Source organism: Pseudomonas panipatensis, assembly GCF_900099785.1.
In the GTDB taxonomy this organism is placed as follows: Bacteria; Pseudomonadota; Gammaproteobacteria; order Pseudomonadales; family Pseudomonadaceae; genus Pseudomonas; species Pseudomonas panipatensis.
This window is the reverse complement of the sequence record NZ_FNDS01000006.1, coordinates 120057-350742: the sequence shown is the minus strand read 5'-3', so window position 1 is coordinate 350742 and position 230686 is coordinate 120057. Positions and strand designations below refer to the sequence as shown.

Genomic DNA, 230686 nt, shown 5'->3' with positions numbered 1-230686 from the left:
CACGTCCACTTGCGGCTCGCCTTCCCAGACATCCAGGGCCACGTCCAGCGCGGCGCCGCTTTCCAGGCGCTGGCGCAGCGCCGCGTTGTCCACCACCGGCCCACGGCTGGCGTTGAGCAGCCAGGTGCCGGGGCGCAGGTGCGCCAGGCGCTCGGCATCGATCAGGTGGCGGGTGAGATGCGCGCCCATGCTGGTCAGCGGCGTGTGCAGGCTGATCACGTCACATTCGCGGACGATCTCTTCCAGACTGACGAAATCACCGCCCTCGGCGGCTTGCCGCGGCGGATCGCAGACGCGCACATCCCAACCCAGGCCGCGCAGCACATCGACCAGACGCCCGCCGACCTGTCCTGCACCGACCACCCCGTAGCGCCGCTCGCTCAGGTCCGCACCATGGCTTTCGGCCAGCGCCAGCAGACTGCCCAGCACCCAGTCCACCACGCCACGGGCATTGCAGCCGGGGGCGCTGGACCAGGCGATACCGGCTTCGGCGAAGTAATCGAGGTCGAGATGGTCGGTGCCGATGGTGCAGGTGCCGACGAAGCGCACCGAACTGCCGTGCAGCAGTTCACGGTCGACACGGGTCACCGAGCGCACCAACAGCACCTCGGCGTCCGCCAGGGCGGCGCGGTCGATGCCCCGACCGGGCAGGCGGCGAATCTCGCCGTGGGCGCCGAAAAAGGCGTCGACCAGGGGAATGTTTTCATCGGCCAGGATGCGCATGGGCAGGACTCCACGAAGTGATCCGTGCACTTTACCAGTGCCGCGCACGGGGGTCGCGGGTGACGTTAACGGTGCTTCCTGACCGAGCCGTCAACCTTTAGACTGATCGGCTTTCCCTTCGCCCCCGCCCCACAAGGAATACCGTGAGTGCAATTGCCCGGCCCGTCTCGCGTAGACGGCGTATCGCCAGCGAGCTGAAGGAACTGCTCAGCCTCGCCGCCCCGATCATGATCGCCCAGTTGGCCACCACCGCCATGGGCTTCGTCGATGCGGTCATGGCCGGCCGCGTCGGCCCGCGCGACCTGGCGGCGGTGGCGCTGGGCAACTCGATCTGGATTCCAGTGTTCCTGCTGATGACCGGTACCCTGTTGGCGACCACCGCCAAGGTGGCGCAGCGCTTTGGCGCCGGCGACCAGCCCGGCACCGGCCCGCTGGTGCGCCAGGCGCTGTGGCTGGCGCTGCTGGTCGGCCCGCTGGCGGCGGCGGTACTGTGGTTCCTTGCCGAGCCGGTGCTGCGCGCGATGAAGGTCGAAGCGGCACTGATCGAACCCAGCCGCTTCTACCTGCGCGGCATCGCCTGCGGCCTGCCGGCGGTGGCCCTATACCACGTGCTGCGCTGTTTCAGCGACGGCCTCGGGCGGACCCGGCCAAGCATGGTGCTGGGGCTCTGCGGGCTGCTGCTGAACATTCCGCTCAACTACGTGCTGATCTACGGCCACCTGGGCTTCCCCGCCCTCGGCGGCCCCGGCTGCGGCTGGGCCACCGCCTCGGTGATGTGGTTCATGCTGCTGGGCATGCTCGGCTGGGTGAACGGCGCCGCGGTCTACCGCCCCAGCGCCCTCTTCTCGCAGTGGGAGCTGCCGGACCCGGCGGTGATCCGCCGCCTGGTCTCGGTCGGCCTGCCGATCGGCATCGCCGTGTTCGCCGAGTCGAGCATCTTCTCGGTGATCGCCCTGCTGATCGGCGAACTCGGCGAGAAGGTGGTGGCCGGGCACCAGGTTGCGCTCAACTTCAGCGCCATGGCGTTCATGATCCCCTATGCCCTGGCCATGGCGGTGACGGTGCGGGTCGGCCAGGCCCTGGGCGCCGGCGCCCCGCGCGACGCGCGCTTTTCCGCCGGCACCGGGATGGCCGCGGCGCTGGCCTATGCCTGCGTGTCGGCGACGGCCATGCTGCTGCTGCGCGAGCAGATCGCCGCGCTCTACACCCGCGATCCGCAGGTGCTGGTGCTGGCCGCTTCGCTGCTGGTGTTCTCCGCGCTGTTCCAATTCTCCGACGCCCTGCAGGTCACCGCAGCCGGTGCCCTGCGCGGCTACCAGGACACCCGCGCGGTGATGCTCATCACCCTGTTCGCCTACTGGGGAATCGGCCTGCCGGTGGGCTACAGCCTGGGCCTGGCCCACTGGCTGCAAGAACCGAGCGGCCCGCGCGGCCTCTGGCAGGGCCTGATCGTCGGCCTGACCTGCGCCGCAGCGATGCTCGGCATCCGCCTGGCGCGCAGCGCCCGGCGGCATATCCGCCTGAAGGAACGGCGCGCCGCCTGATCAGGCCGCCGGGCCTGGCGCGCTGCGCACGAGCAGGCCCGGCAGGGCCAGCGCCACGGCCAGCGGGAGGCACTCCGCGAGCCCCGGGGCACGCTATTCATCTGCCGGACGCGAACAGCGCCTACTCTGGTTGAGCACGGCAAACGCTGCCCTGACCCGGCATCCGCCGCTTCAGGGCCCGTAGCCGTCGCTTGCCCGTTCCGCCAAGGCGCCGGCAGTCGCGCCCCGGCAACCGCCGCCGGATGCGCGGCGTCGAGGCAGCCCCGTACACCTGGCGCGCGGCGCCGGGTGATAACGCCCCACGACAATGAGGAACTCGCCATGAGCAAAGCCTACGTCCGTCTCGACAAGAGCCAGGCCGCCGTGCTGCTGGTCGACCACCAGGCCGGCCTGCTGTCCCTGGTGCGCGACCAGGACCCGGACAAATTCAAGAACAACGTCCTGGCCCTGGCCGATCTGGCCAAGTACTTCAAGCTGCCGACCATCCTCACCACCAGCTTCGAAAGCGGTCCCAACGGCCCGCTGGTGCCCGAACTGAAGGAACGCTTCCCGGACGCGCCCTACATCGCCCGCCCCGGCAACATCAACGCCTGGGACAACGAGGACTTCGTCAAGGCGGTCAAGGCCACCGGCAAGCAGCAGTTGATCCTCGCCGGCGTGGTCACCGAGGTCTGCGTCGCCTTCCCGGCCCTCTCGGCATTGGCGGAAGGCTTCGATGTATTCGTCGTCACCGACGCCTCGGGGACCTTCAACGAAATCACCCGCGACGCCGCCTGGCGCCGCATGGAAGCCAATGGCGCGCAGCTGATGAGTTGGTTCGGCGTGGCCTGCGAACTGCATCGCGACTGGCGCAACGATATCGAGGGGCTGGCCGCGCTGTTCTCCGCGCATATTCCCGACTATCGCAACCTGATCACCAGCTACAGTACCCTTACCGCGGCCAAGTGATCCCACCAGGGGCCGCGTCCGCGCGGCTCCGTTTCCCCCACAAGGAGCCCCCATGAGCGAAGCGCTCGCGCATGCCAGCTATGCCGGCATTCCCTACCAGGTGACGCTGTCCAACGGCGTCCAGCAGTGGCTCGCCGACGAACCCGCCGAACTCGGCGGCGGCGACCAGGGCCCGAGCCCTTACCAGTTGCTCCTGTCGTCCCTCGGCGCCTGCACGGCGATCACCCTGGCGATGTATGCGCAACGCAAGGAGTGGCCGCTGGACGGCATCGAGGTCGATCTGCGCTTCGACCAGGACCAGCCCGGCCATTCGCGCATCGCCCGCGACATCCGCCTGAAGGGCGCGCTCGACGCCACCCAGCGCAAACGTCTGCTGGATATCGCCAACGTCTGCCCGATCCACAAGGTACTCAGCGGCGAGATCGCCATCGCCAGCCAGTTGCTCGACGGCTGAACGCGAACCGCGCTCAGGCAGCGCCCCGCGTTGCCCCGCAAGCCTTGTGCCGGCCGACGCAACCGTTATGCTGCGTCGGTCGCTCAGGCGCCACAATTGCCACGGATCAAGCGCCCCGGCGTCGCCGCTGGCCTAGACTTTCAGCTATCGGTATCACGGACTAAGGCTCGCCATGGATTCTTTCCTCGTCACCCTCGCGGTCATCATCTTCGGCATGTTCATGCTCGGCATCGGCTTCACCATCCGCGAGCGCAGCTCCGGCGTGTTGCTGATGTGGATCGGCGTGCTGAGCATGCTGTCGGTCATCAGCTACCGCATCTATCTCGCCACCTCGGCGGTCTGAGCGCCGCCCGTCCGGGCAGCGTCCGAGCCCGCCAGGCGCGGAGCAAGAGCAGCGTTGCCACTCGATTCGCCAGGCGCCGCCACGCCGGACTTAAGCCGGCGGCGGCAGGCGCTGCGCCATCTGCTCGGCCGGCCCCGGCTGGCCGAGCAGGTAGCCCTGTAGCGAATCGCACCCCAACTGGGTGAGGAAGGTCCGCTGCCCGGAGGTTTCCACCCCTTCGGCGACGATGCGCAGGTCGAGGGCCTGGCCCAGCGCGACGATCGCCGAGACGATGGCGGCATCGTCGCTGTCCTGCTCCAGGTCGCGCACGAAGCCACGGTCGATCTTCAGCTCGTTGGCCGGCAGGCGCTTGAGATAGAGCAGGCTGGAATAGCCGGTGCCGAAGTCGTCGATGGACAGGTCCACGCCCATTTCGGCCAGCTTGCCGAGGATCGCCAGGCTACTGTCGGCATCGCGCATGGCGGTGGTTTCGGTGATCTCCAGGGTCAGGCAGTTGGCGGGCAGCGCGTGCCGGCGCAGGGTCGCGGCGACACATTCGAGCAGCCCGGCATGACTGAACTGCACCGCCGACAGGTTCACCGCGACGCGCCAGTGCCGGTGTCCGGCGAGGTACCACTGGCGCATTTGCCGGCAGGCTTCGTCGAGCACCCACTCGCCGATGCCGATGATCAACCCGGTGCGCTCGGCCAGGCCGATGAATTCGTCGGGCAGCAACAGCCCGCGCCGTGGGTGCTGCCAGCGCAACAGCGCCTCGGCGCCGATCGGCTGCTCGCCGCTGGCGGCGAACTTCGGCTGGTAATGCAGGACGAACTCGCCGCGCTCCAGGGCCACGCGCAGATCCTGCAACATCAGCAGGTGGTTGCGCGCATTGGTGTTCATCGAGTGCTCGAAGAAGCTGTAGGCGTTCTTGCCGCTGCCCTTGGCGTGGTACATGGCGGCGTCGGCGTTGATCAGCAGCTCCTGGTGGCTGGCGCCATCGCCCGGATACAGCGCGATACCGACACTGCCGGAAATCCGCAGCTCCTGCTCGTTGAGCAGGAACGGCTGGGCCAGCCGGGTGATCTGCTGGCTGGCCACGGCGGCCGCATCCTCGGGCGCCTTCAGCGCCACCAGCAGGGCGAACTCGTCGCCACCGATGCGCGCCAGGGTGTCTTCGCCACGCAGGTTGTCGCGCAGGCGCCCGGCCACGGCACGCAGCAACTGGTCGCCGACATGGTGGCCGAAGGCGTCGTTGATCGGTTTGAAGCCGTCCAGATCGAGGAACATCAGCGCGAAATAGCCACCCTCGCGCTGCACCTTGGCGATCATCTGCCCGACACGGTCTTCCAGCAGCAGGCGGTTGGGCAAGCGCGTCAGGTTGTCGTGCAGGGCCAGTTGGGTGAGTTCCCGGTTGGCCTGCGCCAGGGAGTCGGCGAGCTGCGCGGTGCGCGCTTCCAGGCGCGCGTCGAGGATCGAGGTGAGCAAGGCGATGGCCAGCACCGCCAGCGTCACCAGGACGATGGCGATCGCCAGCCAGTTGTTGTCCAGGCCCCTGGAGGCGGCGCCGCAGAAGCTGCCGAGCGGAAAACGCGCGGCGGCCATGCCGGTGTAGTGCATGCCGACGATGGCCAGCCCCATCAGCAGCGCCGCGCCGGCCCGCACCAGGCTGACGTAGGGGGCACTCTGGCGCAGGCGGAAGGCGATCCATAGCGCCGAGCCGGAGGCCAGCGCGGCGATCAGCAGCGACAGGCCGAACAGCCAGGGGTTGTAGTCGATGCCCGGCTGCATGAGCATCGCGTGCATGCCCAGGTAGTGCATGCTGGCGATGCCGCTGCCCATGACCAGGGTGCCGGCCAGCAAACGCCGCGGCGGCAGGCTCTGCTGTCCGACCAGCGCCAGGGCGAAGCCCGAGCTGAGGACCGCGATGAGCAGCGACAGCAGCGTCAGCGTCAGGTCGTAGCCAAGGGGGATCGGCAGGCTGAAGGCGAGCATGCCGACGAAGTGCATGGACCAGACGCCGATGCCCATGGCCAGGGCGCCACCGACGATCCACAGCAGCGCGTTCCAACCGTTCGAACGCGCGATGCGGCCGGCCAGGTCCAGCGCCGTATAGGAGGCCAGCACGGCCACGCAAAGGGAAACCAGCACCAGGGCAAGGTCGTAACTACCAGTCAACATCTCGACTCTCTGCAACGCACGGCGACCCTGTGCGAAAAGCGCGAGATTCTAGCCAACTGCCAGTATGTCGAACCAGATACATCCGTCGCCTTTCTGTCGCTCAGCGACCTGCCAGAGCCCCCCGCTGCTCCGCGGCCAGGCATCCTTGCGGTTGGCCGGCGCAGGCGCGCGGCCAGTCGAAGCTCGACTCCGCCTGGCCGCTGGCGTCATAAGAGGAGATTCGCGCCTGCTCGGCGCTGAACTCGACGGCGCTGAAGCCCGGACGTGCGACGGCGAACAGGGTGTCCGCGTGGGCCGCGCTATCCAGCGCATTGACCCGTTGCCCGCCGCCGCCGGAAATCACCCAGGCCGGCTCGCCGGGGCGGACGATCAGTTGCTGGTTGTGATCGTGTCCGGACAGGAACAGGTCGACGCCGCTGCGTTGCAGCATCGGCAGCAGGTCCTCCTGGAGCTGCTGGTTCTGCCCGTCCGGGCCATGGTCGCGCAGCGGGTGGTGCGCCGCCACCACTCGCCAGACCGGTGCCGGACCCGGCGCGGAGAAGGCCTGCTGGATGAACGCCGCCTGCTGCAGCAGGCTCTCGCGCGAGGCCGCTGAGTCGAGGAACACCACCCGTACCAGCGGCCGCTCACCGGCCCTGCCGAAGTCGCGGGTGTAGAAACGCGCCGGCATCTGCCAACGGCCGGAGCCTTTTTTTTCGCGGCTGTAGGCCAGTTCGACGTCCGCCGATTTCGGGTAGTCATGGTTGCCGAGTACCGCGAAGAACGGCACGTGGCTGAGCCAGGCGCCCCAGTAGACCCGTTCGAATCTCAGCGCCCAGGCACGATCACTGGTGTCGCTGAGCGGCGCCCCGTAGAAATTGTCGCCCAGCAGCATGACCAGGTTGATCCCACCCAGCGCTTCGGCCGCCCGCTCCATGCCGCGGCCGACCCGCCACTGCTGCAGGTCGCCGCTGCCCTGGTCGCCCAGCGCGAGCAAGGCCACACGGTCCGCCGGCAGGCCGCTCAACGGGGCATAGGGTTGCAGCGGCGCGTTCAGCCAGACAAACGCGACAGCCATCGCCAGCAGCGACAGGACCAGCAGTCCGCCGCCGCCGATTCGCCAGACTGCGCGCCAGCGGCGGCCCATCGACGGCGGGCAACCGGCGTCGGCGCGCGCGACCAGCCCCCCTGGGAATTCACTCATGCGCAATGCTCCGGCCTTGCGATTGTGGCTCAGTCATTCAACGCGCCGATCGTTAATGCTGCGTTAAGAGGGGGTGGGTAAATCTTCCTACATTGCTGCCTATTTGCTCTCTGCCTCTGGTACTGCCATGCCACTCAGTCGCTCGACCGTTCTCCTGCTGGCCTTCACTGCCCTGATGTTCTTCGTCGCCCTCGGCAATCATCAGCTGCAGGGCTCCACCGAACCGCGGGTGGCGGGCATCGCCATGGAAATGCAGCTGGACCGCGACTGGGTGACGCCGCGCGTGAATGGCCAACGCTTCCTGGAAAAACCGCCGCTGAGCCTCTGGCTGGATGTCACCGCCATGCGCCTGTTCGGCCCCACCACCCTGGCCGTCCGCCTGGCCTCGGCGCTGGCCGGCCTGGCCAGTGTGATGCTGCTTTACGGCATGCTGCGGCGCCTGGGGCGTCCGGCCGGGCTGGCATTGCTGGCGGGGCTGATGCTGGCGAGCATGGCCAGCTTCTGGGGCAATGCCCGCCAGGTCGGCGAAGATGCCCTGCTCTGCCTCGGCGTCAGCCTGGCGCTGCTGGCCTTCCTGCGCGCCCACCTGCAGGCGCGGGGCGACGCGCCGAGCTGGCCGTTCTTCGCCCTGGGCATCGCCATCGCCAGCCTGAGCAAAGGCCTGCTCGGCCTGGCGCTGCCTGGGGTGGTGATCTTCGCCTACCTGCTGGCGGAAACGCGCCTGCAACGCCGTCTGCAACTGGACGCCTGGCTGCGGCCGCTGGCCTGGACCCTGCTCGGCCTGCTGCCGCTGCTGTTCTGGCTGGGCCTGCTGTACCGCCAGGAAGGTCTGCAGGCGCTGCGGGAAATCCTCTGGGCCAATAGCGTCGGCCGCTTCAGCGGCTCCTTCGAAGACGCCGGGCACTTCGAACCCTTCTATTACTACCTGGGCAAGTTGCCGGAGGCCTTCCTGCCGTGGAACCTGCTCACCTACCTGGGGCTGTGGCACTTGCGCAAGCGCGTGCGCAACGACCGGCAGCTGCTGTTCTTCTACGTCTGGCTGCTGGCGCAGTTCCTCCTGCTGACCCTGGCCTCCAGCAAGCGCATGGTCTACCTGATGTCGTTGAGCCCGGCCGCCGCGGTGATCGCCGCCGAGTACGCCGGCGTCTGGCTTGCGCGTTGGCGCGACACGCGCCTGGCACGGCGCCTGCCCAGCCTGCTCGGCGTGCTCTTCAGCCTGGTGCTCGCCGCCTACTTGAGCGTGGCCTTCTGGGTGCAACCGCATGCCGACCGCAAAGAGTCGTTCCTGCCGCTGGTCGAGCAGATCCACCAGCGCCAGGCCCAGGGCCAGGACATCGTGCTCTACCAGCCAAGCGAGCGCCTGGCCGGCGCCAGCGTGTTCTACAGCCGCAGCCGGCTGCCGGGGCTGTACGAGCAGAGCGCCCTGCTGCAATACCTCAGGGAGACGCCGAACCACGTCGCCGTCATGGAGAGCGTCACGCAGCCGCAGGCGCCGCTGAAGGTATTGGACAAACAGGTGGTGGGCCGCCGCGTTTACTACTTCCTCGGCGCCGAGAACGCGCCTTAGGTTGCGCAGGCATAGCGGCGCGCTCGCTGCTGCGGGGCGGGCGGCGAGCGCTTTCGCCGCACCTGGCCTCGGCCAGCGCCTACGCTGAAGGGTGGATCAAGCTCAACGAGGAGCGCGCGTGCCGCGATCGTCCCCCTGGCAGGCCCTGACCCTGCCCTTTCGCCGCCTGGCCAATCCCTACAGCCGTTACCGCTACGCCGCCTGGATCCACTGCGCGCGGGTCGGCCTGGCGCTGCTGGCCTCGATGCTGCTGACCAGCGGCATCGACCTTCCCCACGGACTCTGGGCGTCGGTCACGGTCATGGTGGTGATGGGTGGCCTGGTGCACCAGGGCACCATCCGCGGCAAATCCTACGAACGCATCCTCGGCACCCTGCTCGGCGCCGCTGTCGGCCTGGGCGTGGTCGTGGCCCACGACCTGACGGGTTCCTATGCCCTGATCTACCTGCTCATGGCGCTGTTCGGCGCGGTGGCCGCCTACTTCGCCATCGGCCGTGCCGGTTACGTCGCGCTGCTCGCCGGGATCACCCTGTTCATCGTCGCCGGCCACGGTGACAACGGCATCAACGAAGGGCTCTGGCGCACCCTCAACGTCCTGCTCGGCGTGGCTCTGGCGCTGCTCTTCGCACAGATCTATCCACTGCGCGCGGTGTATGTCTGGCGTTACCTGCTGTCCGACAACCTGCGCGCCTGTGCCCGCCTGTACGGGCAACTGAGCAGCAACAGCGACGTGCGCGCCGAACATTTCGCCGAGCAACTGGAAGAACTCGACCGCCGCCTGGTCGCCGCGCGTGCGCACCTGGCGCCAGTGGCGCGGGAAACCGCCATGCCGGTGCGCGATCTGGAACTCATCCAGCGCACCCATCGGGCCATCATGGGCACCCTGGAATCGCTGATCGCCTCGCGTCAGTTCGCCGCCCAGGGCGGTGACATCGAGCCGATACCGGCCAGCCTGGATGCGCATCGGCAAGCCATCGTGCGGCTGCTGCTGCAATGCGCCCATGCCCTCAAGTTCAGCCGCGCCGCGCGCCTGCTACAGATTTGCCAGAGTCTGGAACGGCTGCCGCCGCGCCCGCACAACCTCAGCGAGTCGTTCGAGAAGCAGGGCTTCTACTGGCTGACCCTGCGCCTCTACGAGCAGGTGGAACGGCTCTCCCGGCTATTGGCCGGTAACGCCGCGCACTGGAACATCCAGAGCCGCGACCGGCCCCCGCGGGACTGAACCGCGCCCGTCCGGAGCAGCCAGCGAAGCCGTCGTCGTCAGTCCCGCCTCCCGCCGGCAGCCCGACCGGGCGGCTCAGCCGCAGGTGAGGCGAAGCACCTGCTGGCGATCATCGACGTCAATGTTCAAGCGCTGCGGGTTGTAGTCCAGGGTCACCGCATCGTGCGGGTGAAGCACCCGCACGCGCTGCGCCCCGGCCTCGCGCTTGGCCTGCTCGACCAGGGCGGCGGACAACGGCTTGCCGATCAGCGCTTGCACCGGCGCGGCGGCGCAGCGTCCGGCATCGGCAGCGACGGCTGGCTGCGTCTCGGGTTTCCCGGCGCTGCTGCAGCCGGCCAGCAGGATGGCGGCGCACAGGGTCGCCGGCAGAACGGGGTTGAACGGCATAGGGCCTCCTTGACGAGGAAAAGGGCGAAACATACCAAGCGAGCCGCCCTGATGATTCTCCGATTGTGTTACCAACTGCTGCTAAATTCCGACAGAAATGCCGTACAGCGCCTTTTACATAACCTTTACACTGCCCTGGCTAAAATTCCTGCGTCCGCAATGTCTTAAGAAGTACTCGGCACAGGCCGGGACCTTCAGGAGGTAGGACAAATGCTTCGCCGGATTCCGCAACTCGCCCTGTTGTTCTGCGGCTCGCTCGCCCTCGCCGGGCACGCGTCGGCAAACAGCAACACCGACGCAGCGGCCATCGGTGCGGTCGTCGGTGCCGTCGTAGGTGGAGCAGTGGTGGCCGGCGCCTCAGCGCCGCCCGCTCCGGTCTACTATCAAGCCGCCCCGCCACCCGCCTATTACGGGCCGCCGCCGGTGTACTACGCAGCACCGCCCGCCTATTACGCCCCGCCGCCGGTGACCGTGGTGGTGGGCCCGCCCGGGGGCTACTACCGGCCGGCCTACTACGGGCCGCGCTTCTACGGTCCGCCCCATGGTTACTACGGCCCGCACTACTACGGGCGGCCGGGCGGCTACTACGGCCACCGCTGGTAAGCGAATCGACAAGCCCCGCAGCACGCGGGGCTTTTTGTTGCGCGCCGTCGATGTCCTCAGCGCTCGGCGTTGCCGCCCATCAAGAGCGCACCCGGCGAGTGCGCCTATGCTTGAATCCAGCGATCTTTCTGTAGGCCCATTCCTGGAGGCTCCATGCAATTTCTTCGAAACCCGCCACGCTTCCTGTTCTTCACCGGCAAAGGCGGCGTCGGCAAGACCTCGATCGCCTGCGCGGCCGCCGTGCAACTGGCCGAGGCCGGGCAGCGGGTGTTGCTGGTCAGCACCGATCCGGCGTCCAACGTCGGCCAGGTGTTCGGCATCGAGATCGGCAACCGCATCATCGCGATCCCCGCGGTAGAGGGCCTGGCAGCGCTGGAGATCGATCCGCAGCAGGCCGCGCAACAGTACCGCGAGCGCATCGTCGGGCCAGCCAGGGGCGTGCTGTCGGCGGACGTGGTCAGGGGCATGGAGGAACAGTTGTCCGGCGCCTGCACCACCGAGATCGCCGCTTTCGATGAATTCACCGACCTGCTCACTGACGAGGCCCTGGTGGCCGAGTTCGATCACATCATTTTCGACACCGCGCCGACTGGCCACACCATCCGCCTGCTGCAACTGCCCGGCGCCTGGAGCGGTTTCCTGGAAGACGGCAAAGGCAACGCCTCCTGCCTCGGCCCGCTGGCCGGGCTGGACAAACACCGTGCGCGCTACAAGGCGGCGGTCGAGGCCTTGTCCGATCCATTGCGCACCCGGCTGATCCTGGTGACGCGCGCACAGAAGGCCGCCCTGCGCGAAGTCACGCGCACCCATGAAGAGCTGGCCGCGATCGGCCTGCGCCAGCAGTTCCTGGTGGTGAATGGCGTACTGCCGGCCAGCGCCGCCACGGACGACGAACTGGCTGCCGCCATTCACCGGCGCGAGCAAGCGGTTCTCGCGGCCATTCCCGAGGCATTGAAGAACCTGCCGCTGGATCAGGTGCCGCTCAAGCCATTTGATCTGGTCGGCCTCGCGGCGCTGCGCCAGCTGTTCGCCGCGAGCGCGGAGCAGCCGGTCGGCGAGATCGAGGCCAACGGCGACTTCGCGCTGCCGCCCCTGACCGGCCTGATCGACGACATCGCCGCCGACGGCCATGGGCTGGTCATGGTCATGGGCAAGGGCGGCGTCGGCAAAACCACCCTGGCCGCCGCCGTCGCGGTGGAACTGGCCCGGCGCGGTCTGCCGGTGCAGCTCACCACCTCCGACCCCGCCGCGCACCTGGCCGAGACCCTGGATGGCACGCTGGCGAACCTGACGCTCAGTCGAATCGACCCGCAAGCGGAAACCGAACGCTACCGCCAGCATGTCTTGCAGACCAAGGGCGCCGGCCTGGATGCCGAGGGCCGCGCCTTGCTGGAGGAAGACCTGCGCTCGCCGTGCACCGAGGAAATCGCCGTGTTCCAGGCCTTCTCGCGAGCCATTCGCGAAGCCGGCAAGTGCTTCGTGGTGATGGACACGGCGCCGACCGGGCATACCCTGCTGCTGCTCGATGCAACGGGCGCCTACCACCGCGAGATCGTCCGCCAGATGGGCAACAGCCAGGTCGGCTACGTGACGCCGATGATGCAGTTGCAGGACCCCAAGCGCACCAAGGTGCTGCTGGTGACGCTGGCGGAAACCACCCCGGTGCTGGAGGCCGCCAACCTGCAAGCCGACCTGCGCCGTGCCGGCATCGAGCCCTGGGCCTGGGTGATCAACAACAGCGTCGCCGCCGCCCGCCCGCAGTGCCCGCTGCTGCGTCTGCGCGCCCGCAACGAGTTGCGCGAAATCGCCGCGGTGGCCAGCCACCACGCCAAGCGCTACGCCGTGGTGCCGCTGCTCAAGGATGAGCCGGTGGGCGTGCAACGCCTGCAAGCGCTGCTCACTGCCCATTGACGGCTGCGGCCGCGCCGGCCCCGTATATTCGGCCAAGCGAATATGCTGGGGCGGCGCGACCGATCCAAGCACTGCCGCGAGTTTCAGCCATTAACACGCGATGAGCACACTCGCCAGCTTGCAACTCATATGCTTTTCCGTATATTCGGCAATCCAGATACCACAGCCGCTCAGCCGTGATGCCCCGCGGCGTGCCCGCCGTCGTATCCCGGCACCCGGAACCGCCATGACCGAACACCTGACCCCGCCCCTGCTGTTCAAGTGCCTCGCCGACGAAACCCGCGTGCGCATGATGCTGCTGATCGCCCGCGAGGAAGAGTTGTGCGTCTGCGAGCTGACCTGCGCGCTCGCCGAAAGCCAGCCGAAGATTTCCCGCCACCTGGCGCAGCTGCGCAGCGGCGGCCTGTTGGCGGACCGCCGGCAAGGGCAATGGGTCTACTACCGCCTGCACCCGGACCTGCCGACCTGGGTGCATGCCATCCTGATGAACACGCTGGAAGCCAACCGCCACTGGCTGAGCAGCAGCGCCAAGCGCCTGGACAGCATGGGCGAGCGTCCCGAACGCATCGCCACTTGCTGCTGATCCCCGGCCCGTCGCGACGATAGCGATGTACCTGCCGAACGTCCGCCCGCGCATGAACGCGCCGCACGGGCCACTCGCCGCCGTGGAAGGCCACGGCCTCACCCGGCCGGCGCGCATCGGCCCGTACTGAACCCCCAGGAGACCCCATGCCGAGCAAGCACCGCCTGTCCTTCCTCGACCGCTACCTGACGCTGTGGATCTTCCTCGCCATGGGCCTGGGCATCGCCCTGGGCAGCCTGTTCAAGGGCTTCCCCGCCTGGCTCGACAGCCTCTCGCTGGGTTCGACCAACCTGCCCATCGCCATCGGCCTGATCGTGATGATGTACCCGCCGCTGGCCAAGGTCAGGTACGAGGAGCTGCCGGCAGTGTTCAAGGACAAGCGCATCCTCGCCCTGTCGCTGTTGCAGAACTGGCTGATCGGCCCGCTGCTGATGTTCGTCCTGGCCGTGGCCTTCCTCGCCGACAAGCCGGAATACATGACCGGACTGATCCTCATCGGCCTGGCGCGCTGCATCGCCATGGTCCTGGTGTGGAACCAGATCGCCGGCGGCAGCCCGCAATACGTCGCCGGGCTGGTGGCCTTCAACAGCCTGTTCCAGATTCTCTTCTTCAGTGTCTACGCCTGGTTCTTCCTCGGCGTGCTGCCGCCGCTGTTCGGCCTGCAGGGCAGCGTCATCCAGGCCGGCTTCCTGGACATCGCCCGCTCGGTGCTGATCTACCTCGGCATTCCCTTCTTCAGCGGCTTCCTCACCCGCCGCGTGCTGCTCAAGCGCAAGGGCGCCGACTGGTACGAGCGACGCTTCCTGCCGAAGATCGGCCCGCTGACCCTGGTCGCACTGCTGCTGACCATCGTCGCCATGTTCAGCCTGAAGGGCGACCAGGTCCTGCAGCTGCCCCTCGACGTGCTGCGCATCGCCATCCCGCTGACGCTGTACTTCGTGGTGATGTTCTTCCTCAGTTTCTACCTGGGCAAACGCCTCGGCGCCGACTACCCACGCACCACCGCGCTGTCCTTCACCGCCGCCAGCAACAATTTCGAGCTGGCCATCGCCGTGGCCATCGCCACCTTCGGCCTAGCCTCGCCGGTGGCCTTCGCCACGGTGATCGGCCCACTGGTGGAGGTGCCGGTTCTGATCAGCCTGGTCGGCGTCGCCGCCTGGCTCAAGCGCCGCTGGTTCGCCTCGCCAGGCGAAACCCCCGCGCAGCGCTAGTGCAGGACTCCAGCCGAGGTTCCCGGCCACCCGCAGGCGCCCAGGATCATCGCCCTGACATCCATTTGAGCGAGGCTGGCAACGGCGCCAGCCAACCCACCACAGAGATCCCGCACGCCGCTGTCGGCGGGGTCGAATCCACGGAGAGAGCACGCCCATGAGCATCAAAGTCGGCATCAATGGTTTCGGTCGCATCGGTCGCCTGGCGCTGCGCGCCGCCTGGGCTTGGCCGGAGCTGGAGTTCGTGCGGATCAACGATCCGGCCGGCGACGCGGCGACCCACGCGCACCTGCTCAACTTCGACTCGGTACACGGGCGCTGGGCCCATGAAGCCAGCGCTGAGGGCGAGAGCCTGGTCATCGACGGCAAGCGCATCGCGGTGACGGCGAACAAGGCCATCGCCGAGAGCGACTGGTCGGACTGCGATCTGGTCATCGAATCCAGCGGCAAGATGAAGACCGTCGCCGCGCTCCAGGCCTACCTGGACCAGGGCGTGAAGCGCGTGGTGGTGAGCGCGCCGGTCAAGGAGGCCGGCGCGCTGAACGTGGTCATGGGCGTCAACCAGCATCTGTTCGACCCGGCGCGGCACCGCATCGTCACCGCCGCCTCCTGCACCACCAACTGCCTGGCGCCGGTGGTCAAGGTGATCCACGAGGCGCTCGGCATCCGCCACGGCTCGATCACCACCATCCACGACCTGACCAATACCCAGAGCATCCTCGACCAGCCGCACAAGGACCTGCGCCGTGCCCGCGCCTCGGGCATGAGCCTGATCCCCACCACCACCGGCTCGGCCACCGCCATCGCGGAAATCTTCCCCGAACTGCGCGGCCGCCTGAACGGCCACGCGGTGCGCGTGCCGCTGGCCAACGCCTCGCTGACCGACTGCGTGTTCGAGGTCGAGCGCGCGACCAGCGCCGAGGAGGTCAACCGCTTGCTCAAGGCCGCCGCCGAGCAGGAACTCAAGGGCATCCTCGGCTACGAGGAGCGCCCGCTGGTGTCCATCGACTACCGCACCGACCCGCGCTCGTCGATCATCGACGCACTCTCGACCCTGGTGGTCAACGGCACCCAGGTGAAGCTCTACGCCTGGTACGACAACGAATGGGGCTACGCCAACCGCACCGTGGAACTGGCGCGCCTGGTCGGCCTGGCCGCTTGAGCGGGAGCACGGAGCGAGCATGAAAGCGCTGTCGGCACTCTCCGCCGAGGTTCGCCAGTACCTGCTGGTGACCGGCAACTACTGGGCCTTCACCCTCACCGACGGCGCCCTGCGCATGCTGGTGGTGCTGCACTTCCACGCGCTCGGCTATGCGCCCTTGCAGATCGCCCTGCTGTTCCTCTTCTACGAGTTCTTCGGCGTGGTCACCAACCTGGTCGGCGGCTACCTCGGCGCGCGCCTGGGCCTGAACCGCACCATGAACATCGGCCTGGCCCTGCAGGTGCTGGCGCTGCTGATGCTCACGGTGCCGGCCGCCTGGCTGAGCGTGGCCTGGGTGATGGGCGCGCAGGCGCTCTCGGGGATCGCCAAGGACCTCAACAAGATGAGCGCCAAAAGCTCGATCAAGCTGCTGGTGCCGGATGCCGCGCAGGGCACGCTGTACCGCTGGGTGGCGCTGCTCACCGGCTCGAAGAACACCCTCAAGGGCGTCGGCTTCTTCCTCGGCGGCGCGTTGCTGGCGCTGCTCGGCTTCCGTGGCGCGCTGCTGGCCATGGCCTCGGTCCTGGGACTGATCTGGGGCGGCAGCCAGGTCCTGCTGAAGAAGGACCTGGGCAAGGCCAAGGCCAAGCCGAAGTTCCGCGACATCCTCTCCAAGAGCCGGGCGATCAACATCCTCTCCGCCGCGCGGATGTCCCTCTTCGGCGCCCGTGATGTCTGGTTCGTGGTGGCGCTGCCGGTGTACCTCAGCGAGACCTTCGGCTGGGATTTCTGGTGGGTCGGCGGCTTCCTCGCCACCTGGGTCATCGGCTACGGCGTGGTGCAATCGCTGGCCCCGGCGCTGACCGGCAAACGCCGCGGCCAGGTGCCCGACGGCCGCACCGCCTGCGCCTGGGCGCTGCCGCTGACGCTGCTGCCGGCGGCCATCGCGCTGGGCCTGCACGGCAGCGGCGCGACCGCGCACTGGGTGCTGCTCGGCGGCCTGCTGGCATTCGGCGCGCTGTTCGCGGTGAACTCCTCGCTGCACAGCTACCTGATCGTGTCCTACGCCAAGGAAGACGGCGTGTCCCTCGACGTCGGCTTCTACTACATGTCCAACGCCATGGGCCGGCTGATCGGCACCCTGCTCTCCGGCTGGCTGTTCCAGGCCTCGGGGCTGGGCGCCTGCCTGTGGCTGTCGGCGCTCTTCGTGCTGCTCGCCGCGCTGATTTCCAGCGCCCTGCCCCGGCACGCCGGGGCTTCGCCGTCGGCGCGCTGACTCAGCTCGCCGTCGGTGCGCCGGGCAGCGCGTGCTTGCCCTGCCCGACCAGGTAGCTGGCGCCGAGGATCAGCGCGATGGTGCCCAGATAAGCCACCACCTGCACACCGGCCGGCTGCGCGGTGTAACCGATCAGCGCGTGCAGCGCCTTGCCGAGGATGCTGCTTTCGCTGAGCAGCCAGGAGCTGTCCCAGAGCGCCTCGCCCCACGCGGGAATCCAGTCGGCCGCCAGCAGGAAGCCGGCGCACTGGCTGGCCATGCCGGCCGCAAGGAAGATGATCAGGCCGTTGGTGACGCCGAACAGATGGCGCATGGCGACGCGCAGCAGGCCGAAGTACACGGCCATCCCCGCCAGCACGCCGGCGGCGATGCCCAGCAGGCCGCCAATGCTCATCTGCAGCAGATGGCCGGGCTCGCTGACCGCGATGCCATAGAGGAACAGCACGGCTTCGGAGCCTTCGCGCAGCACCGCCACGCCGACCACCAGCGCCAGGCCGGTGAGCGGCCGGCTGCCGCTGGCCACTTCGCGGCCGACGACGCCCAGTTGCCGCGACAGCTCGCGGCCGTGGTGCTTCATCCACACGCTGTGCCAGCCGAGCATCAGCACCGCGACGAACATGGCCGCGGCGTTGAAGACTTCCTGGCCCATGCCCGACGCCAGGCTGCTGATGGCGTCGGCGAAGGCGGCCACCAGGCCGGCGCCGGCAATGCCGGCGAGCAGCCCACCGGCGACCCACAGCCCCCGGCGCGGCACACCCTTGGTGGCGGCGAGGACGATGGAAACCACCAGCGCGGCTTCGAGAATCTCGCGGAAGACGATGAGCGCCGTCGACAGCATGGCCCGCTCCCCCTGTCCTTACTGGACGATCAACTGGGTCTTGGATTCTTGCTCGTGGTACTCGTCGTGGAACTCATAGGTACCCGCTTTCAGCGGGCCGATGAAGAAGGTCACGGTCTGGCCGCCGGCGGCGAGCTTGCCGCCCTTGAAGTCATCGCTGATGAACTCCGCGGTGCTCGCGTCGAGGTTCTTCAGGGTGATCTTGACCTTGGTGTCGGCCGGGATGGTCAGGGTCGCGGGGGTGAACTTGTGGTCCTTGATGCTCAGCTCGAAGGCCGGCTGCTCGGCAGCGGCGTGCTGGGCCAGCGGCAGCAGCAGGGTAGCGAAAAGGGCGGCGGTGACACGATGACGGCTGGCGAATTTCATGCGACTCGTTCCGATAGCGCAATAGGAATCGCTATTATTTGTATGCGCTTGTGAAAAATCCGTTCTGTCCAGGTGAAAAAATCCTTCTGCCGACCGCCGCCCTGCCCCTGCTCCGCTAGGCGCGTCGGGTCTGCACGGTCACTCGGGTGCCCTCGCCAGGCCTGCTCTGCACCTGGATGCTGGCGCCCGTCTGTTCGGCCATCAGCCTAGCATGGGCGAAGCCCAGGCCGAAGGAATTGGCCGCCGAGCGCGACGGGTCGGCACGATAGAAGGCCTGGCCGAGCCGGCCCAGCTCCTCCGCCGACATGCCCAGACCGTGGTCGTCCACCGTCACCTGGATGCCGGCGTCGAGCGCCGTGACCCTCAGCCACACCTCGGCGCCGCGCGGCGAATACTTGATCGCATTGTCCAGCAGGTTGCCGAGGATCACTTCCCACTGCTCGGCCTGGCCGGGCACCAGGCACGGCGACTGCACCGCGATGTCCGCCCGCAGCGCGATGCCACGGCTGCCGGCCTGGCGCTGCCAGCGCGCCAGGGCATCCTCCGCGGCGCGCACGATATCGCTGGCGCCGCCGCTCTGTGCCTTGCCGTCGAGGCGGGCGAGATCGAGCAGGGCCAGCGACAGGCGCTTGAGCGTCTGCATTTCCGCCAGCACGTCTTCGCAGGTGCTCACGTAGTCGTGCAACTCGCGCGGCCGCGCGAGGATCACCTCAAGCGCGGAGGTCACTGCGGCGATCGGCGTTTTCAGTTCATGGGAGGCGTTGGCGATGAACAGGCGCTGGCTTTCCAGGGCTTTGCGCACCTCCGCCGCCATCTGCGCGTAACTGTCGAACAGCAGTTTTTCCTCGAAGCTGCGCGGGGCGAAGTCCACCCGGCCGAGAAACGCCGGTGGCTTCAGCGTGCGCAGGTGCAGGGCGAACAGGCGCAGGTTGCGGGTACTCAGGGACACCACCAGGAAGCTGCCCAGCGACGTCAGCAGCAATACCGCGACGCCGACCAGCGCCACCACGCGCTTGAAGCTGGCGACGGCGTCGAGCACCGGCTGCGCATCGACCGCCACCCGCACCTCGACCGGCACCAGGCTGCCGCCCAGCTGGCGCTCGATGCGTCCGTTCTGCACCAGCCAGTTGCGCCGCTCGGCCCGGATCAGCTCGGCCTGCTCGCCGGACAGCGAGGTGCCGACCATCTTCCGCTGCAGTGCGCTGCGCACCTTGGGGCTGGGCCCCTCGGACTCGAACAGCAGGCGGCCGTCGGCGGTATACACGGCGAAATACAGGCTCTGGTCGTGATCGAGTTCCTCGGCGAACTCGCCGCTGCGCTGGTAAGCCAGTTGCCCAGCGTCGACGACGATCAGCGATTCGATGACATCCGACTGGGTATCCAGGCGATGCTGCAGCTCATCCAGGCGTGCCGCCTCGATCCAGCGGCTCAGCCAGAAGAAGCCGCCGCCGAGCACCAGCGCCTGCATCAGGAACAGCACCAGGGCGATCCTGACGTTCAACGGCCATTTAGCGAACACGCAGGATGAACCCCTTGCCGCGCAGGGTTTCGATCTCCGCGCCGCTGCCGATCAACTTGCGCCGCAGGCGGGCGAGGAACACATCGAGGCTGTTGCTGTCCGGCTCGGTGTCGAAGGGATACAGCAGGCCGATCAGCGCGTTGCGGGTGAGCAACTGGCCCGGCTTGCTGGCCAGGGCGACCAGCAGGTCGTATTCCTTGCCGGTCAGCTCCAGCGGCTCGCCGGCGCGGGTCACCCGGGCGCCGGACAGGTCGATCTTCAGCGCGCCGACCTCGAGGCTGGACGTGCCACGCCCGGCGGCGCGCCGGTAGAGCGCATTGACCCGGGCGATCAGCTCGGCCATCTCGAAGGGCTTGACCAGATAGTCGTCGGCGCCACGCTCGAGCCCTTCCACACGGTCGGCCAGATCGCCCTTGGCGGTCATCATGATGATCGGAATGTCGTTGGCGTCGGCGCGCAGGTGGCGGATGAAGTCCAGGCCGGAACGCTTGGGCAGCATCCAGTCGAGCAGCACCACGTCGTACTGGCTGGCCTCGACCAGGTACAGCGCTTCCTCGCCGTCGACCGCCAGGTCGACGATCCAGCCCGCCTCTTGCAGCCCGCGCTTCACACTCTTGCCCAGCAGGGCGTTGTCTTCGACCACCAGCGCTTTCATGACCACCTCGATGCCGCTCGATGGGCAGCACAGTAGCGCAAGGATCGGGGCCGGCAAAGGGTCCGGGCGAGACTGAGCGAGACGTTCATGAAGCATTCATTCGCGCTTGCCTAGGCTACCCAGCATTGACCATTCCGAGCGCCGCGCACCCGCCGTCGAATGGCTGCCCGCGCGCCGGGCGCCACGTCGGGCAAAGGGGCGGCACCCACACAGAGCCTTCGCAATGACGCTGAACAGACAACGCGCCTCTTTCCTACTCCTGGCCGGCCTGCTGGCCTGCCTGATCGGCCTGTCCTTCGCCCCGCTGGCGGCGAAGGTGCGCTTCGGCCTGGAGTTCCGTGGCGGCTACGAGATCTACTACGTGGTCGCCCCGCTCGCCGGCAAGCAGGCGCTGAGCCAGCAGGATCTCATCGCCACCGTCGACGTGCTGCGTAAGCGCGCGGACAGCATCGGCATGTCCGAGCCGGATATCCGCATCGAAGGCAGCAACCATATTCGCGTCAAGCTGGCCGGCCTGACCTCGGCCGACGAGTCGCGCTCGCTGCTCGGCGCCGCCCAGGGCCTGCCTACCAAACTGAGCGAGAAATACACGCAGACGGTAGGTAGCGTGCTGGGCACCAGCGCGCTCAAGGAAACCGTGATCGCCGGGCTCATCGGCATCGCCTGCATCTTCCTCCTGCTGATCGGCCTGTACCGCGCCAGCGGCCTGCTCGCCGCGCTGTGCACGCTGGTCTACCTGTGGTCGCTGATGCTGCTGTTCAACGCCACCCACGCGGTGCTTTCGTTGTCCGCGGTGGTGGCCTTCGTGCTCGGCATCGGCATGGCCGCCGACGCCAGCATCATCTGCTTCGAGCGCCTGCGCGAAGAACTGGGCCAGGGCCGCGACCTGCGCGCGGCGATCAGGCAGGGTTTCAGCGCCTCGCTGCCGACCATCCGCGACGCCAACCTGGTCACCGCGCTGGCCATGCTCGCCCTGTTCGCCGCCGGTATCGGTCCGATCCAGGGCTTCGCGCTGACCATGCTGGCGAGCATCGTCATCGGCCTGGCGAGCAACTTCCTGCTGTTGCGCGGCCTGCTGTTGCTGCTGGCCGACTGTAGCTGGCTCAGCCAGCGCTGGCTGATCGGCAACGCCAAGCCCGCCAAGGCCGCCAAACGCGCCTTCAATTTCGTCGCCCTGGGCAAGGTCGCCTTCCTCGGCGCCCTGCTGTGCATCGCCTCCGGGGCCGTCTACTACCGCGCCCACGGCCTCAACCTGGACATCGATTTCACCGCCGGCACCGCCCTCGACATCGACCTGGACCGCGGCATCGACCAGGACCGGGCGACCCGCATCATGGCCGACGCCGGTACGGTGCCGGCGACCCTGGCGGTCGGCGGCGCGCGCAACGAACACATCGCCGCGCGCTTCGATGAGGTGCTCAAGCCCGGCGAACTGAAGGCGATCATCTCGGCATTCCAGCGCCAGTACCAGAAGGTCGAGTACGAAGAGAACACCGCCGACCCGGGCGTCGCGCGGGCCTTCGCCAGCCACGCGCTCTACGCCATGCTGGCGGCCTTCGCCAGCATCCTGATCTACATCGGCCTGCGCTTCTCCTGGTCGGTGGCACTGGCCGCCACCCTGCCGATCGTCCTCGACATCCTCCTGGTCTCGGCGCTGTTCGCCCTGTTCAAGCTGGAGATCGACGTCACCTATGTCGCCGCCATGCTGACCATCATCGGCTATTCGCTGAACGACAAGATCGTGATCTTCGGGCGCATCAAGGAAAATCTCGGGCAAGCCGGCGCGGCGACGCAACCGCTGTCCGCGCTGGTCAACCGCAGCGTCGGACAGACCCTGGGGCGCTCGATCTATACCGTGCTGACCGTGGTCCTGGCCGCCGCCTGCCTGTACCTGTTCGCCTGCGAGCCGCTGCAGATGTTCTCCCTGGCGCTGGTGATCGGCCTGCTGTCCAGCGCGCTGTCGTCGATCTTCATGGCCACCTCGCTGTGGTGCGCGCTGCGCGCCCGGCATGCCCAGGGCCAGGCGGAGCAGACGCTGTTCCCGCGCGCCTTCCTCGCCGGCCTCGGCGCGATAGCGCTGCTTGGCGTCGCCGGCTGGGCCACGCTGCCCGCCGTGCAAGGCCACGCGGCGCAAGCCCAGGCCGCCGTTCATGGGGCGCCGGGCCTCGGCGACCTGTCGGCGTTCCGCCGGATCGGCAGCGACACCCTGGCGCTGGTCGCCAGCGGCGACCTGAGTGCCGCGCGCAAACGCATCACCGACCTGGAAACCGCCTGGGACCAGGCCGAGGAGACGCTCAAGCCGCGCAATCCCGAAGACTGGACCTCGCTGGACAAATCCATCGACCGCGCCCTGGCGCAACTGCGCTCGGGCAAACCGGACGCCAACGCCTGCAAGGACGCCCTGGACACCCTGCTGGCGAAAATCGACAGCAAGCAGCCGGCGCTCGCCCAGCCGCTATCGGCAGCCACCCAGCCGGGCAGTCTCGGCGACCTGTCGGCGTTCCGCGGCATCGCCGTGGACACCCGCGGCCTGCTGGAGAAAGGCGATCTCGCCGCCGCACGCAAACGCATCACCGACCTGGAAACCGCCTGGGACCAGGCCGAGGAGAGCCTCAAGCCGTTGAACACGGCGGACTGGTTCTCCGTCGACAAGTCCATCGATCGCGCCCTCGCCCAGTTGCGCTCCGGCACCCCGGACCCAGGGGCCAGCAGCGCCGCCCTCGACACGCTGATCGCCAAACTGGACAGCAAGAGCCAGCACTGACTAAACCCCATTCATCAGCGGGCGTGTGGAACGCGCGCCCAAGCCAATCCCATGCAGGAACCCCACACCATGTCGATTGACAGCTTCCCCTCGGCCAAGCCGGTGCCCGGCGCCGTGCTCCAGGCACTGGGCAATCTGCCCGTGCAGCGCTTCGCCTATCCCGCGCTGCTCATCGCCTTCGTCCTGTTCTTCATTCTGCCGCTGGGGCTGCACGGCCTCTGGACACCCGATGAAACCCGCTACGCGCAGGCTGCTCAGGGCATGCTGCAGAGCGGCGACTGGGTGTCCCCGCACTTCCTCGGCCTGCGCTATTTCGAGAAGCCGATCGGCGGCTACTGGTTGATCGCCATCAGCCAGGCCGTGTTCGGCCAGAACCTGTTCGGTGCGCGCTTCGCCTCGGTGCTGGTCAGCGCCGCCAGCGCGCTACTGGTCTATGTGCTGGCCCGGCGCCTGTGGGCGGATCACCTGAAGACCTGGACCGCCAGCGTGCTCTTTCTCAGCTTCGGCCTGGTCGCCGGCCAGGCCGGCTACGCCAACTTCGACCCGCCGTTCGCCCTCTGGGTGACCCTCAGCCTGGTCGCCGCCTGGTTCGCCCTGGAAGGCGACAGCACCCGTGAACGCTGGACCGGCTGGTTGCTGCTGGGCGTTGCCTGCGGTCTCGGCTTCCTCACCAAAGGCTTCCTCGCCTGGCTGCTACCGGTGCTGGTGGTGCTGCCCTACGCCCTGTGCTTCGGGCGCTGGCGCGCGCTGCTGGTGTATGGCCCCGTCGCGGTCCTGGTCGCCGGCCTGGTCAGCCTGCCCTGGGCGCTGGCGGTGCATGCCCGCGAGCCGGACTTCTGGAACTTCTTCTTCTGGAACGAACACATCCGCCGCTTCGCCGGCAACGACGCCCAGCATGCCCGGCCCTTCTGGTTCTTCGTGCCCATGCTGTTCGCCGGCGCCCTGCCCTGGGCGTTGCTGGTGGTACCGGCATTCAAGAATGCCTGGGCACAGCGCCGCGAGCGCCACAGCGCCTTCCTGCTGTTCTGGTGCGTACTGCCCTTCGTTTTCTTCAGCCTGAGCAAGGGCAAGCTGCCGACCTACATTCTGCCCTGCTTCGTCCCGCTGGCGCTGATGATGGCTGACAGCCTGATCGACAAGCTGCGCCAGGGGCAGCTCGGCGCCCTGCGCGCGAATGGCCTGCTCAATGCCCTGATGGGCGCCCTGGCCCTGCTGGCGCTGATCGCCCTGCAAGTGGTCAAGCCGGTATTCAACGGCGAAAGCGGCCACGTCGCCCTGCTCATCCTGGTGTTCACCGCCTGGGCGCTGTGCGGTGCGCTGCAACGGATGCGCCCGGCGACCCTGTGGTTCCTCCCCGCCGTGGGCCTCTGGCTGCTGGTCGCGCTGCTGCCGGCGGCCATGCCGAAGGTCGTGGTGGATAACAAGATGCCCGATCAATTCATCGCCCAGCACCTGGACGAACTGCGCGCCGCGCACAGCCTGCTGAGCAATGACCTGGGCAGCGCCTCGGCGCTGGCCTGGCGCCTGAACCGTGCGGACGTGACGCTGCTCGACGGCGGTGGCGAGCTGCAATACGGGCTGGCCTACCCCGACGCGGCGAGCCGCAATGTCTCCGCGGAACACTTCCAGGACTGGCTACGGCAACAGGCCAAGGCGGGACCGGTCGGCATGGTCTTCGCACTGGCGCCGGCGGGCCGGGAGCGACCACTGCCCAGCCTGCCCGGGAATGCCAAGGTCTATCAGGAGAACAACATCGCCGTGGTCCTGCTGCCGCAGACGCCCTGACCGCGAGCAGGGGCCTGGCGTCGCCTGGCCCCTCAGCCCGGCGCCAGGCACACCTGGTTGCGCCCTTGCTGCTTGGCCTGGTAGAGCAGGCGGTCGCAACAGGCGAGCAGATCCTGGGCGCTGCGCACCTCCGCCGAACGCGAAAGCGAGGCGCCCACGCTGATGGTCACATGGTCGAGCCCGTCGGGCCGATGGCGATGTTCGATGTTCAGCGCGGCGACCTGGCCGATCAGACGCTCGACGATGTGTCTCAGCTCTTCGAGGGTGCTCACCTGCAGCAGCACCGCGAACTCCTCGCCGCCATAGCGGAAGGCCTTGCCCTGACCATGACGCAGGGTGTGCACCATGCTGTAGGCCACCTGCTTCAGGCACATATCGCCGGCCTGATGGCCGTAGTGATCGTTGTAGGCCTTGAAGAAGTCGATATCCGCCAGCAGCAGGGCGAAGGCCCGGCCGTTCTGCTGCGTCCGCGACCAGTTCGAGAGCAGTTGCGCGTCGAAGGCGCGACGGTTGCCCACGCGGGTCAGGCCATCGGTGGAGGCCAGCTCCTGCAGGCGCTGATTCAGCTCGAACAGCTCGGCCTGCTGGCAGCGCACTTCGACGTCGGAGAGAAACGCGCGCCGCACGCTGAGGGTATTGGTCCAACTGATGAACAGGCTGAACCACAGCACCGGCAAGTAGACCAGGGCGAACACCATCACCCCCTTGGGATCGCCCGGATGCAGCGCCCAGACATTGCCGAGGATCACCGCGGAGATCGCCAGCGAGCAGGCCAGCGCGCCCTTGAAGGAGACCCGCACGCCCAGGTTGCAGAGCACGATGAAGATCATCGAGGCATACAGGTAGGTCGGCACGTCCGGCGACTGGCTGTGCTTGAGCAGCTCGAACCAGGTCACGGTGGAGATGATGTCGTGAATCGGCATCAGCTGATCCATCAGCAGGACGCTGCGGCTGTAGCGGAACACCAGGAAGATATTGCCGAGGCCGATGACGATGAGTATCGAGCGCACCCACAGCGAGGTCATGGCGATATCGGGAACCACCAGGGCATCGGCAATAACGTAGGAGAAGTAAGCGAACGCGGCGATCAGGTTGATCGCCAGCAGGAACGAACGGCAATGCTTTCGGACGTAGTCCTCGAATGCCGGCTGCAACCCGGTGGGGATGGCTTGCGTCCAACCGCCGGATCGATGGGGGCCAGGGTCTTCCGGTGCATTCATCGCAGTTGGTACGCCTGTTCAGTCCCTGAGCGTAAAGCCTGTGGCCGAGTGTACGGGCGATCTGCCATCAGCGTCCAGCAAGCAAGATGGTACGTCCGCACCAGGTTCGATCTGGCTCGATTCAGCGCACCCGCGGGCCGCTCAATGGCACCAGCAGTCGCTCAGGCCGCAGCGTCCACCGGGCGCCACGGCGGCGGCGCCAGCGGTGCTCGGTACGCGGGCCGGGTAGCCGGCATCGCGCAGGGCGATCAGCAACGTCCGCGGCTCGACCTCTCCCTCGACCCTGACCTGCCCCGCCGGCAGATCGATGCAGACGTCGTGGACACCCACCAGGGGACTCAGCGCGGCGCTGACCTGTTTGACGCAAGCGCCATAGCTCAGGCCGTAGACCTGCAGAAGGATGCTGCTCATCGCACAATCTCCTGGCGCTTCGTCACGTATCGGGAGCGGCGGCGCCACCGGCTGGTTACGGCGAAGGTCGCCATTGCCCGCGCCCCCGCCGGCCAGCGAATCAGCGGCCTGTTTTCAACGGGGGAGCCTGATCGCGAAACTACAGCGTGCGCCGCCAGGCCCTTTGATCCATATCAACCAAGGCCCCTGGCCATCACGGCCGCCGATCCCCCGGCGTGCGCGGGCGCGCCCTGCGCAGCGGCGCCCGCGGCAACGCCCGCCATCGCCGAAAAGCCCGTGGCAGAGCCACCACGCCTGCTCGCCAGCAGACCGCGCCCGCGCCGCACCGGCAAAACTCCCAGCGATCCTCCCAGCGCAACCTGGGCGGGCGCGCCGGCCGCGCCCCTTGCGGAGCGACTACATTTCCACTGGATGACCACGCTCGCCCGCGCCAGGCCCTGGCCAGAAGCAACGCAGCCCCTGCGGCTGGCGTGCCCGATGATCCGTCCCGTTTCGGAGTCTCGATGAACGCACACGACCACCCTCGGGGTTCCAAGCGCCGCATGCGCGGCAGCCTCGGCATACCGGCCCTGGAATGGCTGCAGGATTATCAAGGCGCCTGGCTCAAGGGCGACCTGGTCGCCGGCATGACCTCGGCGGCGGTGGTCATTCCCAAGGCGCTGGCCTATGCGACCATCGCCGGACTGCCGGTGCAGGTCGGCCTGTACACCGTGCTGGTGCCAGCGGCGATCTACGCCGTGCTCGGCAGCTCGCGGCCGTTGAGCTTCAGCACCACCACCACGCTGGCGATCCTGGCTGGCGCGGCCATCGGCAATTCGGCCGGCGGCGATCCGGCGGCGCTGCTCACCGCCTCGGCGACCCTGGCGTTTCTGGTCGGCGCCTTCCTGGTGCTGGCCGGGCTGCTGCGCCTGGGCTTCGTCGCCAACTTCATCTCGGAGCCGGTGCTGGTCGGCTTCAAGGCCGGCATCGGCGTGGTCATCGTGCTCGATCAGTTGCCCAAGCTGCTGGGCATTCACTTCGAAAAGGGCGGCTTCCTGCACAACCTGCTGGCGACGCTGCGCGGCATACCGGAGTCGTCGCTGCCGACCCTGGCGGTCGGCGTGGTCATGATCCTGACCCTGGTCGGCCTCAAGCGCTACGCCAAGCGCGTGCCCGCGCCGCTGGTGGCGGTCGCCCTGGGCATCGCCGGCATGGCCCTGCTGCACCTGGACCAGTTCGGCGTGTCCATGGTCGGCAAGGTGCCGACCGGACTGCCGGCCCTGACCCTGCCGGACTGGACGCTGCTCAACCAGCTCTGGCCAGCCGCCATCGGCATCGCCCTGATGAGCTTCACCGAAACCATCGCCGCCGGGCGTGCCTTCGCCGGCCCCGACGACCCCACGCCGCCGCCCAACCGGGAACTGCTCGCCAGCGGTGTCGCCAATATCGGCGGCGCCTTTCTCGGCGGCATGGTCGCCGGCGGCGGCACCACGCAAACGGCGGTCAACCGCTCTGCCGGCGCGCATTCGCAGTTGGCCGGCCTGATCACCGCGGCCCTGGCCCTGGGCACCTGCCTGCTCCTGGCCCCCTTCATCGGACTGATGCCGAATGCCACCCTGGCCGCGGTGGTGATCGTCTATTCGGTGGGGCTGATCGAGCCCGCCGAGTTCAACAAGATTCTCGAGGTACGCCGCACCGAATTCGTCTGGGCGCTGGCGGCGATGGCCGGCGTCATGTTGCTCGGCACCCTCAAGGGCATCCTCGTCGCCATCGTGGTGTCCCTGTTCGCCCTCGCCCACCAGGTCTCCGATCCTCCGCTGTATGTGCTGGCGCGCAAACGCGGGAGCAACTTGTTTCGTCCGCGCACGGAGGCGAACGCCGATGACGAGAGCTTCCCCGGCCTGCTCATGCTGCGCCCGGAAGGACGCATCTTCTTCGGCAATGCCGAACGCCTTGGCCTGAAGATGAAGCCGCTCATCCTCGACGCCCGGCCCAAGGTGGCGATCATCGACCTGAGCCGGGTCTTCGACCTCGAATACACCGCGCTGAAGATGCTGATGAACGCCGAAAAACACCTGCGCGAGAAACACGTGGAACTCTGGCTGAGCGGCATGAATCCGGGCGTGCAGGAGATGGTGATGCGCTCGCCGTTGAGAGAAACGCTCGGCGGCCAGCGGGTCTTCGCGAACGTCGAAGAAGCCCTCACCCACTACCTGTCGCAACGCCACTGAGCACTGAGCACTGAGCACTGAGCACTGAAGATTGAGCGCCAGCCGGATGGCGCAACGGCCAGCGGCGGCTCGCCGCACGCTCGGGATGGGATGACGCCATGCACGACAGCGAACACGAGAAACGCGCACCGGTACTCAACCCGGTCGACCGCGTATCCGAGGTGATCTTCGGCCTGCTGATGGCGATGACCTTCGTCGGCTCGCTCAGCGTGGCTACCGCCGGCCAGGAAGAAGAGCGCACCATGATGATCGCCGCCTTCGGCTGCAACCTGGCCTGGGGCCTGACGGACGCGGTGATGTACCTGCTGCGCACGCTGGCCGACCGCTCGCGCAATCGGCGCCTGTTGCAGCGCCTGAAGGACACCCCGGATGCCGAGGCCGGGCGGGCGCTGATCGCCGATACGCTGCCCTCGCGCCTGGCCGCCGCGGCCGGCGCCGATGGCCTGGAAATGCTTCGCCGGCGCCTGCTCGACTATGCCACGCCAGTCCCGCCGCGCCTGCGCCTGGACGACTTCAAGGCGGCCCTGGGCATCTTCCTGCTGGTGGCGCTGGCGACCTTCCCGGTGGTCATCCCCTTCATCCTGGTGGAACCGGCGGCGCGGGCTGTGCGCGCCTCCAACCTGATCGCCCTGGGCATGCTGTTCCTCGCTGGCGCCCTGCTCGCGCGCTACGCCGGCGGCAACGTCTGGGTCGGCGGGTGCCTGATGGCGATCACCGGCACGGCGCTGATCTTCGCCATCATGGCCCTGGGCGGATAGGCTCCGCCGGCACCCGCGCCTCGATTCAGTCCGTGGCGCTACCCGCGGAAAAGGCCATGGACTGCCTCAGCGACCTGCTCGTCACCTATCGCGCCTGGCGCATCGCTGCGTTCATCCTCAAGGCGCTGACGGGCGGCCGCTTCGTCGCCGTCAGCGCCTGGATGACCCACGCCAGCGGCACCTGAAAAGCCCTTCGCCCGACCGTGGGTCGGCTGCCGCCGCGCTGTTCACTACGATCATGATTTGGTCATTTTCGATCATTGCGCCACAGGCGACGCTTCTCTATCGTGCGCGCCCTGTTTCTGCTGCACGGCCGGCGCATCCCCCGCGCCGGACACTTTCAAGAATCGCCTGAGCGATCCCTGCCTTCGGCGCTGCCGAGCCCCGCCGGCTCGCGGCGCGGCGCCGAAGCACCTGCCCTGTTCGGAGTAATCGTAGTGAACAAGAATCTTATCCAAGGCGCCTTGGCGTTGACCGCCTGCGCCTTTTCGCTGAACGCCATCGCCAACGGCATCGCCATCAACGAGCAGAGCGCCAGCGGCGCCGGCACCGCCTATGCCGGCCGCGCCTCGTCGGCGCTGGATGCCAGCACCCTGTACGGCAACCCGGCCGGGCTGGCGAAGCTCAAGCGCGGCGAAGTCAGCGGCGGCTTCGCGGTGGTCGCGGCCAAGGACGACATCAGCGACGCCCACAGCAGCGCGTCGGGCAGCAACAAGGGCGATTCGGTGCCCGTGGCGGCGGTGCCCTTCGCCTACCTCACCAGCCCGCTGGACGAGCGTTTCAGCGTCGGCCTGGGCCTGTACGTGCCCTACGGCATCATCAATGACTACGAGAGCAGCTTCCAGGGCCGCTCCCACGGCTCCTACAGCAAGGTGCGGGTGATCACCCTGCAGCCCACCCTCAGCTATCGCCTCAACGATCGCGTCTCCATCGGCGGCGGCCCGACCATCAACCGTATCGACGGCAAGCTGCAGAACAACCTGGCCACCGGCGCCTTCAACAACGGCAAGGAAGCGCAGATCAGCATCGAAGGCGATGACGTCGCCCTGGGCTACAACCTGGGCGTGATGGTCGACCTGAGCGACGCCACCACCTGGGGCCTGGCCTACCACTCCAAGGTCGATTACCAGCTCAAGGGCCACACCAGCGTCAGCGACACCCCGGCCATCATCCCGGTCGCCGGCAAGTACGGCGCCAAGCTGGACCTGACCCTGCCGGAATCCGTCGATACCTCCATCACCCACCACTTCGACGAGCGCTGGACCGGCTACCTGGGCACCACCTGGACCCGTTGGAGCCGCATGAAGGAGATAGTCGCGGAGAACAGCGGCGTGTCACCGCTGGGCCAGGCGTTCGGCCTGAACAGCATCGGCGAACCGATGAACTGGCACGACACCTGGTCGGTGGCGGTCGGCGGTTCCTACCAGCTCGATCCGCAGTGGGTGCTGCGCACTGGCTTCGCCTACGACCCCTCGCCGACCAACAATGCCGACCGCACCGTGCGCATTCCGGTGGGCAACCGCAAGACCCTGACCATCGGCGCCGGCTACTCGCCCAACGCCGACCTGACCTTCGACGTCGCCTACGCCTACCTGTGGGAGAGCACCGCGTCGGTCAACCAGGCCAACAGCTCGGGCCTGCAACCGGCCTACAGCGCCAAGTACGACAACAGCGCCCACGGCCTGGTCAGTCAGCTGACCTATCGCTTCTGATGGGGCAGGTGCCAGTCCACCGATAAAAAACGGGCCGTCACCCCAAGGGTGCGGCCCGTTTTCCTGTGCGTGGCGAGCCAGGCTAGTCCGCCAGTTCGCCACACAGATCGAGCGCGAACCAGTGCTCGGCCTGTTGCACATCGAGCCCCGCGCCAAGCAGGGCGAACAGCTTGCCGAGCGCCGCTTCGCGGGTCATGCCGCCGGCGGAGATCAGGCCACTGTCGCGCAGACGGCTGCCGGCGGCATAGGTATCGAACACCACGCTGCCTTGCGCGCACTGGCTGATCGCGGCCAGCAGCACGCCGCGCTGGCGCGCTTCGCGCAGGGCGGCGAGCAGGTCCTCGTTGTCCGAGGGGCCGGTGCCGCTGCCGTAGCACTCCAGCAACAGGGCTTGCACGCCCGTGGCGAGCACGGCGCGCAGTTGCTCGGCCTGCAGGCCGGGGAACAAGGGCTGCACGGCCAGCTTCACCGACTGCCGTGGCTGCCGGTAGGAAAGCGCCGCGGGCAACGCCACGGCGCGCTCGCCATGGCGCTGGCGCGCCGGCGCGGCGAAGGCCTCGAATGCTTCGCTGTGCACCTTGGTGGCGCGCGCGCCATGCAGCAGCGCGCCGCCGAAGGACAGGCGCACGCCACTGGGCTGGCCCTGTTCGAGAGCCCTGAAGGCGCCGCGCAGGTTGTCCCAGGCGTCGCTGCCCGGCGCACCGGCCGGCAGCATGGAGCCGGTGAGCAGCACGGGCACGTCGAGACCGAGCAGGAGGAAGGACAGCGCCGCCGCGGTATAGGCCAGGGTGTCGGTGCCGTGCAGCAGCAGCACGCCGTCATGCCCGTCCTGCTCCACCGCCTCGACGATGGCGTCGCGCATGGCCAGCCAATTGGCCTGCTGCATGTTGGCGCTGTCGATCAAGGGTTGCAGTTCATGGCAGCGCCAGGCCAAGCGCGGGCTGTCGTCGCTATCGGCGAAGTGCGCGCGCATGCGCGCCTCGAAGCCGCCGGCCGGGGCCAGGCCTTCGGCGGTCTGCAGCATGCCGATGGTGCCGCCGGTGTAGAGGACGAAGAGGTTCTTGACTGCACGCATTGCGGAAAATCCTGGGGAGAATGACGCGAGCCGCCAGGGTGGACGGCTCGCGCATGGCCGTCAACGCTGCGTTTGCGGCACACCGACGAGGACGTCCTGCGGCGCGTCGGCGTGCTGGCCGGCCGGCCAGGCTGCGCGATCCAGGTCGAGGTCGGCGAACTGCGCGGCATCGAACACCGGCTGCTGGATACCGGCGCTGCGCTGGGCGTCATAGTCGCGCATCACCCGCAGGCCGACCTTGAACAGCAGGGCCAGGGCCAGCAGGTTGACGAAGGCCAGGCAGGTCATGGTGATGTCGGCGAAGGCGAACACGGTGGAGAGGTTCTGCACCGAGCCCCAGACGATCAGCGCCAGCACCAGGGCGCGGTAGCCGAGCAACGCCAGGCGGTTGCGGGTGAGGAACTGCAGGCTGTTCTCGCCCAGGTAGTAGTTGTAGAGGATGCAGGTGAAGACGAACAGCGACAGGGCGATGCTGACGAACAGCCGGCCCCAGTCACCGACCACCGCGGCCAGGGAGTTCTGCGTGAGGACGATGCCGTCGCCTTCGAAGCCGGGGGTGTAGAAGCCCGAGAGCAGGATCAGCAGCGCGGTGCAGGTGCAGATCACGAAGGTGTCGAGGAACACGCTGAAGGCCTGTACTACGCCCTGCGCGGCCGGGTGGCGCACGGCGGCCACGGCGGCGACGTTGGGTGCGCTGCCCAGGCCGGCTTCGTTGGCGAACACGCCACGCTTGACGCCCATGACGATGGCGCTGCCGAGCAGGCCGCCGAACGCCGGGTCAAGGCCGAAGGCGCTCTTGAAGATGGTCTCGAGCATGGCCGGAACGTGCTCGATCTGGCTGCCGATCACGTACAGGGTGACGCCGATGTAGGCCAGGGTCTTGACCGGCACCAGGAGGTCGGAAACCGCCGCGATGCGCTTGATCCCGCCGAGGAAGACGATGGCCAGGAGCACCGCCAGGGCGATGCCGGAATGCTCGGGGGCGAAGCCGAAGGCGTTCTGCAGCGAGTGGGTCACGGTGTAGGACTGCAGACCGTTGAAGGCGAAGCCGTAGGTGGCCAGCAGCAGGACCGAGAAGACCACCGCCATCGAGCGCAGCTTCAGGCCGTGCTGGATGTAGTAGGCCGGGCCGCCACGGTACAGGCCGTCGGCCTCGCTGCGCTTGTACAGCTGCGCCAGGGTGCACTCGAAGAAGCTGCTGGACATGCCGACCAGGGCGGTCACCCACATCCAGAACACCGCGCCCGGCCCGCCGAGGGTCACGGCGATGCCGACCCCGGCGATGTTACCGGCGCCGACGCGCCCGGCGAGGCTGAGCATGAGCGCCTGGAACGAGCTCAGCTGGCCGGCCTGGCCACGGATGGACTCCTTGAAGACGCCGAACATGTGGCCGAAATGGCGGAACTGGACGAACCGGGAGCGCAGCGTGAAATAGCTGCCCAGTCCGACGATGAGCACGATGAGGAGCTTCCCCGAGAGGAAGTCGTTGAGCGCTTCGAGCATGGTGTGACCTCGATTCTTGTTCTTCGGGTGGAAGAGGAACGCCGGGCGCGGGTTAGCCCCCGGCGTTGGCGGGCAAGGTTGGCCAAGGCAAGGCGTCGTGACAATTTCGCGGGTTGCTCCGAACTGACGCGAGCTGATGCTAGACTGGCATCGCTCGCATCAACCGGTGAACCCGCCATGCCTGACCATCTGGGCGACAACCTGAAACTCGCCTGCAGCCACTACCGCTCTATCTCCGAGGTCTGCCGGCTGCTCTCGATCAACCGCGCGCAGTTCAACAAGTACCTCAACGGGCAAAGCCGCCCTACCCCGTACAACCTCAAGCGCATCGGCGATTTCTTCGGCGTCGAGGACTACGAACTGGGCCTGCCGCCGGAACAGTTCGCCCGCCTGATCGGCGCGCGCGGCAGCGCCCGGCCCGGCGCCGCGCAGAACGACCCGCTGCTGGCCATGCTGCGGCCGCTGCGCGAACAGGCCGGCAACCTGTCGCGCTACTGCGGCTACTACTTCGAGTACTCCAACTGCATGTCGGTGCCGGGCTCGATCCTGTTGTCGCTGGTGCACCTGTGGGAAGACCAGGGCAACTTCCTCTTCGAGCGCCAGGAACGCCAGGAGCGCTCCAGCAGCACCGATGTGCAGGCCGAGGACTGGGTGCGCTGCCGCTACCTGGGCGCGGCATTCCAGCTACAGGACCGGCTGTTCCTGATCGATTACGAATCGCTGACGGTCAACGAGATGAGCCAGACCATCCTCATCCCCAGCTTCAAGAGCCGCATCACCCGCCTCAACGGCCTGAAGACCGGGGTCTCCAGCGGCGACCGGCGCACACCGGCCTGCACCCGGGTGGTCTGGGAGTACCTGGGGCCGGAGATCAACCGCATCAACGCCTATCGCCAGGTCAAGCTGTACCGCCCGGACGATCCGCGCATCGACGACGACGTGCGGGCGCGGCTCAACGTCGGGCCGATCCGCAACGGCCTGTTCGAGATCGAATAGCGCGCTGCAGAGCCCCGCGCGGGGCACCGGCGAATTCGCCGCCCTTCAGATTCCATTCAGACTCGCGTCCGATACTTCTCGCCATCGAGAAGTCCCGAAAGGGGGAGCGAGATGACCCAGACTGAATGGAATGACCTGTTTCCATTCCACTTCGGCACCCACAACGAGCGCCGAGCCAGTCTCCACCTGCTGCGCCAAGGCGATCCCGGACGCGCGGAGGCCGAGAGCTTCATCCATGAACGTTTCGAGCAGGTCCACCATGCCGACGTTCACCATTTCCTGCCTGAACTGGTCGCCCTGCGCGACAGCCACGGTCGCCTGACCGCGGTCACCGGCATGCGCCCGGCGAGCCAGGGCACGCTGTTCCTCGAACGCTACCTGGACGAACCGCTGGAAGCGCCGGTATCGCGCCTGGCCGGACGCATCGTGCCGCGCAGCGAGCTGGTGGAAGTCGGCAACCTGGCGGCGCTCAGCGCCGGCAACGCGCGGCTGATGATCATCGCGGTGACCTGGCTGCTGGCCGCCCGTGGCATGCACTGGGTGGCCTTCACCGGCGCCGCCAGCCTGGTCAACAGCTTCCACCGCCTGGGGCTGGAACCCAGTGTGCTGGCCTCCGCCGACCCGACGCGGCTGAACGGCGAAAGCGCCTGCTGGGGCAGCTACTACGCACAGCACCCGCGGGTGTTCGCCGGCAATATCGGTTACGGCCACGACGAACTGGAGCGCAACGGCGTGTTCGGCCGCCTGGGTTTTCCCCTGCTGCTGACGGAGAACGGCCATGCAGCCTGAACTCGAACGCTGGCGCGACACCCTGCGCGAGCATGCGCAGCAGCGCGCCAGCCAGGTAGCCCTGCGCGGCGCCAGCCGCAGCTACAGCTACGCGCAGTTGCTGGCCGAGGTCGAGCAGCGCGAGATGCTGCTGCGCAACCAGCCGCCCGGCGTCTTCGCCCTGTCCCTGGAGAACGGCCCGGAATTGCTCTTCTGGGACCTGGCGGCGCTGCTCGCCGAGCGTCCCTGCGTGATCCTGCCGCCCTTCTTCAGCCCGGCGCAGCGCGCCCACTGCCTGATGCAGAGCCAGGCCAACCTGGCGCTGACCGGCCCCGAGCTGGCCGAGGAGCTGCGCGCCAGCGGTTTCACTGCCGGCGAGCCGTTCTGGCAGCGTCCGGCGGTGGTCGATGCCGGTCTGCCGACAGGCACCGCGAAGATCACCTACACCTCCGGTAGCACCGGCACGCCCAAGGGCGTCTGCCTCTCCGCCGACGCCATGCTGCGCGTGGCCAGGGAACTGGAGCTGGCCAGCCGTCCCGCCGAGCCGCGGCACTACCTGGCGGTCCTGCCGCTGGCGGTGTTGCTGGAAAACCTCGGCCTCTATGCCGCCCTGCTGGCCGGCGCCAGCCTGACCCTGCTGCCGCAGACGCAACTGGGGATCAGCGGCGCCAGCGGCGTGGACTGGAAGCGCCTGCTCGGCTGCATCGCCCTGAGCGGCGCGCAGAGCCTGATCCTGGTGCCGCAATTGCTGCTCGGCCTGGTCACCGCCATCGAACGCGGCCTGATGCGCGTCGGACCGCTGCGCTTCGTCGCCGTCGGTGGCGCGCGCGTCGCACCGAGCCTGCTGCAGCGCGCGGCCAAGGTCGGCCTGCCGGTGTTCGAGGGCTACGGCCTGTCCGAATGCGCCTCGGTGGTCAGCCTGAACCGTCCCGGCGCCAATCGGCCGGGCAGCGTCGGCCGGCCGCTGCCGCACGTCCAGGTCAAGCTGGCGGCCGACGGCGAGGTACTGGTCAGCGGTTCGACCCTGCTCGGCTACCTCGGCGAGCCGCCCTTCGACGGCCAGTGGTGGCCGACCGGCGACCTCGGCCGCTTCGACGAAGACGGTTATCTCTACCTCGCCGGGCGCAAGAAGAACCAGTTCATCACCAGCTTCGGGCGCAACGTCAACCCGGAATGGATCGAAGCCGAACTGACCCAGCACGGCGCCATCCTGCAAGCCTTCGTCCATGGCGAGGGCCTGCAGCAGAACCTGGCGCTGCTCTGGCCGCTGGACCCACAGGCCAGCGACGAAACCCTGGAGCAGGCGGTGCGCCAATGCAACGCCAGCCTGCCCGACTATGCCCGGGTGCACGCCTGGAAGCGCCTGCCCGAGCCCTTTACCGCACAGAACGGGATGCTCACCGCCAACGGCCGACCGCGCCGCGCGGAAATCCTCGAGCGCTACCGCAACGCTTTGTTTGAACTCGTGACCGAGTGAGGTTCACTGCCATGTCTTTCTTCGAAACCCTGCAAACCGCCACTGCCGAGGAACGCCAGGCGCTGTTCAGCGTTCCGGTGATCCGCGACGCCCTGGGTGGCGCCGTCAGCCTGGACGGCTATGTCGCCTTCCTGACCCAGGCCTATCACCACGTGCGCCACACCGTACCGCTGATGATGGCCTGCGGCGCCAAGCTGCCCGCGCGCCTGGAATGGCTGCGCGGCGCCGTCTGCGAATACATCGAGGAGGAGTACGGCCACGAGCAGTGGATCCTCAATGACATCGAGGCCTGCGGCGGCGACCCCGAGCAGGTGCGCAACAGCCGCCCGGCGCTGCCCATCGAGCTGATGGTGGCCTTCCTCTACGACCTGATCGCCCGCGACAACCCGGTCGGCCTGTTCGGCATGGTCAACGTGCTCGAAGGCACCAGCGTGGCCCTCGCCACCCATGCCGCCGGCAGCATTCGCCAGACCCTGAGCCTGCCGCCCACGGCCTTCAGCTACCTGAATTCCCATGGCGCGCTGGACCAGGAACACATGGCCACCTACCGCACCCTGATGGACCGCCTCGACCAGCCGCAGGATCAGCAGGCGGTGATCCACTCGGCCAAGGTCGTCTACCACTTGTACAGCGACATGTTCCGCGGCCTGCCGCGCGCGCAGAACGAAGCCGGCGAGGTGCGTCATGCGCATCTCTGAATGCCGTGCCGTGCTCACCGGCGCCAGCGGCGGCATCGGCCTGCCGCTGGCCGAGCAGCTCTGCGCAGCGGGAGCCAAGGTGCTCGCCGTGAGCCGCCGCCAGGACGACCTCGCCGAGCTGTTGCGGCGCTATCCGCAGCAACTGCGCTGGCAGTCCGCCGACCTGCGCGACAGCGCCGGGCGCCATGCCATCGTGGAAGCCGCGCGTGACATGGGCGGGATCAACCTGCTGATCAACGCCGCCGGGGTCAACCGCTTCGCCCTGCTCGAACAGATCGACGAAGAGCAACTCGACGACCTGCTCGAACTGAACATCAACGCCACCCTGCAACTGACCCGCGTGCTGCTGCCGCTGCTGCGCGAGCAGACGCATGCCCTGGTGGTCAACGTCGGCTCGACCTATGGCTCGATCGGCTACCCCGGCTACGCCACCTACTGCGCCAGCAAATTCGCCCTGCGCGGCTTCTCCGAGGCGCTGCGCCGCGAACTGGCCGACACCTCGGTGGACGTGCTCTACGTCGCCCCGCGCGCCACCCGCACGAGCATGAACAGCGCCGCCGCCACCGCTCTCAACCTGGCGCTGAAGGTCGGCATGGACGACCCGCAGGACGTCGCCCGCGCGGTGCTCGCGGCGGTGGAGAAGAACCTCAGCGAACTCTACCTGGGCTGGCCGGAAAAGCTCTTCGTGCGCCTCAACGGCATGCTTCCCGGACTGGTCGACCGCGCCCTGCGCAAACAACTGCCGCTGATTCGCCGCTACAGCGATGCCAATGCCAAGGAGTCCAATCGATGAAACGCCTCGTCCTCATCGGCCTGCTGCTGATCGCGCCCTTCACCTGGGCCCTGGACCAGGCCGGCGCCCAGCGCCTCGCCGGAATCCAGCAACGCTGGGCGGAAATCCAGTACAAGCTGCCGGAAGCCCAGCGTGCCGCCGCCTTCGAGAAGCTGGCGGCGGACAGCGATGCCTTCACCCGCGAGCAACCCGGCGCCGCCGAAGCCTGGATCTGGAACGGCATCGTCAGCAGCAGTTGGGCCGGCGCCGCCGGGGGCATCGGTGCGCTGGGCAAGGTCAAGGCGGCGCGTGCGAGCCTGGAAAAAGCCATCCAGCTCGACCCCAACGCCCTGCAAGGCTCGGCCTACACCAGCCTCGGCGCGCTCTACGACCGCGTACCGGGCTGGCCGATCGGCTTCGGTGACGCCGACAAGGCCGAGGCCATGCTGCGCAAGGCCCTGGCGCTCAACCCGACGGGGATCGACACGCTCTACTTCTGGGCCGATCACCTGTATCGTGGGGCACGCTACGGCGAAGCCCGCGCCGCCTTGGAAAAGGCCTTGCAGGCGGCGCCGCGTCCGGGCCGCGAACTGGCGGACCAGGGCCGCCGTGGCGAAATCGATGCTTTACTCAAGGCCATCCGGGAGAAACAGGGCTGACCATGCGATTGCTGTTGGTTGAGGACGATACGGCGCTGGGCGAAGGGGTGCGCACCGGGCTGCGCCAGGAAGGCTACACCATCGACTGGCTGCAGGACGGCAGCAGCGCGCTGCACGCCCTGCTCGGGGAAAACTTCGATGTGGCGGTGCTCGACCTCGGCCTGCCGCGCCTGGACGGCATCGAGGTGCTGCGGCGCCTGCGCGCCAGCGGCTCCAACCTGCCGGTGCTCATCCTCACCGCGCGGGACGCCACCGAGGACCGCATCGCCGGCCTCGACGCCGGCGCCGACGACTACCTGGTCAAGCCCTTCGACCTCGACGAACTCAAGGCCCGCCTGCGCGCCCTGCTGCGGCGCAGCGCGGGCCGCGCCAAGGTGCTGATCGAGCACGCCGGGGTCAGCCTCGACCCGGCGTCGCAGCAGGTCACCTACCAGGGCCGCCAGGTGGTGCTGACGCCCAAGGAATACTGCCTGCTGCACGAACTGCTGGCGCAGCCGGGCAAGGTCTTCACCCGCGAGCGCCTGACCCAGTTGCTCTACGGCTGGGACGAAGAGGCCGAAAGCAACACCCTGGAAGTGCACATCTACCACCTGCGCAAGAAACTCTTCAGTGACCTCATCCGCACCGTGCGCGGCATCGGCTACCTGGTGGAAGGCAATCCATGAGTTCGCTGCGCCGCCGCACCCTGTGGCGCGTCATGCTCTTGCTGCTGATCGGTACCGGGCTGCTGACGCTGTACAACTACCGCGACAGCGGCAAGGAGATCGCCGAGGTCTACGACGCCCACCTGGCGCAGAACGCCCGCCTGCTGCAAGGGGTGATGAAGATGCCGCTGGACGACGTCGAGCAGCGCGCACTCTACGCGGCCTTCAACGACGCCCTGAGCCAGGCCGGACAGCACCGCGTCGGCCATCCCTACGAGAACAAGCTGGGCTTCCAGGTCTGGCGCGATAGCGGGCAGATCCTCGTGCACACGCCCAGCGCGCCGAGCTTCACCCGGCCGTTGACCAAGCCCGGTTTCGCCAACTTCCGCGTCGATGGCCAGGAGTGGCGCGGCTTCCTTCTGCCCGTCCCGGAAGACCACCTGCTGATCTGGGTCGGCGAACGCAACGACGTGCGCGGCGACCTGGTCGACCGCATCGTCCGCCACACCCTGCTGCCCTTCATGATCGGCAGTCTGGCCCTGGTGGCGCTGGTCTGGCTGGCCATCGGCTGGGGCCTGCAGCCCTTGCAGAACATGGCCCGGGTGATTCGCGCGCGGCATGCCGAATCCCTCGAACCGCTGCAACTGGTGCCCCTGCCGAAGGAACTGGAGCCGATGCAGGCGGCGCTCAACCGCCTGCTCGGGCAGATCGAAACCCTGCTCAAGCGCGAGCACCGCTTCATCGCCGACGCCGCCCACGAGATGCGCACGCCGCTGGCGATCCTGCGCCTGCACGCACAGAACGCGCAGAACGCCAGCAACGAGGCCGAACGTCAGGAGGCCCTGGGCTTCCTCATCGGCGGCGTCGACCGCCTGAGTCGGGTGGTCAACCAGTTGCTGACCATGGCGCGCATCGAGCCGATGCTCAGCCAGCGCCAGTGGACGCCGGTCGACCTGGCCTCGGTGGTCACCGACACCATGGCCGAACTCACCCCCTGGATACTCCGCCAGGGCATGGAGCCGGCGCTGGAAATCACCCCCGGCGACTACCACATCAACAGCGATGCCGGCGCCATCGGTATCGCCCTGCAGAACCTGGTCACCAACGCGGTGAACTTCTCCCCGCCGCGCGGCCTGATCCGAGTCACCCTGCAGCCCCGCGACGGCCAACTCGAACTGATGGTCGAGGACCAGGGCCCCGGCATCGACGAAGCCAAGATCGAGCGCGCGTTCCAGCGCTTCGTCAGCGAAGGCCACCAGAACGGCGCCGGCCTCGGCCTGTCCATCGTGGCGATGATCATGGAGCGCCTGGGCGGCAACGTGCGCCTGCAGAACAAACCCGGCGGCGGCCTGCAGGCCAGACTGCGACTGCCGCGCAACGACTGAGCGCGGCCTCCCGCCGCCAGCAGGGTTCCGCCGAGGCGCGGCTGGCCGTGTCCGGGCGACGCCCACGGCAAAACGCCGAAAGCAGACGTCCGTCTGCCTTCGGCGTTTTGCTATGCGGCCGTCAGCGCTGCTGCGTCAGCGGCTCGGCGGCGATCTCACCGCGCTGCCACTGCGCCTCGCGGGTCGCCAGGGCCTGGCCGATGTCGCTGAGGGAGTCGGACTTGAGCTGTGCCGGCAGCGGGTCGAGGCCGACGCTGGAGAACACCTGGCTGTAGGCATTGCGCAGTTCGGCATAGGCCAGGTCGCGTTGCAGGTCGGCCTGCAGGTGGTTCAGTTCGCCCTGGATCAGCTCCAGTTCGCCGATGCCCTGGGCCTGGCGGCGGTTGCGCAGCTCCTGGGTGATCTGGCCGTCGAGGCTCGCCAGTTCTTCGCTGGTGTGGAACTGCCGGCGGGCTTCCTGGTAGTTGGCGTTGGCCACGTAGAGCTGCGCCAACACCGCCATCGACAGCGCCTGGCGGCGTGCGGCGGAGAGTTCTTCGCCCGCCTTGGCGACCTTGATCGCGGCCGGGCCGGACAGCACGTTGAACAGGTTCCAGGTCACCTTGACGCCGTAGTCGGCCCAACGATCGTTGACCAGGTAGGAGTTGCTGTCGTAATGCCCGCCAGCGGAGAACTCCAGCCCCGGCAACAGACGCAGCATGGCCTTCTTGGTCTCGGCGGCGCTGATCCGCGCCTGGTAGTCCTGCTCGCGCAGCTCCGGGCGCGACGCCAGGGCTTCGTATTCCAGGCGGCCCATGTCGACCTTGAGTTCCGGCACCGGGTAGTCGTCGGCCGGCATCGCCAGTTTCACATCGGTGCCCGGCGGCAGGTTGACCAGGGTGGCCAACTCGGTCTTGGCCAGCGACAGCGCCTTGCGCTGCTCTTCCAGTTGCCGCGTGGCTTCGATCAGCGAGCGCTGGTAGCTCATCGCCTGGACCGGATCGCCGATGCGCTGGCTGCTCAGGTTCTGGCTGTCCTTGCGCGCCTGGTCGACGCGCGCCATCAGGCTGTCGATGCGGCCCAGCAGGCGTTCGGCGGCCACCGCGCGCCAGTAGGCCGAGCGCACGTCCTGGATGATCGTCTGGACGACCTTGCGCCGGCGTTCCTGAACGATCAGACGCTGGTCGGCCTGCTGCTTGGCGCTGACATAGCTGACGCCGAAGTCGAGGACGTTCCACACCATGGTCAGGTCGGCGACGTTGCGGTCGCGGTCCTGCGAGGTGGACGGTTCCAGGGACTGCTGGCCGGTGCGCACGCTCTGGCTGCTGGAGGCGTTGACGTTGTTACGCCCGACGTAGCCGGCGTCCAGCGCCATGCGCGGCAGCATGTCGAAGGTGGCGAGGTCGATCTGGCGCTGCGCCAGGGCTTCCTCCATGACCTTGAGACGCCCTTCGAGGTTGTACTTGACCGCCCGCGCCATGGCGTCGTTCAAGGTCAGCGGGCCGCTCAGCGGCTCCTGTGCCTTGAACATGCCGGCCAGGTCGTCGCGCGCGCGTTGCTCGCTGCTGGCGCGGCTGATCGGATCGCTGGTCACCGCGCAGCCACTGATGGCCAGTGCCAGCAAGCTGGCACTGAAAAATCGGAAATGCCTGTTCATTGTCGAGCCGCCCCCTGTACGGCTACTGATCGTTGTCAGCCCTGACGCCCTCAGCTCGCCGGCCCCTCCCGGCCGAACTCGCCGAAGGCTCTGGCCAGGTCGGCGACCTGGCGCTGCTCCCGCTGATTCATTTCATGCAATTGCTGGCCCAGACCGGGCGCGCTGAACACGCCGCTCAAGCCCCCTTTGCCGGCGCCGCGGTGATCGAAAGCCGACAGCGCCTGGTCCTCGTGTTCGAGTGCCGCGGAGAACACCGAGGACAAGGTCGATTCGCCGTAGACCCCGGCGTCGCCGCCACCGAAACCAAGGAAGCCGACGCCGGACCCGTCCCCCCAGGACGAGTTGCTGGCGTTGCTGGCGAAGATCAGCGCGAACTGGCTCTGCGCCGGCGTATTGCGGAACAGGCTGCTGAACGCCGACTGCGCCGCCCCCTGGTTGGATGTATCGAGCAGCGGCGGCAGGCCCAGCGCCGGCGGACCAGCGTACTGCACCGGCGAAGGCAACGCCGGGCCGTTGCCGGGGTTGCCATTGCCGAATGGCAGCGCCGGAGTGAAACGGCCGTCGTCGCCGCGCAGCTGCGGATCGCCGTTGACGCCGCTGCCCTGCACAAGCAAGCCGCGGGTGCTGGGCAGGCTGCCCAGGTTCAGGTCAGCCGCGTTGCCGAGCGTATCGGTCAGTCGCCCGCCGTTGCTCTGGATGACGTCGGCCAACTGGATACCGTCGCTGTCGGACTGGCCGGCAGCGACGGTGTAGGCGAAGCGCAACTGGTTGCTGCCGGAACCGGAAACGTAGGTGGCGTAGGCAGTGCCGCCCCGCTGCAGGGTGATGGCGATGCGCGGCACGCCGCCGCTGGTGTCGACGCTCACCGCATCGTTGAAGTCGACGCTGAACTGCAGCGTCTGCCCCGCCGTGTAGCGGCCGTCGGCGGGCACCTGCACGGCGCTGACCGCCGGCCCGGTGTGGTCGAGCACATAGGCCGGACCTTGCAAGCCCTGCTGCAGGCTGTTGCCGGCCTGGTCATGGATGCCGTTGTCGGCGCGCAGGCCGAGGGACAGATTGCCATCGCCGCTCAGATTGCCGACGGTGACGCGCCAGGTGAGGTCGTTGAGCCGAGTGACCGCGGCCAACTGCCCGCTGGCCGTGCCGCTGCTCTGCAAGGCGAAGGACGACAGGCTCAGGCCGTCGACCGCCTCGCTGAAGGTGACGTCGAAATGCAGGCTGCTGGCGCCGCTCGGCGAGGCCTCCACGCGGCTGATGGCGGTGGCGCCCGGCGCCGTGGTATCGACCAGCACCTGCCGGCTGTCGCGGACGCTGTTGAGGGTCAGCGCGGCTGCGTTGCCCGCGGCATCGCGCAGCGTCCCGCCGTTGGCTTGCAAGGCGAGGATGCCGATGCCATTGGCGTCGTTGTCACCGGCCTGGACGCGGTACTGGAACAGCAGCGCGCTGCCGCCGGAACCCGACAGGTAATCGGCGTAGACCGTGCGCCCGCCGATATCCAGGGCCAGGCGCGGTGTGCCGCTGCTGCTGTCGATTTGCAGTGCTTCACTGGCGTTGACCGTGAAGGTCAGGACATCACCGGCGTTGTAGCTGCCCGCGCCGGGCACGGCGACGCTGGTGACGGTCGGCACCAGGGTATCGACCAGTACGTGCGAAGTGGCGCCGACCGCGTTCAGCGTCAGTAGCGCATCGTTGCCGGCGGCGTCGCGCAAGGTGCCGCCGTTGGCTGAGAGCGCGCCGACGGTGATACCGTCGGCATCGTTGTCGCCGCTCTGCACCCGGTACTGGAACACCAGGGCGGAGCTGCCGGAGCCGGAAACGTAGTCGGCATAAACCGTACTCGTGCCGATCGTCAGGGCCAGGCGCGGCGTGCCCCCCGTGCTGTCGACCAGCACGGATTCGCTGGCGTTGACGGTGAAGCTCAACAGCTCGCCGGCCTTGTAGCCGCCATCGGCCGGCACCGAGACCGAGTTCACCTGCGGCGAGCTGTGGTCGAGTGTATAGACCTCGCCCTGCAGGCCAGCGGGCAACGCGTTGCCGGCCAGGTCGGTGACACCAGTGCCGCTGCCGTTCAGGTCCAGGCGTAGGCTGCCATCGCCGCTGACGGCCGTGACCAGCACGGAGTAGGTCCGCGCGTCGATCTGCGAGACCGACGAGAGCACGCCGCTGGCCGTGCCGGTCCCGACCAGGGTGAAATCACTGATGTCGAGACCGCTGACCGCCTCACTGAAGCTCACGGAATAGTGCAGCGAGGACGCGTTGTTCGGCGACGCCTCGACGCGGGCGATGCCGCTTACCGAGGGCGCGATGCCATCGACCAGGACACTGCTGGTCGATGCGACGCCGTTCAAGGTGGTCAGCGCATCGTTGCCGGCGACGTCCCGCAGGCTGCCGCCGTTGAGTCGCACGCTGGCGCCGAGGGCGATGCCGTTGGTGTCCTGTTGCCCGCTGCCGACCACCGTGCGGAAGGTCAGCGCCGAGGTGCCCGAGCCGGAAACGTAGAGGGCGTCGACGGTACCGCCGGTGTCCAGCGTGACGGTGATGTAGGGCGTGCCAGCGCTGCTATCGACGACCACCGCCTCGCTGTAGTTGACCGTGAAATCGAGGTTCTGCCCGACCACGTAGGTGCCGTTGGCCGGCACCGAAACGCTGCTCACGCTTGGCGCCACACCGTCGATGACGAGGGCCTTGTTGGCGCCGAGCGAGTGCGCGCTGCCGGGGCTGGCGAGGGTCAGGATGGCATCGTCGCTGCCCGCGTTGCGGATAGTCGCGCCGTTCAGCGACAGGGCTGCGCTCGAGGCGAAGTCGAGGTCGCTGCTCTGGTCGCCGGCCTGTACGGTGTAGGCGAAGGTCAGCGTGGTGCTGCCGCTGCCGGAGACGTAGCTGGCGTTGCGGTCGATGGCCCCGGTCTCCAGCAGCAGGCTTGGCGTGCCGCCGCTGGTGTCGACGCTCACCGTCTGGTCGAAGGTGACCGTGACATAAACGGTGTCGCCGACCTTGTAGGCGCCATTGGCGCTGCTCGAGCTCACGTCCTGCACGGTCGGGTTGACCAGGACACTGACGCTCCGGGTCGCTACGGCGCTGGTCTTGCTACCGTCGCTCACCGAGAAGCTCACGGTCCGAGTCGCCGTATCGGGAGCGGCGGAGCTGTTGGCGTAGGTCACCGCCGCCAGGGCGTTCTGCCATTGCGCGAGGCTGGCCGTGGCACCGGACGAATACAGGGTCAGCACGCCCGTTACGGCGTTGTAGCTGCCGACGATATTGCCGAAGGCACTGGTGTTGGTATTTAGGAACGCCAGCGAGTCCTCGCCGCTCTGGAAGCCACCGGTGATGGAGACCGTGGCGCTGGACAGGGTGCTGTTGTCGCGGTCGCTTACGAGGATGCCACTGTCGACCGCCACTGCCGGCCCACCTTTGGTAAAGGCGCTGCCGCTGCCGCCGGTAGTCAGCACCGGGGTCTGGTCGACCGCAGTGACCGTCACCGAGCGAGTGGCGCTATTGCTGGCGTCGGTGCCGTCGTTGACGCTGAAGCTGAGGGTCCGGGTGGCGGTGTTGGGGGTGATCGCGCTGTTGCCGTAGGTCACCGCACGCAACGCGGCCTGCCATTGCGCCAGGGTCGCCGACGCGTTGGCCGAGGTCAGCGTGAGCACCCCGGTGGCGCTGTCGTAGCTGCCGACGATGTTGCCCATGCTGCTGCCGTCGTTGCTGAACGCCAGCAGGTCTTCGGCGGAGTGGAAATTGCCGACGATCGTCACCGTGGCGCTGGACAGCGTGGCGCTATCCAGGTCGCTAAGCACTAACCCGCTATCGACTGCGACCGGCGTGCTGGCGACGTTGTCGCCGGCGACGAAGCTGGCACTGCCGCCCGAGGCCATGACCACCGGCGTGTCGTTCACCGCGGTCACGCTTACCGTCTTGCTGGCCAGCGCGCTGTCGCTGCTGCCGTCGTTGACCTTGAACGCAATGGTGCGCGTGGCGGTATCCGGGTTATCCGAGCTGTTGCTGTAGGTGACCGCGCGCAACGCCGCCTGCCATTGCGCCAGGGTTGCCGTGGCGCCGGACGAAAACAGGGTCAGCACGCCCGTTCCGGCGTTGTAGCTGCCGACGATATTGCCGAAGGCACTGGAGTTGTTATTCAGGAACGCCAGGACGTCTTGGTCGCTATGGAAGCCACTGCCGATACTGACCGTGGCGCTGGACAGCGTGGCGCTGTCGAGATCGCTGACGCTCAGGCCGCTGTCGACCACCACCGACGTACTGGTGACGTTGTTGCCTTCGGTGAAGGCCGTGGTCCCACCGCTGCTCGTCAGCACCGGCGTATCGTCGGTCGCCGTGACGCTCAGCGTGCGGCTGGCCGCGACGCTGGTCTTGCTGCCGTCGTTCAACGCGAAAACGATCGATCGGGTCGCGGTATTGGGCGTCTCGGACGAGTTGTTGTAGGTCACCGAGCGCAAGGCGGCCTGCCATTGCGCCAGGGTCGCCGAGGCGCTGGCCGAGGTCAGCGTCAGCACACCGGTTGCGCTGTCGTAGCTGCCGACGATATTGCCCATGCTGCTGCCGTCGTTGCTGAACGCGAGCAGGTCTTCGCCGCTGTGGAAGCCGCTACCGATGCTGACTATAGCGCTGGACAGAGTCGCGTTGTCGAGGTCGCTGACGCTCACGCCGCTGTCGACAACCACCGGCGTGCTGCTGACGTTGTTGCCCTCGACGAAGGCTGCGCTGCCGCCGCTGGTGGTGACGATCGGCGACTGGTCGGTGGCGCTCACCGTCACCGTGCGGGTAGCGACGTTGCTGTCGAGGGCACCGTCGTTGACCGCGAAATCGATGCTGCGCGTGGCGATGTTCGGGGTTACTGCCGTGTTCGTGTAGGTCACCGAACGCAGCGCCGCCTGCCATTGCGCCAGGGTCGCCGTGGCGCTGGCCGAGGTCAGCGTCAGCACGCCGGTCGCGCTGTCGTAGCTGCCGACGATATTGCCCATGCTGCCGTCGTTGCTGAACGCGAGCACGTCTTCGGCGCTGTGGAAGCCAGTGCCGATGCTCACGGTGGCGCTGGCCAGGCCGGCATTGTCGGGATCGGCCACCGTCAGGGCGCCGTCGATGGCCACCGGCGTGCTGGCGGCGTTGTCGCCGGCGACGAAGCTGGCGCTGCCGCCGCTGACGCTCAGCACCGGTGCATCGTTGACCGCCGTCACGCTGACGATCTTGCCGACCGCGACGCTGCTCGAGCTGCCGTCGTTCACGCTGAAGCTAATGGTGCGGTTGGCAGTGTTCGGCGCATCCGAGGTATCGGTGTAGGTCACCGCGCGCAGCGCCGCCTGCCATTGTGCGAGGGTCGCGCTGGCGCTGGCCGAGGTCAGCGTCAGCACGCCGGTGCCGCTGTCGTAGCTACCGACAATATTGCCCATCGTCAGGCCATCGTTGGCGAACGCCAGGACGTCTTCGCCACTGTGGAAGTTGCCGCTGACGCTGACCGTTGCGCTGGCCAGGGTGGTGCTGTCCAGGTCGCTGAGGCTCAGGCCGCCATCGACGATCACCGCGAGATTCTCGGTCGCCGCCGTGGTGCCGCCGCTGACGCTGGCGATCGGCGTATCGTTCACCGCGGTGACGCTCACCACCTTGGCCGCGGCCACGCCCTGGGCGATACCGTCGTTGGCACTGAAACTGATGGTGCGATTGCTGGTGTTGGGCGTTTCGGAACTGTTCGTGTAAGTGACTGCGCGCAGCGCCGCCTGCCATTGCGCCAGGGTCGCGCTGGCGCTGGCCGAGGTCAGCGTCAGCACGCCGGTCGCACTGTCGTAGCTGCCGACGATATTGCCCATCGTCGAACCGTCGTTGGCGAATGCCAGTAGGTCTTCGCTGCCATGAAAGTTGCCGGTAATGGCGACGGTGGCGCTGGCGAGCGTGCCGTTGTCGCCATCGCTGACAGTGACGGCGCTATCGATCACCACTGGCGTGCTGGTGACGTTGTTGCCCTCGACGAACGCAGTAGTGCTGCCGCTGGCGGTCACCACCGGCGAGTCGTTGGTGCTGGCGACCGTTACCGTCTTGCTGCCGGCAGCGCTGGCGGTACTGCCGTCGTTAACCGCGAAGCTGATGGTGCGGTTGCCGGTATCGGGCGTATCCGATGCATTGGCGTAGGTGACCGAGCGCAGCGCCGCCTGCCACTGCGCCAGGGTCGCCGTGGCGCTGGCCGACGTCAGCGTCAGCACGCCGGTGGCGCTGTCGTAGCTGCCGACGATGTTGCCCATGGTGGCGGGGACATTGGAGAACCCCAGAACATCCTGGCCGCTGACGAAACCGCCAACGATCCTGACCGAGGCGCTGGCCAGCGTCGTGCTGTCCAGGTCGCTGACCGTGATGCCGCTGTCGACGACCACAGTGGCGGTGACGTTGTTGCCTTCGACATAGGCGGTGCTGCCACCGGTGGTCGTGGCGATCGGCGTGTCGTTGACGGCGATCACGCTGACAGTCTTCACGGCAGTATTGCTGGCGCGTATGCCGTCGTTGGTGATGAAGCTGATGGTGCGGGTGCTAGTGTTGGGCGTATCGGAAGTATCCGTGTAGGTCACCGAACGCAGCGCCGCCTGCCATTGCGCCAGGGTCGCCGTCGCACTGGCCGAAGTCAGCGTCAGCACGCCGGTGGCGCTGTCGTAGCTGCCGACGATATTGCCCATCGTCGAGCCGTCGTTGGCGAACGCCAGGACGTCTTCGCTGCCGTGGAAATTGCCGGTGATGCTGACCGTGGCGCTGGCCAGGGTGGTGTTGTCGGCGTCGCTGACGGTGAACGCCGAATCGATGACCACCGGCGTGCTGGCGACGTTGTTGCCTTCGGTGAACAACGTGGGTCCAGCGCTGGTGGTGTTGACTGGCGCCTCGTCCGCCCTCCAGGTGGAATCGACGGTACCGCCCGCGGTGGTGAGCAGGCTCTCCGAGCCGGTGTTGAAGCCCGAGCCGTCCGCGCCCCTCGATTTGCCGTTCTCGTTGCCGCCGCCCTGGCCGCCGCGACCGTAGTTGTTCTGCCAGATGACCCGGTTGGCCGCAGAGGTGTCATAGTGCAGCGTGCCCTTGTTGAGGATGCCGCCGACGCCAGCGCCGCCGTCTCCGGCCGAAACGTTGTTGCCGCTGCCGGCCCCGCCGCCGCCGGCCCCCAGGTTGTTGCTGATGGTCGTGCTGGAGACGTAGAGCGTGGCCCCTGCGGCGATGTAGATACCACCCGCCGCCGCACCGCCGGAACCGGCGCCAGCGGACATGGAAACCCCGGAACCGCCGCCGCCGGCGCCGATGAAGCCGATGCTGGCGTTGCCGGCCGATCCGCCGGAGCCCCCGGTGGACAAGCCGATGGAGGTGGTGCCACCCAAGCCGGCAGAGCCGCTGGCGGTGCCGCCACGGCCATTGAAGTACTGCGAGTTGGAGATGGGCATGGAATAGCCCCCATCGCCACCCTTACCGGAGCCACCGGTTGCGCCCTTGTACTGGGAGCTGTAGTCCCCCCCCCTGGCACCGCCGACGTTTTTGAAGCCGCCACCGCCGCCGCCACCGTAGCCGTAGATGTTATGGTAACCGCCGCCATTGCCGCCGCCGCCGGCCGCCGCGTTGCCGGTAACGCTGGAGTGGACGAGGGTCACGGTACCGCCGGTCACCGCGAGGCCCGCGCCCAGCGCGTCCTTGCCGTTGACGGAGTTGAAGTCCCCGCCCGCCCCCGAGACCAGGCCGCCGGTGAGCACCAGCCCGTCGAGCTTCACCGTGCCGGCAGTGACACTCAGCACGCGGCTGGTCTGGTGCGCATCGATGGTGACGTCGGCTACGCCGTCGTTGTTGAGGTCGCCGTCGATGGTCAGACTTTTGCCGATGCTCAGCTCACCGTTGTAGAGGTTGACCGTCATCGCACTGGAGAAGGTGACGGTGTCGCCAGCATACGCATCGAGAATCGCCTGGCGCAGCGAACCGGCACCGTAGTCGGCACCATTGGTGACAGTGATGATCGCCAGGTCATGGCTGTAGGCGGACGTAGAAGTCGCGGACAGCACCGGGCGTGCCTCGATGCTGCCGGTGGTGACTTCCAGGTCCCAGTCCGAGCCGTTGCCGGTGCGATCGTTCGAGGCGGCGATATCGCGGCCGGTGAGGCTCGCCAGCTCGTCGACGAAGGTCTGCCCGCGCTCGCCCTGGGCGGTGTTGCAGGCATAGATGAGGATGTCGCCGCCGGCCTGCATGTTGCTGCCCAGTTGCGTCAGGGCGTTGCCGTAGTCGGCGATGTTCTCGGCGCTGACATAGCTGCTGCCCAGCCACAGGTCGCCATCGTTGCCGTGGGCGATGATCTGCACCGAAGCCGCGCCGGGATGCGCCGCCAGGTACTGGGCCATCTGCTGCACGCCGTTGCCGTTGCGCTCGAGGAAGACCACGTCGGTGTTCGCCGCGACGCCCTGCAGCAGTTGCTGGGCATCCGCCACGCGGGAGTCGACGAAGACCACGTTGCGCCCGCTGGCGGAACCGGCGGCCTGGCCGCTGTCCGTCGCCGCGGCATGGCTGGCGCCGCTGGTGTCCTTGCTGGCGCTGGCGGCCGCCGCCGACTTGTCGGCGCTCGCGGTGTCCTGCGCGTCGGTGCTCTTGGCGACGTCGGTCGCCGCGGCCGCGGTCGCGGCCACGGCGCCATCGAACATCATGCGCGGCTCCAGCGCCATGATCAGCGAAGACTGGACTGCCGGCTTGCCATCCAGGCGGGACGCCGTCCCGCCGAACACGCGCTTGACCCATTGCATCTGCTGCACCTCGTGGGGCTAGGCCGGATCGTCACCGACCATCCAACTTGTCGTTGTGTCAGTGTTGTTTGTTGCGAATCACGTTGGCCGCGCTGCCGCTGCCGTCTTCCCAGAACGACAAGCGGCTGTACTGCTCGAACAGGTCCGGCGGCAACAGGGTGCGCCGTTCCTGGCGCGCCACCTGCGGGCGCACCTTGTGCAGTCCGGCGACGCCCAGGGCGTCGTCGAAGTCCGGCGCGTCGTAGGCGACATTCTGGAAATCGTGCTCGAACCAGGGCTCGTCGATGAACTGGTAGACCAGGCGCATGACCTGCTCCGGGTTCTGCACCAGCAGGTCGTAGTCGATGAGCAGCAGGGAGTCGGCCTGTTCGCCGTAATAGGCTTCCTTGAGCGCGCTCCAGGAGAAGCCCACCAGGCGGTTGCGCTGTGCCAGGGTTTCCACGCGGCTGTAGACGGTATTGCGTTCGCTGGCGTCGCCGAACAGCTTGGTGTTCTCGAAGGGGTTGGCGCGGAACACCCGCTCCAGGCTGTCCATCACCCAGGCAACGTTGCGCACGCAGGCGATCACCTTGCCGTCGGGAAACAGCTCGCGCAGGGCCGGAAGGTCGGCGCACCAGAGGCGGTTGGTGTCGAACACCACCGGTTTGTCGGTCTGGTCGGCGTAGTAGGCGTCGAACACCCCGCGCAACAGGCGGCGGCGTTGCTCACGGCTGATCAGCGGGGCGAACTCGCTGCCGGCGCTGCACTGCTCGCGGATGCTGCTGAAGAGTCCGCCGACGGGACTGCTCATGCCGGCGTGGAAGCGCGGGTTCTGCAGGAGGATCGCCGCCAGCATCGTACTGCCGGAACGCGGCAATCCTGAAATGAAGTGGAACTTCGGCATCCTTGCACCCACATCCGTTCGCTTAATCCAAGCCGACTACGCTAGCTCATGTCAGAAATTTCGCACAGCATTTTCTGAGAGGTAGTTCAAAAAAATTAAGGATATCTCCGCATCCGTCCCCGCGCCCGCTAGAGTTCCCCGTCGCCGGGTGGCACCTCCGGTCCCCTATTTCGCACAACACGCAAAGGACATCACATGGAAGCGTTCATGGGCACCATCCAGATTTTCGGCTTCAACTTCCCCCCCAGGGGCTGGGCCACCTGCTCCGGGCAGTTGCTGTCGATCGCACAGAACAGCGCCTTGTTCGCCCTGCTCGGCACCCAGTACGGCGGCAATGGCCAGACCACCTATGGCCTGCCCAACCTGCAAGGCCGCCTGCCCATCGGCCAGGGCCAGGGCCAGAGCACCTACGTCATCGGCCAGGTCGGCGGGGTCGAGAACGCCACCCTGCTGAACAACAACATGCCGATGCACAGCCACGCGGTGAACATCGGCCTGGCCAATACCGCGACCAACCCGGTCAACGCGCCGACCGCCAGCAATAGCTTCATCGGCGCCTCCGGCGTCGGCCAGGGCTCGGCCAGCATCTACTCCAGCGCCGCAGGCAGCGCGCCGGTGCCGCTGCAAGGCGTCTCGGTGGGCGAAGCCGGCGGCGGCCAGCCGTTCTCGGTGATGAACCCCTACCTGGCGCTGAACTTCTGCATCTGCCTGGAAGGCATCTTCCCCTCGCGCAACTGATCCACCCGGGCGCCCTGCCATCGCCGGGCGCCATCCCTGGAGAGCCACTCCATGCTGCACCTGCTGCAAAGCGAAGATTTCCGCGCCGCGTTCGAACAACCCCTGCGCCTGGCGCTGCCCGACGGCAGCGAGCTGGCGGTGCTCGTCGATGGCGTCAGCGAGGCACCGCAATCGCGCATGCCGGACAGCCCGCGCATGCCCTTCAGCGTGACCCTGCACAGTTTGCAACCGACCGCCTTCGTCGACGGCCTGTGCCAGTTGCACCTGCCCGGCGTCGGCGCCCTCCGCGACCTCTACGTGTCGCGCAACCCGCCCCTCGGGCGCGACCCGCAACTCGGCTACTTCAGCATCGTGTTCAACTGAGCACCCGGCGCAGCGCCGGCGGATACCAGACCAGGCGCTCGGCGGCGACATCGTACGACTCGACCTCGAAGCCCAGCGCCAGGTAGTGCCGCCGCGCGCCCGGATTGCTCGCCCAGACCACCGTCGCCAGCGGGCAACGCGCCTGTTCGGCGGCCTGTTGCAGGCCGCGCAGGATGGTGCTGCCGTAGCCCAGGCCGCGCGCCTCGGGAATGAACGCCAGGTAGAGGATGCGGATCTCCACCGCACCGACATCGGTGACCAGCGCGCCGATGCGCGTGTCGATGCGCTCGATCACGTGGCGCATGGCATTCGGGAAATGCCGGCCGATGCCCTCGTTCTGCACCTGGTACTGCTGCTGCACCAGCGCCTCGACGAAATCGCCGTCGCCATCGACCAGTTGCAGCTCCGGCCGGGCGTCGCGGTACAGCGCCTCGAGGAAGGCTTCGTCGCCCGCCCGCGCCGGGCGCATGCCGAGGCCACTGGGGTGTGCTGCATGGGTCATGCTCGTGCTCTCCTGTCCGGGCCGTGGCCCTAGAATCCGCTTTCCCTGACGCCCAGCGCGGCCAGCCGGCGCAGGAAGCCACCCAGAATCGACTCGCTGCGCCCGCGCAGGGTGACCAGCCCGCGCAAGGTCTGCGCCGGCGGCGCCGCATCGCTCAGCACCTGCAGCCGCGCGCCGTACTGGGCGTGCTCGGGCACCGCGCGCTGCTCGGCATCGCGGCGCACCGCGATCGGCCCGCCGAGATCGGAGGCCAGCAGCGGCAGCGCCAGGCTGGCGCTGCTGGCGGTATCCAGTTCGTCCAAGCGTACCGAGAGTGACGGCAGGCCCGGCTGCTCGGCGACGAAGCGCCCCTCGTCGCCCGCCGCCAGGCGCGCCAGCGCCTGCTGTTCGACGTAGCCGCGCAACTTCGGCCGCTGCTCGCCCACCACGCGCAGCAGCACCTGCTCCGGGGCCAGCCAGCGGCCCTCGCGCAGCTCGCTGTCGAGGTCACGCACCACGCCGGCCTGGGCGGCGCGCAAGGACAGGCGCTCGCGCTCCGCGGCCAGCCCCCGGTAATCGGCCAGCGACTGCGCCAGGCGGCTTTCCAGCACGCCGGCATCGGCCACCGTCTGCGGATTGGCGGTGGTCCGCGCGATCTGCAATTGCAGGGAACGGATTTCGTGGCCGGCGATGCGCAGATGGGCATCGACGTCCGGCGATTCCAGCTCCAGCAGGGTCTGCCCGGCGCTCACCGCCTGGCCCTCGCTGACCAGCACGCGCTTGATCCGCGCGCCAACCGGGGTATGCAACTCGCTGACCAGCGAGGCTTCGAGCACCGCCGGCACCTCCACCGAGGTGCGCCAGGGCAGCAGCAAGGCCAGCGCCGCGGCGCCGGCGGCGAACAGCGTCGGCAGTGCGCGGCGCCGGTCGGCCTGGGCGCGGCGCTGCCACCAGAGGCGGCCTTCGCGCCACACCGGCAGGATCAGGAACCAGCCCAGTTCGACCGCCATCAGGAAGATGCCCAGCACCTTGAAGAACAGGTGGTAGACCGCCAGGGCGATGCCAAAGAACAGCACCGCGCGCCAGATCCACGAGGCATAGCCCCAGCACAGCAGGCGCCGGCGCAGTGCCGGCGGCCAGGGCTCCGGCTGCGCATCGCCATAGCCGAACAGCGATTCGCGCAGGCGCCAGCGGCACAGGGCGAAGGCGCGCGCCTGCAGGTTGTCCACGGCCAGCAGGTCGCTGAGCAGAAAGTAGCCGTCGAAGCGCATGAAGGGATTCAGGTTGATCGCCAGGGTGGTCAGCCAGGTGGCGCTGGAGAGCAGGAAGGTGGCGGTACGCAGCGGCCCGTCGTCGAGCAGCGACCAGGCCAGCAGCGCGACGCAGGCCAGGAGCATTTCCGCCAGCACCCCGCCGGCGCCGATCAGCAGGCGGCTGCGCCGGTCGCTGACGCGCCAGGCATCGGAGACGTCGGTGTAGAACATCGGCAACAGCACGACGAAGGCCAGGCCCATGCTGTGCACCCGGCAGCCGGCACGCTTGGCCATGAAGGCATGGCCAAGCTCATGGCAGAACTTGGCGAACCACAGGGCGACACCGAAGGCCACGGCGCCGGACCAACTGAACAGGTAGGAGAAACTGCCGATGTAGCGGTCCCAGTCGCGCGCCACCAGGAACACCCCCAGCGCCAGCAGCAGCGGCAGGCCATAACGCAGCAGCGCGCCGCCGTGCCGCGCCAGCCAGGGCCAGGCGCGGTTGAGGAAAGGGTCCGGGCGCCACAGCGGAATGCGGAAGAACAGGTACTGGTGCAGCAGCGTCTGCCACAACCCATGGCGCCGCGCGGCGGCCTTGGACGCATAGCTGTCGCGCTGCTGCGCATCGCCCGGGGCGATCAGGTCGTGGTCGCGCAGGAAGCGCAGCACCTGCTCCAGCTCGGCGCCGCCCAGCGCCCGTCCACCGGCCTGGTTGGCCGCCGCCAGTACCGCCTGCGCCGCGCCCCGGCGCCACTGGCGCAACAGGCGCACGGCGGCCTCGCCGAGCTTGAAGTAGCGCCCGCGCAGGGGGTCGTTGAGCACCCATTGCGGTGCGCCATCGAAGGCTGGCGCGGTCTCCGACAGTTGCAGGTCGTCACGCAGCGGCGGCAGTTGCATGCTCACAATCCCAGGGTCTGGCGCAGCGCGGTCAGCGGCCGGCGCAGCAGGTAGTAGCCCAGCGGCGCGCGCGCGCCATAGAGCTTGGCGGTGCCGCGCAGGCCGATGCGCGGCGCGGCCTCGTCGAAGCCGGCCACCAGGCGGTAGGCCAGGCCGCCGGAGGGCACCGCCTCGGCTTCGTAGCCGATGCGCTGCAGGTGCGCCGGCAGCGAGGTCAGCGGCTGGTTGTCGAGGAACAGCGCGACCTCGGCGCCGCTCTCCAGGTGCATGACATTGCCCGCCGGCAGTTCGATACGCAGTTCGGCGCTGCGCGGATCGGCGATTTCCATCAGGCGTTCGCCGGTGCGTACCGGCTTGCCGGTCCAACGCTCGGCGTCAGCGAACACCGCTACGCCGTCCTGCTCGGCATGCACTTCGCTGCGCGCCAGCAGGTCACGAGCGTAGTCGCGTTCGGCGCGTTTCTGCTCGACGCGGGCGGCCAGCAAGTCCAGGCGCGCGGCCGATTCGGCATCCTGGAAGGCGCGTTGGCTGTTGGCCTTGAGTTCGGCCTCGGCCACCGCCAGGGCGCGCTCGGCGACATCGGCCTGGGCCTTGAGGGTGGTGGCGTCGAAGCGCACCAGCAGGTCGCCGCGCTTGACCGTCTGGTTCGGCCGCACCACCACCTGGGCGATCACCCCGTCCAGCGGCGCGGCGATCACCAGTCCACCACTGGGCACCACCTCGGCCGGCGCCAGCACCGACTGGCGCAGCGGCAGCAGGAGCAGCAGCGCGGCCGCGCCGATGGCCAGGGCGATGCGTCGCCGCGGCCAGCGCAGGCGCAACGGCAGGCGCGGTTGCAGGGCGCTCCAGGCATGCCCGTAGGCGTCGCCGAGGGCGCCGAGCAAGGCCTGCTCGGCGGCGCCCCAAGGCTGCTCGCGGGCCAGCCAGAGGCCGCCGAAAAGTACGCCCTGGCGATCGCGCAGGGGCAGCCAGAAGGCCTGCGCCAGGCTCAGTTCGCGCTGGTCCACGCGGGTCTGCTCGCTGAGACGCTCGGCGTCCACCGCCGCGGGGGCGTCGAGCAGGCCCTGGCGCTGCAATTCGACACAGGCGCGTTCGATGAAGGCGACGAAGGGCGCGTTCGGCTCGACCACGCTGACCCCGGTCAGCGCGCGCACCTTGCCGGCGATGAGCAAGGCGGCATGGCGGAAAGCGAACAGCGCCTGGCCGTCGTTGACCATGGCGAATGCCAGGCGCTCGACGCTGTCGGCCTGGCGCGCCTGGCGTTCGAGGGCGATGAACTGGGCGAAGGCCCATTCACTGCCGTTGACCGGCGCGTTCATGGCGTCTCCGTGAATTGCGCGGTGCCGCTCATGCCCGCCACCAGGCCATCGCTGGCCGGCACGCTGGCGATCAGCAACAGGGTCTGGCTGGCTTCGTCGATGCGCGCGCCGAGACGCTTGACCTCGGCCTGCAGCGGCTGGCCGGTCTCGTCCAGGGTGAAACTGAAATGCTGCCCCGGCTTCAGCCGCGACACCCAGCGCGAGGGCACCAGCAGGCGGATTTCCAGGCTGCGGTTATCGACGATCTCCAGCAGCGCCGCGCCGCTGGCGACGCTTTCGAAGGGCTGAGCCTTGCGCTGCACCACCTGGCCATCGAAGGGTGCCTGCAAACTGCAGCGGCGCACTTGCACCTGATAGACCTGGGCCTGGGCCTGGGCTTCGGCCTGCTTGGCCTCGGCCAGGGCCACCTCGAAGCGGCCGACGGAATTCAGCGAGGCCAGCTGCCGGTTGTGCGCCAGTTCCTCGGAGGCGGCGCGTACCGCCGCCTGGGCGGCATTCAACTGGGCCTGGTAGGCGGAACAATCGAAACGCACCAGCACGTCGCCCTTGTGGAAGGCCTGGCCCTCGCTGAATGGCATTTCGAGGATGCGTCCGGGCAGTTCGCTGGACAGCATGGCCTGGTCGCGCGCATGCAGTACCCCACGCGCCTCGCCCTTGGCAGCCGCCCCGGCGGCCGTCGGCGCTGCCGCTGGCAGCAGCGGATCGGCCAGCGGCTCGCTTGCCTGCAGCGAGCCCATCGCGGCCAGTGCAGCGGCCACCCCTACCCACAAAACCTTGCGCATCCCTTCGCCCTCCTCGGCTGATGCGCGGAGTCTAAGGGAGTACCGTGCCGTAGGAAATGGACTTCAGCAGTCAATCACGACGCTTTTCGCATTCCGCGCCGCCCTCAGGACGCGGCGCGCGGTAGCTGGATGTGCCGCGCCAGCTCCTCGAACAGCGTCACCACCGTGCGCAGCGCGCGGCAGTCGGGACGGGTCAGCAGCCACAGTCCGTTGCCGCAGCCCGGCAGATCGTGCTGCAGCACTTGCAGGCCATCGCCCTCGCGCACCAGGTAATCCGGCAGCGCCGCCAGGCCGAGGCCGGCGCGGCAGAGTTCCAGCACCGACAGCAGGCTGTTGCAGCGATAGGCCGGGGTCACCGCGGCGAACGCCTGGCGGCGCCAGGCCACGCTGGCATGGTCGGGCATGAAATCGTCCGGGCCGATCCAGCTCAGCTCCGCCCAATCCTTGCCGGCGTTGGCGCTCAAGTAATCGGCGCGGGCGCAGAGCGCGTAGCGCACCTCACCCAGGTAGCGGCCGACCAGGTGCTCCGGCGGCGCCGTGGTCAGGCGCAGGGCGACGTCGGCGTCGCGCCGGCTGAGGTTGGCGAAGGCGTTGGAGGTGCCCAGCTCCAGGTGCAGCCCCGGGTAGCCGCCCATGAAGCGCCCCAGCGCCGGCAACAACAACCCCTGCAGCACGGTGTCGGTGCAGGTCAGGCGGACGGTGCCGCTGAGCACCTCGCGGCCCTGCTCCAGGCCGACCCGCGCCGCCTCCAGGGCCTGCTCCGCCTGTTCGGCCTGACGCGCCAACTGCTGCGCGGTGGCGGTCGGCAGGTAGCCGGAACGGCCTTTCTCGAACAGCGCCATGCCCAGCGCCTTCTCCAGGCGGCGCACCGCGCGGAACACCGTGGACACGTCCACCAGCAGCAATTCGGCGGCCCGCGCGAGGGTGCCGCCACGCACCAGGGCGAGAATCAGGGATAGATCGGCGTACTCCAATCGATATTGCACGGACGCACTCTTCTATTGCGCAATCGCCCATTTCGATTGCATCGGCGCAACTATAGAGTGCCGCCCATGGCCCGCCAATGGGCAACAGCACGGGGAGCGAAAACATGAAGGCACGTTTGCGCATCGGACTCATCGGCGACCGCGACAGCCGCGTCATCGCCCATTGGGCCATCCCCCTGGCGCTGCAGCAGAGCCTGCTGCCGCATACCGGCAGCCTGCGCCTGGAATGGCTGGACACCCAGCGCCTGGCCGACGGCCTGCGCCTGGACGGTTACGCCGGCTTCTGGGGCATCCCCGGCAGCCCCTACCGCAGCACCGAGGGCGCGCTGCGCGCCATCGCCCACGCGCGCAACGAAGGCATTCCCTACCTGGGCACCTGCGCCGGCTTCCAGCACGCGCTGCTGGAACGCGCGCGCAACGTCCTCGGCTGGCACGACGCGGCCCACGCAGAAAGCCACCCGCAGGCCAGCCGCGCGGTGATCCACGCCCTGCCCTGTTCGCTGGTCGAAGTGCGCGAGGACATCCACCTGCAGCCCGGCTCGCGCCTGGCCGGCGCCTACGGCACGCAGCGCATCCGCGAAGGCTACCGCTGCAACTACGGGCTGAACCCGGCGTACCAGGCCGAGCTGTTCGGCGCCGATCTCAAGGCCACCGCCCATGCCGCCGACGGCAGCATCCGCGGCCTGGAGGCGAGCGGCCACCCATTTTTCGTCGCCACCCTGTTCCAGCCCGAACGCAAGGCCCTGGCCGGGGTGTCGGTTCCTCTGGCGGAAGCCTTCCTGCGCGCCGCCCTGCAACACCGGAGCAACGCCGCATGATGGTCCCCCGACTGCGCCCACCGTATTACGCGGTGATCTTCACCTCGCTGCGCCGCGAAACGGATGCCGGCTACGCGGAAACCGCCGCGCGCATGCTCGCACTGGCCGAGCGAGAGCCGGGCTTCCTCGGCGCCGAATCGAGCCGCAGCGCCGATGGCCTGGGCATCACCGTGTCCTATTGGCGCGACGAAGCGAGCATCGGCCGCTGGCGCGAACAGAGCGAACACCGCCTGGCCCGCGACAACGGCCGCAGCCAGTGGTACCGCCAGTTCCATGTGCGCGTCGCGCGGGTCGAACGGGACTACGGTTTCAGCGCCGACGACTGAAGCGCCCGGCGCTGGCGCCCTACAGCCACCAGCGCAAGAGGAAGAACGCGCCCATGCTCAGCACCAGGCTGAGCAGGGTGTTGCGCGTCCACAGCACCAGCCCCACCGCCACCACCGAGGCCAGCAGATAGGGATTGTCCAGGCGCAGGTCGAGCTGGCGCTCGGGCAGGAACACGATCGGCCCGCAGATGGCGGTGAGCATCCCCGGCACGGCGAAGCCGAGGAACTGGCGGAGGTTGCTGCCCAGGCGGATCGGCAGGCGCGGTTCGAGGAACACGTAGCGGTTGAAGAAAAGGATCAGGCCCATGCCGACGATCACTGCCCAGACGATCATGCGCGCCCCCGGTAGAGCTTGTTGCAGAGGAAGCCGGCGGTCATCCCCGCCAGGCCGGAAATCACCAGCGCCGAACCCCACTGCCAATAGCTCAGCAGCACCGAACTGAAGAGCGCGGTGGCCACGCAGACCAGGGTCGGCAGGTCGCGCACCAGCGGGGTGATCAGGGCGATGAAGGTGGCGGCGATGGAGAAATCCAGGCCCAGCTTGTCGAGTCCCGGAATGCTGCTGCCGAGCAGCACGCCGGCGAGGGTGAAGAGGTTCCAGGCGACATAGAAGGTCAACCCCACGCCGAGGGCGTACCAGCGGTCGAACTGCTCGCGCTGCGGGCTGGTGAGGGCGAAGAACTCGTCGGTGAGGAGGAAGCCCAGGCCGACCCGCCAGCGCCCCGGCAGGCCGGAGATCAGCGGGCGCATGCTCATTCCGTAGAGCAGGTGCTGGGAGGTCAGCAGCAGCGTGGTGAGGAGGATCGAGAGAATCCCGGCGCCGCCCTTGAGCATGCCGATCGCCACCAGTTGCGCGGCACCGGCGAAAACGATGGCCGACAGGCCCTGGCCCTGCAGCGGAGAAAGACCGGCCTCGATGGCCATGGAGCCGGCCAGCAGCCCCCAGGGGGCGACGGCCAGGGACAGCGGCAGGATAGCAACGGCGCCCTTGAGGAAGGCGCGCCCGGCAAAGGCTTCTACGGACATGGCAGACCGATTATGAGTGGGATGGCCCAGGGTGCCAGAAACCCCGGCGCCAGGCTTGAACGATCTTGCGCACCTGGCGGACCGGGCGCGGCGGCACGCGCTGGGATTCTCCGTCAATTACTGAGGACTTTTCCGACAGACGCCCATCGGGCCGCTGCCTAGCATGAGCGGGTGTTCGATTCTCGCTACGGTACCCGCCAGTGCGCGTTGTTCTCTTGCCCCTGATCCTCCTGTCCTCCCTGTTCTCCCTGAATGCCAAGGCCGATGATTTCGGCGCGCCGAGTTGGCGCCGGTACGAGCAATCCGCGCCGCTGCATGGCGTGGTGGCGCACAGCATGCGCACGCCGGGCAAACTGGCGGCGCCGTCCCAGCCACGCCTGGCGCGCCTGCTGCAACGCGCGCGGCAACTGGTCGGCACGCCCTATCGCGCCGGCGGCGAATCGGCGCAGACCGGCTTCGACTGCAGCGGCCTGTTGGTCTACCTGTTCCGCCAGGAAGCCGGGCTGACCCTGCCGCGCACCACCCATTCGATGGTCCAGGAAGGCCGGATCAAGGTTCCGCGCAACGCCCTCAAGCCGGGCGACGCGGTGTTCTTCAGCGCCAACGGCAGCGACCGGACCAGCCATGTCGGCCTGTACCTGGGCGACGACCGCTTCATCCATGCGCCACGCAGCGGCAAGAACGTGCGCATCGACTCGCTGGCCGACGACTACTGGCAGCGCAACTTCACCACCGCGCGGCGTTTCGAACGCTGAGCCGCGCGCGGCGCCTGCGCTATGGCGCGGGCGCCGCGGCCTTGCCTGCGCTGGCGATCTGCGCGCTGTCCCAGCCGCCGCCCATGGCGGCGATCAGTTGCACGCTGGCGGTCAGGCGGTTGCCGTAGAGGGTCAGTACGTTGCGCTCGTTGGACAAGGCCGTGGCCTGGGTGGTGACCACGTTGTTGTAGTCGACGGTGCCGGCCTTGTACTGGTTGAAGGTCAGGCGCAGGGCTTCGCGCGCCGCCTCCAGGGCCTCCTTCTGCACCCCGCTCTCCTCTTCCTGGACGCGCAGCTGGACCATGTAGTCCTCCACCTCGCGGAAGCCGTCGAGCACGGTCTGCCGGTAGCTCGCCACGGTCTGGTCGTAACTGGCCTCGGCCTGCTCCACCTGGGAGGCGATCAGGCCGCCGTCGAACAGAGTCATGGCGAACTGCGGGCCGATCGACCAGTAGCGATTCGGCGTTTCGATCCAGTTGCGGAAGCTGCCGCTGCGGTAACCGCCGGTGGCGCTGAGGGTCAGGTCGGGGAACCAGGCGGCCTTGGCCACGCCGATCTGCGCGTTGGCGGCGATCACCTTGCGTTCGGCCGAGGCCACGTCCGGGCGCCGTTCCAGCAATTGCGACGGCACCAGCGCCGGAATCGCCGGCAGCGCCGGCACCTGGCCGTTGGCGGCCAGGCTGAACTGCGCCGGCGCCTCGCCGACCAGCACGGCGATGGCGTGCTCCAACTGCGCGCGCTGGTATTTCAGGTCGATGGCCTGGGCTTCGGTGCTTTTCAGTTGGGTGCGCGCCTGGGCCACGTCGGCCTTGGTGACGATGCCGGCGTTGTACTGGTTCTCGGTGAGCTTGAGCGCCCGCCGATAGGCCTCGACGGTGTCGTTGAGCAGCTTGATCTGCTGGTCCATGACCCGCAGTTGCAGGTAGTCCTGCGCCAGTTGCGACTGCAACGACAGACGCGAGGCGGCCAGGTCGGCGGCGCTGGCGTCCATGCTCGCGGTGTCGGATTCCAGTTGCCGGCGCAGCTTGCCCCACAGGTCCAGCTCCCAGCTCACGCCGAGGCTCGCCGTGTAGCTGTTGCTGATCCCGGCGGAGCTGCCGCTGCTCACCGTCGAGCCATCGGCCAGGCGCACCGAGCTGCTGCTGCCGCCTTGCCCGGAACGGGTCTTGTCGAGATTGCCGCTGACGGTCGGGAAGAACGCGGCGCGCGCGCCCTTGGTCAGGGCGGCGGCCTGGCGATAGGAGGCTTCGGACTGCGCCAGGGTCTGGTTGGCCTTGACCAGGCGCTGCTGCAAATCGTCCAGGAGCGGATCGCCGTAGAGCTTCCACCACTGGCCATGGCCAGCGAGGTCGGCCGGTTGCGCCAGGCGCCAGCCGTCACCTTCCTTGAAGCTGGCCGGGACCTTGAGCGCCGGGCGCTGGTAGTCGGGGCCGACGGCACAGCCGGCGAGGACGGCGCTCAGGGCCAGGGCCAGCAGGCCACGGGACAGGTTCGGGCGGTTCATAGCGGTGTCTCCAGGGCGCTGTCGCTGCGCACGCCGCGCTTCTGGTTGACCCAGTGGCGCAGGCGATCGAGGTAGAGGTAGACCACGGGGGTGGTGTAGAGGGTCAGCAACTGGCTGCCGATCAGCCCGCCGACGATGGTCATGCCCAGCGGCCGGCGCAGCGCGGCATCGCCGCCGATGCCGAAGATCAGCGGCAGCGCGCCGAGGATCGCCGCCAGGGTGGTCATCATGATCGGCCGGAAGCGCTTCATGCAGGCTTCGAGGATCGCCTCGCGCGGGCTCAGGCCGAGGTGGCGTTCGGCGTCGAGGGCGAAGTCGATCATCATGATCGCGTTCTTCTTGACGATGCCGATCAGCAGGATCACCCCGATCAGCGCGATCAGCGACAGCTCGGTGCGGAACAGCATCAGCGTGAGCAGCGCACCGACCCCGGCCGACGGCAGCGTGGAGAGGATCGTCAGCGGGTGCACGTAGCTCTCGTAGAGGATGCCGAGGACGATGTACACCGCCACCAGCGCCAGCAGGATCAGCCAGGGCATGTTGTTCTGGGTGTCCTGCACGGCGCCGGCGTTGCCCTCGAAGGTGGCCTGGATTTCCAGCGGCAGGTGCAGCGGTTCGAGGGCCGCCATCACCGCCTCGCGGGCCGGGCCGATGAGCGCGCCGGGCGCCAGGTTGAAGGAGAATGTGGTGGCGGCGAACTGGCCCTGGTGGTTGACCGTCAGCGGCGCGCGGCCCGGCTCGACGTGGCTGATCGCCGAGAGCGGCACGCGCTGGCCGCCGCTGCCGATCACATAGACCTGGCGCAGCTCTTCCGGGCTCTGCTGGTACGGCTGGTCCACCTCCATCACCACGTGGTACTGGTTCAGCGGGTTGAAGATGGTCGACACCTGGCGCTGGCCGTAGGCGTTGTTCAGCACCGCGTCCACCGCCGCCACGTCGACGCCGAGGCTGGCGGCGCGGTCGCGGTCGATCACCAGGCGGCTCTGCACGCCCTTGTCCTGGGCGTCGCTGTTGACGTCGACCAGCGCCGGAATCTTGTTCAACAGCGCCTCGACCTTGGGCGCCCAGTCGCGCAGCAGGCTGAGGTCGTCGCTGCGCAGGGTGAATTCGTACTGCGCGTTGCTCTGCCGGCCGCCGATGCGCACGTCCTGGCCGGCCACCAGGAACAGGCTGGCGCCGGGGATCTGATTGAGCTTCTTGCGCAGCCGCGCGGTGATCACCTCCGCCGAATCGCGCTGGGTGATCGGCTTGAGGGTGACGAAGAACGAGCCGGTATTGCTCGACTGCCATTTGCCGCCACCGACGAAGCCGACCACGTTCTCCACCGCCGGGTCCGCGGCGAGGATGTTGCGGAACTCGGCCATCTTGCGATCCAGGGCCTGGAAGGAAATGCTCTGGTCGGCCACCGCGAAGCCGCGCAGGCGCCCGGAATCCTGCTGCGGCAGGAAGCCCTTGGGCACCACGGCGAACAGGTAGAAGTTCAGCGCGATGCAGCCGAGCATGATCACCAGCATCAGCCGCGAATGCGCCAGCGCCCAGCTCAGGCTGGCGCGGTAGCGCAGCATGAAGGCGACGAAGAAGCGGTTGCTCTGCCGCGCCACCGAGGCCTTGTGCGGCCGCTCGATGCGCCGCAACAGGCGCGCGCAGAGCATCGGCGTGAGCGTCAGGGAGACCAGCAGGGAGACCAGGATGGCCGACGCCAGGGTCACCGAGAATTCGCGGAACAGGCGACCGGGAATGCCCCCCAGGAGCAGCAGCGGGATGAACACCGCGACCAGCGACAGGGTCATCGAGAGCACCGTGAAGCTCACCTCGCGGGCGCCACGGATCGCCGCCGTGAGCGGAGCGTCGCCCTCCTCGATGCGCCGCGCGATGTTCTCCACCACGACGATGGCGTCGTCGACCACGAAGCCGGTGGCGATGATCAGCGCCATCAGCGACAGGTTGTTCAGCGAGAAGCCGCACAGGTACATGACGGCGAAGGTGCCGACCAGCGACACCGGCACCGCCAGGCTGGGAATCAGCGTGGCGCGGCCGTTGCGCAGGAACAGGTAGACCACCAGGATCACCAGCAGCACCGAGATGATCAGGGTCAGCTCGGCCTCTTCCAGGGAGGCGCGGATCGACGGGCTGCGGTCGTCCATCACGCTGAGCTTGACCTGCGGGCCGAGCACGTCCTGGATCACCGGCAATTGCGCGTGAATGGCGTCGGTGGCTTCGATGATGTTGGCGCCGGGCTGGCGGGTGATGATCAGCAGCACCGCCGGCAGCTTGTCGGAGAAGCCGGCGTTGCGCACGTCTTCCACCGAGTCGCTGACCTTGGCGACATCCTTCAGGCGCACCGCCGAGCCGGTTTCGGCGTTGTAGTGGATGATCAGCGGCGCGTACTGGCTGGCCTTGTGCAACTGGTCGTTGGCATCCACCTGCCAGTGCCGATCGCCGAACTCCAGGGCGCCCTTGGGCCCGTCGGCGTTGCTGTTGGCAATGGCGCTGCGCAGATTGTCGAGGGAGATGCCGTACTGGCTGAGGCGGTCCGGATCGACATCCACGCGCACCGCCGGCAGCGAGCTGCCGCCGATGCTCACCTGGCCGACGCCCTTCACCTGCGACAGCTTGGGCGAGACGATGGTCGAGGCCAGGTCGTACATCTCGCCGCGGCTGTAGGTGTCCGAGGTGAGCGTGAGGATCATGATCGGCATGTCCGACGGGTTCGCCTTGCGATAGGTCGGATTGTTCGGCATGCCGCTGGGCAACAGGCTCATCGCCGCGTTGATCGCCGACTGCACCTCGCGGGCGGCGCCGTCGATGTCCTTGGACAGGTCGAACTGCAGCACGATGGTGGTGTTGCCCAGCGAGCTGCTGGAGGTCATGTCGGTGATCCCGGCGATGCGCCCCAGCGAGCGTTCCAGCGGCGTCGCCACGGTGGAGGCCATGGTCTCCGGGCTGGCGCCGGGCATCGCCGCCTGGACCATGATGGTCGGGAAATCCACGTTGGGCAGCGGCGCCACCGGCAACAGGCCGAAGGACAGCGCGCCGGCCAGCAACAGCGCCAGGGTCAGCAGCGAGGTCGCCACCGGGCGCAGGATGAAGGGCCTGGACAGGTTCATCAGCCGCGCTCCGTCCCGCCCTCGCCGGCCTCGTCGTCGAGGCCCAGCCCGTGGCGCCGGCGCCAGGCCAGCCAGCGCTGCGCCAGGCGGTCGAAGTAGAGGTAGATCACCGGGGTGGTGAACAGCGTCAGCAACTGGCTGAGCAGCAGGCCGCCGACCATGGTCACCCCGAGCGGCCGGCGCAGCTCGGCGCCGGCGCCGCCGGCGAGCATCAGCGGCAAGGCGCCGAGCAAGGCCGCCAGGGTGGTCATCAGAATCGGCCGGAAGCGCAGCAGGCAGGCCTGGTAGATCGCCTCATGGGCCGGCTTGCCTTCGTTGCGTTCGGCATCGAGGGCGAAGTCGATCATCATGATCGCGTTCTTCTTGACGATGCCGATCAGCAGGATGATGCCGATGATCGCGACGATGCCGATGTCCTGCCCGGAGAGCATCAGCGCCAGCAAGGCGCCGACCCCCGCCGACGGCAGCGTGGAGAGGATGGTCACCGGGTGGATGAAGCTCTCGTAGAGGATGCCCAGGACGATGTACATGGTGACGATCGAGGCCAGCACCAGCAGCAGGGTGTTCGACAGCGACGACTCGAAGGCCTGGGCGGCGCCACGGAAGCTGCCCTGCAGGCTCAGCGGCAGCTGCATCTGCCCTTCCACCTCGCGGATCGCCTGCACCGCCTCGCCGAGGGAAACGCCCTGGGCCAGGTTGAAGGAGAGGGTCGCCGCCGGGAACTGGGCGATGTGGTTGATCGCCAGCAGGGTGTGGCGCTCCTCCACCTTGGCCAGGCTCGACAGGCGCACCTGGGTGCCGTCGCTGGCCGGCACGTAGAGGTTCTCCAGCGACTGCGGGCCGATCTGGAAGTTCGGCGCCACCTCCAGCACCACCCGGTACTGGGTGGCCTGGGTGAAGATGGTCGAGATCAGCCGCTGGCCGAAGGCGCTGTAGAGCACGCTGTCGATGTTCGCCAGCGGCACGCCGAGACGCGAGGCGGTATCGCGGTCGATGTCGATGTAGGCCTGCAAGCCCTTGTCCTGCCAATCGCTGGCGACGTCGGCCAGTTGCGGCAACTGCTGCAGGCGCTCGACCAGCTTCGGCACCCACTCGGCGAGCACCTCGGGGTCGGCGTCCTGCAGGGTGTACTGGTACTGGGTGCGGGCGATGCGGTCCTCGATGGTCAGGTCCTGCACCGGCTGCAGGTACAGGCGGATGCCCGCCACCTTGTCCAGCTGCGGCTGCAGGCGGCGGATCACTTCGCTGGCGTTGAGATCGCGCTCGCCGTGCGGCTTGAGGTTGATCAGCAGGCGCCCGGTGTTGAGCGTGGCGTTGCTGCCGTCGACGCCGATGAAGGACGACAGGCTGGCCACCGCCGGGTCCTGCAGGACCACCTTGGCCAGTTGCTGCTGGCGCGCGGCCATGGCCTGGAAGGAAATCGACTGCGGCGCCTCGGCGATGCCCTGGATCACCCCGGTGTCCTGCACCGGGAAGAAGCCCTTGGGCATGAACAGGTAGAGGATCGCGGTCAGCGCCAGGGTCGCCAGCGCCACCAGCAGGGTCAGCGGCTGATGGCGCAGGACCACGCGCAAGGCGGCGGCGTAGCGCTCGATCATGCCTTCGATGAAGCGGCCGGCGGCGCGGGCGAAGCGGCCTTCCTGCTGCGGCTCGATATGCTTGAGCAGCTTGGCGCTGAGCATCGGCGTCAGGGTCAGGGAAACGAAGCCGGAAATCAGGATGGCCACCGCCAGGGTGATGGCGAACTCACGGAACAGGCGGCCGGCGACATCGCCCATGAACAGCAGCGGGATGAGCACGGCGATCAGCGAGAAGGTCAGCGAGATGATGGTGAAGCCGATCTGCTTCGAGCCCTTGAGCGCGGCCTGCAGCGGCGACTCGCCCTGTTCCAGGTAGCGGGCGATGTTTTCCACCATGACGATGGCGTCGTCGACCACGAAGCCGGTGGCGATGGTCAGCGCCATCAGCGTCAGGTTGTTGATCGAGAAGCCGGCCAGGTACATGACGCCGAAGGTACCGATCAGCGACAGCGGCACGGCGAAGCTGGGAATCAGGGTGGCGGAAAGATTGCGCAGGAACAGGAAAGTGACCATCACCACCAGGGCGACGGCGAGGAACAGCTCGAACTGCACGTCCTGCACCGAGGCACGGATGGTCGTGGTGCGGTCGGTGAGCAGGGTGACATCGAGATTGCCCGGCAGGGTCGCCTGCAACTGCGGCAGCATGGCCTTGACCCGGTCGACCACCTCGATGACGTTGGCCCCCGGCTGGCGCTGGATGTTCAGCACCACCGCCGGCGCATTGTTGGCCCAGGCCGCCAGGCGCACGTTCTCGGCGTCGTCCTCGACACTGGCGACGTCGCGCAGGCGCAACGGCGAGCCGTTCTTGTAGGCGACGATCAGGTCGCGGTAGGCATCGGCGGACTTGAGCTGGTCGTTGGCGTCGAGGGTCGAGGAGCGCGTCGGGCCATCGAAGCTGCCCTTGGGGCCGTTGAGGTTGTTGTTGCTCACCGTGGTCTGCAGGTCCGCCAGGCTCAGCCCGGCCGAGGCCAGGGCCGCCGGGTTGGCGCGGATGCGCACGGCGGGGCGCTGGCCGCCGCTGATGCTGACCAGGCCGACCCCGGAAATCTGCGAGATCTTCTGCGCCAGGCGGGTGTCCACCAGGTCCTGGATCTTCGGCAAGGGCATGTCCTGGGACATCACCGCGAGGGTCAGGATGGGCGCGTCGGCCGGGTTGACCTTGCTGTACACCGGCTGGTTCGGCAGGTCCTTGGGCAACAGGCTCTGCGCGGTATTGATCGCCGCCTGCACTTCCTGTTCGGCGACGTCCAGGTTGACCTGCAGGCTGAACTGCAGGGTGATCACCGAGGCGCCGCCGGAACTGGTCGAGGACATCTCGTTGAGACCGGGGATCTGCCCCAGCTGGTTCTCCAGCGGCGCGGTCACCGAGGAGGTCATGATGTCCGGGCTGGCGCCGGGATACAGGGTGACCACCTGGATGGTCGGGTAATCCACCTCCGGCAGCGCCGAGATCGGCAGGAAGCGATAGGCGATGATCCCCGACAGCAGGATCGCCACCATCAACAGGGTGGTGGCGACCGGCCGCAGGATGAACAGGCGCGACGGGTTCATTCGCGCTTACCGCTGTCCTGGGCCGCGGCGTCCGCGCCGAACGGCCGCGGCGCGGGCTGTTCGCCCTCCTGGCCGGCGGCGGCGCGGGCCTGCGCCTCGGAGCCGACGATATGCATGCGCATGCCGTCGCGCAGGCGGTCGGTGCCCTCCACCACCACCCGCTCGCCTTCCTTCAGGCCATCGCTGACCACCACCCGCTCGCTCTCGCTGGTGCCCAGGGTGACCAACTGGCGCTTGGCCTTGTCGCCGGCATCGACCTTGTACACGTAGGTGCCGTCGTTGCCGCGCTGCACGGCGTTGGCCGGAATGGTCAGCACGCCGGGCAGGGTCTCGGCGAGCAGGCTCACGTTGACGAACTGGTTGGGGAACAGCTGGCGGTCGGCGTTATCGAAGACCGCCTTGAGCTTGACCGTGCCGGTGGTGGTGTCGATCTGGTTGTCCAGGGTCTTCAGCACGCCGCTGGCCAGGGCCAGGTTCTGGTTGCGGTCGAGGGCCTGCACCGGCACCGGCTGGCTGCCGCCGAGCTGGCGGGCGACGGTGCCGAGCTGCTGCTGCGGCAGGCTGAACACCACGGCGATCGGCCTGACCTGGGTGATCACCACCAGCGGCGTGGTGTCGCTGGAGGTCACCAGGTTGCCGACGTCCACCTGGCGCAGGCCGACGCGACCGGAAATGGGCGCGCGGACCTGGGTGAATTCGAGGTTGAGCCGGGCGTCATCGACCTGGCCCTGGTTGGTGCGCAGGGTGCCCTCGTACTGGCGCACCAGGGCTTCCTGGGTATCCAGGGTCTGCTTGGCGATGGAGTCCTCGGCGAACAGGCCGCGATAGCGCGCCAGGTCGATCTGCGCGTTCTTCAGTTGCGCCTGGTTCTGCTGCAGGGTGCCCAGCGCCTGGTCCAGCGCGGCCTGGTAGGGACGCGGATCGATCACCGCCAGCACGTCGCCGGCCTTGACCTCCTGGCCCTCCTGGAACAGCACCTTGAGCAACTGGCCGCCGACCCGCGGTCGCACGTTCACCGTGTTATAGGCGGTGACCGTGCCCAGCGCGTGGTAGTGCACCGGCAGGTCGCCCTTGAGCACCGGCGCCACGCTGACGGTCACCGTGCCGCCCTGCCCGCCCGCTCCGGCGGCCATCGCCGGCCCCCGCGGACCGGGACCGCCACCGGCCTGCGGCGCCGGTGTGGACGAGGTGGTCTTGTGCAGCCACATGATCAGCAACACCACCCCGGCGAAGGCCATGGCGGTGATCAACCAGGGGCGCAGGGCGCGGAGTGTCGAGGGCTTTGCGTTGCTTGTGGGCATAGTGGTCATCAACTGGCCAAAGAGTTCAGAGCATAAACGAGGCACGGCAGAAAGCGCCGCATGGGCGGACGCCGCACCCCACCGACGGCGGTGCAAGCAGCGAACGATAAGCGCCAGCACCTCGCCGGCATAGCCTCTTTACCCGCTATTTACCTTTGTTTTACCGAGAGTTACGCACGGCCGGAGAGGTGTTGCGGGGCAGGCAGCGATACGCTGTGCGGCGGCCGACAGTCAGGCCTTTTTGCCGCCCATCAGGGGAAAATGCTGTGCGTGGAAACACAGATGCCGCCGACCCATGACAGGCAGGCGGCATCCGTGCTGGAGCCTGCGGCAGCGATCAGGCCAGGGCGGCGACCGCGGCGGCGTAGTCCGGCTCCTGGGCGATCTCGCTGACCAGCTCGCTGTGCAGCACCCGGTCGTTCTCGTCGAGCACCACCACCGCGCGCGCGGCCAGGCCGGCCAGCGGGCCGCTGGCGATGGCCACGCCGTAGGCGGCGAGGAACTCACGACCACGCATAGTCGACAGGTTCACCACGTTGTCCAGGCCTTCGGCGCCGCAGAAGCGCTTCTGCGCGAACGGCAGGTCGGCGGACACGCAGAGCACCACGGTGTTGGCCAGCTTGCTCGCCTCGACGTTGAACTTGCGCACCGAGGTGGCGCAGGTCGGGGTGTCGACGCTGGGGAAGATGTTCAGCACCTTGCGCTTGCCGGCGAAGTTCTCCAGGGTCACGTTGGCCAGATCGCCGCCGACCAGCGAGAACGCCGGGGCCTTCTCGCCTTTCTGCGGCAGCGTGCCATCGATCGTGATTGGGTTGCCCTTGAGGGTGACTTGAGCCATTGCGGTATTCCTTCTATCGAGGGGGAAGCCCCCGCGGCAGGCTGCCGCCGGGGCCTGGGGAATCGGGGCCGAGGCAAATCCTAGCACGATCTTTTCCGACTGCATCGCTCGGAATTGAACGCCCCGGCGGCGCACCCGGGGCTTTCGCGCCAACGGCCTACCAGGTCTGCTCGGCGAACAGCTGCGCCAGCCAGTCGCTGAACACCCGCAGGCGCCGCGACGACTGCCGGCGCGCCGGGTGCAGCACGCTCAGCGCCAGCGGTTGCGGACAACAGTCGGCGAGCACCTCCACCAATTCGCCGCTGGCCAGGGCGTCGATCAGGTGATAGCGCGGCGCCTGGATCAGGCCGAAGCCGGCCTTGCAGGCGGCGATATAGGCATCGGCGTTGTTCACCGACACCCGGCTCGGCAGCGGCAGGCGGCGGACGCTGTCGGCCAGGCTGAACTCCAGGTCGAAGATGCGCCCGCTGGAGGCCGACTGGTAGTTCACCGCCAGGTGTCCGCGCAAGTCGTCCAGGCCCTTTGGCAGGCCATGCTCGGCCAGATAGGCGGGACTGGCGCAAGTGGCCTGGCGTAGCTCGGCGACGCGCCGCCCGACCAGGCTCGAATCGACCAGTTCGCCGGCGCGCAGCACACAGTCGACGCCCTCGCGCACCAGGTCCACCTGACGGTCGTTGAGGCTGAGTTCCAGCTCGATCAGCGGATAGCGCCGGCAGAACGCCGGCAGCGCCGGAATCACCACCAGCCGGCCGAGGGAACTGGGCAGGTCGACGCGCAGCTTGCCGCGCGGGTTGTCGGGCGAAGCGGAGAAACAGCTCTCCGCCTCCTCCAAATCGCCGAGCAGACGCACGCAGCGCTCGTAGAAGGCCTGGCCGTCGGGGGTGGCACTGACGTGGCGGGTGGTGCGGCGCAGCAGTTGCACGCCGAGTCGCGCCTCCAGTTGCTGGATCACCTGGGTCACGCTGGCGCGGGGCATTTGCAGGCTGTCGGCGGCTTTGCCGAAGGCGCCCAGCTCAACGATGCGGGTGAAGACCTGCATGGCCTGGAAGCGGTCCATGGCGCACTCCGATTATTCGTGAATTCCAAATAGTTAAACCGAGATAGCGACCTTTATCCATACAGGACAAACAACAAGAATGCCTCAGTCCCTTCCTCGACCAGGAGCATCAGCATGAAGACCCGCCGTCTCGGCCCGCAGGGCCCCAGCCTCTCCGCCATCGGCCTCGGCTGCATGGGCATGTCCGACTTCTACACCACCGGCGCCGATGAGCGGGAAGCCATCGCCACCCTGCACCGCGCCCTCGACCTCGGCATCAGCCTGTTCGACACCGCCGATGTCTACGGTCCGCACAGCAACGAAGCACTGCTCGGCCGCGCCCTCAAAGGCAAGCGCGAGCAGGTGTTCCTGGCCAGCAAGTTCGGCCTCGTGCGCACCCCCGAGCAGCCCGCCAGCCGCGGCGCCAACGGCCGCCCGGAGTACGTCCGCCAGGCCATCGAGGGCAGCCTCGCGCGCCTGGGCACCGATCACCTCGACCTCTACTACCTGCACCGCGTCGACCCGCAGGTGCCGATCGAGGAAACCGTCGGCGCCATGGCCGAACTGGTCCAGGCCGGCAAGGTGCGCTACCTCGGCCTCAGCGAAGCCTCGGCGGAAACCCTTGAGCGCGCGCACCGGGTCCACACGATCAGCGCGCTGCAAAGCGAATACTCGCTGTGGACCCGCGACCCCGAGGAAAACGGCGTGCTCGCCGCCTGCCGGCGCCTGGGCGTCGGCTTCGTGCCTTACAGCCCGCTGGGCCGGGGCTTCCTCACCGGCGCGCTGAAAAGCCCGGCGGACTTCGCCGCGGACGACTACCGCCGCTTCAGCCCGCGCTTCCAGGGGGAGAACTTCGCACGCAACCTGGCGCTGGTGGACAAGGTCGCCGAACTGGCCGCCGCCAAGGGCGTCAAGCCGGCGCAACTGGCGCTGGCCTGGGTGCTGGCCCAGGGCGAACACCTGGTGCCCATCCCCGGCACCAAGCAGCGCAAGTACCTGGACGAGAACGTCGCCGCGGTGGAGCTGAGCCTGAGCGCCGCCGAACTGGCCGAGCTGGACGCCATCTTCCCCGCCGGCATCGCCGCCGGCGGACGCTACAGCGCAGAGGTGATGCGCCTGGTGCAATAACCCGGGCCTGGCGCGGCAGGCGCGGCGCCCTGCTGCGCATCGCGCCTGCGCGGATTCGACGCAGCGCGGCCGCGGCCGAGCGACGCTGCGCCGCTGCGCCGCTGCACGGCGCCAAGCGCCGTGCCAGAGCCATCCAACGCCCCGGTCGCGGGCAGGCGCCCACTCGCGCCAGGGAGTCCAGCGGGCGCTTGCAGCATTGCTATCGCCAACAATAATTGCTTACATTTGGCTTTCCGAGGTACTGCCAAAACCGACTGGAGTAGTCAACTTGTCTTCTGCCCATACGCCGCTGAGCCGGCTTCCCAAAGGTGCCAGAGCGACCGTCGTGGCGATTGCCGCCCAGGCGATCTTCGGCGATGCGGATGAAAGTGTGACGCTGCGCCTCAAGGAGCTGGGCTTCCTGCCCGGCGCCGTGCTGCAGGTGATCGGCTTCGGCCTGTTCAGCGCCGATCCGATCGCCGTGCGCATCAATGGCACCAAGTTCGGCCTGCGCCGTGCCGAAGCCGAGAAGATTCTCACCCTCGCTCATCCCGCCTGAATCCGCCTGCCTCATGTCCCAAGCTCTGTTGCGCTTTGCGTTGGTGGGCAACCCCAACTGTGGCAAGACCGCCCTCTTCAATTGCCTGACCGGCGCCAAGGCCAAGGTCGCCAACTACGCCGGCGTCACCGTGGAAAAGCGCAGCGGTCCCCTGCTCGGCCTCGGCCGTCCGGTCGAACTGATCGATTTGCCCGGCACCTATAGCCTCTATGTGGCCTCGCCCGACGAACAGGTCGCGCGGCGGGTCATCCTCGGCGAGATGGCGGGCGAAGCCTGCCCCGACCTGCTGGTGGCGGTGATCGATGCGACCAACCTCAAGCTGGGCCTGCGCCTGGTGCTGGAGCTGAAAGCGCTGGGCTTGCCGATGGTGCTGGCGCTCAACCTGGCCGACGCCGCGCGCAAACGCGGCATCAGCATCCACACCGAGCGGCTGGCCGAGCGCCTGGGCATGCCGGTGGTGGAAACCGTCGCCGTGCGCAGGAACGGCGTCCTGGCGTTGCAGGCGGCGTTGCGCGAAGCGGCCGGCACCACCCCGACGCGCAGCGGCAACATCCGCCTGGCGGAGCGCAGCGAGGCGGTCGAGAGCCTGTATGCGCGCATCGATGCGCTACTCGCCGAGTGCGTTTCCGCGCCCGAGGGTGTGCCGCACTGGCAGGACCGCCTCGACGCCCTGGTCATGCACCCGGTGCTCGGGCTGGTGATCCTGACCACCCTTCTGTTGCTGATGTTCCAGGCCGTGTTCGCCTGGGCCGCGCCGCTCATGGACGGCATCAGCGCCTCGATGGGCTGGCTCGGCGAGCAGGCCGGCAACCTGCTGCCGGCCGGCATCCTCCACGATTTCGTGGTCGACGGCCTGATCGCCGGCATGGGCAGCGTGCTGGTGTTCCTGCCGCAAATCATCATCCTCTTCGCCTTCATCCTGGCCCTGGAGGATTCCGGCTACCTGCCGCGCGCGGCCTTCCTGCTCGACCGGCTGATGCGCGGCGTCGGGCTGTCCGGGCGCTCGTTCATCCCGCTGCTGTCCAGTTTCGCCTGCGCCGTCCCCGGCATCATGTCCACCCGTTCGATCGCCGACCCGCGCGAGCGCCTGGTCACCATCATGACCGCGCCGCTGATGACCTGCTCGGCGCGCCTGCCGGTGTACGCCCTGGTGATCGGTGCCTTCGTGCCGCAGCGCACGGTGCTGGGCATCTTCAACCTGCAGGGGCTGACTCTGTTCGGCCTGTATGTCGCCGGCATCGTCAGTGCCGCCGCGGTCGCCTGGGTGATGCGCCGGCAACAGCGCGAGGGCGCGTCCTTCCCTCTGCTGCTGGAGCTGCCCAACTACCGCTGGCCCAACCTGTACCACTTCCTGCTGGGGCTGAAGGAGCGCGCGTGGATCTTCCTCAATCGCGTCGGCACCATCATCCTCGCGCTGTCCATCGTGCTGTGGTTCCTCGCCACCTTCCCGCGCGCGCCGCTGGACGCCACGCTGCCGGCCATCGAATACAGCTTCGCCGGCATGCTCGGCCAGTTCATCCAGCCGCTGTTCGCGCCCTTGGGCTTCAACTGGCAGATGTGCATCGCGCTGATCCCGGCGATGGCCGCGCGCGAGGTGGCCGTCAGCACCTTGGCCACCGTGTACGCGGTGAGCGGCGGCGAGGCCGCGCTGGGCGGCTCGCTGGCGCATAGCTGGAGCCTGCCGGTGGCGCTGGCCTACCTGGCCTGGTTCGTCTACGCGCCGCAGTGCATCTCCACCCTGGCCGTGGTCAAGCGCGAAACCAACTCCGCGCGCGCCACGCTGATCTTCGCCGCCTACCTGTTCGTGCTGGCTTACGCGGGCGCGCTGCTGGTGCGGCACCTCTCGGAACTCTGGCTGTAAGGAGCATTCAATGGCGAACCCATGGGTTCAAGGCGCCATCGTCGCGCTGATCGTCACCGGCGCGGTGGCCTACCTGCTGCGCAAATACCTGCCGCGCAAGCACCAGGCCAAGGCACAGGAAAAGGGCTGCGGCAGCTGCGGCGGCTGTTCCGGTGGCGGCTGCCACTGAGGGCTGGCGCCTGCCGCGCCTTCATTGAATGCCCTCGGCCCCCCGGCGCGGCGCGCGGGGGCTCGGCTGGCGCGTCTGCATCCAGCGATAGAAGCCGCGTTTGACCAGCTCGACGATGCCCAGGTAGGCGAGCACCAGCCCACCGAGAATCAGGTAGAAGCTGGCCGGCGGCGCGACGAAGCCGAAATACCGCCCCAGGACGAAGGGCAGCGCCAGGGCGACGCCGACGACGGCCAGCGAGGTCAGCGCCAGCAGCGGGTGGGCGCGGCTTTTCAGCGGGTTGCCACGGGTGCGGATGATGAAGATGACCAGCACCTGGGTGCACAGCGACTCGACGAACCAGCCGGTCTGGAAGAGTCGCTCGCCAGCCTGCAGTACGTGCAGCAGGATGAAGAAGGTGAGGAAGTCGAACAGCGAACTGATCGGCCCGATGACCAGCATGAAGTTGCGGATGAACGTCATGTCGAGCGACTGCGGGTGGCGGATTTCCTCGGTGTCCACCTTGTCCAGCGGAATCGGGATTTCCGAGATGTCGTAGAGGATGTTGTTGAGCAGGATCTGCGTCGGCAGCATCGGCAGGAAGGGCAGGAACAGCGCCGCCCCGGCCATGCTGAACATGTTGCCGAAGTTCGAGCTGGTTCCCATCATGATGTACTTCATGATGTTGCCGAAGGTGCGGCGCCCTTCCAGCACGCCGGACAGCAGCACGTGCAGGTCATGCTCGAGCAGAATCATGTCGGCGGCTTCCTTGGCCACATCCACCGCCGAATCCACCGATAGGCCGACATCCGCGGCGTTCAGCGAGGGCGCGTCATTGATGCCGTCGCCCAGGTAGCCGACCACATGGCCACGCGCGCGCAGGGCCAGGATGACCCGCTCCTTCTGCGCCGGATTGACCCGGCAGAACAGGTTGGTGGTTTCCACCCGGGCGAGCAACGCGTGGCCATCCAGCGCGGCGATTTCCTTGCCGGTCAGTAGCCCGCTGACAGGAATCTTCAATTGCGCGCAGACGTGCTGGGTGACCAGTTCGCTGTCGCCGGTGACGATCTTGATCGCCACGCCAAGCCGGCCCAGGGCGGCCAGCGCCGCGCCGGCACTGGCCTTGGGCGGATCGAGGAAGGCGGCGAAGCCGGCCAGCACCAGTTGCGCCTCATCGCCGACCACCGCGTGCGGATGGTCGCGGGGCACCTTGCGCCAGGCGATCCCCAGGGCGCGCAGGCCGTCCTGCTCGAGCGCCTGGTAACGCCCATGCACGGCCGCCCGGCTCGCCGCATCCAAGGGTTCGGGCTGGGCAACGCCGACGCTTTCGTAGTGGGTGCAGAGCTGCAGGATGTCGTCCGGAGCGCCCTTGACCACCAGCCAGCGCTCCGTGCCGTTGTCGATCAGCACCGAGACCCGCCGCCGCTCGAAATCGAAGGGCACCTCGTCGATCTTCTGCCAGGCGCCGGGGTCGATGTGCTCGTGGGCCAGGATGGCTTCGTCCAGCGGGCTCTTCAGGCCGGTCTCGAAGAAGCTGTTGAAATAGGCCAGTTGCAACACCCGCTCGCTGGGCTGGCCGAGCGGGTCGACATGCTGCTCCAGGCGGATGCAGGCCTCGGTCAGGGTGCCGGTCTTGTCGGTGCAGAGCACATCCATCGAGCCCAGGTCCTGGATCGCCGACAGGCGCTTGACGATCATCTGCTTGCGCGCCATGCGCAGCGCCCCGCGCGACAGCGTTACCGAAATCACCATCGGCAGCAGCTCCGGGGTCAGGCCCACGGCCAGCGCCAGGGCGAACAGGAAGGACTCCAGCCAGGGTCGCTGGAAGAACATGTTCACCAGCAGCACGAAGAGCACCAGCAGCACCGTCAGGCGCATGATCAACATGCCGAAGCGGCGCACGCCGACCTCGAAGGACGTCGGCGGCGAGGGCCGCGAGATGCTGTCGGCGATAGCGCCGATGGCGGTCCCGGCGCCGGTCCTCACCACCAGTACCCGGGCACTGCCGCTGATCACCGAGGTGCCCATGAACACCGCGTTGCTCGCCTCGGCCAATTCGCTGGCCGAGGGCGGCGGCGGGTCGGCGCGTTTCTCCACCGGGTAAGGCTCGCCGGTCAGCAGCGCCTGCTTGACGAAGAAATCGCGTGCCTCCAGCACGCGCGCATCCGCCGGGATCATGTCGCCGGCGGCCAGCTCCAGCACATCGCCCGGCACCAGCTCGCTCACCGCCAGCTCCAGCGACAGGCCATCGCGCAGCACCCGCGTGCGCAGCGCAACCGACTGCCGCAGCCGCTGCGCCGCGGCATTGGCGCGGTATTCCTGGACAAAGTCGAGGGTCACGCTCATCAGCACGATGCAGCTGATGATGAGGAAATTGGTCACTTCGCCGGTAAAGGCCGAGATGGCGCTGGCGGCCAGCAGGATGATCACCAGCGGGTTCTTGAAGCGGCTGAGGTACTGGCGCAGCAGCGAGCGCCGCTGGGTGTCGCGGAACAGGTTGGCACCGAAGCGCGCCAAGCGAGCCTTGGCCTCCTCGGACGACAGGCCGGCGCGCGCCGAATCGGCTGGCCCGGCCTCCAGCCACCAGGCCGAAGGCGGTGAATCGTTCGACATCTCGGCCCCCTGGGCAATCGACGGAAGGGTTCGGGCACGCTCAGTGTAGCGAGGCCTGTGCGGCGCGCGACCGCGAGTCTACAAGCATCACGTGAACAGCGTGCGAACGCCGCGCCGCCACGCGGCGAAAGGCTCTGCCGCGCGCCATCCATCCTTGACTACGCTATCCGGCAGGCAGGCTCGACGACGCTCGGCGTTGCGTCCAGCGGATGGCTATCCCTGGCGGCGCCGATAGAGCCGCTGGAACCCGTGGAATGCCGGATGTGGACGCCATGAACAGCGCTGGAAACGACTCGCCGCCCCTCGCCTCGCAGCCTCATACGCGCTGGCTGCTCATCAGCTCCTGGCTGATGGGCGCGGCGTCGCTGGCAGCGGTGGTGGCGATGGCGTTGCACTTCTCCGATGCGCGCGACTTCGCCCGGCTGCTGCGGCAGGTCGAGCCGGGCTGGTTCGTCCTGGCGATCCTCCTGCAGTTGCTGACCTATCTGCTGCAAGGGCAGATCTATCGCCTGGTGAGCAACGCCGGACACGCCCATTTGCGCCTGCTGACGGCCTGCAAACTCGGCTTGCTCAAACTGTTTTTCGACCAGGCCCTGCCCACCAACGGCATCAGCGGCACCGTCGCGGTCACCGCCGCGTTCGAAGGGCTAGGCATCCCCCGCCCGGTGGTGGTCGCCTGCCTGGTCATCAGCATGCTGTCCTACCTGTGCGCCTATGTCCTGTCCTTGGGCTGGGCACTGGGCATCGTCATCACCGAGGGGCATGCCACCGCCCTGCTGGTGACGGCCGTCATGCTGTTCACCCTGGGCAGCCTGGCGCTGGCGCTCGGCATCGCCCTGCTCGCCGGGCGGCGTCCCCTCCTCGCCCTGCGCGGGCTGCAAGAAAGGAACTGGATCAAACGCAGCCTGGCCGTCCTCAGCGAAGCCGATGTCAGCCTGACCCGCGATCCGCGCCTGCTGGCCGCCGCGACCGCGCTGGACCTGGGCATCATCCTGCTGGACGCCAGCACGCTCTGGGTGCTGGTGGCGTCCATGGGCGAGCAGGCGCCCTGGAGTGGAGTCTTCGCCGGCTTCATGCTGGCCAGTCTGCTGCGCAGCATCGGCATCACGCCGGGCGGACTAGGAGTTTTCGAAGGCGCCGCCGTCACGGCCCTGCACTGGGCGGGCATCGACCTGCCGGTGGCGCTGTCCTCGACCCTGCTGTTTCGCGGGCTGAGCTTCTGGGCGCCGATGCTGCCGGGTATCCTGGTGTCACGCGCCACATGGCTGGCAGCGAAGGCCAGCCGTTCGCCGCCTGGCCGTGGCTAGCGCAACCGCACGGGCCCGCGCCCTCGCGCGCTTGATCTCGATCAACCCCGCAGGCGAGGAAATGCCGGCATCGGCGAAAAGCGTGGCGCGCTTTCCGTCGTAGTCCCGGGCGACCTCTATACTCAAGCGCGTCTTACCGGCCGGCAAGCAATCGACGAATAGCCTTCGAGGCGCTGAACATGGGCGAGCATGGGATAGCCGAAGCCAGCGATGCGGCCATCGTCGCCACCGACCTGAGCAAATGGTTCGGCGAAGAGGAGACCAGGAAGCTCGCCGTCGATCGCGTGAACTTCGTCGCCTACTTCGGCGAGATGCTCTTCATCGTCGGTCCGTCCGGCAGCGGCAAAACCACCTTGCTCAGCATGCTTTCGGGGATTCTCCGGCCCAATGCCGGCACGGTAACGGTCAAGGGCCGGAATATCTGGGAACTCTCGGAAGACCAACGGGCGGACTTCCGCCTCAACAGCATCGGCTTCGTCTTCCAGGACTACCATTTGTTCCCGCGGCTGACGACCGCGGAAAACGTCGCCATCCCGCTGATCCTGCAGAACCGCGACTGGAAGCAATCCATCGCCGACGCCTGCCGATATCTCGAAATCGTCGGTCTCAAGGGACGCAACCAAATCCTCCCGGTGAAACTCTCGGGTGGCGAACAGCAACGGGTCGCCATCGCCCGCGCCATTGCCAGCAACCCGGAAATCCTGATTCTGGACGAACCGACCGCGTCCCTGGATGGCGACACCGGGCGAATGATCATCGAGTTCGTCAAGACCCGGATACTGAGCCGGGAAAGATGCATCCTGATCGTGACCCACGACGCCCGCATCAATGACTACGCCGACCGCATCATCCATATGGAAGACGGCCGCCTCGTCAGCGTCGAGCAGGTGGCGAAATGAGGAACCGGATCCTCTTTTCCCTGGCGATCCTCGGCGTCATCGCGGGAATCGTCGGCGCCTTCATATTCGGCGCCACCAAGAAGAACCCCGAGCCGCTGTTCAAGCCGGTGAGCAGCCCTTATCAATCCTCGATCTACGCCAATGGAATCATCGAAAGCGACCAGCCTGGCGGCTCGAACATAAACATCTACCCGGAGGTTTCCGGACAGATCAGCACGATCACGGTGCATGAAGGCCAGGTCATTTCCAGCGGGTCGTTGCTGTTCAGCATCGAAGACTCCGTGCAGCGAGCCAACAGCGACGTCGCCGCGGCCAACGAGAAGTCAGCCAGGAATCAGTACGAAAAACGCCTGGCCTCCTACCGGCTGGACCCGCACTCCATCAGCAAGGACTCACTGGATACCGCCAAGGACAACCTGGAACAGACCCACGCCCAATCGAAGGCGGCGAATGCCTTGCTGAAAAAGTACTCGGTCACCTCGCCCGTCGACGGCGTGGTACTGGCGGTCAACACCACCACCGGCAGTTATGTCTCGCCACAAGGCACCTACAACCCCTACACGCAGGGCTTCGATCCGATCCTGATCCTCGGCAACCGGCAGGATTCGCTCGCCGTCCGCTGCTACGTCGATGAAATCCTCATTTCCCGGCTACCGCCAGCCGAGCACATTCGCGCGGAAATGGCGCTGCGCGGCACGGATACCCGAATCCCGCTGGAGTTCGTCCGCATCCAGCCCTATGTCTCGCCGAAGATCCAGCTCTCCAACCAGCGCCAGGAAAAAGTCGACCTGAGGGTGCTGCCGGTCATCTTTCGCTTCTCCACCAAGGGCCACACGGATGTCTACCCGGGACAACTGGTGGATGTCTTCATCGGCCCCAAATGAGCACTCAGCCAGTGCAGCAGGCGACACGCCATGAGCCACTCGCACCTGTCGTCATTCCCCCTGCTTCGCCTGTGCCTGCTGACGGCCTTCGTGCTCAGCGCCTGTACCCTGGGCCCCGACTTCGTGCCGCCGGCCGCCCCCGATAACGGCGCCTATGCCAAGAAGAACCTCGCCGAGCCGACCGCGTCGGCCAATGGGCAAGCCCAGCACTTCCTCGTCGGCTCGGCGGTGGCTCGCGACTGGTGGAGCCTGTTCGGCTCGCCAGCGCTCGATAGCGCCGTCCGCCAGGCCGTGTCCAACAACTACACGCTGCAGGCGGCCGAGGCCAGCCTGCGCCAGAGTCAGGATTTCCTGCGCGCGGGCAACGGCGTCTTCTACCCCCAGGTGGAGGCCAACGCCTCGGCCAGCCGCCTGCGCACTAGCACGGCGCAACAGGGGTTGCCCAGCTCGGGGACGGTATTCAACGTCTTCACCCTGAGCGGCAGCATCAGCTATGCGCTCGATGTCTTCGGTGGCGAGCGGCGTGCCGTCGAGAGCCTGGCGGCCCAGGTCGAATTCCAGCGTTTCGAGAAAGAGGCGGCGTATCTGGCGTTGACCGCCAACCTGGTGAATACCTGCATCGCCCGCGCCGCCTACCAGGCGCAAATGCGCGCCATCGAGCAATTGATCGCCATCCAGGAGCAACAACTGCGCACCACGGAGGCGCAGTTTCGTAGCGGGCTGGTGCCATACGCCAACGTGCTGAGCATTCGCGCGCTGATTGCCGCGAACCGCGCGCTACTGGCCACGCTGCGGCAGAAGGTCGATCAGAGCGAGGATCTCCTGGCGAGCCTGGAAGGTGTCGTACCGGCCAAGGCCTATCTGCCGGAGATTGAACTGGAGGCCTTGTCATTGCCGAGCGACCTGCCGATCAGCCTGCCGTCGCAACTGGTCCGGCAACGGCCGGACATCCTCTCCGCGGAAGCCCGCCTGCATGCCGCCAGCGCCGAGATCGGCGTCGCCACCGCAGCGCTGTTCCCCAGTATCACCCTGAGCGGCACCTATGGCGTGACCGCCAGGAGCTTTGCCCACCTGCCGGACGCCAGCGGCAAGTTCTGGAGCATAGGCCCAGCGGTGAACCTGCCGCTGTTCACCGGCGGACGCCTGTGGTTCGAGCGGCAGGCGGCGATCGACGCCTATCAACAGGCGCTCGCCGACTACCGGCAGACGGTGCTGAGCGCCTTCGCGCAAGTCTCCGATAGCCTGAAGGCGCTGGCAACCGACGCCGAGGCGCTGCGCGCGCAGGCAGACGCACGCCAGGCTTCCGCCGAGGCCCTGAAACTGATCCAGGCGAATTATCAGGCGGGCCTGGTCACCTACCTGGAGGTACTGGTCGCCGATACGCAGTTTCACAACGCGACCATCAGCTACCTGCAGGGCGTGGCGCAGCGGCAACAGGACACCGTCGCCCTGTTCGCCGCGCTGGGCGGCGGCTGGCAGACGGACGCCGGCGTCACCGGCGTCACCGGCGGGAAAGCCGCGCCATGAAACATGTCGGGATTCTGCGCATCGGCTTCAAATTATTGGTGAACGACAGAGCCAAGTTCTCGGCCTTGCTCATCGGCATCACCTTTTCGGTGTTCCTGATGGTGCAGATGACCGCGATGTTCGCCGGCATCCTGAATCGCGCCTACTCGACCGTGACCAACATCGGCGCGGCGATGTGGGTGATCGACCCCGCGGTCAATACCCCGACCGCGCCCGTCCCCTTGCCCAACTACCTGCTGGATGCCGTGCGCAGCATCGACGAGGTGAGTTTCGCCGTCCCGCTGTTCATCGGTGGCGGGCAAGTCAAGCTGAACAGCGGCACCTATCAGCCGGTGAGTATCGTCGGCCTGGACGACACCAGCCTGTTCGGCCGGCCGCAACTCGAACAGGGCGATATCCACGACATCTATACGGAGAATGCCTTCGAAGTGGTCAACGACTCGGAGTTCGAGAAACTGGAGAACCCCGGCATCGGCACCTCATTCGAGCTCAACGATCACCGTGGGGTGATCGTCGGAATCGCCAGGGTTTCGGCCAACGGGCTGAATGGCGTGCCGACGCTCTATACGACCTACAGCCGCGCCATCGAATACCTGCCCAATCCGCGCTTCACCGTGTCCTACGTCCTGGTACAGCCGAAAAGCGCGGCACAGGTGGCAGCCATCAAGGCGAAGGTCGCCAAGCTCGGCTACGTCGCCCTGACCAAGAGCGAATTCAATGAGCACATCGCCAACTTCTACAAGTATCAGACCGGCGTCGGCACCAACATCCTGCTGATGACCGTCATCAGTTTCCTCGTCGGGCTGAGCATATCCGGGCAGACCTTCTACACCTTCATCCTGGAAAACCTGGAGAAGTTCGGCGCCTTGAAAGCCATCGGCGCCAAAGGCCGCGAGCTGATCTACATGATCTTCTTCATGGCCTTTCTCACCTCGCTGACCGGCTATGGCCTGGGCGTCGGCCTGGTCACCCTGATGATCTCGATCGCCAGGAGCTACCTGCCCAACTACGCGGCCATCATCACCTTCTGGAACCTCAGCCTCGCCTTCGCCATGGTCCTGGTGATCGCCGCGACGTCCAGCTACGTGGGCATCCGCAAGATTCTCAAAATCGAGCCGTTCGACATCTTCCGCGGCTGACGCCCCGTCCAGCGCTCAGGCCGCTGGCGCTACAGCAGCAGGAGCAGCAGGCCACACACCGCCAGGCCGAGGAGAAAACACAGACTCTCGACCCCGGCCCTGCGCGAAGACAGGGTGAAGGCATAGATGCCCTTGACCAGGTTGTTGCTGGCGGCGGCGACGATGATCGCCGCCGAGGCAACCGTCAGGGGGGTGACGCTCGACGCCGACTGCGTCATGCCCATGATGAAGGGATCGACATCGGTGACGCCCATCAGCGTGGCCAGGGTATAGACCCCGGCCAGGCCAAGGTGCTGGACCGCCAGTTGGGTGGCCACCAGCATGCCGACGAAGAGCGCGGCGAAGAGCAGCGCGGCGCTGATTTCCAGCGGGTTCTTCGGCTCGAACGGGGTCATGGTCTTGGCCTCGCCCGCGGCGCCCCTGCGCGACCACAGCCAGCCGATCAGCATGGCCAGGCCGCCGAGCAGCACGAAGGGCAGCGCCAGCTTGAGCATCAGCGCGCGGTTGAACAGCGCCAGCAGCACCGCCAGGCGCAGGTACATCACCCCCGAGGCGATCAGCATCGAACCGGAATACAGGTGCGCCTGTTCATCCTGGCGCGAGCGCCGGGCCAGCACCACGGTCGTCACCGTCGATGAGTAGGCACCGCCGACGAGCGCGGAAAACAGCACGCTGCTCTGCGCCTTGGTCAGCCGTTGCAGCACATAGCTGCCGTAGGACACGGCGCTCACCGCGACCACCACCAGCCAGGTGGTGAAGGGGTTGATCTGGAACTGCGTGAGCTGCGTATTGGGCAACAGCGGCAGGATGACCGCCGACAGCAGGAGGAATTTGGCGAAGGTCAGGATGTCCGTCGTCTCGATGCGCTGGGCCAGGTTCTCCAACTGCGCCTTGAGCTCCAGCAGAATCACGCTGGACACGGTGATGGCCGTGGCCAGCCAAAACATATCCCGATAGACCAGCGCGCCCACCAGGTAGGTGGCGAGACCGGACATTTCGGCGGCCACCCCGGCATAGCCGGAAGAGGACAGCCGGTGCCAGTAGGCGATCATCAGGAACGCCGCCACCACGGCGAAGCCCAGCGTCTGCGGCAGCAGTTCGCCCTTGGACAGCACGGCGATGGCGTAGCCGATCAGGCCGATCAGCGGGTAGGTGCGCACGCCGCCGAAGGCATATCGCTCATCGCTGATCTTGCGCTCTTCCCTTTCCACACCGATGAGGAAGGACAGGAAGAGGACGAAAAAGATATGGGTGGCATCGGCGGGGAGCCAGGCGAAGATATCCATACTGCGTCGTGGAACCAGGCGGCCAGAGACCCACACACTATAGCCCGGCGCGGTGCCTTTTCTGCAGCGCTCGCGCTCGTCGCGTTCGGCGCCGTCGCGCGCTCAGCGGTTGCTGGCGACCGGCAGCCCTCGCGGCGCGGCGCTGGCGGGGACCAGCAACAACGCGCAAAGCAGGCTGCCGAGGCCGCACGAGGCGATCACGCAGGCCATCGGCCAGGGCGTGCCGTCGGCGTAGAAGCCGACCAGGGCCGAGCCGAGGATGCCGCTGCCGTACTGGATCGAGCCGATCAAGGCCGAGACCGAACCGGCCTGGGTCGGGAAGCTGGCCAGCGCACCGGCGATGGAGTTGGCGACGATGAAGCCGGTGGCGGAGACCAACAGGAACAGCGGCACCACCAGGCCGCTCAGCCCGCCCCAGTCGGTCCAGGCCGCCAGCGCCAGCCACAGCCCGGCCAGGGCCGCGCCAGCGCTGCCGGCGCGCATCAGCCGATCGCTGCCATAGCGCTCCACCAGGCGCGCGTTGACCTGGTTGGTGATCATCAGGCCGACGATGCCGATGGCGAACAACAGCCCGTAGCGCTGCGGCGAGAGGTGGTGATAGCTGATGTAGGCGAAGGGCGTGCCAGCGATGTAGGCATACATCGCCGCATAGAAGAAACCACCGGCGCCGGCGTAGCCGAGCAGCCGGCGCTGGCGCAGCAGCTCTGCGTAGCGCCCCAGCGCGCGCCACAATGGCTGCGGGTTGCGGCGCTCGACCGGGAGGGTTTCCGGCAGCCCGTAGAGCGCCGCCAGTGTCGCCAGGCCGACGCCCACCAGGGTCCAGAAAATCGCCCGCCAGGACGCCAGTTGCAGGATCAGCCCGCCCAGGCTCGGCCCGACCAGCGGGGCGATCGCCATCACCGTCATCAGGGTCGAGAGCATCCGCGCCGCGCGGTGGCCGACGTAGAGGTCGCGGACCATGGCGCGGGCCAGCACCACGCTGGCGCAGGCGCCCACCGCCTGCACGGCGCGCCAGGCGATCATCATGCCCGCGCTGGTGGACAGCGCGCAGCCAACCGAGCCGAGGATGAACAACAGCAGGCCGATGGCGATCGGCAGACGCCGGCCATGCCGATCACCGACCGGCCCCCAGAGCAACTGCCCCAGGCTGAAGCCGATCAGGTAGCCGGAAATGGTCAGCTCGACGCTGCCGGCATCGGCGTTCAAGGCCGACGCCATCGCCGGCAGCGCGGGCAGGTAGAGGTCGGTGGAAATCGAGGCGAAAGCCATCAGCGTACTGAGGATCGCCAGGACCTTCAGGCTGAAGCCATCGGAAACGGCGGACGGTGAAGTCGATGTCATGCTCGGGTGTCGCGTGCGGCCGCCCTCCTCCCGCGCGTCCCATGCGGGCGCGGATGGCAGGCGGCAAGGGTTGCTCAGCGGTCGACCCGCTGCTGCAGGTGCGCCGGATAGCGATCGCCAGCCACCTCGATCTGCCGCAGCGCGGCGTCGATGGCGGACAGGTCGCTGGCGCTCAGTTCGAGCCCGGCCGCGCCGATGTTCTCTTCCAGGCGCTGCGCCTTGGTGGTGCCGGGGATCGGCACTATCCAGGGCTTCTGCGCCAGCAGCCAGGCAATGGCGATCTGCGCGCGGCTAGCCCCCTTGCCGGCGGCGATGTGCCCAAGCACCTCGACCAGCCGCGCATTGGCCTTGCGGTTCGCCTCGGAGAAGCGCGGCACGAGGTTGCGGAAATCGCTGCTCTCGAAGTGCGTGTGCTCGTCGATGGCGCCGGTGAGGAACCCCTTGCCCAGCGGGCTGAACGGCACGAAGCCGATGCCCAGCTCCTCCAGGGTCGGCAGGATCGTCTCCTCCGGCTCGCGCCACCACAGCGAATACTCACTCTGCAACGCCGCCAGCGGCTGCACCGCGTGGGCGCGGCGGATCGCCTGCACGCCCGCCTCGGACATGCCGAAGTGCTTGACCTTGCCCTCGCGGATCAAACCCTGCACGGTGCCGGCGACGTCTTCGATCGGCACCTTGGGGTCGACCCGGTGCTGGTAGAACAGGTCGATACGGTCGGTCTTCAGGCGCGTCAGCGAGGCCTCGGCGACCGCGCGAATACGCTCGGGGCGGCTGTCCAGGCCCTTGCTCGAATCGCCGTCCGTGAAGCCGAACTTGGTGGCGATCACCACTTGCTCGCGAAACGGTGCAACCGCCTCGCCGAGCAATTCCTCGTTGCGCGCGCCATAGGCTTCGGCGCTGTCGAAGAAGGTCACGCCACGCTCGAAAGCCGCGCGGATCAGCGCGATGCCTTGCGCCTTGTCGGTGGCCGGGCCGTAGCCAAAGGTCAGGCCCATGCAGCCCAGGCCGATGGCCGAGACTTCCAGGCCGGTGTTGCCCAGCTTGCGTTTGTTCATTGCATCCTCACTCGAAGGCAGCGCGCGCTCGCGGCGGCGAACGCACGGCGGTGGACTCGGGGGCTTTCGCGCCGAGCGAGCCCTGTCGGGCTGGTCGCCGGCGGCCAGTGCGCCCACCTTACGCGGCGGCGCCATGGATGATTAGCCGGGCAATCGTGCATGCGCCTATGAAGCTCGCTCATCAACGGCGCGGCCATCGCCGCCGTGTCGGTCACATCGAGCACACGGCCTGGAAGGCCGAGCCATAGCGCGCTGAGATCGCCGACCTTGCCGGCGTCACGCACGCTGCCGACGACGGTGATGAGCCCGGTACGTTTCGACATGAGGAGTGCTTTCGTGGTCATGGCAAACGTCACTCCGCGCCCTGCCCTAGCGTGCGCAGCCCGGAGCCGGCTGCCATAATCCAGCGACACTCATGAGCCGGATCGATCAATGCCCCGCGAGAACTTCAATGATCTGCTGGCCTTCGTCACGGTCGCGCGCGAGGGCAGTTTTACCCGCGCGGCGGCGCAACTGGGGGTTTCCCAGTCGGCGCTGAGCCACACCATCCGTGGCCTGGAGGCACGCCTCGACCTGCGCCTGCTGACCCGCACCACGCGCAGCGTCTCGCCCACCGAGGCTGGTGAGCGGCTGTTGCAGACGGTGGCGCCGCGCTTCGAGGAGATCGAGGCGGAACTGGCCGCGCTGAAGGAGTTGCGTGACAAGCCGGTGGGCAACCTGCGCATCACCGCCGCCGAACACGCCGTCAGCACCGTGCTCTGGCCGAAGCTGGCGCCGGTATTGGCGCAGTACCCGCAGATCAAGGTGGAAATCACCATCGACTATGGCCTCACCGACATAGTCGCGCAGCGCTATGACCTCGGCGTGCGCCTGGGCGATCAGGTGGCCAAGGACATGATCGCCGTGCGCATCGCACCGGACCTGCGCATGGCGGTGGTCGGCGCGCCCGGCTATCTCGCCAGCCGCGCCGCGCCGCAGACACCGCAGGAACTGTCGACGCATGCCTGCCTCAACCTGCGCCTGCCCACCCATGGCGGCCTGATGGCCTGGGAACTGGCCAAGGACGGGCATGAAGTGAAGGTCCGGGTGGAAGGCCAACTGGTGTTCAACAACAGCCCGCAGATTCTCCAGGCGGCGCTGGCGGGATTCGGCCTGGCCTACCTGCCGGAGGACATGGTCCACGCGCACGCCGCCGAGGGCCGCTTGCTGCCGGTGCTCCAGGACTGGTGCCCGACCTTCCCCGGCTACCACGTTTACTACCCGAGCCGCCGGCAGTCCTCGCGGGCGCTGTCGGTCGTGGTGGACGCCCTGCGCTATCGGGACTGAGCGCCCAGGCCGGGCTGAGCCCGCGGCGCAGCAGCGTGGCCGCCTTGCGGGCAGGAAAAACCCGGACACCTCACGGTGTCCGGGCGGCCTGTCAGCGGTGCCGCAGGCGTGGTTACGGCAGGACCGCTGACAGGTATTGCCGGGTGCTGCGGATCGCCCCGAGCGGGTGATCCGCGCAATGGGGCGCGACGCTTGCGCGCCCCCTCAGGCGAACGCCGCCGTCAGTCGCGCGCCAGTGCCAGGGCGACGCCCTGGCCGCCGCCGATGCACAGGGTGGCCAGGCCCTTGCTGGCATCGCGGCGGATCATTTCGTGCAGCAGGCTGACCAGTACGCGGCAACCGGAAGCGCCGATCGGGTGCCCCAGGGCGACGGCTCCGCCGTTGACGTTGACCTTGGCCGCGTCCCAGCCGAGTTCCTTGCCCACCGCCAGCGATTGCGCGGCGAAGGCTTCGTTGGCCTCGATCAGGTCCAGTTCGGCGAGTTGCCAGCCGGCTTTGTCCAGGCAGCGGCGGGTCGCCGGCACCGGGGCGATGCCCATGATCGCCGGATCGACCCCGGCGCTGGCATAGGCGGCGATGCGCGCCAGGATCGGCAGGCCGAGCTGTCGGGCCTTGGCCGCGCTCATCAGCAGCACCGCGGCGGCGCCGTCGTTGAGGGTCGAGGCGTTGCCAGCGGTGACGCTGCCGTCCTTCTTGAACGCCGGCTTGAGCTTGCCCAGCGCTTCGGCGGTGGTGCCGGCGCGCGGCTGCTCGTCGGTGTCGAAGGCCAGCGCCTCGCCCTTGCGCTGGGGAATCGACACAGGAACGATTTCGTCACGGAAGCGACCTGCCTCGATGGCCGCGACGGCCTTCTGCTGCGAGGTGGCGGCGAAGGCGTCCTGGGCGTCGCGGCTGATCTCGAAGCGCTCGGCGAGGTTCTCCGCGGTGATGCCCATGTGGTAGTCGTTGAAGGCGTCGATCAGGCCATCGCGCAGCAGGCTGTCCTGCAGTTGCGCATGGCCCATGCGCAGCCCGGTGCGGGCCTTGGGCAGCACATAGGGCGCCAGGCTCATGCTCTCCTGGCCGCCGGCGATGACGATCTCGGCGTCGCCGCAACGGATCGCCTGGGCGGCGAGGAACAGCGATTTCAGCCCCGAGCCACAGAGTTTGTTGATGGTCATCGCCGGCACCTCGACCGGCAGACCGGCGCCGATCGCGGCCTGGCGTGCCGGGTTCTGTCCGGCGCCGGCGGTGAGGACCTGGCCGAGGATGACTTCGTCGATCTGCTCGGCTTTCACGCCGCTGCGTTCCAGCAGCGCGCGAATGACCACAGCGCCCAGTTCATGGGCGGGAATGTTCGCCAGGCTGCCCTGGAAGCTGCCGATGGCGGTGCGCGCGGCGGCGACTATCACTACGTCTTGCATGTCTCGTTCTCCCAAGCGGACGATCGTAGGAGCGCGCCCGAGCGCGTCCTACAGGGGGGATTCAGAAGGTCATTTCGACCACGTCGTCCGGCACGATCAAACGGCCGGCGGTTTTCTCGGCGATCTCGGCGATGCTCACCCCGGGCGCGGTTTCGCGGAGGATGAAGGTGCCGTTGTCGATCTCCAGGTAGGCCAGGTCGGTGAGCACCTTGCGGATGCAGCCGGCGCCGGTCAGCGGCAGCGAGCAGCGCTCGAGCAGCTTGGACTCGCCGTCCTTGGAGGCGTGGGTCATGGTGACGATGATGTTGTCGGCGCCGGCCACCAGGTCCATGGCGCCCCCCATGCCCTTGACCAGCTTGCCGGGGATCATCCAGGAAGCAATGTTGCCCTGCACGTCCACCTCGAAGGCGCCGAGCACGGTGAGGTCGACGTGGCCGCCGCGAATCATCGCGAAGGACTCCGCCGAGGAGAAGATCGATGCGCCCTTGATGGCGGTGACGGTCTGCTTGCCGGCGTTGATCATGTCGGCGTCCACCTCGGCCTCGGTGGGGAAGGCGCCCATGCCGAGCAGGCCGTTCTCCGACTGCAGCATCACTTCCATGCCCTCGGGCACATAGTTGGCCACCAGGGTCGGGATGCCGATGCCCAGGTTCACGTAGTAACCGTCCTTGAGCTCGCGCGCGACGCGCTGAGCCATCTGTTCGCGGGTCAGTGCCATGGTCTGAATCTCTTCTCTTGTTCGATGACGGTTGAAGGCAGCCGATACTTAGCGAGTGGTGCGCTTCTCGATGCGCTTCTCGAAGGAGCCCTGGATGATGCGGTCGACGTAGATGCCAGGGGTGTGGATCTGCGTCGGGTCCAGTTCGCCCGGCTCGACGATCTCCTCCACCTCGACCACGGTGATGCGCCCCGCGGTGGCGACCACCGGGTTGAAGTTCTGCGCGGTGTGGCGGTAGATGACGTTGCCGTAGTGGTCGGCCTTCCAGCCCTTGACGATGGCGAAGTCGCCGGTGATCGACTGCTCCATGATGTACGGGCGGCCGTTGAACTCGCGCACTTCCTTGCCGTCGGCGACCGGGGTGCCGTAGCCGGTGGCGGTGAAGAAGGCCGGGATGCCGGCGCCGCCGGCGCGCAGTTTCTCGGCCAGGGTGCCTTGCGGAGTCAGTTCGACTTCCAGCTCGCCGGAGAGCAACTGGCGCTCGAAGAGTTCGTTCTCGCCGACGTAGGAGGCGATCATCTTGCGGATCTGCCGGTCTTCCAGCAGCACGCCGAGGCCGAAGCCATCGACGCCGCAGTTGTTCGACACCACGGTCAGGCCCTTCACGCCCAGGCGACGGATCTGCGCGATGAGGTTTTCCGGGATGCCGCAGAGGCCGAAGCCGCCCGCCACCACCGTCATGCCATCGGTGAGCCCGGCGAGGGCCTCCGCGTAACTGCCCACCCGCTTGTCGAGTCCTGCCATCTGCTGCTGCCTCTTGTGATTATGGTTTCCGACCCGGCGGTCGAAGAGTGCCTGCAGCTTCACCGCAACGAACTGATTTGTTAAGTTTGTTTTTCCAATCGATTAATCGGTTTCGCAAATCAATGACCGTCAAGCAACTGCGCGCCTTCCTCGCCGTGGCGCAGAGCCTGAGCTTCGCCCAGGCCGGCGAGCGCCTGCATCTGTCGCAACCGGCCCTGAGCCTGGCGATCAAGAACCTCGAGGAATCCCTCGGCGGCCAGTTGCTGGTGCGCACCACGCGCAGCGTGGCGCTGACGCCGGAGGGCGAGACCCTGCTGCCGATCGCCCGGCGCCTGCTGGCCGACTGGGACAACGCCGAAGAGTTGCTGCGCCAGCACTTCACCCTGCAACTGGGCAAGGTCTCGATCGCCGCCATCCCCTCCTTCGCCGGCAACCTGCTGCCGTCGGCGCTGAAGGCCTTCCGCGACCGTTACCCGAAGGTCAACGTGGCCGTGCACGATGTGATCAACGAACAGGTGCTGGAAATGGTGCGCAACAGGCGCGTCGAACTGGGCATCGCCTTCGAGCCGGAAAGCCTCGATGGCCTGGACTTCCAGCCCTTCTACACCGATCGCTTCGTCGCCGTGGTGCCAGCCGACTCACCCCTGGCCGGGCACTCGCGGCTGACCTGGACGCAACTGCTGACGCAGCCCTTCATCACCCTGCAACGTCCGTCGGCGGTGCGCCTGCTGCTGGAAGACAGCGTCGCCGCCAGCCACGGACGCCTGGCGGTGGCGTTCGAGAGCCACCAGTTGGTGACGATCGGCCGCATGGTCGCCCAGGGCCTGGGAGTCAGCGCGGTGCCGCGCTTGTGCGTGCGGCAGATGGAGGAACTGGGTGCCCGTTGCGTGGACCTCAGCGAGCCCAGCGTGGAGCGGCGCGTCGGCCTGCTCCGGCTGGCCGAGCACAAGCTGTCCAGCGCCGCCCAGGCGTTGAGCGACGTGTTGTTGCAGATAGCCGATTGGCCGCGCTTGCAGCGCGAAGGCAGTGACGGCGGGGGTGGCGCAGGGCGTTGAGGGGAGACTGGCGGAGGCGCGGGCGGCGGCAAGGCGCCGCCCGTAGCGACAGCCTCAGATATCGCTGCACATCTCGGTCTGACGCAGGTACTGCAGGACGTGTTGCTGACCGTGGGAGTCGAGGTAGGTCATTCTGGCCGGGGCCACTTCGCAGCGGTCATTGGCTTGGTCGATGCTGATGACGTGGGCCACATCGAGTTTCATGCCGTACTGGTAGACCACGGGCGCCTCGACGGCGGCGGCACTGAGGGCGGTAACGGCCAGGGGGACGGCGAGCAGGCAAAGCAGAGCGCGTTTCATGGTGGGATCTCCGGTATCCGGGGCCTGGCGGGCATTTCACCAACCCCGTGGAGTAAATTTAGTTGAAGCCCGCGCCTGCACACAGAAGCGATCCGACAAGAGATTGCTACGCACGACGTAACAATAAGGGGCTTGCACCCCCACTGAATTACGCTTAGGCGACCTTCTTTCCATCCCCCGGCCACGCGCCCGCCGCCGCTCAGATCGGCGGCGCCGAGCGCAGCATCACCGACTTCAGGGCGAAGGCCGACTTGATCCCGGCGACCCCGGGAATCTGCGTCAGGGTTTCGGTGAGGAAGGCCTGGTAAGCCGCCAGGTCCTTGACCACCACGCGCAGCATGTAGTCGGCATCGCCGGTCATCTGGAAGCAGCTCATCACCTGGGGCGCCTGGACGATGCGTTCCTCGAAGCGCGCCAGGTAGTCGCCGGTCTGCTTCTCCAGGCTGACCGAGACGAACACGCTCATGGCGCCGGACAGGCGCTGTTCGTCGAGCCGGGCGAAGTAGCCCTGGATGTAATGCTCCTCTTCCAGGCGGCGCACCCGCCGCAGGGTCGGGGTCAGCGACAGGCCGATCTTCTGCGCCAGGTCGCGCCAGCTCAGGCGGCCGTCGTCGGCCAGGGCACGGAGAATCTTGAGGTCGGTGCGGTCCAGTTCGGCCATGGAGTACCTATCTACGAATCGTGGTTTTTGTAGTTCAAACACACTAAACAGCTTGCTTAAAGCTAGTCAAATTGGAGCAAAAAACCAGCCGGTCACGCCTATACTGAAATCACAAGAACAAAACATGAGGACCTCACCATGAGTGATGTCAGCACCGGCGGCAGCCTCCCTTGCCTCCTGCGCTTCCAGCGCTTGCACCCGCCCAGTCTCGCCTCTCCCCTCCGCTGATCCGCCCTTCCCCCGATCACTCGCGCGACTGGAGACTCCCATGACCGATTACGCCCCCCTGCGCCTGCACGTCCCCGAACCCACCGGGCGGCCGGGCTGCAAGACCGACTTTTCCTACCTGCACCTGTCCGACGCCGGCACGGTGCGCAAACCCGCCATCGACGTCGAACCGGCCGAGACCAGCGAGCTGGCCTACAGCCTGGTGCGGGTGCTCGACGATAACGGCCAGGCGCTGGGCCCGTGGAACCCGCAACTGAGCCACGAGCAACTGCGGCGCGGCCTGCGCGCCATGCTCAAGACGCGCATCTTCGACGCCCGCATGATCACCGCGCAGCGGCAGAAGAAGCTGTCCTTCTACATGCAGTGCCTGGGCGAGGAGGCCATCGCCGTGGCCCATACCCTGGCCCTGCGCGACGGCGACATGTGCTTCCCCACCTACCGCCAGCAGGGCATCCTGATCACCCGCGAATACCCGCTGGTGGAGATGATCTGCCAGTTGCTCTCCAACCAGGCCGACCCGCTCAAGGGCCGCCAGTTGCCGATCATGTATTCGAGCAAGGCCAAGGGCTTCTTCTCGATCTCCGGCAACCTCGCCACCCAGTTCATCCAGGCGGTGGGCTGGGGCATGGCCTCGGCGATCAAGGGCGACACCAAGATCGCCTCGGCCTGGATCGGCGACGGCGCCACCGCCGAATCGGACTTCCATACCGCCCTCACCTTCGCCCACGTCTACCGCGCGCCGGTGATCCTCAACGTGGTCAACAACCAGTGGGCGATCTCCACCTTCCAGGCCATCGCCGGCGGCGAAGGCACCACCTTCGCCAACCGTGGCGTGGGCTGCGGCATCGCTTCGCTGCGCGTCGACGGCAATGACTTCCTGGCGGTCTACGCCGCCTCGCAATGGGCCGCCGAGCGCGCCCGGCGCAACCTCGGGCCGAGCCTGATCGAGTGGGTCACCTACCGCGCCGGCCCGCACTCCAGCTCGGACGACCCGTCGAAATACCGCCCGGCCGACGACTGGACCAACTTCCCCCTCGGCGACCCCATCGCCCGCCTCAAGCAGCACATGATCGGCCTGGGCATCTGGTCCGAGGAACAGCAGCAGGCGCTGCACAAGGAGCTGGAAGGCGAAATCATCGCCGCGCAGAAAGAGGCGGAGAGCCACGGTTCGCTGGTGGATGGGCACGTCTTCAGTGCCGCCAGCATGTTCGACGACGTTTACGCGGAATTGCCGGAGCACCTGCGCCGGCAACGCCAGGAGCTCGGGGTATGAATGCCATGAATGCGCAACCTGAACAGGCCCAGGCCGTGACCAGCATGACCATGATCCAGGCGCTGCGCTCGGCGATGGACATCATGCTCGAGCGCGACGACAACGTGGTGGTGTTCGGCCAGGACGTCGGCTACTTCGGCGGCGTGTTCCGCTGCACCGAAGGGCTGCAGAAGAAATACGGCACCTCGCGGGTGTTCGACGCGCCGATCTCCGAGAGCGGCATCGTCGGCGCCGCCGTCGGCATGGGCGCCTACGGCCTGCGCCCGGTGGTGGAAATCCAGTTCGCCGACTACGTCTACCCGGCCTCCGACCAGCTCATCTCCGAAGCCGCGCGCCTGCGCTACCGCTCGGCCGGCGACTTCATCTGCCCGATGACCGTACGCATGCCCTGCGGCGGCGGTATCTACGGCGGCCAGACGCACAGCCAGAGCCCGGAAGCGATGTTCACCCAGGTCTGCGGCCTGCGCACGGTGATGCCCTCCAACCCCTACGACGCCAAGGGTCTGCTGATCGCCGCCATCGAGAATGACGATCCGGTGATCTTCCTCGAACCCAAGCGCCTGTATAACGGCCCCTTCGACGGCCACCACGAACGCCCGGTGACGCCCTGGTCGAAGCACCCGCTGAGCCAGGTGCCGGAGGGCTACTACAAGGTGCCGCTGGACCGCGCGGCCATCGCCCGGCCCGGCAGCGAGCTGACCGTGCTGACCTACGGCACCACTGTGTTCGTCGCCCAGACCGCCGCCGACGAAAGCGGCCTCGACGCCGAGATCATCGACCTGCGCAGCCTCTGGCCGCTGGACCTGGAAACCATCGTCAACTCGGTGAAGAAGACCGGCCGCTGCGTGATCGTCCACGAAGCCACGCGCACCTGCGGGTTCGGCGCCGAGCTAATGTCACTGGTGCAGGAGCACTGTTTCCACCACCTGGAAGCGCCCATCGAACGGGTCACCGGCTGGGACACGCCCTATCCGCACGCCCAGGAATGGGCCTACTTCCCCGGGCCGGCACGGGTCGGCGCGGCATTCAAGCGCGTCATGGAGGTCTGAATGGGCATTCACGTCATCAAGATGCCGGACATCGGTGAAGGCATCGCCGAAGTCGAACTGGTGGAATGGCACGTCAAGGTCGGCGATAGCGTCGCCGAGGACCAGCTTCTCGCCGAAGTCATGACCGACAAGGCGACGGTGGAGATTCCCTCGCCGGTGGCCGGCAGGATTCTCGCCCTGGGCGGCGCGCCCGGCCAGGTGATGCCGGTCGGCGGCGAACTGATCCGCCTGGAAGTCGAAGGCGCCGGCAATCTCAAGGAGGCGCCGGCGACCGCGGCGCCGCAACCCCAGGCGGCGCCCCCCGCGCCGGTCGTGACGGCGGCTCCCGCCCCGGCCCCGCAGGCGCCCGCCGCGCGGCCCGTGGCCGTCGCAGCCGCCGCCGTCGCCGCGCCGCGCCGCGAGCCGGGCGAGAAGCCGCTGGCCTCGCCGGCGGTGCGCCAGCGCGCCCGCGAACTGGGCGTGGAACTGCAATACGTGCAAGGCTCCGGCCCGGCCGGGCGCATCCTCCACGAAGACCTCGACGCCTGGCTGACCCATGGCCAGGGCGCCGCGCCCGCCGCTGCCGGCTATGCCGCGCGCGCTGGCGAGCAGCAGATCCCGGTGATCGGCCTGCGCCGGCAGATCGCCCGCAAGATGGCCGATGCCAAGCGTCGCATCCCGCACTTCAGCTACGTCGAGGAAATCGACGTCAGCGACCTGGAAGACCTGCGCCAGCACCTCAACGCCAAGCACTGCGCGCAGCGGCCCAGGCTGACCCTGCTGCCGTTCCTGATCCGCGCGCTGGTGGTGGCGCTGCGTGACTTCCCGCAGCTCAACGCGCGCTACGACGATGAGGCCGAGGTCATCACCCGCTTCGGCGCCGTGCATGTCGGCGTCGCCACCCAGAGCGACGCCGGCCTGATGGTACCGGTGCTGCGCCATGCCGAATCGCGCGACCTGTGGGGCAACGCCGCGGAAGTCACGCGCCTGGCCGAGGCCGTGCGCAGCGGCAAGGCGCAGCGCGATGAGCTGTCCGGCTCGACCATCACCCTGAGCAGCCTGGGCGCCCTTGGCGGCATCGTCAGCACGCCGGTGATCAACCACCCGGAAGTGGCCATCGTCGGCGTCAACCGCATGGTCGAGCGGCCCATGGTGGTCAACGGCCAGATCGTCGTGCGCAAGATGATGAACCTGTCCTCGTCCTTCGATCACCGGGTGGTCGACGGCATGGACGCGGCGGCCTTCATCCAGGCCGTGCGCGGCCTGCTCGAACATCCCGCCACGCTGTTCCTGGAGTGAGCATGAGCCAGACGCTGCAAACCACCCTGCTGATCGTCGGCGGCGGCCCCGGCGGCTACGTCGCCGCCATCCGCGCCGGGCAACTGGGCATCGCCACCATACTGGTGGAAGGCGCCGCCCTCGGCGGCACCTGCCTGAACATCGGCTGCATCCCATCCAAGGCGCTGATCCATGTCGCCGAGGAATTCCACAAGGCCCGCGAGTACGCCGGACAATCGCGCCTGGGCATCCGCGTCGAAGCGCCGAGCCTCGACATCGCGCGCAGCCTGGAATGGAAGGACGGCATCGTCGACCGCCTCACCAGCGGCGTCGCCGCCCTGCTGAAGAAGCACGGCGTGCAGGTGCTGCAGGGCTGGGCGAGCATCGTCGACGGCAAGACCCTCGACGTGGCCCTGGCCGGCGGCGGCACCCAACGCGTGCAGGGCGAGCACCTGCTGCTGGCGGCCGGCTCGCAGAGCGTCGAGCTGCCCGGCCTGCCCTATGGCGGCAAGGTCATCTCCTCCACCGAAGCCCTGGCGCCCAAGGCCCTGCCCAAGCGCCTGGTGGTGGTCGGCGGCGGCTACATCGGCCTGGAACTGGGCAGCGCCTACCGCAAACTCGGCGTCGAGGTGGCGGTGGTCGAAGCCCAGCCGCGCATCCTGCCCAGCTATGACGAAGAACTGACCAAGCCGGTCGCCACGGCCCTGCGCAAGCTCGGCGTGCAGCTCTACAGCGGGCACAGCGTGCTCGGCCTGAATGCCGCGGGCGACGCCCTGTGCGTGCGCAACGGCGCCGGCGAGACAGTGGAAATCGCCGCCGACCAGGTACTGGTCGCGGTCGGCCGCAAGCCGCGCACCGACGGCTGGAACTTGGAAAGCCTGCGCCTGGACATGAATGGCCGCGCGCTGAAGATCGACGAACAGTGCCGCACCTCGATGCGCAACGTCTGGGCCATCGGCGACCTCGCCGGCGAACCCATGCTGGCGCACCGCGCCATGGCCCAGGGCGAGATGGTCGCCGAACTCATCGCCGGCAAGCGCCGCGCCTTCGCGCCCGCGGCGATCCCGGCGGTGTGCTTCACCGACCCGGAAGTGGTATCGGTCGGCCTGAGCCCGGAACAGGCCCAGGCCGCGCATCCCGACTGCCTGGTGGCGCAATTCCCCTTCGCCGCCAACGGCCGCGCCATGACCCTGGAGTCCAGCGACGGCTTCGTCCGCGTGCTGGCGCGCCGCGACAACCACCTGATCCTCGGCTGGCAGGCGGTGGGCAAGGCGGTCTCCGAGCTGTCCACGGCCTTCATCCAGTCCATCGAGATGGGCGCGCGCCTGGAAGACATCGCCGGCACCATCCACGCCCACCCGACCCTCGGCGAAGCGGTGCAGGAAGCGGCGCTGCGCGCCCTCGGCCACGCCCTGCACATCTGATCGCAGCGGGGCGCCTGGCGGCCTCCAGCGCCCCATGGGCGGATGACTCGCAACGGGTTATCCGCCCGCCCCGGTCGATCGCCCCACCCTGCTGCGTCTCCCCTCCCCAATCCCCGAGTGGCCGGTTATCGACCACTAGTTGCGCCGGCTCGACACCCGGCCCTTGCGTCCGTCGCGCCCGAAAAAGATTATGGAACCCGGTTCCAGAAAACTAAAAATCGCCCTACCTTCGGAGACACTGCCCGATGTCCGTGGTCCCCCCCGCCGCTTCCCTTGAATGCGATCTGCTGGTGATCGGCTCCGGCGCCGCCGGCCTGGCCGCCGCCGTGACCGCCGCCTGGCATGGGCAGAACGTCATCCTGGTAGAAAAGGCCCCGGTGTTCGGTGGCGCCACCGCCTGGTCCGGCGGCTGGGCCTGGGTGCCGCGCAACCCGCTGGCGCGGCGCGCCGGTATCGAGGAAGACATCGAGCAGCCGCGCCGCTACCTGCGCCATGAACTGGGCGAGCACTACGACGCCGCGCGGGTCGATGCCTTCCTCGACGCCGCGCCGCAGATGGTGGCCTTCTTCGAGCAGCACACCGCGCTGCAATTCGCCGAGGGCAACGGCATCCCCGACATGCATGGCGACAGCCCCGGCGCCGCCACCGGCGGGCACCAGGTGATCGCCGCGCCCTACGACGCCCGCGAAGTCGCCGACCTCCTGCCACGCCTGCGCAAGACCCTGCGCGAAACCTCCTTCATGGGCATGCCGATCATGGCCGGCGCCGATCTCGCCGCCTTCCTCAACATGACCCGCTCGCCGCGCGCCTTCCTCCACGTCACCCGGCGCTTCCTCACTCACCTCTACCACCTGGCCCGCTATGGCCGCGCCATGCACCTGGTCAACGGCGTGGCGCTGGTCGCGCGCCTGGCCAGGTCCGCCGCCGACCTCGGCGTGCAACTGCTGGAATCGACCCCGGCCAAGCGCCTGCTGCTGGAGGACGGCGCCGTGCGCGGGGCCATCGTGCAGAGCCCACAGGGCGAGCTGCGTATCCGCGCCGGCGCGGTGGTGCTGGCGGCCGGCGGCTTCCCCAACGATGCCGAACGCCGGCGCCAGCTCTTCCCGCGTGACGCCAGCGGCCACGACAACCTGGCGCTGCCGCCGGCCTCCTGCTCCGGCGACGGCCTGCGCCTGGGCGAGTCGGCCGGTGGCCAGGTCGATACCCGGCTGCGATCGCCGGTGGCCTGGGCGCCGGTATCCAAGGTGCCCCATGGCGACGGCAACGTCGGGCACTTCCCGCACATCATCGAACGCGGCAAGCCGGGCATCATCGGCGTGCTGGCCAACGGCAAGCGCTTCGTCAACGAAGCCCACGGTTACTACGACTACGTGTCGGCGATGATCGCCGCCGTGCCACCGGACCAGGAAGCCTGCTCCTGGCTGATCTGCGACCACGCGTTCCAGCGCCGCTACGGCCTCGGCTACGCCCGCCCGGCGCCGCTGCCGGTGGCGCCGCATGTGCGCAGCGGCTACCTCAAGCGCGGCGACAGCCTGAAACAACTGGCCCTGGCCTGCGGCATCGACCCCGCCGGCCTGGTCGCCACCGTGAGCGAATACAACCGCCACGCGCGCAACGGCGAAGACCCGGCCTTCGGGCGTGGCTCGACGCCCTTCAACCGCAAGCAGGGCGACCCGCTGCGCGGCGGCGCCAACCCCTGCGTGGCGCCCATCGAGCACGGTCCCTTCTACGCGGTGAAGGTGCAGCCCGGCTGCTTCGGCACCTTCGCCGGCCTGAAGACCGACGGCCAGGCCCGCGTGCTCGACGCCAGCGGCCAGCCGATTGCCGGCCTCTATGCCGCCGGCACCGACATGGCCAGCGTGTTCGGTGGCTACTATCCGTCCGGCGGCATCAACCTCGGCCCGGCGCTGACCTTCGGCTACATCGCCGGCCGCCACGCCGCAGGCGCCACTTCCACGGAAAACGGAGCCACCCCATGCCCCCACGCATCCGCAACCGCCACGGGCTGAACATGCCCACGCTCGGCCTCGGCACCTGGCCGATGACCGGCGACACCTGCACCCGCGCCGTGCTTCAGGCGCTGGAGTTGGGCTATCGGCACATCGACACCGCCGCCGGCTACGCCAACGAGGACGCCGTCGGCCAGGCCCTGGCCGACAGCCCGGTGCCGCGCGAGGACATCCACGTCACCAGCAAGGTCTGGTGGGATCGCCTGGAACCGCAGGCCATGCGCCAGTCCCTCGACGACAGCCTGCGCGCGCTGCGCAGCGACTACCTGGACCTGTTCATGATCCACTGGCCGGGCAACCAGGGCAGCCTGGCCGGCGACGACCTGCGGCGCAGCATCGACACCCTGGTCGCCGCCCGCGACAGCGGCAAGGCGCGCGCCATCGGCGTGGCCAATTTCCCCCTGGCGCTGCTGCGCGAAGTGGTCGAGCAACGGGCCGCGCCGCTGGCGGCGATCCAGGTCGAATACCACCTGCTGCTCGACCAGCAGGCCCTGCTCGACTATGCCCGCGCCCATGACATGGCACTGATCGCCTACACCCCGCTGGGCCGTGGGCGCATGCTCGAAGAGCCGGTGATCCGCGACATCGCCGCGCGGCACCAGGCGCTGCCCAGCCAGGTCGCCTTGAGCTGGCTGCTGGAGCAGGACGCGGTGGCGGCCATTCCCAAGGCCGCCAGCCTGGCCAACCAGCAGTCCAACCTCGATGCCCTGCGCCTGCGGCTGGACGAGCAGGATCGCGCGCGCATCGCCGCCCTGCCGAAGCACCTGCGCCTGGTCAGCCCGGACTTCGCACCGCGCTGGGACTGAAGCCGCCGCCCGGCGCTCGATAATCGAACACTTCCGCATCACCTTCCAGCGCCCCCGGCGCGGCCTGCAAGCCGCGCCGGCAGTGGCTTGCAGCCTGGCGCACAGCGCGCACGACAAAGCCAGCGGCGTCCGGCGCACTGACGCCCGATTGACGAAAGTAACCGTTTGGTACATTTTCCAGAGCACCGCCCCTGAGCGGCTGCCCAGACCAACAAGAGACACCTCCCATGCCCCTCCCGCTCCTGATTCTCAACGGTCCTAACCTGAATCTGCTCGGCACCCGCGAACCGGCCACCTATGGCTACGAAACGCTGGCCGACATCGAGGCGCTGTGCCAAGCCTGCGCCGCCGAAAAGGGCCTGGAAGTGGAATTCCGCCAGACCAACCATGAAGGCCAGTTGCTCGACTGGATCCACCAGGCACGCGGCCGTTGCGCCGGCATCGTGATCAACCCGGCGGCCTGGACCCACACCTCGGTGGCGATCCGCGACGCCCTGGCCGCCGTCGAGCTGCCGGTGATCGAAGTGCACCTGTCCAACGTGCACAAGCGCGAAGCCTTCCGCCACCACTCCTTCGTGTCGCCGATCGCCGTCGGCGTCATGGCCGGCTTCGGCAGCAACGGCTACCGCCTGGCCATCGAACACTTCGCCCACCTGCTGAAAGCCTGACCGCCATGACCGCCAAAACCTCGCACCCGTCCGTACTCGCCGGCCTGATCGGCGCCGGCATCCAGGCCTCGCGCACCCCCGCGCTGCACGAGCACGAAGGCGATGCCCAGGGCATCCGCTACCTCTACCGGCTGATCGACCTGGACCGCCTGCAACTGGGCATCGACGGCCTGCCCGAGCTGCTCACCGCCGCGCAGCGCATGGGCTTCACCGGCCTGAACATCACCTTCCCCTGCAAGCAGGCGGTGATCCCGCTGCTCGACGAGCTGTCCGACGAGGCGCGCGGCATCGGCGCGGTGAACACCGTGGTCTTCGCCGACGGCAAGCGCATCGGCCACAACACCGACTGCCTGGGCTTCGCCGAAGGCTTCCGGCGTGGCCTGCCGGACGTGCGCCGCAACCGCGTGGTGCAGATGGGCGCGGGCGGCGCGGGCGCTGCCGTGGCCCATGCGCTGCTGAGCGAAGGCGTCGAGCAACTGACCCTCTTCGAAGTCGACCCGAGCCGCGCCCAGGGCCTGGTCGATAACCTCAACGCGCACTTCGGCGCCGGCCGCGCCGTGGTCGGCCGCGACCTGCCGGCCGCCGTGGCCGCCGCCGACGGCCTGGTCAACACCACCCCGGTGGGTATGGCCAAGCTGCCCGGCACGCCGCTGCCGGTGGAACTGCTGCGCGCCGAGCTGTGGATCGCCGAGATCATCTACTTCCCACTGGAAACCGAACTGCTGCGGCATGCCCGCGCCCTCGGCTGCCGCACCCTCGACGGCGGCACCATGGCGGTGTTCCAGGCGGTCAAGGCGTTCGAACTGTTCAGCGGCCAGCCGGCCGACGCCGAGCGCATGCAGGCGCATTTCCTCGGCATGGGCAACTGACCCGCGCCGGCGAACCGCCGGCCCCCCTGGCAAAAGCCCCGGAGCGACCGCGCCGGGGCTTTTTCATTCAGCCGCGCCAATTCTCCAGCAGCAACTGCACCCCGGTGGCCAGCAGCCCCAGGCGGGCGATGCGGTAGAACCACAGGTGGTTGACCTTGTCCTGCAGCCAGATGCCGAGGAACACCCCGAGCACCACCACCGGCGCCAGCAGCAGGCTGGTGCCCAGGCTGGCCAGGGAGAACTGTCCGAGCAGCGCATAGGGCAGCAGCTTGATGGCGTTGGTGAGCAGGAAGAACAGGTTCACTGTGGCGATGTAGCGCACCTTCTCCATCTGCTGCGGCAGCAGGTACATCATGATCGGCGGGCCGCCGGCATGGGCGACGAAGCTGGTGAAGCCGGCGATCGCGGAGAGCACCACGCCCTTGCCCGCCGCGGCCGGCGCCGGGTGTGCGGCGGCGCGCGCGGTAAGACCATTGAGCAGGACGAAGACGATGGCGATGGCGCCGATCAGCAGGGCGATGAAGCGCTCGCTGAGCAGGCCGAAGCTGAGGCTGCCGGCAAGCACGCCGAGCAAGGCGCCGGGCAGCATGATCTTCAGGTTGCGCACATCCCACTTGCCGTAGAAACGCCGCAGCCCGGTGATGTCGGCCATGCAGAGGATCGGCAGCATCAGCGCGGCGGCCTGGGTCGGCGGCATCGCCAGGGCCATCAGCGGCACGGCGATGCCGCCCAGGGCGCCGCCGAAGCCGCCCTTGGAAACGCCGGTGAGCAGCACGGCGGGAATGGCCACCAGGAAGAAGTCGAGGGTCATGCGGGGGCTCGTCGGAAGTCGCTGGGCGCAAGGCTGCGCATTATGCCGTGGGCGCGCCAGGCGGCGGGCCGTGGCGGGCGATCAGCGCACGCAAAGGCATCAATCCAGCACCGGCCGCAGCAAGGCCTGCGCCTCATACAGCGGCGCCAGGTAGCGCTGGCGCAACTCGTCCTGGTTCAGCCGCGAGGCGTGGGTGGTGATCGCCAGGGTCGCCTTGAGCCGGCCACCGCGATCGCACAGCGGCACGCCGAGCACGCGCATGCCGATCTCGTACTCCTGATCGACCAGGCTGTAGCCCTGGGCCGCGACCCGGGCGATTTCCGCCGTCAGCGCAGCGATGTCGGTCTGCGTATAGGGCGTCAGCGCGCGCGGCGGATTGCGCTGGAAGTATGCCTGCAGGTCCGCCGCCTCCAGGCTCGCCAGCCACAGCCGGCCGCTGGCGGTGCAGTACATCGGCACCCGCGAGCCGGGGCGGATCGACAGCGAGGCGATGTGGCTGTAGCGGCTGCGCACCACATGGATGATCTCGTCGCCGTCGCGGGTGCCGACCGACACATGCTCCTGGGTCTGCCGCGCCACCTGCTCGACGATCGGCCGCAGCATGCGCGGCAACTGCGCCGAATCGACGTAGGCCTGGCCGATGCGCAAGGCCTTGGGGGTCAGCCAGTAGTGGCGGTTGTCGGTCTCGGCGAAGCCCTCGTGCACCAGGGTCAGCAGGAAGCGCCGCGCCGCGCTCGGCGTCAGCCCGGAGAGCCGCGCCGCCTCGGGCACGCTCAGGCGCGGTTGCTCGGCGCTGAACAACTGCATCAGCGCCAGGCCCTTCTGCAGGCCGGCGATCAGGTCGCGCGGGTGAATCACGGTCTTGTCCACGAGAAGGCTCCAGGGTGTCTGCCGCAGAGCATGGTCAGCCAGCGGGGCGCTGGGAACAGCTGGGCATGAGGAATTTCGCCATGGCAGTGCGATTATCGCAAGTCGGCTGCGATTAACGCGCCAAACGCCCGATAAGCGCGTTGAGCCACCCTCCCGACGGCGGCAACCTTGGCGGCAGAACAACGCCAAGAACCCCTGGAGGTCAGCATGATTCGTGGTTCGACCGAACTGGTCGCGATCGTCGGTTCGCCCATTGCGCAGGTGAAATCGCCGGAGAACTTCAACACCTGGTTCGCCGCCAACGGCCGGGACCTGGCGATGATCGCCATCGACCTGCGGGACAACGCGCTGGACGCCTTCCTCGCCAGCCTGCGCGGCTGGCGCAACCTGCGTGGCTGCGTAGTCACCGTGCCCTACAAGCAGAGCCTCGCCGGGCGCCTCGATGGCCTCAGCGCGCGCGCCGCCGCGCTGCGTTCGGTCAACGTCATCCGCCGCGACGCCGACGGCCGCCTGCTCGGCGACAACGTCGACGGCGAAGGCTTCCTCAACGCGGCCCGCGCCCAGGGTTTCGACGCCCGTGGCAAGCGCGCCCTGGTGCTCGGCGCCGGCGGCGTCGGCAGCGCCATCGCCTACGCGCTGGCCGAGGCCGGGGTCAGCCGGCTGCTGCTTGCCGATCCCGGCGCGGAACGCCTCAGCGCCCTCGCCGAGCTGCTCGGCAAGGCCTTCCCGGCGCTGACCATCGACACCGGCTACGCCAGCCTGGAAGGCCTGGACCTGCTGGTCAACGCCTCGCCAGTGGGCATGGGCGACAGCGGCGAACTGCCGCTGCCGGCCGCCCTGCTCGATGGCTTGCGCCCCGCCACCCTGGTCGCCGATGTGGTCACCGCGCCGGAAATCACCCCGCTGCTGGCCGCCGCCCGCGCGCGCGGCTGCGCGATCCAGAGCGGCGCGCAAATGGCCCGCGCCCAGCTCGGCAACCTCGGCGCCTTCATGGGCGTGACGCCGCTGGAGATCTGAGGCCATGAACAGCATTGCCCGTCCCGCCTTCACCCACGAATACGATGTCGTGGTGCTCGGCAGCGGCGCCGCCGCCTTCGCCGCCGCGGCCACCGCCGCCTGCCATGGCCTGCGCGTACTGATCGTGGAAAAGGCCGCCCGCTTCGGCGGCACCTCGGCGATCTCCGGGGGCGCCGCCTGGATCCATGGCAGCAACCAGGCCCGCGCCGCTGGCGTCGAGGATTCGCCGGAAGCCATGCGCCGCTACCTGAAGCGAATCATCGGCGCCGGCTACGACGCCGCGCTGGTCGATGCCTTCATCGAGCGCGGCCATGAAGCGCTGCGCTGGCTGGAGGCGCACACCGAGCTGCGCTATGCGCTGCGCCCGCTGTCGCCGGACTACTACCCCGACGAGGAAGGCGCCACCGACTTCGGCCGCGCCCTGGAGATGGTCGAGTACGACGGCCGCCGGCTCGGCGAGCGCTTCAAGGACCTGCGCATGCCGCCGCCGGGCATGCTGCTGTTCGGCGGCATGATGGTCAATCGCGTGGACATCCAGCATTTCCTCAGCTTCCGCCGCTCGCCGAAGTCCCTCTGGCATTGCCTGAAACTGCTGGCCCGCTACGGCCTCGACCGCCTCAGCCAGCCGCGCGGCACCCGCCTGACCACCGGCAACGCCTTGATCGCGCGGCTGGCCAGCAGCGCTTTCGCCCAGGGCGCCGAGCTGTGGTTGAACAGCGCCGCCAAGGCACTGATCGTCGAACAGGGCGCGGTGCTCGGCGTCGAGGTCCAGCGCGCCGGCGGCGTCGAGCGGGTGCGCGCGCGCGGCGGGGTGGTCTGCGCCATGGGCGGCTTCGCCGCTGGCGCCATCGCCGCGGCGAACCGCCCGGACACCGGCTCGCCGCACCTGAGCATGTCGCCGGCGGAAAACGACGGCGCCGCCCTGCGCCTGGGCGCAGCGGTCAACGCCGCCAGCGGCCAGGACCTGGCCGCCAACTTCTTCTGGGCGCCGGTTTCCGAGCTGTGTCACGCCAATGGCGAGCGCGAACGCTTCCCGCACCTGGTCACCGACCGCGCCAAGCCCGGGGTGATCGCGGTGAACCGCGCCGGCCAGCGCTTCGTCAACGAGTCGAACTCCTACCACTACTTCGTCCAGGCGATGTTCTCCGGCAACCCGTCCGCCGGCGGCAACGCGCCCTGCTGGCTGATCTGCGACGCCAGCGCGATGGACGCCTACGGCCTCGGCCTGGCGCGGCCCAAGCCGGTGAACAACGCGGCACTGATCGACGCCGGCTACCTGCACCGCGCCGCTTCGCCGGAAGCCCTGGCCACCGCCATCGGCGTCGATCCGCAGGGCCTGCGCGCCACACTCGAACGCTTCAACGCCGACGCCCGCGACGGCGTCGACCGCGCCTTCGGCAAGGGCGGCAACAGCTACAACCGCTACATGGGCGACCCGGCGCACCAGCCCAATCCATGCCTGGCGCCACTGAGCAAGGCGCCCTACTACGCCATCCGCGTGCACACCGGCGACCTCGGTTCGGCGCGCGGCCTGCTGACCGACGCCCAGGCCAATGTGCTCGACCGCGACGGCGCGCCCATCGCCGGCCTGTACGCCGCCGGCAACGACATGAACTCGCTGATGCGCGGCACCTACCCCGGCCCCGGCATCACCATCGGCCCCGGCCTGACCTTCGGCTGGATCGCCGCCATGCACATCGCCGAGCGCCTGCGCGCACCGGCCGCACTGACCACTCAACGGGAGCTCTGAACATGTATTACGAACTGCGTACCTACACCATCGATCCGCTGAAATTGGGCGATTGGCTGGCCCTCTACCAGAGCCACGCGCTGCCGGTGCAGAGTGAGCACCTGGGACGCCTGGTGGGCTTCTTCACCACCGAATTCGGCGAAGCCAACCAGGTCCAGCACATCTGGGCCTACGACAGCCTCGACGAACGCGCCGCCTGTCGCGCGCGCATGGCCGCCGACCCGCGCTGGGCGGAATTCGGCCGGCGCAACCGGGAACTCGGCGCGGTGCTGCGCCTGGAGTCGCGCCTGCTCAAGCCGACCGCCTTCTCGCCGCTGCCCTGAGCCCTGTCGCGGCGGCCCGGCAATCGCTGGCCGTCGCCCCACTCCCATTCGGACGCTTTGCATGCAACAGACGCGCATCCTCGACTGCGATGTCCTGGTCATCGGCTCCGGCGCCGCCGGCCTGGCCGCCGCGGTGACCGCCGCACACCACGGGCTGACGGTGATAGTGGCGGAAAAGGCCAGCCAGCTCGGCGGCACCAGCGCCTGGTCCGGCGGCTGGCTATGGATTCCACGCAACCCGCTGGCGGTGGCCGAGGGCCTGCTGGAAGAAGGCGACGCGCCGGAGCGCTACCTGCGCGCGCAGACCCAGCGCGACGTCCTCGATGAACGCCAGCGCGCCTTTCTCCAGCACGGCCCGGCGATGGTCGAGTTCTTCCAGCGCCACACCGCCGTGCGCTTCGTCTGCGGCAGCCGCATGCCCGACATGCACGAGGGTGACGGTGCCGTCCGCGGCGGCCGCTCGCTCTGCGCGCAACCCTTCGATGGCCGCCTGCTCGGCCCGTGGATCGACAAGCTGCGCGCGCCGCTGGACATCGTCAGCCTGGCCGGCATGGGCATCGCCGGCGGCGCCGACATGGCCAACTTCTTCAACGCCAGCCGCTCGCCGAGAGCCGCGCTCTACGTCGCCGGGCGCCTGCTGCGGCATACCCGCGACCTGCTCCGCCACGGGCGCGGCATGCACCTGGTCAACGGCAATGCCCTGGTCGCGCGCCTGCTGCGCAGCGCTTTGGACCTGGGCGTGAGCCTACTCACCGAAGCGCCGGCCAACGCCCTGCTGCGCGCCGACGGCCGTGTCTGCGGCGCGCGCCTCGCCGGCGGCCTGGAGGTTCGCGCGCGGCGCGGCGTGGTCCTGGCCTGCGGCGGCTTCCCGCATGACACCGCGCGCATCGCCGAATGGATGCCGCACGCGCCAAACGGCGTCGAGCACCGCTCCGCCGCGCCAGCGCAGAACAGCGGCGACGGCCTGCGCCTGGGCGAAGCGGTCGGCGCCCAGCTCAGCGGCGAACTGGCCCATGCCGGGGCCTGGGCGCCGGTGTCGCTGGTGCCGCGCGGCGACGGCACGCTCGGCCACTTCCCGCACCTGATCGACCGCGCCAAGCCCGGCTTCCTCGCCGTGCGCCGCGACGGCCGGCGCTTCTGCAACGAGGCCGACTGCTACCACGACTTCATGAATGCGCTGTTCCGCGCCACCCCGGCCGGCGAGCCGCACGAAGCCTGGCTGATCTGCGACCGCCAGGCGCGCCGCCGCTATGGCATCGGCTGGGCCAAGCCCTGGCCCTTCCCGGCGGCCTGGTACGAACGGCGCGGCTATCTGTTCAAGGGCCGCGACCTGGCCGAACTGGCGGATCGCTGCGGGATCGACGCCGAACGACTGGCGGCCAGCGTGGCGCGCTTCAATGAACAGGCGGCGCGCGGCGAGGACCCGGATTTCCAGCGTGGCGCCTCGGCCTACAACAAAGCCCAGGGCGAGCCGCTGAACCGCCCCAACCCGTCGCTGCGGGCGCTGCGCCAGGGGCCGTTCTATGCGGTGAAGTTGCTGCCGGGCAGCCTCGGCACCTTCGCCGGGCTCTGCACCGACGCCTCGGCGCGGGTGCTGGATGCCCGGCAGCAGCCGATTGCCGGTCTGTTCGCGGTGGGCAACGACATGGCCAGCGTGATGGCCGGGCACTACCCCAGCGGCGGCATCACCCTGGGACCGGGGATGACCTTCGGCTATCTCGCCGGCTTGGCCCTGGCCAGGCAGAGCGACCGACCGGTGCCGGCAGCGCCCCGGGAGCCGTGCGAATGCGCCACGCCTCAGCGCTGGATGTAGCGCAGCACCGCCTCGCAGATCATCGCCTTGTGGCGCTGCTTGACCTGCTCGTCGGCCAGGTCGATCTGGAAGATTTCGCCGAAGGTGTTGCGGTTCGACACGCGGTAGAAGCAGAAGGAACTGATCAGCAGGTGCAGGTCGAGCGGGTCGATGCCGGCGCGGAACAGCCCCTGCGCCTCGCCGCGGCGAAGAATCTCGGCCAGCGAATGGAGCATGGTGTTGCTCATCGAGCGGATCACCGTGGACTTCTTCACGTTCTCGCCGTGATGGATGTTCTCGATGCTGACGATGCGCACGAAGTCGATGTTGCGGTCATGGTGGTCGAAGGCGAACTCCACCGTGCGGCGGATCGCTTCCAGCGGCTCCAGCTCGGCCAGATGCAACTTGCTTTCAGTCTGCCGGATATCGCCGTAGAGCTTCTCCAGGACCTCGACATAGAGCTGCTCCTTGCTGCCGAAGTAGTAATAGATCATGCGCTTGGAGGTATGCGTGCGCTCGGCGATGGCATCGACCCGCGCCCCGGACAGCCCCTGCTGGACGAACTCGGCGACGGCCGCCTGGAGGATACCCTCGCGGGTCTTCTCGGGATTGTTCTTGCGACCCTTGCCACGAACTTCCACAGGGGTTTCAAGGGTATCGGCGACGTTCGACATAGCAGGCTCACAGCCAAGGGCGGAATTGCGGCAATTATGGTCCGAGCCAAGGCGCGAAGGAAGAACGCGCGGCGACGATCGCTCGCCGCCGCCAGCCGGTCCGTGCGGCTTACAGCTTCACCTTGCGCGCCGCGCCGCTGCGCGCCTTGGCCATGGCCGCCAGGCGCACCGCGACGTTCGCCGCGCCGTAGCCGACGTAACCATTGCGCCGCTGCAGCAGCTCGAAGAAGAAGCGGCCTTCGAAGGGCTCGGTATACACATGGAACAGCTCGCCGCCCTGGGCATCGCGATCGTAGAGCACGTTGAAGTAGGCCAGCTCGCTGAGGAACTCGTCATCGAAGTCGAAACGCGCGGCCAGGTCGTCGTAGTAGTTCAGCGGGATGTCCAGCAGCGGCACGCCGGCTTCCTTGGCGCGGGTCACTTCGGCGAACAGGTCGTCGCAGGCGAAGGCGATGTGGTGCACGCCCGAGCCGCGGTAGCTGGACAGCGCATGGGAGATCGCCGTGTTGCGGTTCTCCGAGATGTTCAGCGGCAAGCGCACGCTGCCGCAGCGGCTGCGGATGGCGCGGCTTTTCACCAGGCCGTATGGGTCCGGCAGGACCACTTCGTCGTCGGCCTCGAAATCGAACAGGCTCTTGTAGAACAGCACCCAGCTATCCAGGCTCTCGGCCGGCAGGGCCATGGCCATGTGGTCGATGCGGGTCAGGCTGCCGCTGGCGACGGCCTGGTCGTTCACCTTGAAGTCGCTGTCGTAGATGGTCTGTCCAGGCTGGCCCGGCTCCACCAGGTAGATCAGGCTGCCGTCCGGCGCGCGCACCGCCGGGATTTCCCGCTCGTTGGGGCCGACCAGGCCACGGAACGGCTGGCCCTTGAAGGCCTGCGCGCGCTCCAGCGCCTGGGCGCCGTCGCGCACCCGCAGCGCGGTGGCACACAGCGAGGGGCCGTGGGCCTCGAAAAAGTTGTGGGCGAAGGAATAGGGCTCGGCGTTGAGCACCAGGTTGATATCGCCCTGGCGCAGCAGGCTGACCGCCTTCGAGCGGTGCTCGCCGGCACGGGCGAAACCGAGGCTTTCCAGCCAGCCGGCGAGGCGCGCGCCCTGGGCTTCGTCGACGGCGAATTCGAGGAATTCGACACCGTCGTAGCGGCTCGCCGGCGGCGGCGCGAAGAGCAGGTCAGTCTGCGCGGCGGGCGCGCCTTCCTGCTCCAGCAGGCGGCGGGTCTTCTCTTCCAGGTAAAGCAGCGAGCGCAGGCCGTCGGCGGCATTGGCACGGGTCGGCGCGGCGCGGAAGCCGTCGTTGAAGATTTCCAGCGACAGCGGGCCCTGGTAGCCGCTCTTCAGGATCGGTGCGAGGAAGCCGGGCAGGTCGAACTCGCCCTGGCCGGGGAAGCAACGGAAGTGCCGGCTCCACTCCAGCACGTCCATGGCCAGCAGGGGCGCGTCGGCCATCTGCACGAAGAAGATCTTCTCGCCGGGAATCTCGGCGATCCGGCTGGGATCGCCCTGCAGCGACAGGGTGTGGAAGCTGTCCAGCAACACGCCCAGGGCCGGATGGTCGGCGCTGCGGACGATGTCCCAGACCTGCTGCCAAGTGCGCACATGGCGACCCCAGGCCAGGGCTTCGTAGCCGATGCGCAGGCCACGGGCGCCGGCGCGCTCGGCGAGCAGGCGCAGGTCGTCGACGAGGATCTCGCGCTCGCCCAGGGAGTCGGCGGCGGTGTTGCTGCAGACCAGCACCAGGTCGGTGCCGAGTTCCTGCATCAGGTCGAACTTGCGTTCGGCGCGGTCGAGGTTGCGCGCCAGGCGGTCGCGGCGGCAGCCCTCGAAATCGCGGAACGGCTGGAACAGGGCGATCGCCAGTCCCAGGTCGGCGCACATCGCGCGCACGTCGCGCGGGCTGCCGTCGTAATAGAGCAGATCGTTTTCGAAGATTTCCACGCCGTCGAAACCGGCGGCGGCGATGGCTTCGAGTTTTTCGGGCAGGGTACCGCTCAGGGAGACGGTGGCGATCGAGCGCTGCATGCTTCAGCTCCTGGTCTGTGGGCTTCTCCGAGCCATGTCTGCGCGCAACCTGGACCAATCGTCGGCGCGCGCCGGAATTCGGCCAGCCCGGCAGGCGCAAGACTGGCCATTGAATTATTCGCAGGGTATTTTCGAGCGGCAACTCAAATTGTACGAACCAGTTAGTTTTGTGTTCGATCAGCGAACAGAAGGCCGGTTATCGAATTGACGCTTTTTCAACCGATGCGCAACATCGAAAACAGGCCACGGGGATTCACCTGAACGGTAGGCACTCTTCGCTGCCCTTGCCTGCCGAATGCCCGTGATCGAAACGCCGTAAGGCCATAACAATTTCAAGAATCAGGTACCGCCTCATGCACATGCACCCACACTCCGCCGCCTTGTCTCCGTCCGTCGCCCGCGCTTCGCTGCCGTTACACGCCCGCAGCCCGCAGGCCGCCCCGCGCGCCTGACCCAGACTCCAACGCCCGCCACCGCCCTGCCCGCGCGCCAGGCTCACTGACCTGACGCGGCGCTGTCGGCGCGGCGCGCACCACTTGTCGCGACTGCCCGCGCAGTCCCACAACGGACGGCTCCGAGATGATCCATACCCACGCTTCCTCCGTCGTATCGCCTACCCCGCATGCCTCGATCGGGCAGAAAATCCATGGCGCCTTCGCGGTCGGCAAGACCCGCTGGGCCATGCTCGCCCTGGTGTTCTTCGCCACCACGCTGAACTACATCGACCGTGCGGCGCTCGGCGTCATGCAGCCGATCCTGGCCAAGGCCATGAACTGGACGGCGATGGACTACGCCAACATCAACTTCTGGTTCCAGGTCGGCTACGCCATCGGCTTCGTGATCCAGGGCCGGCTCATCGACAACATCGGCGTGAAGCGCTCCTTCCTCTTCGCCGTGCTGCTCTGGAGCGTCGCCACCGGCTGCCATGGCCTGGCCACCTCGGCGATCGGCTTCATGGTCTGCCGCTTCATCCTCGGCCTGACCGAAGCCGCCAACTACCCGGCCTGCGTCAAGACCACCCGCCTGTGGTTCCCGGCCGGCGAGCGCGCTCTGGCCACCGGCCTGTTCAACGCCGGCACCAACGTCGGCGCCATGATCACCCCGGCGCTGCTGCCGCTGATCCTCTCGCTGTGGGGCTGGCAGGCCGCCTTCCTGTGCATGAGCGCCCTCGGCCTGGTCTGGGTGGTGCTCTGGGGCCTGAACTACTTCAACCCGGAAGAGCATCCGCGGGTGAAGAAAAGCGAGCTGGAATACATCCAGACCGACGCCGAGCCCGCCGCCGCGCGCGTGCCCTTCAGTCATATCCTGCGCATGCGCGGCACCTGGGCCTTCGCCCTGGCCTACTCGCTCACCGCGCCGGTGTTCTGGTTCTACCTGTACTGGCTGCCGCCGTTCCTCAACCAGCAGTACGGCCTGGGCATCAGCGTCACCCAGATGGGTATCCCGCTGATCCTCATCTGGCTGACCGCGGACTTCGGCAGCATCGGCGGCGGCGTCTTCTCGTCCTGGTTGATCGGCCGTGGCATGCGCGCCACCAGCGCACGCTTGCTGTCGATGCTGATCTTCGCCTGCACCATCGTCAGCGTGACCTTCGCCGCCCACGCCAGCGGCCTGTGGATCGCCGTGCTGGCCATCGCCCTGGCGGTCGGCGCGCACCAGGCCTGGACCGCGAACATCTGGAGCCTGGTCATGGACTACACGCCCAAGCACCTGGTGAGCACGGTGTTCGGTTTCGGCGGCATGTGCGCGGCCATCGGCGGCATGTTCATGACCCAGATCGTCGGCGCGATCCTGACCGCCACCAACAACAACTACGCCGTGCTCTTCACGCTGATCCCGGCGATGTACTTCATCGCCCTGACCTGGATGTACTTCATGGCCCCGCGCAAGGTACCGAGCAGCGCGGACTGAGCCTGCGGCAGTTTCGACATTCCACTCTCGGGGGCCCCATGGGCCCCTTTTTTTGTGCGCGAAACAGCAGATACTCCGCTGTTTCTAATCACTTGCCAGGATCACAAGAACCCGCACCTGAATCGCTCCAGCCCTTGTGTCAACTTTTCCATCATTCCCAGAGCAGAACGATAAAGCTCCTGGATTGAGAAACACCCAACCAACCCAATCGGATGCATATGAAACATCTGCCCGTACTCGGCAACCACATCCTCTCCGCCACATCAACAAGGCCGCACAAAACGTCAAATGCATCTTTCTATCGCTAACTTTTTTAAGTCACTTTCCTTTAGCCGTTTAAGCTCCATAGGCTCAGTGGACTGAAGAACATCAAGGTAGAGAGGATTTTTTATATTACCTTTATGGAATACTAAAAAGACTTTCTTTTCTCCGAAGCTATGACAGTCGGAAACACTCTTAACATATGCCTCAGGAGCGGATCTTTCTAACGCATCTATCGAAACATATCTATTGAAAACCGCTATCTCCCCAATTTTTCCAATAAAGAAATCCGAACCATGCACTTTTACAATAGATGTATCAAAGGAAAATATTTTATTCCATATATCACCATAAGCATAAACACTGGAGGAGTAATAGTTACTCAAAGGCAATCCAAGAGCACAAATACCAAACTCAATACCCGCCCCATTATATTTATTTCTTTTATCAATGTATGCGCAATTGATAAAAAGCCTGCCATTTAAGCTCTCAAGGGTATAGTAAATTTCATCTTGACCACCTGCATATAAGGAAGGAGCCCCGTTGATGCTTATCATGGCTCGATAAATCCCATCTTTCATCCCTATTACATCCAGGTATCTATGCCCATCAAATACCAAGGAGCCAGAAGCAATATCTTCCTTTATCCTTGTAGTCTCCGCCCGACATTGAAAGATAGTTAGGAATAAAATCAAAAATTTAGAAAAACCATTCCTGGCTAACATATGATTTGACTCGCAACTCAGTAGAGTTGGCTTCTAGTTTTTCTTTCGAATAGATTCGAGATCAAGCTGTCACACATATCCAAAAATACCTTATTAATTTCCCTTCGGCGCCCCACCCAACCCCAAGGAATCTCTTGAACTTACCCGCCTCCTGATCCAAGAATAAATTGAACTTGATGATTATTTATATATGCGCTTTTTTATAAAAATCTCATAATTTGGTATGTATGGAGTTTTAAGAGGGTCATCAATTTTTGCCCAGTATATTTTTTCGCCAGCCATGCACATTATCACATCTGCTTTATTTCCCGATTGCTCGTCAAATATATCAGCCCTGAAGCAGTTGCTATCGATCTTTTTTATATAAATTGGCGGCATTTCCTCTGAATGCTCATTCATCCTTCTTCCGTAATCATATATAAAGTAATAATTTATGATTTTTCCGCCGTCGATTCCTTTTATTTCTATTGTCAAGGATTTTGATTCATCCGCCCCTGATGCAATCCATTGCTCCGCCGTGTCTGCAAATGAAAAATTCGAAATGACGAGAAACAAAAAAAGTAAGCAGATGGATTTCATTTTAAACCATAAATTTAGTATGCATTTTCCGCACCGAAAATCACAAAGAAGTACCCGGCCACCACCATGTGCGATAAATAAATCACTGCAATATACCTTCAGAGTCTCTATACGCAGACTCTCTCTGCGAGACCATTACTTCCACAATTTATTATATAAGTCACATACTTTACATCCATCAGACCGCGCCCCTTATCCTGTAAATACGGTCTTTATAAAGTCAACTATTTATTTTGGCGGAAATATAAAATCACTCCTCCTGACAACCTCATCCTCAACATCCTCAATCAACGGACTCCTCATTAGCTTTTCACCAAAAGAATTAGCAATACAATTTCGAGACATGACTTTCTCTTCATCTTTTTTTATTTTCACAAAAGCTCTAGCACCATAAGACTCCTCAGGAATCCCCAAAACATACGAATACCTTCCCCGCCTAAACCCAAAGTAAGTTGTATATGTACCAAAATCAATCCATCTGCTTATCCTTTTTTCTCTTGAAAAACTAACAAAAAGCTCAACATTCTCTTTCCTTCCAAACCTATAAAACACGTTTTTACCATTGTTTTTATAACAAATAGATAGCACTCGATGCTTAACCTCATCAAGCTGACAAGAAGCAATAACCACCTCATCGACTGCACATAAATTTATTTCATTTCCATATGCAAATCTTGAAATAAGCAACACAGCAAAAAAAATATTCTCACAAGCTCACCACAACACTCTTTCAATCAATTTATACGCCTCCTGCCTTCCCTCAGCCCCATATATCCTCCATTAACAAGCTCAGTTACATCTTCAACATCCCGATAGCCTTTTCCCGTATCGGCCGTATAAATTCTAAACTTCAGCCAAAACCATATTGCACATCTAATTGCATTCAGCATTAAGTTAATCAGCTCCGGGTTATTCACAATATCCGGAGCCGCTTCAGCCCAATATTTATCAGATCCTCGCATATATCCATGATACTTTTCATACTCCGTAATTTGTATCAGACCTCTGCCCCTGAAGTTATACCCATCACTGGGATGGATTCTCGATTCCCCTTAAGTCATTGAAAGTGCTTTCGCCCTATTTCCTGCTGATTCGCCCTACGAATGATTCGCCCATGCGAGTCTTTCAGGTATCCATCCTCATCCGCTTCAGCAGGATGATCCCGATAGTATTCGCTAAACAATTTCAGCGTTGCCGGTGAGTATTCCCAGCTTTCGGTGACTCCTTTCATGGAAGGGCCTACCTCTCCTTTGATCTGAGCAAAGAAATGGCGCTGCCTTAGCCTGGTGTCTAATTTAAATTCTTCCAGGCGACCGTTGATCTCACTCAAGACAACATCGATATCGCCATCATCTGCGCTGGGAAAAGTTTCTCGCAGTTGTGTATGAGTAATTGCTAAAGGGTTATCGCTTGTAAAACATCCAACCAACCCAATCGGATGCATATGAAAAACCTGTCGATGATGTAATAGTCGAAGCAATCAACCATCAAGGGACATTTGATTCATATACCTCCATAAAATTTTTTTCAAAATAGGATCTTGATATTCCTTCGCGAATACCTTTCTTCTCGCCGTGGATCGCATAAACCTTATAACCCGAATCTTTCGAGTAATCGTAGGCAGCAGTCAATTCACTATTTTTTCCTATCAAAATTATTTTATAACTGCAACACCCCTCCCTTGAGAGTCCCGCAACAATCTTCCTAGCATGCATGACTTTCGGATTATTTACCTCGTCCATCCTATTGGATGACTGGACAAATCTCCTTCCTGCCGGGTCGTACTCATAATAAAGATATGTGGAATTAGATATGCCGCCGGCGGCTAAAACTCTTAGGTCAGGAAATCCATCAAAATTAAAGTCCTCAAAAGTCAAATTTAATGAGTCCTCAGCTATCGAAATGGGAATTTCTTGAACCATACCAGATCTGAATTTTATTATTAATTTCTCAGTGGACCCTGAGATATACTCAATAATATCTTTATATGATTCACCCTCCTCCCTAAGATTCACCGCATAAGTTGAGACCCCATCACTCCATACGCCATTAAGACTTTCTCTTTTTTGGAGCAATGAGAATTTTTTCGCGTCTCCCTCCCTCAGGAAAACTCCACCCAACTTGATCTCGCCCGACAGCAAGATTGGAGTATTGTATTTATCATAGATATATCTTCCTGAAACCACGCCATTAGAAACACTCAGACTCATGCTCACTGGAGAGCTACCAACTTCCCCTTTATAGAAACTCACTTCATTAACAGAAGCTTCGCCAGCTAACGCAGGCAAGCAAATCCCAACAGACAATCCCCATAAAAGCCTCTTAATAATCATCTCTATATCCCAAAGGCTTCCTTTGCCCTGATAAGCATTGCGACGCGCTCCCTCATGTGATTTGGCTCCAATTGTTTATCCGCATAGTAGGGATTTACCTGACTAGCCCATCCGTTGACATATACCGACACCCAGTAAAGATCGTCTCTATCCGCCGCTGCATTTAGCTTTGACTTTATCTTCCCCCAAAAATACGCAGCAGCTAAAGATGCCATTTGTGGGGAATTGGAAATTTTTTCCGCCATCTCCGTGCTGGATGTCACATCCGAATTTTCACCTATCGACCTTAAATATCTTTCGAAAGCCTCATAGTTTGAGCGCCCAGTCAGCTGTAGCAGACCTCTCCCCTTGAATCGCCTTCCGTCTCCAGACTGAATATTCCCTAAATCAGAACGTCCCTCATAAGCCTCTCCCGACGCAACTTCCTCCGAATATTTTAATTCAGAGGTTTCGTGAGCAATTTGAGCCAAGAAATGCGCTTTACGCAGACTGCTATTTATCTCAAAAGCCATCATTGCAGAATTTATTGGCAGCAAATAAAGGTCAATTAATTCATTACTAGCCGACTTCATGATCAAAGCTAACTGCTCTCGGGTTACCAACAAGCTTTGCTCACAGCCAAACATTCCAAACAACCCAATCGGATGCATATGAAACACCTGCCCATGTGCCGGCAGTCCCACTCTCTCGGCGACCTCATCCCACCAGCACAACTGTTTGATCCGCTCTTTCTCCGCCAGCCAGTTCACATGGGGTGTCGAGCCGCTATGACCGAGCGGGCCATCCAGCGCATCCCATCTCCGCGCTTGGTAGTGCCACTCGCTTTCGTAAAAGATGACCAGTTGCGATATCGACTGCGCCAGTGCCGGTAATCGCAGGGCGGCTTGCAGTTCTTCGGCGGTCATCTTGCCGTTGCGGTCGCGATCGATGATGTCGTACAGGCGAGTCTGCATTTCTCCCTTGTCGGTGATTTCGGCCTTGGCGCCGTATTGCGCCAATTCGTCTTCGTTGAAATGCCCTATCGCGCTGAGGAAGTACGCCAGGCGGTTCTGGTCCGTGTCGAAGTTGAAGATGATGTCGTAGCCTTCCCATTCCCAGGGACTGACCCAGGGGGTGACGCCCACTTCCTCGCGGACCCAGCCATCGAGCAATAGGTTGTGCTGGTCATGCAGCAGGCCAGCGAGGCGGTACCAGTTGCAGGCGCTCTGTCCGTTCGCTTCCGGTACCTGGATTTTCTGCTCGGCGGGCAGGCCATCGAGCAGGCTCTTGGGTAGCAGCAGCGTGGCGGCGCTGGGCGTGCTCGCTGCGCTCAGGGTGGGCGGCTGGGTTGCGCCGAAGCTGTTTTGATGAGCCACCACGGGGGTGCCCTTGGCGAGCTTCAGCCAGGTTTTGCCGCTGGCCGGCAGGTGTTGCGCCCAGGCGCGGCTGGCGTTGATGAAGGTTTCGACGTTTTCGCCGCTGAAGACTTCCAGGTGCAGCTTCTGCTGCGGCTCGGCATCCGTGCGGTCCTGATAGCAGCCGAGGTGACCAATCAGTTCGCCGGCCTTGATCGGCACGGGCGGGTCGAGCACCTGCACGCGGTCATGCGCCTGTGGTTGGCGAATGCCTTCCAGCGAGGCGAAGTGAACGTACTGGTTGATGCTTTCCAGCTTGCGGTACTGGCCTTCGCCGCTGAGGGTCACTTCGCTGCCGTGCGGCAGGCGCGCGAGGATTTCGCTGTGGTTGCCGGGGGCGGCTCGGACGTTGAGGGTGGTGCTTTGGATGCGGTACTCGCTCGCTGTGATGGGCTGCAGATGGCTGAAGGAAAGGTAGCCACGCAGTGAGCCATCGGGGTTCTGCAAGAAGGCCGGGCCACGGCTGTTTGCCAGTTTGCGGTACGCCCCTTCGCCGCTGACCGTCACCTCCGCGCCACGCGGCAGCAGTGCGATGGTTTTCCCGTGCAGGGCCTGGTTGAGCACCTTCAAACCGCGCTGTTCCGGGTGGCCGGGTAGGACGTCGTTCACCGTCGCCTTGACGCGACGGGTGGCCGCCTCGGGCCAGAAGGCCGGGCGCGGCAGGGTGGGATTGGCCTGGTAGTCAGCCCAGTCCTGCAGGTGCATGTACAGGCTGTAGAAGGTCAGGCTCGGCGGCACCTCCGCGCGGCCTTCAATGGCCGGCGCCTGCAGGCGATGGCGCACCAGCACGAAGTTGCGCGAGAACGTCCTCTGCACGCTTTGCCCGTTGAGGAGATAGGTGTTGCTCGGCGAGTTCTGATCGATGCGGTAGGCCACGACTTCACCGTCGGCCAGGCAGCGCACATAGGATTGATCCAGCGCGCCGGCAGCCCCCTCGATGCCAGCGGTGCCCCTATCGAAGTGCACGCCGCCATGCCACATGCCATTGCGGCCCAGGGGGTAATAGCCCGCCACGGCGTTGGCCAACTGGGTCAACTGCAGCAAGGGATTGGATTTGTAGCCGAACGGATGGCTCCACTTCCTGAGCGGCTGCGGCGTAGCGGCCGCCGCTGGTACAGGAGTTGGTGCGGCAGGTGGCTCGCTGGGCTGGGGCGCCGGGGGGACTGGTCCGGCGCGACGGCGAGAGAACTCATCCTTCAAGGCATCGACAAAATCCAGAATGGCATCGAGCATGCTGTTTGCGCTCCTTGCAGTATTGCGATGGTGCTGACCGGCGATAGCCTCGGTCAGCCGGAGAAGGGGGAGCATCAGAGGCGTGGTCTCATCGCTGACCGGGAGCGCTGACACCTGGCGTTCCAGAGTGGCGCTGAAAACCTCGGAGCAGAGGGCCTGCCGAGCTCGACGGGAGGATGGTTACAGCGCCAGCATCAAGCTGTCTCCGACGCTATTCCGAGTACATCGTAAGACGCTTCGCCATGTGCGACCTTGGCAGTGAGCCGATCCACTCAATGGCGGCTGACCGCTCTCCAACGCAACGCCCATCCTCGAGCGGTCTTCGAGCCGGTCTGTTTTACAGGACGCAAGGGGCCGTCGACGCCAGGGGCAACGTGGATTGCCCGGCGCCGCGGGTGCTGCCCAGGGCGCACTGGCGTGTCGGCTGACGGCGCCCCGCCCTCAGCGGCGTCGTTGCATCCAGGCGGCGCCGAGGCCGCTGAGGCAGATGATCGAGATGCCGAGCAACGCCGATGGCATCGGCAGGTGGTTGAAGATCACCCAGCCGATCAGCCCGGCGAAGACGATCTGGCAATAGCCGAACGGCGCCAGCAGGGCCGGTGCGGCGTGGCGGAAGGCCTGGGTGAGGAACAGGTGCGCGGACATCCCGCAACCGCCGAGGGCGAGCATCAGCAGCGCGTGGCCGAGGCTCGGCGTGTGCCAGAAGAACGGCACCAGCGCGCTGGTGATCAGGGTATTGAGCAGCCCGGCGAAGAAGTTGCTGGTGGTCGGGCTGTCGACTTCGGCGAGCTTGCGCGTGAGCAACTGGTAGAAGCAGAAGCACAGCGCCGAGGCCAGCGGCAGGAGGATCGCCGGGGTGAACAGTTCGCCGCCGGGATGGACGATCACCAGCACCCCGACGAAGCCCAGCGAGACCGCCGCCCACTGCCCGGCGCTGACCCGCTCGCCGAGCAGCGGCATCGACAGCGCGGTGACCAGCAGCGGCGCGAGGAAGTTGACCGCCGTGGCTTCGGCCAGCGGGATGTATTGCAGGCCGGTGGTGAACAACAGGCTGGTGCCGAGCAGGCAGGCGGCGCGTATCACCTGCAGCAACGGGCGGCGGCTGCGCAGCACGCGCAGGCCCGACTGCGGCAGGAAGATGCCGGCCATCAGCAGCGTATGCACCAGGTAGCGGGCCCAGACCACCAGGATGATCGGATAGAAGCCGGAGAGGTATTTCGACAGGGCGTCGTGGCTGGAGAACAGAAAGGTCGCCAGCACCACCAGGAGGATGCCCTTGATGGGTTGGCTCGCGCCGGACAGCGCGTGGGAGGAGGACATGGGTTTTCCCGCTTCAGTGGGTGGAACGCAAGACGCCCGGCAGTGTGCCGGGCGCATGGGAAAAACGGAACCTCGACCTGGATCGATCAGACCCTGGCGAGCACCGCCCTGGCCTTGTCCAGCGCCAGGCTGGCGCGCTCTAGGGCGCTGACGCCCTGCTCCAGCAATTGCCGGGTGGGGATTTCCAGGCTCAGTGGCAGGCTCGCCGGCAGGCTGCGCAGCAGGCCGATCAGGTCGCAGTCGCCGTCACCGGGGAAACGCCGTTCGTTGCGCGCCTGGCGCAGGATCTCCTGCATGTCGTCCGGGCGCGGCCCGGCGACGTCGCACAGTTGCGCATAGCGCATGCGCGTGGCGGGCAGGCGCGCCAGGTCGTCGAGGGAGGAGCCGGAGCGATTGAAGTGGAAGGCGTCGACCAGCACGCAGCCGTTGTCGCGCCCGGCGTTCTCCACCACGCGCATGGCGCTGCGCAGGTCGGGCGCGTCGGTCCAGGGCATGAATTCCAGGTGCGGGTGGATGCCGTAGCCGCGGGCCAGGTCGCAGAGTTCGGCGAAGCGCTCGGTCAGGCGCGCCTCGTCCGGGTCGTTGCCGGCCACCAGCAGCTCGCTGCCGCCGAACTCGGCGCCCACCGCGAGAATCGCCTCGAAGTCGGCGACCCGGGTCTCCGGCTTGAGGCGGAGGATTTCCAGGTCCAGCACGCGCACGCCGGTGTCGCGCAGGCGTGCCTGGGTCTGCCGGCGCAGCTCGGCATCGGCCACCAGCGGGAAGTGATGCTCCTCGGCGGTCGCCGCCACCAGGCGCAGGCCGACGTGGCTGTAGCCGGCGCGCGCGGCCACTTCCACCATCTGCGGGGGCGACAGTTCGAGGACGGTCAGGGCGGCCAGGGAAAAGATTCGTTCGGTCATGGTCATCGCTTCACAGGGCATGGGTTAAAGCTAGCAGCGGCGCAACGCCGCGAATCGCGGGCATGGCCCGCGCCTAGAGGATGCTGGCCGGCGCACAGGCCTGGCCGCTGGCGGCGGCCTGGCGCACCGCTTCGATCAGCGCCAGGGTACGTCCGGCGTCGGCGGCGTCGGTCAGTGGCGCTTCCGCGCCACGCGCCACGCGGATGAAATGTTCGAGTTGCAGGCGCAGCGACGCGCCGGGCGTGTAGCGCTCCTCGCTACGCAACAGCGGCTGGTGCCAGCCGGCGCCCGCTTCGGCGTATTGCCAGCGGCTGAGTTGCGGAATGCTCAGGGCGCCATTGGTGCCCGCCAGCAGGTAGCAGGGCTGGTCGGCCTGCTGCGGGTAGACCGGGCTTTCGGCGGAATCCAGCTCCCAGCTCCAGGGCGCCGCCACGGCGTCGGAGCCGGTCAGGCTGCCCAGCGCGCCGTTCTCGAATTGCAGCAGGATGGCCGCGCTGTCTTCGTTGACCAGGCCGCGGATCTGGTTGCTGGTGAAGGCCTGGACCTGACGCACCTCGCCACACAGGTAGCGCAGCAGATCGAGGTCATGGATCAGGTTGGTGAGCAGGAAGCCGGCGCCCGGCTCGCGGCGCCAGGACACCTCGAAGTACTCGGCGGGCTTCTGCAACTGCCACAGCGCGGTGACGTTCACCAGCCGCCCGAGGGCGCCGCCGGCCACCACCTCGCGCGCCTTGGCGATCAGCGGATTGTGCCGGCGGTGATGGCCGATCAATACCGGCACCGCGCTGCCACGGGCGGCGGCGACCAGCTCGCGGACCTCGTCCAGGTGCACGCCGACCGGCTTCTCCAGCAGCACCGGCACAGCGGCGGCGATGCAGTCCAGCGCGGTGCCGACATGCAGGTTGTTAGGGTTGGCGACGATCACCGCCTGCGGCCGGGCGCTTTCCAGCATCTGCCGGTGGTCGGCGTAGTGCGGCACGCCGCAGGCGCTGGCGAACGCCTCGGCCTGGGGGCCCGGATCGGCCACCGCGCAGAGGCGGGCGCCGGCGATGTCCCGCAGGTGCTGGTAATGCTGGCGGCCCATGATGCCGGCGCCGATCAGGGCAATGCGCAAGGGGGAAGACACGCGGCAATCCTCTTCTGCTTGTTCTGCTTGAGCGCCCCACGGGAAGCCGGCGCGCTGGATTCGAGATTATTTAGAACTCGGTTCCATTTTTACTCAAGAGCAGGCAATGACAGTCCGTGCGGTTATCGACCAGTGGTTGGCGATGAGGGAGAAAGACGCTGGCGGCGCGACAGCGCCCGGCGCGCGCGAAGGCACGCGCCGGATCGCGCGAGGGCGTGGCGCCCGCGGCTTAGACGAAGAGCTCGGAAGCCTGGCTGGCGGCGGACAGCTCCGCCGTCGCGCCCAGCAGCAGCGGCGCCAGTTCGTGCAGGCGCGTCTCGGGCAGACGCGCACTCGGGCCGGCGATGCTTAGCACACCGATGACCCGGCCATCGAGGGGCGCGCGGACCACCGCGGCCAGCGCCGAGGTTCCCAGCGCGGAGGTTTCCTCGACCCAGGCGTAGCCGCGTTCACGGGCGCGGCGCAGGTAATCGAGCAGCTCTTCGTTGCTGCGCGGCGCCCGCGGGCCGAGGGCGGCGGGATCGACCGCGCCCTGGCGGCTCACCAGTTCCAGCGCCTCGGCGTCGCTCAGGCTGGCCAGCCAGGCATGCCCGGAGGCGGTGTAGAACAGCGGCGCGTCACGGCCCATGTCCGGGTCGTAGCGCAGGCCGGAACGGGCGCCCTGGGACTTGGCGATCCAGGTCTGGCGGGCGCCGTCGATCACCCCCAGGCGCACCAGTTCGCCGCTGTCCTGGGCCAGGCGGTCGAGGATCGGCTGGACGATGTCGGCGCCGCTGCAGGACAGGTAGCGGAAACCCAGCGCGACCAGCTTGGTGGATAGCTGATAGCGACTGTTCTCCGGGTTCTGCCGCACATAGCCGAGGCGGATCAGCTCGGCGAGCATGCGGTGGGTGGCGCTCTTGGGAATCTGCAGGCGGTCGGCCAGGGTCTGCATCGGCAAACCACGGGGTTCGCTGGTGAGGCTTTCGAGAAGGCTGAAGGCGCGTTCGATCTGGCTACCGGCCATGGGCGTCGTCCACTGCAAAGGTCGACGGATTCTAAAGAGATAGTCGCACGCGGGAAACCGCCCTATCGGGGTGGGAAATTTCGATAAATGTTCCAACCGGTTAATTTATGTTCGATCAGCGAACGGTAAGCGGTTTTGCGCATTGTCTGGCTCCCCCCCGTCCTTCCACTATCGAGCCGTACCGAACGCCCCGGCAGCGCCCGCTGCCCTCGGTCGCAAACGCACCAACAACTATAAAAAGGTCCATTGCGATGCCGCACATCCCTCAGCCGTCCGCCCCCGTGCCACGCCTTCGCGCGACCGCCGAACGCGGACGGCCCGCCTAGTCACAGGCGCCAGTCTTAACGGGCGTCTCGCGCCTGAGCCGCCATCTCCAACAAAAACAATGACTTCAGAGAGATCGTCATGGGATATCCCTGCACCCGTCGCGCGCCGCGCATCCTGCCCGCCACCCTGGCCCTGGCCGTCAGCGGCGTCGCCCTGTCCACCTTCGCCGACGAAGGCGGTTTCCTCGAAGACGCCAAGGTCAGCCTGACCGCGCGCAACTTCTACATGAACCGCAACTACGTCAACGACACCAAGCAGAACCTGGCCGCCGAGTGGACGCAGAGCTTCATCCTCGACGCCAAGTCCGGCTTCACCCAGGGCACCGTCGGCTTCGGCATGGACGTGCTCGGCCTCTACAGCATCAAGCTCGACGGCGGCAAAGGCACCGCCGGCACCCAGTTGCTGCCGGTGCACAGCGACGGCAGCCCGGCCGACGACTTCGGCCGCCTGGCGGTGGCCGGCAAGACCAAGGTATCGAAGACCGAGCTGAAGGTCGGCGAATGGATGCCGGTACTGCCGATCCTGCGCTCCGACGACGGCCGCTCGCTGCCGCAGACCTTCCAGGGCGGGCAGATCACCTCCAAGGAAATCGACGGCCTGACCCTCTACGGCGGCCAGTTCCGCCAGAACAGCCCGCGCAACGACGCGAGCATGCAGGACATGACGCTGTTCAACCGCTCGGCCTACAAGTCCGACCGCTTCAACTTCGCCGGCGGCGAGTACCGCTTCAACGACAATCGCACCCTGATCGGCCTGTGGGATGCGCAGCTCAAGGACATCTACCAGCAGCAGTACCTGCAACTGCAACACTTCCAGCCGCTCGGCGACTGGGTGCTGGGCGCCAACCTCGGCTACTTCTGGGGCAAGGACGACGGCAGCGCGCGCGCCGGCAACCTGGACAACCGCACCTTCTCCGGGATGTTCTCGGCCAAGTACGGCGCCAGCACCTTCTACCTCGGCCTGCAGGAAGTCATGGGCAAGGACGAGTGGTTCCGCGTCAACGGCACCAGCGGCGGCACCCTGGCCAACGACAGCTACAACTCCAGCTACGAGAACGCCAAGGAGCGCTCCTGGCAACTGCGCCACGACTATGACTTCGCCGGCCTCGGCGTGCCCGGCCTGACCCTGATGAACCGCTACATCCACGGCAACAACGTGCACAACAGCAGCACCGACGACGGCACCGAATGGGGCCGCGAGAGCGAGGTCGCCTACACCATCCAGAGCGGCACCTTCAAAAGCCTCAACTTCAAGTGGCGCAACTCCACCATGCGCCGCGACTGGGGCAAGACCAACAGCTTCGACGAGAACCGCCTGATCATCAGCTACCCGCTGTCGATCCTGTAACGACGGCATCGCCGACGAAAAAAAGCCCCGCCATGGCGGGGCTTTTTCATGCGCGGGAACTCAGAGCCCCTTCTGCTCTTCGTCCTCGGCCTTGATCTCTTCCAGGGCCAGCTCCAAGCCCCAACTGGACGCCTCCACCGGCGCCGCGCTCGGCGCCTGGGCGACGGGCTGCGCCTGGGCCGCCTGGCTCATGGCCACGGCCGGGTTGTCTTTGTAGAGCTTCAGCTTGAGCCGCAGGTTGTTCGCCGAGTCGGCGTTCTTCACCGCCTCCTCCTCGCTGATCGCGCCCTCCACCGCCAGGTCGAACAGCGCCTGGTCGAAGGTCTGCATGCCCAGCGCGCGCGACTTGTCCATGATCTCCTTGATCGAGCTGAAATCGCCGCGCTTGATCAGGTCGCTGATGGTCGCGGTGCCGAGCAGCACCTCCACCGCGGCACGGCGCTTGCCGTCCTGGGTGCGCACCAGGCGCTGCGAGACGAAGGCCTTGAGGTTGTTGCCCAGGTCGTTGAGCAACTGCGGGCGGCGCTCTTCGGGGAAGAAGTTGATGATGCGGTCCAGCGCCTGGTTGGCGTTGTTGGCGTGCAGGGTGGAAATCGCCAGGTGGCCGGTATCGGCGAAGGCCAGGGCGTGCTCCATGGTCTCGCGGTCGCGGATCTCGCCGATCAGGATCACATCCGGCGCCTGGCGCAGGGTGTTCTTCAGCGCGGCATGGAAGCTGCGGGTGTCCACCCCGACTTCGCGCTGGTTGATGATCGACTTGCGGTGCCGGTGCACGTATTCGATGGGGTCTTCGATGGTGATGATGTGCCCGCCGCTGTTGCGGTTGCGGTGGTCGATCAACGCTGCCAGGGAGGTCGACTTGCCGGAGCCGGTGCCGCCGACGAAGAGCACCAGGCCGCGCTTCTCCATCACCACCTTGAGCAGGACTTCCGGCAGCATCAGGTCCTCGAAGCGCGGGATGTCCAGCTTGATGTTGCGCGCGACGATGGAGATTTCGTTGCGCTGCTTGAAGATGTTGATGCGGAAGCGGCCGACGCCGGTGACCGACAGCGCCAGGTTCATTTCCAGCTCGCGCTCGAACTCGGCTTTCTGCTCCTCGTCCATGATCGCGTTGGCGATGCGCGCCACCTCGCCGCCCTTCAGCGGCTCGCTGGACAGCGGCTTGAGCACGCCGTTGAACTTGGCGCAGGGAGGCGCGCCGGTAGACAGATAAAGGTCGGAACCGTCCTGGCTGGCCAGGATTCGCAGCATTGCTTGGATATCCATGAGAACTGCATCCACGCGCAAGGGTAGGCGCGACGCGCTGCCAGCCGGCAGGGCCGCGATCGGGATTGTGAGCGTGACTCTAGGTAGGTGCCCCGTCCGGCACAATGCCAGCTCGGAAAAAATGCGAATTGCGTCACCCGCGCCGCGCATTCGGCGCGCGCGCTAGAATAGGCCGCTTTTCGTCATGAGAGTGTCAGCACATGCCCATCGCCATGGCCCGCCACATCCTGGTCAAGACCGCCGCCGAAGCCGAGCAGCTCAAGCAGCGCCTGGAACGCGGCGAGGATTTCGCCGCGCTGGCCAGGAAGCACTCCACCTGCGCCTCCGGCAAACGCGGCGGCGACCTCGGCGAAGTGCGCCCGGGGCAGATGGTGCGCAGCATCGACGCGGTGATCTTCAAGAAGCCGCTGAAGGTCATCCACGGTCCGCTGAAAAGCCAGTTCGGCTACCATCTGGTGCAAGTCTACTTCCGCGACTGAGGCCACCGGAGCCGCGATGACGCCGCAACAGATCGCCCACTTCTGCCTGCAATTGCCCGGCGCCCGCGAAGACCTCAAGTGGGGCAGCAACCGGGTGTTCTCGGTGGCCGGCAACAAGATGTTCGCCATCCTCGACTTCCTCGACGAAGGGCGCGGCGGCCTGGCCTTCAAGGTCGACGACGAGCTGTTCCTCGGCTACGTCGACCGCCCCGGCATCCGCCCGGCGCCCTACCTGGCCCGCGCCCGCTGGATCGCCATGCAGCGCCCCTACCCCATGGCCGCCGAGGAACTGCGCGCCGCCCTCACCCGCTCGCACCAACTGGTGGTCGCGCGCCTGCCCAAGCGCCTGCGCCTGGGCCTGCTGCTGGACCCGCCATGAGCCGGCACCTGCAGTGGCGCGGATGCTGGCAGGCGCCCGCCGCCAGTTGGGAAACCCTGGCGCTGGGCGACGGGCATGCCGACAGCCAGTTGCGCGTGGCCGCCACCGACGGCCAGCCGCCCTACCAGATGGACTACCGCCTCGCCTGGGACGCCGACTGGCGCCTGCGCGAAGCCGAACTGTGGGTGGACGGCGGGCATCTGCAACGCCACCTGCACCTGCTGGCGGACGGCCAGGGCCACTGGCGGCTGGGTGATGGCAGCGCCCTGGCGGAGCTGGATGGCTGCCTGGACATCGACATCTGGCCGACGCCCTTCACCAACAGCCTGCCGATCCGCCGCCTGCGCCTGGCCGCCGGCGAAAGCGCCGCGCTGACGGTGGTCTACCTCGAAGCGCCGCTGCTGCGGCCGCGCCCCATGCGCCAGGGCTATGCCTGCCTGGACGCCCGCCACTACCACTACCGCAACCTCGAAGGCAGCGATTTCCAGGCCGTGCTGGCAGTCGATGAGTCAGGACTGGTGCTCGACTATCCGGGCCTGTTCGAGCGGCTCTGAGCCACACCCCGGCACACCGCCCGCGCCTCACCCGAGCCTTCGCCAGCGCGCCGTCCACCGATCGCCGGCGGAACGCGCCAAGCCCTCGCGCATTTGCTTCTAGACTGAGAAAAACACTCGAACAAAGGCGCGCCGCTGTGCAGCTGAGCCCCGCCATCCACGCCTTCGTCGCCCCCCAGGGCACGGCGCTGACCTTCGCCTGCAAGACCTTGCTGGCCGGCGGCATCGCCCTCTGGCTGTCGTTCCGCCTCGACCTGGAGCAGCCACAGTGGGCGCTGATGACCGTGTTCATCGTCTCCCAGCCGTTGTCCGGGATGGTCATCGCCAAGGGCCTGTACCGCCTGCTCGGCACCCTGGCGGGAACCGTCATGGCAGTCCTGTTCATGGCTCTCTTCGCCCAGGCGCCCTGGCTGTTCCTGCTCGTCCTGGCGCTCTGGCTGGGGCTGTGCACGGCGGCCTCGACCAGCCTGCGCAACCACGTTTCCTATGCCTTCGTCCTGGCCGGCTACACCGTGGCGATCATCGGCCTGCCAGCGATCAGCCAGCCGCTGCAGGTGTTCGACCAGGCCGTCGCGCGCTGCAGCGAAATCTGCCTGGGCATCGTCTGCGCCTCGGTGGTCAGCGCCACCCTGTGGCCGCAACGGGTCGAGGAAAGCCTCGGCAAACTGGCCCAGGACACCCTCCAGGTGGCCCTGCACGCCGCGGTCAACGCGGTCCAGGGCAAGGCACGCGAGCCGGAAGGCATCCTCCAGTTGCTCGGGCGCATCGTCGCCGCCGATGCGCAGCGCGACCATGCCTGGTTCGAGGGCTACCAGGGCCAGCAACGCGCGAAGGCGCTGCGCCTGCTCTCGCGCGACATCCTCAGCCTGCTGCGCACCGCGCGCGGCGTGTCGCGCCAGCGGCGCATGCTCGACGCCGCCGACGAGCAACGGCTGGGCCCCTGGATCGCCGAGCTGCTGGCGGCCTTGCAGGGGCGCAACCTGGATACTCTGCAAGCGCTGCGCGAACGCCTCATCGACGCCGCCAGCGACAGCGAGCTGAGCAACGACCTGCGCTACTGTCTGGCGCGCTGCCAGGTGCTGCTGTTCAAGGTCATCCAGGCCGAACGCGCCGCCGCCGGCGTGGCCAGCGGTAGGCTGGAAGGCGCCGACCTGCCTGGGCTGTCCTGGCACCGCGACTGGCTGGTGGCGCTGTTCTACGGCGCGCGCAGCGCCCTGGCGCTGCTCGGCATCGCCACCTTCTGGCTGGCCAGCGCCTGGCCCGCGGCGATTGGCGGCATGCTCATGGCCGGCATCATCTGCAGCCTGTTCGCCAACCGCGACAATGCGGTGGAGATCAGCCTGAGCTTCCTCCGCGGCATCCTCTACGCGCTGCTCGCCGCCGCCCTGGTGGACCAGTGGCTGCTACCGCAATGGAACGGCTTCCCGCTGCTCTGCATGGCTCTCGGCGTGCCGCTGTTCTTCGCCGCCCTGGGCATGGCGGTGCCGCTGCTCACCGGCACCGCCACCACCTTCGCCATCCAGTTCGTCACCCTGGTCGCGCCGCACAACAACATGCAGTACGACTTCGCCAGCCTGCTCAACTCGGCGCAGGCCACCCTCATCGGCGTCGGCTTCGCGGTCGTGGTATTCCGCCTGCTGCCGCTGCCCTCGGACTGGATGACCCGGCGCCTGAGCGATGCCATCGCCGCCGACCTGGCACGCCTGACCCGCTACCCGCTGCCCCAGGCGGAAGGCTGGTTCGGCGGACGCATGGCGGACCGCCTGATCCGCCTGGCGCGGCACTACAGCCTGCTGCCCAGCGGCATGCGCCGGCGCTGGCTGGCCGGGCTGCTGGCGCTCGACCTGGGCAGCGAGCTGATCCACCTGCGCACCTGCATGGCCGGCGCCCAGGGCGAACTGCGGGTGCAGCGCGAACGCTTCCTCGCCGAACTGGGCAAACAGCTGCAAGGCGAGCCCTCGCCCGCGCGCGAAGCGCATCTGGATGCCCTCTGCGAGCGCCTGGAACAGGCCCTCGACGCGCACCCCGACGGCCAGCAGGAACACTACCGCCTGACCCGCGCGGCGCTGCGCCAACTGCGTTACACCTGGCATCAGTGGTGCCACCTGGAGGATGACCATGGGCCTGTCTGAATGGGCCCTGGGCGGGGTCTACCTGAGCCCGATGTTCCTCTACGGGCTGGCGGCGCTGGGGCTGACCATCGGCCTGCGCCTGCTCCTGCAACTGACGCCCCTGGCGCGCTGGATCTGGCACGAGGCGCTGTTCGACTGCGCGCTCTTCGTGCTCCTGCTGGCGGGCGTCACCTGGCTGTTCAGTGCGGCCAACGGATAGAGGAGAAACCGCGTGCGTGGATTCTTCCGGGTACTCGCCACCCTGCTCGTGGTGGTCGCCGCCGTGTTCGCCGGCGCCTGGCTGTGGCGCTACTACATGCTTTCCCCGTGGACCCGCGACGCCCGGGTGCGCGCCGACGTGGTGGTGATCGCCCCGGACGTCTCCGGCTGGGTCACCGACCTGCCCATCGTCGACAACCAGCAGCTCAAGGCCGGCGACCTGCTGATGCGCATCGACCGCGAGCGCTACCAGGCCAACCTCAATGAAGCCAAGGCCGTCGCCGAGACCCGCCTGCAGCAATACCGCCTGCGCCAGAGCGAAGCCAACCGGCGCAACCGCCTGACCAGCACAGCGATCAGCGCCGAAGACAAGGAGACCGCCCAGCTCAACGCCGCCATCGCCAACAGCCAGTACCAGGAAGCCCTCGCCTCGGTGGCCCAGGCCGAGATCAACCTGGCGCGCAGCGAAATGCGCGCCCCGCGCGACGGCCAGGTGACCAACCTGCGCCTGGCCCAGGGCAACTACGCCCAGGCCGGCCAGGCGGTACTCGCCCTGGTCGACCAGAAGTCGTTCTATGTCACCGCCTACTTCGAGGAAACCAAGCTGCCCAACATCAAGGTCGGCATGCGCGCCCGCGTCACCCTGATGAGCGGCGACCGCGAGATCGACGGCCGGGTGGAAAGCATCAGCAGCGGCATCACCGACCGCAACGCCCTGCCCGACAGCCAACTGCTGGCCAACGTCGAGCCGACCTTCAACTGGGTGCGCCTGGCCCAGCGCATCCCGGTGCGCATCCACCTCGACCAGCTCCCGCAGGACGTGCACCTGAGCGCCGGGATGACCGCCAGCGTCAGCGTCGAGCCCTAGGTTCGATAGGCCTCATCGGCCACGTCAGCGTGCGATGCGGATTCCGCCCGCCCACGGCCAAGGGCGTCTCGCGACTGTCATGGCCGCCGTGCATCCTGAATGGCGATGACGGCGGGCGCCCTGGCCTGTGCGCTGTCAGCTGAAACTGCTGCCGGTCCAGGCATCGCCACGGGCGCGGCGCGGCCCCTGGCGACGGTCCGCTTCGAAGCGCACCGTCTGCCGGCGGTCGGCCTGCTTGCGGCGGTCGCCGCCAGCGCGCGTGTCCACCTGGAACACCACCCTGGCCTTGGGCGGCGCCGCGCTCGGCGCGCCGTCCAGCGGTTCCAGAGTCAAACCACCCAGGGTCTGTTCGAGGGATTCATGCTCGTTCGACATCTGCTCCTCCATCGCCCGGCGTGCCGAGCCCAGGTCACCTGCTCAAGTCTAGCCGCGGATACGCGGGAAGCAGCGCCATTCGCCAGTTGCCGGGGAGGCGCTGGTTCCGCCGCGCGCACGCCGCCGCCTGTCCCGCCACAGCGCAAGGCGCCAGACAGCGACGGGAGCGCCGCGCTGACGGAAGCTGTCGCCGACGATCGCCTTTGTTTTATTGTGTGCGCCGTAGCGAACACCGCCAGCCACCGGACAAGCACTCAGGGACGACCATGCTGCGCCACTTCCCCAAAGCCTTAGCACCGTTCGCCTTGCTACTGGCTTCCAGCGTCCTCACCGCCCGCGCATCGGAGCCCGTGGTGCGCTGGTTGATCACCGACTTCCCGCCACTGTTCATCCTCTCCGGCCCCGAACGCGAGCATGGCCTGGCCGATATCGCCCAGGACATCGCCGCCCAGCGGCTGACGGCCTACCGCCACCAGCGGGTCGAGGTGCCGGCGAACTACCCGCGGATCGAGCAGGAAATGAAGAGCCTCGATAACGCCTGTTTCGCCGGCTTCCTGAAAACGCCGGCGCGGGAAAAGGCCTTCGTCTTCAGCCAGGCCTACCGGCTGATGCTGCCCATCCACCTGTACGTGATGGCCGACCGCGAGCAGCCGCCGGTGCACGACGGCGAGGTCGATCTGCAGGCGCTGCTGGCGAGCGGGCGATTCCGCCTCGGGGTGCTCGGGGGCAGGAAGTACGGGACCTCCATCGATCCACTGCTCGACGAGCACGCGGCCGACCGCCAGGTGTACCGCCGGTACGCCCTGGACCAGCTCGACGGGCTTCTCGGCATGCTGGCCGCGCAGAGCCGCGACATCGACGGCGTGCTGGCGTATCCGAACGAGGTGGCGCATCGCGCCACGGCATCCGGCAAGGCGCCGCCGAATGTGCGGCGCTACGCGATCAAGGGCACTCCCGCTTACCAAGCCGGCTATATCGCCTGTTCCAACAGCGACCTCGGCCGCGCGCTGGTCAAGGGCATCGACCAGTTGCTGCCGGAGATTCGTCCGGCGGTGGCCAGGGCCTACAGCGCCACGCTGCAGGGCGACGACAAACAGCGCTACCTCGACCTGCTGCAGAACGTGTTCGGCGCCGCGCCGCCCACCGCGGCGCCGCCCGGCGTCACACGCGGAACTGATCCATCAGCCGTTGCTGCTGGTTCGCCAGTTCGTTGAGCGACTGACTGACCCGCGCCGATTCGTTGGCCTGGCCGGTGAGCGACTCGGTGACGTCGCGGATGCTCCCGACGTTGCCGTTGATCTCCTCGGCCACGGCGCTCTGTTCCTCGGCGGCGCTGGCGATCTGCTGGCTCATGTCGGTGATCACCGTCACCGCCTCGCCGATCCGTTGCAGCGCGATGACCGCCTGACCGACCTGCTCGACACTGTCCTGGGCCTGGCGATGGCTGTTGCCCATGGAACTCACCACGTCGCGGGTGCCGGCCTGCAGTTGCTCGATGACCAGGCGCGTCTCTTCCACCGACTCCTGGGTGCGCCGGGCGAGATTGCGCACTTCGTCGGCGACCACGGCGAAACCGCGCCCGGCCTCGCCGGCACGCGCGGCTTCGATGGCGGCGTTCAGCGCCAGCAGGTTGGTTTGCTCGGCGATGGCGCGAATCACTTCGAGCACCGAGCCGATGCGCTCGCTATTGGCCGCCAGCCCCTCGACCTCGGCCATGGCCTCGCTCATGCCGGTCGCCAGTTGGTTGATGCTGGTGGTGGTGCGGTCGATCACGCCGAGGCCATTGCGCGTGGCCTGCTCGGCATCCCGCGCGGCGTCCGCCGCCTGCGCCGCGCTGCCGGCGACGTCCTGGGCGGTGGCACTCATTTCGTGGAAAGCGGTGGCCACCTGATCGACCTGGCGGTACTGCTGCTCCATGCCGGCGCTGGTCTGGGTGGCGATGGCCGCCGACTGATCGGCGGTGCCCCGAGCCGCCTGCACCGAGCCTTTGACCTCGGCGATGACCGGCTGCAGCTTGTCGAGGAAGCGGTTGAACCAGCCGGCCAGCCGCCCCAGTTCATCCTGCTTGGCGTAGGCCAGGCGCTGGGTCAGGTCGCCTTCGCCGCTGGCGATGTCTTCCAGCATCCGCGCCACGCCGAGGATCGGCCGGGTCACGCTGCGGGCCATCAGCCAGACCAGCAGCAGGCCGATCACCGAGGCCAGCAGGCCGAGGCTCACCTCGATCAGGGTGCCGGCGTGATTGCGCTGGTTCAGCTCGGCCTTGAGGGTTTCCGCGGGACCGACCAACACCTGTTGCGGTACTTGCAGCAACACGCCCCAGGGTTTGCTGTCGGGGATCGGCATAAAGGACGCGAGCACCTTCAACTGCTGCTCGCTCTGCAGGTTCTGCGGCGCGTCGCCGCTACCGAGCAGGCCGATCAAGCGCGCGCCATCCTGCCTGTCCAGTTGATCGAAGCGCTGGCCGAGCTGCGCGGCGTCGGCGCTATGCCCGGCCAACAGGCCACGCGGGCTGAGGATGCTGACCTGGGTCTGGCCCGCGTAGAGCTTCTGGCTGGCCTGGCGGCTGAGGGCCTGCAGGCTGCTGAGGTTGATGTCGACCGACAGCGATGCGATGAGTTTGCCGTCGACCAGCAGCGGAATCGCGATGCTGGTCATCAGCACCTTCTGGCCATCGATCTCATAGAAGTAGGGTTCGATGACACAGGGCTTGAGGCTGGCTCGCGGGCAGGCGAACCAGGCGTTGTTCGACTCTCCGCTGGGGCCGCTGGTGCTGTCGGCAAGCTCGCTCTCCGCCAGGGTCATGGCGGTCAGTTGGCCCGGCGTCGGTTGCGACCAGTACAGCGAGAAGCGCCCCTTGTCGTTGCTGCCGCGCGCTTTCTGATCGATGAAACGACTGTCCTGGCCATCCAGCGCGTCGGGCTCGAAGGTGACCGCCAGGCCGAGCAATCCCGGGTTGCTGCGCACAGCCGACATCGCCAGGCGGGTCAGATCGTCGCGCAGCGCGGCGGCATCGACGGCACGCTTTTGCGCCTGCTCGCGCAGCAGCAGCACCTCGCGGGCGAAGCCGTTGCCGTATTGGTAGGCCTCCATGAACTGGCGACTGATGATCATCGCCTGCACCTCGCCCTGGGCCTCGATGCGCTTCTCGGCGGTCTCGTTGAGCATCTGCGCGCTCGACGCCTTGACCAGCCGCGAGGAGTTCTCCATGCCGTACAGCGACAGGCCGACGAGCAGCGCGACTATCGCCAGCAGGCACAAACCCGCAAGCAGGGTGATTTTCCATTGAATGGAAATTTTGCGGAGGAACATGGTGCTGTCCTTTTCGGCGAATCCAGAATGCGCGTCGACGTGAAAGCGGATGCTCGGGGGCGATCTGCCGTGAACGCGGCCAGGCGAATGAACCTTGCGGCTCTGGCCGCTCGCCCCGGCCCTCGAACAGGCGGAAAGCGGCCATGGCTGATCCAGCGCAACGGCGGACGCCAGGCGACGGGTGATGGACGATGCGGTACATCGTGCGTCGCTTCGAGCGCAAACGGGCAAGCCCTCAGCACATTCCGTGCCGATTCTTAAGCATTTGAAAATAAAGGAATTTCACAAAATAACGAGGTGCCATGCTGGCAAAAATGCCAACAAATGATGGCAAAAGCGCAGCATTCCCATGGCATTTCTGCAGCCCCTCGCCCAGCGGGGCCGTGGCGCGGCCCCCGCTCCGCGCCTTACAGCCAGCCGCAGCGGCGGGCGAACCAGCCCTTCAGCGCCTGGCTCAGGCCCAGATAGCCGAGCAGTATCAGTGCCAGCCACGGCCAGAAGTCCCACGGCAGGGCCTGCAGCTTGAACAGCCGCGCCAGCGGGCCCATGGGCAGGAAGATGGCCACCGCGACCATCGCCGCGGTCATGCCCAGCAGCGGCCAGGCGGCGCGGCTCTGCAGGAAGGGAATGCGCCGGGTGCGGATCAAGTGCACCACCAGCAGTTGCGCGATCAGTCCCTCGACGAACCAGCCGGACTGGAACAACCCCTGCCGCGCCGGCGAGTCGGCCTGGAACAGGAACCACAGCAGCAGGAAGGTGGCGATATCGAAGAGCGCGCCGAGCGCGCCGACGAGCGCCATGACGCCGCCCAGGCGCTGCCGGCTCCAGCGTTGCGGCTGGCGCAGCAGTTGCGCATCGACCTCATCGAAGGGGATGGCCACCTGGGAGATGTCGTAGAGCAGGGTCTGCAGCAGCAGTTGCAGCGGCAGCAGCGGCAGGAAAGGCAGGAAGGCGCTGGCCAGCAGCACGCTGAACACCTTGCCGACGCCGGCGCTGGCGCTCATGCGCAGGTACTTGAGCAGGTTGGCGAAGGTACGCCGCCCTTCCACCACCGCCGCCTCCAGCACCGCCAGGCTCTTTTCCAGGAGGATCAGGTCGGCGGCCTGCTTGGCGATGTCCACCGCCGACGCCACCGAGATGCCGATGTCCGCGCTGCGCAGGGCCGGGGCGTCGTTGATGCCATCGCCGAGGAAGCCGACCACGTGGCCACGCCCGCGCAGGACGCGCACCAGGCGCTCCTTGTGCGCCGGAGAAAGCTTGGCGAACAGCGTGCTGCGCTCGGCCAGCTCGCCCAACTCGGCGTCGCTGTAGTCGTCCAGCCGAGGGCCGAGCAACACGCCACGCACCTCCAGGCCGACGTCTTTGCAGACCTTGAGGGAAACGTGCGCGTTGTCGCCGGTCAGCACCTTCACCGCCACGCCATGGGCGGCCAGCGCGCGCAGGGCCGGCGCGGTGGTTTCCTTGGGCGGGTCGAGGAAGGCGATGTAGCCGTCCAGGCACAGTCCCTGCTCGTCGGCCAGGCCATAGACCTCGCGGCTCGGCGGCAGCTCGGCGGTGGCCACGGCGACCACGCGCAGGCCATCCTGATTGAGCGCCTCGGCGACCGCGCGGATGCGCGCCAGGCGCTCGCCGGTGAGCGGCTCGACCCGATCGCCCTGGCGCACCCGGTCACACACCGCGAGCACTTCGTCGAGGGCGCCCTTGCAGATCAACAGGTGGTAGTCGTTGCGCTCGCTGACCACCACCGACATGCGCCGCCGGGCGAAATCGAAGGGAATCTCGTCGACCTTGCGGTAACGGCTGTCCACGCGCAGCGCGTGGCGCAGTTCGAGGTGTTCGAGCACGGCGAGGTCGAGCAGGTTCTTCAGCCCGGTCTGGTAGTGACTGTTGAGGTAGGCCAGTTGCAGGACGCGGTCGTCCACCGCGCCGAAGGCATCGGTGTGGCGCTCCAGAACGATCCGGTCCTGGGTCAGGGTGCCGGTCTTGTCGGTACAGAGGATGTCCATGGCGCCAAGGTTCTGGATGGCGTCCAGGCGCTTGACGATGACCTTGCGCCGGCTCAGCAGAACGGCGCCCTTGACCAGCATCGAGGTAACGATCGACGGCAGCATTTCCGGCAGCAGGGCAACGCCGACGGACAGCGCGAAGAGGGTCGCCTGCAGCCAATCGTGCTTGCCCAGGCCGTTGAGCAGCAGGACCAAGGGCGTCGTCACCAGCATGAGGCGGATCAGCAGCCAGCTGACCTCGCGGACCGCGGCCTGCAAGGTGCTCGGCGCCGGCTCGGCGGCACTGCCCCGTTCGGCCAGGGAGCCGACGAAGGTTCGCGCACCGATGCCGAGCACCACCGCCTGGGCCGAGCCGCTGACCACGCTGGTGCCCATGAAACACAGGCTGTCGCGCGCCAGCGGATCGCTCTGGCGCGCGTCGCGGACCATGGCGAACTTCTCCACCGGCATCGGCTCGCCGGTCAGCGCGGCCTGGCTGACGAACAGGTCCTTGGCGCTCAGCAGACGCACATCCGCCGGCACCAGGTCGCCGGCCGACAGCCACAGCACATCACCCACCACCAGGTGCTCGATCGGCACCTCCTGGCGCCGTTGCAGGCCGCTGCCCTCGTCGAGGGAGCGGAACACCGTGGCGGTGTTGCCGACCATCGCCTTGAGCTTTTCCGTGGCGGCGTTGCAGCGTCGCTCCTGGACGAAGCGCAACAGCGTGCCGATGAGCAGCATGGCGCCCAGCGCCAGCGCGGTGTCGCGGCCCTCGGTGAACCAGGCGATCGGCAGCATCAGGCTGAGCAGCAGATTGAAGGGACCGCAGTAGCAGAACCACAGATGGGCCCAAAGGCTCATCGGCCGCTCCTGGCCCAGTTGGTTGAGCCCGCTGACCAGCCGGCGCTCGACCGCCTCCTCCTCGCTCAGGCCTTCGCGGCGACTGCTCAGACGCTCGAACAGGCTCTGCGGCTCGAGCACCGAGCACTCCAGCAAACCCTGGGCCAAGGGACCGGGCGCCTGGCGCCCGACCACGGAGCCAGGCAACGGGTCGAGCGACACAAGGCGCCGCAGCTGACGTGCGGGAAAGCCCTTGTCGAGGAACTCGAGCAGGTGATTCCTGAGGTGATCGAAACGCATGAAGACTCCCGGCCGCCGCTTCTTCCAGCGGCGCGGGCAGTCTGCGCAGGCATCCTTAAGACGTGATGAAGGCTTGCCGGCGCCTCAGGCGGTCCACCAGTAGCGCACCACATGGAAGAAGATCGGCGCGGCGAAGCACACCGAGTCGAGGCGGTCGAGCATGCCGCCGTGGCCTTCGATCATGTGGCCCCAGTCCTTGACCCCGCGATCGCGCTTGATCGCCGACATCACCAGGCCGCCGAAGAAGCCGAGGATGTTGATCATCAGAGCGATCAGCAGGGCCTGCCAGGGTTTGAACGGGGTGATCCACCAGAGTGCGCCGCCGATCAGGGTGGCCAGCGCGACGCCGCCGACGAAACCTTCCACGGTCTTCGACGGCGACAGGTTGGGGGCGATCTTGCGCTTGCCGAACAGCTTGCCGCAGACGTACTGCAAGACGTCGGAGAGCTGCACCACGATCACCAGGTAGGCGATCAGCAGCAGGTTGCGGCCCTCGAAGCCGGCGATGTCCAGGGTCAGCAGCGCGGGCACGAAGGAAATGCAGAACACCGCCAGCATCAGCCCCCACTGCACCTTGGAGGCGCGTTCGAGGAAGTGTTTCGAGTCGCCGCCCAGCGAGGCCAGGATCGGCAGCAGCAGGAACACATAGACCGGGATGAAGATGGAGAACATGCCGTACCAGTCGATGGCGATCAGCAGATACTGCATCGGCAGCACGAAATAGAAGGCCGCCACCAGCGCCGGATAGTCGCTGCGCCGCGTCGGCATCAGGGTCATGAACTCGCGCAGGGCGTAGAAGGACACGCCATAGAACAGCAGGATCACCGCCCAGTGGCCGAGGGCGAAAGCGCAGCCGATCACCGCGACCATCACCCACCAGGCGTTGATCCGCGCATTAAGGTTGTCGATCACCGCGTTGGGGCCGGGCGCCGCCCGCCAGCGCAGCAAGGCGCCGACCAGCGAGGCGAGGAGCAGGATCGCGCCGATGCCGGCGAACAACAGCCAGGTCTGCTTATCCATGTCAGTGGCCCTCCGCCGGCGCCAGCGCCAGCAAGGCGTCGCGGGCACGCTCGATGAATGCCTCCTTGGCTTCGCCCTCCTGCACCGCCAGCGGCGCACCGAAGCTCAGGGTGCACAGCAGCGGCAGCGGCAAGGCGCGGCCCTTGGGCATGACGCGATTGAGATTGGCCAGCCAGACCGGCACCAACTCGACCTCGGGGTGGGCCTTGGACAGGTGATAGATGCCGCTCTTGAACGGCAGCAGCTTGACCTCCTCGTCGAGGTTGCGCGTGCCCTCCGGGAACAGGATCAGCGAATCGCCGGCGGCCAGGGCCTGCTCCACCGGCTCCAGCGGATTGCCGCCGGACTCGCTGCGCTGGCGTTCGATCAGCACGCCGTTGAACACACGGTTGATGACGAAGCCACGCAGGCCGCCCTTGCCCCAGTAATCGGCGCCGGCGACCGGCCGCGTGCGCCGGCGCAGTTGTGCCGGCAGCGAGGCCCAGAGCAGGACGAAATCGCCGTGGCTGCTGTGATTGGCATAGTAGATACGCTGCGCATCCTTCGGCGTGGTGCCCAGCCACAGGCTGCGCAGTCCGGTGATGGCGCGGGCGCCGGCGATGATCGCGTAGGCGAAGATGGATTCGAGCATGCAGGTCCCTTCAGGAATGAAGAATCGGTAACAGCAGGTAGATCAGTGCCAGCAACCACTGGCAGGCCCCCAGCGCCATTTGCAGGCGCAGCAGACGCAAGGCACCGCGGCTGCGCTCGGTCCAGGCGCGGCCGGCCTTGTCGGCGTTGGCCAGGCCCAGTTCGGCCAGCGCCTGGTCCAACTCGCGGGTGCGCGCCGGCAAGGCCTCGTCCGCCGCGGCGAGCAGCTCGAACAGCTCGGCGTCCAGCGCCACGCGCAAGGCGTAGTACTTCTGCCCCAGGCCAAGCAGCACCAGGGCCGCCATGCTCGCGGCGAAACCGGCGGCGCCGCCGCCCAGCACGCGGTAGAGGCCCAGTGCGGTGGCGAGCAGGGTCAGGCCGCTGCACAGCAGGTCGATGCTGCGGCCGCGCCGCAATACGCTGGCGACCAGCGCCAGGCCGGGATCAGCAGACATGCCCCACCCCGCCGCCCTGGCGCGCCGCATCGCGCTCTCCGGCCAACGCACTGAGCACCCGCCGCTGCGCCGCGCCCAGCACCACCCGTGGCCGCGCGCGGCGCACCACGGCCAGCGCCGCATCGGCGTCCGCCGCGCGCCCGCTGAGCAGCAGCCAGGCGGCCAGCACGCTGGCGCTGCGCGAGTAGCCGAGGGCGCAGCAGACCAGCAACGGCCCGCGCGGCAGCAACTCGTCGATCAGTCGCGCGCCTTCGCGGCACTGCTGCGCGGTGGGCGCCACCAGGTCAAGCAAGGGCAGCGTGCGATAGGCCTGCCCCTGCGACCGGCAGGACAATTCGGCGCTGACATCGAGCAGCGCCTTGAACGGCGAACGCTGCAGCTCCGCGGCGGACGGCAGGCGACCCAGCCAGAGGCCGGGGAGGATTTCGTCCGGCTGTGGCCGGCGCCAGGTCCATAGCCGCGCATTGAGCCAGGCAGCACCGAGGTAAGGCGCCAGCAGCCAGCGCACGGCGATGCCCAGGCGGCCGTCGCCACGCTTCTGGAAGACATCGGCGCCCAGCGCCAGGTAGGCCAGCGCCACCAGCGCCAGAGCCAGCGCCGGCCAGCACAGCCAGAGGGCAACGCCGCCGCCGGCGAAAGCCAGCAGGGCCAGCAAGGCCGCGCCCAGTCCGTAGCAGGCGGCCAGCTTCTGCCGTTGGCGATCCGCGCTGAGCCGCGCGCCGAACAGCGGGCAGCGCCGGTCCTGCGGCCACAGCCAGACACACAGCCAGCCGGCCAGGGCGCCGGTGGGCACGTCGATGAAGTGATGCTGCCAGGTGGTCAGCACCGACAGGCCGATCAGCGCGAACCAGCCATGCAGCAGCCAGCGCCAAGCGCCGCGGGCGTAGCGGCCGTAGGCGACCCAGAGAATCATGAGCAAGGCGATGTGCAGCGACGGCGCCTGGTTGAAGGGCTTGTCGAAGCCCATCAGCAGGTCGAACAGCGCGCCGAACGGGCCATCCAGGGGCGGTCGGGCGACGCTGTAGCGCAGCGGGAAGAGCAGGAAGCAGGCCACCGACAGCACTTGCGCGCTGAGCAGGCGCAGGCCATGGGCATCCAACTCGCGGCGCGTGCGCGGCAAGAGGAAGGACAGGCCGTAGAGCAGGTCAATGGACCAGTACGGCAGGATGGTCCAGGGCCACAGCGGCATCTGCCGCTCCCAGTCGTAGACCAGGCTGCCGACATCGCCACGGGTGCTGGCGTACCAGTTGGCGAAGCCGTAGCTGAGAAAGAAGAACGGCGCCAGGCCGAGCAGCCAGCACAGTGCCCGTCCCAGCACGCCGGGGTCGCGCGGCGGCATCAGCCGCTCACCCGCTGGGCCAGGCAGACGCTGAAGATGCCCCATTCGTCGACCCGCTGGGCCAGCTTGCGGAAGCCGGCGGCGGCCACCAGTTGGTCCATTTCCGCCTGACTGCGGCGGCGCATCACCCAGGCCTGGCCGTCGCGGTGGCTGGTCAGGGCACGGGCGATCAGCTCCAGTTGCGGGTGCCAGGGCTGGCCGGTGTAGATCAGGTAGCCGCCCTCTTCCAGCGCCGCGCCGAGCCCGGCCAGGGAGGCCCCGACCAGGGCGTTGTCGGCGAACAGTTCGTAGAGGCCGGAAACCACCGCCAGGCTCGGCGCCGGTTGCAGCGCGGCGAGGTCGGCGCGATCGAAGGCATTGCCCTGGACGAAGCGGGCGATGGCGCCGAGCCCCTTGCGCTCGATCAGCGCCTGGCCCTGGCTGACATTGAGTTCGCTGTAGTCGCGCAGCAGCACGCTTTCCGGCAGGCGCTCCAGGCCTTCCAGGGCCTCCAGAATGTAGCGGCCGTGGCCGGCGGCGATATCGACGATGCGCACCTCGCGGCCCTGCTCGCGCAGCCGGGCCATGGTCAGGCGCAGCAACTCCTCGATGTGCAGCTTGCGTTGGCGGATGCCGCGCCAGCCGATGGAGTTCAGGTAGTTGCGGTCGACCAGGCGCCCCAGCGGACCGACCCCGGTGGGCTGGTTGCGGTAGACGTAATCCAGGGTGCTGCCGGAATCGAAGCCGGTGTCGAAGCCCAGCTTGACCCCGTCGGAAAGCAGGCTGCCCAGGCGCAGGCCGGCGCGGGTCGCGCGCCAGTAGAGGTCGCGTGGCGAGTGGCGCGGCAAGGGCGCGGCCAGGCCTTCGGCCTCGGCGCAGGTGTAGCCGAGACGGTCGGCGTCGAGCAGGTTCGGCAACGCTGCCGGCTGGGCGAAGTTTTCCAGGATGAAGCGCCGCGCGCGGCGGGTGGCCTGGGCGCGATCGCGCTCGCCGAGGGTGTCGTGGAAGAAGCCGGGGAAGATGTGCTTTTCCTTGCGCAGCGTGCCCAGGCGCTCGAAGAAGCGCTCCTGGGGCGCGCGATGGACGACGAAGTCCGCGCCGGAGATCAGCAGTTGGGTGGGAATCTGGATCGCCTGGGCATCGGCCACCACCCGCTGCGCCGCCTCGTAGAGACCGAGCAGCACGTTCACCGAAATCGCCCGGGTGATCAGCTCGTCACTGTCGAAGGAGGCGATGCGCTGCGGATCGTGGCTGAGGAAACGCGACTTCACATAGCTGTTGACGAAGAAGTTGCCGCGCCAGGCCCGCGCCAGCTTCAGCCCGCTGCGGGCGAAGGGCACGTAGAGCTTGACCTTGAACGCCGGCGAGGCGAGCACCAGGCAGCGCACCTTGGGCGCGTAATCGTGGGCCCAGGTCGAGATCAGCACGGCGCCGACGCTCTGCGCCACCACCGCCAGCTCCTGCTCGGCGATGCCGTGCCGGGCGGCGATGTGCTCGACGAAGGTCTGCACGTCGCGCACGCTGGTGCCGAAACTCGGGCTGTCGCCGCGCGCGCCGGGCGACTGGCCATGGCCACGGGCGTCCCAGGCGAAGAAGTCGAACCCCGGCAGGTCGAGTTCGTCGACCAGATGGGCGATGCGCCCGGAATGCTCATGCCCGCGGTGGAACAGCAGCACCGCGCGGCGCGGCTCGCCGGCTTGGCTGGTCGGCGCCGGCCAGTGCCGGTAGAACAGTTCCACGCCGTCATGGGTGGTGAAACGCTGGGTCGAAGCTTCGCGCATAACATCCTCTGTCGTTTGCCGCCCGCGCTTGGCGAACGGACGGCGCCGTCCACGATCGGGACGCCCTGGGGCATCCCGCCCTTGCCTCAGTCGCCCTGAGGCGTCGTTTGCCGTTGCTCCGCCAGGCCCTGGCGCACCCGGTTGACCAGGGTCAGCAGCAGCAACGCAGCGATCAGCAGCAGCACGCCGTCGATCCAGCCCAGCGGCAGCAGCCCGCTGGCGACACCGGCGCCGAGCACGCCGAAACACAGCGCGCGGTCGCTCTTGCCCATCGGCCCGTCATAGCGCCGCGAGGCGCCGATCATCGGGCCGAGCACGCCGGCGTATTCGCTGATCAGCGCCAGCAGCACCACCAGCACCACCCAGGCCGGCGTCACGCCGGGGAGCAAGGCGAACGGCAGGTACAGCGCACTGTCGGCGATGACATCGGTGAGTTCGTTGAGGTAGGCGCCGAGCTGGCTCTTCTGGCCGAACTCGCGGGCGAGCATGCCGTCGATGGCGTTCAGCGCCATGCGCAGGAACATCCACAGCGGGATCAGCGCGAACAGCCACGGATGCGTGGCGAAGGCGGCGACCAGGGCGGCCACCGCGAGGGACAGCAGGCAGGCGCCGAGGGTCACCTGGTTGGCGCTCACGCCGCGCGCGTACAGGCGCTCGACCAGCGGGCGCAGCAGCGCCTGGAAACGCGGCTTGAGCTGATAGACAGATAGCATGGAGATCCTTCTCTTCGCGTCAGTGGGGTGCGCTCGTCGGGATGACGATTACCTTCAGATCCTTCTGACGTCAGTCCGCCGAAAAAAAGTAACACAGGGCACAGCATAGTCAGGCTTCGCAACAAGCAAAGTCGGCATTTTGGCGCAGCGGAATTCTGCCCCATGCGCGCCTAGGAATTTCCTGAAAAACCACGACCGGCTTCCGGGACCCCGCCGCGCGCGGGGCGATCGCTCAGAAGTCGCGCTTGTAGAAGATGTCCAGCGAGCTGGCCAGGCCGCTGGCCGCCTCCAGGTAGACCTTCTTGCTCAACAGGTAGCGCAGGGCGACGGTGTTGGCCGGCTCGAACACGCCGACCCCGTAGCGCAGGCTCAGGCGTTCCGAGAGCTGGCCGCTGGCGACCACGCTGGTGCTGTTGCCGCTGCCTTCGGTGCCCAGCTGGAAGTCCTGGATGCCGAGGTGCTTGGCGACCTCGCCGGTGACCGGCGCGCTGCCGGCCAGGCCCAGGGCCAGGGCCGCTTCGCCGAGCATGTTGCTGTCCTCGCCGCTGTTCAGCGGCCGCCCCATGACCAGGTAGGACAGCGCCTGCTCCTGGCTCATCGCCGGCTCGGAGAAGACTTCGCTGCTCGGCTGCTCGGCGTTGCCGGACAGACGCAGGCCGGCGGTGACGTCATCGACCTTGCGCACCGCCTCGATGTCCAGGTAGGGCTGGTCGATGGGCCCGGTGAACAGCAGGCGCGCGCGACGGATGGTCAGTTTCTGCCCGTAGGCGCGGTAGCGCCCCTTGTTCAGGCTCAGCTCGCCGCGGGTGTCGAGGTTGTCGCCGATATGCACCTGGCCGACCAGCTCGGCGCTGAGGCCGAAACCATTGAAGGTCAGCTGGTCCTGGCCGACCAGCACGTCCACCGCCATGCTCAGGTTGCTCGCCTTGCGCGCCGGCTCCGGCGCGCCGAGCACCTGGGCGTCCGTAGAGACCTTCACCGTCGACGGCGGCAACTGGCGGATGAGGATGGCGCCGCGCGGCACCTGTACCTTGCCGGTCACGCTGAGGCGCTCGTCGCGCAGGCGCAGGGCCAGGTCGGGCGCGACCTCCAGATTGCCGTAGGGCTCGACGCTGACCGGCAGGCGCTCGCCGCGCAGGGCCAGGTCCAGGTCCAGGCCGTGGCTCCAGGCCAGGTAGCCGCCGAGGCTGCCGCTACCCTTGTCGCCGCTGCGCCAACGGCCATTCAGGTCGAGGCGCTCGCCGCTGATGCGCGCCAGCACCTGTAGCTGTTGCAGCGGGGTCGGCAGGTCGCCGCCGGAGACTTCGCCGTCGCTGAGTTTCAACTCGCCATCCAGGCGCGGCGCGAGCAGGCCGCCGGAAAGGCGGCCGCTGCCGTCGAGGCGGCCTTGCAGGCGCTCGACCATGGGCACGAAGGGCCGCGCCACCGCCAGGTCGAGACCATTGAGGGAGAAGCTGCCCTCCAGTGGCTTGCTCTTCGGCCGGGGGTCCAGGCGCACCTGCGCGTCGAGGGTGCCGAGCTTGTCGCCGGCGAATTGCAGGTGGCTGTCGATGCGGCTGGGGCTCAGGCGGCTCTCCAGGCGCAGGGTACGGTAGGGAAAATCGATCCACTGCTCCTGCTCGCGCAGGCGCAGGGTGCCGCTGCCGGCGTCGAGCAGGACGTTGCCGCTGGGGCCGCGCGCCGGCAGATCGACTTGCAGATCGCCGTTGAGCGTGCCCTGCCAGGCGAAGTCTGCCGGCAGCCAGCGCGCCAGGCTGGCGATCGGGAACTCGCGCAATTGATAGCGCAGCTTGGGTTCCGGCAGCAGCCGTTGCTCGCCGCCACACAGGCTGGCGCTGCCGGACAGCCAGCAGTGCGCGCCGAAGTTGACCCGGCCATCGGCGAGGCGCTCCAGGCGCGCCGGTTGTTGCAGGCGCCAGTCCTGGCCGCCGCTTTGCAGTTCGCCCTTGGCCAGGCGCCCGCGCCAGTCGCGGCCGTTCCACTCGCCGTCGACCGCCAGCGCCAGTTGCAGCGGCTGGCCTTGCAGGCCGAGGCTGAGCTGCTGGCGCTGGCGATTGCCCTGGCCCTTGGCGCTGAGCGTGCCGAGCTGGGTGTCGCCGACCCGCAGGCCCTCGGCGCGCAGGCTGAGGTCGCCGCGCTGCGCGGCATCCAGGCGCGCGGTGAGGTCCAGGCTGCGCACGCCGTTGTCCTGCAGGGCCAGGCGCTGCCCCTGCAAGGTCAGTTGGCCTTGCGGCGCGCGCAGGCTGCCGGCGAGGTCGAGGCGGCCGTTGAGCTGACCCTGCAACTGCGGCCAGAGCTGGCCGAGGCGCGCCAGGGCGATATCCAGCCGGCCGCCGAGGCGCTGGTCGAGGCTGGCGTTACCGCTGACGCGGTTGTCGCCCAGGCGCAGTTCCAGAGCGTCGAGCCGCCAACTCTCGCCCTGGCCCTTGGCGACGCCCTTGAACAGCGCCGCCTGGCCGCGCAGGCGGCCTTGCAGATCGAGCTGGGCGTCCAGGCTCAGCGTGCCATCCTTGAAACGGCCCTGACTGCGCAGCGGGCCGGCCAGTCTGCCGGGCAGCTCGGCGACCCAGTAGGCCGGGTCGAGGTCGCTCAGTTGTAACGCGGCATCCCAGGCCAGGGCATCGCCGAAGGTCAGCCCCAGGCGGCCCTCGGCCTTGCCCTGGCCGGCCTGCAGTTGCAGCGCCGGCAGGTGCACTTCGCCGAGGTTGCCGGAGATCGGACTGGCAAGGCTGAAGGCCCCGGCCGGGCCTTGCAGCTCGGCGCTGAAATTGCCCAGGTAGCCCGTGTCGCGGTACTGCAACTCGGCTTGCAGGCGATGCAGCGCCACCGGTGGTTCGTCCAGCGGATACAGGCGCCGCCAGGGGAAGTCCAGCCAGTCCAGCCGGGCGTCGGCGGCGAAGCCGTCCTGCCAGTCGAGCCGGCCACTCAGGCCCAGGCGCTGCGCGGGCGCGGCGCTGAGGTCGAGTGCGCGGATGTCGGCGCCCTTGGCGTCGACCCGGCCCTGCAGGTTCAGGGCGATCTCGCCGCCCTCCCCCGGCAGGCTCGCCGAGCCGCTGACCTGGTAGCCGGCGGCGAGGTCGCCCTTGGCCTCCAGCAGCACCTTGTTCAGCACCAGGGTGTCGGGCAGTGCGGCGGCGCCACGGAAGCCGTCGGCGCTGATCCGCGCGCTGGCCGGCAGGTTGTCCGCCAGGGGTTGCAGATCGCCGCTCAGGTGGCCGTCGAGGTAGCCGTGGCTGTCGGCCTCCAGGGCCAGATGGCCGAGCAGCGCGCCCTTGGCCTGCAACGTCAGGCTCCAGGGTTGCGCGCCAGGCGCCGGCAGGCTGAGGCTGCCCTGCGCCTGCAGCGGCCAGTCGGCCTCGGTACTGAGCAGGCCGCTGAGTTCCACGGCAAGGCCGTCGCGGGCGGCCTTGAGGCTGTCGATGTGCAGGCCGTCGGCCGCCCAGTGCGCGCTGCCCTGCACCTGCCTGAGCTGTTCGACGCCATCCAGCAGGAAGCTGCCCAGGCGTAGCTCGCCGAGCCGGATCGCCAGCGGCAGCCTCAGCGTCGGCAACTGGATCGGGCCGCTGCTCGGCGTTGCCGGGCCCGCAGCCAATTGCAGCTCGGCGCGCTCGACCACGACGCGATCCAGGCACAGGGTCATGCCCAGCAGGCAGGACGGCGACCAGGCCAGTTGCGGCTGGACCAGGCTCAGGCGGGTGTCGCCGGCGCGCCAGTCGATGCGCTCGGCCCGCCAGGCGCCGCCCAGGCGACCGTCGAAGCCCTGCACCTGCAGACCGGGCACCAGCCCCAGCGCCCAGCGGCTGCCGGCGTCGCTGCCGAGTACCAGGGCCAGGCCGGCGCCGAGCAGGAGGATCAGGCCGAGCACGACGCCCAGCAGCAGGTACAGCGCGCGCTTCACAGTTCCGGCCCCATGGAGAAGTGGATGCGCCAGCCGCCGCCATTGTCGAGGCCGTCGGCCAGGTCCAGGCGCAGCGGTCCCACCGGCGACACCCAGCGGATGCCGAAGCCGACGCCGGTCTTGATCGACGGCAAGTCCAGCGAGTTGAACGAATTGCCCTGGTCGACGAAGGTCGCCAGGCGCCATTTCTCGGCGATCGGGTACTGGTACTCGACACTGCCAGCGATCATGTAGCGGCCGCCGATGCGGTCGCCGTCGCCGTTCTTCGGCGACAGGGTCTGGTAGTCGTAGCCGCGCACACTCTGGTCGCCCCCGGCGAAGAAGCGCAGCGACGGCGGAATCCGCGAGTAGTCGTCGGTGGCGATGCCGCCCACCTGCAAGCGGCCGAGCAGGCGCTGGCCGCCGCCGAAGCTGGTCAGGCCCTTGGCCATGGCGCTGACATGGGCGACATCGGCGTCGGCCATCAGGCCGCGCTTGGCGCCTTTCATTTCCATCTGCAGGCGATAGCCCCGGTTGGGGTCGACCTTGTTGTCGGCGCTGAGGATGGAATAACCCAGGCCCGGCATCAGGAAGCTGCTATTGCCGGCGTCGTCGCCCAGTTGGTACTCCTCGTGCAGCCAGTTCAGCGACAGCGAGCGTTGCCAGCCGCTGGCCAGCTTGCTCTGCCACTCGCCGCCGAGGGTGAACTGCTTGCTCTCGGTATCCACCAGGTTCTCGCTCTGGTAGCCGGTGGTCAGCCGCAGCTTGTCGGTGAGCGGCGGATCGAGGGGGATTTCATACCAGGCGCCGACGTTCTGCCGCGGCCCGGAGAGTTCCATCTCGGTGCCCAGGCTATGGCCCTCGGCGTTGACCCAATGGCGCGTCCAACTGGCCTTGGCGCGCGGCCCAACGTCGGTCGAGAAGCCCAGGCCGAGGCCCAGCGAGCGCGGCTTGCGCGCACTCAGGTGGACCATGACCGGGATCGTCTGGCCCTGCGCCTGCAACGGCGAGGCGTCCACCCGCACGCTATCGAAATAGCCGCTGGACTGCAGGTTCTGGTTGAGTTCGGCGATCAGCTCGGAGTCGTAGACCGCGCCCTGCTGGAACGGCACCATGCGCTGCAGCAGGGTTTCGTCGAAGGGGAAGTCGCCGCTGAAGCCGACCGCCCCCAGGCGGTAACGCGGCCCGCTGGCATACAGCAGGTCGATGTCGGCGACACCGGCCTCGGGGTCGATGCGCAACTGCTGGCGGGTGAACTTGCCGCTGAAGAAGCCGAAGCGCGACGCCTGGTTCTGGATCAGCCGCTTGGCGTCTTCGTAGGTGCCATGGTTGAGCTGGGCACCGGGCTTGAGGCCGTCGCCGCCGGGCACGCGGAAGCGCTTGAGTTCGGCCGCCGGGCCGTCGATGCGGATACTGACCTGGCGCAGGCGCACCGGCTCGCCGGGATCGACCTCGACGCTCAGGCGCGCCGGCTGCTCGCCGCCCACGCGCACCCGGATGCGCGCCTGGTAATAGCCCAGCGCCTGGGCGGCTTCCTGCGCCTGGGCCTGAACGCTCCGGCGCATGCGCCGGAGCGCGGCTTCGTCGCGCTCGCCGAGGCTGCCCACATAGGCTTCGATATTGGCCTTGAGCGCCGGGTTGGCCGGGGTGATGCGTACGTCGAGCTGGCTTTCCGCTGCCACCGCCGTGCCGATCCAGCACAACAGTCCGATCAGCGCGAGCCGAAGCGATCCATGGACAAGTCTCATGGCGCGGATGCTAGCACGGCGAGCCGGGCAGTCCAGAACCGCGGCCTTGCCGCCAGGGTTTTTCAGGGACCGCCGAGGGCCGCGCGGCGTGCTTCAGGCCTGGCTGGCCAGGTGCTCCTCGGGTTGCGGATTGGGCTGGAAGAGCACGTGTTCGCGGATCGGCCCGAGCGCCACTTCGCCGATTTCCTGGTAGCCGTGGCGGCGATAGAAATCCAGGTAGCGGCTGTTTCCAGTGTCCAGCACCAGGCCCCGCGAGCCGCTGTCTTCGGCGCACCACAGGTGCAGCGCATTGAGCAGTTGCTCGCCGAGGTGGCGCCCCTGGAACTCCGGGTGCACGCCGAGCAGCGGCAGCAGGTGGTAGGGCCCCGGCGGCAGGCAGCCGAGCACCGCTTCGTGGTAGTCGAGGTAGCGCCGCGTGCAGCGGAAACCGGCGGTCAGCAGCATGCGCATGCGCCACGCCCAGCTCTCGGTGATGCCCAGGCGGCGCTGCGGCGGGGCGACCAGCGCCACCGCCACCAGGCGCTCGCCGAGCACCAGGCCGATCACCGGCAGCTCCTCGGCCATGTGCTGGTTGGTCAGCTCGCGCACCGTGGCGCGCACGCGCTGGTCGAAGCCCGGACGGTCGCCCTCGAACAGGTAGTTGAAGGTCGGTTCATGGCGATAGGCGTGGTAGAGCAACGAGCGGATTTCGCGGGTATAGGAATCGCCCAGCATGCGCACTTCGGCGAGTGTCTCGGACATGCAGCCACCTCTTTTTATTGTTGTTCGGGCCCGGCCCGAAGCCTGGGTTGCAGCGCAAAGCGAGCGTCACTCGGTGACGGCCCGTACTGAACCTAGCAGCGCCACCGCGGCCCCGCCAGAAACCCCGACGCCGAGCATCGCGGGATTTGCCCGCCCCCCCACCAACGGCTAGCATCGTTCCTTTTCGAGGACGCCCTGGATGAAAATCGTCTCTTTCAATATCAATGGCTTGCGCGCACGCCCCACCCAGTTGCAGGCGATCATCGAGGCGCACCAGCCCGACGTCATCGGCCTGCAGGAAACCAAGGTCGCCGACGACCAGTTCCCCCGCGAAGAGATCGAAGCCCTCGGCTACCACGTGCACTACCACGGGCAGAAAGGCCACTACGGCGTGGCTCTGATGTCGCGCCAGGCGCCGGAAGAGATCCGCTACGGCTTCCCGGGGGATGGCGAGGACGCCCAGCGGCGCTTCATCTGGGGCACCTTCAAGGACGAAAAGGGCGAGCCGATCGTGGTCATGAACGGCTACTTCCCGCAGGGCGAAAGCCGCGACCATCCACTGAAATTCCCTGCCAAGCAGCGCTTCTACGCCGACCTGCAGAAGCTCCTCGACGAGCAGTTCAAGCCAAGCCAGCCGCTGCTGATCATGGGCGACATCAACATCTCCCCCGAGGACTGCGACATTGGCATCGGCGAGGAAAACCGCAAGCGCTGGCTGCGCACCGGCAAGTGCAGCTTCCTGCCGGAGGAGCGCGAGTGGCTCGATCGCCTGAAGACCTGGGGCCTGGTCGATAGCTTCCGCCACCTGCACCCGCAGGTGAACGACCGCTTCAGTTGGTTCGACTACCGCAGCCGTGGCTTCGAGGACGAGCCCAAGCGCGGCCTGCGCATCGACGTCATCCTCGCCTCCGAGGCACTGCGTCCGCGCTTGCAGGCGGCCGGCATCGACTACGCCATCCGCGGCATGGAGAAGCCCTCGGACCACGCGCCGATCTGGCTGCAATTGAGCTGATTTCAGGCGTCGAGGCTGCGCAGCCAGGCGCGCAACTGCCGCTGCAATTCCTCCAGCGCCGCCTCCACCGCACGCACCTGCTGCGGCGCGCCGATGGCATCGCTTTCGCAGATGATTTGCAGATCGCGGCAATGCCCTTCCAGCTCGCGCGCGCGGACGATGGCCGCGGCGCCGGCGATGCGGTGCGCCAGGTCCGCCAGTTGCCGGGGCTCGCCCTGCTCGCCGAGGCGCCGTAGCTGGATCAGGTCCTGTTCGTTGGCCTCCAGCAAGGTGCCGATGAAGCCCGCCGCCGACGGGTTGGTTTCCGGGTGGGCACCGAACACCCCGCCCAGGTCGAACACCGCGCCGCTCGGCGTGGCTGACGCCGGCCCGGCCTTGGCGGCTGGCGCAGACGCGCTGGCCAGGGCCTGTTGCAGTACCTCCAGGGTCAGCGGCTTGAACAGCACCTGGTCCATGCCGGCCTCCAGGCAACGCTGGGTTTCCTCGTCCAGGGCGTTGGCGGTGGCGCCGAGCACCAGGCAGCGGCGGCGCCCGCAGCGGCTTTCTTCTTCGCGGATGCGCCGGGTCAGCTCGTAGCCATCGACGCCGACCATGCGGCAGTCGGTGAGCACCACGTCGAAGTCGCCGGCCAGCCAGAGCTCCCAGCCCTCCTCGCCATTCGCGGCAAGGGTGGCGCGGTGCCCGAGGTGCTCCAGTTGCTGCTGGAACACCAGGCGGTTGGCCGGATGGTCGTCCACCGCCAGCACCTTCAGCGCGCCGGGCCCCGCCGGCTGCAGCGCGACGCCCTCCTTCTCGCCGGGCGCCTGGGTGATCTGCAGCGGCAGGCGCAGGCTGAAGCAGGAGCCCACGCCCGCCTCGCTGGTCAATTCGAGGCGGCCGCCCATCATTTCCACCAGACGCCGGCTGATGTGCAGTCCCAGGCCACTGCCGGCCTGCCGCGCCGGCTGCTCGACCTGGGCGAAGGGCTGGAACAGCCGGGCCTGGTCCTCGGCGCTGATGCCGACGCCGGTGTCGATCACCTCGATCAGCAGGTCGAGGTTCTGTCCCTGGCGGGTCGCCGAAGCACGCAAGGTGATACCGCCGCGCTCGGTGAACTTGATCGCGTTGTTCAGCAGGTTGAACAGCACCTGTTTGAAGCGCAGCACGTCGAGCAGCACCCAGTGGTCCAGCTCGGCGCCGGCCTGAAGCTCCAGGCTCAGGCCCTTCTGCACGGCCAGCCCGGCGAACAGCGAGACGCTGCCTTCGATCTGCCGGCGCAACGAGGCCGGCAAGGGCGCCGAATCGATGCGCCCGGATTCGATGCGGGCCATGTCCAGCACGTTGCCGATGAGCATCAGCAGCGAACGCGCGGCGTCCTGGGCGACTTCCAGCGAGGGACGATCGAGAATGCCCTCGCGGGCTTTCTCCAGCACCAATTCCTGCAGGCCGATGATGGCGTTCATCGGCGTGCGGATCTCGTGGCTCATGGTCGAAAGGAACTGGCTCTTCGCCGCGCTGGCGGCGTCGGCGCGCTGCCGCTCGCGCTCCAGTTGCTGCATCAGTTGCTGGCGCTCGGTGAGATCGACCCAGCCGCCGATCACCCCCTGAATCTCGCCGTCGGCGTCACGCTGCGCCACCGCCCAGTGATAGACGTAGAGATCGCGGCCAGGCAGGCGCAGCACATAGTCACCGGCCGGCGGCATGTTGCCGGTCGCGACCTGCTGCCCGTGCAGCTCGGCCAGGCGCCGCGCCTCCGCCTCCGGGAACCAGCCGAGTTCGGGAATGCTCTTGCCACGGCAGTCTTCCAGGCGGCTGTCGAACAGGTCGAGCAGCGCCTGGTTGCACAGGCGCAGGCGGCCGTCGCGATCGAGCAGGTAGACCGGATTGGGAATCGCCTGGATCAGGCTGTCGAGCAAGACCAACTGGCTGCTCAGGCGCTGCTCGGCGCGCCGCGTGCGCAGGACCTGGCGGTTCAGGTAGAAGCCCCAGACCAGCGACAGCAGCACCAGCAGCGCGCCGATGCCGCCGAAGGCCAGGATGCTCTCGCGGTGTTCGGCCCAGAAACTGCCGCCGTTGTCCGCCTGGCGTGGCTCCCAGCGCCGCACCAGCGCGGCGATCTCTTCCGGGTCCACCGACAGTTGCGCCTTTTCCAGAATCGAGGCCAGCTCCGGCTGGTCCCTGAGCACACCGATGCTGTAGGGCGTGCTCAGCTCTTCGAGGATACCGGCGACCTTCAGGCGTCCCTTGAAATGGCTGGCGATCAGCGCGCGGGCGCTGAACAGGCTGCTGATGGAGGCATCGCTGCGGCCTTCCTCGACGCTGTGCAGCGACTCCAACTGGTTGGGCATTTCGAGCAATTGGATGTCCGGGTAGCGCTCGTGCAGCATCTGGTTGAAGTAACGCCCGGCGGCGCTGGCCAGGCGCTTGCCGGCGAGATCCTGGAGATCGTGGATGCGCTGGTCACCCTCGGCGGTGGCCAGGATCACGGTGCCGCGCAGGTAGGGCGCGAGGACCGTCAGTTCCCAGTCGCCGGGCGGCACCACCGGCGTCGCCAGGGCTCGCCCGGCGCGCATCTCGCGATCCAGCGCGTCGGCGCTGTCGACCGCCGCGTAGCTGAACTGCAGACCGGCGCGCTGGCCCAGCAGGTCCAGGTAATCACGGGCGATACCGCTGATCTTGCCGTCGTCGTCGACCTGCACCAGCGAGCCGGTATAGCGGGTGACCACCACCGGAATCTTCGGGTTCGCGGCCAGCCAGCGGTTCTCCCGCGGGCTCAACACCAGGCGCCGCTGCACCAGGCGAAAACGCTCGCCGGCGCTCCAGCGGCGGAGGATTTCCTCGTCGCGCTGCGCACCGACGCGCGCCAGGCCGTGGTCGAGCAGGTCGCGCAGGGTCTCGTTGCCCTGCGCCAGGAGGAAACTGAAGCCGTCGCTGTCCAGGGGCGCGAAGTTGTCGATGCGCAGATCGAACAGGTAGTTCATGTTGATCAGGTAATGCACTGACAGGGCATCGCCGATCATCCCGTCGACATTGCCCAGGCTGAGCGCCTCCAGTGCCCGCAGCGGCGAGGCGAACAGCAGCACGCGGCTGTTCGGGTAGGCCGCGCGGACCTTGGCCAGCGCCAGGTAATCGGCGACCAGGGCCAGGGTGGTGTCCGCCCGCGCCGCATCGAAGGGACGCGCCTGCGCGCTGACCAGCACCGGCTGCACGGGCAGGTAGGCACGGCTGCGCAGCAGGCCGTTGGCGCCCGCCTCGAAATCGCTGCCGGCGCCGAGCAGGTCCACTTCGCCGCGTTGCAGGGCCTGCAACGCCGCCTGCCGCGATGGGTAGGCGAGCACGCGCGGCGTGTCGCCGAAGAGCAGCCCGAGGTAGTCGGCGCTGACGCCTTCATAGCGTCCGCCGCTGAGCATCTCCAGCGGCGGGCGGTCGGTCTCGATGACAGCGACGCGCAGCGGACCATGCTGGGCCAGCCAGGCACGCTCGGCGGGGCTCATCCAGGCGTCGCCGATGGGCGCGCTGTGGCCCGCCAGAAGCAGGGGGGGCGCCGCCGCGACGAGCAGCGGCCAGCAAAGTAACAGACAGCAAAACACGACAAGTCGGCGCGACAGATCCATAGCACTCCCGGCAAGGGCCCGCTGCCGCGCGATCCCGGAACGGACTCGGCGCGCCGGCCACGGCTGGCTGACAGCGGCTCCTGAGCATGACTATAGACCAGGCGGACAGCGCTGCACGGCGCCCTAGAGCGCTCGCCGGCAACCCGTCACAGGGCTGAAACCTTTGTGTCTTAATCTGCCGGCCTCGCGCAAACCCACCACGGACACCCGCCCCATGCCGCACCCCTCGCCTCGCCGCAACGCCGACGCCTGGCCCATCACCCTGACCTGGCTGATCATCGGTTTCGTCTGCTATGCCCTGCCCTGGCACGCCTTCGCCGCCCTGCCCGCATCGCAGAACGGCGAGCCGGTATTGCGCATCCAGGGCTCCAACACCATCGGCGCGCACCTGCTCCCGGAGCTGGTCAAGGGGCTGCTGCTGGAGCAGGGCTACACGGATATCGGCAGCGAAGCCGGCAAGGCGGACAACGAGCAGCGCATCCACGGCCGCGACGCCGCCGGCCATGAAGCGCTGATCGAGGTCGCCGCCCACGGCTCCAGCACCGGCTTCGCCGCGCTCAAGGACGGCAGCGCGGAAATCGCCGCCGCCTCGCGACCGATCAAGGATGCCGAAGCCTCGGCGCTGTCCGCCGCGGGCAACCTGCGCAGCGCCAAGGCCGAACAGGTGCTCGGCATCGATGGCCTGGCGATCGTGGTCAACCCGGCCAACCCGCTACAACAACTGAACACCGAGCAACTGGCGCGGGTGTTCTCCGGCGAGATCAAGACCTGGGAAGAACTCGGCGGGGGCGGCGGCGCCATCCACCTGTACGCCCGCGACGACAATTCCGGCACCTTCGACACCTTCAAGGAACTGGTCCTGGCCAGCCACGCCAAGGCCCTGGCCGCTGGCGCGCAGCGCTTCGAATCGAGCGACCAGTTGTCCGCCCAGGTCGCCGCCGACCCGCAGGGCATCGGCTTCGTCGGCCTCGCCTCGGTGCTCAAGGCCAAGGCCCTGGCCATCGCCGATGGCGAGTCGCAGGCCATGGCGCCCTCGCCGACGAGCATCGCCACCGAGGACTATCCGTTGTCGCGGCGGCTGTACCTGTACGTCAAACCCAACGAACCCAACCGCTGGGCCCAGGCCCTGCTGCAATTCGCCCAGGGCGAGCGCGGCCAGGCGCTGGTGAGCACCGCCGGCTTCGTCGGCCAGCGCGTGCAGGCGGTGCGCATGCCGCCCAAGGCCGGCATGCCGGAGGGCTACCAGGCGCTGGCCCGCGATGCCCAGCGCCTGTCGGTGAATTTCCGCTTCCGCGAAGGCAGCGCCACCCTGGACAACAAGGCCCAGCGCGACGTCGAGCGCCTGGTCGCCTACCTGCAACGCTACGGCAAGATGAACGACAAGGCCGTGCTGGTCGGCTTCGGCGACGCCAAGCAGGACCCGGCGCGCGCCGAGCTGCTGTCGAAGCTGCGGGCCATGGCGGTGCGCCGCGAGCTGGCCAAGGAAGGCGTGGTCTTCCATGCCATCGAAGGCATGGGCGCGGCGCTGCCGGTCGCCGCCAACAGTGACGACGACGGCCGGGTGAAGAACCGTCGGGTAGAGGTCTGGGTGTACTGACCTCGCGCAGGGTTCGCTGCCAGCCTTCGCGTAGACTGAGGCGCAGGCGGATCGAGAGCCTGTAGGAACTTGTTACCTTCCACCGCTTGCCGCAACGCCGGGCTCTGTTATTTTTCCCGCCGTGACGCCGGGCCCCTCTGACGGTCTGCAAGACCGCCATGTCGGAGTCACTTTCGACAACGACAGCAAGAGAGGGCCCCCATGGCACCCCTATTGGATTTTCTCAACGCTCCCTTCCTCGGCACCGCCGTCTGGTTCTGGCTGCTGTTCCTGGCCATCGTCATCGTCCTGCTAGTCCTCGACCTCGGTGTGCTGCAACGCGACCACCACGAAATCGGCGTGCGCGAGAGCCTGTTCCTGTCCGCCGGCTACTTCGCCTGCGGCCTGGCCTTCGGCGGCTTCGTCTGGTACGAGTTCGGCGCCACCCACGCGGTCGAGTACTACACCGGCTTCCTGGTCGAACAATCGCTGTCGATGGACAACGTGTTCGTCATGGCGATGATCTTCGGCTTCTTCGGTATCCCCCGCCGCTACCAGCACCAGGTGCTGTTCTGGGGCATCCTCGGCGCCATCGTCATGCGCGCCCTGATGATCGGCCTGGGCGCCGCCCTGGTGCGCGAGTTCGAGTGGGTGATGTACCTGTTCGGCGCCTTCCTGCTGTTCAGCGGCGTGAAGATGCTCTTCGCCCGCCACGAAGAAGAGCCGGACCTGGCCAACAACCCGGTGCTGCGCTTCCTGCGCCGGCACATCCGGGTCACGCCGCAAATCCACCAACACCACTTCTTCGTGCGCCTGGCGGATGCCTCGGGCAAGCCGCTGCGCTACGCCACCCCGTTGTTCCTGGCGCTGATCCTGATCGAACTGGCCGACGTGGTGTTCGCCGTGGACAGCGTGCCGGCGATCTTCGCCATCACCCAGGACCCGTTCATCGTCTACACCTCGAACATCTTCGCCATTCTCGGCCTGCGCGCCCTGTACTTCTCGCTGGCGGCGATGATCCACCGCTTCGTCTACCTGAAGTACGCCCTGGCGCTGGTCCTGGTGTTCATCGGCGCGAAGATTTTCCTGCACGGATTCATCGGCAAGATTCCCGCCGGCCTGTCCCTTGGAGTAACCTTCGGCCTGCTCGCCGGCGGCATATTGCTATCGCTGCTGAAGACACGCCGCGAGGCCGCCGCCGAGCCGCTGGAAATCGTCAGTCGGGAGACACTGCATGCACAACCAGGAAGTCAGGATCGAAGCCGTTGAGCACCTTGGCCAGCGCCTCTGGCAGGTGCGCCTCGGCCATCGCGGCCTGCGCTTCGCCGAGGAGTGCCGGGCGCGCGCCTTCGCCGCCCAGTTGCATGTGCGCCGCCAGTGGCTGAAGCAGCAGGGCGACGGTTGCTGAACCGGCGACGGATCGCCCGTCCATGAAAAAGGCCCGCCGATGCGGGCCTTTTTCTTTTCCCTGGCGCCGATCAGCGGCTGCCGCGGAGCATGTCTCTGGGCACGTACTTGCCGATCTCGAACTTGCCGATCGCCGCGCGGTGCACTTCGTCCGGGCCGTCGGCCAGGCGCAGGGTGCGCTGCATGGCGTACCAGTAGGCCAGCGGGAAGTCGTTGGAGACGCCGGCGCCGCCGTGGATCTGGATGGCGCGGTCGATCACCCGCAGGGCGACGTTGGGCGCCACCACCTTGATCTGGGCGATCTCGCTCTGGGCGATCTTGTTGCCCACGGTGTCCATCATGTAGGCGGCATTCAGGGTCAGCAGGCGGGCCTGGTTGATCTCGATACGCGAGTCGGCGATGTGGTCGATGTTGCCGCCCAGGCGCGCCAGCGGCTTGCCGAAGGCGGTACGCGCGACGGCGCGCTTGCACATCAGTTCGAGGGCGCGTTCGGCCATGCCGATGGAACGCATGCAGTGGTGGATGCGGCCCGGGCCGAGGCGCCCCTGGGCGATCTCGAAGCCACGGCCTTCACCGAGCAGGACGTTGCTGTAGGGCACCCGGACATTCTCGAAGAGCACTTCGGCGTGACCGTGCGGGGCGTCGTCGTAGCCGAACACCGGCAGCGGGCGGAGGATATTCACCCCGGGGGTGTCGGTGGGCACCAGGATCATCGAGTGCTGCTGGTGGCGCGGCGCGTCGGGGTTGGTCAGGCCCATGAAGATCATGATCTTGCAGCGCGGGTCGCAGGCGCCGGAGGTCCACCATTTGCGGCCGTTGATCACCCACTCGTCACCTTCGCGCACGGCGTTGGCCTGCATGTTGGTGGCGTCGGAGGAGGCAACGCCCGGCTCGGTCATGGCGAAGGCCGAGCGGATTTCACCACGCAGCAGCGGCTCCAGCCAGGTGCGCTTCTGCTCTTCGCTGCCGTAGCGGACGATGGTTTCCATGTTGCCGGTGTCCGGCGCCGAGCAGTTGAACGGCTCGGAACCGATCAGCGAACGACCCATGATTTCCGCCAGCGGGGCGTACTCCATGTTGGTCAAGCCGGCGCCGTACTCGGACTCCGGCAGGAACAGGTTCCACAGGCCCTCGGCCTGGGCGCGGGCCTTGAGTTCTTCCATGATCGGCGTCGGTTGCCAACGGTCGCCTTCGGCTACCTGTTGCTCGAAAACGCTCTCGGCGGGATAGACGTAGGCTTCCATGAACGCGGTGAGGCGCTCACGCAACTCCTGGACCTTGGCGGAATAAGCGAAATCCATGGGGGCTACCTTCTGGCAGGGGTTTGTCTTGTGGTGGGGAAGATGCTAGAACAGGCACCAGGATTTACCTAGCCTATTATCCGTATCAATGAACATTCATAAGCCATATGGTGGATAGTCACCGGCGGCGTATGATCGGCCTACAACAATGACAAGCGGAGCCCCGGGATGAACCTGAGCAAGGTCGACCTCAATCTGTTCATCGTCTTCGATGCCATCTACACCGAAGCCAACCTGACCCGCGCCGGGCAGATCGTCGGTATCACCCAGCCCGCGGTGTCCAACGCCCTCGCCCGCCTGCGCGAAACCTTCAACGACCCGCTGTTCGTGCGCACCGCCCAGGGCATGGTGCCGACGCCCATGGCGCAGAACATCATCGGTCCGGTGCGCAACGCCCTGCAGTTGCTGCGCATCTCGGTGCAGGAAAGCCGCACCTTCACCCCGCTGCAAGCGAACAAGACCTATCGCATCAGCATGACCGACCTCACCGAGGCGGTGATCCTCCCGCCGCTGTTCCAGCGCCTGCGCCGCCAGGCGCCCAACGTGCACATCGAGAGCTTCCTCGCCAAGCGCCGCGAAACCACCAAGGAACTCGCCGCCGGGCGCCTGGACTTCGCCGTGGACGCGCCGCTGAACACCGACCCGCAGGTGCGCCACGTCAAGCTGATGGAAGACCGCTACGTCTGCGCCATGCGCCACGGCCACCCGCTGGCCAAGGCCAAGCTGAACCTGGACGAATACCTGTCGCTGACGCATATCCAGATTTCCAGCCGCCGCAGTGGCCTCGGCTACATCGACCTGTCGCTGGGCAAGATGGGCCTGCAACGGAAGATCGCCCTGCGTTCGCAGCACTACCTGATGGCGTCCAACGTGGTGCAGCAGACCGACATGGTGGTGACGGTGCCGGAACGCTTCGCCCGCCATCACAACCTACATTTCGTCGAACTGCCGGTGAACGACGTGCCCAAGCTGGAGACCCACCTGTACTGGCACGAAAGCACCGACCAGGACCCGGCCAACCGCTGGATGCGCGAGCAGATCATCGAACTCTGCCAGCAAGTGATGGCGCGCGAGGCGCGGGAAGCACAGCAGCCGGCCTGAAGCCGCCGGCACGGCCCGTCCCCGCGAAGTGCCTGTCCAACACGGGAACGGGCCCTGCCCGCGAACCCTTGCCCGGCCAGCGCCTCGCCGGGCGCATCACCCCGCTACAGGCTGCGCGCGATCACCAGGCGCTGCACGTCGCTGGTGCCTTCGTAGATCTGGCACACGCGCACGTCGCGGTAGATGCGCTCGACCGGGTAGTCCTGCAGGTAGCCGTAGCCGCCGAGGGTCTGGATCGCCGCCGAGCACACCCGCTCCGCCATTTCCGAGGCGAACAGCTTGGCCATGGAGGCTTCGGTCAGGCACGGCAGGCCGGCTTCGCGCAGGCTGGCGGCGTGATGGACCATCTGCCGCGCCACGGCGATTTCGGTGGCCATGTCGCTCAAGCGGAAGGCTACCGCCTGGTGCTGGATGATCGGCTTGCCGAAAGTCTCGCGCTCGTGGGCGTAGTCGCGGGCGTACTCGAAGGCGGCGCGGGCCATGCCCACCGCCTGCGCGGCGATGCCAATGCGGCCGCCCTCCAGGTTGGCCAGGGCGATGCGGTAGCCCTGGCCTTCTTCGCCGAGGCGATAGCTGGCCGGGATGCGCAGTTCGTCGAAGGCGATCTGGCAGGTGTCCGAGGCGTGCTGGCCGAGCTTGTCCTCGACCCGCACCACGCGGTAGCCGGGGTTGTCGGTCGGCACGATGAAGGCACTGATGCCGTTCTTGCCGGCCGCCGGATCGGTCACCGCGAAGACGATCACCACGCCGGCATGGCTGCCGGAGGTGATGAACTGCTTGCTGCCGTTCAGCACGTAATGCTCGCCGTCGCGACGCGCGCGGGTCCTCAGGAAGCTGGCGTCGGAGCCGGCCTGCGGTTCGGTGAGGGCGAAGGCGCCGATCATCTCGCCACGCGCCAGCGGCACCAGGAACTGGCGCTTCTGCTCCTGCGTGCCGAACTTGGCGATGGGCATGCAGCCCACCGAGTTGTGCACGCTCATGATGGTCGAACAGGCGCCGTCACCGGCGGCGATTTCCTCCAGGGCCATGGCGTAGGCCAGGTGGCCGGTCTGCGCGCCGCCCCACTCCTCCGCCACCAGCATACCGAGGAAGCCGAGGTCGGCCATCTCCTTCAGCGCGCCGGCGGGGAAGCGGTGCTCGCGGTCCCATTCGGCGGCGAAGGGTTTCAGACGCTCCTGGGCGAACTGCCGGGCGACGTCGCGGATCTGGATTTCTTCTTCACGCGGGATCATGGCGGGGCTCCTCAGCTCAGGCGTTCGACGGCGATGGCGGTGGCCTCGCCGCCGCCGATGCAGACGGCGGCGACGCCGCGTTGCAGGCCGTACTGCTGCAGCGCGGAGAGCAGGGTCACGACGATGCGCGCGCCGGAGGCGCCGATCGGGTGGCCGAGGGCGCAGGCGCCGCCGTGCACGTTGAGCCGTTCATGGGGAATCGCCAGGTCGTGCATGGCCGCCATGGCGACCACGGCGAAGGCTTCGTTGATCTCGAACATGTCCACCTCGCCCAGGCTCCAGCCGCTGCGTTGCAGCAGGCGCTGGATGGCGCCCACCGGCGCGGTGGGGAACAGGTTCGGCGCATCGGCATAAGAGGCATGCCCACGGATCGCCGCCAGCGGCGTGAGGCCGCGCCGTTCGGCTTCGGACAGGCGCATCAGCACCAGCGCGGCGGCGCCGTCGGAGATCGAGCTGGAATTCGCCGCAGTGACGGTGCCGCCTTCGCGGAACGCCGGCTTCAACGTCGAAATCTTGTCCAGGCGCGCCTTCGGCGGCTGTTCGTCCTGGCTCACCTCGCGGGTTTCCTTGCCAGCCTTGACCGTCACCGGGACGACCTCGGCGGCGAAGCGGCCCTCGGCCATGGCCTTCTGTGCGCGGCTCAGCGAAGCGATGGCGAAGTCGTCCTGCTGCTGCCGGGTGAAACCGTAGGCCTCGGCGCAATCCTCGGCGAAGGTGCCCATCAACCGGCCCTTGTCGTAGGCGTCTTCGAGGCCGTCGAGGAACATGTGGTCGAGCACCCGCCCGTGGCCCATGCGGTAGCCGCTGCGCGCGCGCTCCAGCAGGTAGGGGGCGTTGGACATGCTTTCCATGCCACCGGCCAGGGCCACACTGGCGCTGCCGGCGAGCAGGGCGTCATGCACCTGCATCAGCGCCTTCATGCCCGAGCCGCACATCTTGTTCAGCGTGGTGCAGGGGGTGCCGCGATCGAGGCCGGCGCCGAGCACCGCCTGGCGCGCCGGTGCCTGGCCCTGGCCGGCGGAGAGCACGCAGCCGAGCACCGCGTCGTCCAGCGCATAGGGATTCAGTCGTGCGCGCTCGACCGCGGCGCGCACGGCGGCGGCGCCGAGGCTGGCGGCGCTGGTGTCCTTGAAGTCGCCGAGGAAGCCGCCCATGGGGGTGCGGGCGGCACTGACGATGACGATGGGATCGTTCATGGTTTCTCTCCCTTCACTTGGCGGCCATGCGGATGGCGCCGTCGAGGCGGATCACTTCGCCGTTGAGCATGCTGTTTTCGATGATGTGGCGGGCCAGCGCGGCGTATTCGTCGGGGCGCCCCAGGCGCGGCGGGAAAGGCACGCTGGCGCCGAGCGAGTCGCGCACCTCCTGGGGCATGCCGGCCATCATCGGCGTCTCGAAGATGCCGGGGGCGATGGTCATCACGCGGATGCCCTGGCGCGCCAGCTCGCGGGCGATCGGCAGGGTCATGCCGACCACCGCACTCTTCGAGGCGGCGTAGGCGGCCTGGCCGATCTGCCCGTCGAAGGCCGCCACCGACGCGGTGTTGATGATCACCCCGCGCTCGCCGCCGGCGTCCGGGGTGTTCCGCGCCATGGCCTCGGCGGCCAGGCGCAGCATGTTGAAGCTGCCGATCAGGTTGATATTGACCGTCCGCGCGAAGCTCTCCAGGCCATGCACGCCGTTGCGCCCGAGGATCTTCTCGGCGGGCGCCACGCCGGCGCAATTGGCCAGGCCATGCAGCGCGCCGAAACTCTCCAGGGCGGCGTCCACGGCGGCGCGGCCGTCGGCTTCGCTGGTCACGTCGGTGCGCACGAAGCGCGCCTTGTCCGCACCCAGTTCGGCGACACGGGCAGCACCGGCCTCGGCATTGACGTCAGCCAGCAGCACCTTGGCGCCGGCATCCACCAGCATCTTCGCGGTGGCCGCGCCGAGCCCGGAACCGCCGCCGGTGATAAGGAAGACCTTGTTGTCGATCTGCATGGAATCTCTCCGCTGGGTTCAGTGGGCGGCCGCGCGTTCGGCCGCCTCGCGTTGCTTGGCGATCTCCTGGTTGCGCAGGAGGAAGCGCTGGATCTTGCCGCTGGGGGTCTTCGGCAGTTCCGCGAGGAACTCCACCTCGCGCGGGTAGCTGTGCGCCGACAGGCGCTTGCGCACGTACTGCTGCAGTTCCTCGGCCAACGCCGGACTGGCACCGTAGCCCGGGCAGAGCACGACGAAGGCCTTGACCAGCTCGGTGCGCTCCGGGTCCGGCTTGCCGATCACCGCCGCTTCCATCACCGCCGGGTGCTCGATCAGCGCACTCTCCACGTCGAAGGGGCCGACGCGGTAGCCGGAGGTGGTGATCAGGTCGTCCGAGCGGCCGACGAAGCTGATGCTGCCGTCGGGGTTCAGCTCCACGGTGTCGCCACTCAGATAGTAGTCACCGACGAAGGCCTTGGTCTCCATGCCCTGGTAGCCGGCGAACCACATCAGCGGTGAGCGCCGGCGGTCCATGGCAAGGATGCCCGGCTGCCCCGGCGGCAGCTCCTCGCCCTGCTCGCCCAGCACCACCACGCGGTGGCCGGGGATGGCGTAGCCGGCGGCGCCCAGGTGCACCGGGTGCGCCAGGCCGTGGTGGTTGGCCAGGACCATGCCCAGTTCGGTCTGCCCGTAGTGGTCGTGGATGGTCACCTGCAGGTGCTCGGCGAACCAGCGGATCACCTCCGGGGTCAGCGCCTCGCCGGCGCTGCTCACCGCGCGCAGGCAGCCCTTCAGCTCGTGCGCCAGCGCCTCGCCGGCGGCGATCAGCATGCGGTAGGCGGTCGGCGAACCGGCCAGGTTGGTGATGCCGAACTGGCGGATGATCCGGCAGGTGCTTTCCACCGTGAAGGCGCCTTCATAGAAGGTGGTGGCGTGGCCCAGGGCCAGCGGGCCGGTCACTGCGTAATACAGGCCATAGGCCCAGCCCGGATCGGCGAGGTTCCAGAAGCGGTCATCGGGGCGCAGGTCGACGGCATCGCGCAGGTAACCGGCGAACGCCAGGATCGCCTTGAGCGGCACCGCCAGCGGCTTGGCCAGGCCGGTGGTGCCGGAGGTGAACATCAGCAGGAAGGGATCGTCGCCGCGGCGCATGACCGGCTCGAACGCCTCGTCCTGGCCTTGCAGCGCGGCCCAGAAATCCTCGTCGCCAGCGCGCCGGTCCTGGCCGGCGCCGACGGTGATCAGCCGCGGCGCATTGGGTACTTCGTCGAGCTTGGCGCGGTTGCCGCTGTCGGTGACCAGCACCCGGCTGCCGGCGATGCCCAGGCGGTGTTCGATGGCTTTCGGCCCGAACGCGGTGAACAGCGGCTGGTAGACCGCGCCCAGGCGCCAGGTGCCAAGGATGGTGATGAGCAGTTCGGGAGTGCGCGGCAGCAGGCCGGAGACGCGGTCGCCAGGGCGCACGCCAAGGCTGTGCAACAGGTTGGCGAAGCGCCCGGAAAGCGCCTTGAGCTGGGCGAAACTGTACTCGGCGCGTTCGCCGTTGCGCCCTTCCCAGTACAGCGCCATGCGCCCCGGCTGGGCGTGGCGGTCACAGCATTCGACACAGGCATTGAGGGCATCGAGGGTGCCCGAAAGCGTAGAACGAGCCGTGGCCGCGTAATCGAACTCGGCCGCGGCGGCAGCGTATTGGCGCATCGCGAGACTCCTGGGTTTGTTCTTGTCGGGAGTACCCAGGATGTTCGCGCCGGCCGGTCAGGGCGGCAATGTCGAAAGGCGCCAATCTGCCTGAGCGGATTGGACAGCGATACAACGTGGGACGGCGTCGAGCGCAGCGATACCCATCGCCCCGCCCGTGCATGACGCCCCGGCGTGATCCGTCAGCCGCGCTCAGCGCAGGCCGGCGACGATTTCCAGCGAGCGCAGGCGCAGGTTGTGGTCGTAGATATCGCTGGTGAAAATCAGCTCGTCGGCGCCGGTCTGTTCGAGCAGCAGCTCCAGGCGGCTGCGGACCTTCTCCGGGCCGCCGATCACCGCCAGGCCGAAGAAGTTGCCGACGGCTTCCTGCTCATGGGGCAGCCACAGGCCGGTCATGCGTTGCACCGGCGGTTTCTGCTTGAGGCTCTGCCCGCGGATCAACGCCAGCACGCGCTGGAAGGCGGACGTGGCCAGGTAGTCGGCCTCCTCGTCGGTGGGCGCGGCGATCAGCGGCACGCCGATCATGGCGTAGGGCTTGTCGAGAACCGCCGAGGGACGGAAGTTCTGCCGGTAGATGCGCAAGGCATCGTGCAGGTAGCGCGGCGCGAAATGCGAGGCGAAGGCATAGGGCAGGCCCTTCTCCGCCGCCAGGCGGGCGCTGAACAGGCTGGAGCCGAGCAGCCAGAGCGGCACCCGCGTGCCCTCCCCCGGCACCGCCAGCAGGGTCTGCTGCGGACGCCGCGGGCCAAGCAGCATTTCCAGTTCGGCGAGTTGCTCGGGGAAGTCGTTGCCGTCGCCCAGCAGGTCGCGGCGCAAAGCGCGCATGGTCTCGTGGTCGGCGCCCGGCGCCCGGCCCAAGCCCAGGTCGATGCGTCCCGGATAGAGGGTGGCCAGGGTGCCGAACTGCTCGGCCACCACCAGCGGCGGGTGGTTGGGCAGCATCACCCCGCCGGAGCCGACGCGGATGCGCGCGGTCTTGCCGGCGATATGGCCGATCAGCACGGCGGTCGCCGAGCTGGCGATGCCATCCATGTTGTGGTGCTCGGCCAGCCAGTAGCGGGTGAAGCCGAGGTGCTCGACATGGCGGGCGACCTCGACGGCATTGTTCAGGGCTTCGGCGACCGTACCCTGGTCCCGCACGGGGACCAGGTCGAGCATGGAAAACGCGGTTTCGGACAGGGACTTCATGGGCGCTCCGATCAGAGTCGCACCGCGGATTAGAGCGGCGGACAGAACTTTGAACGCGACTCTAACCACCTCCCCCGCACCTCGCCACGCACCGGGATCGATAGTAGTCATGAAAGCCAGTGATGGAAGACCGCCCTCGCCGTCGCACCCGTAGGATGGGTTGAGCCACGAAACCCATGCGGTGCCGGCGGGCGATGGGCGCCGGCGCGTTACACGCGGAAGCCGCCCATCAGCTGTTGCTGGTGGTTGGCCAGTTCGTTCAGCGACTGGCTGATCTGCGCCGATTCCTGGGCCTGGCCGGAGAGCGATTCGGTGACGTCGCGGATGCCCGCCACGTTGCGGTTGATCTCTTCGGCCACCGCGCTCTGTTCCTCGGCGGCGCTGGCGATCTGCAGGTTCATGTCGTTGATCACCCCCACCGCCTCGCCGATCCGCTGCAGCGCGGCCACCGCCTGTTCGACCTGGCTGACGCTGCCCTGGGCCTGCTGGTGGCTGCTGTGCATGGCGCCGACCACGTCGCGCGTGCCCTGTTGCAGGCCTTCGATGACCTGGCGGATTTCCTCCACCGAGTCCTGGGTGCGCTTGGCCAGGTTGCGGACTTCGTCGGCGACCACCGCGAAACCCCGCCCGGCCTCGCCGGCGCGGGCCGCTTCGATGGCCGCGTTGAGCGCCAGCAGGTTGGTCTGCTCGGCGATGGCGCGGATCACTTCGAGCACCGAACCGATCTGCTCGCTGCTCGCCGCCAGGCCCTCGACCTGGGTCATGGCGCGGTTCATCTCGCTGGCCAGGTTGTCGATCCTCCGCGTGGTCTGCTCGATCACCCCGAGGCCGTCACGGGTGGCGCCGTCGGCGCCGCGCGCGGCATCGGCGGCCATGGCCGCGCTGTTGGCCACGTCATGGGCGGTGGCGCTCATTTCCTGGGAGGCGGTGGCGACCTGGTCGATCTCGCGGAACTGCTGCTGCATGCCGGCGCTGGTCTGGGTCGACAGCGCGGCGGACTGGTCGGCGGTGGCGCGGGCGTCCTGTACCGAGGCTTTGACGTCGCGGATGATCGGCTGCAGCTTGTCGAGGAAGCGGTTGAACCAGCCGGCCAGTTGGCCCAGTTCGTCCTGGCCCTGGTACTGCAGGCGGCGGGTCAGGTCGCCTTCGCCGCTGGCGATGTCGCGCAGCATGCCGGCGACGCCGAGGATCGGCCGGCTCACGCCACGCGCGGTCAGCCAGACCAGCAGCAGGCCGAGCAGAGCGGCGAGCAGGCCCAGGCCCAGTTCGGTCAGGGTGCCTTGGGTGCGTTGGCTGTCGAGTTCCTGTTGCAGCGCCAGGGCCGGCCCTTGCAGGGCTTGCAGCGGCACTTCGACGAGTACGCCCCAGGGCTTGGCGTTGGGGATCGGCAGCAGTGGTTCGATGGCACGCAACTGGTCCTCGTGGCGCAGTGTCTGCGCTCGATTGCCGGCGAGGATTTGCGTCAGTTCGTCGCCGCTGCCGGGGAAGGCTTCGTCGACTTTCTTGCTCAACTTGCCGCTGTCGGCGCTGTATCCGGCCAACAGGCCGGAGGGACTGATGATGGCGAGGCGGCTCTGGCCGTGGTAAAGCTCGCGGCTGCCTTGCTCGCTGATTTCCTGCAGACGGCTGAGATCGATATCGACGCCCATCACGCCAACGATGCGGCCGTCGACCAGCAGCGGCAGGGCGATGCTGGTCATGAGCATCTTGCGACCGCCGACTTCATCGAAATAGGGCTCCAGGACACAGGGGCTGCCGCTGTTCTTCGGGCAGGTGTACCAGGCGTTGTAGGCATTGCCGCTGGGGCCGGGGCGGGTGTCGAGCAGTTGCGATTCGCTGAGCGGTTCGGCTTCCAGCTTGCCCGGCGTGGCCTGCGACCAATAGATGGAGAAGCGGCCCTTGTCGTTGCTGCCGATGTCGCCCTGACCGGCGAAGAGCGCATCCTTGCCGTCCAGCGCGTCGGGCTCGAAGGTGACGTAGAGGCCGAGCAGCTCCGGGTTGGCCGCCACCGCTTCGCGCACCTGGCGGGTCAGGTCTTCGCGCAATCCATGCGGATCGAGCGCCCGCTGCTGCGCCTGTTGGCGCAGCGCCAGGGTCTGGCGGGCGAAACCCCGGGCATAGTGGAAGGCATCCATGAAATAGCGCTGGATGCGCATCGCCTGAATCTCACCACGGGCGCGCAGGCGCGCCTGGGCCGCGTCATCGAGCATCTTCGCGCTGGACTCTTTCACCAGCGCGGTGCTGTGCTGCATGCGGTAGACGGAAAGGCCGGCCAGCAGGGAAACCACGCCGAGCAGGCAGAGACCTGCCAACAGGGTGATCTTCCATTGGATGGAGAGACGGCGGAGTGACATTCGGGGCGTCCTTCTGGTGGGAGCGTTAGGGTGTTCGATATTTGTCGACGGCTGTTCGTTTTACTTGACGGCGATTCGCTCGTCCATGCGATTTTTCCCCCGGCCTGCCAGGCCGGGGCAGCGGAATATGACGGCAAAGTGCATGCCAGAGCGCTTGGCGGCCCTCCAACATTTTCCGGACCTTTCGCTCGGGCGCCCGCTGGCGGTGGTGCTTTTTCCGTGGCGTCGACCGGCGCCGAGCGGGCGTACAGGCCCTCCGCCTGTTGCACTTCACCCGGTATCTGCTGACTAATGGGCAGGCTTTTTTCCGGCACATGGGATAACACATGCTCGACTCGAAATTGGAATATCGGACGTTCCTGCTATTGCTGGCCGCGGTCAGCGTCGCCTTTGTCTGGCTGCTGTTGCCGTTCTACGGCGCGGTGTTCTGGGGCACCATCCTGGCGATTCTGTTCTCTCCGGTGCATCGCCGCCTGCAGGCCCGGTTGGGGGACCGCAAGAATCTGGCCGCCTTGATCACCCTGAGTGCCTGCGTCCTGATCGTGATACTGCCGATGATCTTCATCGCCGGCTCGCTGGTTCAGGAGGGCGCCAGCCTCTACCAGCGCCTGAAGACCGGCCAGTTGAATTTCGCCGCCTACTTCCAGCAGATCGTTGCTGCCTTGCCGGCCTGGGTGCAGCCGTGGTTACAGCGCTTCGACCTGGCCGACATGTCGAGCCTGCAGGAGAAGCTGTCCAACGGCGCCATGCAGGCCAGTCAGTTCCTCGCCACCAAGGCCTTCAGCATCGGCCAGAACACCTTCGACTTCGTCATCAGCTTCGGCATCATGCTTTACCTGCTGTTCTTCCTCCTGCGCGATGGCCGCACTCTGGGGCGGCGGATCAAGCAGGCGGTGCCGTTGAGCCATGAGCACAAGCAGCATCTGTTCAGCAAGTTCACCACCGTGGTGCGCGCCACGGTGAAGGGCAACATCGCCGTGGCCGCCAGCCAGGGCGTGCTGGGTGGGCTGATCTTCTGGTTCCTCGGTATCCAGGGCTCGTTGCTGTGGGGCACCCTGATGGCCTTCCTGTCGCTGCTGCCGGCCATCGGCGCGGGCCTGGTGTGGGCGCCGGTGGCGGTCTACTTCCTGGTCACCGGGGCGATCTGGCAGGGCGTGGTGCTGATCCTCTTCTGCGTGCTGGTGATCGGCCTGGTGGACAACATCCTGCGTCCGATCCTGGTCGGCAAGGACACTAAGATGCCCGACTATGTGGTGCTCATCTCCACCCTCGGCGGCATGTCGCTGTTCGGCCTCAATGGCTTCGTCATCGGCCCGCTGATCGCGGCGCTGTTCATGGCCAGTTGGGATCTGTTCACCGGTCGCGAGGACGAACAGGACGCGGCGGGGTAGGGGAGAGGCGCGGCGTCGCCGATGGGCAGCGCTTCGCTCGGCGCCAGCCGAGGCAAACACCGGAAACGCAGGCGCCTCGTAGGACGGCTCCCGAGAAATGAAAAACCCCGCCGAGGCGGGGTTTTTCATTGCGCTTTGCGGCGATCAGCCGGCGGCCACCAGGGCCAGGCCGGAGTGATGCAGCAGGTCCAGCAGCGGCTGCGGGTAGACGCCGAGGAGGAACGCCAGCAGGGCAATGGCCACCAGCATGATGCCGCCGGCGCGCTGACCCCAGTTCAGCGGTGCGTCGTGGCGCTTCATGTTCGGCTCGACCAGGAACAGCGTGACCATGACGCGCAGGTAGTAGAACAGGCCGATGGCGCTGCCCAGGACCAGGGCGCCGACCAGCCACCAGAGTTGCGATTCGACGCCGCTGGCGATCACGTAGAACTTGCCGATGAACCCGGCGGTCAGCGGGATGCCGGCCAGGGACAGCATCATCACGGTGAGCACCGCGGTCAGCACCGGACGGCGCCAGAACAGGCCGCGGTAGCTGAACAGTGCGTCGGCGTCGCGGCCGCTGAAGGGGGTGGACATCAGGGTGACCACGCCGAAGGCGCCGAGGGAAGTGACGACGTAGGTGGTCAGGTAGACGCCGACGGCTTCCACGGCCAGGCCGTTGCTCGCCACCACCGCGATCAGCAGATAGCCGAAGTGGGCGATGGAGGAGTAGCCGAGCAGACGCTTGATGTTGCTCTGGGTCAGCGCCAGCAGGTTGCCCATGAGGATCGAGGCCACTGCGATGACTGCCAGGGCGTTGTGCAGCAGGCCGCTGTGCAGCGCCGCCGGAGCGATCTGGAACAGGCGCAGGAGCACGGCGAAGACCGCGACCTTGGCGGCGGTGGCGAGGAAGGCCGCCACCGGCGCCGGGGCGCCTTCGTAGACGTCCGGGGTCCACAGGTGGAAGGGCGCCAGCGACAGCTTGAAGCCCAGGCCGACGATCATCATGCCGACGCCGATGGTCAGCAGCGGGCCATGCTGGGTACCTTCGGCCAACTGGCTGCCGATGCCGGCGAAGCTCAGGGTGCCGGCTTCGGCGTAGAGCAGGGCCATGCCGAACAGCAGGAAGGCGGAACCGGCGGCGGACAGCACGGTGTACTTGATGCCGGCTTCCAGGCTGCGCTTGTTGAAGAAGGCGTAGGCGACCATGCCGTAGATCGGCACCGAGAGCAGTTCCAGGCCGATGAACAGGCCAGCCAGGTTCTGCGCCGCGACCAGCACCAGGCCACCGGCGGTGGACAGCAGCAGGAGCAGGTAAAGCTCTTCGCGGTTGCCCGGGTAGCTCTCCATGTAGGCATGGGCGAGGGTCGAACAGGCGAGGGCGGCGACGATGATCAGCGCCGAGTAGAACAGCGCGAAGTTATCGACCTGCAGCAGCGGGGTGACCGCGATCGGCGTGGCCTTGAGGGCGCCGAGGATGGACACCAGCGCCAGGTTCAGACCGATCACCGTCAGGCTGCTGGTCAGTTGATGGTTACGTTTCCAGGCCACCGCCAGCATCACCACCACCAGAGTGGCGCTGGTGACCAGCAGCGGCAGGAGCGCGAGGAAGTGTTGAATCGTGAAGGTCATTTCGCGACTACCGTGCGGCAAGGGTGGAAAGGGCGGAATCGAACCACTGCTGGATGCCATGCATGGTGGCGGCAGAAGTATCGAGAACCGGCTGCGGGTAGATGCCGAGGATGACCAGCAGGGCCGCCAGGCCCAGGACCATGCTCAGCTCGCGGGCGTTGAGACCGGCGATGGGGGCATCCGACTTCGACGGACCGAAGTAGGCGCGGTGGATCATGATCAGCGAGTAGACCGAACCGAACACCAGGCCGAAGGTCGCGATCACGATCACCGTCGGCACCACCTTGAAGGTGCCCAGCAGGATCAGGAACTCGCCGACGAAGTTGCCGGTGCCCGGCAGACCCAGCGACGCGGTGGCGAAGAACAGGGCCACGGCCGGCAGGTACGGGATGCGCGACCACAGGCCACCCATCTTGCGCATGTCACGGGTATGCAGGCGCTCGTAGAGCTGACCGCAGAGGATGAAGAGCGCCGCGGCGGAGAGGCCGTGGGCGATCATCTGCACCACCACGCCTTGCAGCGCCTGCGGGCTGCCGGAGTAGATGCCGATCATCACGAAGCCCATGTGCGACACGCTGGAGTAGGCCACCAGGCGCTTGATGTCGGTCTGTGCGAAGGACAGCAGGGCGCCGTAGAAGATGCCGATCAGGCCGAGCCACATGGCGATCGGGGCGAACTCCGCCGACGCATGCGGGAACAGCGGCAGGGCGAAGCGGATCAGGCCGTAGGCGGCGGTCTTCAGCAGGATACCGGCGAGGTCGACGGAACCGGCGGTCGGCGCCTGGGCGTGGGCGTCGGGCAGCCAGGAGTGCACCGGCACCACCGGCATCTTCACCGCGAAGGCGGCGAAGAAGCCGAGCATCAGCATCCATTCCACGTGCGGCGAGAGTTCGGTCTTCAGCAGCGCGGCGTAGTCGAAGGTCAGCACGCCGGTGCTGTTGTAGTGCACGAACACCAGGCCGAGGATCGCCACCAGCATGATCAGGCCGCTGGCCTGGGTGAAGATGAAGAACTTGGTGGCGGCGTAGATGCGGGTCTTCTTGCCATCGTCCGAGCTATGACCCCAGAGCGCGATGAGGAAGTACATCGGCACCAGCATCATTTCCCAGAAGAAGAAGAACAGGAACAGGTCGATGGCCAGGAACACGCCGATCACCCCACCCAGAATCCACAGCAGGTTCAGGTGGAAGAAGCCGATGCGACGCTGGATCTCGTTCCACGAGCAGAGCACCGAGAGCACGCCGAGCAGGCCGGTGAGGGCGACCATCAGCAGCGACAGGCCGTCCATCGCCAGGTGCACGCTGATGCCGAAGCGCTCGATCCATTGCAGTTTGAACTCGGTGGTCCACTGCGGATCGCCGCCCGGCGCGGGCGCCAGTTGGTAGTTGCCGGTGTGCCAGAGCCAAAGGCTCAGCGCCAGCGTCAGGGTCATGGACCCCAGCGCGACCCAGCGGGGCAGGGTCTTGCTGGTGTACTCGGCGACCCAGCAGAGGAAGCCGCCGATAAAGGGGATCAGGATTAGCCAGGGCAAAATCATGACGGGCTCAATCTCTCCGTGAATTCATTAGGCCAGCAGCAGCGCGGCGAGCAGCAGCGCGGCGCCACCCACCAGGGAAGCGGCGTACCAGCGCAGGCGGCCGTTCTCGGTGAGGCTGAGGAGGTTGTGTCCACCGCGGGCGGTCAGCGGAACCAGGACCAGGGTCTGGTCGATCGGATCGCGGGCGAGCAGGCGGCAGAGCAACAGATAGGGTTTCACGAACAGCTTGTCGTACAGCCAGTCGAAGCCCCAGGCATGGAACCACCAGGTACCGAAGAAGCGACCCGGTGCGCTCTTGGCCACGGCGCTGACGAAGCGACGCTTGCCGAGGAACAGCAGCGCGGCCAGCAGGATACCGGCCAGGGCGATGGCGCCCGAGGCGATTTCCAGGCTGTGCTGCGCTTCGCCGCCGGCATGCCCGACGCTTTCCGGCAGCACGCCGTGCAGCGGCGGGGTGATCAGCGCGCCGACGAAGGTCGAGAGCACGATCAGCACCGACAGCGGCAGCCAGTGGGAGATGCCGTGGCCGGCGTGGGCTTCGCTCTTCGCCTCGCCGTGGAAGGCGATGAAGATCAGGCGGAAGGTGTAGATCGAGGTCAGGAAGGCACCGACCAGACCGGCGATCAGCAGGTTCTGGTGACCGCTGGCGAAGGCTTCCCAGAGGATCTCGTCCTTCGAGTAGAAACCGGCGGTGACCAGCGGCAGCGCGGCCAGGGCCGAACCGCCGACGATGAAGCTGGCGTAGGCCAGCGGCAGCTTCTTCCACAGGCCGCCCATCTTGAAGATGTCCTGCTCGTGGTGGCAGGCGACGATCACCGCACCGGAGGCAAGGAACAGCAGGGCCTTGAAGAAGGCGTGGGTCATCAGGTGGAAGATCGCCGCGTCCCAGGCGCCAACGCCGAGGGCGAGGAACATGTAGCCGATCTGGCTCATGGTCGAGTAGGCGAGGATACGCTTGATGTCGGTCTGCACCAGGGCGGCGAAGCCGGCCAGGACCAGGGTCACCGCACCGACCGCGCCGACCAGTTCGAGCACGTTCGGCGCCAGGGTGAAGATGCCGTGGCAGCGGGCGATCAGGTAGACGCCCGCGGTGACCATGGTCGCCGCGTGGATCAGTGCGGAAACCGGGGTCGGACCGGCCATGGCGTCGGCCAGCCAGGTCTGCAGCGGCAACTGGGCGGACTTGCCGACCGCGCCGCCGAGCAGCGCCAGGGCCGCCAGGCTCACCCACAGGTCGCCCTTGGCGAAGTGCTGCGGCGCCAGCACCAGCAGTTCCTGGATGTTCAGGGTGCCGAGGTGCTGGAACAGGATGAACAGACCGAAGGCCATGAACACGTCGCCGACACGGGTGACGATGAAGGCTTTCAGCGCCGCATTGCCGTTCGGTACATGGCTGTAATAGAAGCCGATCAGCAGGTAGGAGCAGAGGCCCACGCCTTCCCAGCCGAAGTACAGGAACAGCAGGTTATCGCCGAGCACCAGGAACAGCATGCTGGCGATGAACAGGTTGGTGTAGGCGAAGAAGCGCGAGTAGCCCGCTTCACCGCGCATGTACCAGGAGGCGAACAGGTGGATCAGGAAGCCGACGCCGGTGACCACGCCGAGCATGGTGACCGACAGGCCATCCAGATAGAGGGCGAAGTTCGGCGCGAAGCCGTCAACGCTCATCCACTGCCAGAGCACCAGGGTATAGGCGCCACCGGCCGGCGGCGCGCTGTGGAAGCTCCAGATCGCCCAGAACGCGGAGAGGGCGGCCAGGCCGACCGAACCTACGCCGACCAGCGCGGAGAGATTTTCCGACCACTTGCCGCGGGAGAAAGACAGCAGCAGGAAGCCGACCAGGGGGAACAGGAAGGTGAGGGGCAGCAGGTTCATCCGCGCATCTCGCTTGCAGCGTCGACATCGAGGGTATGGAAGCGGCGATACAGTTGCAGCAGGATCGCCAGGCCAATGCTCGCCTCGGCCGCGGCCAGGCTGAGCACCAGGATGAACATCACCTGGCCGTCGGGTTGGGCCCAGCGGCTACCGGCGACCACGAAGGCCAGCGCGGCGGCGTTCATCATCACTTCCAGACTCATGAGTACGAACAGAATGTTGCGCCGGACCATCAGACCGGCCAGCCCGAGACAGAACAGCACGCCGGAGAGTGCCAGCCCGTGTTCCAGAGGGATTGCATTCATGGGGTTATTCCTTCGCTTCGTGGCGGCCGAGGTGGTAGGCGGCGACCAGTGCCGCCAGCAGCAGCATCGAGGCCAGTTCGACGACCAGCAGGTAGGGACCGAACAGGCTGATGCCGACGGCCTTGGCGTCCACGGTGGTATAGCCGATGCCGGCACCGCTGGGGGTGCGCGCCAGGACCAGCAGCAGCTCGACCAGCAGCACCAGCGACAGCGCGCCGGGACCTATCCAGACGCCGGGCTTGAGCCACTTGCGCTCCTGCTCGGCGATTGCCGGGCCGAGGTTGAGCATCATCACCACGAAGACGAACAGCACCATGATCGCGCCGGCGTAGACGATGATCTCCAGGGCGCCGGCGAAAGGCGCGCCAAGGCTGAAGAAGGTCATCGACACGGCGAGCAGCGAAACGATGAGGTAGAGCAGGGCATGCACCGGGTTGCTGTTGGTGATGACCCGCAGGGTTGCCAGCACGGCGACGCCGGCGGCGAAGTAGAAAGCGAATTCCACGCGACGTCTCCTTACGGCAGCAGGCTCTTGACGTTGATCGGTTCGGCTTCGTTCTGCGCGCTGCCTTTCGGCTTGCCGGCGATGGCCATGCCGGCGACGCGGTAGAAGTTGTAGTCCGGGTTCTTGCCAGGGCCGGAGATCAGCAGGTCTTCCTTCTCGTACACCAGGTCCTGGCGCTTGAACTCGCCCATTTCGAAATCCGGCGTCAGCTGGATCGCGGTGGTCGGGCAGGCTTCTTCGCACAGGCCGCAGAAGATGCAGCGGGAGAAGTTGATGCGGAAGAACTCGGGGTACCAGCGACCGTCGTCGGCCTCGGCCTTCTGCAGGGAGATGCAGCCGACCGGGCAGGCCACGGCGCAGAGGTTGCAGGCTACGCAGCGCTCCTCGCCGTCGGGGTCGCGGGTGAGCACGATGCGGCCACGGTAGCGCGGCGGCAGGTACACGGGCTCTTCCGGATATTGCAGGGTGTCACGCTTGCGGAAGGCATGGCCGAAGATCATCACCAGGCTGCGCAGCTGGGTGTAGGTGCCATGCACGATATGCAGGATTTCTTTGATCACGGTGCTTCTCCTTACTGGGCCGCGAGCACGCAGGCGCCGGTCACCAGCAGGTTGATCAGGGTCAGCGGCAGGCAGACCTTCCAGCAGAATGCCATCACCTGGTCATAGCGCGGACGCGGCAGCGAGGCGCGGATCAGGATGAACAGCATGATGAAGAAGGCGGTCTTCAGGGCGAACCAGATGAAGGGGATTTGCGGCAGGATGTCGAACGGACCGTGCCAGCCACCGAAGAACAGGGTGACCAGCAGCGCCGAGACCAGCACGATGCCGATGTACTCACCGACGAAGAACATGCCCCATTTCATCCCGGCGTACTCGATGTGGTAGCCGTCGGCCAGTTCCTGCTCCGCTTCCGGTTGGTCGAACGGGTGACGGTGGGTCACGGCGACGCCGGCGATGATGAAGGTGCAGAAGCCGAAGAACTGCGGAATGATGAACCACAGGTGCTGAGCCTGGTATTCGACGATGTCGCGCATGCTGAAGGAGCCGACCTGGGCCACGATGCCCATCAGCGACAGGGCCAGGAACACCTCGTAGGAGACGGTCTGGGCCGAGGCGCGCAGGCTGCCGAGCAGGGCGAACTTGTTGTTGCTCGACCAGCCGGCGAAGAGCACCGCGTAGACGGTCAGGCCAGCCATGGCGAAGAAGAACAGGATGCCGATGTTCAGGTCCGCCACGCCCCAGTGCGGGGTGATCGGGATGATGGCGAAGGCGATCAGCAGCGCGCCCATGGCGATGACCGGGGCGAGGGTGAAGATCATCTTGTCGGCGAACGGCGGGGTCCAGTCTTCCTTGAAGAACATCTTGATCATGTCCGCGCCGAGCTGGAAGGCCCCGAAGGGACCGACCCGGTTGGGACCGTAGCGGTCCTGCCAGAGACCCAGCAGGCGACGCTCGACCCAGCTCAGCAGCGCGCCGCAGACGACCACGGCGAGCAGGATGACGATGGCCTTGATGACCTCGATGATGATGTCGACGATGGCGGGTGTCAGCCAGCTCATTGGGCAGCCTCCTGCAGACCTTCAGCGACAGCGCCGAACACACCGGCAGGGATGCCGGCGAGACCGGCGGGCAGGGCCACCAGGCCGGCGCCCAGCTCTTCGCTGATGCGCAGCGGCAGGCTCAGCTCCTGGCCATTGACGCGCAGGCGAACCTGGGCGCCCTCGTTGAGGCCGAGGCGCTGGGCCTCGTCACGGCCGAGGGCGACGTAGGCCGCCGGGATGCGCTCCTGTACCGGGGCGGCGAGGGCGCTGGTCTCGTCACTGCCGAACAGGTGATAGAAGGGCACCACCTTGAACTGGCTGGCCGGGGTGTGGAAGGCGTCCGGAACCTCGATGAACCACAGCGGCTCGCCCTTGGCCTCGATCAGGCGCACGCCCGGATCGCCGGCGCGCAGGTGACCGCCGACTTCGTCCTGGAACTTGTTCCAGGCCTGCGGCGAGTTCCAGCCCGGGGACCAGGCGAAGGGAATCTGCTGACGCGGTTCGGCGCTGCCGGCGTAGCCTTCCATGGAGAAGGCGAACGGCGTGTCGATGTCCTGCGGCGCGCGTGGCTCGCTGACATTGATATTGGCGCGCATGGCGGTACGGCCACTGTAGCGGTGCGGCTCGCGCGCCAGCTTCAGGCCCTTGATGCGGAACGCGGCGTTCGGCGCGGCTTCGCGAATGCCCGCCAGTTGCGGCTTGGCTGCGATGACGGCGTCGATCACGTGGTCGAGCTGGGTCCAGTCGACGCGCTTGCCTTCGAGGGTGCTGTGCAGGGCGTGCAGCCAGCGCCAGCCTTCGCGGACCAGGTTGTCGGCGTTGTAGTAGGTCGGATCGTAGACCTGGAAGAAGCGCTGGGCGCGGCCTTCCTGGCTGACCAGGGTGCCGTCGCCTTCGGCGAAGCTGGCGACCGGCAGGAGCAGGTGGGCCTTGGCGCTGGTGGCGGTCTGCTGGTGGTCGGCGACGATCACCAGTTTGGCGGCGGCCAGGGCGGCGTCGACCTTGGCGGCGTCGGCGCGGCGGTACAGGTCGTTCTCCAGTACCACCACGGCGTCGGCCTTGCCGGAGGTCAGTTGCTCCAGCGCGGCTTCGACGGACTCGCCGCCGAACAGGGCCAGGCCCAGGCTGTTGGCTTCGGGAACCACCAGGCTCAGCGAGCCGTTCTTCTCACGCTGCTTCAGCGCGCTGGCGATGTTCGCCGCGGCTTCGATCAGGGCGTTGCTGCCCAGCGAGGTGCCGGCGATCACCAGCGGACGCTTGGCGGCGACCAGGGCATCGGCGATGCGCTGGGCGAGGGCGGCGGCTTCCGGCTCCAGGCCGGCGACGGCCGGGGCGCTCGGGTCGATGGCGTGGGCCACGGCGAAGCCGAGGCGGGCCAGGTCGTCCGGCGCGGCGTGCACGCACTCTTCGGCGACGTCGTCGAGGCGGGTTTCGGCCAGGCTGGCGATGAACAGCGGGTTCTTCGCGTGCTGGGCGATGGTCTTCACCGCGGCGTCGAGCCACGGCTGGATTTTCATCGCCGCGGCCATGTCCTCGCCCTTGCCCTTCACCGACTGGCGCAGGGCCAGGGCGATGCGGGCGGCGGTCTGGGTCAGGTCTTCGCCGAGCACGAAGACGGCGTCATGGTCTTCCATGTCGCGCAGGGTCGGTGCCGGCAGCGGGCCGTCCTGCATGACCTTGAGCACCAGGCGCAGGCGCTGCAGCTCGTCGGCGGAAACGCCGCTGTAGAAGTTGCCGGCGCCAACCAGTTCGGACAGCGCGTAGTTGCTTTCCAGGCTGGCGCGCGGCGAACCGATGCCGATCACCTTGCGCCCCTTGAGCAGGGCGGCTGCCTGGTCCAGCGCGCCGTCGAGGGTCAGCTTCTGCTGGCTCAGCATCAGCATCGGCTGGCGCGGACGGTCTTCGCGGTTGACGTAGCCGTAGCCGAAACGGCCGCGGTCGCAGAGGAAGTAGTGGTTGACCGAGCCGTTGTAGCGGTTCTCGATGCGGCGGATCTCGCCGTAGCGTTCACCCGGGCTGACGTTGCAGCCGACGGAGCAGCCGTGGCAGATGCTTGGCGCGAACTGCATGTCCCACTTGCGGTTGTAGCGCGCGGAGTGGGTCTTGTCGGTGAACACGCCAGTCGGGCAGACCTCGGTCAGGTTGCCGGAGAATTCGCTCTCCAGCACGCCGTCTTCGATGCGGCCGAAGTAAACGTTGTCATGCGCGCCATAGACGCCCAGGTCGGTGCCGCCGGCGTAGTCCTTGTAGTAACGGACGCAGCGGTAGCAGGCGATGCAGCGGTTCATCTCGTGGGCGATGAACGGGCCGAGTTCCTGGTTCTGGTGGGTGCGCTTGGTGAAGCGATACCGGCGCTTGCTGTGGCCGGTCATCACCGTCATGTCCTGCAGGTGGCAGTGGCCGCCTTCCTCGCACACCGGGCAGTCGTGCGGGTGGTTGGTCATCAGCCACTCGACGACGCTTTCGCGGAACTGCTTGGCTTCCTCGTCGTCGATGGAGATCCAGGTGTTGTCGGTGGCGGGAGTCATGCAGGACATGACGAGGCGACCGCGTTTGTCGTTCTCGTCGGTGTACTGCTTGACCGCGCACTGCCGGCAGGCGCCGACGCTACCGAGCGCCGGGTGCCAGCAGAAGTAGGGGATGTCGAGTCCGAGGGACAGGCAGGCCTGCAACAGGTTGTCCGCCCCATCGACTTCTAACGTCTTGCCGTCTACGTGGATAGTGGCCATGGTTCAAGTCTTCGTTGGCCCGTTGTCAGCGGGCGTGGCTAATAGAAATCTGGGTCTCGTCGGGCCGGCGGAGTCCGCGGCGCTGCGACGAAACATCGCCGGGCGCTGCGGCCCGGCTTCTAAAGCGTTATGCGCTGACGCCCTGCGGGCGCGGCGCGGCCTGAGCCTGGCGGGAGACGCCCGCTTCGAACTCGGCACGGAAATACTTCAGGGCGCTGCCCAGTGGCTCGACGGCGCCCGGTGCGTGGGCGCAGAAGGTCTTGCCTGGGCCGAGGAAGCCGACCAGTTGCTCGAGGGTCTCGAGGTCGCCGGGCTGGCCGTCGCCGCGCTCCAGGGCGCGGAGGATCTTCACGCTCCACGGCAGGCCGTCGCGGCACGGGGTGCACCAGCCACAGGACTCGCGGGCGAAGAACTCTTCCATGTTGCGCAGCAGGGAGACCATGTTGACGCTGTCATCGACCGCCATGGCCAGGCCGGTGCCCATACGGGTGCCGACCTTGGCGATGCCGGCGGCGAACAGCGGGGCGTCCAGGTGTTCCGGGAGGAGGAAGCCGGTACCGGCGCCACCGGGCTGCCAGGCCTTGAGCTTGTAGCCGTCGCGCATGCCGCCGGCGTAGTCCTCGAAGACTTCACGGGCCGGGATGCCGAAGGGCAGTTCCCAGATGCCGGGGTTCTTCACCTTGCCGGAGAAGCCGATCAGCTTGGTGCCCATGTCTTCGCTGCCCGGACGGGCCAGGGTCTTGTACCAGTCGACGCCGTTGGCGACGATGGCCGGCACGTTACACAGGGTCTCGACGTTGTTGACGCAGGTCGGCTTGCCCCAGACGCCGACGGCGGCGGGGAAGGGCGGCTTGGAGCGCGGGTTGGCGCGGCGGCCTTCCAGCGAGTTGATCAGCGCGGTTTCTTCGCCGCAGATGTAGCGGCCGGCACCGGTGTGGACGAACAGCTCGAAGTCGAAGCCGCTGCCGAGAATGTTCTTGCCGAGCAGGCCGGCGGCCTTGGCTTCGTCGATGGCGCGGTTGAGGTTGCGCGCCGCGTCGACGTATTCACCACGCAGGAAGATGTAGCCGCGGTAGGCCTTGAGCGCGCGCGCGGAAATCAGCATGCCTTCCACCAGCAGGTGCGGCAGCTGCTCCATGAGCATGCGGTCTTTCCAAGTGTTGGGCTCCATCTCGTCCGCGTTGCACAGCAGGTAGCGGATGTTCAGGGATTCGTCCTTGGGCATCAGGCCCCACTTCACCCCGGTGGGGAAGCCGGCGCCGCCGCGGCCCTTGAGGCCGGAATCCTTGACGGTCTGGACGATGTCGTCGGTGGCCATTTCGGCCAGTGCCTTGCGCGCCGCGGCATAGCCGTTCTTCGCCTGGTACTCCTCCAGCCACACCGGGGCGCCGTCGTCGCGCAGGCGCCAGGTCAGCGGGTGGGTTTCCGGTGCACGTGCGGTGCGGTTGGGCGTGCCATAGGAAGTGAGGCGGCTCATGCGTAGGCCTCCAGCAGTTTGGCGACGGCCGACGGCTCGAGGTTGCCGTGGGTGTCGTCATCGATCATCAGTGCCGGGGCCTTGTCGCAGTTACCCAGGCAGCATACCGGCAGCAGGGTGAAGCGGCCGTCGGCGGTGGTCTGGCCGAGGCCGATGCCGAGCTGCTTCTGGATTTCGCCGACGACCGATTCATGGCCGCCGATGTAGCAGACCATGCTGTCGCAGACGCGGATGATGTGGCGGCCGACTGGCTGGCGGAAGATCTGGCTGTAGAAGGTGGCCACGCCCTCGACGTCGCTGTCCGGGATGCCGAGGATCTCGGCGATCGCCGGAATGGCGCCGTCCGGCACCCAGCCGCGGGCCTTCTGGACGATCTTCAGGGCTTCGATGGACGCCGCGCGGGAGTCCTCGTAGTGATGCATTTCGTGCTCGATGGCCGAGCGCTCGGTTTCACTGAGGGCGAAACGGTCAGTCTGGATAATGGTGCTCATGATCAGCGGTCCACGTCGGCCATAACGAAGTCGATGCTGCCCAGATAGGCGATCAGGTCGGCGATCATGCTGCCGTTGATCACCGAGGGGATCTGCTGCAGGTGCGCGAAGCTGGGCGTCCGGATACGGGTCCGGTAGCTCATGGTGCTGCCATCGCTCGTCAGGTAATAGCTGTTGATGCCCTTGGTTGCCTCGACCATCTGGAAGGCTTCGTTGGCCGGCATGACCGGGCCCCAGGAAACCTGCAGGAAGTGGGTGATCAGGGTCTCGATGTGCTGCAGCGTGCGCTCTTTCGGCGGCGGCGTGGTCAGCGGGTGGTCGGCCTTGTACGGGCCTTCCGGCATGTTCTTCAGGCACTGCTCGATGATGCGCAGGCTCTGGCGCATCTCACCCATCTTGACCATGCAGCGGTCGTAGGCGTCGCCGTTGGCCGCCAGCGGAACTTCGAACTCGAAGTTCTCGTAGCCGGAGTAGGGGCGCGCCTTGCGCAGGTCGAAGTCGCAGCCGGTGGCGCGCAGGCCGGCACCGGTGGTGCCCCACTCGAGGGCTTGCTTGGTGTTGTACTGCGCCACGCCGATGGTCCGGCCGCGCAGGATGCTGTTCTGCAGGGCCGCCTTCTCGTACTCGTTGAGACGCTTGGGCATCCAGTCGAGGAATTCGCGGACCAGCTTGTCCCAGCCGCGCGGCAGGTCGTGGGCGACGCCGCCGATGCGGTACCAGGCCGGGTGCAGACGGAAGCCGGTGATGGCCTCGACGACCTTGTAGGCACGCTGACGGTCGGTGAAGGTGAAGAACACCGGTGTCATGGCGCCGACGTCCTGGATGTAGGTACCCAGGTACAGCAGGTGGTTCAGGATGCGGAAGAACTCCGACATCATGATGCGGATGACATCGACGCGCTGCGGCACCTTGATGCCGGCCAGCTTTTCCACCGAGAGCACGTAGGGCAGGTTGTTCATCACCCCGCCGAGGTAGTCGATGCGGTCGGTGTAGGGGATGAAGCTGTGCCAGGACTGGCGCTCGGCCATCTTCTCGGCGCCGCGGTGGTGGTAGCCGATCTCCGGCACGCAGTCGAGGATTTCCTCGCCGTCGAGCTGCAGGATGATGCGGAAGGCGCCGTGGGCGGAGGGGTGGTTCGGGCCGAGGTTGAGGAACATGAAGTCCTCGTTCTCGCCGTGGCGCTTCATGCCCCAGTCTTCGGGCTTGAAGCGCAGGGCTTCCTGCTCCAGTTCCTGCTTGGCGACGGAGAGCGAGTAGGGATCGAACTCGGTGGCGCGCGCCGGGTAGTCCTTGCGCAGCGGGTGGCCCTGCCAGCTCGACGGCATCAGCATGCGCGCCAAGTGCGGGTGGCCGGTGAAGTTGATGCCGTACATGTCCCAGACTTCACGCTCGTACCAGTTGGCGTTCGGCCAGATACGGGTGGCGGTGGGCAGGTTGAGGTCGCTCTCGGACAAGGCGACCTTGATCATCACGTCACTATTACGCTCGAGCGACATCAGGTGGTAGAACACGCTGAAGTCGGCGCTCGGCAGGCCGCGGCGGTGGGTGCGCAGGCGCTCGTCGACCCCGTGCAGGTCGTAGAGCATGACGTAGGGTTTGGGGACCTGGCGGAGGAAGGTCAGGACCTCGATGAGCTTTTCGCGCGGAACCCAGAGGACCGGCATGCCGGTGCGGGTCGGCTGGACAGTGAACGTCTCGGCGCCAAAGCGGGAATTCAGTTCGACGACGATGTCTTGGTCGTCTGCCTTATAAGGCGGGATGTACAGAGCGGAGTCTGCGGTCATGGTCTCGGTCGCTATCGGTCAACGGTGGAGTGAAAACGGTCCTCTCGTGGAGGGGCGCTTCACACTTCGTCGGGGCTGCGCAGGTTGGTGACCTGGATGCGTTGTTCGCGCTTGAGGTCCTTCTGGGCTGGCATTTCGGCACGGTAGATGCCTTGATCACCAACCACCCAGGACAACGGGCGACGCTCCTGGCCGATGGATTCCTGCAGCAGCATCAGGCCTTGCAGGAACGCCTCCGGACGGGGCGGGCAGCCGGGGATGTACACGTCCACGGGGAGGAACTTGTCGACCCCCTGAACGACCGAGTAAATGTCATACATGCCGCCGGAGTTGGCGCACGAGCCCATGGAGATCACCCACTTGGGTTCCAGCATCTGCTCATAGAGGCGTTGGATGACCGGGGCCATCTTGATGAAGCAGGTGCCGGCGATGACCATGAAATCGGCCTGGCGTGGCGATGCCCGAATGACTTCGGCGCCGAAACGGGCGATGTCGTGCGGCGCGGTGAACGCCGTGGTCATCTCCACGTAGCAGCAGGAAAGGCCGAAGTTGTAGGGCCACAGCGAATTCTTGCGACCCCAGTTGACGGCGCCATTCAGCACATCTTCAAGTTTTCCCATGAAGATGTTCTTGTGGACCTGGCCCTCGACGAGAGGGTCTTCTACCGTTTCGCGCTGGCCGATCGGGTACTGATCGTTGACCGCATCGGGGTCGATCCGGGTAAGTTTATATTGCATCGCCAAAGCCTCATTGTTTTAGCTTCGCCTGCCGAACACGACGTGCCGCCGGTGCCCAATCGAGCGCGCCGACCCGCCAGAGGTAGACAAGACCTGCCAACAGAATTGCTATGAAAATGGTTGCCTCGATCAGACCGGCCCAGCCGCTTTCACGGACGGACACGGACCAGGCGAAGAGGAAGAGGGCTTCGACGTCGAAGATCACGAAGAGCATCGCGACCAGATAGAATTTTGCCGACAGGCGCAGGCGTGCGCTGCCGGTGGGAACGATACCGGATTCGAACGGCTCGTTCTTGCTGCGACCAAATGCCTTACTGCCAAGCAGGGAAGAAACCCCTAGCATGAAGGCCAGCAGGCCCACGACGCCTAACAGGAAGGCTGCGAGTCCCCAGTGTTGAGCTGCAAGTTCAGCTGGGTTAGGCATGCCGATACTCCTTCCTTACAAATACGATGTTCGTGGGTTCCGGGCGCTTGCCCGACTGCTTGAACCTGACTGCTCAAGAATAGTGAGCTAAGAGTTCAAGTCATCTGTCTAATTTTATGCCCAAAGCCTTCGGCAAGTAAATTTTTCTAACACAAACAAACCCTTCTATTTCAGACAAAACGCTTTTTCATTTTTGTCAGGCCCCGTGCTGCGGGCCGCTTGGCGACTGGGCTGGCGGGCTTTCGGCTTTAGTCGAATGGCTCTTTTTAAAGCCCTGTTGGCGGGCTTTTATATCTTGATAGATGATAATGATTGTCAATTGCCGTGTCGTTTATCCGTAACTTTACTACATATATGCGGCGCCACTTTTAAATCTTGCCAATTGCAGCCTGGGACGTTTGTTGCGTTTCGTCGTGTTGGCGGTGTCTGTCCGGCATCGATCATTGAGATCGGGTGTTCCAGGCAGCGTGCGGTGCGCATTGCGTGGTGAGGGGCTGCCTCCCCGCTAGCGTTGCCTTTGCGCGGATTTTCTTCTTTCTCCTGCGTGTGAGCGGCCTGTCAGAGGGCTGGTGTTGGTGTAGCGCTTGCGCGCAGGTTGTTGATAGGCGGGTCGGGTAGCCCATTTCCGGGCTTTGAGCGGGACACTTGTTACCTGGCGGACTCAGGTGGATCACGCAGTCCTTGGTTGATTCGACGAGTCATGGAGGCGAAATGAGGTTCCGTGCGCAGCGCGGGAGGCGATAGCCCGGTGTGTGTTGCGTCGACTGTTCATGAGGGGTGGAAGGGCGGGGCGACGAGTCGGGCCCATCTTTGATGGGCTGATAGAAAAAGCAGACCCCGGCTTACGCCGGGGTCCGCTTTTTGCCTGCTCGGTTCCGAGGAACCGAATGAGCCGGTTCCTATTAGTGGAACTGGTTCATGGTGTTGTCTTTACCGGAGGCCTTCAGAGCAGCTTCGCCAGCGAAGTACTCTTTGTGGTTGTCGCCGATGTCCGAACCAGCCATGTTCTGGTGCTTGACGCAGGCGATGCCCTGGCGGATTTCCTGACGCTGTACACCTTTCACGTAGGCCAGCATGCCCTGGTCGGCGAAGTAGCCCTTGGCCAGGTTGTCGGTCGACAGAGCGGCGGTGTGGTAGGTCGGCAGAGTGATCAGGTGGTGGAAGATGCCTGCGTGAGCCGAACCATCGCGCTGGAAGGTGCGGATCTTCTCGTCGGCGATCTGGGCCAGTTCGGTTTCGTCGTACTCGACGCTCATCAGCTTGGCGCGGTCGTAAGCGGAAACGTCCTTGCCTTCTGCGACGAACGCATCGAATACCTGCTGGCGGAAGTTCAGGGTCCAGTTGAAGGACGGGCTGTTGTTGTACACCAGCTTGGCGTTCGGGATGACTTCGCGGATGCGGTCAACCATGCCCTTGATCTGGCCAACGTGCGGCTTCTCGGTTTCGATCCACAGCAGGTCGGCGCCGTTCTGCAGCGAGGTGATGCAGTCGAGGACGCAACGGTCTTCGCCGGTGCCTTTGCGGAACTGGAACAGGTTGGACGGCAGGCGCTTCGGACGCAGCAGTTTGCCGCCGCGGTTGATCACCACGTCGCCGTTCTGCAGCTCGGCGGCGCTGATCTCGTCGCAGTCGAGGAAGGAGTTGTACTGGTCGCCCAGGTCGCCCGGTTGCTTGGTTACGGCGATCTGCTTGGTCAGGCCGGCACCCAGGGAGTCGGTACGGGCAACGATCACGCCGTCGTCAACGCCCAGCTCGAGGAAGGCATAGCGAACAGCGGCGATCTTGGCGAGGAAGTCTTCGTGCGGAACGGTCACTTTGCCGTCCTGGTGGCCGCACTGCTTCTCGTCGGAAACCTGGTTTTCGATCTGGATGCAGCAGGCGCCGGCTTCGATCATTTTCTTGGCCAGCAGGTAGGTAGCTTCCGGGTTACCGAAGCCAGCGTCGATGTCGGCGATGATCGGTACTACGTGAGTTTCGTAGCCGTCGATCTGGGCCTGGATTTCGTCCTGCTTGGCTTTGTCGCCGGCTTCGCGGGCGGCATCCAGAGCGGTGAAGAGCAGGTCCAGTTCGCGGGCGTCAGCCTGGCGCAGGAAGGTGTACAGCTCTTCGATCAGGCCGGAAACGGCAGTCTTTTCGTGCATGGACTGGTCGGGCAGCGGGCCGAATTCGGAACGCAGCGCGGCAACCATCCAGCCGGAGAGGTAGAGGTAGCGCTTGTTGGTGGTCTTCAGGTGCTTCTTGATCGAGATCAGCTTCTGCTGACCGATGAAGCCGTGCCAGCAGCCCAGCGATTGGGTGTAGACGGAGGAGTCTGCGTCGTACTCGGCCATGTCCTTGCGCATGATGGCCGCGGTGTACTTGGCGATGTCCAGGCCGGTCTTGAAGCGGTTTTGAGCGCGCATGCGGGCGACGGACTCGGGGTTGATAGCGCTCCAGCTGCTACCGAATTTCTCTTTCAGCGCGGCAACGGCCTTGATGTCGTTTTGATAAGCGGACATGGTCAATCCTTCAAAAAGAATGTGTTTGGTTGAGCACCGATTACCCACTCAAAACCTGTGTTTTGACGGCATTGTTGCGGGTTGCTCGCCGCGAGATGGCGAAATGACGACCGGTCGGAAGGATTGACGCTGGAGGAGGGGTGTAGCGGCGAACGAGCAGATGACTGCAGCGGTTTTCATCCAAAATCGCTTGCCGGCTCGTGGCTGCCGTTGGGCGATAGCGGATGGCTGAATCCGTCAATCTTGCTGATACGTTTTGCTTCCCCGTCCCTCAGGACAACTTCTTGCCAGTCGCAACCTCGTCATTTCGCCTTATGGGCTACAACGACACGGATCGACGCGACGGGTGGGTCGCGTGCTCGATCCGGAGGCCCTGGCTAGGGCCCCTGGTCAGCGGGAGCGAGGTCATGATGCCCTTCCGAAAAACGTTCGTCAAACGTTTTGTAGTGTTTTTTTGAAGCTACTACACGAAGGTCTAAGGGGGACTGATTGGTCACGTCCGGAGGTATTAGTCGACGCTCTCGACCTTCACTCGCAGGTAACTGTCGCTGCGCCCTTGGGTGCTGTAGTTGCGGGTCAGGCCGCCCTGATTGCTCTGGCTGTTCTCGCTGACGCCGCCGACCTCGATCCATTCGCCGAGGTGGCCGGTGAGCTGAGTTGCCGTGCTGGAGGTATCCATGGCCCCCGGGTAGGAGGAATTGAAGCGGTCGTTGCGGGCATTGAGGGTGAGGTGAACGATGTTGCCGCTGAGGGTTGCGGTCACATAGATGCCGCGATTGGCGTCGCGGTATTCGGTCTGGCTGTAGACCTGGCCGTAGGGGCCGACACCGACATTGTTGATCGGCACGCTCTGGCCGACCTGAATCAGCGCCGGTGCGCCTTCGGTGGTCTGGATTTGCTGGATGCCACCATTCCGGCTGGCGGTGGAGCTATTGATGATGCGCACCTGGTCGTGCCCGTTGACCTCGCCGCGACCGCTCTGGATTTCGACATTGCCGGCGTTGATCGATCCATTCACCGAATAGCCGCTTCGGCTGCCCTGGCTGGTGTCGCTGGTGTCGACGCTGATCAGCAGGCGGTGCGGGCGGGTATCCAGTTGTTCGAGTACCTGTTGCAGTTCACGGATCTTTGCGGGTTCGGCATTGACCACCAGTTGGTTGCCATAGGCGCTGACGCGGCCTTCGCTGCCCAGCAAGGATTGCACTACCGGTAGAACCTCATCGGCAGTGCGGTAGTTGAGGGGCAGTATTTCGGTGCGTGGCTCGGCGATGGCGCAAAGGCTGAGGGTGCAGGCGACAAACAGGGTGGCGTGCTTGAGGCTCACAGAAGGAAGCTCCGCAGATTCGGGTCGGAAAGGCTGGTGTCCCAGGCCAGGTTGAACTGAGCCTGCAATTGGCGCACCCGGCCGGGGTTGTTGTACCAGGCGTGTCCGCCCGGTTGCGCCGGTTCGGTGCGGATCAGCATGCCGACTTGGTCGGCGAGCAGGAAGGCATGCTCTTCCTGCGGGTAATCCGGATTGAGCAGGCGGATGTGGCAATTGCTCGACAGGCGTCGGCTCAGGTTTAGCAGTCGATGGCCTTCCCTGGTTGCCCGGCTGCTGTCGCGCAGCAGGATGCGCAGACGGTTTTGCGGGTGGCGCAGGAGCAGGCGCGTGCAGGCGTCCTGGATGCTGCTGTGGTTGTACAGCCAGGGCTCCAGGTCGGGGCTGAAGAGGCACAGGCTGCGCTCGGCCTGCTGCATCAACGCCAGGGCATGGGCACGGGCTGCTTCCGCTAGGCTGAAGCGCTGCAGGCTGGTGTCGTCACCGAGCTTGAATGGCGCCGGCTCCCAGGGTTGTGCCGGCGCTGTCTCGGCGGCAGGGTTGTGCACGCTGAAGCGCCCCGGCGAGCGGAATTCGATGGCCGGCAGCTCGTCCGAGGTTCCGTCTTGTTCCGGGGCGTCATTCATGGCCTTCACTCAGGCGCTTTCGCGCACCATATCCACGTGGGCCAGGCCGGCTTCGAGGAATTCGCCGCTGGCTACCTTGAAGCCTAGTCGTTCGTAGAAGGGAATGGCGTAGACCTGTGCGGTGAGCAGTTGGCGCTTGAGGTTGCGACGCTCCGCCTCTTCGATGGCGGCGCGCATCAACTGGTCGCCGACCTTGAGGCCGCGCCAGTCCTTGAGGACCGACACGCGGCCGATGTGCCCGTCGGGCAGCAGGCGCACGGTGCCGATCGCGTAATCCCCCTCGAAGGCGAGGAAGTGAATGGCTTCCGCGTCTTCAGCATCCCATTCCAATTCCGGCGGCACGGCCTGCTCGGCAATGAATACCGCTTCGCGGATACGCCGCAGATCGGCGTTGTCCTTTTGCCAGTCAGCCAGGCGAACCCTGATCTTGTTACTCATCGGCAAACTCCAAACTGCCCTGTTTGACCAATTCTCCGAGAAGCTTACGCCCATCCTCATCGGCCAGCCATTGGCCGAGATTGTCCTGATGCAGTGCGTCCGCCGCGCAGATCAGCTTGAGCAGCTCGCGCATGGATTGCGGCAGCACGACGCTCTGCCCGCTGGAGAACAGCAGCAGACCGACGTCCACTTCGCTCCAGGCCAGGCGCGCGCTGGGATTGCGGACCAGGACGGCGCCATCTTCCAGTGCCTGGAGCAGATCGCCGTCGTCGATCTCCTCGCCGGCCACCAGCTCCGGATAGCGCGGCTCGGTCATGAACTGGCCGAACCAGGTGAGCAGCAGGCGTTCGTCGCTCATGTGTTCCTGCAGCAGTTGTTTCAGGCGATCGAGGGCGTCGCGTTGAATCTTGTGCTGGTCTTCGGAGCCTTTCACCGCGCTCATGCCGGCGTCGCTGTAGCGCTCTTCATCGGAGAGGAATTGCGCGAGGAAGTCGGTGAAGTGAGTCAGGACCTCGGCGGCGCTGGGGGCGCGGAAGCCGACCGAGTAGGTCATGCACTCGTCCTCGGCGATGCCGTAGTGGGCAACGCGCGGCGGTAGGTAGAGCATGTCGCCGGGCTCCAGCACCCAGTCCTGGCTTTCCTCGAACTGGGCGAGGATGCGCAGGTCCGGGTGCTGGAGCAGGGGGCTGTCGGCGTCGCAGGTCTGGCCGATCTTCCAGCGCCGGCGGCCATGGCCCTGGAGCAGGAACACGTCGTAGTTGTCGAAGTGCGGGCCGACGCCGCCGCCGGGAGCTGCGTAGCTGATCATGATGTCGTCGATGCGCCAGCTGGGCAGGAACTTGAAGTGTTCGAGCAGTTCGGCGACTTCCGGGACGAACTGGTCGACAGCCTGAACCAGCAGGGTCCAGTCGCTCTCCGGCAGTTCCTTGAAGGTCTCTTCGCTGAAGGGGCCGCGGCGCAGTTCCCAGGGGGTCTTGCCGTGCTCGATGACGATGCGCGACTCGATCACCTCTTCCAGAGCCAGCCCGGCCAGTTCGTCCGGATCCAGTGGGCTTTCGAAGCCGGGGATCGCCTGGCGGATCAGCAGGGGCTTCTTCTGCCAGTAGTCGCGGAGGAATTCATCGGCGCTGATGCCGCCCAGGAGCTGAAGAGGAATAGCAGGATTCATACGTAAGTCCTTGAAACAAAAACGCCCGGCACAGCCGGGCGTGCAAAAGTTCAGCGCATCTCAGATGCGCTTGGCCTGGGCTACGGCATTACCGATGTAGTTCGCCGGGGTCAGCTGCTTCAGCTCGGCCTTGGCCTCGGCCGGAATTTCCAGGCCGTCGATGAAGGTCTGCAGGGCGTCGGGGCTGATGCCTTTGCCGCGGGTCAGTTCCTTCAGTTTCTCGTAGGGATTTGCCACGCCGTAGCGGCGCATGACGGTCTGTACCGGCTCGGCCAGGACTTCCCAGCAGGCGTCGAGGTCTTCGGCGATACGCGTAGCGTTCAGTTCCAGTTTGCTGATGCCTTTGAGCGTGGCTTCGTAGGCGATGACGCTATGGGCGAAACCGACGCCGAGGTTGCGCAGTACGGTGGAGTCGGTCAGGTCGCGCTGCCAGCGGGAAATCGGCAGTTTGCTGGCCAGGTGCTGGAACAGCGCATTGGCGATGCCCAGGTTGCCTTCGGAGTTCTCGAAGTCGATCGGGTTGACCTTGTGCGGCATGGTCGAGGAGCCGATCTCGCCGGCGATGGTCTTCTGCTTGAAGTAGCCGAGGGAGATGTAGCCCCAGACGTCGCGGTCGAAGTCGATGAGGATGGTGTTGAAGCGGGCGATGGCGTCGAACAGTTCGGCGATGTAGTCGTGCGGCTCGATCTGGGTGGTGTAGGGGTTCCAGTTCAGGCCCAGGTCGCCTTCGATGAATTCGCGGGCGTTGGCTTCCCAGTCGACCTGCGGGTAGGCGGACAGGTGGGCGTTGTAGTTGCCTACGGCGCCGTTGATCTTGCCCAGCAGCTCGATGCCGGCAACCTGTTTGATCTGCCGCTCCAGGCGGTAGACGACGTTGGCCAGTTCCTTGCCCAGGGTGGTCGGCGAAGCCGGCTGGCCATGGGTGCGGGAGAGCATGGGTACGTCGGCGAATTGGACTGCCAGCTCGCGGATGGCTTCGGCGATCTTGCGCATCAGCGGCAGCAGTACCTGGTCACGGCCTTCGCGCAGCATCAGGGCGTGGGACAGGTTGTTGATGTCCTCGGAGGTGCAGGCGAAGTGGATGAACTCGCTGACCTTGGCCAGTTCCGGGAGTTGCGCGGCCTGCTCCTTGAGCAGGTACTCCACGGCCTTGACGTCGTGGTTGGTGGTGCGCTCGATTTCCTTGATGCGCTCGGCATGCTCCAGTTGGAAGTCCTCGGCCAGCTTGTTCAGCAGGGCGTTGGCTTCGGCCGAGAAGGGCGCTACTTCGGGGATGCCGGCGTGCGTCGCGAGGCGCTGCAGCCAGCGGACCTCTACCAGGACGCGGAAACGGATCAGGCCGTATTCGCTGAAGATCGGACGCAGGGCGCTGGTCTTGCTGCCGTAGCGACCGTCGACGGGGGAAACCGCGGTGAGGGAGGAAAGCTGCATGGGCGTTCTCGGAGCTGTCGGTCAACGAAAAGGGCGCACATCATACACGAATGGCGCCCATCAGTCGCCGGCTGCGATCGCCTTTCGGCGCACCGTCCGCCGCCGCGGCTCAGTCCTCGCCGCGCATGAAGGGGCGCAGTTCGCCGAGCAGCTTGCGCCGGCTGAAGACCATTTGCCAGCGGTTGCCGCCCAGTTGTCGCCATAGGCGCGCGGAGCGGATGCCGGCAAGGAGCAGGGCGCGGATGCGCGAGGCGTTGGCGTTGATCTGCAGGAAGCGCATGTCGCCATGCACCTGGATGCGCTGGCGGAATGTGCTCAGGGTGTCCTGGTAGAGCCCTGCGCAGGAGGCGATGACGTTTTCGTGCACCAGGCCGAAGTGCTGCACCTGCTGTTGTACCTGGTCGAGGCGCGAGCCGATCAGGTCGAGCATGTCGTCGCGCTTGGCCAATTGGCGCTCCAGGCCGATCAGCGAAAGGGCATAGCGCAGCGGTTCGCGCTGCAAGTTGCCGGGGTCGCGCTCCAGGGCGCTGGCCAGCGCGCGGAAGCCCTCGCGCAGGTTGCGGGTATCGCCGCCGTAAACGTCCAGCGTGGTTTTCGGGTCACGTATCAGCAGGCTGCCGAGCATGCAGGCCAGCGGTGCTTCCGGCACCTGTCCGGTGCGGGCGATACGGTCTACCAGGGCGGCGGATTCGAAGACGCCGGCGAGGGCGATGAGCTGGTCGCGGCGCTCGCTCATGCCGACTCCTTCGGGTAGGCCGGCTCGGCCGTTTCGATCACGCCGCCGCCGAGGCATACCTCGCCGTCGTAAAAGACCACGGATTGGCCGGGCGTCACCGCGCGCTGCGGTTCATCGAAGACGGCGCGGTAGCCACTGGCGGTGCGTTCGAGCACGCAGTCCTGATCGGCCTGGCGGTAGCGGACCTTGGCGCGCAAGGCGCGTGGTTCGCTGAGGTCGATCGGGTTGACCCAGTAAATGTGCGAGGCGTGCAGGGCGCGGGAGAACAGCCAGGGGTGATCGTTGCCCTGGCCGACTACCAGAACGTTGCGCGCCAGGTCCTTTTCCAGCACATACCAGGGGCTGTCGTCGGCGTTCTTCATGCCGCCGATGCCCAGGCCCTGACGCTGGCCGATGGTGTGGTACATGAGACCGAAGTGGCGGCCGATGACCTTGCCATCGGTGGTCTCGATGTCGCCTGGCTGAGCGGGCAGGTACTGCTTGAGGAAGTCGCTGAAGCGTCGCTCGCCAATGAAGCAGATGCCGGTGGAGTCTTTCTTCTTCGCCGTGGCCAGGCCGTATTTCTCGGCGATGGCGCGAACCTCGGGTTTCTCCAGTTCGCCGACCGGGAACAGGGTGCGAGCGATCTGTTCGCCGCCGACGGCATGCAGGAAGTAGCTCTGGTCCTTGTTCGGGTCCAGGCCCTTGAGTAGTTCGGTGCGGCCGTCGATGTCACGGCGACGCACGTAGTGGCCTGTGGCGATCAGGTCCGCGCCCAAGGCCAGGGCATAATCGAGGAACGCTTTGAACTTGATTTCGCGGTTGCACAGGATGTCCGGGTTCGGCGTGCGCCCGGCCTTGTATTCGGCGAGGAAGTGCTCGAAGACGTTGTCCCAGTATTCCGCGGCGAAGTTCGCCGTGTGCAGCTTGATACCGATGCGATCGCAGACCGCCTGGGCGTCGGCCAGATCGGTCATGGCGGTGCAATATTCGGTGCCGTCGTCCTCTTCCCAGTTCTTCATGAACAGGCCTTCCACCTGGTAGCCCTGCTCCTTGAGCAGGAGGGCGGAAACCGAGGAGTCCACGCCGCCGGACATACCGACGATGACGCGGCCTTTACCGGGTTGGGAGGGGGGGAGCGTGCTTGAGTCGTGCATGGGGATGCGATCGCGGCAGTTCGGCAAAAGCGGAATTCTATCAGGCCGAGGGGATGGCTGGCACGCTGGCGTCGCGGATCAGGCTCAAGGGGAAGCGCTCGCCACCGAGGTAGTCGTCGATGCAGCGTGCTACCAGATGGCTGCGCCAGCGCTCCGGGCAGGCCTCCAGTTCCGTGCGGGTCAGCCAGCGTGGGCCAATGATGCCCTGGTCCAGCGGCAGTTCCGGGCGGTGTTGCAGGGGGCGCGCGGCGAAGCAGACGCGCTGGTAGGTCACGCCGTTGCTCGGGGCGGTGTACAGATAGATGCCGGTCACTGCGGTGAGCTCGACTTCCCAGCCGGTCTCCTCCAGCGTTTCGCGCACGGCGGCTTCGAGCAGGCTTTCATTGGCCTCCAGATGACCGGCGGGCTGGTTCAGTACCGCTTTGCCGGCAGACAGTTCTTCGACCAGCAGGAAGCGTCCCTGGTCCTCGACAATGGTTGCGACGGTGATATGTGGCTGCCAGCGCATGCGGTGCTCTCCCGGGAAAAAGCGCCAATCATAGCAGTGCGCTTCGAGGGGCTTCGGTTTCTGCCATTTCTTTCAGACAAAGAAAGAACCCCCGGCGATTGCCGGGGGTTCTCTTCGTAGCGCGTGACCTGGAATCAGCTCAGCGCATCGATGGCCGCGTTGAAGGTTGCGCTCGGGCGCATCACCTTGCTGGTCAGTTCCGGGTTGGAACGGTAGTAACCGCCGATGTCCACCGACTTGCCTTGGGCGCCGTTCAGCTCGGCGACGATGGTCGCTTCCTTCTCGCTGAGGGTCTTGGCCAGCGGGGCGAAGTGCGCCTTCAATTCGGCGTCTTCGTCCTGGGCGGCCAGGGCCTGGGCCCAGTACAGCGCCAGGTAGAAGTGGCTGCCGCGGTTATCCAGCTCACCGACCTTGCGCGCCGGCGACTTGTTGTTGTCCAGCAGCTTGCCGGTGGCTTCGTCGAGGGTCTTGCCCAGGATCTTGGCCTTGGCGTTGCCGGTCTTGATCCCGGTGTCTTCCAGGGAGACCGCCAGTGCCAGGAACTCACCCAGGGAATCCCAGCGCAGGTAGTTCTCTTCCAGCAGTTGCTGAACGTGCTTGGGCGCGGAGCCGCCTGCACCGGTTTCGTACATGCCGCCACCGGCCATCAGCGGGACGATGGAGAGCATCTTCGCCGAGGTGCCCAGTTCCATGATCGGGAACAGGTCGGTCAGGTAGTCGCGCAGTACGTTGCCGGTCACCGAGATGGTGTCCTTGCCACGGATCAGGCGCTCCATGCTGACGCGGATGGCCTGGTTGTAGTCCATGATGCTGATGTCCAGGCCGCTGGTGTCGTGTTCCTTGAGGTAGGTTTCGACTTTCTGGCGCAGTTCGCGGTCGTGGGCGCGCTCCGGGTCCAGCCAGAAGATGGCCGGAGTGTTCGACTGGCGGGCACGGGTAACGGCCAGCTTGACCCAGTCGCGGATCGGCGCGTCCTTGGTTTGGCAGGCGCGCCAGATGTCGCCGGCTTCGACTTCGTGCTGGAACAGCACGGTACCGTCAGCCAGTACGACGCGCATGGTGCCATCGGCCTTCATTTCGAAGGTCTTGTCGTGAGAGCCGTACTCTTCGGCTTTCTGCGCCATCAGGCCAACGTTCGGCACGCTGCCCATGGTGGTCGGGTCGAAGGCGCCGTTGGTTTTGCAGAAGTTGATCATTTCCTGGTAGATGCGCGCGTAGGTGCTTTCCGGCATCACCGCTTTGGTGTCTTTCTGCTTGCCGTCCTTGCCCCACATCTGACCGGAGTTACGGATCATGGCGGGCATGGAGGCGTCGACGATCACGTCGCTGGGGATGTGCAGGTTGGTGATGCCCTTGACCGAGTCGACCATCGCCATTTCCGGGCGGTGGCTGTAGACCTCGTGGATGTCGTGGAGGATCTCTTCCTGCTGCGATGCCGGCAGTGCCTTGATCTTGTCGTAGACGCTGCTCAGGCCATTGTTCGGGTTGACGCCCAGTTCGTCGAAGAGCTTGCCGTACTTCTCGAAGACGTCTTTGTAATAGACGCTGACGGCGTGGCCGAAGACGATCGGGTGGGAGACCTTCATCATGGTCGCCTTGACGTGCAGGGACCACATGACACCGGTTTCCTTGCAGTCCTGCAGGGTCTTCTCGAAGAAGGCGCGCAGTTTCTTGCAGCTCATGAACATGCCGTCGAAGACTTCACCGGCTTCCAGGTGCAGTTGCTTCTTGACCTCGACCTTGCCGTCCTTGCCGACGAACTCGATGCGCACGTCGCCGGCCTTGTCCATGGTGATGGACTTCTCGCTGGAGAAGAAGTCGCCGCCGCGCATGTAGTCGGCGTGGGACTGCGAGGCCATGCTCCACTTGCCCATCGAGTGCGGGTGCTTGCGGGCATAGGCCTTGACCGCGGCGGGGGCGCGACGATCCGAGTTACCTTCGCGCAGAACCGGGTTCACCGCACTGCCCAGCACTTTGCTGTAGCGGGCGCGGATTTCTTTCTCGGCGTCGGTCTGAGGATCTTCCGGGAAGGCCGGGATGTCATAGCCCAGGGCTTGCAGTTCGGCGATGGCGCCCTTGAGCTGCGGGACCGAGGCGCTGATGTTCGGCAGCTTGATGATGTTGGCGTCCGGCGAGGTGGCCAGGGCGGCCAGCTGAGCGAGATCGTCTTCGACCTTTTTGTCAGCGCCGAGTCGGTCGCTGAAGCTGGCGAGTATGCGTGCTGCGAGAGAGATGTCGCGGGTCTCGACGTCGATGCCGGCAGAAGCGGCAAAGGCCTTGACGATGGGGAGCAGCGAGTAAGTGGCGAGGGCGGGTGCTTCGTCGGTGAACGTGTAGGTAATCTTCGAGCGGGTGGACATCTGCAATTAACTCTCTTCTTTGCTGGGCGCGCACAGAATCTCGATTCGCGTTGGGTGGACGCTTTCTTTCAGCTCAGCGTGGAGCCGAGGGTCGAGAATTGCCGCGGGGATGAAGGGGCGCCAGTAGAGCGTTGTACGACCGACTCATGGTGTTGATTCGATCGTTGCGAGGGGAGGGGGTCTGGTCCCAGACTGCTCGGACCTCGATGACCGTTAGGTCATGGCGCGCAGTATACCATTCTCTCAATGAGCTGGCGCACGCGCGCGCTTTAGACTAAGGCAGATGTGGCTCGCGGGGCGGCACTGGGCTAACCTGACGAGCTGCAAGAGGGTTCAACCACAACGCGGAGTTCAGCATGGGATACCAAAAGATCCAGGTGCCAGCGGTCGGTGACAAAATCACCGTCAATGCCGACATGTCCTTGAATGTACCGAGTAACCCGATTATTCCCTTCATCGAAGGCGATGGCATCGGCGTCGACATCAGTCCTGTCATGATCAAGGTCGTCGATGCGGCTGTCGAAAAAGCCTATAAGGGCGAGCGCAAGATCGCGTGGATGGAAGTCTATGCGGGCGAGAAGGCCACCCAGGTCTACGATCAGGACACCTGGCTGCCGCAGGAGACCCTGGATGCCGTGCGCGACTACGTCGTCTCCATCAAGGGCCCGCTCACCACTCCGGTTGGTGGTGGCATCCGCTCTCTGAACGTTGCGCTGCGCCAGCAGCTTGACCTCTATGTCTGCCAGCGTCCGGTGCGCTGGTTCGAAGGCGTGCCCAGCCCGGTGAAGAAGCCTGGCGACGTGGACATGGTCATCTTCCGCGAGAACTCCGAAGACATTTACGCCGGCGTTGAATGGAAGGCCGGTTCGCCAGAGGCGGAGAAGATCATCAAGTTCCTCACCGAGGAAATGGGCGTCAAGAAGATCCGCTTCACCGAAAACTGCGGCATCGGCATCAAGCCGGTCTCCCTGGACGGCACCAAGCGTCTGGTGCGCAAGGCTCTGCAATATGCCGTGGATAACGATCGCAGCTCCGTGACCATCGTCCACAAGGGCAACATCATGAAGTTCACCGAGGGTGCCTTCAAGGATTGGGGCTATGAGGTGGCGCGGGACGAATTCGGCGCCGAGCTGCTGGATGGCGGGCCCTGGATGCAGTTCAAGAATCCTCGCACCGGCAAGAATGTCGTGGTCAAGGATGTCATTGCCGATGCCATGCTGCAGCAGATCCTGCTGCGTCCGGCCGAGTATGACGTGATCGCCACCCTCAACCTCAATGGTGACTACCTGTCCGACGCCCTGGCTGCCGAAGTCGGTGGTATCGGGATCGCGCCGGGGGCCAACCTGTCCGACTCCGTGGCCATGTTCGAGGCCACTCACGGGACCGCGCCCAAGTACGCCGGTCAGGACAAGGTCAATCCGGGGTCGCTGATCCTCTCCGCTGAAATGATGCTGCGCCACATGGGATGGACCGAAGCGGCCGATCTGGTCATCAAGGGAATGAACGGTGCAATTGCCGCCCGTACCGTCACCTATGACTTCGAGCGCCTGATGGATGGTGCCAAGCTGCTGTCCTGCTCCGAGTTCGGCGATGCCATGATCGCCAAGATGTAATCGGTTGGGTGTGCATGAAAAAGGCCGGTGAAGACCGGCCTTTTTTGTTTCTGCGCTCGTCTGTGTGGGTGGGGATCAGGCTTCTGCGGTGGCGTTCAGGGCTTCGCTGCTAGGAGCGGTCTGGGCGGCACTGCTGGGAGCGATGGCGCTGATCGGTTGGATGTTGACCGCATGGAGTCCCTTCGGACCTTGGAGGATCTCGAAACTGACCGGCTGGCCGGCCTTAAGCGTCTTGTATCCGTCCATCTGAATTGCCGAGTAATGAGCAAACAGGTCCTCGTCTCGGCCGTCAGCCAGGATGAATCCATAGCCCTTGGCGTTGTTGAACCACTTGACCTTACCGCTGAGCATGCTGATATCCCTCTGCAAAGGACTCCATCGCTGGAGTATCATCCACTACGATTCCGCTGCAGCCTTAGAGAAGACTGGGTTTCGGAACTCCTGATACCCTCCAAGGGGGTATCCTTTGTTTGTAACACCGTTTTTAGGTTAGTCAAGGCGCGCTCGTCTGCGCCTGCGATCCGGGTCAAACTCCACGCAGACCTTAAACTTCCTACGTTACGAAGCCTTTTATTCCAGCATGCATGCAAGTAGCCAGATTCGACTAACATTCAATCAGGACCGTCCCGATCCTCTGGAAGACGAAGGGAGTGGGCTCGCGGTCGAAGAATCCAAGCCGGCCCTGAAGCCTCCGGCGATGTACAGGGTCATCATGTTTAACGATGACTACACGCCAATGGATTTCGTGGTAGAGGTACTAGAGCTGTACTTCAACATGAATCGCGAGCAGGCAACCAAGGTCATGTTGACGGTGCATACTCAAGGTAAGGCTATCTGCGGCGTGTTCACGCGCGATATCGCAGAAACCAAGGCCATGCAGGTCAATCAATACGCGAGGGAGAGCCAGCATCCACTGTTGTGTGAGATAGAGAAAGAAGGTTGATGCGGATGTTTGGGAGCGAGGTGAAGTCATGTTGAATCGAGAGCTCGAAGTCACCCTCAATCTCGCCTTCAAGGAGGCGCGGGCAAAACGGCATGAATTCATGACCGTTGAGCACCTGCTGCTGGCGCTCCTGGATAACGAGGCTGCGGCCACTGTGCTGCGTGCATGTGGGGCCAATCTGGACAAACTACGGCGTGATCTGCAGGAGTTCATCGACTCCACCACGCCACTGATTCCTCAGCATGATGAGGATCGTGAAACGCAACCGACTCTGGGCTTCCAGCGAGTGCTTCAGCGCGCTGTGTTCCATGTGCAGAGTTCCGGCAAGCGCGAAGTGACCGGTGCCAACGTTCTAGTGGCGATCTTCAGCGAGCAGGAAAGTCAGGCCGTGTTCCTGCTCAAGCAGCAGAGTGTCGCTCGCATCGATGTGGTCAATTACATCGCTCATGGCATCTCCAAGGTGCCTGGGCATGCCGAGCATCAGGACAATGACCAGGACATGCAGGATGAGGAAGGTGGGGAGTCCTCCACTTCCAATCATCCGCTGGATGCCTATGCCAGCAACCTGAATGATCTGGCTCGGCAGGGGCGCATCGATCCCCTGGTCGGGCGTGAATCGGAGGTCGAGCGCGTCGCGCAGATTCTTGCGCGTCGGCGTAAGAACAATCCGTTGCTGGTGGGGGAGGCGGGCGTTGGCAAGACGGCCATCGCCGAAGGCTTGGCCAAGCGCATCGTCGATGGTCAGGTGCCGGACCTGCTGGCTGACAGTGTCGTCTATTCCCTGGATCTGGGGGCCTTGCTTGCGGGCACCAAATACCGCGGCGATTTCGAGAAGCGCTTCAAGGCGCTGCTCAACGAGTTGCGCAAGCGCCCGCATGCGGTGCTGTTCATCGACGAGATTCACACCATCATTGGTGCCGGTGCTGCCTCCGGCGGGGTGATGGACGCTTCCAACCTGCTCAAGCCGTTGCTCTCGTCGGGTGAGATTCGTTGCATCGGCTCGACCACCTTCCAGGAGTTCCGCGGCATCTTCGAGAAAGACCGCGCGCTGGCGCGGCGCTTCCAGAAGGTCGACGTTACCGAACCGTCGGTCGAGGATACCGTTGGCATTCTCAAGGGGCTCAAGGCCCGCTTCGAGCAACATCACCACATCGAGTACAGCGACGAAGCATTGCGCGCGGCTGCGGAGTTGGCGGCGCGTTATATCAATGACCGGCATATGCCGGACAAGGCCATCGATGTGATCGATGAGGCTGGCGCGTATCAACGCCTGCAGCCGGAAGAGAAGCGTCTGAAGCGTATCGAGGTGGCTCAGGTCGAAGATATCGTGGCGAAGATCGCGCGGATTCCGCCGAAGCACGTCTCGACGTCGGACAAGGAGTTGCTGCGCAATCTGGAGCGTGATCTCAAGCTGACCGTGTTCGGTCAGGATGCGGCCATCGGCTCGCTGTCCACGGCGATCAAGCTGTCCCGTGCCGGCCTCAAGTCGCCCGACAAGCCTGTCGGCTCCTTCCTCTTCGCCGGTCCTACCGGGGTGGGCAAGACGGAGGTGGCGCGTCAGTTGGCCAAGGCGCTGGGGGTTGAATTGGTGCGCTTCGATATGTCCGAGTACATGGAGCGGCATACCGTATCGCGTCTGATTGGTGCGCCTCCGGGCTATGTCGGATTCGATCAGGGTGGTTTGCTCACCGAAGCCATCACCAAGACCCCGCATTGCGTGCTCTTGCTCGATGAGATCGAGAAGGCGCATCCGGAAGTCTTCAACCTGCTGCTGCAGGTGATGGATCACGGCACCTTGACCGACAACAACGGGCGCAAGGCGGACTTCCGCAATATCATTCTGATCATGACCACCAACGCTGGAGCGGAAACCGCTGCGCGAGCCTCCATCGGCTTCACTCAGCAGGACCACTCCACCGATGCGATGGAAGTGATCAAGAAGAGCTTTACGCCGGAATTCCGCAACCGCCTGGATACCATCATTCAGTTCGGTCGCCTGAGTCACGAAACCATCAAGAACGTGGTCGACAAATTCCTCACCGAGCTGCAGGCGCAGCTGGAGGACAAGCACGTTCAGGTGGTGGTCAGCGATGCGGCGCGCAACTGGCTGGCGGAGAAAGGCTACGACCCGCAGATGGGCGCCCGCCCCATGGCTCGACTGATTCAGGACAAGATCAAGCGGCCTTTGGCCGAGGAGATTCTGTTCGGCGAGTTGGCTGAGCACGGTGGTGTTGCCCATGTCGATCTGAAGGATGGTGAGTTGGCCTTCGAGTTCGAGGTGGTTACTGCCGAGCCGGCCTGATTCCTGGTTGGTGCAATGAAAAACGCCCGGCGATGCCGGGCGTTTTCTTGTCTGTCCGGGTGTTGCCCGGATTACCTTGCCGTTTATCGGGCGCGGTAGGTGATACGACCCTTGCTCAGGTCGTAGGGCGTCAGTTCAACGCGGACTTTGTCGCCGGTCAGGATGCGGATGTAGTTCTTGCGCATCTTGCCGGAGATGTGCGCGGTAACGACGTGCCCGTTCTCCAACTCCACGCGGAACATGGTGTTGGGCAGGGTGTCGACGACAGTGCCTTCCATTTCGAAGCTGTCTTCTTTCGACATGCAGTAGAGCCCTCGGTGTCTATGGGTGGCCAGGAGTGGCCTTAAAAAAGGCGAGTATTGTGCCTGAAAACCCCGTCTCGCGCCAAGGGGAACGGCGATTCATCAGTTCAGCACGACCCAGCGCTGGTTGACGAAGAGCTCGATGGGGCGGTACTGGGTCTTGTAGTTCATCTTTCTGCAGTTCTTGATCCAGTATCCGAGATAGACGGCATGCAAGCCCAGGCGGGCGGTTTCGGCAATCTGCCAGAGGATGGCGTAACGTCCCAGGCTGCGCCGTTCCTCGTCGGGGTCGTAGAAGGTGTAGACCGCGGACAAGCCGTTGGGCAGAACGTCAGTGACTGCCACGGCGAGCAGTCGGCCCAGCAGGCGGAACTCGAAGAAGCAGCTGAAAGGCAGGTCGCGAACCAGGAAGGTGCTGAACTGGTCCCGGCTGGGTGGGTACATATCGCCATCGGCATGGCGTTGCTCGATGTAGCGCATGTACAGCGCGTAGTATTCCTCGGTGAAGGCGGGGCGCCGCTTGATCACCTGCAGATCGGTGTTGCGTTTGACGATGCGCTTCTGCTGGCGATTGGGCTGGAAGCCAGTGGCTGGAATGCGCGCGGGAATGCAGGCGGTGCAGTGCTGGCAGTGGGGGCGGTACAGGTGTTCGCCACTACGCCGAAAGCCGACTTCGGAAAGCGAGGCGTACAGCTGCGCATCCATGGGCTGGCTAGGGTCGAGGAACAGCGTCGTGGCTTGCTCTTCGGGTAGATAGCTGCACGGATGTGGTTGCGTCGCGTAGAACTTCAGTCGGGCCAGTTCGGTCATGTTCAACCCCTGCGAGAACCCTCTGGCAAGTTTAAGTCAGGCTTTGGCAGTCCGCCTGCGTCGTCCAGTCAAACAATGGCGGCTGGTCGAGGTGGCGGGCGAGGTATTCGGTGAATTGCGCGCGGCTGATGGAGCGGGCGCCGAAGCTATGCAGGTGCTGGGTGGGCATCTGGCAGTCGATCAGGACGAAGCCGGCCGCGCGCAAGCGCTGAACCAGGCTGACGAACGCTGCCTTGGAGGCGTTGCCGCTGCGGCTGAACATGGACTCGCCGAAGAACAGCCTGCCGATGGCCAGGCCATAGAGGCCGCCGACCAGTTCTTCGTCCCGCCAGCTTTCCACGGAGTGCGCGATCCCCAGGTGGTGCAGCTTGCGGTAGGCCTCCTGCATCGGGCTGGTGATCCAGGTTCCGTCGGCATAGTCGCGCGGTCCGGCGCAGCCCTGGATGACTTGATCGAAAGCCTGGTCGATGGTGATTCGGAACTGTCCCTGGCGTAGGCATTTGCTCAGGCTGCGGGATATGTGCAGCTCGTCGGGAAAGAGCACCGTGCGTGGATCGGGCGACCACCAGAGGATCGGTTGGCCATCCTGGAACCAGGGGAAGCAGCCATGTCGGTAAGCAGCGATAAGGCGTCGCGGGTCGAGGTCCCCGCCGGCCGCGAGCAGGCCGTTGGGCTCGTGCAGAGCCTGTTCCAGGGGCGGGAACTCGAAATTGTCGCGGGATAGCCAGTTGAGCATGGCGGAGTAGGGGAGGGCGGGCCTCCCCGGTCCAGTCAGTGGCTGTCGAGGTATTTTTCGGCGTCCAGCGCGGCCATGCAGCCGGCACCGGCCGAGGTGATGGCCTGGCGGTAGACGTGGTCGGCAACGTCGCCGGCGGCGAATACGCCATCGATGCTGGTCTGGGTGGCATTGCCTTCGCCGCCGCCTTTGACCACCAGATAACCGTCACGCATTTCCAGTTGCTGGGCGAACAGGTCGGTGTTGGGCTTGTGGCCGATGGCGATGAATACGCCGGCGAGGTCGAGTTGGCGGGTTTCACCGGTCTCGGCATCCTTCAGGCGCACGCCGGTGACGCCCATGGCATCGCCCAGAACTTCGTCCAGGGTGGTGTTCCAGTGCAGGCGTACGTTGCCGTTGGCAGCCTTTTCGAACAGTTTGTCCTGCAGGATCTTCTCCGAGCGCAGCTTGTCGCGGCGGTGGATCAGGTGGACTTCCTTGGCGATGTTGGCCAGGTACAGGGCTTCCTCGACGGCGGTATTGCCGCCGCCGACCACGCAGACCACCTGGTTGCGATAGAAGAAACCGTCGCAGGTGGCGCAAGCGGAAACGCCCTTGCCCATGAAGGCCTCTTCCGACGGCATGCCGAGGTACTGTGCAGAGGCGCCGGTGGCGATGATCAGTGCATCGCAGGTGTAGGTGCCACTGTCGCCCTTGAGGGTGAAGGGCTTCTGCTGCAACTCGGCGGTATGAATGTGGTCGTAGACGATCTCGGTATCGAAGCGCTGGGCGTGCTGTTGCATGCGCTCCATCAGGGCGGGGCCGGTCAGGCCTTCGACGTCGCCCGGCCAGTTGTCGACTTCAGTGGTGGTGGTGAGCTGGCCGCCAGGCTGGATACCGGTGATGACAACAGGCTTGAGGTTGGCGCGAGCGGCGTAGACGGCGGCGGTGTAACCGGCCGGGCCGGAGCCCAGGATGATCAGGCGCGAATGCTTGACTTCACTCATAAAAAGACTCCATAAGCCTTTGTCACGTAAGAGAATGCATGCTCCAATTGAGCAGCCGTAAAGCGTAGGTGGGCTATGCTACACCGAACCTGGAAAGGGCGGCAAAAGACGCCAGGGCGGCCTCTCTGGCATCGCTCGGCCAAAGCCGTACAATAGGCCCGTTTTGACGCTAAAAGACTCTCGGACGCGCCCAGGGCGCAGGAATAGACGCGTTTTGAAGGACTCGACCACCGTAAGCCATGCCGCCGCCTGGCGTCAGCAACTGCATATCCGCCTGAAAGAGGGAGCCCTGATCGCGCTTGGCGCGCTCTGCCTCTATCTGTGGATGGCGCTGCTCACCTACGATTCCTCGGATCCGGGCTGGAGCCATTCCAGTCATGTCGAGCAGGTGCAGAATGCCGCTGGTCGCCTCGGTGCCCTGAGCGCCGACATTCTGTTCCTGGTCCTCGGCTACTTCGCTTACCTGTTCCCGCTGCTGCTGGGTGTGAAGACCTGGCAGGTATTCCGCAAGCGCCATCTGCCCTGGGAGTGGAGCGGCTGGCTGTTCTCCTGGCGCTTGATCGGCCTGGTATTCCTGATTCTCTCGGGCTCGGCCCTCGCCTATATCCATTTCCACCTCAGTGGCGGGCATATGCCGGCCTCGGCCGGTGGGGCCCTGGGTGAAAGCCTCGGTCAACTGGCGCTGAATGCCCTGAATGTGCAGGGTAGTACCTTGCTGTTCATCGCCCTGTTCCTGTTCGGCCTGACGGTCTTCGCCGATCTGTCGTGGTTCCAGGTGATGGACGTCACCGGGAAGATCACCCTCGACCTTTTCGAACTGATCCAGAACGCTTTCAACCGCTGGCTGAGCGCGCGCAATGAGCACCGCCAATTGGTTGCCCAGCTCCGCGAAGTGGATGAGCTGGTGGCCGAGGTGGCCGCGCCGGTGGTGCCGGATCGTCGCGAGCAGGCCAAGGTCAAGGAGCGTGTGATCGAGCGCGAGGAAGCCCTGGTCAAGAGCGTTCAGGAGCGCGAGAAGCGTCCGGCGCCGAAGATCGACCCGCCGCCAGCGCCCAAGCCGGTCGAACCGAGCAAGCGCGTGCTGAAAGAGAAGCAGGCGCCATTGTTCGTCGATACGGCGGTGGAGGGGACTCTGCCGCCTTTGTCGTTGCTCGACCCGGCCGAGCAGAAGCAGAAGAGCTATTCACCCGAGTCGCTGGAGGCGATGTCGCGTCTGCTGGAGATCAAGCTCAAGGAATTCGGCGTCGAGGTGGTGGTCGAGTCGGTGCACCCGGGCCCGGTGATCACCCGTTTCGAAATCCAGCCGGCGGCTGGGGTCAAGGTCAGCCGTATTTCCAACCTGGCCAAGGACCTGGCGCGCTCGCTGGCGGTGATCAGCGTGCGGGTGGTCGAGGTGATTCCCGGCAAGACCACGGTGGGCATCGAGATTCCCAACGAAGACCGGCAGATCGTGCGCTTCTCCGAAGTGCTGATGTCGCCGGAGTACGACGAGCACAAGTCCACCGTTCCGCTGGCCCTCGGCCACGACATCGGCGGTCGGCCGATCATCACCGACCTGGCGAAGATGCCGCACCTGCTGGTCGCCGGCACCACCGGCTCCGGTAAGTCGGTGGGGGTCAACGCCATGCTGCTGTCGATCCTCTTCAAGTCGACGCCGGCCGACGCGCGGTTGATCATGATCGACCCGAAGATGCTCGAACTGTCGATCTACGAAGGCATTCCGCACCTGCTCTGTCCGGTGGTCACCGACATGAAGGAGGCCGCCAACGCGCTGCGCTGGAGCGTCGCCGAGATGGACCGGCGCTACAAGCTGATGGCCGCGATGGGCGTGCGCAACCTGGCCGGCTTCAACCGCAAGGTGAAGGACGCCGAGGAAGCCGGCACGCCGCTGACCGATCCGCTGTACCGCCGCGAGAGCATGGAAGACGAGGCGCCGCTGTTGCACACCCTGCCGACCATCGTGGTGGTGGTCGACGAGTTCGCCGACATGATGATGATCGTCGGCAAGAAGGTCGAAGAGCTGATCGCGCGCATCGCGCAGAAGGCGCGGGCGGCGGGCATTCATCTGATCCTGGCGACCCAGCGTCCGTCGGTGGACGTGATCACCGGCCTGATCAAGGCCAACATCCCGACCCGTATCGCCTTCCAGGTGTCGAGCAAGATCGACTCGCGGACCATCCTCGACCAGGGTGGCGCCGAACAGTTGCTCGGTCACGGCGACATGCTCTATCTGCCGCCGGGCACCGGCCTGCCGATTCGCGTGCATGGCGCCTTCGTTTCCGACGATGAAGTGCACCGCGTGGTCGAGGCCTGGAAATTGCGAGGCGCACCCGACTACATCGAGGACATCCTCGCTGGCGCCGAAGAAGGCGGTGGCGGCGGCAGCTTCGAGGGCGGCAGTGGCGAGGGCAGCGAAGGCAGCGAGGATGACCCTCTGTACGACGAGGCCGTGCGCTTCGTCACCGAGAGCCGCCGTGCGTCGATTTCCGCCGTGCAGCGCAAGCTGAAGATCGGCTACAACCGCGCCGCGCGGATGATCGAGGCGATGGAGATGGCCGGCGTGGTCACTCCGATGAATACCAATGGCTCGCGCGAGGTGATCGCGCCGGCCCCTATCCGCGACTGATCGAGGATTTCCATGCGACTGATCCGCATGCTGTTTATCGCTGCGCTGGCCATGGCCGGCGTGCAAGCCCATGCCGATGACGCCGCTGCCCAGCGCCTGAGTGGGCTGCTGAGCAAGGCGCAGACCATGACCGCGCGCTTCTCGCAGCTGACCCTGGACGGCAGCGGCACCCGCCTGCAGGAGGCCGCCGGGCAATTGAGCCTGAAGCGTCCCGGGCTGTTCCGCTGGCACACCGACGCGCCCCAGGAGCAACTGCTGATTTCCAATGGCGAAAAGGTCTGGCTGTACGATCCGGATCTGCAGCAGGTGACCATCCAGAAGCTCGACCAGCGCCTGACCCAGACGCCGGCGCTGCTGCTTTCCGGCGACATCTCGAAGATCCACGAGAGCTTCGAGATCACCAGCAAGGATGGCGGCAACGTGGTCGACTTCATCCTCAAGCCGAAGGACAAGGACAGCCTGTTCGACAACCTGCGGATTTCCTTCCGCAATGGTGTGGTCAACGACATGCAGTTGATCGACAGCGTCGGCCAGCGCACCAACATCCTGTTCTTCGACGTGAAGATGAACCAGCCGCTGGACGCCAAGCAGTTCGTGTTCGAGACGCCGAAGGGCGTCGACGTCATCCAGCAGTGATGGGCATTCGGACCCGCCCTGAAGCGTAGGTAGCCGTGTGGACCTGTTCCGTTCCGAACCCGTAGCCCAGCCCCTGGCCGCGCGCCTGCGCGCCACCAGCCTGGATGAGTATGTCGGCCAGGAGCACCTGCTCGCGCGCGGCAAGCCGTTGCGCGAAGCGCTGGAGCAGGGCGCCCTGCACTCGATGATCTTCTGGGGCCCGCCGGGGGTCGGCAAGACCACCCTGGCGCGGCTGTTGGCGCAGGTTTCGGAAGCGCACTTCGAAACCATTTCGGCGGTGCTGTCCGGGGTCAAGGAAATCCGCCAGTCGGTGGAGATGGCCAAGCAACAGGCCGCGCAGTACGGTCGTCGCACCATCTTGTTCGTCGACGAAGTGCACCGCTTCAACAAGAGCCAGCAGGATGCCTTCCTGCCTTACGTCGAAGACGGCACCCTGATCTTTATCGGCGCGACTACCGAGAACCCGTCCTTCGAGCTGAACAATGCGCTGCTCTCGCGGGCCCGCGTCTATGTGCTGAAGAGCCTGGACGAGGCGGCCCTGCGCAAGCTGGTGCAGCGTGCGCTGAGCGAAGACAAGGGGCTCGGCAAGCGTCATCTGAGCCTGCCCGAGGAGAGCTTCGCCATCCTCATGGCGGCCGCCGACGGCGATGGCCGGCGCCTGCTCAACCTGCTGGAGAATGCCGCCGACCTGGCCGAGGACGGTGACGACATCAGTCCCGAGCTGCTGCAGAACCTGCTGGGTGACAGCCGACGTCGCTTCGACAAGGGCGGCGAGGCCTTCTACGACCAGATCAGCGCGCTGCACAAGTCGGTGCGCGGTTCCAGTCCGGATGGCGCGCTCTACTGGTACGCGCGCATGCTCGATGGCGGCTGCGACCCGCTGTACATCGCGCGCCGCGTGGTGCGCATGGCCAGCGAGGACATCGGCAACGCCGACCCACGCGCGCTGACCCTGTGCCTCAATGCCTGGGACGTGCAGGAACGCCTGGGCAGCCCGGAGGGCGAGCTGGCGGTGGCCCAGGCTATCGTCTACCTGGCCTGCGCGCCGAAGAGCAATGCGGTTTACACCGCCTATAACATGGCGCGCCGCGATGTCGCCGAGAACGGCTCGCTGGAAGTGCCGCTGCACCTGCGCAACGCGCCGACCAAATTGATGAAGAACCTCGGTTATGGCGAAGAGTATCGTTACGCCCATGACGAGCCGGACGCCTACGCCGCCGGGGAGGACTACTTCCCCGAGCAACTGGAGCCGCGCCAGTACTATCAGCCGGTGCCGCGTGGCCTGGAACTGAAGATTGGCGAGAAGCTCAAGCACCTGGCCGCGCTGGATCGCGCCAGTCCCCGAAAACGCAGACAATCCTGAGCGGCGCCACGTCGCCGCCCGACCCTAGACACGAGAACAGACCATGCTCGATTCCAAACTGGTACGCACCCAGCCGCAGGAAGTGGCCGAACGCCTCGCCGCCCGCGGTTTCACCCTGGACGTGGCGCGCATCGAAGCGCTGGAAAACCAGCGCAAGTCCGTGCAGACCCGTACCGAAACCCTGCAGGCCGAGCGCAATGCGCGTTCCAAGGCGATCGGCCAGGCCAAGCAGCGCGGCGAAGACATCGCTCCGCTGATGGCCGACGTCAACCGCATGGGCGACGAGCTGGAGTCCGGCAAGCGCGAGCTGGATGCGATCCAGGCCGAGCTGGACAACCTGCTGCTGAACATCCCCAACCTGCCGCATGAATCGGTCCCGGTTGGCGCGGATGAGAACGACAACCTCGAGGTGCGCCGCTGGGGTAGCCCGCGCAGTTTCGATTTCGCCATCAAGGATCACGTCGCTATCGGCGAGCAACACGGTTGGCTGGACTTCGAGACGGCCGCGCGCCTGTCTGGCGCCCGCTTCGCCCTGATGCGCGGCCCCATCGCCCGCCTGCACCGTGCGCTGGCGCAGTTCATGATCGACCTGCATACCCGCGAGCACGGCTATGAGGAGGCCTACACCCCGTACCTGGTGCAGGCGCCGACCCTGCAGGGCACCGGCCAGTTGCCGAAGTTCGAGGAAGACCTGTTCAAGATCGCCCGCGACGGCGAGGCTGATCTGTACCTGATTCCCACCGCCGAAGTCTCGCTGACCAACATCGTCGCCGGGCAGATCCTCGACGCCAAGGAGCTGCCGCTGAAGTTCGTCGCCCACACCCCGTGCTTCCGCAGCGAGGCTGGCGCTTCTGGTCGCGATACGCGCGGCATGATCCGCCAGCACCAGTTCGACAAGGTCGAGATGGTGCAGATCGTCGAGCCGGACAAGTCCTGGGATGCCCTGGAAAGCCTGGTCGGCAACGCCGAGAAGGTGCTGCAGGCCCTGGAACTGCCGTACCGCGTGCTGGCCCTGTGCACCGGCGATATGGGCTTTGGCGCGGCCAAGACCTATGACCTGGAAGTCTGGGTGCCGAGCCAGGACAAGTACCGCGAAATCTCTTCCTGCTCCAACTGTGGCGACTTCCAGGCGCGCCGCATGCAGGCGCGTTTCCGCAACCCGGAGACCGGCAAGCCGGAGCTGGTACACACCCTCAATGGGTCTGGCCTAGCGGTCGGTCGCACTCTGGTCGCGGTGCTGGAGAACTACCAGCAGGCCGACGGCAGCGTCCGCGTTCCCGAGGTGCTCAAGCCCTACATGGGTGGCATCGAGGTCATCGGCTGATATGGATTTCCTGCCGCTGTTCCACATCCTGCGCGGGCGCCGCGCACTCCTGGTCGGCGGCGGTGAAGTCGCATTGCGCAAGGCGCGCCTGCTCAGCGATGCCGGTGCGTTGCTGCGCGTGGTCGCGCCGCAGGTGCATGCTGAACTGCGCGAGTTGGTCGAGCAGGGCGGCGGTGAGTTGTTCGAGCGCCGCTACGCTCCCGGCGACCTGGATGACTGCGTGCTGGCCATCGCCGCCACCGACGATGAGCCGTTGAACGCGCAGGTTTCGCGCGATGCCCATGGCCGCGGTGTGCCGGTCAATGTGGTCGACGCACCGGCACTGTGCAGCGTGATCTTCCCGGCGATCGTCGATCGTTCGCCTCTGGTGGTGGCGGTCTCCAGCGGCGGCGATGCGCCGGTGCTGGCACGCCTGCTGCGGGCGAAGCTGGAAACCTGGATTCCGGCCACCTACGGTCAGTTGGCCGGGCTGGCCAGCCGTTTCCGCGACGCGGTCAAGCAGCGCCTGCCCGACTTGCAGCAGCGTCGCCAGTTCTGGGAAGAGGTCTTTCAGGGCCCGGTGGCCGAGCGCGTGCTCTCCGGCCAGCCGGCCGAAGCCGAACGCTTGCTGGCCGACAAGTTGGCCGGCGACCAGGCCGAGGCGCGCGGTGAGGTCTATCTGGTCGGCGCCGGTCCCGGCGACCCGGACCTGCTGACTTTCCGCGCCCTGCGCCTGATGCAGCAGGCCGACGTGGTCCTGTACGACCGCCTGGTGGCCCCGGCGATCCTCGAACTGTGCCGGCGCGATGCCGATCGCCTCTATGTGGGTAAGCGTCGTGCCGAGCATGCGGTGCCGCAGGACGAGATCAACCGGCAACTGGTCGAACTGGCTCAGCAGGGTAAGCGCGTGCTGCGCCTGAAGGGCGGTGATCCGTTCATCTTCGGCCGTGGCGGCGAAGAGATCGACGAGCTGGCGGCCAACGGCATTCCCTTCCAGGTCGTGCCGGGCATCACTGCGGCCAGCGGCTGTGCGGCTTACGCCGGAATCCCCCTGACCCACCGCGACTACGCGCAATCGGTGCGCTTCGTCACCGGCCATCTGAAGGACGGTACCACCGACCTGCCGTGGCGTGACCTGGTGGCGCCGGGGCAGACCCTGGTGTTCTACATGGGGCTGGTCGGTCTACCGGCGATCTGTGAACAGCTCATCGCCCATGGGCGCGCGGCGGATACACCGGCTGCGCTGGTGCAGCAGGGCACCACGCTGAACCAGCGGGTCTTTACCGGCACCCTGGCCGACTTGCCGCAACTGGTCGCCGAGCATGAAGTCCATGCGCCGACCCTGGTGATCGTCGGCGAAGTGGTCACCCTGCGCGACAAGCTGGCCTGGTTCGAAGGTCGACAATAGCCGTGCCGTTCGCGCGCCTTCCCGCAATCGGAGGTGGCGGCTGGCGACTCAACGGTCGCGTGCAATACCCCGACCACTCAAGCGCTCGCGCCCGTGGGGCAGGCTGAAATCCTGCCGCGGGCCGAGCGGCACGATGCCGGTCGGGTTGATGGTGCGGTGGCTGCCGTAGTAGTGGTGCTTGATGTGCTGGAAGTCCACTGTCGCTGCCACGCCCGGCCATTGGTACAGCTCGCGCAGCCAGCCAGAGAGATGCGGGTAATCCGCCAGGCGCCGCAGGTTGCACTTGAAGTGCCCGTGGTAGACCGCATCGAAACGAATCAGCGTGGTGAACAGGCGGATATCTGCCTCGGTCAGGTACTCGCCGGTCAGGTAGCGCTGTTCGCCAAGCAGGGCTTCCAGGCAATCCAGTTCGGCGAACAGTGTGCTGAAGGCTTCTTCGTAGGCCGCCTGGGTGGTGGCGAAGCCGGCGCGGTACACGCCGTTGTTGATGGCGGGGTAGATGCGCGCATTGAGTGCATCGATTGCTTCGCGCAGAGGCTCGGGGTAAAGGTCCAGGCCATTGCCGGTCACGTCGTTGAACGCTGAGTTGAACATGCGGATGATCTCCGCCGACTCATTGCTGACGATGCGTTTCCGCTGCTTGTCCCAGAGCACCGGCACCGTGACTCGGCCGGTGTAGTGCGGATCGTCCAGGGTGTAGCGCTGGTGCAGGAACTGCAGGTCATCGACGGCGTCGCCGCTGGAGCCAAGCTGCTTGTCGAAGGTCCAGCCGTTCTCCAGCATCAGCCAACTGACGACCGATACCTCGATGAGCGCCTGCAGTCCCTTGAGCTGACGGTAGATCAGGGTGCGATGCGCCCAGGGACAGGCCAGCGATACATACAGGTGGTAGCGTCCGGCTTCGGCGCGGAAGCCACCTTCGCCGCTGGGCCCGGCGCTCCCATCGGCTGTCACCCAATTGCGCCGTTGCGCGTTCTCGCGCTGGAAGCGTCCGTCCTTGCTGGTGTCGTACCACTGGTCATGCCAGCGGCCTTCGATGAGCTGTCCCATGACTGGCTGCCTCACATTCAGGTGGACTGCCAGTCTATTCCTCGTGGCTCGATGGAAAAGCGCAAAATTGTGGCGCCACGCATCGATCAGATCGATTTGTTGCGGGATTCCCAGCGTTTTCGCGCCTCGACGAAGGCTTCGTCTCGCGTCATGCCCAGGCCGCGCAGGCCCAGGGCCATGGTGGCGAGCACCGCCAGCTCGCCATATTCATCCGTCCGCTCGCCTTGCCACATCGCGAGCAGCGCTTGCGGATCGAGACTGTCCGGCTTGACGTGACGCAGCGCCGACAGGGCTGGCCATTCCTCATCCCAGGCTTGTCCGTGCTGGGTACCGTAGAGGTGCGCGGGGCTGTCTGGATTGACCTCGATCTCGCCACCTTCGCCCTTGATGACGATAGCGTGGTCGCCGAGCAGGCGGCTGCCTTCGCGGTGGGTTTCCTGGTAGCCGGGATGGAAGATGCTCTGCAGGATGCACTGCGCGCCCAGCGGGTTGAGCAGGCGCACCAGCGAATGGATCGGCGAGCGCAGACCGAGGGTGTTGCGCAGGTCGATCATCCGTTGCAGCGCCGGCATCCAGTCCACCAGAGGGGCGAAGGCCAGGCCCTGGATATTCAGCATCGCGGCCACGCTGTCCCAGTCACGGCACAGCGGAATGTTCAGGGTATGCAGCAGTTGCTCGCTGTACATCCTCCCGGCGGTATGCGCGCCCGCGCCGTGCAGGAGGATGCGCGTGCCGCTGCCAGCCAGGCATTTGGCGGCCAGCAGATACCAGGGCAGGTGACGTTTCTTGCCGGCGTAGCTGGGCCAGTCGAGATCGACGGCGATCGCTGGGGCACGCAGGCGCGCGCGCACCGCCTCGGTGAAGCCGGCCAGTTCCTCGGCGCTCTCTTCCTTGTGCCGCAGGAGCATCAAGAAGGCGCCGAGCTGAGCGTCTTCCACCTTGCCGTCGAGGATCAGGCCAAGCGCTTCGCGTGCTTCGTCGCGGGTCAGGTTGCGCGCACCGCGCTTGCCCTTGCCGAGGATGCGCACGAACGGGGCGAAGGGGTGTTCGTCGGGGGTCTGCAGGACGAGTGGGGCGGGAATCATAGGCAGTTGGTCGGCTTCGGCAGGCCGGCGAGCTTGGCGGCAAGCTTGGCCGGGGTGCCCTTGAACAGAAGGTTGAGGTGCAGGCTGCTGCCCTTTTCCGCGCCCAGGCGCAGGGCCACGTACTTGATCAGCGGGCGATTCGCCGGGGATAGCTGGAACTCGCCGTAGAACTCGCGCAGCAACAGAAGGATTTCCCAGTGCTCCGGGGTCAGGTGCAGGCCTTCCTGCTGGGCGAGGGCCTCGGCGGCGGCGTCGGACCAATCGTCGAGATGCTGCAGGTAGCCATCCTTGTCCAGCGGTAGCGGTTGTCCGTTGACCAGTAGGGTGCTCATAGCCAGGCGTTGACCTTGTCGTAGCGGGTGCAGAGTTCGACGAAACCAGGGTAGTCCAGGGCGCTGACGCGTGCCGGGAGCCGCGCGTGCAGACCGCGGGCCCGGAGGTCTTCGTCGAGAGCGAAGAGGGCATTGTGCGTTGGCAGTTGCTCCAGCTGATGCAGCGGTGCGCTACCAGGGGCGAGGGCATAGACGGCATCGCCGCTGAGCAGCAGGCCATCGTCCGGCCCCAAGAGCTGCAGACAGCTGCGCAGGCGACCGTCAGCGAAGGGAGAATGGGAAAGCAGATGAAGGGTGCTCATCAGAGGGTGATCACCTGATCGTAAGTCTGTGGCAACTGGCGCAGCGCGTCGGCGTCCAGCACCTGCACCGGCAGTTTCAATGCATCCGCCGCCAGGCCGCGCTCGGCGAGGCTGTGCGCCGCCGCATAGAGGCTGTCCACGCCGAACAGCGGTAGCGCCTGCAAGTTGGCTTGCAGGTCCTTCTGCTCCAGGGTTGCCGGCACCTGGCCGGGGGCGAGCTGGAATACCCCGTCATCGAGGAACAGCAGTCCGATGGGCAGGTCGAAGGCGCCGCCGGCCAGGGCGATGTCCAGCGCTTCGCGGGCACCGGGACCGGACCAAGGCGCCTGGCGGCTGATGATCAACAGGGATTTGGCCATCAGTCGCCTCCGAAGCAGACCAGCCGGTCCGCCAGTTGTGCCGCTTCATGTAGCTGGCCGAGACCGGACAGTTCCCAGGGCGCCTGCAGGTTGGCCGCCGGGCGGTCGTAGCGGCTGGCCTCTTCGGCATTCAGCACGCCACGGCGCAAGGCGGCAGCGATGCAGACCACGGCGTCGAGCTTGTTGTCGCTGACGAAGCGGCTCCAGGCCGCCGCCATATCCAGTTCGTCCTGGCCCGCCACCGGGTTGCTCGACGCGCTGTGCACGCCGTCCTGGTAGAAGAACAGGCGGACGATTTCATGGCCGCCGGCCAGGGTCGCCTCGGCGAAACGCAGGGCACGGCGCGCGGCGGGCGAGTGGGGCGGGGCGAACAGGGCGATGACGAATTTCATGGCGCGGACGGAGGTTGCGGAGTTCTGCGGGATGATACGGCGAGCGCGCGGATTTTGCTGCGCCGGAAAAGGAAAAAGCCCGTCGAGACGGGCTTTTTCCACGGAGCGAGCGGCTGTCAGTCGTCGCGGCCCATGATGCCGAAGATCTGCAGCAGGCTGAGGAACAGGTTGTAGATGGAGATGTAGAGGCTGATGGTGGCCATGATGTAGTTGCGCTCACCGCCATGGATGATGGCGCTGGTCTGGAACAGGATCATCACCGAGGAGAACAGCACGAAGCCGGCGCTGATCGCCAGTTGCAGGCCGCTGATGTGGAAGAACAGCGAAACCAGGGTGGCGCCGAGCAGGACGAAGAAGCCGGCGGTGATGAAACCAGAAAGGAAGCTCATGTCCTTGCGGGTGGTCAGCACATAGGCGGACAGCCCGAAGAACACCAGGGCGGTCATGAAGAACGCCGAGGAAATGATGCTGGCGCCGTTGGCCATGCCCAGATACAGGTTGAGGATCGGGCCGAGGGTGTAGCCCATGAAGCCGGTCAGAGCGAAGGTGCTGACCAGGCCCCAGGCGCTGTTGCGCAGCTTCACGGTCAGGAAGAACAAACCGTAGAAACCGATCAGCACGACGAAGACGCTCGGGTAGGGCAGGCGCATCTGTTGCGAAACGTAGGCGACCAAGCCGCTGAAAGCCAGGGTCATGGCCAGGAGGCCATAGGTATTGCGGAGGACTCCGCTGACTTCTTTCTGCTCCGCCGCGGCGGGGCTGAGATATTGCCGTTCTTGCATGGCGAGACACTCCTGTTGGCGGAATGGGATTCCGTGACCATTGTGCGGGACATCATATCAAAGCCCCTGCCAGAGCATGCTGTCAGAGTTTGACAGTGTGTTGCGATCCGGTACTATTGCGCCCCTCGAAGGAAGTGTGGCCGAGTGGTTTAAGGCAGCGGTCTTGAAAACCGCCGGGTGTAACAGCCCCCAGAGTTCGAATCTCTGCGCTTCCGCCATCTCTAAGGCCCTGATTATTCGGGGCCTTTTCATTTTCTGCGGGCGACATTAAGGATTGATGATCGACCCGTAAATGGCGAGAGTTCCGAAAAGAATCGGAACAAGTTCCGAAACTCTCGCTATTTTGTCGGCTTCGCTACCGCACCACGGCGAACGTAGATCTTCCTGGTGATCTCCTCCTCGGTATGCCCGAGCAGTCGGCTTGCTTCCTTCAGATCGTTGATCTCAGTTGCCGCCTTGGGTCGAATATCCTTGAACTGGAAGTTTCGGATGATGGCGCCAAACTCGGGGTCGCCAGCCTCAATGGCTGCCTGCTGAGCTGCCTCCCGGGCTGCCTCCCAACGATCACGGAGCATGGACGGACCAACACGCCTTCCCCGGGCGCTGATGATCAGATACGGGCTGGAAAACTGCTCGTTCCTGGCCGCAATCTGCTTGAGCAGCCTGCCAAGGCTCGTTTCCACCCCGTCGACGCGCAGCAGAATCCGCACCTTGTGCGCGGTCTTCGCCCGCTTGACCAGCAGGAAGTCGACGTCGATATCACTCTTTCGCATGGACAGCACATCTGCCGGCCGCTGGCCGGTGAGATAAGCCAGGTCCATTGCATCTTTCAATTCCGGCACCGCCTTGCGGTAGACCGCGTCCCAGATCAAGTCGCTGGCGTAGAAGTCCCGCGGCGTCTCCTTGTTCTTCCGAACCCCCTTGCAAGGATTCTGATTTGCCGTCAGGCCCCATTCCCGCGCTATGTTGAAGACGTGTGACATCGTGGCGATCTCTCGGTTGGCCCGGACCTTCGCCTTTCGTGCATCCCGGTAGCGGGCAATCATCTCCGGCGTAATGGAGTCGATCGGCGCCTCGTCGAACACCTTCCTGAGCTGCTTGATCTCCTTCAGGTTGTCGCTCTGGGTGCGGGGCGCCTTGCTCGGCAGCACATCACGGATGTAGCGGTCGAAGATCGAGCGCATGATCCGCAGGTCGGCCGGCTTCTCCTTGGCGACAAGCTCGGCCCATTTGATGTGCGCCAGATCCAAGTCGGTGCCCAGCGAGCGCTCCTTGCCGTCCGCATCCTCGTAGTAGAAGCCGACCCAGACGTTTCCGTTCTTGCGCGTGCGCTTCCGCCGGTACACGCCCGGCGGGAGGTCGCGGTTTTCCTTGTTGCGTGGTCGCATTTAGCTCACCCGGGAGAAGTCAGGTGTCCAGGCTGGAGTGGGCAGCGCCGGTGGCTGCCGGACGGAAGGGTCGGGCAGGATACCCAGTTTCATGCGGGCGTACTGACGCCCAACCAGTGGGCGCCGGCCGCGGCTTTCGATGAATACCCATTCGCGGTCCTTCAGCCAGCGCCGTTGCCAGGCCATGGCCTTGTAGCCGGTGATCTCGGCAAGTTCTTCGTCGGAAAGGATTTCGCTTTCCATAGGCAATACCTCATCGCGCCGACGGGCTAGTGCCGGCCGGCGATGTTGTAATGGGGGGCTAATGGTGAACACTCGGTCGGCCGGTACCCAGTGCGATGCGCCGGTGCTGCATGGATCGAGATCGAATCGCTCGCCAATCGCCTGCAGCATGACCGAGCAGTTGGGGAAGTGGAATCACCGGCTGTTGGCTGACCTGGTGCTCGAGGATGACCTCGGCACATTCACCGCGCCGGCCGGGTTCCTGACGAACTTCGCCAGCCTGCAGGTGCTGCACAACGCCGTGCTCTTCGTGTTCTTCGCCCTGGTCGCCGGTTACGGCAACCTCGCAGCGACCATCCACGACCAGCTCTACACGGCCGGCCAACTACCCCGGAAGGACTGCGATGCGGTGCTCTACCGCGCGCTCCGCGCCGAGGGTGTTGCAGCCTGGCGGGCCTGGATCATGTGGGCCGGCGTCCGAATCGGCGGCGCATCGCACTACACCAAGACCCGGCCCAGCGCCGGGTCTTCTGTTTCTGGAGGCCAGTAATGCCCATCACCGAGCAGCAGTTGCTGCAGATCCTCCCGAACGCCGGCCAGAGAGTCGGCGTTTTTGTTCCTGCGCTCAATCGCGCGATGATCCGCTTCGGCATCACATCGAATGTGCGCGCTGCCGCATTCCTGGCCCAGGTCGGGCATGAGAGTGCGCAGCTCACCGCGCTGATCGAGAACCTGAATTACGGCGCGCAGGGCCTGGCAAACACCTGGCCGGCCCGCTACCGCGGTGCCGATGGGAAGCCGAACGCACTGGCGATCCAGATCGCGCGGAACCCGCCGCTGATCGCCAACACGACCTATGCCGGCCGGAACGGAAACGGCCCGGTCAGCTCCGGTGACGGCTGGCTCTATCGTGGCCGCGGCCTGATCCAGATCACCGGGCGGGCGAACTACCGCGCCGCTGGCGCCGGGATTGGCCAGCCGCTGGAGGATCAGCCGCAATTGCTGGAGCAGCCTGACGTCGCCGCAATGTCTGCCGCATGGTGGTGGTCGGCCAATGGCCTGAGCGACCTGGCCGACGCCGGGCGTTTCGACGATATCACCCGGCGCATCAACGGCGGTTTGAATGGGCAGACCGAGCGCCTGGCGCTGTGGGCCAAGGCCAAGGCGGTGCTTGTATGAGTGCCAGCACTAATATGGTCATTGCCAACAACAACTCTTGATTGGGTGGCGCCACCTTCTTTGCCTACGTAGAATTGCAGCCTTTGTCGTGTAACGGGGCGTAGGGATGCAGGTAGGGAAGGGAAGTCGTTATCTGGTTGCTGGCTACTTGATGGTATTGGTTATTCTGGCTCTTTTCTGTTCTGAGGTTTCTAAGAATAGTAGGGTTTTCCCGTATACGGATGACTGGAGTTACACGGAGCCATACACCGCTAATGAGAATATTCTGAGTTATGCATTCAGGCCTCACGTTGACCATAGAGTTCCTGTGCAGAAGCTTATTCATCTTGGTCTTCTTGAGTTAACTGGTTTTGATTTTAGGTCTCTAATTATTCTTAATATGGCTCTTTCGGCTGCAATGTCCTTGTTGTTTATGCATGCAGTTAGAAAGATTCGTGGATCGAGCGAAATTGGAGACCTGGCAATACCTTTTATCTGTCTTAACTTTGGTGCTGGACTGACCTTTTATGCTTTTGAGGGGCAGTTTATGTTCACCAGTTTATCAATTGCATTGTTCACGCTCTTTGTCGCTAGGTCTGAAAATGGATCGAGTCAAAGGGAGATGATCCTCGCGAGTGCATCACTGGTGCTGATGGCCTGGACTGGAATGAATGGCGTGATCTGCGCCCTAGTCCTTTCTTTTGGTATGCTCGCCTACATACTCTGGCAGCGGCAACGAACGACTGTATGGGCCCTAGGCTTACTCATTGCTGCGTTTGCGATGTCATCGTGGCAGATCGCCGTATGGAACCCATCTAGCGACCAAATAGGTCGTGCCGCAGAGTCTGTGATGTTTGAATATGTTGCGGGCATCTATTCTTCTATATTCCCTGTGTTCGGTGGGGTGGGGTACGTTGTAAGCGCCATCGTGTTGACAGCAGTACTTCTCGCAGGGATAGCACTCTCATTCAAGCCATTGTTGGCTTGCCAGTTTAAGGATATGCAGTCGGTTGGATTGATTGGAGTTGTGTTAGTTGTTTTGTCGATGATCGGTGTCATCGCGTACGGCCGAGCACAGTTGCAGCCATTCTCCATGGGGGTTGGCATGCATTACTCAATTCTGATCGCGCCGCTATTTTTCGCAGGTTGGGCTCTTCTTTCTCGACAGTTGAGTGGCAAGGCTTCAACTTTTGCAGGTATGATTGTTCTAGTTTGGGCTGTCAGTGCTTTCTATCAGTCTGTTCAATGGCGGAGCATCTCTGTTAATGATTCAAAAGAGCAATTTAAGACGGCAGCTAAAGCGATAAAGTCCACTAAGCCAACCGATGAGGTAGTGAATGAGAACATTCGCGCCATGTATGCGGTGGACACACCTGATAGTCGAAGAATTGTGAAAAATGGTTTGGATACGCTTCGTCGTATTGGTGGTAAGAAATATCACCCTGAGTAGAAGACAAAGCTAAGAGAGCCCGCCACCCGGCGGGCTTTTTTCGTCTGGAGAAAAGTGAATGACCACTGGCGGCGTCCGCAACAAAAAAGCCGGAAATATCGACTACAACCCGCGCAACGCCTGGAATGGCGATGTCGATCGGCCAACCTTCGCGCCTTCTGTGCTGGTGACCTACCCGTGGGGGCCAGAGCAGATGCAGGTGCGCTGCCACTCCTTCGTCCGAGATGGTCGCATCGAGTTCCTGAGCGACTGTACCCATGCCCTGGCCGGACAGACGGTCAACCTTCCCGAGATCGGAGACTACTGATGCTTCTCAGCTACTGGAAGCCGCTTGCCCTGGCGCTGCTGATCGGCGCCGTCGGCGCGTTCTGCTGGCAGCAGGGCAGCTCCCGCGCCGATGCCGCCTGGCAGGCGAAGTGGGATCAGCACCTGGCCGCCGATGCCGCGGCGACCGCCAAAGCCCAGGCCGAGCAACGCTCGATCGAGCAATCCCGCCAACAATCCATTTCAAAGGTGACACAAGATGCCCAACGTGAAATCGACCGTGCGGCTACTGATGCTGCCGCTGCTCGCGCTTCTGCTGGCAGCCTGCGCGACGCCGCCGACCAGCTCGCAGCCCGACTGGCAGCAAGTGAAGCCGGCCGCGATACCTGCACTGCCGGAGCAAGCAAGGCAGCTGCCGCCTCCGCCCAGTTGCTCGCCGACGTGCTCAAGCGCGCTGACGAAAGAGCGGGAGTCCTGGCAGAAGCTGCTGACCAGTCCCGCGCCCGGGGGCTAGCGTGTGAGGCAGCGTATGACGCGCTGCGATTTACACGGTTCTGATCGGCTCGGCCAGGTTTGGGCCCTGGTTCTTCACGTTAACCCACACTGAGAGTATGCTTGATAAGGGTTTGCACGCTATGCACAGTTTTGTTCTTTTGCTAAGGGAAGAGTATGGGTGTGGTATCGAGGGAGCGAATAGAGACATTGACATCGCTGCGTTTTTTTGCAGCGCTTGCAATTGTAATCCTGCATTCAAAAGGATTATTACTGCCTGCAGACTTTTTAAAAGATGTGCCGCTTAATGCGGGCGTAAGCTTCTTCTTTGTTCTTTCTGGCTTCATATTGTCACATGTGTACAGCCAGAAAGGAGTGAATGACTTTTATGGATTCATAACATCCAGGGTTGCTCGAGTTTGGCCTGCACATTTAGCTGCGCTAATTATTTTCTTGGCAGTTCTTCCGGTTAGTGAGTGGGTCGTTGGGGATGTAAATGCATATCTTGCAACAGCTGCTAACTTCTTTCTTGTTCACGCATTGATACCGATTCCGGCTTATTATTTCTCCTACAATGGCCCCTCTTGGAGTATATCAACGGAGTTGGTATTTTATTTTGTTTTTCCTTTTTTGCTTGCGACATCAAAGCTGGGCCTTGCAATACGATGGTTCGCCGTCATCGCGTCCGGCATGCTAATGGTTGCGATCGGTGACGCAATCAATCCAGAGTACTTCTCGGTGGAGCGGTTTGGCGAAGTCTCTGGGAATGGCTTGATATATATAAGCCCATTTGTTCGGGTGCAGGAATTTTTCGCAGGCATGCTTGGATTTTACGTATTCTCTCGAATAAAGAGCCATCTATTTGGTAGGGTTTTTATTTGTACTGCTCTTGAGTTTTCGGCGGTATTTTTCTTAATTGTTTTCTTCTCTAGAGTTGGCTCTCTGGCATATGCATTTGGTGATCGTCACTCATTGTATCTTGCTAATTTTGCGATTTATATTGCTGATGGCGTGATGTTTTCTTTTATTATTGGTGTTTTTTATGTTGCTCAAGGACTTTTTTCTAAAGTGCTTTCATTTTGGTTTTTGGTTGTTCTCGGTGAGATAAGCTTCTCTATGTATCTGCTTCATCAGATATTTGTTCGAGTCATTGCTCGACATGCTGAGCTTTTGGAGATTGTTCCGTATTGGGCTAGATTTGTTGTTTTTCTGATTTTTGTAGTTGCGCTGTCTTATGCTATGTGGCGTTTTGTAGAGACCCCTGCAAGATTTAGGTTGAAGATGATCTTTGATTTTGTAAGGAGTAGATCAAGATATCTGGCTGTGCGTAATTCTGCATGATGAATTACACTATTAATAATTGAGTCAATTCAGAGCTTCTAAACCAAGACCCGGCCCAGCGCCGGGTCTTCTGTTTCTGGAGGCCAGTAATGCCCATCACCGAGCAGCAGTTGCTGCTGGGTTCGGCGATTGATGCATAGATGCGCGCGCTCAGGGCTGAGCGGCAGCAGAGGAATGGGTACGAGGAGCGGCTGGAGGCCACGGTGACTGCTTGTCAGTGATCGAGGGAGAGGGCGCCCAGAACGGGCAAGGAGGGGCGGAAAACCGGTCCCAGAACTTAGCGGGAGGGTCCAGCAAGGATGCGGGTTGGAGTGCTGGTGGATTGCTTCAGGTTCTTGGACGCGAATCGATACGCAGGCCGCGTAAATGCTGGACTCATATGGAGGACTTGAAAACCGCCGGGTGTAACAGCCCCCAGAGTTCGAATCTCTGCGCTTCCGCCATCTGCTACCTGTCAAAAGCCCCGCATCGCGGGGCTTTTGCGTTTCTGGCGCCACGCGTGTCGATCACTATGATCTCCAATCATTTCCGCATCATTAAGTTCATTTCCGCATCGGCGCGCTAATTTGGAGGTTTCTGCAACCTCGCTTTGGTGCCGGTAAACCCTCTCCGTGCTGCACTTGTCGCTGCGTTCGAGCTGCTTCGACGCGCGATTTAGCTCTAGCTCTCCGGCTTTGGCATTTGTACGTGGCAGTTCATGAGCTGTTCGGGCTCGTCGATCGCCAGGCGCAGGGACTATCGGCTGAGACTCAACCGAATCTTCTGGTTTCGATGCTCCGCGGCAATCTGGCGTGGTTTATCGGGGCGATTCGGCCACTGTCTGGCCACTGAGGCTCGCCTGATCTGCGATGCCATGGGCGCGCCTTTGCGCCTCTTGCTGCCAGCGGCGCATGTCATCGGTAGCCGTGCGCAAGGCCAGCAAGACCAGCCCATTTGCGCAGGCGGAGTGAGTTTCTGGCGCTATCGGGATAACACCGTAACTCACTGGAGCGCTGAGGGGGGCTCCGGCTTCTAGGATTGCTCCAGATTGGTGGTTCCGTAAGGAACTCTCTTGGGCACCCGGCGTGAGTGGGTGGCTCGGAACAACCCGCGCGCGATCGCAGGTTGAGCCGACGACAGAGGGTATTACGGAACGGAAGGCGGTAAGTGTCCGCGCCTGATACGGAGTTATCTGCATATGCACGGCTGTGTACGTCCATCCTACAGGCGCGAAGCGGTGCCGGTTGGCCACGCAAATGAACGAGGTGGCCTGAGATGAGCGCCTACCTGCATTGCCTGTCGCACACTCCGCTGGTCGGCTATCTCGACCCGGCGCCGGAGGTTCTCGCCGAGGTCGATGGCGTGGTCGCCGCCGCCCGCGCGGCCATCGCCGCGTTCGATCCCGAGCTGGTGGTGCTGTTCGCCCCGGACCACTACAACGGCTTCTTCTATGACGTGATGCCGTCGTTCTGCATCGGCATGGCCGCCACCGCCATCGGCGACTTCCACAGCGCCGCCGGCGAACTCGCGGTGCCCCGCGAACTCGCCGAGGCCTGCGCCAAGGCGGTGCTGGAGGCCGGGGTGGATGCCGCGGTGTCCTATCGCATGCAGGTCGACCATGGTTTCGCCCAGCCGCTGGAGCTGTTGCTCGGCGGCCTCGATCGTCGACCGGTGATCCCGGTCTTCGTCAACTCGGTGGCCATCCCGCTGCCGGGTTTCCAGCGTGCTCGCCTGCTCGGCGAGGCCATCGGCCGCTTCGCCCGGACGCTGGAGCGACGGGTGCTGTTCCTCGGCTCCGGCGGGCTGTCGCACCAGCCGCCGGTGCCGGAACTGGCCCACGTGGATGCCCGCATGGCCGACCGGCTGATGGGCAGCGGCCGCCATTTGCCGGCCGATGAGCGCCAGGCGCGCCAGCAGCGGGTGATCACCGCTGCCGAGCGTTTCGTCGCCGACCCGCATTCGCTGCACCCGCTCAATCCCGAGTGGGACCAGCACTTCCTCGACCTCCTGGCGCAAGGACGCATGGCCGAACTGGATGGCCTGGGCAACGCCGATCTGTCCGCCCTGGCCGGCAAGTCCACCCACGAGGTGAAGACCTGGGTAGCCGCCTGCGCCGCCTTGTCCGCCTTCGGTCCCTACCAGGCCGGCGCGCGCTACTACCGGCCGATCCCCGAGTGGATCGCCGGCTTCGGCTCGCTCAGCGCCCGTCCTCTTTCCTGACTTACCCGAGGTTTTCCAGCATGACTGCCACCCCCATCGACATCAGCGAAGCCTCCAGCAGCCGATTCGCCCGCATCCGCGAGGGCGAGCTGGACCTGCAACTGCACTACAACGACCTCGGCGAGGGCACGGAAACCGTGGTGATGCTGCACGGCTCCGGGCCTGGCGCCAGTGGCTGGGCCAACTTCAGCCGCAACATCGAACCGCTGCTCGCGGCCGGCTACCGCGTGCTGCTGATGGATTGCCCGGGCTGGAGCAAGAGCGACCCGATCGTCTGTGCCGGCTCGCGCTCGGACCTCAACGCCAGCGCGCTCAAGGGCCTGCTCGACGTGCTCGGCCTGGAGCGTGTGCACGTCCTCGGCAACTCCATGGGCGGGCACAGCGCCGTGGCCTTCGCCCTGGCCAACCCGCCGCGCGTCGGCAAGCTGGTGCTGATGGGTGGCGGCACCGGCGGCGCCAGTCCCTTCGTGCCGATGCCCACCGAGGGCATCAAGCTGCTCCAGGAGCTCTACCGCGAGCCGAGCATCGACAACCTGAAGACGATGATGAACGTCTTCGTCTACGACAGCGCCGACCTCACCGAGGCGTTGTTCCAGACCCGCCTGGACAACATGCTCAGCCGCCGCGAGCACCTCGACAACTTCGTCCAGAGCCTGGCGCTGAACCCCAAGCAATTCCCCGACTTCAGCCCGCGGCTGGGCGAGATAAAGGCCCAGACCCTGATCGTCTGGGGCCGCAACGACCGCTTCGTACCGCTGGACACCGGCCTGCGCCTGCTCGCCGGCATCCCCAATTCGGCGCTGCATGTGTTCAACAACTGCGGCCACTGGGCGCAGTGGGAACACGCGGAAGCCTTTAACCGCCTGGTGCTGGATTTCCTCAGCCACTGACCCGAGGTGACCCCATGAGCATTTCCCAAGACACCCTCGAACGCCTGGCCGCCGACCTGCGCCGCGCCGAAGCGCAGGGCGAGGCGATCGCCCCGCTGCGTGACGCCATCGGCGCCGACAACGGCGCGGCGGCCTACGCCATCCAGCGCCTCAACGTCGCCCACGGCATCGCCGCCGGGCGCCGCGTGGTCGGTCGCAAGATCGGCCTGACCAACCCCAAGGTGCAGGCGCAACTGGGCGTCGGCCAACCGGACTTCGGCACCCTGTTCGCCGACATGGCCTATGGCGACAACGAAAGCGTGCCCGTCGACCGCGTGCTGCAGCCGAAGATCGAAGCCGAGATCGCGCTGATCCTCGAGCGCGACCTGCCGCGCGAAGACAGCACCTTCGCCGAGGTCATGGCTGCCATCGGCTGGGTGCTGCCGGCGCTGGAGATCGTCGGCAGCCGCGTCGCCGGCTGGAACATCCGCTTCGCCGACACCGTCGCCGACAACGCCTCCAGCGGCTGCTTCGTGCTCGGTGGCCCAGCCCGGCGCATCGATGGCCTCGATCTGCGCCTGGCCGCCATGCGCATGACCCGCAACGGCGAGGACGTCTCCAGCGGCAGTGGCGCTGAATGCCTCGGCCACCCGCTCAACGCGGCGGTCTGGCTGGCGCGCACCATGGCGCGCCTGGGCGAACCGCTGCGCGCCGGCGACCTCATCCTCACCGGTGCCCTCGGGCCGATGGTGGCAGTGGCCGCCGGTGACCGTTTCGAAGCGCATATCGACGGCGTCGGCCAGGTCGGCGTCGAGTTTTCCGCAACCGAAGCGCCGGGCGCCTGAACGGCGGCCTGCGTGCAGACGAGAACAGCAGAATGAGCAAACGCAAAGTCGCCATCATCGGTTCCGGCAACATCGGCACCGACCTGATGATCAAGATCCTGCGCAACGCGCAGCACCTGGAAATGGCCGCCATGGTCGGTATCGACCCGGCCTCCGACGGTCTGGCCCGCGCATCACGAATGGGCGTCGCCACCACCCACGAAGGCGTCGAGGGCCTGACCCGCCTGCCGGTCTTCAACGAGATCGACTTCGTCTTCGATGCCACCTCAGCCGGCGCTCACGTGAAGAACGACGCCTTCCTGCGGGGCCACAAGCCCGGTCTTCGCCTGATCGACCTGACCCCGGCCGCAATCGGTCCGTATTGCGTGCCGGTGGTCAACCTGGAGCAGCACCTGCAAGCGCTGAACGTGAACATGGTGACCTGCGGCGGGCAGGCGACCATTCCGATGGTGGCGGCCGTTTCGCGG

The 230686-nt window shown here is 66.2% G+C and carries 196 protein-coding genes, 1 tRNA gene and 2 pseudogenes (1 of these 199 running past the window's edge); 88 read left to right on the top strand and 111 right to left on the bottom strand.

What is annotated here, in order from left to right; translation table 11 throughout:
- Positions 1-723: the 5' portion of a 4-phosphoerythronate dehydrogenase PdxB gene (gene pdxB / locus BLQ74_RS16185; RefSeq protein ID WP_090263942.1), read on the bottom strand. 426 nt of this gene lie to the left of the window's left edge; only the first 723 of its 1149 coding nucleotides appear in the window; the start codon lies at positions 721-723; its stop codon lies off the left edge, out of view.
- 143 nt (positions 724-866) lie between these two features.
- On the opposite strand from pdxB, the gene BLQ74_RS16180 reads away from it, so the two are divergent.
- The 4 genes from BLQ74_RS16180 (at position 867) to BLQ74_RS27445 (ending at position 4012) form a co-directional block, all read left to right on the top strand.
- Positions 867-2267, top strand: coding sequence for an MATE family efflux transporter (locus BLQ74_RS16180; RefSeq protein WP_090263940.1), 1401 nt, complete (start codon positions 867-869; stop codon positions 2265-2267).
- A gap of 321 nt (positions 2268-2588) precedes the next feature.
- Positions 2589-3215 (top strand): isochorismate family cysteine hydrolase YcaC, encoded by a 627-nt coding sequence (ycaC, locus tag BLQ74_RS16175; protein ID WP_090263938.1) that lies wholly within the window; start codon positions 2589-2591, stop codon positions 3213-3215.
- Positions 3216-3267: 52 nt separating this feature from the next.
- The gene (locus BLQ74_RS16170; RefSeq protein WP_090263936.1) at positions 3268-3669 is read left to right on the top strand and encodes an OsmC family protein; all 402 of its coding nucleotides are present in this window, start codon (positions 3268-3270) and stop codon (positions 3667-3669) included.
- Between the two features lie 172 nt (positions 3670-3841).
- Complete coding sequence (locus BLQ74_RS27445) at positions 3842-4012, top strand: hypothetical protein (RefSeq protein ID WP_090263934.1); 171 nt, start codon at positions 3842-3844, stop codon at positions 4010-4012.
- A 90-nt stretch (positions 4013-4102) separates the two neighbouring features.
- On the opposite strand, the gene BLQ74_RS16160 is transcribed toward BLQ74_RS27445, so the two are convergent.
- Both BLQ74_RS16160 and BLQ74_RS16155 read right to left on the bottom strand, forming a co-directional pair.
- On the bottom strand, positions 4103-6169 hold the full coding sequence (locus tag BLQ74_RS16160) for a putative bifunctional diguanylate cyclase/phosphodiesterase (RefSeq protein ID WP_090263932.1): 2067 nt from the start codon (positions 6167-6169) through the stop codon (positions 4103-4105).
- Positions 6170-6269: 100 nt separating this feature from the next.
- A complete protein-coding gene (locus BLQ74_RS16155) occupies positions 6270-7352 on the bottom strand; it encodes a metallophosphoesterase (RefSeq protein WP_244507209.1) in 1083 nt (360 codons plus the stop codon).
- A 127-nt stretch (positions 7353-7479) separates the two neighbouring features.
- Between BLQ74_RS16155 and BLQ74_RS16150 the strand changes: the two genes are divergently transcribed.
- Both BLQ74_RS16150 and BLQ74_RS16145 read left to right on the top strand, forming a co-directional pair.
- Positions 7480-8919 carry an ArnT family glycosyltransferase gene (locus BLQ74_RS16150; protein WP_090263930.1) on the top strand — a complete coding sequence of 480 codons (1440 nt, stop codon included), beginning with the start codon at positions 7480-7482 and terminating at the stop codon, positions 8917-8919.
- Positions 8920-9037: 118 nt separating this feature from the next.
- The gene (locus BLQ74_RS16145) at positions 9038-10141 is read left to right on the top strand and encodes an FUSC family protein (protein ID WP_090263928.1); all 1104 of its coding nucleotides are present in this window, start codon (positions 9038-9040) and stop codon (positions 10139-10141) included.
- 75 nt (positions 10142-10216) lie between these two features.
- Here the strand turns inward: BLQ74_RS16145 and BLQ74_RS16140 are convergent, their stop codons facing one another.
- A complete protein-coding gene (locus BLQ74_RS16140; protein ID WP_090263926.1) occupies positions 10217-10528 on the bottom strand; it encodes an I78 family peptidase inhibitor in 312 nt (103 codons plus the stop codon).
- Between the two features lie 210 nt (positions 10529-10738).
- On the opposite strand from BLQ74_RS16140, the gene BLQ74_RS16135 reads away from it, so the two are divergent.
- The 6 genes from BLQ74_RS16135 to arsJ all read left to right on the top strand — a co-directional run bounded on the left by BLQ74_RS16135 (position 10739) and on the right by arsJ (position 17253).
- Positions 10739-11131 (top strand): hypothetical protein, encoded by a 393-nt coding sequence (locus BLQ74_RS16135; protein ID WP_090263923.1) that lies wholly within the window; start codon positions 10739-10741, stop codon positions 11129-11131.
- 153 nt (positions 11132-11284) lie between these two features.
- A complete protein-coding gene (gene arsA, locus BLQ74_RS16130) occupies positions 11285-13042 on the top strand; it encodes an arsenical pump-driving ATPase (protein WP_090263921.1) in 1758 nt (585 codons plus the stop codon).
- A gap of 226 nt (positions 13043-13268) precedes the next feature.
- Positions 13269-13625, top strand: coding sequence for a metalloregulator ArsR/SmtB family transcription factor (locus BLQ74_RS16125; RefSeq protein ID WP_090263918.1), 357 nt, complete (start codon positions 13269-13271; stop codon positions 13623-13625).
- 146 nt (positions 13626-13771) lie between these two features.
- A complete protein-coding gene (gene arsB / locus BLQ74_RS16120; RefSeq protein WP_090263916.1) occupies positions 13772-14836 on the top strand; it encodes an ACR3 family arsenite efflux transporter in 1065 nt (354 codons plus the stop codon).
- 157 nt (positions 14837-14993) lie between these two features.
- Positions 14994-15998 (top strand): ArsJ-associated glyceraldehyde-3-phosphate dehydrogenase, encoded by a 1005-nt coding sequence (locus BLQ74_RS16115; RefSeq protein ID WP_090263914.1) that lies wholly within the window; start codon positions 14994-14996, stop codon positions 15996-15998.
- 19 nt (positions 15999-16017) lie between these two features.
- Positions 16018-17253: an organoarsenical effux MFS transporter ArsJ gene (gene arsJ, locus BLQ74_RS16110; protein ID WP_090263912.1), complete on the top strand. Its 1236-nt coding sequence runs from the start codon at positions 16018-16020 to the stop codon at positions 17251-17253.
- 1 nt (position 17254) lies between these two features.
- Here arsJ and BLQ74_RS16105 read toward each other — a convergent pair whose 3' ends face one another.
- The 4 genes from BLQ74_RS16105 to BLQ74_RS16090 all read right to left on the bottom strand — a co-directional run bounded on the left by BLQ74_RS16105 (position 17255) and on the right by BLQ74_RS16090 (position 20631).
- Positions 17255-18091, bottom strand: a complete 837-nt coding sequence (locus BLQ74_RS16105) for an FTR1 family iron permease (RefSeq protein WP_090263910.1) — start codon at positions 18089-18091, stop codon at positions 17255-17257.
- A gap of 18 nt (positions 18092-18109) precedes the next feature.
- Positions 18110-18457, bottom strand: a complete 348-nt coding sequence (locus BLQ74_RS16100; protein ID WP_090263908.1) for a cupredoxin domain-containing protein — start codon at positions 18455-18457, stop codon at positions 18110-18112.
- 115 nt (positions 18458-18572) lie between these two features.
- Positions 18573-19976, bottom strand: coding sequence for a sensor histidine kinase (locus tag BLQ74_RS16095; RefSeq protein WP_170842812.1), 1404 nt, complete (start codon positions 19974-19976; stop codon positions 18573-18575).
- Positions 19966-20631: a response regulator transcription factor gene (locus BLQ74_RS16090; RefSeq protein WP_090263906.1), complete on the bottom strand. Its 666-nt coding sequence runs from the start codon at positions 20629-20631 to the stop codon at positions 19966-19968. Before BLQ74_RS16090 ends, BLQ74_RS16095 begins: the two co-directional genes overlap by 11 nt.
- A 223-nt stretch (positions 20632-20854) precedes the next feature.
- On the opposite strand from BLQ74_RS16090, the gene secF reads away from it, so the two are divergent.
- Together secF and arnT are read left to right on the top strand one after the other, a co-directional pair.
- The gene (gene secF, locus BLQ74_RS16085; protein ID WP_090263904.1) at positions 20855-23395 is read left to right on the top strand and encodes a protein translocase subunit SecF; all 2541 of its coding nucleotides are present in this window, start codon (positions 20855-20857) and stop codon (positions 23393-23395) included.
- 69 nt (positions 23396-23464) lie between these two features.
- Positions 23465-25180, top strand: a complete 1716-nt coding sequence (gene arnT / locus BLQ74_RS16080) for a lipid IV(A) 4-amino-4-deoxy-L-arabinosyltransferase (protein ID WP_090263901.1) — start codon at positions 23465-23467, stop codon at positions 25178-25180.
- A 32-nt stretch (positions 25181-25212) separates the two neighbouring features.
- Here arnT and BLQ74_RS16075 read toward each other — a convergent pair whose 3' ends face one another.
- Both BLQ74_RS16075 and BLQ74_RS16070 read right to left on the bottom strand, forming a co-directional pair.
- Positions 25213-26400 carry a GGDEF domain-containing protein gene (locus BLQ74_RS16075; RefSeq protein WP_090263899.1) on the bottom strand — a complete coding sequence of 396 codons (1188 nt, stop codon included), beginning with the start codon at positions 26398-26400 and terminating at the stop codon, positions 25213-25215.
- 141 nt (positions 26401-26541) lie between these two features.
- Positions 26542-26811: a heavy-metal-associated domain-containing protein gene (locus BLQ74_RS16070; RefSeq protein ID WP_090263897.1), complete on the bottom strand. Its 270-nt coding sequence runs from the start codon at positions 26809-26811 to the stop codon at positions 26542-26544.
- Between the two features lie 503 nt (positions 26812-27314).
- Between BLQ74_RS16070 and BLQ74_RS16065 the strand changes: the two genes are divergently transcribed.
- The 4 genes from BLQ74_RS16065 to BLQ74_RS16055 all read left to right on the top strand — a co-directional run bounded on the left by BLQ74_RS16065 (position 27315) and on the right by BLQ74_RS16055 (position 31491).
- On the top strand, positions 27315-29021 hold the full coding sequence (locus BLQ74_RS16065; protein ID WP_090263895.1) for a SulP family inorganic anion transporter: 1707 nt from the start codon (positions 27315-27317) through the stop codon (positions 29019-29021).
- Between the two features lie 98 nt (positions 29022-29119).
- Complete coding sequence (locus tag BLQ74_RS16060) at positions 29120-29779, top strand: VIT1/CCC1 transporter family protein (protein ID WP_090263893.1); 660 nt, start codon at positions 29120-29122, stop codon at positions 29777-29779.
- A 56-nt stretch (positions 29780-29835) separates the two neighbouring features.
- Positions 29836-29964 carry a hypothetical protein gene (locus BLQ74_RS27950; protein WP_280139869.1) on the top strand — a complete coding sequence of 43 codons (129 nt, stop codon included), beginning with the start codon at positions 29836-29838 and terminating at the stop codon, positions 29962-29964.
- A gap of 252 nt (positions 29965-30216) precedes the next feature.
- The gene (locus BLQ74_RS16055; RefSeq protein ID WP_090263892.1) at positions 30217-31491 is read left to right on the top strand and encodes an outer membrane protein transport protein; all 1275 of its coding nucleotides are present in this window, start codon (positions 30217-30219) and stop codon (positions 31489-31491) included.
- Positions 31492-31573: 82 nt separating this feature from the next.
- Here BLQ74_RS16055 and BLQ74_RS16050 read toward each other — a convergent pair whose 3' ends face one another.
- Positions 31574-32566, bottom strand: a complete 993-nt coding sequence (locus BLQ74_RS16050; RefSeq protein WP_090263889.1) for an asparaginase — start codon at positions 32564-32566, stop codon at positions 31574-31576.
- Positions 32567-32626: 60 nt separating this feature from the next.
- Entirely contained in the window at positions 32627-34069 is a 1443-nt protein-coding gene (locus BLQ74_RS16045; RefSeq protein ID WP_090263888.1) for an alanine/glycine:cation symporter family protein, read from the bottom strand.
- A gap of 177 nt (positions 34070-34246) precedes the next feature.
- Between BLQ74_RS16045 and BLQ74_RS16040 the strand changes: the two genes are divergently transcribed.
- From BLQ74_RS16040 to BLQ74_RS16005, 8 genes are all read left to right on the top strand, one after another.
- Positions 34247-35065, top strand: a complete 819-nt coding sequence (locus BLQ74_RS16040; protein ID WP_090263887.1) for a helix-turn-helix domain-containing protein — start codon at positions 34247-34249, stop codon at positions 35063-35065.
- Between the two features lie 111 nt (positions 35066-35176).
- Positions 35177-35854: a thermostable hemolysin gene (locus tag BLQ74_RS16035; protein WP_090263885.1), complete on the top strand. Its 678-nt coding sequence runs from the start codon at positions 35177-35179 to the stop codon at positions 35852-35854.
- Positions 35844-37310, top strand: a complete 1467-nt coding sequence (locus tag BLQ74_RS16030) for an AMP-binding protein (protein ID WP_090263883.1) — start codon at positions 35844-35846, stop codon at positions 37308-37310. The genes BLQ74_RS16035 and BLQ74_RS16030 overlap by 11 nt, the downstream gene beginning before the upstream one ends.
- An 11-nt stretch (positions 37311-37321) precedes the next feature.
- Positions 37322-38008, top strand: a complete 687-nt coding sequence (locus tag BLQ74_RS16025) for an iron-containing redox enzyme family protein (RefSeq protein WP_090263881.1) — start codon at positions 37322-37324, stop codon at positions 38006-38008.
- Complete coding sequence (locus BLQ74_RS16020) at positions 37995-38801, top strand: SDR family oxidoreductase (RefSeq protein WP_090263879.1); 807 nt, start codon at positions 37995-37997, stop codon at positions 38799-38801. The genes BLQ74_RS16025 and BLQ74_RS16020 overlap by 14 nt, the downstream gene beginning before the upstream one ends.
- The gene (locus tag BLQ74_RS16015) at positions 38798-39439 is read left to right on the top strand and encodes a tetratricopeptide repeat protein (protein ID WP_090263877.1); all 642 of its coding nucleotides are present in this window, start codon (positions 38798-38800) and stop codon (positions 39437-39439) included. The genes BLQ74_RS16020 and BLQ74_RS16015 overlap by 4 nt, the downstream gene beginning before the upstream one ends.
- Positions 39440-39441: 2 nt before the next feature.
- Positions 39442-40104, top strand: coding sequence for a response regulator (locus BLQ74_RS16010; RefSeq protein WP_090263875.1), 663 nt, complete (start codon positions 39442-39444; stop codon positions 40102-40104).
- Positions 40101-41468, top strand: coding sequence for a sensor histidine kinase (locus BLQ74_RS16005; RefSeq protein ID WP_090263873.1), 1368 nt, complete (start codon positions 40101-40103; stop codon positions 41466-41468). Before BLQ74_RS16010 ends, BLQ74_RS16005 begins: the two co-directional genes overlap by 4 nt.
- 121 nt (positions 41469-41589) lie before the next feature.
- On the opposite strand, the gene BLQ74_RS16000 is transcribed toward BLQ74_RS16005, so the two are convergent.
- Genes BLQ74_RS16000 through BLQ74_RS15990 form a run of 3 tightly spaced genes read right to left on the bottom strand, consistent with a single transcriptional unit; the run spans position 41590 to position 52740 of the window.
- Complete coding sequence (locus tag BLQ74_RS16000) at positions 41590-43104, bottom strand: TolC family protein (RefSeq protein WP_090263871.1); 1515 nt, start codon at positions 43102-43104, stop codon at positions 41590-41592.
- A 50-nt stretch (positions 43105-43154) separates the two neighbouring features.
- A complete protein-coding gene (locus BLQ74_RS15995) occupies positions 43155-51857 on the bottom strand; it encodes a DUF4347 domain-containing protein (protein WP_090263869.1) in 8703 nt (2900 codons plus the stop codon).
- A gap of 58 nt (positions 51858-51915) precedes the next feature.
- Positions 51916-52740: a sulfotransferase family protein gene (locus tag BLQ74_RS15990; RefSeq protein WP_090263867.1), complete on the bottom strand. Its 825-nt coding sequence runs from the start codon at positions 52738-52740 to the stop codon at positions 51916-51918.
- Positions 52741-52935: 195 nt separating this feature from the next.
- On the opposite strand from BLQ74_RS15990, the gene BLQ74_RS15985 reads away from it, so the two are divergent.
- Together BLQ74_RS15985 and BLQ74_RS15980 are read left to right on the top strand one after the other, a co-directional pair.
- A complete protein-coding gene (locus BLQ74_RS15985) occupies positions 52936-53478 on the top strand; it encodes a phage tail protein (protein WP_090263864.1) in 543 nt (180 codons plus the stop codon).
- A gap of 51 nt (positions 53479-53529) precedes the next feature.
- A complete protein-coding gene (locus BLQ74_RS15980) occupies positions 53530-53841 on the top strand; it encodes a DUF6916 family protein (RefSeq protein WP_090263862.1) in 312 nt (103 codons plus the stop codon).
- Here the strand turns inward: BLQ74_RS15980 and BLQ74_RS15975 are convergent.
- The 5 genes from BLQ74_RS15975 to BLQ74_RS15955 all read right to left on the bottom strand — a co-directional run bounded on the left by BLQ74_RS15975 (position 53834) and on the right by BLQ74_RS15955 (position 59559).
- Positions 53834-54343: a GNAT family N-acetyltransferase gene (locus tag BLQ74_RS15975; RefSeq protein WP_090263860.1), complete on the bottom strand. Its 510-nt coding sequence runs from the start codon at positions 54341-54343 to the stop codon at positions 53834-53836. The two genes, BLQ74_RS15980 and BLQ74_RS15975, sit on opposite strands and share 8 nt — an antisense overlap.
- Before the next feature lie 29 nt (positions 54344-54372).
- A complete protein-coding gene (locus tag BLQ74_RS15970) occupies positions 54373-56472 on the bottom strand; it encodes a biotin/lipoyl-binding protein (RefSeq protein ID WP_090263858.1) in 2100 nt (699 codons plus the stop codon).
- Positions 56473-56474: 2 nt separating this feature from the next.
- A complete protein-coding gene (locus BLQ74_RS15965; RefSeq protein WP_090263856.1) occupies positions 56475-57791 on the bottom strand; it encodes an efflux RND transporter periplasmic adaptor subunit in 1317 nt (438 codons plus the stop codon).
- On the bottom strand, positions 57788-58528 hold the full coding sequence (locus BLQ74_RS15960; protein ID WP_425287501.1) for an efflux RND transporter periplasmic adaptor subunit: 741 nt from the start codon (positions 58526-58528) through the stop codon (positions 57788-57790). The genes BLQ74_RS15965 and BLQ74_RS15960 overlap by 4 nt, the downstream gene beginning before the upstream one ends.
- A gap of 149 nt (positions 58529-58677) precedes the next feature.
- Complete coding sequence (locus BLQ74_RS15955; RefSeq protein ID WP_090263852.1) at positions 58678-59559, bottom strand: LysR family transcriptional regulator; 882 nt, start codon at positions 59557-59559, stop codon at positions 58678-58680.
- A gap of 104 nt (positions 59560-59663) precedes the next feature.
- Here BLQ74_RS15955 and BLQ74_RS15950 point away from each other — a divergent pair, with 104 nt between their 5' ends.
- Together BLQ74_RS15950 and BLQ74_RS27090 are read left to right on the top strand one after the other, a co-directional pair.
- Positions 59664-60377: a CTP synthase C-terminal region-related (seleno)protein gene (locus BLQ74_RS15950; protein ID WP_139199078.1), complete on the top strand. Its 714-nt coding sequence runs from the start codon at positions 59664-59666 to the stop codon at positions 60375-60377.
- Positions 60374-60703 (top strand): antibiotic biosynthesis monooxygenase family protein, encoded by a 330-nt coding sequence (locus BLQ74_RS27090; RefSeq protein ID WP_139199077.1) that lies wholly within the window; start codon positions 60374-60376, stop codon positions 60701-60703. Before BLQ74_RS15950 ends, BLQ74_RS27090 begins: the two co-directional genes overlap by 4 nt.
- A gap of 19 nt (positions 60704-60722) precedes the next feature.
- On the opposite strand, the gene BLQ74_RS15945 is transcribed toward BLQ74_RS27090, so the two are convergent.
- Both BLQ74_RS15945 and BLQ74_RS15940 read right to left on the bottom strand, forming a co-directional pair.
- On the bottom strand, positions 60723-61037 hold the full coding sequence (locus BLQ74_RS15945) for an AzlD domain-containing protein (RefSeq protein WP_090263850.1): 315 nt from the start codon (positions 61035-61037) through the stop codon (positions 60723-60725).
- Positions 61034-61729, bottom strand: a complete 696-nt coding sequence (locus BLQ74_RS15940; protein WP_090263848.1) for an AzlC family ABC transporter permease — start codon at positions 61727-61729, stop codon at positions 61034-61036. Before BLQ74_RS15940 ends, BLQ74_RS15945 begins: the two co-directional genes overlap by 4 nt.
- Positions 61730-61929: 200 nt before the next feature.
- Between BLQ74_RS15940 and BLQ74_RS15935 the strand changes: the two genes are divergently transcribed.
- Positions 61930-62484 (top strand): C40 family peptidase, encoded by a 555-nt coding sequence (locus BLQ74_RS15935; RefSeq protein WP_244507208.1) that lies wholly within the window; start codon positions 61930-61932, stop codon positions 62482-62484.
- A 19-nt stretch (positions 62485-62503) separates the two neighbouring features.
- Here the strand turns inward: BLQ74_RS15935 and BLQ74_RS15930 are convergent, their stop codons facing one another.
- From BLQ74_RS15930 to BLQ74_RS15905, 6 genes are all read right to left on the bottom strand, one after another.
- A complete protein-coding gene (locus tag BLQ74_RS15930; protein ID WP_090263846.1) occupies positions 62504-63988 on the bottom strand; it encodes an efflux transporter outer membrane subunit in 1485 nt (494 codons plus the stop codon).
- Complete coding sequence (locus BLQ74_RS15925) at positions 63985-67095, bottom strand: multidrug efflux RND transporter permease subunit (RefSeq protein ID WP_090263844.1); 3111 nt, start codon at positions 67093-67095, stop codon at positions 63985-63987. The genes BLQ74_RS15930 and BLQ74_RS15925 overlap by 4 nt, the downstream gene beginning before the upstream one ends.
- Positions 67095-70226 (bottom strand): MdtB/MuxB family multidrug efflux RND transporter permease subunit, encoded by a 3132-nt coding sequence (locus BLQ74_RS15920; protein ID WP_090263842.1) that lies wholly within the window; start codon positions 70224-70226, stop codon positions 67095-67097. Before BLQ74_RS15920 ends, BLQ74_RS15925 begins: the two co-directional genes overlap by 1 nt.
- Positions 70223-71527: an MdtA/MuxA family multidrug efflux RND transporter periplasmic adaptor subunit gene (locus BLQ74_RS15915; protein ID WP_090263839.1), complete on the bottom strand. Its 1305-nt coding sequence runs from the start codon at positions 71525-71527 to the stop codon at positions 70223-70225. The genes BLQ74_RS15920 and BLQ74_RS15915 overlap by 4 nt, the downstream gene beginning before the upstream one ends.
- 337 nt (positions 71528-71864) lie before the next feature.
- The gene (gene tpx, locus BLQ74_RS15910) at positions 71865-72365 is read right to left on the bottom strand and encodes a thiol peroxidase (RefSeq protein WP_090263837.1); all 501 of its coding nucleotides are present in this window, start codon (positions 72363-72365) and stop codon (positions 71865-71867) included.
- A 157-nt stretch (positions 72366-72522) separates the two neighbouring features.
- Positions 72523-73422, bottom strand: a complete 900-nt coding sequence (locus BLQ74_RS15905) for a LysR family transcriptional regulator (protein WP_090263835.1) — start codon at positions 73420-73422, stop codon at positions 72523-72525.
- Between the two features lie 114 nt (positions 73423-73536).
- On the opposite strand from BLQ74_RS15905, the gene BLQ74_RS15900 reads away from it, so the two are divergent.
- The 4 genes from BLQ74_RS15900 (at position 73537) to BLQ74_RS15885 (ending at position 77097) form a co-directional block, all read left to right on the top strand.
- Entirely contained in the window at positions 73537-74529 is a 993-nt protein-coding gene (locus BLQ74_RS15900) for an aldo/keto reductase (protein ID WP_090263833.1), read from the top strand.
- Between the two features lie 196 nt (positions 74530-74725).
- Positions 74726-75067 (top strand): FeoA family protein, encoded by a 342-nt coding sequence (locus BLQ74_RS15895; protein ID WP_342028950.1) that lies wholly within the window; start codon positions 74726-74728, stop codon positions 75065-75067.
- A gap of 13 nt (positions 75068-75080) precedes the next feature.
- Positions 75081-76928 carry a ferrous iron transporter B gene (feoB, locus tag BLQ74_RS15890; protein WP_090263831.1) on the top strand — a complete coding sequence of 616 codons (1848 nt, stop codon included), beginning with the start codon at positions 75081-75083 and terminating at the stop codon, positions 76926-76928.
- A 10-nt stretch (positions 76929-76938) separates the two neighbouring features.
- The gene (locus BLQ74_RS15885; protein ID WP_090263828.1) at positions 76939-77097 is read left to right on the top strand and encodes a FeoB-associated Cys-rich membrane protein; all 159 of its coding nucleotides are present in this window, start codon (positions 76939-76941) and stop codon (positions 77095-77097) included.
- Positions 77098-77118: 21 nt separating this feature from the next.
- Here the strand turns inward: BLQ74_RS15885 and mgtA (BLQ74_RS15880) are convergent, their stop codons facing one another.
- A complete protein-coding gene (gene mgtA / locus BLQ74_RS15880; protein WP_090263826.1) occupies positions 77119-79689 on the bottom strand; it encodes a magnesium-translocating P-type ATPase in 2571 nt (856 codons plus the stop codon).
- Positions 79690-79961: 272 nt separating this feature from the next.
- On the opposite strand from mgtA (BLQ74_RS15880), the gene BLQ74_RS15875 reads away from it, so the two are divergent.
- From BLQ74_RS15875 to BLQ74_RS15855, 5 genes are all read left to right on the top strand, one after another.
- Positions 79962-80996, top strand: a complete 1035-nt coding sequence (locus BLQ74_RS15875) for a lysylphosphatidylglycerol synthase transmembrane domain-containing protein (protein ID WP_090264044.1) — start codon at positions 79962-79964, stop codon at positions 80994-80996.
- Positions 80997-81175: 179 nt separating this feature from the next.
- Positions 81176-81895: an ABC transporter ATP-binding protein gene (locus BLQ74_RS15870; RefSeq protein ID WP_090263824.1), complete on the top strand. Its 720-nt coding sequence runs from the start codon at positions 81176-81178 to the stop codon at positions 81893-81895.
- A complete protein-coding gene (locus tag BLQ74_RS15865) occupies positions 81892-82779 on the top strand; it encodes an efflux RND transporter periplasmic adaptor subunit (protein ID WP_090263822.1) in 888 nt (295 codons plus the stop codon). The genes BLQ74_RS15870 and BLQ74_RS15865 overlap by 4 nt, the downstream gene beginning before the upstream one ends.
- A gap of 30 nt (positions 82780-82809) precedes the next feature.
- Entirely contained in the window at positions 82810-84306 is a 1497-nt protein-coding gene (locus BLQ74_RS15860) for an efflux transporter outer membrane subunit (protein WP_090263820.1), read from the top strand.
- Positions 84303-85445, top strand: a complete 1143-nt coding sequence (locus tag BLQ74_RS15855) for an ABC transporter permease (RefSeq protein ID WP_090263818.1) — start codon at positions 84303-84305, stop codon at positions 85443-85445. Before BLQ74_RS15860 ends, BLQ74_RS15855 begins: the two co-directional genes overlap by 4 nt.
- A gap of 29 nt (positions 85446-85474) precedes the next feature.
- Here BLQ74_RS15855 and BLQ74_RS15850 read toward each other — a convergent pair whose 3' ends face one another.
- From BLQ74_RS15850 to BLQ74_RS15835, 4 genes are all read right to left on the bottom strand, one after another.
- On the bottom strand, positions 85475-86731 hold the full coding sequence (locus tag BLQ74_RS15850) for an MgtC/SapB family protein (protein ID WP_170842811.1): 1257 nt from the start codon (positions 86729-86731) through the stop codon (positions 85475-85477).
- Between the two features lie 102 nt (positions 86732-86833).
- A complete protein-coding gene (locus BLQ74_RS15845) occupies positions 86834-88072 on the bottom strand; it encodes a multidrug effflux MFS transporter (RefSeq protein ID WP_090263815.1) in 1239 nt (412 codons plus the stop codon).
- Between the two features lie 74 nt (positions 88073-88146).
- Entirely contained in the window at positions 88147-89127 is a 981-nt protein-coding gene (locus tag BLQ74_RS15840; RefSeq protein WP_090263813.1) for an aldo/keto reductase, read from the bottom strand.
- On the bottom strand, positions 89124-89471 hold the full coding sequence (locus tag BLQ74_RS15835) for a hypothetical protein (RefSeq protein ID WP_090263811.1): 348 nt from the start codon (positions 89469-89471) through the stop codon (positions 89124-89126). Before BLQ74_RS15835 ends, BLQ74_RS15840 begins: the two co-directional genes overlap by 4 nt.
- Before the next feature lie 88 nt (positions 89472-89559).
- Between BLQ74_RS15835 and BLQ74_RS15830 the strand changes: the two genes are divergently transcribed.
- Positions 89560-90453: a LysR family transcriptional regulator gene (locus tag BLQ74_RS15830; protein WP_090263809.1), complete on the top strand. Its 894-nt coding sequence runs from the start codon at positions 89560-89562 to the stop codon at positions 90451-90453.
- Positions 90454-90674: 221 nt separating this feature from the next.
- On the opposite strand, the gene BLQ74_RS15825 is transcribed toward BLQ74_RS15830, so the two are convergent.
- From BLQ74_RS15825 to BLQ74_RS15815, 3 genes are all read right to left on the bottom strand, one after another.
- Positions 90675-91856 carry an acetyl-CoA C-acetyltransferase gene (locus tag BLQ74_RS15825; RefSeq protein ID WP_090263807.1) on the bottom strand — a complete coding sequence of 394 codons (1182 nt, stop codon included), beginning with the start codon at positions 91854-91856 and terminating at the stop codon, positions 90675-90677.
- A 61-nt stretch (positions 91857-91917) separates the two neighbouring features.
- Complete coding sequence (locus tag BLQ74_RS15820) at positions 91918-92574, bottom strand: CoA transferase subunit B (RefSeq protein WP_090263805.1); 657 nt, start codon at positions 92572-92574, stop codon at positions 91918-91920.
- Positions 92575-92622: 48 nt separating this feature from the next.
- Positions 92623-93318: a CoA transferase subunit A gene (locus tag BLQ74_RS15815; protein ID WP_090263803.1), complete on the bottom strand. Its 696-nt coding sequence runs from the start codon at positions 93316-93318 to the stop codon at positions 92623-92625.
- A 122-nt stretch (positions 93319-93440) separates the two neighbouring features.
- Between BLQ74_RS15815 and BLQ74_RS15810 the strand changes: the two genes are divergently transcribed.
- On the top strand, positions 93441-94373 hold the full coding sequence (locus BLQ74_RS15810) for a LysR family transcriptional regulator (RefSeq protein ID WP_090263801.1): 933 nt from the start codon (positions 93441-93443) through the stop codon (positions 94371-94373).
- Between the two features lie 54 nt (positions 94374-94427).
- Here BLQ74_RS15810 and BLQ74_RS15805 read toward each other — a convergent pair whose 3' ends face one another.
- Together BLQ74_RS15805 and BLQ74_RS15800 are read right to left on the bottom strand one after the other, a co-directional pair.
- Complete coding sequence (locus BLQ74_RS15805; protein ID WP_090263799.1) at positions 94428-94673, bottom strand: DUF2790 domain-containing protein; 246 nt, start codon at positions 94671-94673, stop codon at positions 94428-94430.
- Between the two features lie 199 nt (positions 94674-94872).
- Positions 94873-95334, bottom strand: a complete 462-nt coding sequence (locus BLQ74_RS15800; RefSeq protein ID WP_090263797.1) for an Lrp/AsnC family transcriptional regulator — start codon at positions 95332-95334, stop codon at positions 94873-94875.
- Between the two features lie 268 nt (positions 95335-95602).
- Here BLQ74_RS15800 and BLQ74_RS15795 point away from each other — a divergent pair, with 268 nt between their 5' ends.
- The 8 genes from BLQ74_RS15795 (at position 95603) to BLQ74_RS15760 (ending at position 104917) form a co-directional block, all read left to right on the top strand.
- Positions 95603-96835, top strand: coding sequence for a 3-methyl-2-oxobutanoate dehydrogenase (2-methylpropanoyl-transferring) subunit alpha (locus BLQ74_RS15795; protein WP_090263795.1), 1233 nt, complete (start codon positions 95603-95605; stop codon positions 96833-96835).
- Entirely contained in the window at positions 96832-97884 is a 1053-nt protein-coding gene (locus tag BLQ74_RS15790; RefSeq protein ID WP_090263793.1) for an alpha-ketoacid dehydrogenase subunit beta, read from the top strand. Before BLQ74_RS15795 ends, BLQ74_RS15790 begins: the two co-directional genes overlap by 4 nt.
- Positions 97885-99162, top strand: a complete 1278-nt coding sequence (locus BLQ74_RS15785) for a dihydrolipoamide acetyltransferase family protein (RefSeq protein WP_090263791.1) — start codon at positions 97885-97887, stop codon at positions 99160-99162. It abuts the gene before it with no gap.
- A gap of 2 nt (positions 99163-99164) precedes the next feature.
- Positions 99165-100565 carry a dihydrolipoyl dehydrogenase gene (gene lpdA, locus BLQ74_RS15780; RefSeq protein WP_090263789.1) on the top strand — a complete coding sequence of 467 codons (1401 nt, stop codon included), beginning with the start codon at positions 99165-99167 and terminating at the stop codon, positions 100563-100565.
- A gap of 245 nt (positions 100566-100810) precedes the next feature.
- Complete coding sequence (locus tag BLQ74_RS15775; protein WP_090263786.1) at positions 100811-102574, top strand: FAD-dependent oxidoreductase; 1764 nt, start codon at positions 100811-100813, stop codon at positions 102572-102574.
- Positions 102541-103380 (top strand): aldo/keto reductase, encoded by an 840-nt coding sequence (locus tag BLQ74_RS15770; protein WP_090263784.1) that lies wholly within the window; start codon positions 102541-102543, stop codon positions 103378-103380. The genes BLQ74_RS15775 and BLQ74_RS15770 overlap by 34 nt, the downstream gene beginning before the upstream one ends.
- Before the next feature lie 227 nt (positions 103381-103607).
- Positions 103608-104048: a type II 3-dehydroquinate dehydratase gene (aroQ, locus tag BLQ74_RS15765; RefSeq protein ID WP_090263782.1), complete on the top strand. Its 441-nt coding sequence runs from the start codon at positions 103608-103610 to the stop codon at positions 104046-104048.
- 5 nt (positions 104049-104053) lie between these two features.
- On the top strand, positions 104054-104917 hold the full coding sequence (locus tag BLQ74_RS15760; RefSeq protein WP_090263780.1) for a shikimate dehydrogenase: 864 nt from the start codon (positions 104054-104056) through the stop codon (positions 104915-104917).
- Positions 104918-104984: 67 nt separating this feature from the next.
- Here BLQ74_RS15760 and BLQ74_RS15755 read toward each other — a convergent pair whose 3' ends face one another.
- Positions 104985-105728: a sulfite exporter TauE/SafE family protein gene (locus BLQ74_RS15755; RefSeq protein WP_090263778.1), complete on the bottom strand. Its 744-nt coding sequence runs from the start codon at positions 105726-105728 to the stop codon at positions 104985-104987.
- A 99-nt stretch (positions 105729-105827) separates the two neighbouring features.
- Positions 105828-106598 carry an IclR family transcriptional regulator domain-containing protein gene (locus BLQ74_RS15750; RefSeq protein ID WP_090263776.1) on the bottom strand — a complete coding sequence of 257 codons (771 nt, stop codon included), beginning with the start codon at positions 106596-106598 and terminating at the stop codon, positions 105828-105830.
- 207 nt (positions 106599-106805) lie between these two features.
- Between BLQ74_RS15750 and BLQ74_RS15745 the strand changes: the two genes are divergently transcribed.
- From BLQ74_RS15745 to BLQ74_RS15730, 4 genes are all read left to right on the top strand, one after another.
- Positions 106806-107615 carry a shikimate dehydrogenase family protein gene (locus BLQ74_RS15745; protein ID WP_090263774.1) on the top strand — a complete coding sequence of 270 codons (810 nt, stop codon included), beginning with the start codon at positions 106806-106808 and terminating at the stop codon, positions 107613-107615.
- Between the two features lie 4 nt (positions 107616-107619).
- Complete coding sequence (locus tag BLQ74_RS15740) at positions 107620-109365, top strand: FAD-dependent oxidoreductase (RefSeq protein WP_090263772.1); 1746 nt, start codon at positions 107620-107622, stop codon at positions 109363-109365.
- Between the two features lie 2 nt (positions 109366-109367).
- The gene (locus BLQ74_RS15735) at positions 109368-109688 is read left to right on the top strand and encodes an NIPSNAP family protein (RefSeq protein ID WP_090263770.1); all 321 of its coding nucleotides are present in this window, start codon (positions 109368-109370) and stop codon (positions 109686-109688) included.
- A gap of 61 nt (positions 109689-109749) precedes the next feature.
- Positions 109750-111501, top strand: a complete 1752-nt coding sequence (locus BLQ74_RS15730; protein ID WP_090263768.1) for an FAD-dependent oxidoreductase — start codon at positions 109750-109752, stop codon at positions 111499-111501.
- On the opposite strand, the gene BLQ74_RS15725 is transcribed toward BLQ74_RS15730, so the two are convergent.
- Together BLQ74_RS15725 and quiC are read right to left on the bottom strand one after the other, a co-directional pair.
- A complete protein-coding gene (locus BLQ74_RS15725; protein ID WP_090263766.1) occupies positions 111486-112154 on the bottom strand; it encodes a TetR/AcrR family transcriptional regulator in 669 nt (222 codons plus the stop codon). The two genes, BLQ74_RS15730 and BLQ74_RS15725, sit on opposite strands and share 16 nt — an antisense overlap.
- A gap of 109 nt (positions 112155-112263) precedes the next feature.
- Positions 112264-114174 (bottom strand): 3-dehydroshikimate dehydratase QuiC, encoded by a 1911-nt coding sequence (gene quiC / locus BLQ74_RS15720; RefSeq protein WP_090263763.1) that lies wholly within the window; start codon positions 114172-114174, stop codon positions 112264-112266.
- A gap of 579 nt (positions 114175-114753) precedes the next feature.
- Between quiC and BLQ74_RS15715 the strand changes: the two genes are divergently transcribed.
- Positions 114754-116085 carry an MFS transporter gene (locus BLQ74_RS15715; protein ID WP_090263761.1) on the top strand — a complete coding sequence of 444 codons (1332 nt, stop codon included), beginning with the start codon at positions 114754-114756 and terminating at the stop codon, positions 116083-116085.
- A gap of 284 nt (positions 116086-116369) precedes the next feature.
- Here the strand turns inward: BLQ74_RS15715 and BLQ74_RS27085 are convergent, their stop codons facing one another.
- The 10 genes from BLQ74_RS27085 to BLQ74_RS15690 all read right to left on the bottom strand — a co-directional run bounded on the left by BLQ74_RS27085 (position 116370) and on the right by BLQ74_RS15690 (position 126964).
- The gene (locus BLQ74_RS27085) at positions 116370-116927 is read right to left on the bottom strand and encodes a hypothetical protein (protein WP_139199076.1); all 558 of its coding nucleotides are present in this window, start codon (positions 116925-116927) and stop codon (positions 116370-116372) included.
- 324 nt (positions 116928-117251) lie between these two features.
- Complete coding sequence (locus BLQ74_RS27080; protein ID WP_139199075.1) at positions 117252-117650, bottom strand: hypothetical protein; 399 nt, start codon at positions 117648-117650, stop codon at positions 117252-117254.
- 228 nt (positions 117651-117878) lie between these two features.
- Complete coding sequence (locus tag BLQ74_RS27075; RefSeq protein WP_139199074.1) at positions 117879-118340, bottom strand: hypothetical protein; 462 nt, start codon at positions 118338-118340, stop codon at positions 117879-117881.
- 367 nt (positions 118341-118707) lie between these two features.
- Complete coding sequence (locus BLQ74_RS27070) at positions 118708-119094, bottom strand: hypothetical protein (protein ID WP_139199073.1); 387 nt, start codon at positions 119092-119094, stop codon at positions 118708-118710.
- 43 nt (positions 119095-119137) lie between these two features.
- Positions 119138-119983, bottom strand: a complete 846-nt coding sequence (locus tag BLQ74_RS27065; RefSeq protein ID WP_139199072.1) for an XAC2610-related protein — start codon at positions 119981-119983, stop codon at positions 119138-119140.
- Positions 119984-119985: 2 nt separating this feature from the next.
- Entirely contained in the window at positions 119986-122610 is a 2625-nt protein-coding gene (locus BLQ74_RS15710; protein WP_139199071.1) for a hypothetical protein, read from the bottom strand.
- A 441-nt stretch (positions 122611-123051) separates the two neighbouring features.
- The gene (locus BLQ74_RS15705) at positions 123052-123930 is read right to left on the bottom strand and encodes a DMT family transporter (RefSeq protein ID WP_090263757.1); all 879 of its coding nucleotides are present in this window, start codon (positions 123928-123930) and stop codon (positions 123052-123054) included.
- A gap of 86 nt (positions 123931-124016) precedes the next feature.
- A complete protein-coding gene (locus BLQ74_RS15700) occupies positions 124017-124832 on the bottom strand; it encodes a sugar phosphate isomerase/epimerase family protein (protein ID WP_090263755.1) in 816 nt (271 codons plus the stop codon).
- 73 nt (positions 124833-124905) lie between these two features.
- The gene (locus BLQ74_RS15695) at positions 124906-125958 is read right to left on the bottom strand and encodes a Gfo/Idh/MocA family protein (protein ID WP_090263753.1); all 1053 of its coding nucleotides are present in this window, start codon (positions 125956-125958) and stop codon (positions 124906-124908) included.
- 229 nt (positions 125959-126187) lie between these two features.
- The gene (locus tag BLQ74_RS15690) at positions 126188-126964 is read right to left on the bottom strand and encodes an IclR family transcriptional regulator (RefSeq protein WP_090263751.1); all 777 of its coding nucleotides are present in this window, start codon (positions 126962-126964) and stop codon (positions 126188-126190) included.
- Between the two features lie 405 nt (positions 126965-127369).
- On the opposite strand from BLQ74_RS15690, the gene BLQ74_RS15685 reads away from it, so the two are divergent.
- Entirely contained in the window at positions 127370-128638 is a 1269-nt protein-coding gene (locus tag BLQ74_RS15685; protein ID WP_090263749.1) for an OprD family porin, read from the top strand.
- A gap of 60 nt (positions 128639-128698) precedes the next feature.
- Here the strand turns inward: BLQ74_RS15685 and BLQ74_RS15680 are convergent, their stop codons facing one another.
- Entirely contained in the window at positions 128699-129904 is a 1206-nt protein-coding gene (locus BLQ74_RS15680; RefSeq protein WP_090263747.1) for a PilT/PilU family type 4a pilus ATPase, read from the bottom strand.
- A 200-nt stretch (positions 129905-130104) separates the two neighbouring features.
- Between BLQ74_RS15680 and BLQ74_RS15675 the strand changes: the two genes are divergently transcribed.
- The 6 genes from BLQ74_RS15675 (at position 130105) to BLQ74_RS15650 (ending at position 134514) form a co-directional block, all read left to right on the top strand.
- A complete protein-coding gene (locus tag BLQ74_RS15675) occupies positions 130105-130383 on the top strand; it encodes a peptidylprolyl isomerase (protein ID WP_090263744.1) in 279 nt (92 codons plus the stop codon).
- Between the two features lie 16 nt (positions 130384-130399).
- Positions 130400-130762, top strand: a complete 363-nt coding sequence (locus BLQ74_RS15670) for an MmcQ/YjbR family DNA-binding protein (RefSeq protein ID WP_090263742.1) — start codon at positions 130400-130402, stop codon at positions 130760-130762.
- On the top strand, positions 130759-131316 hold the full coding sequence (locus tag BLQ74_RS15665) for a putative glycolipid-binding domain-containing protein (protein ID WP_090263740.1): 558 nt from the start codon (positions 130759-130761) through the stop codon (positions 131314-131316). Before BLQ74_RS15670 ends, BLQ74_RS15665 begins: the two co-directional genes overlap by 4 nt.
- A gap of 143 nt (positions 131317-131459) precedes the next feature.
- Positions 131460-133448 carry an FUSC family protein gene (locus tag BLQ74_RS15660; RefSeq protein WP_170842817.1) on the top strand — a complete coding sequence of 663 codons (1989 nt, stop codon included), beginning with the start codon at positions 131460-131462 and terminating at the stop codon, positions 133446-133448.
- The gene (locus tag BLQ74_RS15655; RefSeq protein WP_090263736.1) at positions 133435-133647 is read left to right on the top strand and encodes a DUF1656 domain-containing protein; all 213 of its coding nucleotides are present in this window, start codon (positions 133435-133437) and stop codon (positions 133645-133647) included. The genes BLQ74_RS15660 and BLQ74_RS15655 overlap by 14 nt, the downstream gene beginning before the upstream one ends.
- A 12-nt stretch (positions 133648-133659) precedes the next feature.
- Positions 133660-134514: an efflux RND transporter periplasmic adaptor subunit gene (locus BLQ74_RS15650; RefSeq protein ID WP_090263734.1), complete on the top strand. Its 855-nt coding sequence runs from the start codon at positions 133660-133662 to the stop codon at positions 134512-134514.
- A gap of 135 nt (positions 134515-134649) precedes the next feature.
- Here the strand turns inward: BLQ74_RS15650 and BLQ74_RS15645 are convergent, their stop codons facing one another.
- Positions 134650-134889 (bottom strand): hypothetical protein, encoded by a 240-nt coding sequence (locus tag BLQ74_RS15645; protein ID WP_090263733.1) that lies wholly within the window; start codon positions 134887-134889, stop codon positions 134650-134652.
- A 266-nt stretch (positions 134890-135155) separates the two neighbouring features.
- On the opposite strand from BLQ74_RS15645, the gene BLQ74_RS15640 reads away from it, so the two are divergent.
- Positions 135156-136103, top strand: a complete 948-nt coding sequence (locus tag BLQ74_RS15640) for a TIGR02285 family protein (RefSeq protein WP_090263731.1) — start codon at positions 135156-135158, stop codon at positions 136101-136103.
- On the opposite strand, the gene BLQ74_RS28145 is transcribed toward BLQ74_RS15640, so the two are convergent.
- From BLQ74_RS28145 to BLQ74_RS15585, 12 genes and pseudogenes are all read right to left on the bottom strand, one after another.
- A complete protein-coding gene (locus BLQ74_RS28145; protein WP_425287500.1) occupies positions 136051-136806 on the bottom strand; it encodes a methyl-accepting chemotaxis protein in 756 nt (251 codons plus the stop codon). The two genes, BLQ74_RS15640 and BLQ74_RS28145, sit on opposite strands and share 53 nt — an antisense overlap.
- A gap of 102 nt (positions 136807-136908) precedes the next feature.
- Positions 136909-137862: pseudogene (locus tag BLQ74_RS28140) on the bottom strand (methyl-accepting chemotaxis protein); the annotation flags it as partial.
- Between the two features lie 743 nt (positions 137863-138605).
- Positions 138606-141326, bottom strand: a complete 2721-nt coding sequence (gene mgtA, locus BLQ74_RS15630) for a magnesium-translocating P-type ATPase (protein ID WP_090263727.1) — start codon at positions 141324-141326, stop codon at positions 138606-138608.
- Positions 141327-141410: 84 nt separating this feature from the next.
- Positions 141411-142346 carry a phosphatidate cytidylyltransferase gene (locus BLQ74_RS15625; protein ID WP_090263725.1) on the bottom strand — a complete coding sequence of 312 codons (936 nt, stop codon included), beginning with the start codon at positions 142344-142346 and terminating at the stop codon, positions 141411-141413.
- Position 142347: 1 nt separating this feature from the next.
- A complete protein-coding gene (locus BLQ74_RS15620) occupies positions 142348-142977 on the bottom strand; it encodes a lysophospholipid acyltransferase family protein (RefSeq protein ID WP_090263723.1) in 630 nt (209 codons plus the stop codon).
- Positions 142978-142987: 10 nt separating this feature from the next.
- Entirely contained in the window at positions 142988-143431 is a 444-nt protein-coding gene (locus BLQ74_RS15615) for a hypothetical protein (protein WP_090264039.1), read from the bottom strand.
- On the bottom strand, positions 143421-144770 hold the full coding sequence (locus BLQ74_RS15610) for a phosphatase PAP2/dual specificity phosphatase family protein (protein WP_139199070.1): 1350 nt from the start codon (positions 144768-144770) through the stop codon (positions 143421-143423). The genes BLQ74_RS15615 and BLQ74_RS15610 overlap by 11 nt, the downstream gene beginning before the upstream one ends.
- Entirely contained in the window at positions 144770-146530 is a 1761-nt protein-coding gene (locus tag BLQ74_RS15605) for a bifunctional alpha/beta hydrolase/class I SAM-dependent methyltransferase (protein ID WP_090263721.1), read from the bottom strand. The genes BLQ74_RS15610 and BLQ74_RS15605 overlap by 1 nt, the downstream gene beginning before the upstream one ends.
- 86 nt (positions 146531-146616) lie before the next feature.
- Positions 146617-147243: a CDP-alcohol phosphatidyltransferase family protein gene (locus tag BLQ74_RS15600; protein WP_090263719.1), complete on the bottom strand. Its 627-nt coding sequence runs from the start codon at positions 147241-147243 to the stop codon at positions 146617-146619.
- Between the two features lie 232 nt (positions 147244-147475).
- On the bottom strand, positions 147476-151141 hold the full coding sequence (locus BLQ74_RS15595) for a translocation/assembly module TamB domain-containing protein (RefSeq protein WP_090263717.1): 3666 nt from the start codon (positions 151139-151141) through the stop codon (positions 147476-147478).
- A complete protein-coding gene (locus BLQ74_RS15590; protein ID WP_090263715.1) occupies positions 151138-152868 on the bottom strand; it encodes an autotransporter assembly complex protein TamA in 1731 nt (576 codons plus the stop codon). The genes BLQ74_RS15595 and BLQ74_RS15590 overlap by 4 nt, the downstream gene beginning before the upstream one ends.
- Before the next feature lie 93 nt (positions 152869-152961).
- Complete coding sequence (locus tag BLQ74_RS15585) at positions 152962-153609, bottom strand: GNAT family N-acetyltransferase (RefSeq protein WP_090263713.1); 648 nt, start codon at positions 153607-153609, stop codon at positions 152962-152964.
- A 199-nt stretch (positions 153610-153808) separates the two neighbouring features.
- On the opposite strand from BLQ74_RS15585, the gene xthA reads away from it, so the two are divergent.
- Entirely contained in the window at positions 153809-154621 is an 813-nt protein-coding gene (gene xthA, locus BLQ74_RS15580; protein ID WP_090263710.1) for an exodeoxyribonuclease III, read from the top strand.
- 2 nt (positions 154622-154623) lie between these two features.
- On the opposite strand, the gene BLQ74_RS15575 is transcribed toward xthA, so the two are convergent.
- Positions 154624-158094 (bottom strand): ATP-binding protein, encoded by a 3471-nt coding sequence (locus BLQ74_RS15575; protein WP_244507206.1) that lies wholly within the window; start codon positions 158092-158094, stop codon positions 154624-154626.
- A gap of 334 nt (positions 158095-158428) precedes the next feature.
- On the opposite strand from BLQ74_RS15575, the gene BLQ74_RS15570 reads away from it, so the two are divergent.
- The 3 genes from BLQ74_RS15570 (at position 158429) to BLQ74_RS27440 (ending at position 161198) form a co-directional block, all read left to right on the top strand.
- Positions 158429-159811 (top strand): substrate-binding domain-containing protein, encoded by a 1383-nt coding sequence (locus BLQ74_RS15570; RefSeq protein ID WP_090263706.1) that lies wholly within the window; start codon positions 158429-158431, stop codon positions 159809-159811.
- A gap of 201 nt (positions 159812-160012) precedes the next feature.
- Positions 160013-161059 carry a TerC family protein gene (locus BLQ74_RS15565; RefSeq protein WP_090263704.1) on the top strand — a complete coding sequence of 349 codons (1047 nt, stop codon included), beginning with the start codon at positions 160013-160015 and terminating at the stop codon, positions 161057-161059.
- Positions 161025-161198 (top strand): hypothetical protein, encoded by a 174-nt coding sequence (locus BLQ74_RS27440; protein ID WP_170842810.1) that lies wholly within the window; start codon positions 161025-161027, stop codon positions 161196-161198. The genes BLQ74_RS15565 and BLQ74_RS27440 overlap by 35 nt, the downstream gene beginning before the upstream one ends.
- A gap of 70 nt (positions 161199-161268) precedes the next feature.
- Here the strand turns inward: BLQ74_RS27440 and BLQ74_RS15560 are convergent, their stop codons facing one another.
- On the bottom strand, positions 161269-162498 hold the full coding sequence (locus BLQ74_RS15560; protein ID WP_090263702.1) for an acyl-CoA dehydrogenase: 1230 nt from the start codon (positions 162496-162498) through the stop codon (positions 161269-161271).
- A gap of 168 nt (positions 162499-162666) precedes the next feature.
- On the opposite strand from BLQ74_RS15560, the gene BLQ74_RS15555 reads away from it, so the two are divergent.
- The gene (locus BLQ74_RS15555) at positions 162667-163599 is read left to right on the top strand and encodes a LysR family transcriptional regulator (protein WP_090263700.1); all 933 of its coding nucleotides are present in this window, start codon (positions 162667-162669) and stop codon (positions 163597-163599) included.
- Between the two features lie 104 nt (positions 163600-163703).
- On the opposite strand, the gene BLQ74_RS15550 is transcribed toward BLQ74_RS15555, so the two are convergent.
- From BLQ74_RS15550 to BLQ74_RS28330, 6 genes are all read right to left on the bottom strand, one after another.
- On the bottom strand, positions 163704-164831 hold the full coding sequence (locus tag BLQ74_RS15550) for an acyl-CoA dehydrogenase family protein (protein WP_090263698.1): 1128 nt from the start codon (positions 164829-164831) through the stop codon (positions 163704-163706).
- Positions 164832-164842: 11 nt separating this feature from the next.
- The gene (locus BLQ74_RS15545; protein WP_090263696.1) at positions 164843-166027 is read right to left on the bottom strand and encodes an acetyl-CoA C-acyltransferase; all 1185 of its coding nucleotides are present in this window, start codon (positions 166025-166027) and stop codon (positions 164843-164845) included.
- 13 nt (positions 166028-166040) lie between these two features.
- Positions 166041-166811 carry a 3-hydroxyacyl-CoA dehydrogenase gene (locus BLQ74_RS15540; protein WP_090263693.1) on the bottom strand — a complete coding sequence of 257 codons (771 nt, stop codon included), beginning with the start codon at positions 166809-166811 and terminating at the stop codon, positions 166041-166043.
- Positions 166812-166829: 18 nt separating this feature from the next.
- Positions 166830-168488, bottom strand: coding sequence for an acyl-CoA synthetase (locus tag BLQ74_RS15535; RefSeq protein WP_090263691.1), 1659 nt, complete (start codon positions 168486-168488; stop codon positions 166830-166832).
- Positions 168489-168680: 192 nt separating this feature from the next.
- A complete protein-coding gene (locus BLQ74_RS15530; protein ID WP_090263689.1) occupies positions 168681-169676 on the bottom strand; it encodes an LLM class flavin-dependent oxidoreductase in 996 nt (331 codons plus the stop codon).
- A gap of 209 nt (positions 169677-169885) precedes the next feature.
- Entirely contained in the window at positions 169886-172030 is a 2145-nt protein-coding gene (locus BLQ74_RS28330) for a methyl-accepting chemotaxis protein (RefSeq protein ID WP_090263687.1), read from the bottom strand.
- A gap of 326 nt (positions 172031-172356) precedes the next feature.
- Between BLQ74_RS28330 and BLQ74_RS15520 the strand changes: the two genes are divergently transcribed.
- The gene (locus BLQ74_RS15520; RefSeq protein ID WP_090263685.1) at positions 172357-173421 is read left to right on the top strand and encodes an AI-2E family transporter; all 1065 of its coding nucleotides are present in this window, start codon (positions 172357-172359) and stop codon (positions 173419-173421) included.
- A gap of 144 nt (positions 173422-173565) precedes the next feature.
- Here the strand turns inward: BLQ74_RS15520 and nuoN are convergent, their stop codons facing one another.
- The 23 genes from nuoN to BLQ74_RS15405 form a co-directional block, all read right to left on the bottom strand.
- The gene (gene nuoN / locus BLQ74_RS15515) at positions 173566-175032 is read right to left on the bottom strand and encodes an NADH-quinone oxidoreductase subunit NuoN (protein WP_090263683.1); all 1467 of its coding nucleotides are present in this window, start codon (positions 175030-175032) and stop codon (positions 173566-173568) included.
- A gap of 7 nt (positions 175033-175039) precedes the next feature.
- Positions 175040-176569 carry an NADH-quinone oxidoreductase subunit M gene (gene nuoM, locus BLQ74_RS15510; RefSeq protein ID WP_090263681.1) on the bottom strand — a complete coding sequence of 510 codons (1530 nt, stop codon included), beginning with the start codon at positions 176567-176569 and terminating at the stop codon, positions 175040-175042.
- Positions 176570-176596: 27 nt separating this feature from the next.
- The gene (nuoL, locus tag BLQ74_RS15505) at positions 176597-178444 is read right to left on the bottom strand and encodes an NADH-quinone oxidoreductase subunit L (RefSeq protein ID WP_090263679.1); all 1848 of its coding nucleotides are present in this window, start codon (positions 178442-178444) and stop codon (positions 176597-176599) included.
- Positions 178441-178749, bottom strand: a complete 309-nt coding sequence (gene nuoK, locus BLQ74_RS15500; protein WP_009623272.1) for an NADH-quinone oxidoreductase subunit NuoK — start codon at positions 178747-178749, stop codon at positions 178441-178443. The genes nuoL and nuoK overlap by 4 nt, the downstream gene beginning before the upstream one ends.
- 4 nt (positions 178750-178753) lie before the next feature.
- On the bottom strand, positions 178754-179254 hold the full coding sequence (gene nuoJ / locus BLQ74_RS15495) for an NADH-quinone oxidoreductase subunit J (RefSeq protein ID WP_090263677.1): 501 nt from the start codon (positions 179252-179254) through the stop codon (positions 178754-178756).
- Positions 179255-179265: 11 nt separating this feature from the next.
- Positions 179266-179814, bottom strand: a complete 549-nt coding sequence (nuoI, locus tag BLQ74_RS15490; RefSeq protein ID WP_090263675.1) for an NADH-quinone oxidoreductase subunit NuoI — start codon at positions 179812-179814, stop codon at positions 179266-179268.
- Between the two features lie 11 nt (positions 179815-179825).
- Positions 179826-180815 (bottom strand): NADH-quinone oxidoreductase subunit NuoH, encoded by a 990-nt coding sequence (gene nuoH / locus BLQ74_RS15485; protein ID WP_090263673.1) that lies wholly within the window; start codon positions 180813-180815, stop codon positions 179826-179828.
- Positions 180812-183526 carry an NADH-quinone oxidoreductase subunit NuoG gene (gene nuoG, locus BLQ74_RS15480; protein ID WP_090263670.1) on the bottom strand — a complete coding sequence of 905 codons (2715 nt, stop codon included), beginning with the start codon at positions 183524-183526 and terminating at the stop codon, positions 180812-180814. The genes nuoH and nuoG overlap by 4 nt, the downstream gene beginning before the upstream one ends.
- A 127-nt stretch (positions 183527-183653) precedes the next feature.
- Positions 183654-185003 carry an NADH-quinone oxidoreductase subunit NuoF gene (nuoF, locus tag BLQ74_RS15475; RefSeq protein ID WP_090263668.1) on the bottom strand — a complete coding sequence of 450 codons (1350 nt, stop codon included), beginning with the start codon at positions 185001-185003 and terminating at the stop codon, positions 183654-183656.
- Positions 185000-185494: an NADH-quinone oxidoreductase subunit NuoE gene (gene nuoE / locus BLQ74_RS15470; protein WP_374443284.1), complete on the bottom strand. Its 495-nt coding sequence runs from the start codon at positions 185492-185494 to the stop codon at positions 185000-185002. The genes nuoF and nuoE overlap by 4 nt, the downstream gene beginning before the upstream one ends.
- 2 nt (positions 185495-185496) lie before the next feature.
- Positions 185497-187278, bottom strand: coding sequence for an NADH-quinone oxidoreductase subunit C/D (gene nuoC / locus BLQ74_RS15465; RefSeq protein WP_090263665.1), 1782 nt, complete (start codon positions 187276-187278; stop codon positions 185497-185499).
- Positions 187279-187337: 59 nt separating this feature from the next.
- Positions 187338-188015 (bottom strand): NuoB/complex I 20 kDa subunit family protein, encoded by a 678-nt coding sequence (locus tag BLQ74_RS15460; protein WP_090263663.1) that lies wholly within the window; start codon positions 188013-188015, stop codon positions 187338-187340.
- Between the two features lie 10 nt (positions 188016-188025).
- A complete protein-coding gene (locus BLQ74_RS15455) occupies positions 188026-188439 on the bottom strand; it encodes an NADH-quinone oxidoreductase subunit A (RefSeq protein ID WP_090263661.1) in 414 nt (137 codons plus the stop codon).
- Positions 188440-189341: 902 nt separating this feature from the next.
- A complete protein-coding gene (locus BLQ74_RS15450) occupies positions 189342-190937 on the bottom strand; it encodes an isocitrate lyase (RefSeq protein WP_090263658.1) in 1596 nt (531 codons plus the stop codon).
- A gap of 508 nt (positions 190938-191445) precedes the next feature.
- Positions 191446-192261 (bottom strand): secretin N-terminal domain-containing protein, encoded by an 816-nt coding sequence (locus BLQ74_RS15445; RefSeq protein ID WP_425287497.1) that lies wholly within the window; start codon positions 192259-192261, stop codon positions 191446-191448.
- Positions 192258-192884, bottom strand: a complete 627-nt coding sequence (locus BLQ74_RS15440; RefSeq protein WP_090263656.1) for a DUF7931 domain-containing protein — start codon at positions 192882-192884, stop codon at positions 192258-192260. Before BLQ74_RS15440 ends, BLQ74_RS15445 begins: the two co-directional genes overlap by 4 nt.
- 9 nt (positions 192885-192893) lie before the next feature.
- Positions 192894-193322, bottom strand: coding sequence for a GNAT family N-acetyltransferase (locus tag BLQ74_RS15435; RefSeq protein ID WP_090263654.1), 429 nt, complete (start codon positions 193320-193322; stop codon positions 192894-192896).
- Complete coding sequence (locus BLQ74_RS15430) at positions 193315-194490, bottom strand: ribosomal protein uL16 3-hydroxylase (protein ID WP_090263652.1); 1176 nt, start codon at positions 194488-194490, stop codon at positions 193315-193317. Before BLQ74_RS15430 ends, BLQ74_RS15435 begins: the two co-directional genes overlap by 8 nt.
- Positions 194491-194550: 60 nt before the next feature.
- Entirely contained in the window at positions 194551-195921 is a 1371-nt protein-coding gene (gene purB / locus BLQ74_RS15425; protein WP_090263650.1) for an adenylosuccinate lyase, read from the bottom strand.
- A 109-nt stretch (positions 195922-196030) separates the two neighbouring features.
- Positions 196031-196657 carry a high frequency lysogenization protein HflD gene (gene hflD / locus BLQ74_RS15420; protein WP_090263648.1) on the bottom strand — a complete coding sequence of 209 codons (627 nt, stop codon included), beginning with the start codon at positions 196655-196657 and terminating at the stop codon, positions 196031-196033.
- A complete protein-coding gene (mnmA, locus tag BLQ74_RS15415) occupies positions 196654-197793 on the bottom strand; it encodes a tRNA 2-thiouridine(34) synthase MnmA (protein ID WP_090264030.1) in 1140 nt (379 codons plus the stop codon). Before mnmA ends, hflD begins: the two co-directional genes overlap by 4 nt.
- A 40-nt stretch (positions 197794-197833) precedes the next feature.
- The gene (locus BLQ74_RS15410; protein WP_090263645.1) at positions 197834-198301 is read right to left on the bottom strand and encodes an NUDIX hydrolase; all 468 of its coding nucleotides are present in this window, start codon (positions 198299-198301) and stop codon (positions 197834-197836) included.
- 134 nt (positions 198302-198435) lie between these two features.
- Positions 198436-200661: an NADP-dependent isocitrate dehydrogenase gene (locus tag BLQ74_RS15405; protein ID WP_090263643.1), complete on the bottom strand. Its 2226-nt coding sequence runs from the start codon at positions 200659-200661 to the stop codon at positions 198436-198438.
- Positions 200662-201017: 356 nt separating this feature from the next.
- On the opposite strand from BLQ74_RS15405, the gene icd reads away from it, so the two are divergent.
- Positions 201018-202274: an NADP-dependent isocitrate dehydrogenase gene (icd, locus tag BLQ74_RS15400; RefSeq protein ID WP_090263642.1), complete on the top strand. Its 1257-nt coding sequence runs from the start codon at positions 201018-201020 to the stop codon at positions 202272-202274.
- 75 nt (positions 202275-202349) lie between these two features.
- Here the strand turns inward: icd and cspD are convergent, their stop codons facing one another.
- Positions 202350-202625, bottom strand: a complete 276-nt coding sequence (gene cspD, locus BLQ74_RS15395; RefSeq protein WP_090263640.1) for a cold shock domain-containing protein CspD — start codon at positions 202623-202625, stop codon at positions 202350-202352.
- A gap of 229 nt (positions 202626-202854) precedes the next feature.
- Here cspD and clpS point away from each other — a divergent pair, with 229 nt between their 5' ends.
- Both clpS and clpA read left to right on the top strand, forming a co-directional pair.
- Positions 202855-203217, top strand: coding sequence for an ATP-dependent Clp protease adapter ClpS (clpS, locus tag BLQ74_RS15390; protein ID WP_090263638.1), 363 nt, complete (start codon positions 202855-202857; stop codon positions 203215-203217).
- Positions 203218-203245: 28 nt separating this feature from the next.
- Positions 203246-205519, top strand: a complete 2274-nt coding sequence (gene clpA, locus BLQ74_RS15385; RefSeq protein WP_090263636.1) for an ATP-dependent Clp protease ATP-binding subunit ClpA — start codon at positions 203246-203248, stop codon at positions 205517-205519.
- Positions 205520-205602: 83 nt separating this feature from the next.
- Here clpA and infA read toward each other — a convergent pair whose 3' ends face one another.
- The 4 genes from infA to trxB all read right to left on the bottom strand — a co-directional run bounded on the left by infA (position 205603) and on the right by trxB (position 208353).
- Positions 205603-205821, bottom strand: coding sequence for a translation initiation factor IF-1 (infA, locus tag BLQ74_RS15380; RefSeq protein ID WP_002553999.1), 219 nt, complete (start codon positions 205819-205821; stop codon positions 205603-205605).
- Between the two features lie 102 nt (positions 205822-205923).
- Positions 205924-206631: an arginyltransferase gene (locus BLQ74_RS15375; RefSeq protein WP_090263634.1), complete on the bottom strand. Its 708-nt coding sequence runs from the start codon at positions 206629-206631 to the stop codon at positions 205924-205926.
- Between the two features lie 31 nt (positions 206632-206662).
- Positions 206663-207367, bottom strand: coding sequence for a leucyl/phenylalanyl-tRNA--protein transferase (gene aat, locus BLQ74_RS15370; protein WP_090263632.1), 705 nt, complete (start codon positions 207365-207367; stop codon positions 206663-206665).
- A 35-nt stretch (positions 207368-207402) separates the two neighbouring features.
- Positions 207403-208353 (bottom strand): thioredoxin-disulfide reductase, encoded by a 951-nt coding sequence (trxB, locus tag BLQ74_RS15365; RefSeq protein ID WP_090263629.1) that lies wholly within the window; start codon positions 208351-208353, stop codon positions 207403-207405.
- A 163-nt stretch (positions 208354-208516) separates the two neighbouring features.
- Between trxB and ftsK the strand changes: the two genes are divergently transcribed.
- From ftsK to cysG, 5 genes are read left to right on the top strand one after another with little or no spacing between them, the layout of a single operon-like run.
- Entirely contained in the window at positions 208517-210979 is a 2463-nt protein-coding gene (gene ftsK, locus BLQ74_RS15360; RefSeq protein ID WP_374443313.1) for a DNA translocase FtsK, read from the top strand.
- A gap of 12 nt (positions 210980-210991) precedes the next feature.
- Positions 210992-211615 (top strand): outer membrane lipoprotein periplasmic chaperone LolA, encoded by a 624-nt coding sequence (lolA, locus tag BLQ74_RS15355; RefSeq protein ID WP_090263626.1) that lies wholly within the window; start codon positions 210992-210994, stop codon positions 211613-211615.
- A gap of 37 nt (positions 211616-211652) precedes the next feature.
- Complete coding sequence (locus BLQ74_RS15350) at positions 211653-212978, top strand: replication-associated recombination protein A (RefSeq protein WP_090263624.1); 1326 nt, start codon at positions 211653-211655, stop codon at positions 212976-212978.
- Positions 212979-213021: 43 nt separating this feature from the next.
- A complete protein-coding gene (gene serS / locus BLQ74_RS15345) occupies positions 213022-214302 on the top strand; it encodes a serine--tRNA ligase (protein WP_090263622.1) in 1281 nt (426 codons plus the stop codon).
- A 1-nt stretch (position 214303) separates the two neighbouring features.
- On the top strand, positions 214304-215689 hold the full coding sequence (gene cysG, locus BLQ74_RS15340) for a siroheme synthase CysG (protein WP_090263619.1): 1386 nt from the start codon (positions 214304-214306) through the stop codon (positions 215687-215689).
- A 48-nt stretch (positions 215690-215737) separates the two neighbouring features.
- On the opposite strand, the gene BLQ74_RS15335 is transcribed toward cysG, so the two are convergent.
- From BLQ74_RS15335 to BLQ74_RS15305, 7 genes are all read right to left on the bottom strand, one after another.
- Entirely contained in the window at positions 215738-216739 is a 1002-nt protein-coding gene (locus BLQ74_RS15335) for a glutathione S-transferase family protein (protein WP_090263617.1), read from the bottom strand.
- A gap of 86 nt (positions 216740-216825) precedes the next feature.
- Complete coding sequence (locus tag BLQ74_RS15330; protein ID WP_090263615.1) at positions 216826-217824, bottom strand: glycosyl transferase family protein; 999 nt, start codon at positions 217822-217824, stop codon at positions 216826-216828.
- On the bottom strand, positions 217821-218156 hold the full coding sequence (locus BLQ74_RS15325; RefSeq protein WP_090263613.1) for a TusE/DsrC/DsvC family sulfur relay protein: 336 nt from the start codon (positions 218154-218156) through the stop codon (positions 217821-217823). Before BLQ74_RS15325 ends, BLQ74_RS15330 begins: the two co-directional genes overlap by 4 nt.
- Positions 218153-218458, bottom strand: a complete 306-nt coding sequence (gene tusB / locus BLQ74_RS15320) for a sulfurtransferase complex subunit TusB (RefSeq protein WP_090263611.1) — start codon at positions 218456-218458, stop codon at positions 218153-218155. Before tusB ends, BLQ74_RS15325 begins: the two co-directional genes overlap by 4 nt.
- Entirely contained in the window at positions 218458-218817 is a 360-nt protein-coding gene (gene tusC / locus BLQ74_RS15315; RefSeq protein WP_090263610.1) for a sulfurtransferase complex subunit TusC, read from the bottom strand. Before tusC ends, tusB begins: the two co-directional genes overlap by 1 nt.
- On the bottom strand, positions 218817-219209 hold the full coding sequence (gene tusD / locus BLQ74_RS15310; RefSeq protein ID WP_090263608.1) for a sulfurtransferase complex subunit TusD: 393 nt from the start codon (positions 219207-219209) through the stop codon (positions 218817-218819). The genes tusC and tusD overlap by 1 nt, the downstream gene beginning before the upstream one ends.
- 116 nt (positions 219210-219325) lie before the next feature.
- Entirely contained in the window at positions 219326-219991 is a 666-nt protein-coding gene (locus tag BLQ74_RS15305; RefSeq protein ID WP_090263606.1) for a Bax inhibitor-1/YccA family protein, read from the bottom strand.
- Between the two features lie 130 nt (positions 219992-220121).
- Here BLQ74_RS15305 and BLQ74_RS15300 point away from each other — a divergent pair.
- A tRNA-Ser gene (locus BLQ74_RS15300) sits at positions 220122-220209 on the top strand.
- Between the two features lie 120 nt (positions 220210-220329).
- Here the strand turns inward: BLQ74_RS15300 and BLQ74_RS15295 are convergent.
- Both BLQ74_RS15295 and BLQ74_RS15290 read right to left on the bottom strand, forming a co-directional pair.
- The gene (locus BLQ74_RS15295) at positions 220330-221379 is read right to left on the bottom strand and encodes a tyrosine-type recombinase/integrase (RefSeq protein ID WP_090263604.1); all 1050 of its coding nucleotides are present in this window, start codon (positions 221377-221379) and stop codon (positions 220330-220332) included.
- Positions 221380-221622 carry a DUF4224 domain-containing protein gene (locus tag BLQ74_RS15290; protein ID WP_090263602.1) on the bottom strand — a complete coding sequence of 81 codons (243 nt, stop codon included), beginning with the start codon at positions 221620-221622 and terminating at the stop codon, positions 221380-221382.
- 148 nt (positions 221623-221770) lie between these two features.
- Between BLQ74_RS15290 and BLQ74_RS15285 the strand changes: the two genes are divergently transcribed.
- The 10 genes and pseudogenes from BLQ74_RS15285 to BLQ74_RS15245 form a co-directional block, all read left to right on the top strand.
- On the top strand, positions 221771-222151 hold the full coding sequence (locus BLQ74_RS15285; RefSeq protein ID WP_244507205.1) for a DUF1353 domain-containing protein: 381 nt from the start codon (positions 221771-221773) through the stop codon (positions 222149-222151).
- Positions 222151-222780 carry a glycoside hydrolase family 19 protein gene (locus BLQ74_RS15280; protein ID WP_090263598.1) on the top strand — a complete coding sequence of 210 codons (630 nt, stop codon included), beginning with the start codon at positions 222151-222153 and terminating at the stop codon, positions 222778-222780. Before BLQ74_RS15285 ends, BLQ74_RS15280 begins: the two co-directional genes overlap by 1 nt.
- Before the next feature lie 307 nt (positions 222781-223087).
- Positions 223088-224209 carry a hypothetical protein gene (locus BLQ74_RS27060; protein WP_139199069.1) on the top strand — a complete coding sequence of 374 codons (1122 nt, stop codon included), beginning with the start codon at positions 223088-223090 and terminating at the stop codon, positions 224207-224209.
- A 58-nt stretch (positions 224210-224267) separates the two neighbouring features.
- Complete coding sequence (locus BLQ74_RS15275) at positions 224268-224516, top strand: ubiquitination-like system serine protease family protein (RefSeq protein ID WP_090263596.1); 249 nt, start codon at positions 224268-224270, stop codon at positions 224514-224516.
- Entirely contained in the window at positions 224516-225031 is a 516-nt protein-coding gene (locus BLQ74_RS15270) for a DUF2514 family protein (protein WP_090263594.1), read from the top strand. Before BLQ74_RS15275 ends, BLQ74_RS15270 begins: the two co-directional genes overlap by 1 nt.
- Before the next feature lie 111 nt (positions 225032-225142).
- Complete coding sequence (locus tag BLQ74_RS15265; RefSeq protein ID WP_090263592.1) at positions 225143-226306, top strand: acyltransferase family protein; 1164 nt, start codon at positions 225143-225145, stop codon at positions 226304-226306.
- Positions 226307-227560: 1254 nt separating this feature from the next.
- Positions 227561-228505, top strand: coding sequence for a 3-carboxyethylcatechol 2,3-dioxygenase (gene mhpB, locus BLQ74_RS15260; protein ID WP_090263589.1), 945 nt, complete (start codon positions 227561-227563; stop codon positions 228503-228505).
- Between the two features lie 20 nt (positions 228506-228525).
- Positions 228526-229395: an alpha/beta fold hydrolase gene (locus BLQ74_RS15255; RefSeq protein WP_090263587.1), complete on the top strand. Its 870-nt coding sequence runs from the start codon at positions 228526-228528 to the stop codon at positions 229393-229395.
- Positions 229396-229409: 14 nt separating this feature from the next.
- Positions 229410-230219, top strand: coding sequence for a 2-keto-4-pentenoate hydratase (mhpD, locus tag BLQ74_RS15250; protein WP_090263585.1), 810 nt, complete (start codon positions 229410-229412; stop codon positions 230217-230219).
- A gap of 32 nt (positions 230220-230251) precedes the next feature.
- Positions 230252-230686: pseudogene (locus tag BLQ74_RS15245) on the top strand (acetaldehyde dehydrogenase); the annotation flags it as partial.

Coding starts and splice junctions, on each gene's coding strand:
- ycaC (WP_090263938.1), top strand. CDS start 2,589: ATGAGCAAAGCCTACGTCCGTCTCGACAAGAGCCAGGCCGCCGTGCTG.
- BLQ74_RS16170 (WP_090263936.1), top strand. CDS start 3,268: ATGAGCGAAGCGCTCGCGCATGCCAGCTATGCCGGCATTCCCTACCAG.
- BLQ74_RS27445 (WP_090263934.1), top strand. CDS start 3,842: ATGGATTCTTTCCTCGTCACCCTCGCGGTCATCATCTTCGGCATGTTC.
- BLQ74_RS16160 (WP_090263932.1), bottom strand. CDS start 6,169: ATGTTGACTGGTAGTTACGACCTTGCCCTGGTGCTGGTTTCCCTTTGC.
- BLQ74_RS16155 (WP_244507209.1), bottom strand. CDS start 7,352: ATGAGTGAATTCCCAGGGGGGCTGGTCGCGCGCGCCGACGCCGGTTGC.
- BLQ74_RS16150 (WP_090263930.1), top strand. CDS start 7,480: ATGCCACTCAGTCGCTCGACCGTTCTCCTGCTGGCCTTCACTGCCCTG.
- BLQ74_RS16140 (WP_090263926.1), bottom strand. CDS start 10,528: ATGCCGTTCAACCCCGTTCTGCCGGCGACCCTGTGCGCCGCCATCCTG.
- BLQ74_RS16135 (WP_090263923.1), top strand. CDS start 10,739: ATGCTTCGCCGGATTCCGCAACTCGCCCTGTTGTTCTGCGGCTCGCTC.
- arsA (WP_090263921.1), top strand. CDS start 11,285: ATGCAATTTCTTCGAAACCCGCCACGCTTCCTGTTCTTCACCGGCAAA.
- BLQ74_RS16125 (WP_090263918.1), top strand. CDS start 13,269: ATGACCGAACACCTGACCCCGCCCCTGCTGTTCAAGTGCCTCGCCGAC.
- arsB (WP_090263916.1), top strand. CDS start 13,772: ATGCCGAGCAAGCACCGCCTGTCCTTCCTCGACCGCTACCTGACGCTG.
- BLQ74_RS16115 (WP_090263914.1), top strand. CDS start 14,994: ATGAGCATCAAAGTCGGCATCAATGGTTTCGGTCGCATCGGTCGCCTG.
- arsJ (WP_090263912.1), top strand. CDS start 16,018: ATGAAAGCGCTGTCGGCACTCTCCGCCGAGGTTCGCCAGTACCTGCTG.
- BLQ74_RS16105 (WP_090263910.1), bottom strand. CDS start 18,091: ATGCTGTCGACGGCGCTCATCGTCTTCCGCGAGATTCTCGAAGCCGCG.
- BLQ74_RS16100 (WP_090263908.1), bottom strand. CDS start 18,457: ATGAAATTCGCCAGCCGTCATCGTGTCACCGCCGCCCTTTTCGCTACC.
- BLQ74_RS16090 (WP_090263906.1), bottom strand. CDS start 20,631: ATGAAAGCGCTGGTGGTCGAAGACAACGCCCTGCTGGGCAAGAGTGTG.
- secF (WP_090263904.1), top strand. CDS start 20,855: ATGACGCTGAACAGACAACGCGCCTCTTTCCTACTCCTGGCCGGCCTG.
- arnT (WP_090263901.1), top strand. CDS start 23,465: ATGTCGATTGACAGCTTCCCCTCGGCCAAGCCGGTGCCCGGCGCCGTG.
- BLQ74_RS16075 (WP_090263899.1), bottom strand. CDS start 26,400: ATGAATGCACCGGAAGACCCTGGCCCCCATCGATCCGGCGGTTGGACG.
- BLQ74_RS16070 (WP_090263897.1), bottom strand. CDS start 26,811: ATGAGCAGCATCCTTCTGCAGGTCTACGGCCTGAGCTATGGCGCTTGC.
- BLQ74_RS16065 (WP_090263895.1), top strand. CDS start 27,315: ATGAACGCACACGACCACCCTCGGGGTTCCAAGCGCCGCATGCGCGGC.
- BLQ74_RS16060 (WP_090263893.1), top strand. CDS start 29,120: ATGCACGACAGCGAACACGAGAAACGCGCACCGGTACTCAACCCGGTC.
- BLQ74_RS27950 (WP_280139869.1), top strand. CDS start 29,836: ATGGACTGCCTCAGCGACCTGCTCGTCACCTATCGCGCCTGGCGCATC.
- BLQ74_RS16050 (WP_090263889.1), bottom strand. CDS start 32,566: ATGCGTGCAGTCAAGAACCTCTTCGTCCTCTACACCGGCGGCACCATC.
- BLQ74_RS16045 (WP_090263888.1), bottom strand. CDS start 34,069: ATGCTCGAAGCGCTCAACGACTTCCTCTCGGGGAAGCTCCTCATCGTG.
- BLQ74_RS16040 (WP_090263887.1), top strand. CDS start 34,247: ATGCCTGACCATCTGGGCGACAACCTGAAACTCGCCTGCAGCCACTAC.
- BLQ74_RS16035 (WP_090263885.1), top strand. CDS start 35,177: ATGACCCAGACTGAATGGAATGACCTGTTTCCATTCCACTTCGGCACC.
- BLQ74_RS16030 (WP_090263883.1), top strand. CDS start 35,844: ATGCAGCCTGAACTCGAACGCTGGCGCGACACCCTGCGCGAGCATGCG.
- BLQ74_RS16025 (WP_090263881.1), top strand. CDS start 37,322: ATGTCTTTCTTCGAAACCCTGCAAACCGCCACTGCCGAGGAACGCCAG.
- BLQ74_RS16020 (WP_090263879.1), top strand. CDS start 37,995: ATGCGCATCTCTGAATGCCGTGCCGTGCTCACCGGCGCCAGCGGCGGC.
- BLQ74_RS16015 (WP_090263877.1), top strand. CDS start 38,798: ATGAAACGCCTCGTCCTCATCGGCCTGCTGCTGATCGCGCCCTTCACC.
- BLQ74_RS16010 (WP_090263875.1), top strand. CDS start 39,442: ATGCGATTGCTGTTGGTTGAGGACGATACGGCGCTGGGCGAAGGGGTG.
- BLQ74_RS16005 (WP_090263873.1), top strand. CDS start 40,101: ATGAGTTCGCTGCGCCGCCGCACCCTGTGGCGCGTCATGCTCTTGCTG.
- BLQ74_RS16000 (WP_090263871.1), bottom strand. CDS start 43,104: ATGAACAGGCATTTCCGATTTTTCAGTGCCAGCTTGCTGGCACTGGCC.
- BLQ74_RS15995 (WP_090263869.1), bottom strand. CDS start 51,857: ATGCAATGGGTCAAGCGCGTGTTCGGCGGGACGGCGTCCCGCCTGGAT.
- BLQ74_RS15990 (WP_090263867.1), bottom strand. CDS start 52,740: ATGCCGAAGTTCCACTTCATTTCAGGATTGCCGCGTTCCGGCAGTACG.
- BLQ74_RS15985 (WP_090263864.1), top strand. CDS start 52,936: ATGGAAGCGTTCATGGGCACCATCCAGATTTTCGGCTTCAACTTCCCC.
- BLQ74_RS15980 (WP_090263862.1), top strand. CDS start 53,530: ATGCTGCACCTGCTGCAAAGCGAAGATTTCCGCGCCGCGTTCGAACAA.
- BLQ74_RS15975 (WP_090263860.1), bottom strand. CDS start 54,343: ATGACCCATGCAGCACACCCCAGTGGCCTCGGCATGCGCCCGGCGCGG.
- BLQ74_RS15970 (WP_090263858.1), bottom strand. CDS start 56,472: ATGCAACTGCCGCCGCTGCGTGACGACCTGCAACTGTCGGAGACCGCG.
- BLQ74_RS15965 (WP_090263856.1), bottom strand. CDS start 57,791: ATGAACGCGCCGGTCAACGGCAGTGAATGGGCCTTCGCCCAGTTCATC.
- BLQ74_RS15960 (WP_425287501.1), bottom strand. CDS start 58,528: ATGGGCTCGCTGCAGGCAAGCGAGCCGCTGGCCGATCCGCTGCTGCCA.
- BLQ74_RS15950 (WP_139199078.1), top strand. CDS start 59,664: ATGAAGGCACGTTTGCGCATCGGACTCATCGGCGACCGCGACAGCCGC.
- BLQ74_RS27090 (WP_139199077.1), top strand. CDS start 60,374: ATGATGGTCCCCCGACTGCGCCCACCGTATTACGCGGTGATCTTCACC.
- BLQ74_RS15945 (WP_090263850.1), bottom strand. CDS start 61,037: ATGATCGTCTGGGCAGTGATCGTCGGCATGGGCCTGATCCTTTTCTTC.
- BLQ74_RS15940 (WP_090263848.1), bottom strand. CDS start 61,729: ATGTCCGTAGAAGCCTTTGCCGGGCGCGCCTTCCTCAAGGGCGCCGTT.
- BLQ74_RS15930 (WP_090263846.1), bottom strand. CDS start 63,988: ATGAACCGCCCGAACCTGTCCCGTGGCCTGCTGGCCCTGGCCCTGAGC.
- BLQ74_RS15925 (WP_090263844.1), bottom strand. CDS start 67,095: ATGAACCTGTCCAGGCCCTTCATCCTGCGCCCGGTGGCGACCTCGCTG.
- BLQ74_RS15920 (WP_090263842.1), bottom strand. CDS start 70,226: ATGAACCCGTCGCGCCTGTTCATCCTGCGGCCGGTCGCCACCACCCTG.
- BLQ74_RS15915 (WP_090263839.1), bottom strand. CDS start 71,527: ATGCCCACAAGCAACGCAAAGCCCTCGACACTCCGCGCCCTGCGCCCC.
- tpx (WP_090263837.1), bottom strand. CDS start 72,365: ATGGCTCAAGTCACCCTCAAGGGCAACCCAATCACGATCGATGGCACG.
- BLQ74_RS15905 (WP_090263835.1), bottom strand. CDS start 73,422: ATGGACCGCTTCCAGGCCATGCAGGTCTTCACCCGCATCGTTGAGCTG.
- BLQ74_RS15900 (WP_090263833.1), top strand. CDS start 73,537: ATGAAGACCCGCCGTCTCGGCCCGCAGGGCCCCAGCCTCTCCGCCATC.
- feoB (WP_090263831.1), top strand. CDS start 75,081: ATGTCCCAAGCTCTGTTGCGCTTTGCGTTGGTGGGCAACCCCAACTGT.
- BLQ74_RS15885 (WP_090263828.1), top strand. CDS start 76,939: ATGGCGAACCCATGGGTTCAAGGCGCCATCGTCGCGCTGATCGTCACC.
- mgtA (WP_090263826.1), bottom strand. CDS start 79,689: ATGTCGAACGATTCACCGCCTTCGGCCTGGTGGCTGGAGGCCGGGCCA.
- BLQ74_RS15875 (WP_090264044.1), top strand. CDS start 79,962: ATGAACAGCGCTGGAAACGACTCGCCGCCCCTCGCCTCGCAGCCTCAT.
- BLQ74_RS15870 (WP_090263824.1), top strand. CDS start 81,176: ATGGGCGAGCATGGGATAGCCGAAGCCAGCGATGCGGCCATCGTCGCC.
- BLQ74_RS15865 (WP_090263822.1), top strand. CDS start 81,892: ATGAGGAACCGGATCCTCTTTTCCCTGGCGATCCTCGGCGTCATCGCG.
- BLQ74_RS15860 (WP_090263820.1), top strand. CDS start 82,810: ATGAGCCACTCGCACCTGTCGTCATTCCCCCTGCTTCGCCTGTGCCTG.
- BLQ74_RS15855 (WP_090263818.1), top strand. CDS start 84,303: ATGAAACATGTCGGGATTCTGCGCATCGGCTTCAAATTATTGGTGAAC.
- BLQ74_RS15850 (WP_170842811.1), bottom strand. CDS start 86,731: ATGGATATCTTCGCCTGGCTCCCCGCCGATGCCACCCATATCTTTTTC.
- BLQ74_RS15845 (WP_090263815.1), bottom strand. CDS start 88,072: ATGACATCGACTTCACCGTCCGCCGTTTCCGATGGCTTCAGCCTGAAG.
- BLQ74_RS15840 (WP_090263813.1), bottom strand. CDS start 89,127: ATGAACAAACGCAAGCTGGGCAACACCGGCCTGGAAGTCTCGGCCATC.
- BLQ74_RS15835 (WP_090263811.1), bottom strand. CDS start 89,471: ATGACCACGAAAGCACTCCTCATGTCGAAACGTACCGGGCTCATCACC.
- BLQ74_RS15830 (WP_090263809.1), top strand. CDS start 89,560: ATGCCCCGCGAGAACTTCAATGATCTGCTGGCCTTCGTCACGGTCGCG.
- BLQ74_RS15825 (WP_090263807.1), bottom strand. CDS start 91,856: ATGCAAGACGTAGTGATAGTCGCCGCCGCGCGCACCGCCATCGGCAGC.
- BLQ74_RS15820 (WP_090263805.1), bottom strand. CDS start 92,574: ATGGCACTGACCCGCGAACAGATGGCTCAGCGCGTCGCGCGCGAGCTC.
- BLQ74_RS15815 (WP_090263803.1), bottom strand. CDS start 93,318: ATGGCAGGACTCGACAAGCGGGTGGGCAGTTACGCGGAGGCCCTCGCC.
- BLQ74_RS15810 (WP_090263801.1), top strand. CDS start 93,441: ATGACCGTCAAGCAACTGCGCGCCTTCCTCGCCGTGGCGCAGAGCCTG.
- BLQ74_RS15805 (WP_090263799.1), bottom strand. CDS start 94,673: ATGAAACGCGCTCTGCTTTGCCTGCTCGCCGTCCCCCTGGCCGTTACC.
- BLQ74_RS15800 (WP_090263797.1), bottom strand. CDS start 95,334: ATGGCCGAACTGGACCGCACCGACCTCAAGATTCTCCGTGCCCTGGCC.
- BLQ74_RS15795 (WP_090263795.1), top strand. CDS start 95,603: ATGACCGATTACGCCCCCCTGCGCCTGCACGTCCCCGAACCCACCGGG.
- BLQ74_RS15790 (WP_090263793.1), top strand. CDS start 96,832: ATGAATGCCATGAATGCGCAACCTGAACAGGCCCAGGCCGTGACCAGC.
- BLQ74_RS15785 (WP_090263791.1), top strand. CDS start 97,885: ATGGGCATTCACGTCATCAAGATGCCGGACATCGGTGAAGGCATCGCC.
- lpdA (WP_090263789.1), top strand. CDS start 99,165: ATGAGCCAGACGCTGCAAACCACCCTGCTGATCGTCGGCGGCGGCCCC.
- BLQ74_RS15775 (WP_090263786.1), top strand. CDS start 100,811: ATGTCCGTGGTCCCCCCCGCCGCTTCCCTTGAATGCGATCTGCTGGTG.
- BLQ74_RS15770 (WP_090263784.1), top strand. CDS start 102,541: ATGCCCCCACGCATCCGCAACCGCCACGGGCTGAACATGCCCACGCTC.
- aroQ (WP_090263782.1), top strand. CDS start 103,608: ATGCCCCTCCCGCTCCTGATTCTCAACGGTCCTAACCTGAATCTGCTC.
- BLQ74_RS15760 (WP_090263780.1), top strand. CDS start 104,054: ATGACCGCCAAAACCTCGCACCCGTCCGTACTCGCCGGCCTGATCGGC.
- BLQ74_RS15755 (WP_090263778.1), bottom strand. CDS start 105,728: ATGACCCTCGACTTCTTCCTGGTGGCCATTCCCGCCGTGCTGCTCACC.
- BLQ74_RS15745 (WP_090263774.1), top strand. CDS start 106,806: ATGATTCGTGGTTCGACCGAACTGGTCGCGATCGTCGGTTCGCCCATT.
- BLQ74_RS15740 (WP_090263772.1), top strand. CDS start 107,620: ATGAACAGCATTGCCCGTCCCGCCTTCACCCACGAATACGATGTCGTG.
- BLQ74_RS15735 (WP_090263770.1), top strand. CDS start 109,368: ATGTATTACGAACTGCGTACCTACACCATCGATCCGCTGAAATTGGGC.
- BLQ74_RS15730 (WP_090263768.1), top strand. CDS start 109,750: ATGCAACAGACGCGCATCCTCGACTGCGATGTCCTGGTCATCGGCTCC.
- BLQ74_RS15725 (WP_090263766.1), bottom strand. CDS start 112,154: ATGTCGAACGTCGCCGATACCCTTGAAACCCCTGTGGAAGTTCGTGGC.
- quiC (WP_090263763.1), bottom strand. CDS start 114,174: ATGCAGCGCTCGATCGCCACCGTCTCCCTGAGCGGTACCCTGCCCGAA.
- BLQ74_RS15715 (WP_090263761.1), top strand. CDS start 114,754: ATGATCCATACCCACGCTTCCTCCGTCGTATCGCCTACCCCGCATGCC.
- BLQ74_RS27085 (WP_139199076.1), bottom strand. CDS start 116,927: ATGAAAGATGGGATTTATCGAGCCATGATAAGCATCAACGGGGCTCCT.
- BLQ74_RS27080 (WP_139199075.1), bottom strand. CDS start 117,650: ATGAAATCCATCTGCTTACTTTTTTTGTTTCTCGTCATTTCGAATTTT.
- BLQ74_RS27070 (WP_139199073.1), bottom strand. CDS start 119,094: ATGCATCCGATTGGGTTGGTTGGATGTTTTACAAGCGATAACCCTTTA.
- BLQ74_RS27065 (WP_139199072.1), bottom strand. CDS start 119,983: ATGATTATTAAGAGGCTTTTATGGGGATTGTCTGTTGGGATTTGCTTG.
- BLQ74_RS15710 (WP_139199071.1), bottom strand. CDS start 122,610: ATGCTCGATGCCATTCTGGATTTTGTCGATGCCTTGAAGGATGAGTTC.
- BLQ74_RS15705 (WP_090263757.1), bottom strand. CDS start 123,930: ATGTCCTCCTCCCACGCGCTGTCCGGCGCGAGCCAACCCATCAAGGGC.
- BLQ74_RS15700 (WP_090263755.1), bottom strand. CDS start 124,832: ATGACCGAACGAATCTTTTCCCTGGCCGCCCTGACCGTCCTCGAACTG.
- BLQ74_RS15690 (WP_090263751.1), bottom strand. CDS start 126,964: ATGGCCGGTAGCCAGATCGAACGCGCCTTCAGCCTTCTCGAAAGCCTC.
- BLQ74_RS15685 (WP_090263749.1), top strand. CDS start 127,370: ATGGGATATCCCTGCACCCGTCGCGCGCCGCGCATCCTGCCCGCCACC.
- BLQ74_RS15680 (WP_090263747.1), bottom strand. CDS start 129,904: ATGGATATCCAAGCAATGCTGCGAATCCTGGCCAGCCAGGACGGTTCC.
- BLQ74_RS15675 (WP_090263744.1), top strand. CDS start 130,105: ATGCCCATCGCCATGGCCCGCCACATCCTGGTCAAGACCGCCGCCGAA.
- BLQ74_RS15670 (WP_090263742.1), top strand. CDS start 130,400: ATGACGCCGCAACAGATCGCCCACTTCTGCCTGCAATTGCCCGGCGCC.
- BLQ74_RS15665 (WP_090263740.1), top strand. CDS start 130,759: ATGAGCCGGCACCTGCAGTGGCGCGGATGCTGGCAGGCGCCCGCCGCC.
- BLQ74_RS15655 (WP_090263736.1), top strand. CDS start 133,435: ATGGGCCTGTCTGAATGGGCCCTGGGCGGGGTCTACCTGAGCCCGATG.
- BLQ74_RS15645 (WP_090263733.1), bottom strand. CDS start 134,889: ATGTCGAACGAGCATGAATCCCTCGAACAGACCCTGGGTGGTTTGACT.
- BLQ74_RS15640 (WP_090263731.1), top strand. CDS start 135,156: ATGCTGCGCCACTTCCCCAAAGCCTTAGCACCGTTCGCCTTGCTACTG.
- BLQ74_RS28145 (WP_425287500.1), bottom strand. CDS start 136,806: ATGGAGCAGCAGTACCGCCAGGTCGATCAGGTGGCCACCGCTTTCCAC.
- mgtA (WP_090263727.1), bottom strand. CDS start 141,326: ATGCGTTTCGATCACCTCAGGAATCACCTGCTCGAGTTCCTCGACAAG.
- BLQ74_RS15625 (WP_090263725.1), bottom strand. CDS start 142,346: ATGGATAAGCAGACCTGGCTGTTGTTCGCCGGCATCGGCGCGATCCTG.
- BLQ74_RS15620 (WP_090263723.1), bottom strand. CDS start 142,977: ATGCTCGAATCCATCTTCGCCTACGCGATCATCGCCGGCGCCCGCGCC.
- BLQ74_RS15615 (WP_090264039.1), bottom strand. CDS start 143,431: ATGTCTGCTGATCCCGGCCTGGCGCTGGTCGCCAGCGTATTGCGGCGC.
- BLQ74_RS15610 (WP_139199070.1), bottom strand. CDS start 144,770: ATGCCGCCGCGCGACCCCGGCGTGCTGGGACGGGCACTGTGCTGGCTG.
- BLQ74_RS15605 (WP_090263721.1), bottom strand. CDS start 146,530: ATGCGCGAAGCTTCGACCCAGCGTTTCACCACCCATGACGGCGTGGAA.
- BLQ74_RS15600 (WP_090263719.1), bottom strand. CDS start 147,243: ATGCTATCTGTCTATCAGCTCAAGCCGCGTTTCCAGGCGCTGCTGCGC.
- BLQ74_RS15590 (WP_090263715.1), bottom strand. CDS start 152,868: ATGAGACTTGTCCATGGATCGCTTCGGCTCGCGCTGATCGGACTGTTG.
- BLQ74_RS15585 (WP_090263713.1), bottom strand. CDS start 153,609: ATGTCCGAGACACTCGCCGAAGTGCGCATGCTGGGCGATTCCTATACC.
- xthA (WP_090263710.1), top strand. CDS start 153,809: ATGAAAATCGTCTCTTTCAATATCAATGGCTTGCGCGCACGCCCCACC.
- BLQ74_RS15575 (WP_244507206.1), bottom strand. CDS start 158,094: ATGAGCCCCGCCGAGCGTGCCTGGCTGGCCCAGCATGGTCCGCTGCGC.
- BLQ74_RS15570 (WP_090263706.1), top strand. CDS start 158,429: ATGCCGCACCCCTCGCCTCGCCGCAACGCCGACGCCTGGCCCATCACC.
- BLQ74_RS15565 (WP_090263704.1), top strand. CDS start 160,013: ATGGCACCCCTATTGGATTTTCTCAACGCTCCCTTCCTCGGCACCGCC.
- BLQ74_RS27440 (WP_170842810.1), top strand. CDS start 161,025: ATGCACAACCAGGAAGTCAGGATCGAAGCCGTTGAGCACCTTGGCCAG.
- BLQ74_RS15560 (WP_090263702.1), bottom strand. CDS start 162,498: ATGGATTTCGCTTATTCCGCCAAGGTCCAGGAGTTGCGTGAGCGCCTC.
- BLQ74_RS15555 (WP_090263700.1), top strand. CDS start 162,667: ATGAACCTGAGCAAGGTCGACCTCAATCTGTTCATCGTCTTCGATGCC.
- BLQ74_RS15550 (WP_090263698.1), bottom strand. CDS start 164,831: ATGATCCCGCGTGAAGAAGAAATCCAGATCCGCGACGTCGCCCGGCAG.
- BLQ74_RS15545 (WP_090263696.1), bottom strand. CDS start 166,027: ATGAACGATCCCATCGTCATCGTCAGTGCCGCCCGCACCCCCATGGGC.
- BLQ74_RS15540 (WP_090263693.1), bottom strand. CDS start 166,811: ATGCAGATCGACAACAAGGTCTTCCTTATCACCGGCGGCGGTTCCGGG.
- BLQ74_RS15535 (WP_090263691.1), bottom strand. CDS start 168,488: ATGCGCCAATACGCTGCCGCCGCGGCCGAGTTCGATTACGCGGCCACG.
- BLQ74_RS15530 (WP_090263689.1), bottom strand. CDS start 169,676: ATGAAGTCCCTGTCCGAAACCGCGTTTTCCATGCTCGACCTGGTCCCC.
- BLQ74_RS28330 (WP_090263687.1), bottom strand. CDS start 172,030: ATGTCACTCCGCCGTCTCTCCATCCAATGGAAGATCACCCTGTTGGCA.
- BLQ74_RS15520 (WP_090263685.1), top strand. CDS start 172,357: ATGCTCGACTCGAAATTGGAATATCGGACGTTCCTGCTATTGCTGGCC.
- nuoN (WP_090263683.1), bottom strand. CDS start 175,032: ATGACCTTCACGATTCAACACTTCCTCGCGCTCCTGCCGCTGCTGGTC.
- nuoM (WP_090263681.1), bottom strand. CDS start 176,569: ATGATTTTGCCCTGGCTAATCCTGATCCCCTTTATCGGCGGCTTCCTC.
- nuoL (WP_090263679.1), bottom strand. CDS start 178,444: ATGAACCTGCTGCCCCTCACCTTCCTGTTCCCCCTGGTCGGCTTCCTG.
- nuoK (WP_009623272.1), bottom strand. CDS start 178,749: ATGAATGCAATCCCTCTGGAACACGGGCTGGCACTCTCCGGCGTGCTG.
- nuoH (WP_090263673.1), bottom strand. CDS start 180,815: ATGAGCTGGCTGACACCCGCCATCGTCGACATCATCATCGAGGTCATC.
- nuoG (WP_090263670.1), bottom strand. CDS start 183,526: ATGGCCACTATCCACGTAGACGGCAAGACGTTAGAAGTCGATGGGGCG.
- nuoF (WP_090263668.1), bottom strand. CDS start 185,003: ATGAGCCGCCTCACTTCCTATGGCACGCCCAACCGCACCGCACGTGCA.
- nuoE (WP_374443284.1), bottom strand. CDS start 185,494: ATGAGCACCATTATCCAGACTGACCGTTTCGCCCTCAGTGAAACCGAG.
- nuoC (WP_090263665.1), bottom strand. CDS start 187,278: ATGACCGCAGACTCCGCTCTGTACATCCCGCCTTATAAGGCAGACGAC.
- BLQ74_RS15460 (WP_090263663.1), bottom strand. CDS start 188,015: ATGCAATATAAACTTACCCGGATCGACCCCGATGCGGTCAACGATCAG.
- BLQ74_RS15455 (WP_090263661.1), bottom strand. CDS start 188,439: ATGCCTAACCCAGCTGAACTTGCAGCTCAACACTGGGGACTCGCAGCC.
- BLQ74_RS15450 (WP_090263658.1), bottom strand. CDS start 190,937: ATGTCCGCTTATCAAAACGACATCAAGGCCGTTGCCGCGCTGAAAGAG.
- BLQ74_RS15440 (WP_090263656.1), bottom strand. CDS start 192,884: ATGAATGACGCCCCGGAACAAGACGGAACCTCGGACGAGCTGCCGGCC.
- BLQ74_RS15435 (WP_090263654.1), bottom strand. CDS start 193,322: ATGAGTAACAAGATCAGGGTTCGCCTGGCTGACTGGCAAAAGGACAAC.
- BLQ74_RS15430 (WP_090263652.1), bottom strand. CDS start 194,490: ATGAATCCTGCTATTCCTCTTCAGCTCCTGGGCGGCATCAGCGCCGAT.
- purB (WP_090263650.1), bottom strand. CDS start 195,921: ATGCAGCTTTCCTCCCTCACCGCGGTTTCCCCCGTCGACGGTCGCTAC.
- hflD (WP_090263648.1), bottom strand. CDS start 196,657: ATGAGCGAGCGCCGCGACCAGCTCATCGCCCTCGCCGGCGTCTTCGAA.
- mnmA (WP_090264030.1), bottom strand. CDS start 197,793: ATGCACGACTCAAGCACGCTCCCCCCCTCCCAACCCGGTAAAGGCCGC.
- BLQ74_RS15410 (WP_090263645.1), bottom strand. CDS start 198,301: ATGCGCTGGCAGCCACATATCACCGTCGCAACCATTGTCGAGGACCAG.
- BLQ74_RS15405 (WP_090263643.1), bottom strand. CDS start 200,661: ATGTCCACCCGCTCGAAGATTACCTACACGTTCACCGACGAAGCACCC.
- icd (WP_090263642.1), top strand. CDS start 201,018: ATGGGATACCAAAAGATCCAGGTGCCAGCGGTCGGTGACAAAATCACC.
- cspD (WP_090263640.1), bottom strand. CDS start 202,625: ATGCTCAGCGGTAAGGTCAAGTGGTTCAACAACGCCAAGGGCTATGGA.
- clpS (WP_090263638.1), top strand. CDS start 202,855: ATGCATGCAAGTAGCCAGATTCGACTAACATTCAATCAGGACCGTCCC.
- clpA (WP_090263636.1), top strand. CDS start 203,246: ATGTTGAATCGAGAGCTCGAAGTCACCCTCAATCTCGCCTTCAAGGAG.
- infA (WP_002553999.1), bottom strand. CDS start 205,821: ATGTCGAAAGAAGACAGCTTCGAAATGGAAGGCACTGTCGTCGACACC.
- BLQ74_RS15375 (WP_090263634.1), bottom strand. CDS start 206,631: ATGACCGAACTGGCCCGACTGAAGTTCTACGCGACGCAACCACATCCG.
- aat (WP_090263632.1), bottom strand. CDS start 207,367: ATGCTCAACTGGCTATCCCGCGACAATTTCGAGTTCCCGCCCCTGGAA.
- trxB (WP_090263629.1), bottom strand. CDS start 208,353: ATGAGTGAAGTCAAGCATTCGCGCCTGATCATCCTGGGCTCCGGCCCG.
- lolA (WP_090263626.1), top strand. CDS start 210,992: ATGCGACTGATCCGCATGCTGTTTATCGCTGCGCTGGCCATGGCCGGC.
- serS (WP_090263622.1), top strand. CDS start 213,022: ATGCTCGATTCCAAACTGGTACGCACCCAGCCGCAGGAAGTGGCCGAA.
- cysG (WP_090263619.1), top strand. CDS start 214,304: ATGGATTTCCTGCCGCTGTTCCACATCCTGCGCGGGCGCCGCGCACTC.
- BLQ74_RS15335 (WP_090263617.1), bottom strand. CDS start 216,739: ATGGGACAGCTCATCGAAGGCCGCTGGCATGACCAGTGGTACGACACC.
- BLQ74_RS15330 (WP_090263615.1), bottom strand. CDS start 217,824: ATGATTCCCGCCCCACTCGTCCTGCAGACCCCCGACGAACACCCCTTC.
- BLQ74_RS15325 (WP_090263613.1), bottom strand. CDS start 218,156: ATGAGCACCCTACTGGTCAACGGACAACCGCTACCGCTGGACAAGGAT.
- tusB (WP_090263611.1), bottom strand. CDS start 218,458: ATGAGCACCCTTCATCTGCTTTCCCATTCTCCCTTCGCTGACGGTCGC.
- tusC (WP_090263610.1), bottom strand. CDS start 218,817: ATGGCCAAATCCCTGTTGATCATCAGCCGCCAGGCGCCTTGGTCCGGT.
- tusD (WP_090263608.1), bottom strand. CDS start 219,209: ATGAAATTCGTCATCGCCCTGTTCGCCCCGCCCCACTCGCCCGCCGCG.
- BLQ74_RS15305 (WP_090263606.1), bottom strand. CDS start 219,991: ATGCAAGAACGGCAATATCTCAGCCCCGCCGCGGCGGAGCAGAAAGAA.
- BLQ74_RS15295 (WP_090263604.1), bottom strand. CDS start 221,379: ATGCGACCACGCAACAAGGAAAACCGCGACCTCCCGCCGGGCGTGTAC.
- BLQ74_RS15290 (WP_090263602.1), bottom strand. CDS start 221,622: ATGGAAAGCGAAATCCTTTCCGACGAAGAACTTGCCGAGATCACCGGC.
- BLQ74_RS15285 (WP_244507205.1), top strand. CDS start 221,771: ATGACCGAGCAGTTGGGGAAGTGGAATCACCGGCTGTTGGCTGACCTG.
- BLQ74_RS15280 (WP_090263598.1), top strand. CDS start 222,151: ATGCCCATCACCGAGCAGCAGTTGCTGCAGATCCTCCCGAACGCCGGC.
- BLQ74_RS15275 (WP_090263596.1), top strand. CDS start 224,268: ATGACCACTGGCGGCGTCCGCAACAAAAAAGCCGGAAATATCGACTAC.
- BLQ74_RS15270 (WP_090263594.1), top strand. CDS start 224,516: ATGCTTCTCAGCTACTGGAAGCCGCTTGCCCTGGCGCTGCTGATCGGC.
- BLQ74_RS15265 (WP_090263592.1), top strand. CDS start 225,143: ATGGGTGTGGTATCGAGGGAGCGAATAGAGACATTGACATCGCTGCGT.
- mhpB (WP_090263589.1), top strand. CDS start 227,561: ATGAGCGCCTACCTGCATTGCCTGTCGCACACTCCGCTGGTCGGCTAT.
- BLQ74_RS15255 (WP_090263587.1), top strand. CDS start 228,526: ATGACTGCCACCCCCATCGACATCAGCGAAGCCTCCAGCAGCCGATTC.
- mhpD (WP_090263585.1), top strand. CDS start 229,410: ATGAGCATTTCCCAAGACACCCTCGAACGCCTGGCCGCCGACCTGCGC.